This window comes from Acinetobacter colistiniresistens (genome assembly GCF_000413935.1).
Classification (GTDB): Bacteria; Pseudomonadota; Gammaproteobacteria; order Pseudomonadales; family Moraxellaceae; genus Acinetobacter; species Acinetobacter colistiniresistens.
This window is the reverse complement of the sequence record NZ_KE340378.1, coordinates 265,641-435,584: the sequence shown is the minus strand read 5'-3', so window position 1 is coordinate 435,584 and position 169,944 is coordinate 265,641. Positions and strand designations below refer to the sequence as shown.

Annotated in this window: 160 protein-coding genes, 4 tRNA genes, 1 rRNA gene, 5 pseudogenes and 1 other annotated feature (1 of these 171 cut by a window edge); of the genes and pseudogenes, 76 read left to right on the top strand and 94 right to left on the bottom strand. The window is 42.1% G+C overall.

Going from position 1 to position 169,944, the window contains the following annotated elements:
- Window positions 1-1,211 (bottom strand): 16S ribosomal RNA (locus F907_RS13295); the annotation flags it as partial.
- A 557-nt stretch (window positions 1,212-1,768) separates the two neighbouring features.
- On the opposite strand from F907_RS13295, the gene F907_RS13300 reads away from it, so the two are divergent.
- From F907_RS13300 to F907_RS13310, 3 genes are read left to right on the top strand one after another with little or no spacing between them, the layout of a single operon-like run.
- Entirely contained in the window at window positions 1,769-2,242 is a 474-nt protein-coding gene (locus F907_RS13300) for a regulatory sequestration protein YfiR (RefSeq protein WP_005238710.1), read from the top strand.
- 5 nt (window positions 2,243-2,247) lie between these two features.
- Window positions 2,248-3,471: a diguanylate cyclase DgcN/YfiN gene (locus F907_RS13305; RefSeq protein ID WP_005276269.1), complete on the top strand. Its 1,224-nt coding sequence runs from the start codon at window positions 2,248-2,250 to the stop codon at window positions 3,469-3,471.
- 8 nt (window positions 3,472-3,479) lie between these two features.
- Complete coding sequence (locus F907_RS13310) at window positions 3,480-3,959, top strand: outer membrane lipoprotein YfiB (protein WP_005276266.1); 480 nt, start codon at window positions 3,480-3,482, stop codon at window positions 3,957-3,959.
- A gap of 54 nt (window positions 3,960-4,013) precedes the next feature.
- Here F907_RS13310 and F907_RS13315 read toward each other — a convergent pair whose 3' ends face one another.
- On the bottom strand, window positions 4,014-5,024 hold the full coding sequence (locus F907_RS13315; protein WP_016651571.1) for a metallophosphoesterase: 1,011 nt from the start codon (window positions 5,022-5,024) through the stop codon (window positions 4,014-4,016).
- 168 nt (window positions 5,025-5,192) lie between these two features.
- On the opposite strand from F907_RS13315, the gene F907_RS13320 reads away from it, so the two are divergent.
- Complete coding sequence (locus F907_RS13320; RefSeq protein WP_373279048.1) at window positions 5,193-6,755, top strand: phospholipase D family protein; 1,563 nt, start codon at window positions 5,193-5,195, stop codon at window positions 6,753-6,755.
- Here the strand turns inward: F907_RS13320 and F907_RS13325 are convergent.
- Window positions 6,748-7,581, bottom strand: coding sequence for a lysophospholipid acyltransferase family protein (locus tag F907_RS13325; RefSeq protein WP_016651569.1), 834 nt, complete (start codon window positions 7,579-7,581; stop codon window positions 6,748-6,750). The two genes, F907_RS13320 and F907_RS13325, sit on opposite strands and share 8 nt — an antisense overlap.
- A gap of 190 nt (window positions 7,582-7,771) precedes the next feature.
- On the opposite strand from F907_RS13325, the gene F907_RS19015 reads away from it, so the two are divergent.
- The 6 genes from F907_RS19015 to F907_RS13350 all read left to right on the top strand — a co-directional run bounded on the left by F907_RS19015 (window position 7,772) and on the right by F907_RS13350 (window position 11,628).
- Complete coding sequence (locus F907_RS19015) at window positions 7,772-7,912, top strand: hypothetical protein (RefSeq protein ID WP_016651568.1); 141 nt, start codon at window positions 7,772-7,774, stop codon at window positions 7,910-7,912.
- Between the two features lie 74 nt (window positions 7,913-7,986).
- Window positions 7,987-9,330, top strand: coding sequence for a ribosome rescue GTPase HflX (gene hflX / locus F907_RS13330; protein ID WP_016651567.1), 1,344 nt, complete (start codon window positions 7,987-7,989; stop codon window positions 9,328-9,330).
- Window positions 9,331-9,369: 39 nt separating this feature from the next.
- Window positions 9,370-9,732: a hypothetical protein gene (locus F907_RS13335; RefSeq protein ID WP_016651566.1), complete on the top strand. Its 363-nt coding sequence runs from the start codon at window positions 9,370-9,372 to the stop codon at window positions 9,730-9,732.
- Between the two features lie 11 nt (window positions 9,733-9,743).
- Complete coding sequence (locus F907_RS13340) at window positions 9,744-10,412, top strand: LrgB family protein (protein WP_005276248.1); 669 nt, start codon at window positions 9,744-9,746, stop codon at window positions 10,410-10,412.
- A gap of 87 nt (window positions 10,413-10,499) precedes the next feature.
- Window positions 10,500-10,943: a DUF2147 domain-containing protein gene (locus F907_RS13345; protein WP_016651565.1), complete on the top strand. Its 444-nt coding sequence runs from the start codon at window positions 10,500-10,502 to the stop codon at window positions 10,941-10,943.
- A 235-nt stretch (window positions 10,944-11,178) separates the two neighbouring features.
- Complete coding sequence (locus tag F907_RS13350; protein WP_016651564.1) at window positions 11,179-11,628, top strand: DUF2147 domain-containing protein; 450 nt, start codon at window positions 11,179-11,181, stop codon at window positions 11,626-11,628.
- A gap of 71 nt (window positions 11,629-11,699) precedes the next feature.
- On the opposite strand, the gene F907_RS13355 is transcribed toward F907_RS13350, so the two are convergent.
- Window positions 11,700-13,883, bottom strand: a complete 2,184-nt coding sequence (locus F907_RS13355; protein WP_005276239.1) for a carboxy terminal-processing peptidase — start codon at window positions 13,881-13,883, stop codon at window positions 11,700-11,702.
- A 248-nt stretch (window positions 13,884-14,131) separates the two neighbouring features.
- Here F907_RS13355 and nagZ point away from each other — a divergent pair, with 248 nt between their 5' ends.
- Both nagZ and F907_RS13365 read left to right on the top strand, forming a co-directional pair.
- Window positions 14,132-15,154, top strand: coding sequence for a beta-N-acetylhexosaminidase (gene nagZ, locus F907_RS13360; RefSeq protein ID WP_016651563.1), 1,023 nt, complete (start codon window positions 14,132-14,134; stop codon window positions 15,152-15,154).
- A gap of 287 nt (window positions 15,155-15,441) precedes the next feature.
- The gene (locus F907_RS13365; RefSeq protein WP_016651562.1) at window positions 15,442-16,284 is read left to right on the top strand and encodes a class I SAM-dependent methyltransferase; all 843 of its coding nucleotides are present in this window, start codon (window positions 15,442-15,444) and stop codon (window positions 16,282-16,284) included.
- Between the two features lie 50 nt (window positions 16,285-16,334).
- Here F907_RS13365 and F907_RS13370 read toward each other — a convergent pair whose 3' ends face one another.
- Window positions 16,335-17,648 carry an alpha/beta fold hydrolase gene (locus F907_RS13370; protein ID WP_016651561.1) on the bottom strand — a complete coding sequence of 438 codons (1,314 nt, stop codon included), beginning with the start codon at window positions 17,646-17,648 and terminating at the stop codon, window positions 16,335-16,337.
- Window positions 17,649-18,002: 354 nt separating this feature from the next.
- On the opposite strand from F907_RS13370, the gene F907_RS13375 reads away from it, so the two are divergent.
- The 3 genes from F907_RS13375 to pta all read left to right on the top strand — a co-directional run bounded on the left by F907_RS13375 (window position 18,003) and on the right by pta (window position 22,895).
- Window positions 18,003-19,268 (top strand): glutamate-5-semialdehyde dehydrogenase, encoded by a 1,266-nt coding sequence (locus tag F907_RS13375; RefSeq protein ID WP_005276227.1) that lies wholly within the window; start codon window positions 18,003-18,005, stop codon window positions 19,266-19,268.
- Window positions 19,269-19,563: 295 nt separating this feature from the next.
- Window positions 19,564-20,739 (top strand): acetate/propionate family kinase, encoded by a 1,176-nt coding sequence (locus tag F907_RS13380; RefSeq protein WP_016651560.1) that lies wholly within the window; start codon window positions 19,564-19,566, stop codon window positions 20,737-20,739.
- A gap of 29 nt (window positions 20,740-20,768) precedes the next feature.
- Window positions 20,769-22,895 carry a phosphate acetyltransferase gene (pta, locus tag F907_RS13385; protein ID WP_016651559.1) on the top strand — a complete coding sequence of 709 codons (2,127 nt, stop codon included), beginning with the start codon at window positions 20,769-20,771 and terminating at the stop codon, window positions 22,893-22,895.
- A 57-nt stretch (window positions 22,896-22,952) separates the two neighbouring features.
- Here the strand turns inward: pta and F907_RS13390 are convergent, their stop codons facing one another.
- Together F907_RS13390 and F907_RS13395 are read right to left on the bottom strand one after the other, a co-directional pair.
- Complete coding sequence (locus F907_RS13390; RefSeq protein WP_016651558.1) at window positions 22,953-23,564, bottom strand: class I SAM-dependent methyltransferase; 612 nt, start codon at window positions 23,562-23,564, stop codon at window positions 22,953-22,955.
- Between the two features lie 48 nt (window positions 23,565-23,612).
- Window positions 23,613-24,527, bottom strand: coding sequence for a DMT family transporter (locus F907_RS13395; protein WP_016651557.1), 915 nt, complete (start codon window positions 24,525-24,527; stop codon window positions 23,613-23,615).
- A gap of 185 nt (window positions 24,528-24,712) precedes the next feature.
- Here F907_RS13395 and F907_RS13400 point away from each other — a divergent pair, with 185 nt between their 5' ends.
- The 3 genes from F907_RS13400 to F907_RS13410 all read left to right on the top strand — a co-directional run bounded on the left by F907_RS13400 (window position 24,713) and on the right by F907_RS13410 (window position 27,894).
- Window positions 24,713-25,573: a helix-turn-helix transcriptional regulator gene (locus F907_RS13400; RefSeq protein WP_016651556.1), complete on the top strand. Its 861-nt coding sequence runs from the start codon at window positions 24,713-24,715 to the stop codon at window positions 25,571-25,573.
- A gap of 148 nt (window positions 25,574-25,721) precedes the next feature.
- Window positions 25,722-27,248, top strand: coding sequence for a fumarate hydratase (locus F907_RS13405; RefSeq protein ID WP_005238666.1), 1,527 nt, complete (start codon window positions 25,722-25,724; stop codon window positions 27,246-27,248).
- A gap of 103 nt (window positions 27,249-27,351) precedes the next feature.
- Window positions 27,352-27,894, top strand: coding sequence for a DUF2059 domain-containing protein (locus tag F907_RS13410; RefSeq protein WP_005238664.1), 543 nt, complete (start codon window positions 27,352-27,354; stop codon window positions 27,892-27,894).
- Between the two features lie 22 nt (window positions 27,895-27,916).
- On the opposite strand, the gene F907_RS13415 is transcribed toward F907_RS13410, so the two are convergent.
- The 4 genes from F907_RS13415 to tig form a co-directional block, all read right to left on the bottom strand.
- Window positions 27,917-28,633, bottom strand: a complete 717-nt coding sequence (locus F907_RS13415) for a DUF2846 domain-containing protein (RefSeq protein ID WP_005276206.1) — start codon at window positions 28,631-28,633, stop codon at window positions 27,917-27,919.
- Window positions 28,634-28,786: 153 nt separating this feature from the next.
- Window positions 28,787-30,097 carry an ATP-dependent Clp protease ATP-binding subunit ClpX gene (gene clpX / locus F907_RS13420; protein WP_005276204.1) on the bottom strand — a complete coding sequence of 437 codons (1,311 nt, stop codon included), beginning with the start codon at window positions 30,095-30,097 and terminating at the stop codon, window positions 28,787-28,789.
- Between the two features lie 41 nt (window positions 30,098-30,138).
- On the bottom strand, window positions 30,139-30,744 hold the full coding sequence (gene clpP / locus F907_RS13425) for an ATP-dependent Clp endopeptidase proteolytic subunit ClpP (RefSeq protein ID WP_004877521.1): 606 nt from the start codon (window positions 30,742-30,744) through the stop codon (window positions 30,139-30,141).
- Between the two features lie 268 nt (window positions 30,745-31,012).
- Window positions 31,013-32,344 (bottom strand): trigger factor, encoded by a 1,332-nt coding sequence (tig, locus tag F907_RS13430; RefSeq protein ID WP_016651555.1) that lies wholly within the window; start codon window positions 32,342-32,344, stop codon window positions 31,013-31,015.
- Window positions 32,345-32,592: 248 nt separating this feature from the next.
- Here tig and F907_RS13435 point away from each other — a divergent pair, with 248 nt between their 5' ends.
- The 10 genes from F907_RS13435 to rdgB all read left to right on the top strand — a co-directional run bounded on the left by F907_RS13435 (window position 32,593) and on the right by rdgB (window position 44,892).
- Window positions 32,593-34,770: a TonB-dependent receptor domain-containing protein gene (locus F907_RS13435; RefSeq protein WP_016651554.1), complete on the top strand. Its 2,178-nt coding sequence runs from the start codon at window positions 32,593-32,595 to the stop codon at window positions 34,768-34,770.
- Between the two features lie 529 nt (window positions 34,771-35,299).
- Window positions 35,300-37,600 carry a TonB-dependent receptor gene (locus F907_RS13440; protein WP_016651553.1) on the top strand — a complete coding sequence of 767 codons (2,301 nt, stop codon included), beginning with the start codon at window positions 35,300-35,302 and terminating at the stop codon, window positions 37,598-37,600.
- 103 nt (window positions 37,601-37,703) lie between these two features.
- Window positions 37,704-38,387, top strand: coding sequence for a Fe2+-dependent dioxygenase (locus tag F907_RS13445; protein ID WP_016651552.1), 684 nt, complete (start codon window positions 37,704-37,706; stop codon window positions 38,385-38,387).
- Between the two features lie 462 nt (window positions 38,388-38,849).
- A complete protein-coding gene (leuA, locus tag F907_RS13450) occupies window positions 38,850-40,547 on the top strand; it encodes a 2-isopropylmalate synthase (RefSeq protein ID WP_005276191.1) in 1,698 nt (565 codons plus the stop codon).
- 126 nt (window positions 40,548-40,673) lie between these two features.
- On the top strand, window positions 40,674-41,834 hold the full coding sequence (gene metX, locus F907_RS13455; RefSeq protein WP_005276188.1) for a homoserine O-succinyltransferase MetX: 1,161 nt from the start codon (window positions 40,674-40,676) through the stop codon (window positions 41,832-41,834).
- On the top strand, window positions 41,834-42,427 hold the full coding sequence (metW, locus tag F907_RS13460) for a methionine biosynthesis protein MetW (RefSeq protein WP_016651551.1): 594 nt from the start codon (window positions 41,834-41,836) through the stop codon (window positions 42,425-42,427). Before metX ends, metW begins: the two co-directional genes overlap by 1 nt.
- A complete protein-coding gene (locus F907_RS13465; protein WP_005238646.1) occupies window positions 42,424-43,011 on the top strand; it encodes a tetratricopeptide repeat protein in 588 nt (195 codons plus the stop codon). Before metW ends, F907_RS13465 begins: the two co-directional genes overlap by 4 nt.
- 157 nt (window positions 43,012-43,168) lie before the next feature.
- Window positions 43,169-43,750 (top strand): class I SAM-dependent methyltransferase, encoded by a 582-nt coding sequence (locus tag F907_RS13470; protein ID WP_016651550.1) that lies wholly within the window; start codon window positions 43,169-43,171, stop codon window positions 43,748-43,750.
- A 1-nt stretch (window position 43,751) separates the two neighbouring features.
- The gene (locus F907_RS13475) at window positions 43,752-44,192 is read left to right on the top strand and encodes a hypothetical protein (protein WP_004757127.1); all 441 of its coding nucleotides are present in this window, start codon (window positions 43,752-43,754) and stop codon (window positions 44,190-44,192) included.
- Between the two features lie 76 nt (window positions 44,193-44,268).
- Entirely contained in the window at window positions 44,269-44,892 is a 624-nt protein-coding gene (gene rdgB, locus F907_RS13480) for an RdgB/HAM1 family non-canonical purine NTP pyrophosphatase (RefSeq protein WP_004757126.1), read from the top strand.
- A 17-nt stretch (window positions 44,893-44,909) separates the two neighbouring features.
- On the opposite strand, the gene F907_RS13485 is transcribed toward rdgB, so the two are convergent.
- Window positions 44,910-45,797, bottom strand: a complete 888-nt coding sequence (locus F907_RS13485; RefSeq protein WP_016651549.1) for an AEC family transporter — start codon at window positions 45,795-45,797, stop codon at window positions 44,910-44,912.
- Window positions 45,798-45,949: 152 nt separating this feature from the next.
- Here F907_RS13485 and tatA point away from each other — a divergent pair, with 152 nt between their 5' ends.
- The 4 genes from tatA (at window position 45,950) to F907_RS13505 (ending at window position 49,561) form a co-directional block, all read left to right on the top strand.
- Window positions 45,950-46,165 (top strand): Sec-independent protein translocase subunit TatA, encoded by a 216-nt coding sequence (gene tatA / locus F907_RS13490; protein WP_016651548.1) that lies wholly within the window; start codon window positions 45,950-45,952, stop codon window positions 46,163-46,165.
- A 12-nt stretch (window positions 46,166-46,177) separates the two neighbouring features.
- Entirely contained in the window at window positions 46,178-46,618 is a 441-nt protein-coding gene (tatB, locus tag F907_RS13495; protein ID WP_016651547.1) for a Sec-independent protein translocase protein TatB, read from the top strand.
- On the top strand, window positions 46,615-47,379 hold the full coding sequence (gene tatC, locus F907_RS13500) for a twin-arginine translocase subunit TatC (protein WP_004757118.1): 765 nt from the start codon (window positions 46,615-46,617) through the stop codon (window positions 47,377-47,379). The genes tatB and tatC overlap by 4 nt, the downstream gene beginning before the upstream one ends.
- A 181-nt stretch (window positions 47,380-47,560) precedes the next feature.
- A complete protein-coding gene (locus F907_RS13505; RefSeq protein WP_016651546.1) occupies window positions 47,561-49,561 on the top strand; it encodes a PhoX family protein in 2,001 nt (666 codons plus the stop codon).
- Between the two features lie 230 nt (window positions 49,562-49,791).
- Here the strand turns inward: F907_RS13505 and F907_RS13510 are convergent, their stop codons facing one another.
- The 4 genes from F907_RS13510 to F907_RS13525 form a co-directional block, all read right to left on the bottom strand.
- Window positions 49,792-50,442: a hypothetical protein gene (locus F907_RS13510; RefSeq protein WP_004757114.1), complete on the bottom strand. Its 651-nt coding sequence runs from the start codon at window positions 50,440-50,442 to the stop codon at window positions 49,792-49,794.
- A gap of 78 nt (window positions 50,443-50,520) precedes the next feature.
- Window positions 50,521-52,056 carry an alkaline phosphatase gene (locus tag F907_RS13515; RefSeq protein ID WP_016651545.1) on the bottom strand — a complete coding sequence of 512 codons (1,536 nt, stop codon included), beginning with the start codon at window positions 52,054-52,056 and terminating at the stop codon, window positions 50,521-50,523.
- A gap of 20 nt (window positions 52,057-52,076) precedes the next feature.
- Window positions 52,077-53,669, bottom strand: coding sequence for an alkaline phosphatase (locus F907_RS13520; RefSeq protein ID WP_005276167.1), 1,593 nt, complete (start codon window positions 53,667-53,669; stop codon window positions 52,077-52,079).
- Window positions 53,670-53,811: 142 nt separating this feature from the next.
- Window positions 53,812-54,594, bottom strand: a complete 783-nt coding sequence (locus F907_RS13525; RefSeq protein ID WP_005276165.1) for an NRDE family protein — start codon at window positions 54,592-54,594, stop codon at window positions 53,812-53,814.
- A 109-nt stretch (window positions 54,595-54,703) separates the two neighbouring features.
- Here F907_RS13525 and lgt point away from each other — a divergent pair, with 109 nt between their 5' ends.
- Together lgt and F907_RS13535 are read left to right on the top strand one after the other, a co-directional pair.
- Window positions 54,704-55,516, top strand: a complete 813-nt coding sequence (lgt, locus tag F907_RS13530) for a prolipoprotein diacylglyceryl transferase (protein ID WP_005276162.1) — start codon at window positions 54,704-54,706, stop codon at window positions 55,514-55,516.
- Between the two features lie 104 nt (window positions 55,517-55,620).
- Entirely contained in the window at window positions 55,621-55,995 is a 375-nt protein-coding gene (locus tag F907_RS13535) for a type ISP restriction/modification enzyme (RefSeq protein WP_016651544.1), read from the top strand.
- Here F907_RS13535 and wrbA read toward each other — a convergent pair.
- Window positions 55,992-56,591, bottom strand: coding sequence for an NAD(P)H:quinone oxidoreductase (gene wrbA, locus F907_RS13540; protein ID WP_005276158.1), 600 nt, complete (start codon window positions 56,589-56,591; stop codon window positions 55,992-55,994). The genes F907_RS13535 and wrbA overlap by 4 nt on opposite strands.
- 113 nt (window positions 56,592-56,704) lie before the next feature.
- On the opposite strand from wrbA, the gene F907_RS13545 reads away from it, so the two are divergent.
- Window positions 56,705-57,955 (top strand): YihY family inner membrane protein, encoded by a 1,251-nt coding sequence (locus F907_RS13545; protein ID WP_005276156.1) that lies wholly within the window; start codon window positions 56,705-56,707, stop codon window positions 57,953-57,955.
- 29 nt (window positions 57,956-57,984) lie between these two features.
- Here F907_RS13545 and F907_RS13550 read toward each other — a convergent pair whose 3' ends face one another.
- Complete coding sequence (locus F907_RS13550; protein WP_016651543.1) at window positions 57,985-58,890, bottom strand: DMT family transporter; 906 nt, start codon at window positions 58,888-58,890, stop codon at window positions 57,985-57,987.
- A gap of 107 nt (window positions 58,891-58,997) precedes the next feature.
- Between F907_RS13550 and F907_RS13555 the strand changes: the two genes are divergently transcribed.
- Window positions 58,998-59,798 carry an AraC family transcriptional regulator gene (locus tag F907_RS13555; protein WP_016651542.1) on the top strand — a complete coding sequence of 267 codons (801 nt, stop codon included), beginning with the start codon at window positions 58,998-59,000 and terminating at the stop codon, window positions 59,796-59,798.
- 107 nt (window positions 59,799-59,905) lie between these two features.
- On the opposite strand, the gene F907_RS13560 is transcribed toward F907_RS13555, so the two are convergent.
- Together F907_RS13560 and F907_RS13565 are read right to left on the bottom strand one after the other, a co-directional pair.
- Entirely contained in the window at window positions 59,906-60,547 is a 642-nt protein-coding gene (locus tag F907_RS13560) for a fumarylacetoacetate hydrolase family protein (protein WP_016651541.1), read from the bottom strand.
- Between the two features lie 33 nt (window positions 60,548-60,580).
- The gene (locus tag F907_RS13565) at window positions 60,581-61,078 is read right to left on the bottom strand and encodes a YcxB family protein (RefSeq protein ID WP_016651540.1); all 498 of its coding nucleotides are present in this window, start codon (window positions 61,076-61,078) and stop codon (window positions 60,581-60,583) included.
- A gap of 316 nt (window positions 61,079-61,394) precedes the next feature.
- Here F907_RS13565 and F907_RS13570 point away from each other — a divergent pair, with 316 nt between their 5' ends.
- Complete coding sequence (locus F907_RS13570; protein WP_016651539.1) at window positions 61,395-62,693, top strand: SRPBCC family protein; 1,299 nt, start codon at window positions 61,395-61,397, stop codon at window positions 62,691-62,693.
- A gap of 42 nt (window positions 62,694-62,735) precedes the next feature.
- Here the strand turns inward: F907_RS13570 and F907_RS13575 are convergent.
- Window positions 62,736-62,812: transfer RNA gene (locus F907_RS13575), tRNA-Arg, on the bottom strand.
- A 762-nt stretch (window positions 62,813-63,574) separates the two neighbouring features.
- Between F907_RS13575 and F907_RS19075 the strand changes: the two genes are divergently transcribed.
- Window positions 63,575-66,001: a beta strand repeat-containing protein gene (locus F907_RS19075; protein ID WP_016651538.1), complete on the top strand. Its 2,427-nt coding sequence runs from the start codon at window positions 63,575-63,577 to the stop codon at window positions 65,999-66,001.
- 120 nt (window positions 66,002-66,121) lie between these two features.
- On the opposite strand, the gene F907_RS13580 is transcribed toward F907_RS19075, so the two are convergent.
- From F907_RS13580 to F907_RS13590, 3 genes are all read right to left on the bottom strand, one after another.
- Window positions 66,122-66,198, bottom strand: a tRNA-Arg gene (locus F907_RS13580).
- A 47-nt stretch (window positions 66,199-66,245) separates the two neighbouring features.
- Window positions 66,246-66,322, bottom strand: a tRNA-Arg gene (locus F907_RS13585).
- Window positions 66,323-66,333: 11 nt separating this feature from the next.
- Window positions 66,334-66,423 (bottom strand) — tRNA-Ser (locus F907_RS13590).
- A gap of 260 nt (window positions 66,424-66,683) precedes the next feature.
- On the opposite strand from F907_RS13590, the gene rnr reads away from it, so the two are divergent.
- Complete coding sequence (gene rnr, locus F907_RS13595) at window positions 66,684-69,119, top strand: ribonuclease R (RefSeq protein WP_016651537.1); 2,436 nt, start codon at window positions 66,684-66,686, stop codon at window positions 69,117-69,119.
- Window positions 69,120-69,246: 127 nt separating this feature from the next.
- Here rnr and F907_RS19425 read toward each other — a convergent pair.
- Window positions 69,247-69,650: pseudogene (locus F907_RS19425) on the bottom strand (putative four-helix membrane protein).
- A gap of 315 nt (window positions 69,651-69,965) precedes the next feature.
- On the opposite strand from F907_RS19425, the gene F907_RS13600 reads away from it, so the two are divergent.
- Genes F907_RS13600 through F907_RS13610 form a run of 3 tightly spaced genes read left to right on the top strand, consistent with a single transcriptional unit; the run spans window position 69,966 to window position 72,713 of the window.
- Window positions 69,966-72,005 carry a M3 family metallopeptidase gene (locus F907_RS13600; protein ID WP_032861832.1) on the top strand — a complete coding sequence of 680 codons (2,040 nt, stop codon included), beginning with the start codon at window positions 69,966-69,968 and terminating at the stop codon, window positions 72,003-72,005.
- Between the two features lie 38 nt (window positions 72,006-72,043).
- On the top strand, window positions 72,044-72,250 hold the full coding sequence (locus tag F907_RS13605; protein WP_016651534.1) for a YheV family putative metal-binding protein: 207 nt from the start codon (window positions 72,044-72,046) through the stop codon (window positions 72,248-72,250).
- Window positions 72,251-72,260: 10 nt separating this feature from the next.
- Window positions 72,261-72,713: a hypothetical protein gene (locus F907_RS13610; protein ID WP_111804945.1), complete on the top strand. Its 453-nt coding sequence runs from the start codon at window positions 72,261-72,263 to the stop codon at window positions 72,711-72,713.
- Window positions 72,714-72,762: 49 nt separating this feature from the next.
- Here F907_RS13610 and F907_RS13615 read toward each other — a convergent pair whose 3' ends face one another.
- Complete coding sequence (locus tag F907_RS13615; protein WP_016651533.1) at window positions 72,763-73,677, bottom strand: DMT family transporter; 915 nt, start codon at window positions 73,675-73,677, stop codon at window positions 72,763-72,765.
- A gap of 119 nt (window positions 73,678-73,796) precedes the next feature.
- On the opposite strand from F907_RS13615, the gene F907_RS13620 reads away from it, so the two are divergent.
- Both F907_RS13620 and F907_RS13625 read left to right on the top strand, forming a co-directional pair.
- Entirely contained in the window at window positions 73,797-74,567 is a 771-nt protein-coding gene (locus F907_RS13620) for an AraC family transcriptional regulator (RefSeq protein WP_016651532.1), read from the top strand.
- Between the two features lie 90 nt (window positions 74,568-74,657).
- Entirely contained in the window at window positions 74,658-75,539 is an 882-nt protein-coding gene (locus tag F907_RS13625; protein ID WP_016651531.1) for a DMT family transporter, read from the top strand.
- Window positions 75,540-75,541: 2 nt separating this feature from the next.
- Here the strand turns inward: F907_RS13625 and F907_RS13630 are convergent, their stop codons facing one another.
- From F907_RS13630 to F907_RS13665, 8 genes are all read right to left on the bottom strand, one after another.
- Window positions 75,542-75,850 carry a hypothetical protein gene (locus F907_RS13630; RefSeq protein WP_016651530.1) on the bottom strand — a complete coding sequence of 103 codons (309 nt, stop codon included), beginning with the start codon at window positions 75,848-75,850 and terminating at the stop codon, window positions 75,542-75,544.
- Between the two features lie 64 nt (window positions 75,851-75,914).
- Complete coding sequence (locus F907_RS13635; RefSeq protein WP_016651529.1) at window positions 75,915-78,119, bottom strand: TRAP transporter large permease subunit; 2,205 nt, start codon at window positions 78,117-78,119, stop codon at window positions 75,915-75,917.
- Window positions 78,120-78,623: 504 nt separating this feature from the next.
- The gene (locus tag F907_RS13640; RefSeq protein ID WP_016651528.1) at window positions 78,624-80,834 is read right to left on the bottom strand and encodes a TRAP transporter large permease subunit; all 2,211 of its coding nucleotides are present in this window, start codon (window positions 80,832-80,834) and stop codon (window positions 78,624-78,626) included.
- Between the two features lie 145 nt (window positions 80,835-80,979).
- Entirely contained in the window at window positions 80,980-81,558 is a 579-nt protein-coding gene (gene rrtA, locus F907_RS13645) for a rhombosortase (RefSeq protein WP_016651527.1), read from the bottom strand.
- Between the two features lie 77 nt (window positions 81,559-81,635).
- A complete protein-coding gene (locus F907_RS13650; protein ID WP_016651526.1) occupies window positions 81,636-82,751 on the bottom strand; it encodes a hypothetical protein in 1,116 nt (371 codons plus the stop codon).
- Between the two features lie 359 nt (window positions 82,752-83,110).
- Complete coding sequence (locus F907_RS13655) at window positions 83,111-83,317, bottom strand: hypothetical protein (protein WP_005276100.1); 207 nt, start codon at window positions 83,315-83,317, stop codon at window positions 83,111-83,113.
- Window positions 83,318-83,524: 207 nt separating this feature from the next.
- Window positions 83,525-83,920: a hypothetical protein gene (locus F907_RS19180; protein ID WP_016651525.1), complete on the bottom strand. Its 396-nt coding sequence runs from the start codon at window positions 83,918-83,920 to the stop codon at window positions 83,525-83,527.
- Window positions 83,907-84,164 (bottom strand): FAD assembly factor SdhE, encoded by a 258-nt coding sequence (locus F907_RS13665; protein WP_005276096.1) that lies wholly within the window; start codon window positions 84,162-84,164, stop codon window positions 83,907-83,909. The genes F907_RS19180 and F907_RS13665 overlap by 14 nt, the downstream gene beginning before the upstream one ends.
- A gap of 187 nt (window positions 84,165-84,351) precedes the next feature.
- Between F907_RS13665 and F907_RS13670 the strand changes: the two genes are divergently transcribed.
- On the top strand, window positions 84,352-85,524 hold the full coding sequence (locus F907_RS13670; RefSeq protein ID WP_016651524.1) for an acyl-CoA dehydrogenase family protein: 1,173 nt from the start codon (window positions 84,352-84,354) through the stop codon (window positions 85,522-85,524).
- 59 nt (window positions 85,525-85,583) lie between these two features.
- Here the strand turns inward: F907_RS13670 and F907_RS13675 are convergent, their stop codons facing one another.
- From F907_RS13675 to F907_RS13825, 32 genes and pseudogenes are all read right to left on the bottom strand, one after another.
- Window positions 85,584-86,084 carry a DUF2059 domain-containing protein gene (locus F907_RS13675; protein ID WP_005276091.1) on the bottom strand — a complete coding sequence of 167 codons (501 nt, stop codon included), beginning with the start codon at window positions 86,082-86,084 and terminating at the stop codon, window positions 85,584-85,586.
- A gap of 127 nt (window positions 86,085-86,211) precedes the next feature.
- Window positions 86,212-87,702: a flavin-containing monooxygenase gene (locus F907_RS13680; protein ID WP_016651523.1), complete on the bottom strand. Its 1,491-nt coding sequence runs from the start codon at window positions 87,700-87,702 to the stop codon at window positions 86,212-86,214.
- A 464-nt stretch (window positions 87,703-88,166) separates the two neighbouring features.
- Entirely contained in the window at window positions 88,167-89,414 is a 1,248-nt protein-coding gene (locus F907_RS13685) for a tetratricopeptide repeat protein (protein WP_016651522.1), read from the bottom strand.
- Window positions 89,415-89,641: 227 nt separating this feature from the next.
- The gene (gene rplQ / locus F907_RS13690; protein ID WP_004641032.1) at window positions 89,642-90,007 is read right to left on the bottom strand and encodes a 50S ribosomal protein L17; all 366 of its coding nucleotides are present in this window, start codon (window positions 90,005-90,007) and stop codon (window positions 89,642-89,644) included.
- A gap of 18 nt (window positions 90,008-90,025) precedes the next feature.
- The gene (locus tag F907_RS13695; RefSeq protein ID WP_004657700.1) at window positions 90,026-91,033 is read right to left on the bottom strand and encodes a DNA-directed RNA polymerase subunit alpha; all 1,008 of its coding nucleotides are present in this window, start codon (window positions 91,031-91,033) and stop codon (window positions 90,026-90,028) included.
- 18 nt (window positions 91,034-91,051) lie between these two features.
- Window positions 91,052-91,678: a 30S ribosomal protein S4 gene (gene rpsD / locus F907_RS13700; RefSeq protein WP_004657698.1), complete on the bottom strand. Its 627-nt coding sequence runs from the start codon at window positions 91,676-91,678 to the stop codon at window positions 91,052-91,054.
- Between the two features lie 12 nt (window positions 91,679-91,690).
- Window positions 91,691-92,077: a 30S ribosomal protein S11 gene (gene rpsK, locus F907_RS13705; protein ID WP_004281491.1), complete on the bottom strand. Its 387-nt coding sequence runs from the start codon at window positions 92,075-92,077 to the stop codon at window positions 91,691-91,693.
- Between the two features lie 19 nt (window positions 92,078-92,096).
- On the bottom strand, window positions 92,097-92,453 hold the full coding sequence (rpsM, locus tag F907_RS13710; RefSeq protein ID WP_004657696.1) for a 30S ribosomal protein S13: 357 nt from the start codon (window positions 92,451-92,453) through the stop codon (window positions 92,097-92,099).
- 107 nt (window positions 92,454-92,560) lie between these two features.
- Window positions 92,561-92,677, bottom strand: a complete 117-nt coding sequence (rpmJ, locus tag F907_RS18350) for a 50S ribosomal protein L36 (RefSeq protein WP_000867907.1) — start codon at window positions 92,675-92,677, stop codon at window positions 92,561-92,563.
- A gap of 21 nt (window positions 92,678-92,698) precedes the next feature.
- Window positions 92,699-94,018: a preprotein translocase subunit SecY gene (gene secY, locus F907_RS13715; protein ID WP_171068368.1), complete on the bottom strand. Its 1,320-nt coding sequence runs from the start codon at window positions 94,016-94,018 to the stop codon at window positions 92,699-92,701.
- Between the two features lie 45 nt (window positions 94,019-94,063).
- The gene (rplO, locus tag F907_RS13720) at window positions 94,064-94,504 is read right to left on the bottom strand and encodes a 50S ribosomal protein L15 (RefSeq protein WP_004804120.1); all 441 of its coding nucleotides are present in this window, start codon (window positions 94,502-94,504) and stop codon (window positions 94,064-94,066) included.
- 3 nt (window positions 94,505-94,507) lie between these two features.
- Window positions 94,508-94,684 (bottom strand): 50S ribosomal protein L30, encoded by a 177-nt coding sequence (gene rpmD / locus F907_RS13725; protein ID WP_000849088.1) that lies wholly within the window; start codon window positions 94,682-94,684, stop codon window positions 94,508-94,510.
- 6 nt (window positions 94,685-94,690) lie between these two features.
- Window positions 94,691-95,188, bottom strand: coding sequence for a 30S ribosomal protein S5 (rpsE, locus tag F907_RS13730; protein ID WP_004657688.1), 498 nt, complete (start codon window positions 95,186-95,188; stop codon window positions 94,691-94,693).
- A gap of 2 nt (window positions 95,189-95,190) precedes the next feature.
- Window positions 95,191-95,541, bottom strand: a complete 351-nt coding sequence (gene rplR / locus F907_RS13735) for a 50S ribosomal protein L18 (RefSeq protein WP_004775881.1) — start codon at window positions 95,539-95,541, stop codon at window positions 95,191-95,193.
- A gap of 14 nt (window positions 95,542-95,555) precedes the next feature.
- On the bottom strand, window positions 95,556-96,089 hold the full coding sequence (gene rplF, locus F907_RS13740) for a 50S ribosomal protein L6 (protein ID WP_005238560.1): 534 nt from the start codon (window positions 96,087-96,089) through the stop codon (window positions 95,556-95,558).
- A 13-nt stretch (window positions 96,090-96,102) separates the two neighbouring features.
- A complete protein-coding gene (gene rpsH, locus F907_RS13745; RefSeq protein WP_004775883.1) occupies window positions 96,103-96,498 on the bottom strand; it encodes a 30S ribosomal protein S8 in 396 nt (131 codons plus the stop codon).
- Window positions 96,499-96,509: 11 nt separating this feature from the next.
- Window positions 96,510-96,815, bottom strand: coding sequence for a 30S ribosomal protein S14 (gene rpsN, locus F907_RS13750; protein WP_004641050.1), 306 nt, complete (start codon window positions 96,813-96,815; stop codon window positions 96,510-96,512).
- A 9-nt stretch (window positions 96,816-96,824) separates the two neighbouring features.
- Window positions 96,825-97,361: a 50S ribosomal protein L5 gene (rplE, locus tag F907_RS13755; RefSeq protein WP_004657683.1), complete on the bottom strand. Its 537-nt coding sequence runs from the start codon at window positions 97,359-97,361 to the stop codon at window positions 96,825-96,827.
- 15 nt (window positions 97,362-97,376) lie between these two features.
- The gene (gene rplX / locus F907_RS13760; protein WP_004641054.1) at window positions 97,377-97,694 is read right to left on the bottom strand and encodes a 50S ribosomal protein L24; all 318 of its coding nucleotides are present in this window, start codon (window positions 97,692-97,694) and stop codon (window positions 97,377-97,379) included.
- Between the two features lie 9 nt (window positions 97,695-97,703).
- The gene (rplN, locus tag F907_RS13765) at window positions 97,704-98,072 is read right to left on the bottom strand and encodes a 50S ribosomal protein L14 (protein WP_004657680.1); all 369 of its coding nucleotides are present in this window, start codon (window positions 98,070-98,072) and stop codon (window positions 97,704-97,706) included.
- 92 nt (window positions 98,073-98,164) lie between these two features.
- Entirely contained in the window at window positions 98,165-98,422 is a 258-nt protein-coding gene (gene rpsQ / locus F907_RS13770) for a 30S ribosomal protein S17 (RefSeq protein WP_004657679.1), read from the bottom strand.
- Window positions 98,419-98,616: a 50S ribosomal protein L29 gene (gene rpmC, locus F907_RS13775; protein ID WP_000849927.1), complete on the bottom strand. Its 198-nt coding sequence runs from the start codon at window positions 98,614-98,616 to the stop codon at window positions 98,419-98,421. Before rpmC ends, rpsQ begins: the two co-directional genes overlap by 4 nt.
- Complete coding sequence (gene rplP / locus F907_RS13780) at window positions 98,616-99,029, bottom strand: 50S ribosomal protein L16 (RefSeq protein WP_004657678.1); 414 nt, start codon at window positions 99,027-99,029, stop codon at window positions 98,616-98,618. The genes rpmC and rplP overlap by 1 nt, the downstream gene beginning before the upstream one ends.
- Window positions 98,969-99,785: pseudogene (rpsC, locus tag F907_RS13785) on the bottom strand (30S ribosomal protein S3). The gene rplP and the pseudogene rpsC overlap by 61 nt, the downstream one beginning before the upstream one ends.
- A 1-nt stretch (window position 99,786) precedes the next feature.
- Window positions 99,787-100,116, bottom strand: coding sequence for a 50S ribosomal protein L22 (gene rplV / locus F907_RS13790; protein ID WP_005238559.1), 330 nt, complete (start codon window positions 100,114-100,116; stop codon window positions 99,787-99,789).
- Window positions 100,117-100,127: 11 nt separating this feature from the next.
- Window positions 100,128-100,403: a 30S ribosomal protein S19 gene (rpsS, locus tag F907_RS13795; protein ID WP_004775885.1), complete on the bottom strand. Its 276-nt coding sequence runs from the start codon at window positions 100,401-100,403 to the stop codon at window positions 100,128-100,130.
- A 13-nt stretch (window positions 100,404-100,416) separates the two neighbouring features.
- Window positions 100,417-101,241, bottom strand: coding sequence for a 50S ribosomal protein L2 (gene rplB / locus F907_RS13800; RefSeq protein WP_004657675.1), 825 nt, complete (start codon window positions 101,239-101,241; stop codon window positions 100,417-100,419).
- Window positions 101,242-101,252: 11 nt separating this feature from the next.
- Window positions 101,253-101,573 carry a 50S ribosomal protein L23 gene (gene rplW, locus F907_RS13805; protein ID WP_004641070.1) on the bottom strand — a complete coding sequence of 107 codons (321 nt, stop codon included), beginning with the start codon at window positions 101,571-101,573 and terminating at the stop codon, window positions 101,253-101,255.
- A complete protein-coding gene (gene rplD / locus F907_RS13810; protein WP_004804113.1) occupies window positions 101,570-102,172 on the bottom strand; it encodes a 50S ribosomal protein L4 in 603 nt (200 codons plus the stop codon). The genes rplW and rplD overlap by 4 nt, the downstream gene beginning before the upstream one ends.
- Before the next feature lie 11 nt (window positions 102,173-102,183).
- Window positions 102,184-102,822, bottom strand: coding sequence for a 50S ribosomal protein L3 (gene rplC / locus F907_RS13815; protein WP_004657674.1), 639 nt, complete (start codon window positions 102,820-102,822; stop codon window positions 102,184-102,186).
- 58 nt (window positions 102,823-102,880) lie between these two features.
- Window positions 102,881-103,192: a 30S ribosomal protein S10 gene (rpsJ, locus tag F907_RS13820; protein WP_000070912.1), complete on the bottom strand. Its 312-nt coding sequence runs from the start codon at window positions 103,190-103,192 to the stop codon at window positions 102,881-102,883.
- Window positions 103,193-103,419: 227 nt separating this feature from the next.
- On the bottom strand, window positions 103,420-104,148 hold the full coding sequence (locus tag F907_RS13825) for a type 1 glutamine amidotransferase (RefSeq protein WP_016651520.1): 729 nt from the start codon (window positions 104,146-104,148) through the stop codon (window positions 103,420-103,422).
- 167 nt (window positions 104,149-104,315) lie between these two features.
- On the opposite strand from F907_RS13825, the gene F907_RS13830 reads away from it, so the two are divergent.
- The 8 genes and pseudogenes from F907_RS13830 to F907_RS0117865 all read left to right on the top strand — a co-directional run.
- Window positions 104,316-105,509, top strand: a complete 1,194-nt coding sequence (locus F907_RS13830) for a PLP-dependent transferase (RefSeq protein ID WP_016651519.1) — start codon at window positions 104,316-104,318, stop codon at window positions 105,507-105,509.
- A gap of 19 nt (window positions 105,510-105,528) precedes the next feature.
- On the top strand, window positions 105,529-107,076 hold the full coding sequence (locus tag F907_RS13835; RefSeq protein WP_016651518.1) for a helicase HerA-like domain-containing protein: 1,548 nt from the start codon (window positions 105,529-105,531) through the stop codon (window positions 107,074-107,076).
- 145 nt (window positions 107,077-107,221) lie between these two features.
- Window positions 107,222-108,433 (top strand): NO-inducible flavohemoprotein, encoded by a 1,212-nt coding sequence (gene hmpA, locus F907_RS13840; protein WP_016651517.1) that lies wholly within the window; start codon window positions 107,222-107,224, stop codon window positions 108,431-108,433.
- Between the two features lie 79 nt (window positions 108,434-108,512).
- Window positions 108,513-108,965, top strand: a complete 453-nt coding sequence (locus F907_RS13845; protein ID WP_016651516.1) for an RrF2 family transcriptional regulator — start codon at window positions 108,513-108,515, stop codon at window positions 108,963-108,965.
- Between the two features lie 84 nt (window positions 108,966-109,049).
- The gene (yihA, locus tag F907_RS13850) at window positions 109,050-109,826 is read left to right on the top strand and encodes a ribosome biogenesis GTP-binding protein YihA/YsxC (RefSeq protein ID WP_005276064.1); all 777 of its coding nucleotides are present in this window, start codon (window positions 109,050-109,052) and stop codon (window positions 109,824-109,826) included.
- A gap of 132 nt (window positions 109,827-109,958) precedes the next feature.
- Window positions 109,959-110,726 (top strand): annotated as a pseudogene (locus tag F907_RS13855) (metal-dependent hydrolase); the annotation flags it as partial.
- 19 nt (window positions 110,727-110,745) lie between these two features.
- Window positions 110,746-111,965 (top strand): IS3-like element ISAba19 family transposase gene (locus F907_RS13865; RefSeq protein ID WP_087486619.1). Its coding sequence is split into 2 segments (ribosomal slippage): window positions 110,746-111,022 and window positions 111,022-111,965, totalling 1,221 coding nucleotides; the frame shifts between segments, so codons are not numbered across the junction.
- Window positions 111,021-111,137: a sequence feature (AL1L pseudoknot), on the top strand. It overlaps the preceding gene by 117 nt.
- Window positions 111,966-112,005: 40 nt before the next feature.
- A pseudogene (locus tag F907_RS0117865) lies at window positions 112,006-112,215 on the top strand (metal-dependent hydrolase); the annotation flags it as partial.
- A gap of 55 nt (window positions 112,216-112,270) precedes the next feature.
- On the opposite strand, the gene F907_RS13870 reads toward F907_RS0117865, so the two are convergent.
- Window positions 112,271-113,512, bottom strand: coding sequence for a dicarboxylate/amino acid:cation symporter (locus tag F907_RS13870; protein ID WP_016651514.1), 1,242 nt, complete (start codon window positions 113,510-113,512; stop codon window positions 112,271-112,273).
- Window positions 113,513-113,642: 130 nt separating this feature from the next.
- Window positions 113,643-114,515 (bottom strand): acyl-CoA thioesterase, encoded by an 873-nt coding sequence (locus tag F907_RS13875; protein WP_005238548.1) that lies wholly within the window; start codon window positions 114,513-114,515, stop codon window positions 113,643-113,645.
- Between the two features lie 299 nt (window positions 114,516-114,814).
- Here F907_RS13875 and plsB point away from each other — a divergent pair, with 299 nt between their 5' ends.
- The gene (gene plsB / locus F907_RS13880; protein ID WP_016651513.1) at window positions 114,815-117,361 is read left to right on the top strand and encodes a glycerol-3-phosphate 1-O-acyltransferase PlsB; all 2,547 of its coding nucleotides are present in this window, start codon (window positions 114,815-114,817) and stop codon (window positions 117,359-117,361) included.
- Between the two features lie 40 nt (window positions 117,362-117,401).
- Here plsB and F907_RS13885 read toward each other — a convergent pair whose 3' ends face one another.
- Together F907_RS13885 and F907_RS13890 are read right to left on the bottom strand one after the other, a co-directional pair.
- Window positions 117,402-118,385 (bottom strand): putative solute-binding protein, encoded by a 984-nt coding sequence (locus F907_RS13885; protein ID WP_016651512.1) that lies wholly within the window; start codon window positions 118,383-118,385, stop codon window positions 117,402-117,404.
- A 125-nt stretch (window positions 118,386-118,510) separates the two neighbouring features.
- The gene (locus F907_RS13890) at window positions 118,511-119,329 is read right to left on the bottom strand and encodes an NAD-dependent epimerase/dehydratase family protein (RefSeq protein WP_016651511.1); all 819 of its coding nucleotides are present in this window, start codon (window positions 119,327-119,329) and stop codon (window positions 118,511-118,513) included.
- A gap of 18 nt (window positions 119,330-119,347) precedes the next feature.
- Here F907_RS13890 and recG point away from each other — a divergent pair, with 18 nt between their 5' ends.
- Window positions 119,348-121,393 carry an ATP-dependent DNA helicase RecG gene (gene recG / locus F907_RS13895; RefSeq protein ID WP_016651510.1) on the top strand — a complete coding sequence of 682 codons (2,046 nt, stop codon included), beginning with the start codon at window positions 119,348-119,350 and terminating at the stop codon, window positions 121,391-121,393.
- Window positions 121,386-122,069 (top strand): ComF family protein, encoded by a 684-nt coding sequence (locus F907_RS13900; protein ID WP_171068366.1) that lies wholly within the window; start codon window positions 121,386-121,388, stop codon window positions 122,067-122,069. Before recG ends, F907_RS13900 begins: the two co-directional genes overlap by 8 nt.
- Here the strand turns inward: F907_RS13900 and F907_RS13905 are convergent.
- Together F907_RS13905 and F907_RS13910 are read right to left on the bottom strand one after the other, a co-directional pair.
- Entirely contained in the window at window positions 122,014-122,418 is a 405-nt protein-coding gene (locus tag F907_RS13905; protein ID WP_016651508.1) for an NUDIX hydrolase, read from the bottom strand. The two genes, F907_RS13900 and F907_RS13905, sit on opposite strands and share 56 nt — an antisense overlap.
- A gap of 10 nt (window positions 122,419-122,428) precedes the next feature.
- Window positions 122,429-123,013 (bottom strand): LOG family protein, encoded by a 585-nt coding sequence (locus tag F907_RS13910; protein WP_005276047.1) that lies wholly within the window; start codon window positions 123,011-123,013, stop codon window positions 122,429-122,431.
- A gap of 167 nt (window positions 123,014-123,180) precedes the next feature.
- Between F907_RS13910 and F907_RS13915 the strand changes: the two genes are divergently transcribed.
- Entirely contained in the window at window positions 123,181-124,197 is a 1,017-nt protein-coding gene (locus F907_RS13915) for a CorA family divalent cation transporter (protein ID WP_005238533.1), read from the top strand.
- Between the two features lie 47 nt (window positions 124,198-124,244).
- On the opposite strand, the gene F907_RS13920 is transcribed toward F907_RS13915, so the two are convergent.
- The 8 genes from F907_RS13920 to dxs form a co-directional block, all read right to left on the bottom strand.
- A complete protein-coding gene (locus F907_RS13920; RefSeq protein WP_005238532.1) occupies window positions 124,245-124,532 on the bottom strand; it encodes an STAS domain-containing protein in 288 nt (95 codons plus the stop codon).
- Window positions 124,533-124,543: 11 nt separating this feature from the next.
- Entirely contained in the window at window positions 124,544-125,176 is a 633-nt protein-coding gene (locus F907_RS13925) for an MlaC/ttg2D family ABC transporter substrate-binding protein (protein WP_005276044.1), read from the bottom strand.
- Window positions 125,177-125,195: 19 nt separating this feature from the next.
- Window positions 125,196-125,873 (bottom strand): outer membrane lipid asymmetry maintenance protein MlaD, encoded by a 678-nt coding sequence (mlaD, locus tag F907_RS13930; protein WP_005276041.1) that lies wholly within the window; start codon window positions 125,871-125,873, stop codon window positions 125,196-125,198.
- On the bottom strand, window positions 125,873-126,652 hold the full coding sequence (gene mlaE, locus F907_RS13935) for a lipid asymmetry maintenance ABC transporter permease subunit MlaE (protein ID WP_005276038.1): 780 nt from the start codon (window positions 126,650-126,652) through the stop codon (window positions 125,873-125,875). The genes mlaD and mlaE overlap by 1 nt, the downstream gene beginning before the upstream one ends.
- Window positions 126,649-127,467, bottom strand: a complete 819-nt coding sequence (locus F907_RS13940) for an ABC transporter ATP-binding protein (protein WP_016651507.1) — start codon at window positions 127,465-127,467, stop codon at window positions 126,649-126,651. The genes mlaE and F907_RS13940 overlap by 4 nt, the downstream gene beginning before the upstream one ends.
- Window positions 127,468-127,885: 418 nt before the next feature.
- On the bottom strand, window positions 127,886-129,802 hold the full coding sequence (locus F907_RS13945) for a DEAD/DEAH box helicase (RefSeq protein WP_016651506.1): 1,917 nt from the start codon (window positions 129,800-129,802) through the stop codon (window positions 127,886-127,888).
- Window positions 129,803-130,391: 589 nt separating this feature from the next.
- Complete coding sequence (locus tag F907_RS13950) at window positions 130,392-131,222, bottom strand: inositol monophosphatase family protein (RefSeq protein WP_016651505.1); 831 nt, start codon at window positions 131,220-131,222, stop codon at window positions 130,392-130,394.
- A 133-nt stretch (window positions 131,223-131,355) separates the two neighbouring features.
- Entirely contained in the window at window positions 131,356-133,251 is a 1,896-nt protein-coding gene (gene dxs, locus F907_RS13955) for a 1-deoxy-D-xylulose-5-phosphate synthase (protein ID WP_016651504.1), read from the bottom strand.
- Between the two features lie 304 nt (window positions 133,252-133,555).
- On the opposite strand from dxs, the gene ribA reads away from it, so the two are divergent.
- The 3 genes from ribA to aroE all read left to right on the top strand — a co-directional run bounded on the left by ribA (window position 133,556) and on the right by aroE (window position 136,151).
- Window positions 133,556-134,158, top strand: a complete 603-nt coding sequence (ribA, locus tag F907_RS13960; RefSeq protein ID WP_005276022.1) for a GTP cyclohydrolase II — start codon at window positions 133,556-133,558, stop codon at window positions 134,156-134,158.
- 131 nt (window positions 134,159-134,289) lie between these two features.
- Window positions 134,290-135,234, top strand: coding sequence for an oxygen-dependent coproporphyrinogen oxidase (gene hemF, locus F907_RS13965; protein WP_016651503.1), 945 nt, complete (start codon window positions 134,290-134,292; stop codon window positions 135,232-135,234).
- A 128-nt stretch (window positions 135,235-135,362) separates the two neighbouring features.
- Window positions 135,363-136,151: a shikimate dehydrogenase gene (aroE, locus tag F907_RS13970; RefSeq protein ID WP_032861793.1), complete on the top strand. Its 789-nt coding sequence runs from the start codon at window positions 135,363-135,365 to the stop codon at window positions 136,149-136,151.
- A 62-nt stretch (window positions 136,152-136,213) separates the two neighbouring features.
- On the opposite strand, the gene F907_RS13975 is transcribed toward aroE, so the two are convergent.
- Window positions 136,214-138,520, bottom strand: coding sequence for a hypothetical protein (locus tag F907_RS13975; RefSeq protein WP_016651501.1), 2,307 nt, complete (start codon window positions 138,518-138,520; stop codon window positions 136,214-136,216).
- A 239-nt stretch (window positions 138,521-138,759) separates the two neighbouring features.
- On the opposite strand from F907_RS13975, the gene F907_RS13980 reads away from it, so the two are divergent.
- On the top strand, window positions 138,760-140,583 hold the full coding sequence (locus F907_RS13980) for an acyl-CoA dehydrogenase C-terminal domain-containing protein (protein WP_016651500.1): 1,824 nt from the start codon (window positions 138,760-138,762) through the stop codon (window positions 140,581-140,583).
- A 54-nt stretch (window positions 140,584-140,637) separates the two neighbouring features.
- Here the strand turns inward: F907_RS13980 and F907_RS13985 are convergent, their stop codons facing one another.
- Window positions 140,638-141,309 carry a hypothetical protein gene (locus F907_RS13985; RefSeq protein WP_016651499.1) on the bottom strand — a complete coding sequence of 224 codons (672 nt, stop codon included), beginning with the start codon at window positions 141,307-141,309 and terminating at the stop codon, window positions 140,638-140,640.
- Window positions 141,310-141,652: 343 nt separating this feature from the next.
- On the opposite strand from F907_RS13985, the gene F907_RS13990 reads away from it, so the two are divergent.
- Window positions 141,653-141,922 (top strand): PspC domain-containing protein, encoded by a 270-nt coding sequence (locus F907_RS13990; protein WP_005276002.1) that lies wholly within the window; start codon window positions 141,653-141,655, stop codon window positions 141,920-141,922.
- A gap of 72 nt (window positions 141,923-141,994) precedes the next feature.
- On the opposite strand, the gene F907_RS13995 is transcribed toward F907_RS13990, so the two are convergent.
- From F907_RS13995 to F907_RS14010, 4 genes are all read right to left on the bottom strand, one after another.
- A complete protein-coding gene (locus F907_RS13995; protein ID WP_016651498.1) occupies window positions 141,995-143,095 on the bottom strand; it encodes an HPP family protein in 1,101 nt (366 codons plus the stop codon).
- Between the two features lie 121 nt (window positions 143,096-143,216).
- Window positions 143,217-143,633: a lysozyme inhibitor LprI family protein gene (locus F907_RS14000; protein ID WP_016651497.1), complete on the bottom strand. Its 417-nt coding sequence runs from the start codon at window positions 143,631-143,633 to the stop codon at window positions 143,217-143,219.
- A gap of 130 nt (window positions 143,634-143,763) precedes the next feature.
- Complete coding sequence (locus tag F907_RS14005) at window positions 143,764-144,555, bottom strand: TIGR03915 family putative DNA repair protein (protein WP_005275993.1); 792 nt, start codon at window positions 144,553-144,555, stop codon at window positions 143,764-143,766.
- Window positions 144,556-144,557: 2 nt separating this feature from the next.
- The gene (locus tag F907_RS14010) at window positions 144,558-145,820 is read right to left on the bottom strand and encodes a putative DNA modification/repair radical SAM protein (RefSeq protein ID WP_016651496.1); all 1,263 of its coding nucleotides are present in this window, start codon (window positions 145,818-145,820) and stop codon (window positions 144,558-144,560) included.
- Window positions 145,821-146,011: 191 nt separating this feature from the next.
- On the opposite strand from F907_RS14010, the gene F907_RS14015 reads away from it, so the two are divergent.
- From F907_RS14015 to glyS, 3 genes are all read left to right on the top strand, one after another.
- Entirely contained in the window at window positions 146,012-146,422 is a 411-nt protein-coding gene (locus tag F907_RS14015) for a hypothetical protein (RefSeq protein ID WP_016651495.1), read from the top strand.
- A 113-nt stretch (window positions 146,423-146,535) separates the two neighbouring features.
- Window positions 146,536-147,525, top strand: a complete 990-nt coding sequence (gene glyQ, locus F907_RS14020; protein ID WP_004775941.1) for a glycine--tRNA ligase subunit alpha — start codon at window positions 146,536-146,538, stop codon at window positions 147,523-147,525.
- A complete protein-coding gene (gene glyS, locus F907_RS14025) occupies window positions 147,525-149,594 on the top strand; it encodes a glycine--tRNA ligase subunit beta (protein WP_016651494.1) in 2,070 nt (689 codons plus the stop codon). The genes glyQ and glyS overlap by 1 nt, the downstream gene beginning before the upstream one ends.
- Before the next feature lie 195 nt (window positions 149,595-149,789).
- Here glyS and F907_RS14030 read toward each other — a convergent pair whose 3' ends face one another.
- Window positions 149,790-152,546 carry an NB-ARC domain-containing protein gene (locus F907_RS14030; protein WP_016651493.1) on the bottom strand — a complete coding sequence of 919 codons (2,757 nt, stop codon included), beginning with the start codon at window positions 152,544-152,546 and terminating at the stop codon, window positions 149,790-149,792.
- A gap of 795 nt (window positions 152,547-153,341) precedes the next feature.
- On the opposite strand from F907_RS14030, the gene F907_RS14035 reads away from it, so the two are divergent.
- On the top strand, window positions 153,342-153,764 hold the full coding sequence (locus tag F907_RS14035) for a hypothetical protein (protein ID WP_016651492.1): 423 nt from the start codon (window positions 153,342-153,344) through the stop codon (window positions 153,762-153,764).
- Between the two features lie 222 nt (window positions 153,765-153,986).
- Window positions 153,987-154,397 carry a hypothetical protein gene (locus F907_RS14040; RefSeq protein ID WP_016651491.1) on the top strand — a complete coding sequence of 137 codons (411 nt, stop codon included), beginning with the start codon at window positions 153,987-153,989 and terminating at the stop codon, window positions 154,395-154,397.
- A gap of 88 nt (window positions 154,398-154,485) precedes the next feature.
- Here the strand turns inward: F907_RS14040 and F907_RS14045 are convergent, their stop codons facing one another.
- Both F907_RS14045 and F907_RS14050 read right to left on the bottom strand, forming a co-directional pair.
- Entirely contained in the window at window positions 154,486-155,841 is a 1,356-nt protein-coding gene (locus F907_RS14045) for a S8 family serine peptidase (RefSeq protein ID WP_016651490.1), read from the bottom strand.
- A 74-nt stretch (window positions 155,842-155,915) separates the two neighbouring features.
- Complete coding sequence (locus F907_RS14050; protein WP_016651489.1) at window positions 155,916-156,227, bottom strand: hypothetical protein; 312 nt, start codon at window positions 156,225-156,227, stop codon at window positions 155,916-155,918.
- Window positions 156,228-156,841: 614 nt separating this feature from the next.
- On the opposite strand from F907_RS14050, the gene F907_RS14055 reads away from it, so the two are divergent.
- Window positions 156,842-157,456 carry a hypothetical protein gene (locus F907_RS14055; protein ID WP_016651488.1) on the top strand — a complete coding sequence of 205 codons (615 nt, stop codon included), beginning with the start codon at window positions 156,842-156,844 and terminating at the stop codon, window positions 157,454-157,456.
- A 66-nt stretch (window positions 157,457-157,522) separates the two neighbouring features.
- On the opposite strand, the gene F907_RS14060 is transcribed toward F907_RS14055, so the two are convergent.
- Window positions 157,523-158,794 (bottom strand): hypothetical protein, encoded by a 1,272-nt coding sequence (locus F907_RS14060; RefSeq protein WP_016651487.1) that lies wholly within the window; start codon window positions 158,792-158,794, stop codon window positions 157,523-157,525.
- Window positions 158,795-158,915: 121 nt separating this feature from the next.
- Here F907_RS14060 and F907_RS14065 point away from each other — a divergent pair.
- Window positions 158,916-159,694: pseudogene (locus tag F907_RS14065) on the top strand (class I SAM-dependent methyltransferase).
- Between the two features lie 19 nt (window positions 159,695-159,713).
- Window positions 159,714-160,280 carry a hypothetical protein gene (locus F907_RS14070; protein ID WP_016651485.1) on the top strand — a complete coding sequence of 189 codons (567 nt, stop codon included), beginning with the start codon at window positions 159,714-159,716 and terminating at the stop codon, window positions 160,278-160,280.
- A gap of 39 nt (window positions 160,281-160,319) precedes the next feature.
- On the opposite strand, the gene F907_RS14075 is transcribed toward F907_RS14070, so the two are convergent.
- The gene (locus F907_RS14075; RefSeq protein WP_005238473.1) at window positions 160,320-160,883 is read right to left on the bottom strand and encodes a hypothetical protein; all 564 of its coding nucleotides are present in this window, start codon (window positions 160,881-160,883) and stop codon (window positions 160,320-160,322) included.
- A 169-nt stretch (window positions 160,884-161,052) separates the two neighbouring features.
- Here F907_RS14075 and F907_RS14080 point away from each other — a divergent pair, with 169 nt between their 5' ends.
- Window positions 161,053-161,673, top strand: coding sequence for a class I SAM-dependent methyltransferase (locus F907_RS14080; protein ID WP_016651484.1), 621 nt, complete (start codon window positions 161,053-161,055; stop codon window positions 161,671-161,673).
- Window positions 161,674-161,684: 11 nt separating this feature from the next.
- On the opposite strand, the gene F907_RS14085 is transcribed toward F907_RS14080, so the two are convergent.
- On the bottom strand, window positions 161,685-162,152 hold the full coding sequence (locus F907_RS14085) for a Holliday junction resolvase-like protein (protein ID WP_005275956.1): 468 nt from the start codon (window positions 162,150-162,152) through the stop codon (window positions 161,685-161,687).
- Window positions 162,153-162,282: 130 nt separating this feature from the next.
- Between F907_RS14085 and F907_RS14090 the strand changes: the two genes are divergently transcribed.
- The 4 genes from F907_RS14090 to yccS all read left to right on the top strand — a co-directional run bounded on the left by F907_RS14090 (window position 162,283) and on the right by yccS (window position 167,227).
- The gene (locus tag F907_RS14090) at window positions 162,283-162,927 is read left to right on the top strand and encodes a ParA family protein (RefSeq protein ID WP_004657565.1); all 645 of its coding nucleotides are present in this window, start codon (window positions 162,283-162,285) and stop codon (window positions 162,925-162,927) included.
- Between the two features lie 123 nt (window positions 162,928-163,050).
- Window positions 163,051-164,145, top strand: a complete 1,095-nt coding sequence (locus tag F907_RS14095; RefSeq protein WP_005275952.1) for an AI-2E family transporter — start codon at window positions 163,051-163,053, stop codon at window positions 164,143-164,145.
- Between the two features lie 108 nt (window positions 164,146-164,253).
- The gene (gene sodC, locus F907_RS14100) at window positions 164,254-164,835 is read left to right on the top strand and encodes a superoxide dismutase family protein (RefSeq protein WP_016651483.1); all 582 of its coding nucleotides are present in this window, start codon (window positions 164,254-164,256) and stop codon (window positions 164,833-164,835) included.
- A gap of 241 nt (window positions 164,836-165,076) precedes the next feature.
- Window positions 165,077-167,227 carry a YccS family putative transporter gene (gene yccS / locus F907_RS14105; protein WP_016651482.1) on the top strand — a complete coding sequence of 717 codons (2,151 nt, stop codon included), beginning with the start codon at window positions 165,077-165,079 and terminating at the stop codon, window positions 167,225-167,227.
- 20 nt (window positions 167,228-167,247) lie between these two features.
- On the opposite strand, the gene craA is transcribed toward yccS, so the two are convergent.
- The gene (gene craA / locus F907_RS14110) at window positions 167,248-168,483 is read right to left on the bottom strand and encodes a chloramphenicol efflux MFS transporter CraA (RefSeq protein ID WP_407636685.1); all 1,236 of its coding nucleotides are present in this window, start codon (window positions 168,481-168,483) and stop codon (window positions 167,248-167,250) included.
- 361 nt (window positions 168,484-168,844) lie between these two features.
- Window positions 168,845-169,216: a hypothetical protein gene (locus tag F907_RS14115; protein ID WP_016651480.1), complete on the bottom strand. Its 372-nt coding sequence runs from the start codon at window positions 169,214-169,216 to the stop codon at window positions 168,845-168,847.
- A 180-nt stretch (window positions 169,217-169,396) separates the two neighbouring features.
- Here F907_RS14115 and F907_RS14120 point away from each other — a divergent pair, with 180 nt between their 5' ends.
- A protein-coding gene (locus F907_RS14120) for a DUF4349 domain-containing protein (RefSeq protein WP_016651479.1) crosses the window boundary here: on the top strand, window positions 169,397-169,944 show its 5' portion. The gene runs 328 nt beyond the window's last position; the window shows 548 of its 876 coding nt (coding positions 1-548); it begins with the start codon at window positions 169,397-169,399; its stop codon lies beyond the right edge, outside the window.

Here is a 169,944-nt window from a genome sequence, read left to right as displayed (position 1 = left end):
CGTAAGGGCCATGATGACTTGACGTCGTCCCCGCCTTCCTCCAGTTTGTCACTGGCAGTATCCTTAAAGTTCCCGGCTTAACCCGCTGGCAAATAAGGAAAAGGGTTGCGCTCGTTGCGGGACTTAACCCAACATCTCACGACACGAGCTGACGACAGCCATGCAGCACCTGTATGTAAGTTCCCGAAGGCACCAATCCATCTCTGGAAAGTTCTTACTATGTCAAGACCAGGTAAGGTTCTTCGCGTTGCATCGAATTAAACCACATGCTCCACCGCTTGTGCGGGCCCCCGTCAATTCATTTGAGTTTTAGTCTTGCGACCGTACTCCCCAGGCGGTCTACTTATCGCGTTAGCTGCGCCACTAAAGCCTCAAAGGCCCCAACGGCTAGTAGACATCGTTTACGGCATGGACTACCAGGGTATCTAATCCTGTTTGCTCCCCATGCTTTCGTACCTCAGCGTCAGTATTAGGCCAGATGGCTGCCTTCGCCATCGGTATTCCTCCAGATCTCTACGCATTTCACCGCTACACCTGGAATTCTACCATCCTCTCCCATACTCTAGCTGACCAGTATCGAATGCAATTCCTAAGTTAAGCTCAGGGATTTCACATCCGACTTAATCAGCCGCCTACGCACGCTTTACGCCCAGTAAATCCGATTAACGCTCGCACCCTCTGTATTACCGCGGCTGCTGGCACAGAGTTAGCCGGTGCTTATTCTGCGAGTAACGTCCACTATCCTAGAGTATTAATCTAAGTAGCCTCCTCCTCGCTTAAAGTGCTTTACAACCATAAGGCCTTCTTCACACACGCGGCATGGCTGGATCAGGCTTCCGCCCATTGTCCAATATTCCCCACTGCTGCCTCCCGTAGGAGTCTGGGCCGTGTCTCAGTCCCAGTGTGGCGGATCATCCTCTCAGACCCGCTACAGATCGTCGCCTTGGTAGGCCTTTACCCCACCAACTAGCTAATCCGACTTAGGCTCATCATTTAGCGCAAGGTCCGAAGATCCCCTGCTTTCTCCCGTAGGACGTATGCGGTATTAGCATTCCTTTCGGAATGTTGTCCCCCACTAAATGGCAGATTCCTAAGCATTACTCACCCGTCCGCCGCTAGGTTAGGTAGCAAGCTACCCTTCCCCGCTCGACTTGCATGTGTTAAGCCTGCCGCCAGCGTTCAATCTGAGCCATGATCAAACTCTTCAGTTTAAAATCATTAGTAGCTTATGGCTACAAATCTTGGCTCATCAATTTTCTGACTAAAAATTCGCTCAAATAAACTTCGAGAAATTTCTACTCTTCAATCAATGAAATATTTTCGATTGATCAACTAGTAAAAATCCACACAAGTTGTTCTTCTATTCTCTTAATGATCTTCTCGATGATTCGTCATCATCAAGCTAGGTCGGCTATATTACTCTCAATTTCTTAAAAGTCAACAGGTAATTTAGATATTTATCAAACTTATCAATCAACCCAAGAATTCAACCACTTTAAGCCAAATCCTTGTTTCTCAACAAGTTTTTATCTGCATCACCGCCGATGGATGTGCATTCTACAGCATTCACAACCCAATACAACCCCCTTTCTTATCTTTTTTATTCGAGTGGGTATTTTTTGAACGTATCAGTTACTTTTAATGCTTTTTCTTTGTGTTCAAGAACTTTTTTTAAACAATTAAGTCCAGTAGAATATGTCTCTTGCTTCACATTTTTTGGCACTTTTGATTGAAAATACGGTTTGCTAGTAAAAAGGCTCGATATTTATTGCTTGCTGCATCCTTTGCTGCGAGCCCGCTTTGCTATGCCATCTCAACACATAATTTCTATGAGTTGGCTTTATCTATCTTAAGTTATAGCAAATGGTCCAATACCAATCGTCCAACAATTTGTGTGATTGACAATCAGGATGCTGCAAATCAGTTTCAATCCAATATCCGTCAGTTGGCTTATGAATATCAAGTACAAGCTGTTAGTGCGAAAGACTTTCCAAAAACGGAGTGTCATGTTGCCTATTTCACTACCACCTCTCCACAACAACAGCAAAATTTGATTCAGGCCTACCCTTCTCGATCATTGCTTTCTTTAAGTACCAATAATCCGGCGTGCGAAGTGGGGAGTATTTTCTGCTTATATAATAAGAAGACCTTTTCTACCTTTAAGGTGAATTTGGAGGCTTTAAGCTATTCCAAAGTGCATATCGATCCTCGTGTTTTACTTTTAGCAAAGAATGCGGGGTAAGCACTGTGATTCCGAACTTATACCAATCAACCTCCTTGCACGCTTTATTCCGTAAATCACAATTTGCAATCTTTGCAATTACCTTCGTGATCTGTTCTTTTACTTTCGCCACTATCTCCATGTTCACCATGGAAACTTATGCAAAGCAAAATTTACAGTTATTGAGCCAAACCGTTCTGGAACGTGTTCAGCCTGCTGTAGTGTTTAGGGATAAAGGTGCCATTGACCAAATTCTTGATGACTATACCAGTGAACATGCCATTCGCAGTATTCATGTCTATGATCCACAACAACAGTTGTTAGCTGAAAGTACCAAGAAAGTTGCTCATACCTCAGTCATGCAAGATTTAATGGATCGTTGGTTTCTTCATGATCCTGTTAAGCTCATGATTGTGCATCATAAGAAAAAAGTAGGCGAGTTGGTGCTGTATGGTAGTTCTGAAAATATTCTGCACTTTTTAAAGACCATTATTATCGGTCTCGCCATTTCAATGTTTTTCATTGTGATCGCCCTGCTTTGGTCTGTGAACATTACGTACCGCCAAATTATGCAAGCGATCAAACCATTAACGCATATTGCACAACTGGTCAGCGATCAAAAAGCTTATAATTTACGCTTCCCGAATAACCACATTCACGAATTCCAGAACTTAAATACGGTATTCAATGAACTGTTAGAAGAAATCCAGATCTGGCACACACATCTGCAAAAAGAAAATCGCCAACTCTCATTTCAGGCGCATCACGACCAACTCACCAGTTTGCCAAATCGCCATTATTTTTACCAAGAGCTATTTAATATCTTTGAAAACCCACAGTATCGTCATAACTCTGCTTTACTCTTTATCGACAATAACAAGTTTAAATTCATCAATGATGAGTTTGGACATTTAGCTGGAGATGCTGTTTTAAAGGAAATGGCAGCACGCTTAAGGCTTTCAGTCCGCCATGAAGATTTTATTGCTCGTTTAGGGGGTGATGAATTTGCCATCATCTTACATTCAATTCACCATACCGATCATTTAATAACAATTGCTGAAGGCGTTCTTGCAAGTTGTGGAGAGCCTTTAGAGTTTAATGGTCAAATGATTCATTTCAGTTTTAGCTTAGGGGTTGCTTTTTCTCAGTTTGCAGAGAATCCAGAAGATTTGATTATGCAGGCCGATCAAGCTATGTATAGAGCTAAAAATTTAAACCCACATTGGTTTCTTTATAAACCAGAAATTTAGGACATGTTATGCGCGCTCACACCATTAAAATTTCATTTATTGCGTTACTCTGCCTAACATTGGCTGGCTGCTTGAGTTTTGGTCCGTTAAAGTATCGTCAGGTCAAAATGCTCAAGAAAGAAGGCTTTGTTTTAACAGATGAGGGCTGGACCTTAGGTCTACCAGAACGTTTGCTGTTTGACTTTAATAAAGCAGAAATCAAGCCAGAACACCAAAAGGAAATAGTCCGTTTAGCAAACCAGCTAAACAAGTATGACTTACAAAAATTAAAAATTGTAGGCCATACCGATGATATCGGAAATCCTGAATATAACCAGAAACTCTCAGAAGAACGCGCTCAGAGTGTTTCAACAATCTTTGTAACACAAGGGTTCAAGCCAAATAACTTAACCGTAGTCGGTCGTGGTGCGAGTCAGCCTTTTGTACCAAATACCTCTGATGAAAATCGTGCCAGCAACCGTCGTGTGAATGTCATTATTATTCCTTAACAATTACTGCTCCAAAGCATAAAAAAGCCGACGCAATGCAGTCGGCTTTTTTATTTAAATCAGTTCAATAATATCAATCGTTGGTGGAACCCGAAACCGAAACGGCACACCAACCATTCCCGTGCCAACGGTCACAAAAACTTCTGCATGCTCATGTGTATAAAAACCCTTTTTATGACCCAAAATAGAGACACGTTTCATGATATAACTGGTAATCCATGGCAATTCGATTTGCCCCCCATGCGTATGACCAGATAACATGAGTGGTCGCGTTGGCAGCTCTGGAACCATATCTACAGTATCCGGATTGTGCGACAAAATCAGCCAAGGTTTATCTTGAGGTAAATCGGGCATAAAACGCATATTGGCCTTCCCTGCCCACAAATCTCCAATCCCGATCAGGCGAAACTCATCAAATTCGACAATCTTTCCTTCAATATCAATAACATTATTTAGTTCTAAAGCTTTTCTTAGTAAATCTTGAATAGGCGGACCCGGATATTGTTCATCGTGATTACCTGGGACTGAGTAGACGGGAGCCTGAATTTGCTTTAAAACTGCTAATTCCTGCACCAGCCGATTTTCAGGTTCATAAGTCCAATCTCCTGCGACTACGACCAAATCCGGTTGTGCTTGATTCAACTTCTTAACCATACTTTTCAGTTGACGTTCATGCCCAGAAAATAATCCGACATGCATATCGGCAACCAAAGCAACTTTGATTGGATGGCTAAACTCACGCTCTGAATTCAGTCGATATTGATGATGTTTTACATGAATTTGATGCGGCTCGATAAAACGCGCATAGATCAAGATACTGCTGAGTAAAAAGATGAATCCAGCCTGATGCAAGCTGTAATATTGAATCCATCCCGCATAAACACTAAAAAACCACAGTGGAATCAATAAATAAGACAGATAAAATGCCAATAAATGTATAAAAGCTTTAAATGGATGAATGGTTTCTGTTCGTGATTGATGTACCCAGGCCTGAATCAAAGCCCAAAGCGCCAGAACAGCGAAAATAAGATAAAAACCAAGAATAATAGTATCCGAATTCGACATTAAAGCCCTCATTAACTTCACTTTAGGACATCCATCTCATCTTATATTTATCTTTTTCGATGAAGTGGTATACTCAAGCCCAACTTTTAATCAGTGACGATTATGACGCAATTTTCTCATTTAAATAACAAACATACAAAGATAAGTACAAGTGCTTACAATAAAAGTATGATTGTGATTTATTGCTCAATTGCGCTGACCGTTACAGGTTGTAGCACCTTACCCAAGCATAAAATTGAACCGATCATTCAAACCTCTTCCCAGATTGATACCTCTCGGACGTCACTCGCACAGGTCATTCAGCCGTTACAAGAACAACATCCTGACCTAACAGGCTACCATGTTTTATATGAACCTCTGGAAGCCCTTTCAGCACGACTTCGCTTGATTGATAAGGCAGAAAAAACCCTTGATTTACAATATTATATTTGGGATAACGATAAAGTGGGTGCCTTGGCTTTACATGCCTTGATTCGTGCCGCAGATCGAGGCGTTCGGGTTCGCCTCTTGATTGATGATAATAATGCCAAACATACAGAAGGCATTTTTCTTGCACTGGCACAACATCCCAATATAGAAGTTAAGCTATTTAACCCCTATCGTTTTCGTAAATATCGTGCACTGGATATGGTACTGGACTTAAAACGTATCAATCGTCGCATGCATAATAAGAGTTTTATTGCTGATCATCAGGTTGCTTTGATCGGTGGCCGCAACATGACCAATCAATATTACAACGTCAGTGATAATTATCAATTTTCTGATGTGGATGTGATGTTGTTTGGTACAGCTGTAGAAGACATCTCCAAATCATTTGATGATTATTGGAATCATGAATATGCCTATGATGTTCGGGAAGTCGTCAAACAGAGTTCTCATCGTTTAAGCTATGACAGTCTTAAACAACAACTTGATGAACACTATAAACGCATTACGGTTCAAAACTATTTAGATTTAACCAGCCAGTCGGTCGCCATTAATGCCTTAATGAATCGTGATATTTCACTCGACTGGGTCAAAGCTGAAGTCGTCAAAGACTCCCCCGACAAAATTAAATCAAAAGCCAAAAAAGAAGAACATCTCAACTTTCAGTTGATCAATCATCTCGAACAGCCCGAAAAAAATATTGATTTAATTTCTGCCTATTTTGTTCCGGAAAAAAAAGGAGCCAAAATTTTAAGTGATTTGGCACAAGATGGAATTAAAGTCAGAATCCTGACAAATTCATTTAAAGCCAATGACGTTGCTGTAGTGCATGCTTTCTATGGTAAATATCGACAGGAATTACTTGAAAATGGTGTACAACTCTATGAGTTTTTGCCCGCGCTCGATAAAAGTGATTTAGACAAACACACCGAGGAGCTAGCCAAAAAAGCCAAGGTCAATATTAAAGGTTTAAGCCGTTCAAGTTTACATGCAAAATTAATGGCACTGGATGAAAAACAGGTGTTTATTGGCTCATTTAACTTTGATCCGCGCTCAGCCTACTTGAATACTGAAATTGGTGTATTACTGAATAGCCCCCCCTTGGCACAAGCAGTGCATGCCACCATGGATCAAAACCTGAAAACCTATGCTTATCGTTTAGTTTTGGATGCCAATAACAAAATCACTTGGCAGCGAGAAACACCACACGGCCCTCTGATTTATACCAAAGAACCGAAAATGAAATGGTGGCAAAGAGCAGGTATGAAAATGATTTCATGGCTGCCGATCGAAGGCTTTATGTAGTTTCCAAGGCTTCTTCTGGTAACACGGCAAGTACCTTTCTCTGCAAGCGCTCCAAACCCGCTCTCATTTGGCGATCTACTTCTTTGGTCAACGTTTCTACCGTATGACCTGCTACAGGAATCGCAGGTAAAGTGAGCAAATGGGCAGTGACTTTGGGCATTTCCAAAACACGCTGTACATGTTCTGCAAAACTCATTTCACCAATAAATGGCGCAACCAAATCCAGTTGCCCCTGTTGGTTCACATAGCAGATCACACAAATCTGCACCGGTCGTTGCGCTTCAATAGCAGCACCTAATAAACGTCCATGTACTTTTTTAACTTTACTGCCATCGGTCGTTGTGGCTTCAGGAAAAAACAGGACTGGAATATCTTGCTTTAAGAACTCAGCAATTTGTTCACGGATTCGAACCGAATCTCCAGAACCCCGCTTAATAAATAAAGTCCCGCCACCCTTTGCTAAATTACCAACGATCGGCCATTTTTCCACTTCGGCTTTGGCCAAGAAAAAGATACGTGCCCCAGAACCCAACACTGCAACATCCAGCCAAGAAACGTGATTACTGACCCATAGTGCCGGTTCACGCGGAATGGTACCGTGCACTTGTACTTCAATATTGAACACTTCACATAATCGACGGCAGAAATACTGTACATAACGGGTATTTACAGGATTATTCGGGTCTTTATATAAGCCATGTCGGTAAATAAGATAAAAACCCTCACCAATGGTTTCGAGACCTGCAGCTAATTTTTTACTGTACAAACTAAATTTCGAAAACAAACTTAAAGATGTGTGATTTACTGCTGTTGCTTGTTGAGTCATAAATTCTTAAAACCGTACGCCTAGATGCACGTGTGCATTGAATTAACCTTGTTATATCATGCCGATATTACCTTATAGAAGTTTCAGCCATAACAAAAAACGAATGTGAGCATAAATTTTTCCAATTTTAAAAGATTTATCAGATCAAATATTATAAATAAATCGAATTTACTGATCATAAGGTGATGTGATGAATCAGCAAAGTACAACATCAGAACCACAAACCACCATTCCTTATAGCTATGCTTTAAGAATGTTTCTGGGATGGTCAATTTTATACATGGGTACATTGGTTGGATTCATTGAGCTATTACGTCGTAATATCATATAAATCCACGAAGTCTTTGCCCTTTGCTTGAGGTTTATTCTAGAATAAGACTTTAAAAATAAGGATTTCAGAACAGCGTGGAAAATTTTGAGCAGCGTCAAAGTGGTGAACGAGCAATTTTAGTCAGTGTATCGGTTCACCTGCTCGATGATCTGGATGCTGAAGAGTTCCGATTGCTCGCTCAATCTGCTGGCGCTGAAATCCTTGAACATCTCATTGTGCAACGCAATAAGCCTGACCCGAAATTTTTTATTGGTTCTGGCAAAGTTGATGAAATTGCAGAATTAGTGAAAAGCCATGAGGCAGAGTTGGTAATTTTTGACCATTCACTCTCGCCTGCGCAAGAACGCAATTTGGAACGTATTCTTAAGTGCCGTGTGATTGACCGCACTGGTTTGATTCTTGATATTTTCGCCTTACGTGCACGTACCCATGAAGGTAAATTACAGGTAGAGCTGGCTCAGCTAAAACACCTCTCTACCCGTTTGATTCGTGGTTTTACAGGCAATTTAGAACAGCAAAAAGGCGGCATCGGTCTCCGTGGCCCGGGTGAGTCGCAACTGGAGACGGATCGACGCTTAATCCGTGTCCGTATTACCCAACTCAAAGATAAACTGACCAAAGTTCAGCAAACCCGCTTACAAGGTCGTGCCGCACGTCAAAAAGCCGCCATTCCAACTATCTCTTTAGTGGGTTATACCAATGCTGGAAAATCCACTCTGTTTAATATTCTCGCCAAAAGTGATGTCTACGCTGCGGATCAACTGTTTGCCACCCTTGACCCAACCTTACGTCGTTTAGACTGGGATGGTGTCGGTACGGTTGTATTGGCTGATACCGTTGGATTTGTCCGCAATTTACAACATGATCTGGTGGAATCTTTCAAAGCCACATTAGAAGAAACGCTAGAGGCAACACTGCTCTTACATGTGATTGATAGTAGCAGCCCGAATATGCCTGAACAAATCGAAGCCGTAGAATCAGTACTCAAGGAGATCGGTGCTGATGCGCCTGTTTTGCAGGTCTACAATAAAATTGACCTAAGTGGCGATGAAGCCAAAATCATTTATAAAGCGCCGGGTCTGCCTGATCGCGTCTATGTCTCAGCACATTCAGGGCAAGGACTTGAACAACTCAGCGAAGCAGTGCAACAATGCTTAATGGGGCAGCTACAACAATTTGATCTGGTACTCAAAGCGGCTTACGGTAAATTACGGACCCAACTCTACGGCTTGAATGTGATTCAATCTGAGCATTATGATGATCAAGGTGATCTACATTTATCTGTCTGTATCGCGCCACACAAATTGGAGCAACTCATTAAACAAGCACATTTACCATTAGACGAAATTCTTGGGAAAAAAGCTTCCCTATTCCAACGACCTTTGGAAGAATTTGAGATTGATCACCCAATACCTTAATTGTGGTCAGCCATCATCTGGATAGACAAGAGTAAAAAAATGAAAAATATAGACTGGACAGCTTGGTTTGGCACAATTCTCTTAATCATTGTCTATCGTGAAGGGGCTGTTGCGATCACAAAAGTTTTTGGTCACCCAGAACTGGGCAATCTGGTTGGTCTCATTAGTTTATTAATCACATTACTGATCTGGAGGCGGTTTAGAAAAATTTCCAATCGCCTGACAGACACCAATAATAAAATCCTGAAAGAAAGCGGCTTCGCCTTTTTGCCGATTTGTGCAGGCTCATTAATTATGCTGGTACATATGGGCAAAGAAATTCCTGCATTCTTATTTATCTTAACCTTTAGTACATTATTGCCATTATGGGTCTATGCCAAAATGGCGAAACGCTGGTTATAAGGAGCTGATCTATGTCAATGGTTATCTATGGCTTCATTATTACCCTCATTAGTTATCTGATTGCTAAACCACTGAATCAGAAATTTCCACAGATTCCGCTAATTGTGTTTGGCATGTTTATTGTCATCGCATTCTTAGCCATTTTTGGTATTCCATATCAACAGTATATGGATAATGTGAACAATGTTTTTAGTCACCTGCTTGGCTATGTCACGGTTGCTTTGGCCATTCCATTGGCTGCCATGCGTTATGACGATTTACCGCTCAAATCAATGATTGGTATCCTTGGTTTTGCCAGCATCAGTGCAGTTGCCTTACCAATGAGTTTAGCCTATTTGCTGCATATGTCTGAACCAACCATTATGGCTTTTGCCACCCGTGCCGTGACCACACCCATTGCATTGAACATCGCAACGCTCCTGCATGCTCCTTTAATGATGGTCACCCTGATTGTGATTCTATCGGGAGTGATTGGTGCTGCATTCTCGCCATGGATCTTAAAACATATTCATGATGAACGCGCTTCTGGTCTAGCCTTAGGTTTGGCTGCACATGCGATCGGTACGGCGCAAGCATGGCAACGTGGCCCGGTTACAGGACGTTATGCAGCCTTTGGCATGGCAGTAAATGGTGTATTTACAGCCATTTGGCTCCCTACATTCATTCTCTCTTTATCTTAAAATTTGCCACAAATATCACATAAAGATTGAACTAGTTGTCAGATATCCTCCATAATGTAAGCTTAAACGTTAAAAGGATTTTTAATGATGAGCAAACAATTATTAGGTGCGTTATTTTTATCTGCGGTGAGCAGTTTTACTTTTGCAGAGGATATTACGGGGCTCTGGCAAAGTATTGATGACAAAACGGGGGCGCCGAAGGCACTGGTTGAAATTCGCAAAGAAGCGAATGGCACCTATGCAGGCAAAGTAGTCAAAATTACGCCGCGTACAGGCTATACACCGAAAGAAACCTGTGTGGATTGTCCTGCACCTTATACCAATAAACCAATCATCGGTTTAGATGTGGTCACAGGCTTAAAATATAGCGAAGGCTTAAACTATACGGGTGGTCGTATTTTAGATCCAAATACAGGCAAAATTTATAGTATGAAAGCCAAACTTAGTGCCAATGGCAAACGCTTGCATTTGCGTGGCTATTTAGGCGTTTCTGCTTTAGGTCGTAATCAAATCTGGATTCGTGCCGAGTAAGTTGAATAAAATTTAGCGCTACGATACGCACATTGCACTGATCATACAGATTTCGGCGCTAGTCAAAAAAGCTTCTTCATCTTGCATTGCAATGAAGAAGCTTTTTTTATTTTCCGCTCAAAAAATTGATTGAAACATCAATGATGAATAATTTACAACTGTAAAATAATGATTGAATCTCCGATTAGAAATCAGAAATAATAAGGTACAACCATGGCAGCAAGGAGGCTTAAACATGAACTTGTCCCAAAAACTGATTTCTTTTTTCTTTCTATTGATCTTCAGTCATTTTGCTTTTGCCCAAGATATTGTCGGGATTTGGCAAAGTGTTGATGATGTGACAGGTGCCCCCAAAGGACAGGTTGAAATCGTAAAAGAAGCTGATGGTTCTTATACCGGTAAAATCATTAAAATTACCCCACGTACAGGTTATACACCCAAAGAATTTTGCACAGGTTGCCCCGCACCTTATACCAACAAACCAATTTTAGGCTTAAATGTCATCACTCAACTCAAGCATAAAAATGACCTGACCTATACCGGTGGAAAGATCCTTGATCCCAATGGAGCTCGTGTTTATAGCCTGACTGCCAAGTTGAGTTCTAATGGACAGCGTTTACATTTACGCGGTTATGTTGGTGTCTCTGTATTAGGACGAAGTCAAATCTGGATCCGAGTCAATTAAATTGCCGAGTCCAAGCCATAAAAAAGCCCTGTCAGATGCAGGGCTTTTTTATGGCTTGGACGTGATGAGTCTTAACGAGACTGCAACTTAGAATAATCTAAAAGGACGTTTGCAGCTTCAGTAATGAAGGTTTCTTCTTCCGGCAATGGTGGACGCAAGTGTGCTTTCATTTTGGCACGTGACTCAACCAAAGCATCAATAGAAGCTTGATAACTTTCCCAGTTTGCATAAGGTGCTAAACCTGTTGCGCTACGGCGCTGGTTTTCCGCATTCAAGGTTTGCTTTTCAAGATCAATTAACTCAGCACGACGCTGACCAATATCTAGAGATACCTTCTTTTGATCCGAAGTTTTCTTGGCAATTGCGGTTCGTGCTTCTAAATATTTAAACTGAGAATCTGCTGCAACACGTTGTTGAGAAGACTCTGTCAATTTAGCAATATAAGGTTGTACAGAGCCTTCGCGCTTAAAGGGTGCTGTTGGAATGGTATCCCACTTCAAGGCATTTTTCGCTTTACGCTCACCAAACTCCTCATTGTAAATATCCACCAATTTGATGTCTGGAATCACACCTTTGTTTTGTGTACTGCCGCCAGTAATACGATAAAACTTACGCTGTGTTAACGTCGCCTGACCATAAGCCAGTGAATCTAGCTGAACCTGTGCGGTGCCCTTACCTGTAGTGGTACTACCAATGATAATACCACGCTCATAATCCTGAATCGCGGCAGAGTAAATCTCACTTGCAGAAGCAGAAGCCAAGTTGACCAGTACCGCCATTGGGCCAGCATAAAGCTGTTCACCGCCATCGGTATCTTCAAAGACATTGACATTACCATTACCATCACGGATCTGCACCACAGGACCAGACTTGATCACCTGACCAAGCATACGTGCCACCTCTTCCAGTGAGCCACCTGGGTCATTACGCAAGTCGACCAAGATCCCTTCTACTTTTTGTGCTTTCAGCGACTCTAATGCTTTGGCTGTATCTTCCGATACAGAGCGATATTCGGTCCCAGCACGACGTGAACGATAGTCAAAATAGAAGGATGGAATTTCCAGTACACCAAACAGATGTTTTTTACCGTCACGGGTAATTTCAACGGTACGGGAACGAACACCAGCATCTTCTTCTTGGATAATGTCACGGGTTAAGGTCACATTACGTGCTTGGCTCATCGATGCACCAGCACCCAATAACCGTACCACAACTTTGGTACCCCGTTTACCTCGAATCAGTCCCACGATTTCCGAACTTGGCCAGCCAATCACATCAACCATTTTCTCGCCGTCTTGAGCCACCCCAATGATGCGATCACCTGATTTCACCTGCCCCGATTTACTTGCCGGGCCACCTTCAACAATAGTTTCAATCTTGGTGTAGTCTTCATTGCCACGTTCAGGACGAATCGACACCCCAATCCCTTCTAACTGCAAAGTCGTTTGACGGTTTAACTCCATCGCATCAATCGGCGGATAGTAATTACTGTGCGGATCGTAGGTGGCCAGCATGGCATTCAGCGTCTTTTCCAACACATCATCGCTTTTCACACGTCCAATACGTTCTAACTGACGGGTATAACGTTTCGTCAAAGTTTGAACTGGTGTTAAATCTTCGGGTCCAGTTAAATCCTGACCATTAGCAAGCGATGGATCTGCTTTTAACGCTTTTTGTTTCGCCTGCTCTTCTTCTTTGCTAATAGTTAAATTAATGAGCTGTGAAACCAGCATTTTTTGCCAATGCGCTTGTTGCTCAGCCGTAGTTTTGAAATATGCTGCCTTTTCACGATCCGTATCAAGATAGACATCTTTTTGATTGAGGTTTTGCGGCTTCTTCAATTCAGCCAACATAAACTCATAGAATTGTTTTAAACGATCACGGTATTGAGCATGGATCGCAAACGGTCCAGTCAAGTTACCCGCTTTTAAGGAGCTGCCAAACGTAGCACCATATTTCTTTTGATAGTCTTCCACTTCACCGCTTAAAAATAATGAATGATCTGGATCAAGACTATCCAGATACATATTCAAAATACGGTTTGAAGTCGTTGCATCCAGACGCATATTTAAATAATGCTGACGATCAACCAAGGTCGCTAACTGACGTGCAACCAAGGCCTGTTCCTGAGATGGCTTGATGACTGTTGAAACAACAGGTGTCTCAGTCGCTGCAAATGCCTCATTTATGGTATGAGAGAAAAATAAACCACCAGTCGCAATTGCAACTGCACACGCTATCATTTGAAGTTTCATAAAATTTTGGTACTTCCTTGGATATGGCAATTATTACATGCTGATCTGGTCAATATGAACACCTTTTATTCACTTCCATCACAACATGTAAAACTCATAAGTCATTATAAATAAATGACCAACAAGCACTTATCATCAATATCATCTAGTTTTATCATATTCTGTACTGACAAAATGTAGCAAATCATTGCACAATTTAGCTATCGTTTTTTTCATCATTTTTTTATCAAAATTCAAACGGAATCCTTATGATCGGCGCATTGATGCTGGATATTGCTGGCACAGAACTTACCCAAGAAGATATTGAACTCTTACAAGCTCCACAAGTCGGCGGCATGATTTTATTTGCACGAAATATTGAATCCCCTCAACAAGTTCGTGCCTTAACCGACCATATGCGCCAAATCCGTCCAGAGATTCTGATTGCGGTGGATCAGGAAGGTGGTCGCGTCCAACGCTTAAGACAAGGCTTTACCTTACTTCCAGCCATGGGTCGATTGGGTGAGCGCTACCTCAGCAATCCACAACAAGCACTTGAACTGGCTGAGCAATGCGGCTGGTTAATGGCAATCGAAGTTCTCGCAGTCGGTATTGATTTTAGCTTTGCCCCAGTTTTAGACCTGAATGATGTGAGTGATGTGATCGGTGATCGTGGTTTTGCCAAAAATATGCAAGACATCGTGCCACTGGCAGATGCCTTTATGCGTGGTATGAAAAAAGCAGGTATGGCAACGACAGGAAAACATTTCCCAGGACATGGTTCAGTCAAGGCTGACTCGCACGTTGCCGCTGCAATTGATAGCCGCTCGTACCAAGAAATCTACGACAAAGATATGCAAAGCTTTATCAAGCTGATGCCGCAACTGGATGCATTGATGCCTGCTCATGTGATCTATGACCAAGTTGATCCAAACCCAGCAGGCTTTTCACCGTTTTGGTTACAGGAAATCTTACGTCAACAGCTTAAATTTGACGGCGTATTATTCTCAGATGACTTGAGCATGCAGGCTGCCTGTGTCGCAGGTGGTGCAGATGCACGTATCCAAGCCGCTTTAAAAGCAGGCTGTGATATGGGGCTGGTCTGTAATGACCGTGCAGCTGCATGTACCGCCTTGGATGGCATCCAAACATTGGCGTTACCAAATCAACAACGCTTAGAACGTATGCGCGGTAAAATTCCAAATATCCAAGTCGGCACGACGTTGACTTTAGATGATGAAAACTGGCACAGCGTCAGAAAAGTCATTGAAGAGTTTAAGAATTCGTTCTAACTTTACTTAGAGTTTTTCATTGTTTTATTAACATAATGGAATCTTGCCGAGTGCTCATCTGATTAAAGAGTTTTGCCTTCGGCTCGACTTACTTTTCAGGGATGAAAAGTAAGCAAAAATCCTTTGTTAGGCTGAGGGTACATCCTTGTAAACCCAGCCCAACGGCGGCATCCATGCCGCCCCACGATAGTAAATAACAAACCTAAAATCGGATTTGGTGGAAAATCTCAGCTTAAAAAAGAGATTAATTTTATATATCTAAATTAGGAAAATAGAGTCTAGGACAGATGACACAACAACTTTCAAAACACCGCCACATTTCATTTACCGCACACTACACCGGCTATATCTGGTATCAAATGGGGATTTCACATCCAGCACTGGCAACAGCAAAAGGAAAAACTTTAGCGGCTCTCGTTCATCCAATTGAGAGCTGGGCAGAAAAATATGTCGGTGGCAGCATGCGCACTACACTGAAACAACGTCACAGCATGCTCGACAACCAGTTAAAAGCACTGATTGAGCAACATCCTGACCTGCAAGTGCTAGAAATTGCCTGTGGCTTATCCCCACGTGGCTGGTGGTTTAGACAACATTACCCAACGATCACTTACCGTGAACTGGATTTGCCTGACATGGCTGCCACCAAACAAGCGGCACTACAGCAAATTGAAAGCAATACTGATGCTGTACTGTCTATCGACTTATTTACCGATGCTTTTGCCTCTGCCTTTGAAGTATTTGATCCTCAACGGCCTTTGGTGATTATCAGCGAGGGACTGATCAATTACTTTGAAAAACCAATGTTACAGCAACTGATTCAAGCCATTGCCAATTACGGCCAAGGCTTTAAAACGCTGCATTATTTAACAGACATCTATCCAGAACCGACTCAAAACAAACTCGCCACCATTATCTGGAACAGTAGCCGTTTATTAAAATGGATGTCGCGCAGTGCGTTTAGCTTTCATTTTCAAACCCCTGCCGAGGTTGAACAGTTTTTTCATGAAGCTGGCTTTAATCACGTTGAGGTGTTACAACCCAAGCAATTTTTTCAACAAGTCACTTTAGAAAGTACGCAGCAACACTTAGGCGACCTAGTCTGGATGATTCAAGCCACCAATAAATAAGCGCACAAAAAAAGTGGCAAATTGCCACTTTTTTAATCTTGAAATACTCGTTATTCAGTTGGCTGTTGGCGTTGAATAAAACGAGTCAAACGCTCTGCGATATCAAAACTGCCGTGTTTAAATAAGATGCGCAGTCCTTGCTCAGTTGCATCAAAGATTAAACATTCAATTTTAAACTCACCCTCTTCATCAGCTAAATGTAAGGCTAAATCACGTGGATGTTGATTGATAAAATCAAGTTGCTCAATATTGTGAAGCTTTAAATACACGCCAAAGAAAGTGATATCAACGATCTGCACATCAGCTTCTGTCGTAAGATGGCGATGCGATAATTTGCTTTCAGGCTGTAAGACCGTAATACGCTCTTCACCACGACGTTCAATCTGCTGCATTTGTTCCCGTGTCATTGAGATAATGCCATCTAGATTGTCTATGGATTCACCTTTTAAAAAGGTGGTAAACAAATTCATGGTTTCTTTACGGCGCTGCAATTGTGGTACATGATCGGCATTGGCAATCAATGCAAACTGCATATCCTGACACTGCAATGCAAAATCTGCATTTTCATGCGGTAGAGTAAAACTGTCATACTGCCCTGCTGCCACCAAGGTTTTACATTGTGGTACAGGAACATCGCTTAAGCGCAACAAGCGATTGCAGTTGATTTCATAACGTTCGCGCTCAGTTGCACTAAACTCAGCCATCTGTTTAAAGAACAAACGCTTTGCTGTTGGCGACATTCTCGTTTTATCAAGTTTGGCGTGATTGACCAAATAAAGAATCACAGCCTGACCAAACTCTTCCATCCGGTCTTCACGCATTAAATGCAGCGATTCTTCGAGCAGCATCCGCCAGCTTTTACGGGTTTTCTGCATCACCCCCATCAAAACCATACGGTCAATCAACTCAGGGCGTTGGTCTGCAAAAGACGAAGCCACCACGGAACCCAATGACATGCCCATCATTGAAACTTTATCAATCCCAACAATATCCAGCCATTGACCCAACATTTTAGATAAATCTGGCAGTTCTAAAATACCTGCAGATTCACCCGTATCAACATTGCGAATTTGCTGATTCGCACCCATCGAAGGTAAATCAATTAAAATGACTGGCCCACTCTCGAAAAGTTGCTCAACACAATACTTATAAGAGTTAAAGTTTTGAAATGCGCCTCCGACAATTACAATCGGCGTGTTGTAGATCGTTTTCGGATCTGCAATTGCCATATATTCAATTTTCCAACCATCAATCCACGTGGTACGCGCTGGTTGTTTAAAACTGTTTTTATTGTAAATGTCGAAAAAACCAAAGCCTGTGTAGGTATGATTTATATCCGAGTCCATTTGGATAATGGAATTCATGCCCTTCCTCCATCCTTGTTTATTTTTGTGTTGCAAGCATCTCATTTTCAGCGACTTCTACTTGCAAGTTAACAAATTTATAAAATTTGTATTACATTTATCCTATACTTTTTCATTCTATACATATGCACGTTTTATACGCAATCATTTCCTTAACCACTTATCTTGTTTCGCTCCATAATCTTTTGCAAAATATGTAATCTCGACTTTAGATTCAATATCTTCATCGCACTAAAATAAAAAAAATTGTGCCAATTAACGCTTTATAATTTTTTGAATTGTCAGTTCAGCCTATTCATTGTTCAGCCGTTGACTGTTACTATCTTTATAAATACATGCAAATCTCAAACTGCTATGCAAGACTCTATTCAAAATTATATGCAACAGGTCGGTGCTCAAGCACGTCAAGCCTCTCGTATTTTAACGAGTGCATCGACACATTTGAAAAACCATGCCCTGTCTGCAATCTATACGGCTTTGGAAAATAATCAAGCCCAAATTTTAGCAGCCAATCAAATTGATATGGACAATGGTCGCCAACGCCAATTGGACAATGCTTTGCTCGATCGTTTAGAGCTTACTCCCGCACGTTTCAAAGGCATGTTACAAGGCTTAAAAGATGTGATTGCCTTGATTGATCCGATCGGAGAAATTACAGACCTCGCTTATCGTCCTTCAGGAATTCAGCTTGGAAAAATGCGTGTGCCTTTGGGTGTGATCGGCATGATTTATGAATCTAGACCGAATGTGACACTTGAAGCAGCTTCATTGGCGTTGAAATCTGGCAACGCGATTATTTTACGTGGTGGTTCAGAAGCACTAGAGTCGAATAAAGCAATTGCAACGGCGATTCAGCACGGTCTGCAAATTTCAGGTCTGCCTGAGCATGCGGTTCAAGTGATTGATACACCAGATCGTGCCGCAGTCGGTCATCTGATTACCATGACTGAATTCGTAGACGTGATTGTGCCACGTGGCGGTAAAAGCCTGATTGAGCGTATCAGCAATGAAGCACGTATTCCTGTGATTAAGCACTTAGACGGTAACTGCCATGTGTTCGTTGAAGCACAAGCAGACCTGCAAAAAGCCTTACCCATCGCACTCAATGCCAAAACGCATCGCTATGGCGTGTGTAATGCTATGGAGACCTTATTGGTCGATGAAGCGATTGCGGAAGAGTTCTTACCACGTATTGCTGAACTCTATGCAGAAAAACAAGTTGAGCTACGTGGCTGTGCGGAAACCCAACGTATTTTAGGCATCTCTGTAAAAACAGCGACAGAAGAAGATTGGTATACCGAATATCTCGGTCCAATTCTTGCAATCAAAGTAGTGACTGGGATGGATGAAGCAATTGAGCATATCAATAAGTATGGTTCACACCATACCGATGCGATTATTACTGAAAACTTTAGTCTAGCTCGTGAGTTCTTGGCACGTGTGGATTCAAGCTCAGTCATGATCAATGCCTCAACCCGCTTTGCGGATGGTTTTGAATATGGTTTAGGTGCTGAAATCGGGATTTCAACCGATAAAATCCATGCACGTGGTCCAGTCGGTCTAGAAGGCTTAACCTCACAAAAATGGATCGTTTTTGGTGATGGGCAAATCCGCCAATAACAAAATTGGGCATTTGCTCACAGAAAAACGAGAAAGACCATTTACTTGATCTTTCTCGTTTTTTTATATATTTGCATACAAAAATAATGATAAAACCAACAGATCAATCAAAAGAACAGATGATTTCCAAACTATACTGAATAGGTTGATTTATAGACGGGTTGTATAGGCTAAAGTCTATCTTCGCCAAGATGACATCCCATGTTAAAACATTGCGCTTGATCCCATTGCCTGATGCATTGCAGCAAGATCAAAGTGTTCATCATAAAATTTAAAATCTGTTAGGTGTTCAAACGTGGCTATATCGGTATTAGTAATTAACTGTGGTTCATCATCCATCAAATACGCGCTCATTTCGGAACGCCGTGAAGACCGTATTTATGGTTTAGCAGAAAATCTGGGCGCCGCAGATGCCCGTATTAAAGGGGTAACGATTGGTGGCGAACCACTGGAACTTTCAATTCCCTATGCAAATCATGCCAAAGCCCTTGAGACCTTATTGGCACGCTTAGCCAATTACAATCCACAAGCCATTGGTCACCGTGTGGTTCACGGCGGTGACATCACCAAAGCAGAACTCCTGACCCCCGAACTGGTTGAGCGTATTGAGGCCGCAACACCACTTGCGCCTTTGCATAACCCAGCCCATTTGATTGGGATTGAAGCCACCTTGCGCTTGTTCCCCCAGTTACCGCAAGTTGCCGTATTCGATACTGCGTTCCACCAAACCATGCCTGAACGTGCCTATCGTTATGCCCTGCCACAATACTTATATACCGATTATCAAGTACGTCGCTATGGTTTCCACGGTACCAGCCATGCTTATGTGACGGAACGTGCCAGTGAACTGGCCGGCCATAAGAACGAAGGCGGCTGGCTCAGTGCCCACTTGGGCAATGGCAGTTCAACGTGTGCTGTCTGGAATGGACACAGTGTCGATACCTCGATGGGGATGACTCCACTTGAAGGTGTGGTGATGGGCACGCGTAGTGGTGACGTCGATCCGAGTTTGCATTTATTCATTGCCAGCAATCTCGGTTGGGATATCCAGAAAATTGACAGCATGCTCAATAAAGAAAGTGGTTTACTGGGTTTGTCAGGTCTGTCCAATGATATGCGCACCTTGGTTGAAGCTTCTGGAAATGGTCATGAAGGTGCAACACTTGCCATTGAAGTATTCTGTTATCGCCTCGCCAAATCTTTATCGGCGATGAGTTGCGGCCTACCACGTCTGGATGGTTTAGTCTTTACAGGTGGTATTGGTGAAAACTCGGCTTATGTCCGTGAAAAGACTTTAGGCTATTTGACACATTTCGGTTTTCAATTTAGTAAAGAAAAAAATAATGCTTTGGCTCGCGGTAGTGAAGGCCGTATCGACGATGGTACAGGTCCACAAATCTGGGTGATTCCAACCGACGAAGAAGGTCGTATTGCCAAAGAAACCCGCCAAGTAATTGAAAAAATTGCTTAATCAACCGATTAGATATATTTAAGGTCATTATGAATACAATTTTACTCATCCCCACAGGTGAAGGCGTTGGTTTAACCTCAGCTTGTTTAGGTATGATCTACGCGCTGGATTGTAAAGGGATTAATGCGGGTTTCTTAAAACCATGTTCTCAGATTGCAGATACCAAAGTAGACCGCACCACCACACTGTATCGTCATTTATTTCAACATCCTTCTGTTGAACCGATCAGCTATGAACGACTCACACAACTGATTGCCTTAGGTGAAACCGATGAGTTGCTTGAAGAGGCCGTGGCCCTACATCGTCAAGTCGCTGCCGATCATGATGTCATTATCGTTGAAGGTCTGGTACCCAATGGGCAAGATCATTTTGTCAGTGAAATCAATGCCGCACTTGCACAAGCACTGGATGCTCAAGTGGTCTTGGTCAGCACTGCAGATTTAGCCGACCCACGTAAAACAGCAGAAAAAGTCGATGCACATTTACGTCAATTCGGCGGTGCCGCTTCAGCCCGCACCACAGGCGTCTTATTCATGCGGACCAAAGGTCTACCTGAGGGAACAGCTGAAATTCCAGTGACACTTGATCCAAGTCTACGTTTAGACCAGCATATTGAAACCTTTGCGCTAGAACTGCAACGCTATAACCGCTATATGGGAACCGATGAACTCCCAATTATCGGTCTGGTTCCATTTAGTAATATTCTGAGCGTGCCGCGTAGTCTGGACATTGCCCCGATCATCAATGGCACATGGTTACATCAAGGTGAAGCCAAACAACGTCGTATTTTGCACACCAGTTTGATTGCATCAAATATTGAATCCGAACTGCATAAATTTATTGCCGGCGAACTGATTATTAGTGCTTCACAAAGAACGGATGCGATTCTGGCAGCCAGTCTTGCCAGTAGCAATGGTACGCCATTGGCGGGTTTGGTTTTAACCGAGCAGACAGCACCCCCTGATAATGTACTGGAATTTTGCCAAAGTGCGATTAAGCAAGGTTTGCCGATCTTACATACTCCTTTCGACACGTTGGAAACCGCACAACTGTTACAGCGCTTTGGGAATGAAATTCCAATTGATGATACTGAGCGCGCTGAGCAAGTGACGCGTTTTGTTTCCAGCCATATTGACAATAACTGGCTTGATCAACATACCCAAAATAATCTACATCCACGTCTCTCGCCTTCAGCATTCCGCTATGAATTGGTACAAAAATCCATTTCAGCCAAGAAACGTATTGTCCTGCCTGAAGGGGATGAGCCACGCACGGTACAAGCGGCTGTGATTTGTCAAACTCGTGGCATTGCACAATGTATTTTATTGGCAAAACCGGAATCAGTCGCTGAGGTGGCAAAAGCACGGGGTATCCAGTTACCAGATGATTTACAGATCATTGATCCAGATACCATTCGTGATCAATATATCGAACCCATGGTCGAGTTACGTAAAGGTAAACTGGATGCACTACAAGCCAAAGCGCAGTTGCAAGATACCGTGGTGCTGGGCACCATGATGTTGGCTCTGGATCAGGTCGATGGTCTGGTTTCAGGTGCCATTCATACCACTGCCAATACCGTACGCCCTGCCTTTCAGTTAATTAAAACTGCACCGAATTACTCACTGGTGTCATCCATCTTCTTTATGCTACTGCCTGATGAAGTCTATGTTTATGGTGACTGTGCGATCAATCCTGATCCAAATGCTGAACAGCTTGCCGAGATTGCGATTCAGTCTGCGGATTCGGCTAGAGCCTTTGGTCTAGATCCGCGTATCGCCATGATCAGTTATTCAACTGGAACCTCAGGTGCTGGCGCCGATGTTGAGAAGGTTGCTGAAGCGACTAAAATTGCACAGCAACGCCGCCCTGATTTACTGATTGATGGCCCATTACAATACGATGCCGCTTCAGTTGAAAGTGTTGGTCGCCAAAAAGCCCCTGATTCTCAAGTGGCTGGGCGTGCCAATGTATTTATCTTCCCAGATTTAAATACAGGTAACACCACCTATAAAGCGGTGCAGCGTGCTGCCAATGTGGTCAGTGTCGGTCCTATGCTACAAGGTTTAAATAAACCGGTGAATGATTTGTCTCGCGGTGCTTTGGTCGATGATATTGTATTTACCATTGCCCTGACTGCGATTCAGGCACAATGATATTAAACCTGTGCTTTGATTAAAGTTAAAAAAGCCCTTTTCATTGAAAGGGCTTTTTTATTCGAGGTATTGAGCTAACCAGATGGTATGTCCTGTACATTCCATATCTTCAGCAATCATTTTAATTAACTTAAACCCATTGTCATGCAGCAAGGTTTGATATTCCCCCGCTGAGAGACTGGCATGGTATAGCGGCTCTCCACCGAGTTCGCCAATCGCCTCCCCCTGTGCAGGGCCACTGCTAAACATTAAAGCCGTACCTGATTGTGCATATTCAGCAAACCGCTTAAACATGTTGCGTTGATCGTCTTGGGTTAAGTGAAAGAAACTATCCCACGCAACAATGCCCTGAAATTTTTGTTCAGGAAGATACTCCCGAAAATCTTGCTGCAGCCAAACATGCTCTGGGAAAGACTGTCGTGCTGTTTCAATCATATGTTCGGAAGCATCTACACCTGTTACCTGATAGCCTTGCTCAATAAAATACGCAGCGATCGGCTGCGCTGAACCACAGCCCAAATCCAAAATATGCGCCGAGTTTGGTAGCAGGCTGAGAAATCGATCGAGCCAAACTTTCTCAGAAAGAACCTTTCCCCGTCGTTCGATCCATTCACGAGCATGCTTCTGATAGAGTTCAATAATATGCTGTGCTAGATATTCCTGTACCATTTGATTGCCTACTATGCGTCATTCATTTTAAAGCCATTGAACAAAATCTTAACAAGATTCTGGCTTACGAAGTGCTTGCGCCTTCTTGCCCTGCGGCCCTTTTACAAAGAAAATCGCATTACCGCATAAAATTAAAATGACTCCGATCACCGCATTCATTTGCCAGTGATAGCCTTCCCATACTGTTGAAATCACTAAGGCCACCAAAGGAAATAACAAGGTACTATAGGCCGCTTTGCCTGCACCAATCCGTCCGACCAAATAGAAATACGCAGTAAAACCAATCACAGAACCAAAAATAGCGAGATACAATAAAGCACTGATTGCACTGAATGGCATACTTGGGAAAAAGTTATCCTGTCTAAACCATGAAATCACAGCCATCAGTAATGAGCCATACAACATACCGTAAGCATTGGTGGTAAAAATATCCAACCCATGTTTTTGATGGCGGGTACTGATCATATTACCCAAAGAGAAACCATAAGTCCCTAGAATACACAGCCCGATACCGAGCAGAGTATGGCTATTTAAAGTCGTTCCCACCACATCATGCCAGAACAAGGCAATAATCCCGAGTACACCGAGTAAAGCAGCGGGATAAAAACGCGTCGACACCTGCTGGGCAAAGAATAATCTGGCATTGATGGTATTGAAAATCACCGCCATGGAGAAAATCACCGCTTCCAAACCACTGCTGATATATTGCACCGCATAATAAAAACAGACGAAGTTAAAGCCAAAAATACAGCAAGCCTGTAACATACAAAACAGATGATCTTTGCCTGTCAGTTTTTGTAACTTTCGACTCAATACAACAAAAGCAAACAACACTATGGCAGAAATAAAAAAGCGCCAAAACACCGCCACACTGGCCGAAATTCCACTTTGCTGTTGCAGGGTAATTGCAATCCATGTGGTTCCCCAGATCACCACAACCAAAGCATATAACAGCGCATTCATATTCTTAAAACCAAACTCAATCTCTATAGCGGCTATTTTGCGAGTTTGAGCACTCTCTCTGCTTGCATGATCTTGCGGTGATTGTCATCACCTTGCGTTTTTTAGATGAATTTGTTGAGCAGATGACAAAGCTGGCTGAAAGTTCTACACTAAACTGGAGAATATTCGGCATTGCATAATAGAAGATGAAATATCAGATTCTAGATCAATTACAGCAATATAAAGCACAATTGCTCGACTCGGTAGAACTGGGTTCGGGTATGCAGCTCGCCATGTGGCAAAATAACCAAGACCGTGTCAGCGTCTGTAGTAATCATCATACCTTGAGCATGTATATTCAAGGAGGCTATGAAAGCTACCAAAAGACGGCTCAAGGCTGGCACAATGGTGGCGGGCCAGATCGTATGTGCCTGATGCCACAAGACTTTGAGTCCACTTGGGACCTACGTGATCCACTGACCTTTGTGCATCTTTACTATACCGAACAGCACTTACAACGCGTCGCAGAACAAGTCTGGGATCGCGAGCCAAGCCAGATTATTTTAAATCCGCAGATTTTTGTGGCTGACCCGCAAATTTCCATGATCTATCGGCACTTCTTACTGAATGGTGCTTGGCAACATCGTGAAAATCATTTGCAGATGAGTACAGCGACCACGCTATTACTCAATCATCTGATCAAGAATTATAGTCATGCACAATGGCAAGCACCTGAGGTCAAAGGTGGACTGTCCCCATATATACTGAAACAGCTCTTGGAATGGATTGATCAACATCTCCATTTGAGTTTGACCTTGTCTGATCTGGCGCAACAAGCGCAACTCAGTGAATATCATTTTGCGCATATGTTTAAACAATCGATGCAGATGCCACCACACCAATACGTGATGCAACGCCGTCTTGAATGTGCTCATCAAGCACTTGAACTGAGTACAGCCAATTTGACTGAAATTGCCGTACAATTCGGCTTTAGCTCCAGCAGTCATTTCAGCAATCGCTTTAAGAAACAGTTTGGTTATAGCCCATCTCAACTGAGAAAAAACTAAAATCCAAAGCACATCTTTTGTTGATGTAATTTAGATCGAAGAATCACTTTAGACCTTTAGCCAAATCTAAGCTAAAACTCCCACATTCATTCCTTTTTGTCATATAATTTAGCCCGCCAGCTAATCGCCCGCTCAAGAGAAATTTGATATGACAACGATCATCAAACAAGATGACTTGATTACATCAATCAAGGATGCCCTGCAGTTTATTTCTTACTATCACCCACAAGACTTCATCCAAGCGATGAGCCGTGCCTATGATCGTGAAGAAAACAAAGCTGCAAAAGATGCTATTGCCCAAATCCTTATCAACTCACGTATGTGCGCTGAAGGTCACCGACCAATCTGTCAGGATACAGGGATCGTTAACGTTTTCCTTGAAGTCGGCTTAGATGTTAAATTTGATTTAAGCATGAGCTTGGATGATGCAGTCAACGAAGGTGTACGCCAAGGTTACCTAGAGAACTCAAACGTACTGCGTGCTTCTGTTTTAGCAGATCCAGCTTTTGGTCGTAAAAATACCAAAGACAATACGCCTGCCGTGATTCACTACAAACTCGTTCCTGGTAATAAAGTTGATATTACCGTTGCAGCGAAGGGTGGCGGTTCAGAGAATAAATCTAAACTTGCGATGCTCAATCCATCTGATTCAATCGTGGATTGGGTACTTAAAACTGTTCCAACTATGGGTGCAGGCTGGTGTCCACCGGGTATGCTCGGTATTGGTATCGGGGGTACCGCTGAAAAAGCCATGATGCTTGCAAAAGAAGCACTTATGGAAGAAATCAACATGGACGAATTACTTCGTCGTGGCCCACAAAGCAAAATGGAAGAACTCCGTATCGAGATCTTCGAGAAAGTGAATGCATTGGGTATTGGCGCACAAGGTCTGGGTGGTTTAACCACAGTCCTTGATATTAAAATCAAGGATTACCCATGCCACGCAGCAGGAAAACCAGTCGGTATGATTCCGAACTGTGCTGCGACTCGTCACGCACACTTCCAGTTAGACGGTTCAGGTGTTGCGCATATTCAAGCACCAAAACTTGAAGACTACCCTGCTGTGACTTGGGATTCTTCACAATCGAAGCGTGTCAACCTCGATACCATTACTCAAGAAGAAATGAATGCTTGGAAACCAGGCGATACCTTATTATTGAACGGTACCATTTATACAGGTCGTGATGCTGCGCATAAGCGTATGGTTGACATGTTAAACAATGGCGAAGAGCTTCCAGTCGACTTAAAAGGTAAATTTATTTACTACGTGGGCCCAGTTGATCCTGTGGGTGATGAAGTCGTTGGTCCTGCTGGCCCAACCACTGCAACCCGTATGGATAAGTTCACTCGCCAAGTGTTAGAAGCAACAGGCTTGTTCGGTATGATTGGTAAAGCGGATCGTGGTCCTGCGGCAATTGAAGCGATCAAAGACAATCAGGCAACTTACTTGATGGCTGTTGGTGGTGCTGCTTACCTCGTGTCCAAAGCAGTTCGTGAGGCGGAAGTCGTGGCCTTTGCTGATTTAGGTATGGAAGCCATCTACAAATTCGTGGTTGAAGATATGCCTGTTTCTGTTGCGGTGGATGTGAATGGTACTTCAATCCATGCCACTGCACCAAAAATCTGGCAAGCCAAGATTGGCAAGATTCCAGTGGTCGATGCTGCTGCGTCATAATATTCATACAATTCAAATAGCCGAATCATCGTATTCGGCTATTTTTTTGCCTAAAGCTTCTGCTAGATTATAAAAAAGATGAGAAGAATAAGGCGATATAGAGATGAATAAATCGATGTTCAGCTTAGTGATTGGACTTTGCCTTCTCGCAGGCATACAAAATACATTTGCATCCCCCGCTCAAAGCAAATCAGTCAAAGAACTGGTTCAACTCAGTGACCTTGAACATGTGCTAAATACGTCACTTGATGAAATGCAACCAACGCTTGACCTTGAAGCTGAAACTATTTTATTGCGGGTATTGGGAAAAGAAAAACTCACCACAACTCAAGAGCATCTCGCGGTTTTAGAACTGAGCCAACTTCTCAAAGAGACCAGTTCCAAAGTATTTGCTCGTCCGGAAACCCTACAGGCAATTGAGAAAATTTATGCCGATGCCTTGAGCGAAGAAGAAGTACAGGCGTATTTAAAGTTTTTAAAAACACCCGAAGGCCAATCGATCAATCAAAAAACGTTGCTGATTAGCACCAATATTTTTCAATATATGAGCAACATCAGTCAAAAAACCTTAAGCGATCCAGAGCAAAGCTCACAATTGAAAGCGCAGTTCCTCACCATCCTTCAACCCTTAATTCAAGCGGAATAAACTGCTCTTTTCTTGATGGTGATTACCAAGTCAAAGGATTCCAAAGTTTAAACGGTTTCACCAAATGTACTTCTGATTTCTCATCATATCTGGCTGGCTTTAATTCTTGTGGTTTAGAACGTACCTTACCTGAAGCATCTTGTGCCACGAAATTATAGCTCGATGATTTTAAACGAGTAAACGCGATCTCCTGATGTGCCACTTTTTCAGGTGTAATCATAAAAGGACCTGTGTGTTCACTGCGTGAAATCTTATTTTCTTCATCATATTTAATGAAATAGGTTTGTGCAGCATCCACAGTAAAGTCTAAATATTTTGGCTTTTGAAAATGCAGTCCCACCAGTGGACGACTCACACTCAGACGATAGGTGCCCGCAGGAAGTTCCAGCCAATAATAGTGATTATGTAACAGGCTTGGAATACGATGACCATTAATAAATAAATTGGCTGCTGCAATTTCCTGACGATTCCAACGGGTATCGGGACGATACAGATAAACGATCGCAGCTTGTTCATTTTGTGGTTTGATTGGTGCGTAATATTGGCCTAATTTCTGATTGACCCAACCACCGACGCTGAAACCACCGACATGATATTGATCCAATAAACCTGGTTCTTTTGCTGTATCAACAGATGGTAGTGTTGCTGTCAGTGCGGTTGGTTTTTCTTCAACTGTCTTATGACTTTGACAGCCAGCCAACACCCCTGCACAACATAATGACAATATTAAATAACGCATGACATCCCTCAAGGCGTTTTCTTGGATTTATTTTTAACTGCGCAAAACTATGCGGATTTTTTCAATTTTTTAAGATTAACACCTCAACGCCTAATTGCAAATAAAAAAAGCATGAAAAGCCAAGCCTTTCATGCTTTTTTAGATGAATGAGAATTAAGCCGATTTAGAATCAACCACCTTCAAATCCTTCTTTTCAATCAGTTCTGGCGTACCAACCTGTGGTAAACGCTCTGCTTTAAATGTTGGTTTCGCTGTACCATTAATCACAGCTTCATCCACAATCACGGTTCCAACATCGGTACGACTTGGTAAGTCATACATGGTTTCCAGTAATACATTTTCCAGAATTGAACGTAAACCACGTGCCCCTGTATTACGGTCAAGCGCTTTTTTCGCCACTGCACGTAACGCAGACTCATCAAAGACCAGATCTACATTTTCCATGGTAAACAGATATTGATACTGGCGTGTTAATGCATTTTTAGGTTCTGTCAGAATCTGCATCAAGGCTTCTTCATCCAGCTCTTCTAATGTCGCAATCACAGGCAAACGACCAATAAATTCTGGAATCAAACCAAATTTAACCAAGTCTGTTGCTTCTACCTGACGGAACAATTCAGAGACTTTTTTACTGTCATCTTTATTCTTCACATCTGCGGTAAAACCAATCCCACCTTTCTCTTGACGCTGTTGGACAATTTTTTCCAGACCAGAGAACGCACCACCACAAATGAACAGGATATTGGCTGTATCGATTTGGATGAATTCTTGCTGTGGGTGCTTACGACCACCTTGTGGTGGAATAGACGCAACCGTACCTTCAATCATTTTCAATAATGCTTGTTGTACGCCTTCGCCTGACACATCACGGGTAATCGATGGATTTTCAGATTTACGGGTAATCTTATCAATCTCATCAATGTAGATAATGCCTTTTTGTGCTTTCTCTACATCGTAATCCGCTTTTTGCAATAACTTTTGCACGATGTTTTCAACATCTTCACCGACATAACCTGCTTCGGTTAAAGTGGTGGCATCTGCCATCGCAAATGGAACATCGAGCAAACGAGCCAGTGTTTGCGCCAATAATGTTTTACCTGAACCTGTAGGTCCAATCAGCAAAATATTACTTTTTGCAATTTCAATCTCTTGATGCCCATGAGTCGACTGACCCACTTTCAAACGTTTATAGTGGTTATATACTGCAACCGATAAGGTTTTCTTCGCAACATCTTGCCCAATCACATATTGGTCTAAGGCAGCACGTATTTCATGTGGTTTCGGCAAGGCTTTGGTTGCCCAATCGCCAGCTTCAACTTGTTGACTGGTTTGAACCAAGTCCAAGCAGACATCTACACACTCATTACAAATATATGCGTCCTCACCTGCAATCAGCTTTCCAACTTCAGATTGCGTTTTACCACAAAATGAACAATGTTTTTGTCCTTGAGGATGTTCGGACATATTTACTCCACAACTTAAATCTTAAACTTAGGCCCTAAAAATTACGGACGTTTGCTTAGTACCTGGTCAACTAAACCATATTCTTTGGCTGCTTGTGCAGTCATGAAATTGTCACGATCTGTGTCACGCGCAACCGTTTCATAATCTTGGCCACTGTGTTCAGCCATCAAACGATTTAAACGCTCTTTGATAAACAGAATTTCACGTGCGTGAATCTCAATATCAGATGCCTGACCACGGAAACCACCTAATGGTTGGTGAATCATGACACGTGCATTTTCTAGGCAGTAACGTTTGCCTTTTGCGCCTGCATTCAATAAGAATGCACCCATTGATGCTGCCTGTCCCATGCAATAAGTTACAACATCAGGTTTGATAAACTGCATGGTGTCATAAATCGCCATACCTGCAGTCACAGAACCACCTGGTGAATTAATATAGAGATGGATATCTTTTTCTGGATTTTCTGCTTCTAAGAATAACATCTGCGCAACGATTAAGTTCGCCATGTTATCTTCAACTTCACCCGTTAGAAAAATAACACGCTCACGTAATAGACGTGAATAAATATCAAATGAACGCTCACCACGAGATGATTGTTCAACGACAACAGGAACTAAAGCATTTTCAATTGTTGGAACATACATACGTTTACTTATTCCTAAATTATTGTGACTCGATCTATGCCAACAATATGAGGGATAATCAATGAAATTGCAAAAGGTTCAATCTGAAATATTCGATTATTTAGACTAAAATCTGGCAATTTCGAATTAAATTAACACTTTCATAACAGAGGGTTTGAAGACCTGACATGAATGCTTTTGCATCTCACAAAAGATATGAAGGCACGCGCTCTTCTTCTAAAGAAAAAGGCGCATTAAGCGCCTTTTTCTTTAATCAACTTTTAAAAGCTTAGCCACGACGAGCTTGTTGCTCTTTTAATAAGTCTTCATAGCTGATCGCAACATCTTTTACTTTAGCTGCAGCTAAGATGTGATCAACCACTTGGTCTTCTAACACAACTGCTTCGATTTGAGCACGTTGTTGTTTGTCATTTTTGAAGTATTCAACAACTTCTGTTGGGTCTTCATAAGAAGAAGCCATGTCATCGATGTAAGCATCAACACGTGCTTGGTCAACTTCAAGTTTAGCGTCAGCCAATACTTTGCTGACCAACACACCAAGCTTAACTGATTTTTCAGCTTGTTCTTTGAACAACTCATCTGGAAGCATGCTGCTGTCAAATGCGCCTGCACCTTGAGCACCAAACTGTTGAGTGAACTGCTGGATCATTTGCTGACGTTGACGGTCAACTTCTTGAGCAACCATTGAAGCTGGAACTTCAATTTCGTTTGCAGCAACAAGCGCATCAAATGCAGCTTGTTTAACTTGGTTACGAAGACCGTTGCGAACTTCACGTTCCATATTCTTACGAACATCAGCTTTTAACTTGTCTACGCCTTCTTCTTCAGTCAAACCAAAGATTTTTAAGAATTCAGCATCAATCTCAGGAAGTTTTGCTTTTTCAACTTGCTTCACAGTGATTTTGAATTGAGCCGCTTTACCCGCCAAGTTTTCAGCTTGGTAATCTTCAGGGAAAGTTACATCAATCACTTTCTCTTCGCCAGCTTTCATACCAACGATACCGTCTTCAAAACCTGGGATCATACGACCTGAACCAAGTACCAATTTAAAGTCTTCAGCAGCGCCGCCTTCAAACTTCTCACCATCAACAGTACCTTCGAAGTCGAAAGTTACTTGCATGTCTTTCTTCGCCATACCTTTGGTTACAGCCCAAGTTTGACGTTGTTTTTGCAAGTTTTCGATCATCACATCAACGTCTTTGTCGTTGATTTCTGATGATTTACGTTCAACTTCTAGATCAGCAAAAGCTTTCACTTCTACTTCTGGATAAACTTCAACAGTCGCTTCAAAAACTAAAGCATCATCTTTGTTTTCAACTTTCTCAATGTTCGGCATACCGACCGCATTGATTTTTTCTTGTTGAATTGCTTCAAATACAGTATCACGAATGATGTCATTCACAACTTCTTGATAAATGCTCGCACCATATTCACGGCGAACAACATTCAAAGGCACTTTACCTGGACGGAAGCCGTTGATCTTCACAGTTTTGGCAGTGCGTTGTAAGCGAGCTTCAAACTGCTCGTTAACACGGCTCGTCGGTACAGAAACATTTAAACGACGGGCAACGCCCGAAACCGCTTCAGTCGTTACTTGCATGGCTTCCTCGATATTAGTTAGTAATAACAATTTTTAAAGTGCCACATTATATGACAACTTTCTGGATATACAAAATCGGATGCTAAAAAAGCACATATATTTCTCATTTTATCGAAAACCATAGTTTTCTTAAAACAATCTTAAAACAAATGTTATCTTTTGTTGTTAATGATAAGTATTATCACTATACTTTGCGCTGTTTTTGAGCATTTGTTTCTTTTTTCTCGTCCAGCTTTGGAACTCTAGTTATGAGTAAATTTAATTTGCACCCCCTTTCATTCGCATTACTTGGGGCAATGACCACATCAGCTTTTGCAGATACAACGATAGCACCTGAAAATACCAATACACACCAGCTTGCAACCATTGTGGTATCAGCCGCTGGATTTGAACAAGATATTAAAAATGCGCCTGCTTCGATTAGTGTGGTGACGAAAGAAGATATTGAAAAGAAAAATGCAACTAGCATTGCCGATCTACTTGTAGATGTTCCGGGTATTGATATCCGTGATGGTATTGGAAAAACATCTGGTTTAAATATTAAAATGCGTGGCTTAGGCAGTGAATACAGCCTGATTCTGATTGATGGCCGTCGCCAAACCACCTCTTCAGATGTCACCCCAAATGGTTTTGGTGAGTCTGCAAATGGTTTCTTACCTCCACTCGCGTCTATCGAAAGAATTGAAGTCATTCGTGGACCAATGGCAACACGCTATGGTTCAGAAGCTATGGGCGGTGTAATTAACATTATTACCAAGAAAATTAGCAACGAATGGAATGGTAATGTCACCGTCAGTGGCAATGTCATGGAACATGGTGGCGAAGCCGATTCATGGAAAACCAGCGTCGTGGTCAATGGCCCGATTATTCAAGATAAACTAGGTGTACAACTTCGTGGTTCTTACTTAGATCGTCAAAAATCTGAACGAATTCCTGGTACTTCTGGTCGTGACCCACGCCCAAGCGAAGCTGATATCTACGATGTAGGTGGCAAACTATCCTTTAAATTAAATGAGCAAAATAATTTTTGGGTTGATGGTTTTCACTCAAGCCAAACCTATAAAAATGACGATAACCGCCTAGGAACACTTGATACGCCTGCACGTGCTAATGGCTATAAAGATGAATTAGAGTTTAAACGCGATCAAATCTCCGTCGGTCATAACGGTGATTATAGCTTTGGTCAATGGAACTCTTATATCAGTCAAACTAAAACTGAGACTGTTGGGCGTACCATCCCGCGCAATACATTTCCGGGTAATGCTTCAGCTGGTCAGGATCGTACTTTAAAAAATACTGATTTCGTTGCCGATTCACATGTGGTGATGCCGATTGCGGATCATAAATTAACGGTTGGCGCTGAATATAAAGAAGCCAAAATTGCAGATGATATTGCAGGCATTGGCGCGACATTCAAAAAAGACTCGTTCTCTATCTATGCAGAAGATGAATGGCGCATCCTCGACAACCTCGGCTTTACCCTTGGTGGCCGTTATGAAGACCATTCTGGATTTGGTGGTCAATTTAGCCCACGTGCATACTTAGTCTGGAATGCAACTGACGATCTTACGTTGAAAGGTGGGGTGAGCACAGGTTATAAAGCCCCTTCTGCAAAAGACCTCCACAAAGGCATTGTTAGTATTAGTGGACAAGGCACCACCTTTAATGTTGGTTCGCCAAACCTAAAACCTGAAGAGTCAACCAACTATGAACTTGGCTTCAACTATAACAATGGCAATCTCGATCTGAGTACGACCACATTTTTTACCAAAATTAAAAATCGAATTACTGAGGGTTCAGCATTACAGAACTGTTTCTCCGCAACTAATCCTAACCAGCCAGGTTGTGTGAGTTATGGTTCACATATCACTCAGAATGCTTTTTCACAGAAAATCAATGCAGATGAGGCTGAAACCAAAGGCGTTGAACTTAGCTTAAACTATAGCATTATTCCTGAATGGGATATCAAAGCTGCATATACCTATATGGAAACCGAAATTACCAAAGGTAAAAATAAGGGTTCATATCTAAGTAATGTCCCTAAAAATGCCTTTAATATGACCTCAACTTGGCATATTAACGACGCATTTGATCTATGGTTACAACATGAGTATAAATCTGAGCGTAAACGCTATGACATCGTACAAACTACAGGTGATGATGCTCTGATTTACAATGCAACCAACAACAAGTTAAAGGGTTATAACTTATTCAACCTAGGTGCAAGCTATAGTGTGAATGATCAACTGCGCTTCAATGGTGCAGTGAATAACCTGCTTGACAAAGATTTCACTAGCAATGGTTCATATACTGATTCAAATGGAAATCCTGCCTCTTATTATGACTATATGGTAATTGGCTCAGGGATGTCAGGCACCTACCTTGCAGGTCGTAACTTCTGGCTATCTGTCTCTTATGATTTCTAAGTCATAAGCAAGCAGCAATAAAAAACCTGCACTCGCAGGTTTTTTATTGCTCTTTTATTCGTACTGGTTGCTAAACACTTCATCTCATAAACAACAAGTTTCTGTCTTGACAATCTAAAAGCATCAAGAAAAAAAGCATTATCTCCATTCATAACCGAACAACCAGAATGTCAGTTATCACCAGTAAAGAACTAAAGTCTTTAGGTAACATTGATCTATATTAAAGATAAAATACTGATATTCAAAACTTCATCGTTTTAATTTATAAAATTATCAATTAAGCTTCATTTAAATGAATAGTAGCATCCCATCCAAATTAAAAATCAAAAGTAAAGATACAATCGTTTTATTAGATTAATTAAAAAAATCAACAAATTAATAACAATATTAAACAGTAAAGATCAAAAAATTATTAAAGTTTCCATTGTAATAATTAGAAACAATTGGAAAAACCAATCCAAAACAAATGAATATAAAAATAAGAATGATTATTCTTTGCATAAATTTTTACACTGTTTAGGCGTGCCAAATGTCTTTTATTAAATCACGGAAGAAGCTCGTTTCTTCTGCAATTGCATCTTCACTTTCTGTGATTGCAGTACCTGCTATTGCACAAGACCAAGCTATGCAACTCCCAACAATTCATGCTCAAGCTGAACAAGAACAAAGTCTCAAAGTAGATAAATCTGCAAACAGCAAATTTGTTGCCCCGCTTTTGGATACACCAAAATCGGTTTCAGTGATTTCAAAACAATTGATTGAAGACACGCAAGTTACGACCTTAAGTGATGCTTTACGTACCATTCCTGGCATTACCCTAGGTGCGGGTGAAGGTGGTAACCCAAATGGTGACCGTCCATTCATTCGCGGTTATAACTCTGAAAGTTCAATGTATGTCGATGGCATTCGTAGCTCAACCTCTCAAAATCGCGAAATGTTTGCAATTGAACAAGTAGAGGTAACTAAAGGTTCAGCATCTGCTTTAGGTGGTGCGGGTACTTCTGGCGGTAGCATCAACATGATTTCTAAAGTCGCTAAAAAAGGCGATGCTTTAGAAGGCTCTATTTCTGGTGGTACAGACAATTATGCTCGTATTACTTTAGATGGAAACAAAGATTTCGGTAATGGTGTTGCGGCTCGTGTTGTTGTAATGGGTCACCAAAATGAAAAAGCGGGACAACATGATGGTGCTGAATATAAACGTGCAGGTATTGCCCCTAGTATTAGCTTCGGTTTAGATTCTGCCACTCGTGGGACCTTGAGTTACTACTATTTAAAAACAAATGATGAACCAGATTCTGGTGTTCCATATCAATATGATACGACTAAGAAAACAACTGCGGGGAAACCTGTAGATGTTAAACAAGGTATCTATTATGGTTGGAAAGATCGCGATTTTCAAAAACAAGAAAATCAGATTGGCACCATCAAGTTAGAACATGATTTAACCGAAAACTTAACGCTGAGCAATACAGCAGTCTATAGCAAATCTAAAAACGATTATTTATGGACTCAACCAGATGATACACAAGGCAATATTGTAAATGGTCAAGTGTGGCGTCGAGTTAATACTAATTTAACCAATACAGATACCTTTACAGATCAGCTTGCATTAACTGGTAAATTTAATACGGGCTCACTTAAGCACAGCTTTAATACGGGCGCTGAATATTCTAAGCAAGATTCTGATCGTGGAACGAATATTGTAACTGATCCAAATACTGCAAAAATCGGTGGTAGTGGTGCAAACAATGCTTGTTCATTAGCAAATTCAAATGGCTGGTGTACAAGCCTAAACAATCCTAATTCGGGTGATGCATGGTTAGGAAATATCAAAGCAAATCCGAATGTCACCAATATTACTTCAAAAACTCAATCAGTTTATGTCCTGGATAACATCACCATCACCCCACAATGGTTACTTGATCTGGGGGTTCGTTGGGACAAATTTGAAACTGATATGAAATACAATCAAGATTCGGGTTCAGGTGCGACACTTATCAAAGCTGGAACAAAATATAGTTCAAGCAATGATTTCTTCAACTATCAAGCTGGCCTTACTTTCAAACCAGCTGAAAACGGCGCGATTTATATCAGCTATGCAACTTCTGCCAACCCTGTAGGTGTGGATGCTGGTGATGGTTCAGAGGGTATTAGCGTTCCAGGCCGAAGCACAACAGATGAACAATCTCGTGCAATCAACAACCTGAAACCTGAAGAAGTTAAAACATACGAAATTGGCACTAAATGGGATGTATTAAATAATAAATTAAATTTAACCGCTGCTATTTTCCGTACTGAAAAAGAAAATACACGTGCTTTGGATACTGATGGTTTCACAAGAAACATTGGTGAAACACGCGTAGATGGTATTGAGCTTGGTGCGAATGGTAATCTCACAGATAAATGGGCAGTATCAGCAGGTTATACTTATTTAGACAGTGAAATCGTAGATGCTGGCTTTGTTAACAAAGGAACTGCAACAGCACCAAATTATCAACCAAGCCCAACCAATGGCAACCGAGTTCAAAACGTTGCGAAAAACTCAGCGACCCTTTGGACAACCTATAAAGTCTTGCCACAGCTTACTTTAGGCGCTGGTGCAGTGGCTATGGATAGAGTCTATGGTGATGCAGCGAATACCAAATGGGTTCCAGGCTATGTTCGCTACGATGCAATGGCTCGTTATAATGTAGATAAAAATGTTGACTTACAGTTAAACATTAACAATTTATCAGATAAACGCTACTTCACTAAAGCCTATGCAGCGCATTATGCGACTGAAGCAGAAGGCCGCAGCGCAGTATTGTCTGTAAACTTTAAATACTAATTCCCTTAATAAAAGCCATGATTTAATTATGGCTTTTATTGCAAAAATAGCCTCATAATGAGGCTATTTTTTATCAGTCATTATTTCCCACAAGGTATTTACTGTGATCCATCATATTCCCAATGTATTAAGCAAAGAACAAGTTCAGTACTTTCGCGAAGAAATGGATAAAATCGAATGGGCCAATGGCAAAGTTACCGCAGGCACCCTCTCTGCCACAGTAAAAAATAATCAGCAACTGCCTGAAGATCATCCTTTAACCCACCATCTAAGTAATATTATTTTAGAAGAATTGGGGAAACACCCTCTCTTCCTTTCAGCAGCCCTGCCACTGGATATTATCCCTCCTCTTTTCAATCGTTATGAAAATCAGGAATCTTTTGGTTTCCATGTCGATAATTCAATCCGTCGCATTCGTGGCACTAAAGAGCGTTTACGTACAGATCTCTCCTGCACTCTATTTTTATCTGAACCGAATGAGTATGAAGGGGGTGAGTTAGTCATTGAAGATACTTATGGCTACCATGAAGCCAAATTACCTGCGGGTGATATGGTACTTTATCCGTCATCAAGTCTGCATGAAGTCACTGCGATTCGTAGCGGATGTCGAACTGCGTCCTTCTTTTGGGTGCAAAGTATGGTGCGTGATGACGCTGATCGGAATATGCTGTTTACCTTAGATCAAACGATTCAAAATCTGCGTATGCAACTCGGTGACACTCATGCCGAAGTCATTAAACTCACCAATCTTTATCATAATCTCATGCGTAAATGGGCTGAGTTATAATTTAACTGTTCTCGTCACATTTAGAGCCAATCCTTACGTTATTTTCCAATATTAATAAAATTAACGAAAAATATTTCCCTTGTTCCGCAGAATAGTGCAAAAAACAGGGAAATATTTTCCATTCATTCAAATTAAAATATTTTACAGCCCTTTGCAGTCGTCTGTATTTTCACCTAAACTGAGTCCAGTTAGATGATTAAGATAACTGCAAAATTAAATGACAAATATGAATGATGGTAGATGATGAAAACAAATTGCGGCTTTACCCACCCGTCTCATACAACACATCTCGCTGCTCTTCTCCTGATGCTGCGCCTCGCGCGCATATAATTTTTTGCCTCTACTTTTAGGCACCCAATCTTCACCTTCTCTTTAAATTATTTCTTTTAGACACCATATATATCTGTAGCATGTTGCCTTAAATTTGAATCAGCAACCATGGCTACGACAAGGAGTTCTCTCATGATGTTGGCTGACCCAAGCAAAAAATACCGCCGTATGTACCAGCGCGTGGACTTACCCGATCGCCAGTGGCCGAATAATGAAATCAATCAAGCACCGATCTGGATGAGTACCGACCTTCGTGATGGTAACCAAGCGATTTTTGAACCGATGAATATGGATCAAAAATTAAAAATGTTCCACATGTTGGTTAAAATCGGCTTTAAACATATTGAAATTGGCTTCCCTTCTGCCTCGCAAATCGACTTTGATTTTACCCGTAAGTTGATTGAAGAAGATTTGATCCCTAAAGATGTTTACATCGAGGTTTTGGTTCAAGCACGTGATCACTTGATCGAACGTACTTTTGAAGCCTTAGTCGGTGCAGAACGTGCCATTGTGCATATCTACAACTCAAACTCGCCTACTTTCCGTAAGAAAGTCTTGAATGTCGATGCCAATGGCTCAAAACAACTTGCGATTAATGCCGCAACAAAAGTCAAAGAATATGCAGCACAATACCCGGCAACCGACTGGATTTTCCAGTACAGCCCAGAATGTTTCTCTGCAACTGAATTAGAGGTTGCCAAAGAGGTCTGCGATGCTGTCACGGAAATCTGGGAAGCGTCACCGACCAATAAAGTCATCTTGAACTTGCCTGCAACAGTCGAAGTGTCTACACCAAATGTCTATGCCGATCAAATCGAATGGATGCACCGTAACTTGGCGCGTCGTGATGGCGTGATTATCTCAGTTCACTGTCACAATGACCGTGGCTGTGGTATCGCAGCCTCTGAATTGGCGATCATGGCGGGTGCTGACCGTGTTGAAGGTTGTGTGTTTGGGAATGGTGAGCGTACAGGTAATGTCGACGTTGCTGCAATTGCCTTGAATATGTATACCCAAGGTGTTGCACCAAACTTAGACTTCTCAAATATCAACGAAGTGATTGCCACCGTCGAAGAATGTACAGGTTTACCAGTACATCCTCGTCATCCATATGCAGGTGACTTGGTCTTTACTGCATTCTCTGGTTCGCACCAAGATGCAATTAAAAAAGGCTTTGAATTCCAGAAAAACGAAGAGATCTGGGATATGCCCTACTTGCCAATCGATCCGAAAGACTTGGGTCGTGACTATGATGCGGTAATCCGTGTCAATAGCCAGTCAGGCAAAGGCGGTATCGCTTACTTATTGGAATCGAACTACAACGTTGCCTTGCCACGCCGTGTCCAAATCGAATTCAGTCAGATCGTACAACAACATACTGATGAAAACGGGACTGAAATCAGTGCACATGAAATCTGGTCATTATTTGAAAAGACTTATGTGGATGTGAAAAACAGTCATTATCACACCAAACATTATCAATTGTCGGATATTAATGGTACACAAATCATTGAATTAGACGTTGAAATCGACGGCGAAATTCAACGTCTCCGTGGTGAAGGTAATGGCCCAATTTCCGCTATGCTCAATGCCTTGCAGTTACCAATTGATGTGGTGAACTATGAAGAGCGCAGCATCAGTTCAGGTGCCAATGCCAAAGCCCTTGCCTTAATTGAGCTTCAAGTCAAAGGCACAGGTAAGAGCGCATTCGGTGCCGGTGTGCATGACAACATCGTGACGTCATCAATCGAGGCCATTATTGCCTGTACCAACCGTTTGATTGAACAAGGCGTATTAACCACAGATCAAGTGGTTGCTGCCGCGGTTTAGATCAGTGAAATATCACATAATCGTCAGTAAAGCTGAGTTGTAATATCAGAAAAAATGACTTTGGAAAGGATACCTGAATTGGTATCCTTTTATTATTAATGATTTATTATAGGGCGAATCATTCCAGTGTCTTTTCCATCGGATTCAGTGGGTTTAGTCACACCACAAAAGTTTCAGTTTGAACAACCTTTAGAACTTGAATGTGGCCGAGTATTGCCGCGTTTCGATTTAATGGTTGAAACCTATGGAACACTCAATGCAGATCAATCCAATGCCATTCTGATTTGCCATGCATTGTCAGGACATCATCATGCGGCAGGCTACCATCATGATGATGACAAAAAAGCAGGCTGGTGGGACAGTTGTATTGGACCAGGAAAAGCGATTGATACCAATCACTTCTTTGTCGTTTCCTTAAATAATATCGGGGGTTGCAGCGGTTCAACGGGACCAACCTCACCGAATCCTGAAAATGAAAACCGTCCTTATGGCCCAGACTTTCCACTGGTCACAGTTCGCGACTGGGTCAAAACCCAAGCCATGCTGTCAGATCGTTTAGGCGTTAAAGTTTGGTATTCAGTGATTGGCGGCTCTTTGGGCGGTATGCAGGCACTACAATGGTCACTGGATTATCCAGACCGCTTAAAAAAATGTGCCATTATCGCCAGTGCACCAAAGCTTTCCGCACAAAATATTGCCTTCAACGAAGTTGCGCGCCAATCAATTCTTTCTGATCCTGATTTTCATCATGGTCGTTATCTGGAAAATGATAGTTATCCAAAACGCGGTTTGATCTTGGCACGGATGGTCGGCCATATCACCTACTTGTCTGAAGAAGCCATGAAACAGAAATTTGGTCGCGATTTAAAATCGGGCAAATTTATGTATGGTTTTGATGTCGAATTCCAAGTGGAAAGTTATTTACGTTACCAAGGTGAACAATTTAGTCGCAATTTCGATGCAAATACTTACTTGATTATGACCAAGGCCTTGGATTATTTTGACCCTTCACGTGAATATGAACATTCTTTAACGAAAGCCATGAGTCAACCGAAGTGCCAATTTTTAGTGATTTCATTTACCACAGACTGGCGTTTTAGTCCGAGTCGCTCACAGGAACTGGTGGATGCTTTGATTGATAATCATAAGCCTGTCAGCTACTTAGATATTGATGCTGAACAAGGCCATGACTCTTTCCTCTTCCCTATTCCACTCTATGTGAAAACCCTACGCGCATTTTTAGGTGGAGAACAACAGTTGCAATCGACATCGCAGGAGCAGCACTAATGCGTATAGATCAACGACTCGCTGAAAAATGGATCAACCCGAACTCTAGCGTGTTAGACTTAGGCTGTGGTGATGGTGAATTGCTGGCTCATATGAGCAAACAGCACAATATTCGTGCCTATGGGCTAGAAATTGATCAAGAAAAGATTGCAATTGCCATCAGTCGGGGGTTAAATATTATCCAACAGGACTTAAACCTCGGTTTAAGCCGTTTTGCCGACCAGTCTTTTGACTCTGTGGTTATGGCACAAGCTTTGCAAGCTGTAGATGCACCCGATGTATTACTTCGTGATATGGTGCGTGTCGGCAAACAGGCCATTATTACTTTTCCAAACTTTGCGCATTGGAAGACACGTTCTTTTCTTGCCTTGAAAGGGAAAATGCCTGTTTCGGAAGCTTTACCGTATATGTGGTATAACACCCCGAATATTCATTTATGTACTTTCCGTGACTTTGAAGCCTTATGTGCCGAGAATCGGATTAAAATTATTAATCGACTTGCCGTTAATGGTGACCAACAAGGTAGTATGCTCAGTAAGCATATGCCGAACCTATTTGGTGAAGTCGCAATTTATCGAGTGAGCGCTCTATGAAAAAGACATTAATCAGCACATTTTTATTTGGTCTGATCAGTATACAAGCGCACGCTGACTATGTTGCTCAACCACAATCTGTGGCAACACAGGCAGCGCGATACTCAGTCATGAGTATCGGTGAATTACAAAGCGCAGCAAGATCTGGTCAAGCTGGGGCACAGTTTTATTTAGCAACCCGTTACCAATTTGGTAAAGACGTTGCTAAAGATGAGAAACAAGCATTCTCTTTATTCAAGGCAGCAGCAGATCAAGGCTTATCTGCAGCGCAGTTGAATGTCGGTCGTATGTATGCCGATGGTATTGGTACCAAAAAAGACGAAGCTTTAGCGCGTAAATATTTCGAGAAAGCAGCAAGCAACGGCGATAACCGTGCCAGCTTCAATCTTGCAATGATGGAAGAGCAAAAGAAAAATTTTGTTGGTGCTTATCAATGGTATGAATTATCTACCCGTGATGGCATGCTGGATACTAAAGTCATCAGCCTATCTGAAGGGAAGAAAACCGCGTTGGCTGCTAACTTGACTCAAGATCAGATTCGTACTGCACGTGACCGTGCTGATAAATGGATTCAAGCGCAATAATCTTGCTTAGATCTATTGAGTAATATAAAAAACCGACTTGTAAGAGTCGGTTTTTTATTGGTTTTATTCCAAATTGATTTAAATGTAGTTCAATTTCTACTTTTACAAAAAGATCTTAAGCTGCTATTTATCTTAAATTGTTCATTTTTTAGTACTCATGTCTCAGATATTTGCGGAACTCACCCAAGATCAATCACATCGTCCGATCTTGGAATATGCACTCCAGTATATTGATGTGACCCTCCCTCGTGTTGCCATTGATTGTGGATGTGGCGCAGGCAATGAAGCAGCCTTCTTACTCAAACATGACTATCGGGTTTATGCCTTTGATCCCTCTGAAGCAGCACAACGGGCATGTCAGTATCGATTTAAAAATCATCCTAAATTCTTTTTCTCAAATCATGTTTTTGAGAATTATCCGTTTCCATCAGCCAGTATTATCATTGCCCTATTCAGTCTGTTCTTTTGCGCCCCTAGCCAAATTGATCATGTACTCGCAAAGATGAAACATGCCTTGCCGCAAGGCGGGATTTTATTAATACAACTTTTAGGTCAAAATGATGCTTGGTTATTACAACAGCCTCAGACCATGCAAGGATTTAATCGCCAGCAAATTAAACAACTGTTCATTGAAGATTATGAAATTTTATTGAATCAAGAAACCAGAACAGAACATCCAAATGCTCACGGAAAAATTAAATTCTGGAATTTCCACACACTGATTTTGAAAAAACTTTAGCATGAAATTTTCTTTTACCGTTACACCCTATTCAGATGGAATTTATGCTGGTCTTAACATGCAGATCATTCCCTATGATTTGCAACAAAATCCAAATTGTGATCATTCAATTGTCATTGATGAAATCGCATTTTCTTTAGTAGAGCACTTATTTTTAAGGGATAAAAAGCCTTGGTCACACTGGGGAAATACATATCTTGATGCAGGAGAAATAGCGCAAGTTATTGCAAAACTTGATACATATAAAGTTTACTTAGAAGCTAAAAAATATTTACGCTATAACGATAATGTTCGTCTTTTATTTAAACAAGAAACAAAATTTTTTAAGAAAAAATATCCAAAATATAAAGTGGAAGTGATCAAAATGATGGATGATCTTATACGTTTCTTAAGCAAACTATTAGAACAAGATGTTGATGGACTTACTATTATCGGTGTTTAATCATAAAGATATACAACCGACTTAGACCACCAAATCGAGTACAATTCATCTGATTTAAAATATTGAGATTTTCAGCATGTCTACCCAAGCATGGCTCAACCAAGGCAGCCTTGTCCTTGCAAGCAATAACAAAGGTAAAGTTGTTGAATTTGAACATCTGTTTCAACAACTGAATCTTCCTGTCGAGATTATTCCGCAAGGCAAACTCGATATTGAAGATGCGATTGAAGATGGTCTTAGCTTTGTTGAAAATGCCATTATCAAAGCACGTCATGCATCTAAACTTTCAGGTAAACCTGCACTGGCAGATGATTCTGGACTATGTGTCCCGATCTTAGGTGGTGCACCTGGGATTTACTCAGCACGTTATGCAGGCGAACATGGCAATGATGCTGCCAATAACCAAAAACTGTTGGCTGATCTTGCACCTTTGCGTAAAGAAGGCGAAACCATTGAAGGCATGTTTGTTTGTGTCTTGGCATTGGTCACCCATGCAGAAGATCCACTCCCACAAATTTTCCAAGGCATTTGGAAAGGTGAGATTTTAGCCGCCGCACGTGGTGAAAACGGTTTTGGTTATGATCCTTTATTTTGGCTACCAGAACTCAATGTTTCGAGTGCTGAACTCAGCAAAGCTGAGAAAAATAAGATCAGCCATCGCGGTCAAGCGATGCAGCTGTTTAAAGCCAGTTTGGTTTAAAACCCTAAAGTGCTCTCCTATATGAGGGCACTTTTTATATGCAGCAATAAACTATAAATCACTATCACCATACAACTCACAATGGTTCCTGCAGCAATATAACGGGCTGAAATGCCTGTACCTTGGTAATGCGTTTCCAAAGCAACAATATTAGCGGCAGGCGGCAGACAAAATAAAAAGAACAGCACAGGTATCAAGAATTTAATCTGTGGAATCTCAATGCAATAATAAGTCACGCTACAAATGACCAGACCACACAATAATTTCAGCATCAGTGTGCGCGTACTTAGCCATAAGTCAGCCCGATGCACCCGTGTATATCTGAGCCACATCCCTAAAATACACATCCCTGCAAAACTCATCCCAAATTTGGCAACATCATACAGCCCTTCTACAACAAGATTCCCCTGTAAACGCTGAATACCACATAGCCATAAAATCAATGCTGCAAACAAGGCCAAGACTGGCGGTGATTGTAAAACTTTCTGGAAAATCACTGAGGCGTTTGATGATTCTTTTGAAACTGCAGTCACCGCCCAAATATTGCCAAATAAAGATCCGCCAATATACAGTGCAATCATCGCTGCACTGACTTGCTCTCCAAATAAGGCTATGGCGAATGGAAAACCAAGCCAACCAATATTGCTATAACTAAAACAAAGTGCCTGCAAACGGTCTTTAGAGAAATAGGCAAATAAGTAAAACAGCAAGATCGATGAAATGAAACTAAATAGAATAAGTGCAAAGCTACCTGCCTGATAGAACACCATATTGTAAATAATCACTACAGGAATAAATAACCGCGCCAATAAAGCAGATAAGATCTTTTTGGTCTGTTCTGAGACTTTGAATTGAGCGATCAAAAGCCCGAAAACAAAGGCGCCTATTGGGAGGATAAAGGTCATGTCAATCTAGTTTTTATCACTTATTTATACGCTGCTTATGCTAGCACTATTTGCAGGAAAACAGCTGCTTTGTCTTAAAACTGCAATATAAGTGTCACATATTTGTCATGGCCAACTGTTGAGATATAGCAAAGTTTTATAGGAATAGAAGAATGGCTGGCTTATCAATTTGGCATGTACTAATTTTTGCATTTGTCGTGATTTTACTTTTCGGCACATCTAAGCTTAAAAACTTAGGTAAAGATGTCGGTGGTGCAGTAAAAGACTTCAAAAAATCAATGAAAGAAGAAGAAACAGCTGCTCCTTTAAATGAACCTCGCACCATTGATGCTCAAGTTAAAAATACTGAAAACTCAGTAAAAGGCTAAGCGAGCACGACTATGCTGAATTTGGGAATGACCGAGATCTTTTGCTTTGCAGTGATTGCATTGCTGGTGCTTGGCCCGGATAAATTACCAGAAGCTGCCCGGTTCGTAGCGAAATGGTATGGAAAAATTAAAAAATTTATCAACAACATTCAGAACGAAATTGACCGTGAACTCCGCCTTTCTGAGTTCCGTGAAGAAATGCAAAAAGAAATTGATAAAATTACTGAGCTCGAACGCAGGATGCAACAACAACTCGATGCGCTTAAAGGCACACAAACACCGTCAGAGACAGAAGTTGCAGAAACCAAGACTCAGTCACCCGTGATTTATAGCCATTGTTCAGAGCAACGTATTGTCCCTTTCAGTATTGCCTATCAAAAGCATTTACCTCATCACCTTGAGTCGCCCTTATCGGCACCAAAGTTTGATACAGAATTAAAGATTGCCGTATGAGCCAATTACCATCAACCTCAGCCAGTACTGAAGAATCCCTGCAACAAATGCCGGTGATGCAGCATTTAATTGTGCTGCGACAATATCTGTTTAAGATTGTTGGGGTGACGATTCTTCTTTTCTTCTGCTTATTGCCATTTAGAAATACCACTTATCAATGGCTCTCTGAACCGTTAAGACAGCAGTTACCCGCAACATCAACCATGATTGCAACCGATGTTACTGCAACATTTATGGCGCCCTTTAAGCTTAATTTATTTGTTGCCTTTATGCTGGCGATGCCCTACATCATTTATCAGATCTGGTCATTTATCAGACCTGCACTGTATGAAAAGGAACGCCATCTGGCCATTCCCCTGCTGTTAGGTAGTATCGTGCTGTTTTATCTGGGTGTGGCATTTGCTTATTTTATTACGCTGCCTGCAATTCTGCATTTCTTTATTAGTGTCTCCCCTGAAACTGTTGCACCAATGACCGACATCAATAGTTATTTAAGCTTCTGCTTAAAGCTGTTTTTAGTCTTTGGTTTCACCTTTGAAATCCCGATTATTACCCTCGTCCTGATTTTAATTGGTGTGGTGAGTACCCAGAGTCTGGTGGAAAAACGCCGCTTCATTATTGTGGGCTGTTTCTTTGTGGCCATGTTTGTCACACCACCCGACGCCTTGTCCATGATTATGCTGGCAGTACCCATGTGGATGCTGTTTGAACTTGGTTTACTGTTCGGAAAAATACTGGAAAAAAGAAAAGTAGCCGACTAAAACAGCCTAAAACTCCCTGAAAAACTTCAGGGAGTTTTTTTTATTTTAATTTCATATTTTTTAGTCGCTTATAAAAAATAAATTGTCTTAAAACTGCATTAAAACTGTCAAAAAAATGTCATCTCTGCTTCATAGAATCTATCAGGATTTATTTGCCCTATATTAAAGAAATGGATTTACTATGACAGCCAATACCCATCAGCCAAGTCGTCGTGATATTTTAAAATGGTTCGCAGGCGTTCCATTTTTACCCCTCGGAGCAATGAGTACCGCCGCCGTTTTAACAGGCTGTAATGATGATAATAATGACTCTGCTATCACCCCTACACCTCCTGCTGCCAAATTTAAAAATGCAACATTTACCCCCATGGCAGCTCCGAATCTAAGCAACCCTGCTGCAATGGCAACCACCACCGTTGCCTCAACGCTCAGTATCAATTGGGATGATGGTTCAAAAACCGATTACACCCTTGCTTATAAGCCTTTCTTCACCACAGGTGACATGGTAACTGATGGCAAAGGCGGCAAAATCCTTGCCGGAGGTTATGTTGATATCAATAACCAACCGATTATCGATAAATCAAAAGCAGGGCAAGAACGCCAATTCTTTTCAGATTGTCCAGATGGAAGCTCGTTGATTAGCTTTAAACAAGCGACAGGTAAAGATTTTACCGATGCAGATAAAAAAGCCTTAGGTGTTGCAGGAAATCCTGTTTTCCATGTAGTGCAATTTGAATATACCACTCGTGATCAAAGCCTAAGCTCTATGTATGGTCTTTTACCTTCACCAATCGCCATTTTAACTCTGGATCAAGACCCTAAAACAGGTCATTTATCTTTAGTGAAATATCACAATGTGGATACCTCCAAGGTCAATGGCTTATGGATTACCTGTGGTGCCAGCTTATCGCCATGGGGAACACATCTTTCGAGTGAAGAATACGAGCCTGATGCAAATAACGTTGCAGGAAGCTATCTACCTGTATTCAGTAAAAACCTATTTGGCGACAGCAATAAAGGCAATCCTTACCACTACGGTCATTTACCAGAAGTGACGGTTAATACCGATGGTACGGGTTCAATTAAAAAACATTACTGTTTAGGTCGTATTTCACATGAGCTAGTACAAGTCATGCCAGATAACCGCACGGCATTAATGGGTGATGATGCAACCAATGGCGGCTTGTTTATGTTCGTTGCAGATAAAGAAAAAGATTTATCTGCAGGCACACTCTATGTTGCTAAATGGAAGCAAACATCTGGCGTCGGCCCAGGTGCGGGTGATATCAGCTGGATCAATCTTGGTCATGCAACAAGCGATGAAGTAAAAGGCTGGGCTGATCAATATAAAATTTCTGATCTTATGGATGTCAAAACTGCTGATCCTAAAGATGCAAGCTATACCAAGATTCGCTTCAGTGGCAAAGATAACTGGGTGAAATTAGTTGCAGGTAAAGAGCGTGAGGCTGCATTCCTTGAAACCCATCGCTATGCAGCTTTGGTCGGTGCAAGTATGGGATTCACCAAAATGGAAGGTACAACGGTCAACATTAAGGATAAAATTGCTTATTCTGCAATGTCTTATGTTCAGTCTTCTATGATTGACAAAACCACTGATATCCAAGTACAAGGCCCGAAAGCAGGTGCCGTGTATGCTCACACCTTAAAAGGTAGCCAAGTTGATCAAAAAAACCAGTTGATTAATAGTGAATGGGTATCGATACACATGGAAGCTCCTGCGGCTTTGGTTGGTGAAGACCTTGCCACTGCTGATGCCCTAGGTAACCTTGCCAATGCAGATAAAATTGCCAACCCAGATAACATCAAGTTCTCTGAAAATTTACGTACCCTCTTCATTGGTGAAGATAGTGGTATGCACATCAATAACTTCTTATGGGCTTATAATGTCGATACCAAACAATTAAGCCGTATCTTATCCACGCCTGCTGGTGCTGAATCAACAGGTCTACATGCTGTAGATGCGGTGAATGGTTGGACTTATATCATGAGTAACTTCCAGCACCCGGGTGACTGGGAATCTCCATTACACGATAAAGTAAAAACGACGCTTGATCCTTTAGTCCGTGCAAACTACAAAGACCGTTTTGCTGCTGCGGTGGGTTATATTACTGCAGATCCAATTGCACCTTCAGTAGAAAAGAAAGCTGCAACAACAAAATAAGCAAGCATTGAAAATACAAAAGCCGACATCATGTCGGCTTTTGTATGTCTGGATCAATTCATCATGATCCGTTCGAACGCAAATAAGAAATATCGCAATGTTCGACTGATTATATTGGCGTGATCTGGCTAATTTATATTTATTACTTGGCTAAATCTATTTTGATGAGTCTTATTATGATAAAGCCCCTTTAAGAAGGGGCTAAATCCAAGCATGCAATTTTAGTTCAGTTAATCCCCAAAATCGGAATAGTCCTTCGTTGTAAACTTACTATATGTTTTCCAAGGTTCGGCAATATTCACCTGTTGAATATTGGCTTTTAGGATGTCGTAACGCAAACCATCCAGACTACGAACTTCAACACGTTTGGCAATGTTATTGCGGTTATCCCACTCAATACTCATTTTATTTTTCTTATTCTGAGTCTCATACCATGTAGTGTTTGCATCCTTTTTCTTCACTGTCATTGCTTTTAGACTTTTAGGGTCGATTAATGAATAAACGCATGACCAGCAATTACTTAAGCCTAACATATCAACATCGGCATCCTGTAAATGCACAACTGTTTTATCTTCCATCAACACTAAATTGAGTTTTGGCTGTTTTTTATGATCAATAAAATAATGCTGCGCTGCTTCAGCCAAATCTAAATGTTTATGGCCACCTTTCTCCTGACCATGTTGATGATGTTTAGGTAATACACGCTCAATCCAGATATTCTGTGTATTACGATACATACGCTCCTGAAACACACTGGTACGTGTCACGCCATCATTCCCAATGGTTTGAGTCTCACGCATAATACTGGCGCTCAATAAGGGAGCAGCATGTAAAGAAGTCATCCCCAAACAGAGTAAGACTGAACTAATCACAAGGCGCATGTTATTTCCTACATAAAAAAACCTCAGTCATAGTGACTGAGGTTTCTTGCAATATGATGAAAAACTTCAATAAAAGGTTTATTTAAAGCCAAATGCTTCTTTTAATTTGCTAAACACCCATGCATTTTCTCTCGTCCCTTTAAAGACTTGTGAACCTGCGCCTTCAGCAAACAATAAGACATCTCCACCACCATGTGTTTCAGAGCCAGGACTACCAAGTTTTACCCCAACCTCTTGTAAATAATCATCGGCTGCTGCCTCATTGTCAGTAATATCGATGCGTGACGTTGGACGTGGCCCACCACCATTACCAAACACTAAAGTGGTTGAGGTCTTGCCTTTCGCATCAAAGTTAGGGGCATGTTTCTTGCCATCCTCTAATACACGGGTACGCGTATCTGATGCTTTCGCCTCTTGATAACTATAGCTTAAGCCTAAGATACCTGGATTCGTCGCCGTGGTTTTGCCAGTACGTGCAGTATAACCATTAAATGTCATGGTATGGTCATGGTCAGCCGTGACGACGATTAAAGTATTTTTTAACTCAGGATCAGTTTTCTTGATTTTATCCAGTGCGGTCTTAATCGCATTATCAAAGGCAATGGTATCTTGTAAAGCACGTTTAGCATTGGTTTGATGTAAAGCGTGGTCAATACGTCCGCCTTCAACCATCAAGAAGAAGCCTTTACCTGCAGTATCTTGTGCCTGTAATAAATCAATCGATTTTGCGGTCATTTCAGCCAAACTTGGTTGATTCGGTGCCGTTCTAGGACGATCCAAGTCATATTCCAGATGAGAGGTTGCCGAATAAAGACCGATATATTTTTTATTCAGTGGTGCAGCATCCATTTCTGCTTTTGTCGCACCGACGGTATAATTCTTCGCTTTTAGCTCATCCAGCAAATTACGTCCATCAATACGTCCCCGTTTATTGTCAGTCGCATTATATGGAGTGAAGTGGTTACGACCACCCCCCATGAGCACATCCACACCATCGAGCAGTTTAGGGTTATAACCTGCACCACCAGGAATCACTTGACGCGCAATCTCATATTGCGCATTACGATTACACACATGAGCAAAAGTTGCAGCTGGGGTTGCGTGGGTTAATTCTGTCGTGGTAATCGCCCCTACCTTTTTACCATTGGCTTTGGCCAATTCAAGAATCGTCTCGGCAGGACTGCCTGCTGCTACACTCGAGCCAGGCGTTGGGCAGTTATTCACAGCATTCGACACTTTCGTTCCATCGGGTGCCGTACCTGAGCTTGGCTCAACAGCAACAGTTCCCGGTGTCATGCCAATCACTTCATTACGGGTTTTTTTCCCTGTCATATAGGCTGCCATTGACGGCGCACTATCGGTGGTTTGACCATCTTCTGAATAAGTCTTGATACGTACGGTACGGCGCAAGGTGTCCATGGTTAATTTGCCAGATTCACCATAGCCATAAATACGGCTTGCCGTGACCGTAGTTGGCCCCATACCATCACCTAAAAAGAAAATGATATTTTTAGCTTCACCCGCCGCCTGTACACCTGTACTTGCAGCCAAGAGTGCAACAGTTAAAGCAGATGCTTTCATACCCAACTGACCTAATTTAAATTGTTTTAACATCATCATTCTCCAGTCTGTTGTTATTTATCTAGGCCAATGGCTTTGCGAACTAAATTAAATACTTCGATATTTTCTAGACTGCCGTGGAAGTTGTCTGACCCCACACCAATCGCGCCAAGGAACACATCAGTACCGCCATGCGTTTCACTATCAGCGAAACCAGTCTGCACCACTGCTTCTTGCTGGAAATCATCTGAAGCTGTACCCGTACACCAACCATCTTTATCAATATCCGTCCCACGGCTATCGGTATATTTACCTGCTGGGCCTGCTGCTGGATTACAACTATCGTTATCAGCTAAAACACCACGCGCTTCAATACGGTCATTATCTAAACGTTTTTTACCTGTACCAAAGCCAATGATCGGATATGGATTGCCGTTGACATCGGTTGAGAATCCCGCTTTGTTATAGTTCTTCACTAGGCCCAAGACACTGGTCTCAGCACCTTTTACATATTTACCTGTACGTTTCGCATAACCATTCAAGACCATGGTATGGTCATGGTCAGCAGTCACCACGATCAAGGTATTTTTGAGCTCTGGATCAGTCAGTTTAATTTTATCAATCGCTGCCTTAATCGCATTGTCAAAAGCAACCGTATCCTGCAACGCACGTTTTGCATTGGTGTCATGCAAGGCATGGTCAATACGGCCACCCTCGACCATCAAGAAGAAACTTTTGTTTTTTGCCTGTAGGACATCAATCGCTTTGGTGGTCATATCCGCTAAGCTAGGTTCATCAATCTTCTTATTGGTACGATCCAAGTCATAATTCATATGGCTGGCATTAAAGAGACCCAATAATTTTTTAGTTTTGCTTGGATCAATTTTTGCAAGGTCAGTACCACTTGAAACAAAGTTATAACCTTGATCTTGCATTTCTTTTACTAGGTCTCGGCCGTCAGCACGTTTACCACCTGCAACAGTCGTCGGTTTAAACTGACGTAAACCACCACCTAACACTACATCTACGCCATCTTTAAGCTTGCTGTTATAAGCGCCCCATCCTGTCCCTTTACCTGCAGGAACAAGCTGTGCCGCAATATCATTCTCTGCATCACGATGGCAAACATGGGCATAGGTTGTGGCTGGCGTTGCATGGGTAATACGCGTGGTAGTTACTACCCCTGTGCCCATCCCCTGAGCTTTGGCAAGTTCAAGTAAAGTTTCAACAGGTTTTTTGCCTTTATTCTCGCTAACATCATCACAGGTACTGGTTCCATCTGCTTTTGGTGCAGATGCAATCGTTCCTGATTGCATGGAAATGACTTCATTTTTCATTTTCACGCCAGTCATATAAGCCGCCATAGACGGCGCGCTATCGGTCACCTGACCATCTTCCGAAAAAGTGCGTACAAAAGCAGTTTCTGGCAGTGTATCAATGGTCAGATCACCATCTTCCCCAACAGAATAAATTCGTGATGCCGTTAAAGTGGTAATCCCCATACCATCACCCAAAAAGAAAATCACATTTTTAGCTTTTGGTGTTGTAGGTACTTCCGTTTTGTCGTTTTTATCACTGTCGTTACACGCAGTCATGCCAGCTGACAGAACTGCCATTAAACTGACCGCCAAGAGCTTTTTGGAAAAGCTCATCTTTGATAAGAACATAAAATATCCCCAGATCTATTTGTTTGGACGTAACTCGATTGGCTACACCTTAACAATGCTGGGTGACCCTTTTATGTCACCTTGATGACAGTATTATTTCATCTTGTTGTTTTATATTGAAATTATGTTATAACATATCATTTTAAGGCGCTAATTTTAACTGAAGATCAACAATTGCACCTCGTGACGGCCCTTGCTGAGATTTTTCCAGCCAATGCCACTGTGTCGGGCTAAGTCTTAAAAAATTTGAACAGCGCGTTCCATACACTGGACTCTGAATAAAAGTAGAGGACAATAATTCTTCCATTTCTGTATTGATTCCCGTATCGGGTAACAAATCTGGAATCACCTTTCGTTCATCCTCCAAAATATCCCAAGCGGCGGCATCGATTGCGGATTCAGTCATTTGTGTTTGCTGCAACATCGGTAAAAATTCTTGGGTAAAACGCTGACGCAAATGTCGGGTTTTCTCCCAATCTTCAGACATGAGGCCATTGGATACCACATACACGCCATTGGCGAGTACTTGCGGCGCTTCACCACGGTTACTCATATATACCGCTTGTGTTCGATCACCCACGAACAAGTTAAAGCCCGCATAGTCCTGCTGCTGTTGCTCCAGCTGCTGGGCAAACCGAATCGGCGCCAAGTCACTTTCTAAAAAGGCTTGAATCAAATACCCGCGAGAAGTGGCATAGGCTTTCTGCTCCTGACCATTGCGAAAATTGGTCACAATCGCCCAGCGACCAGAGGCCGTGACCCCCATCCAAGTCCCCCCTGATTGCAAATCCTGTCCTGCGACAATGCTGCTATTTTCCCATGCATGCAAGGCAGAACTTGGTCGATGGTAAAACTCATCACGATTTGAAATTAAACATAGAGGCATCTCATCCAGCACCTGCCATGCAAAAGCGACAATACACATAAATCCTTTTCCCCCGCCTTTTGGAACCTTGATCTTTCACATTGAATGTACAACATTTTTCAGATCATTCCGCTACAATCTGCTCAAAATATAAAATTGAGGAGCAGCGATGCTGACCTATCCAAATATTGATCCAGTTGCACTGAGCTTAGGACCAGTCAAAGTGCACTGGTACGGACTCATGTATCTGTTGGCTTTTCTCTGTGCATGGGGCTTAGCATCGTATCGCGCTAAACAACGTGATGGCTGGACAGCCGACATGGTGTCAGACCTAGTCTTCTACGGCGCATTGGGCGTTGTGCTTGGCGGGCGTGTTGGTTATGTGTTGTTCTACGAATTTGGTAAATTCTTAGAAAATCCACTGTGGTTATTCCAAGTCTGGACTGGTGGTATGAGCTTCCACGGCGGCTTCCTCGGTGTCATGATTGCGATGTTATTTTGGTGTAAAAAATACCAAAAAACCTGGTTCCAAACCTTGGACTTTATCGCACCCTGTGTACCAACAGGCTTGATGTTTGGGCGCTTTGGTAACTTTATTGGGGGAGAACTGTATGGTCGCCCAGTACAAGATCCAAGCTATCCATTCGGAATGATTTTCCCAACAGATCCACTCGGTTTGGTACGCCATCCTTCACAAATCTATCAAGCTCTCTGTGAAGGCTTGATTCTATTTATCGTACTGTGGTGGTTCAGTTCTAAGCCTCGCCCACGGATGGCCGTTTCAGCCTTATTCCTCGTCGGTTACGGGATCGCACGCTTCTTTATGGAATTCTTCCGCGAACCTGATGCAGACCAAGGCTATATCTTATTTGGCTGGATGACCAAAGGTCAGATTCTCAGTTTCCCAATGATTATTATTGGTCTGTGGATGATCTGGTACGCTTACCGTAAAAATATCTATGACTGGCAGTTAAAGAAATAATAAAAGGGGAGCAAGAGCTCCCTTTTTTATTGTGACAATCGGCAAATTTATAAAGTTCCAAGAAAAAGCGTATATTGATTTTGTCTATATCTGGATCAGCATCCATGTTTGAGAATAATCAAAGACAATCTTACTTTAAAAGTTCTGAACTCATTCTCTCTCTTGCACCGTTAACGCTGAATCCGGACATCATCCTTACCCTAGAAAAAAGTCTCGGGCTGGTTTTTATCCATGAAGAAGCATCACCACAGGTTTGTTTCGCCAACCAAAACACTGAATTACAAGATGCGTATAAACAGGTATTTAGCGCAGTTGATCTCGTAGATTATGTCTATGCAATCTTAAACTCGGAAAAGCAACGTACAGAGGAAATACAGCTGTTGAATCCTACTTTAGCTCCAATTCCCTATCCAACTGATCATCTGCTGTTCTGGAAACTGGTCACCATCGGTCAACGATACCGACTTTCGCAGCATTAAAACTTTCCAGCCAACGCTTGCACGACATCACCTAACCGCTTGCCTTGTGCTTCACACAAGATCTTCTCATCTTGACTCAAACTTTGGTCATGACGCGGCCCACTGACATGACTGGCCCCATACGGTGTACCACCTGTTTTGGTATTCGACAAGGCAGGTATTGAGTTTGGTAAGCCCATGATCATCATGCCATGATGGAACAAGGGAGGTAACATACTGAGTAACGTACTTTCCTGACCACCGTGCATTGAGCCTGATGAAGTAAACACACAAGCAGGTTTGTTATGCAAAGCACCGTTCAGCCATAAGCTGGTGGTTTGATCCCAAAAATACTTCATCTCACTGGCCATATTGCCAAATCGTGTTGGAGAACCCAAGGCCAAGCCTGAACAATGACTAAGATCTTCTAAAGTGCAATAAATATCGCCATCGGCTGGAATACTCGCTGCAGCCTCAGTGACTATGGTGGCCAAATTCGGCACAGTTCGGATGCGTGCAGTCACACCTGCCGCTTCAATTCCATCGGCAATCAGATGCGCCATTTGCTTGGTTGCACCATATTTACTGTAATAAAGAACAAGAACGTAAGGTTGCATCACTTTCAAGAATTTTGTTAAAAAGGACACTATACGACATTTTTTACTTTTTGAGCTGTAGTAAATCCTGTGATGACACGGGATTTTTATTAAAAATAACTAGGATAGAACCCATGACCCTAAATCGTTATCTAAAAAAACTGCCTTTTTTAGAAAAAACATGGTTTCAATTTATTGTATTTGTGTTACGCCGTTTTGAGGCAGATCGCTGCCGTGAACAAGCGGGAGGATTGACCTATACCACTTTGTTTGCCGTGGTGCCGATGCTGACCGTTTTTTTAGTGATTATCTCCTCGATTAGAGCTTTAGAGCCTGCCAGACAACAATTGCAACAACTGATTTATAGTAATTTCTTACCCAAAAGTACCATCGCTTTTGATAAGGCTTTAAATGCTTTTACTGAAAAATCCAGTAACCTGACCATTATTGGTGTGCTGTTTCTGTTTATCACCACAGTATTGATGCTCACCTCAATTGAAAATGTATTTAACCGAATTTGGCGAGTCAAAGAAACCCGAACCGGTCTGGTCGGTTTTATGCGCTATTGGACGATTATTTCATTAGGCCCCATTGTTTTAGGCAGTGCCTTTGTACTGTCCTCCACGGTCGCCTCGATCAATGTACTGAGTAATAACTTTGCAGGTTATCAACTGGATGGCTCTTTTATTCTATGGCTGATCTCATTTTTATTGACCATTGTCGGTTTCTTTATTTTATATTGGACCATACCGAATCGGATTGTCCCCGTCCTTTCAGCCCTGATTGCTGCCTGTTTTAGTGCCACCATTTTTGAAGTGCTGAAACGTTTTTTTGGTTGGGTGATGAGCAATTTTACCAGCTACGAAATCGTCTATGGTGCCTTTGCCGCAGTGCCTATTTTCCTGCTGTGGATTTACTTATCTTGGAACATTATCTTATTGGGTGTCGAAATCAGTTATGCCCTGACCGCTTTTCATTCGGGTAAAGAACAAAAACGCCATCCTATTTTAATGCTGCTGGATATTCTGGAATTGTTTTATAAGAAACAACAAATCGGAAAAAGTGTCAGTGAAAAAGAGCTTTTAGGGATCATTGGTCGTGGCGAGTTAGGCCGCTTGCCTTCATATATCTTACAGCTTGAAGCCCAAAATTTAATTATGCGAACAGACAAAGACGAGTATGTCTTGGTTCGCAATCTGGCTCAGGTAGATTTTTGGAGTTTTTTCACCGCCCTGCCTTATCCGTTGCCATTACGTCATGATGTCGAACATATCCATCAAGATGATGAATGGATGGAACGAATCGGCCCATCTCTGATTGAAAGCAATGATTATTTAGCAGCAAAACTTTCCATTCCGCTCTCTACGATCTTTGAACAGAAGTAAGCAAAAAAGACCTCTTTTGAGGTCTTTTTTTATTTCTTTAACCAACCTTGTAAACTCACCACCACAATACCAACCAAGACCAGAGCCGAGCCAATGATAAAATTCAGCTCAATTTTTTCACCCAATAACCAAACACCGAAAGCCATCCCAAACAGTGGTGTGAGGAAGGAAAAGACGCCCAACCGTGATGCCAAGTAATTTCGTAATAACCAGAACCACGCCAAAAAACTGGCAAAAGAAACCACCAAGGTATGGAAAGCTAAACTGCCCATCATCAAAGGGCTAAAGTGAATCGTGGCTTGGCCGAGAAAAAGAGCCGCTCCAAATAACAATACAAAACTACCCGCCAATTGATAAAACAGCGTTTGTGTCACTGCCGCTTGTGCCAGTGAAGATAACCGTACCGTAATGGTGGTCGCCGCCCAAGCAATCCCTCCAGCCAAAGCCAGCAAGTCCCCCCACAACATCTGTTGATCCGCAATCGATGCGCCTGGATTTGCACGTAAAAAAGTCACGACAATCCCTAAAAATGCAATCCCGATACCGGTCCATTGCAACAGACTGAGACGCTCCGAAGGAAGCTTCCAATGTAATCCCAAGGCCACAAAAATCGGGGCGGTATACAGCAGCACCACGGCATGTGAAGCCGAAGTCAGTTGTAAGGCCTGTGCCAATAAAAAGAATTCCAAAGAAAATAGCAAGGCAACCAGGGCACCCGCTTTTAAATTCTGGCGATTGAAGAGTTGACTGCTTTTATTCAAATACAACAGTGGCAATAACAACAGTGCAGCCAGCCCTGAACGCAACGCAATTTGCATTAAGGGGGAAATGTCAGGTGCTGCCATTTTTAAAATGACCTGTTGCAGCCCCCAAATCATACACAGTACGATCATCAGACCTGATGCAGTTGCATCTAATGCTTTACGCTCATCCATTTCGCGTTCCTGATTTTATCGCTTGAGCATCAATATAAGGCTGTCGTATTTTCATGATATAGTGAAAATACGACAACAGATGCGTGTTTTCAGGCAATTCTCATGTTATGAAAAAATCAGCTCACAGGATTCAAGATTTTCAGGCCATTCCAACCTACAATGATATTCCCGCCCCATTATGGCTACAAATCCGTAATGCACCTGCGGAGACTTTTTATCCCCAACATGCCCATGCTTGGGGTGAATTTATCTATGCCTTCGACGGCGTTTTAGAAGTCAATATTGAGCAAATTCATTATTTAACCCCACCGCCGTATGGGATCTGGTTGCCACCGCATTTACAACATAGTGGTATCAATCGCAATGACGTCACCCATTGCACCTTATACGTACATGAGTCGCTGTGCCAAAACATGCCGCAACAGGCAGGTATCTTATTGTCTGCACCGTTAGTATCTTCGCTGCTCGAACATATTCGTCAGCATCACTTTGCTGAACATGATCCAGAATATTTACGCTTGCTGCACGTTTTACTTGATTCACTGACTCATGCAGAGTTGGTCGGCAGTTATTTACCCACCACCGAGCATCCTGCACTGGCGAAAATATTGACGCATTTACATGAATTTCCTGCGGATAACAGCACACTGGAACAGCTTGCACAGATGATCAATATGACCGAACGCACCCTTGCCCGTTACAGTCAAAAAGAATTGGGGATGTCTCTGCACGAATGGCGACAGCGCCTAAAAGTCATGAAAGCAATGTCGATGTTAAATCAAGGCAAGACCATTGAAAGCATTGCACTAGATTTAGGCTATGCCAGTTCATCGGCTTTTATTTATATGTTTAAACGCTGGATGCATTTCACCCCAGACCAATTTCGTAAGCTGTATCAAGGCAGTTAATTTTGCTATTCATGCCTTAACCAATATCTGATTCAGTGAAAAAATCATGCTTTTAGATATAAAAAATGGCGCTGCTCTTCAGAACAGCACCCTCCTTTTATTTCAACTTAGGCTTTGACAAAGGTATCCCAGTCATATTCGCCTGACTGGGTAATCAATTTCATGGTCAATTGATCATTAGCACGTAGCGCCCCAACACCAGCTGGTGTACCCGTCATAATCACATCGCCTGCTTCCAGACTAAAAGATTGATTAATTTCAACCAATAAAGTGCCGATATCGAAGATCATATCTTTGGTAAAGCCGTGCTGACGGTCAACCCCATTGATGTTCAGAATCAACTCTAACTCTTGCAGGTCGCCAATCTCATCCGCTTCAATCCAGTCAGCCAAAATACAGGCCCCATCAAAGGCTTTGGCACGTTCCCACGGCTCACCCTTGGATTTTAAATCGCCCTGTAAATCACGCAGGGTCAAATCCAGACCCAAAGTCACTGCACCAATCGCTTCTAGGGCTTTGACTGGATCGGTTTCCTGTGATAATGGATGGGCAATTTGCAAACAAATTTCGCATTCATAATGACACTCGCCCAAAGCCTGATTCCAGCTGACACCTTGAGCTAAAGAACCGATACTGCTTGGCGGCTTGATAAATAACAACGCACGGTCGGGAATGGCGTTGCCCAATTCCTTGGCATGTTCCGCATAATTTCGACCAACACACACAATTTTTGAAGGACGTGTACTCATGAAAACTCCTTGTTCTTTCAACCGTCGATAAATTTACTTCTTAAAACTATTTTCAAACTTTGTTTGATCTGCTGTATTACTAAACGCACGTTTAGGAACGATCACCACGGTATGACTTTTCAGCTCCAGCATGTAAGTCAACTTGCCAATCGCAAATGACTGGACTTCTGTATATTGTGCACTTTGTTTTTTACCTGCGGCATACAGTTCAAAATGATCTTGATAAAGGTCAATCCCCTGCTCGCTTTTACCAAATTGGTAGCGTACAAATTGGCGCTTAAACAGCATCGGTAATAACCAGTAGCGCATGACTGCTTGCATAATCAGGAAAAAAGCACCCAGTGCAACGTAATAGCGCCCAACACCAGAAAAACCTAAATAGATTCCCCACAAAATTATCGCAATACTGATCACGGGGGTTAAAAAACGGCTAAAGGTTTTTTTGCCAAAAGTAACCAAAGCAAAACCATCTTGTGATTCTTCTAAATTCAAATAATAGCGTACCGATACACTTGGACGTTGTTCAGACATTTTTGATTTCTAACATTTGAAAAAAAACTGACCTATTAGAACATAAATGATTTAATGGGAAATCACATTTATTGCGATTTAATACAAAATTTAAATGTGATGTTTTCTATGTTCTGGGATTAAAGCATTGCATTATCTGTGGCTTACCTCACCGTATACACTCGCTGCATATGACTAAAGACATCCACCTAAGCGAGCTTTACACAACACGCCTATTTTTTATACACAGAAAATTTTATTAATAAGCAGTATTGATGGCTCTCGTAAGCACATCAAGTCATTGGATGAAATCACGGATAAAAATCAAAGGAATGTGATGGCGTATTTGAATCGTCTAATCTTGCCCTGCCTGTTATTGGGGCTCACACAAAGCTGTTTTGCACAAATCTTGCCTTGGACAGACAATATTCCGAGTGCCCTACAACCATTTCAAAACAATCCACAACTGTTGGCCAGTTATACCCAAAACAATATTTTTATGTATGGTCATCCTGCGACCAAAACAGCCGTGCCCACATTAAAAAGTAATCCTCAACCCAATGTCAGTTTTAACTCAGCCGCAATCATTGTCCCCGTTAATGCCCAACAAGTGGCCAAAACACTAACCGATTTCAGCCACTATGTCGGATTATTCCCAACTCTCAAATCGGCGAAGACATTAGAACAGTCTGGTAATATTGTTCAAATGAAATATCGAGTCTCGATTCCGACCCCAATTCCTGTACTCAATTTTAATGAAGACGTCACATTACAACATCAGATTAAGTCGAATAGTATTGCCAGCTTGGTGATTGATGCACCGATTCCCTATGGCGTCGGTAAATTTGAATGGTTTGCGCTAGACGAGAACCGTACCTTAGTTACCTTGACCCAATGGGGCGATTTGAATCAACCCAAGGGATTTATTTTTAAGAAAATTCTGAATGCCATTCCTGAAGTGAAACTCGGGATTCCGAGTAGCAGTAATGCTTTTATTTTAGAGTCGTTAAGAAGCCGTTTTATTCAGTCCAACGTTACACCACTGGATGCAGGACAAATTCCAACTCCGCAACTGAATGCAGCACAACTCAGTAAAATTACCCAACTGATTCAAGCAGCTCAACAACCCGTAAGTATTCTACACGCCCCCACCAGTGTGCTCTATACGCACGGGCGAGAGTCCATGCGCTTTACCACCACCTATCAATTTTATCAGCAACCTGTTCAATCCCTACAAAAATGGCTGAGCCCATCGGCATATCAGGAACTATTTCCTCGGCAGATTAAAAAGGTCACTGCCACGCCTATTCAAAATCAAGGACAAGATGCCAATATTCAGGTCAATGTGGGACTTGGTGTCATCAATATTCCCTTTGCATTTCGATTGCGCTTTAACTATCCACAGACAATTGAGAATAATTTTTATGCCAATGGTGGAGATCTTCGTTTTGTTAAGGGGCAAATGCAGTTGCATGCCTTCAATCAAGGGACATTATTGAAAATGACCAGTGCGATGAAAATTGATGAAAAAGCGCCATTCTTGTTAAGAGCCATGCGCAGCTTGCCTTATCATGATGTACTTCCTGCTGTCGGTGGCAATGCGGTATTTGTACAAAAAATCAAAGCAAAAACATAAGACGTAAAAAAACCGCATTTAAGCGGTTTTCTTTGTTCAAATTGGTGCGCTCAGAGAGATTCGAACTCCCGACCCCTTAGTTCGTAGCCAAGTGCTCTATCCAGCTGAGCTATGAGCGCATATTTGATGGAGCGCATTATACGTAATTTTCACTAAATGATAAGCTTTTTTTCACAAACTTGTAATCAACTGGCTACAGATTCAACACTTTTACATCATTTGCGTGAAATAGACTCAAAATTTATCGGCAAATCGCCGTTCTTGAACAAATTAAGCGCCTGCTATTCTAGCCACCGTCGCGGCTGATCCAATGATTTATCTGGATCGACATCATTTAATCGCCAACCGTCAAATGTCATCTAGAACAGATGCATGATTCGTTAGTTTATTTAAAGAACAGCCCAAAATCTCACCCTTGCTACAACTTTTAATTGATTATTATCTGAAAAAAAATGATAGCTAAAAATCTAAACCACTGATATTTATTGGTTAAGCAAACATCGTATGGATTGGAAATATTTTTTTGCAAACGAATAACAAATTTTAAAAATTTCTTTTTGATTCATCCACAATAATTCCAATTTCAGCATTCGATCATATTTTAATTCACTGAAAAAACAGACTTAATTGTCTGGAACCGTCACACTCCCCGCATTGTAAATAAAATACAGATGCAAATTAAAGCCAAAAACCATCCTTTAAAAAACATTAAAATTCAATATCTTAAATCAATAATTAACAATCAAAATCTCAATAGTTACAGATTGACAAAATAATGATCACATATAACACTAAATGCGATTAATGTGACTTTAATCACAAAAAAACCATAGCAAATAATTACTCCAAAACAACACTACTTTAAAAATATAGGTATCGTTATGCTTTTCAAAAGTCTTTTATCACCGATTAAAAGTATTACTTCGAGTTTAGTTGATAGTAATAGCTCAACATCACATGTTGGTAGTTCAATTCTTGCTCCTCTTTCCTTATCTACAATTACAAATCTAGTTTCACCCAGCACTGTAACGAATACAGTAAGCAGTATTACAAATAGCGTTGCGACTAACCCAGTGAGTACAATCACAGGGATTCTTGGCGGTGTAACGGGCAGTAGCAGCCCTCTTTCAACAGTGACAAACCTTGTTGGCAGCCTTACTGGCAGTGCCAATGGTGCTCCACTTGATGCTGTAACCCATATCATTGGAGGCGTTACAGGTGGTGCAAATGGTGGCCCTCTCGGTACGGTCACGGGTATTATTGGTGGTATCACTGGCGGCGCAGATGGCGGGCCTCTCGGTGCAGTGACAGGGATTCTTGGCGGTATTACAGGGGGCGCAAATGGTGGTGCCCTTGGCACAGTGACAGGAATCATTGGCGGTATCACGGGTGGCGATTTAGCCCATAATCCCGTAACAGGCGTCATTCAAAGTGGAATTGGTGTTCTTCAAGGGCTCGAAAGCTTAAAAACCGATATTATAAATACAGGAATTAACACGGTAGCGGGCACCATTATTAGTGCGGTTCATCAGTCAGAACACCCTATTGGAGATCTCGCACATCTTGGCACCCTTACCTTTGATACCTCACGTGATACCGTAAACGGCACATTAGAAGCAGTGTCTCATCTGGCAGGTGCCGATGTCGGTGGTGCAGTTGGCTCACTCACAGGTGTGGTCGGTACACTGGTAAATAATGGTTCCACTGCCGCAAATACAATACAACACATCGTTGGCGATATCACCAACATTGGAAATACAGGTCCACTCGGTACAATTACTGGAATTATTGGTGGCATCACAGGCGGTATTGGTGGCGGCGGTACAGGTGGGCCTTTAGGGGTAATCACAAACATCATTGGTGGAATTACAGGGGGTGACCTTAGCCATAACCCTGTTACTGGTGCAATCCAAACAGGTATTGACGTGCTTCAAGGTGTTGAAAGCCTCAAAACCGACATTATCAATACTGGAATTAATACGGTAGATGGCGTACTGAGTGGTGTGCTTCCTGGTGTTCATCCAATCACGGATCTGACTCATCTTGGTACCCTCGCCTTTGATACCTCTCGTGATACTGTAAACGGTACATTAGAAGCAGTGTCTCATCTGGCAGGTGCCGATGTCGGTGGTGCCGTTGGCTCACTCACGGGTGTGGTCGGCACACTGATTCATAACGGCTCTACCGCTTCTGGTCTGGTTCAACATGCTGTAGGTGATCTCACCAATGTTGGTGGTCTCATCGGGGGCATCGGTGGTGGTACTGGTGGTCCACTGGGTTCGATTGGCGATATTATTGGTGGCATCACAGGCGGTATTGGTGGCGGTACAAGTGGGCCTTTAGGGGTAATTACAAACATCATTGGTGGAATTACAGGTGGCGACCTTAGCCATAACCCTGTTACTGGTGCAATCCAAACAGGCATTGACGTGCTTCAAGGTGTTGAAAGCCTCAAAACCGACATTATCAATACTGGGATTAACACAGTAGGCGGCGTACTGAGTGGTGTGCTTCCTGGTGTTCATCCAATCACGGATCTGACTCATCTTGGTACCCTTACTTTTGAAACCTCTCGTGATACCGTAAACGGTACATTAGAAGCAGTGTCTCATCTGGCAGGTGCCGATGTCGGTGGTGCCGTTGGCTCACTCACGGGTGTGGTCGGCACACTGATTCATAACGGCTCTACCGCTTCTGGTCTAGTTCAGCATGCTGTGGGTGATCTCACCAATGTTGGTGACCTCATCGGTGGAATTACAGATGGTATCGGTGGCGGCACAGGTGGTCCACTGGGTTCGATTGGCGATATTATCGGTGGCATTACGGGTGGCATCGGTGGTGGTACAGGCGGTCCACTAGGTTCGATTGGCGATATTATCGGCGGTATCACTGGTGGTATTACTGGTGGAGGTAACAACCCTCTTGGCTCACTTACCGATATTCTTGGTACGATTAGCCACGGTGTGAATAGCGCAGACGTGATTTCAGGTATTGCCCAACCTATTCAAACGGTCATTAGTAATGGCAATATCGCTATTGATGCGCTTCAGAGTCATGTAAGTAACTTATTCAGCGATGGATCACTAGATAGTCTCAATAATCTGATCAACATTAGTGTTGGACATGGCGATTACAATGCACATGGAAGCATAGATGGAATTTTAGATGCGTTGACAGGAACAGTGGCTTCAAGCATCGCTGTTGGCGAACCACATCCAAATGGCGGCTCTTTAACCGACCTTGTGTCACTTCAATCACCATTAAATTCACTTACAGATCATCTGTTAAGTTCAGTGAATCACTTCTAAATCAATTCATAAAAAAAGCCGCTATCATCAGCGGCTTTTTTTATTTATACGGTTATTCAAATTCGGTTCACAAAAATCAGGCACAAAAAAACCGCAATTAAGCGGTTTCTTCTATTAAGTTGGTGCGCTCAGAGAGATTCGAACTCCCGACCCCTTAGTTCGTAGCCAAGTGCTCTATCCAGCTGAGCTATGAGCGCATTACTTATGTTGCCAATTCAGGCATGTGTTACTTTAAATCTTTACTTGGTGCGCTCAGAGAGATTCGAACTCCCGACCCCTTAGTTCGTAGCCAAGTGCTCTATCCAGCTGAGCTATGAGCGCTTTAAGTAAAGTGGCGGTGAGAGAGGGATTCGAACCCTCGATACAGTTACCCGTATGCATCCTTAGCAGGGATGTGGTTTCAGCCACTCACCCATCTCACCGTAACACGAGCGCAATAATACAAACTAAAACCACATTACACAAGGGATGTTCCTGTTTTTTTCTTCTTTTTCAGTTCAATCAAATACTTTTTAATCAATTTCCGCATTTTTTCAGCATTTTTTAGCGCTGTGCTTGTTAATATAGGCTTATCTCCTTTATTTGGATCGGGACAATAAACAGAATCTTGCAATCTTTGACGTGCAGTTAGAGTTTAAATGACTTATGCTAAACCGATCTGCCAGATGTGAAATGAAACGATATGACTAAAAATTGGGCCGATCCCGAAGCAAAAGCAGAAGCGCAACGTTACGATAATCCTATTCCTAGCCGAACTCTTATTTTAACTACATTAGAACAATTAAAAACTGCACAGTCTCACGCTGAGCTTGTTGACCACTTTAATATCCCCGATCAAAAAAGTATTGATGCCTTGAATCATCGCTTAAGTGCCATGGTTCGCGACGGACAATTGATGAAGGATGGATTTAAATACCAGCCTGCAACCGATTTACCGAGCCATGAAGCAACGGTCTATATTAATAGTAAAGGTCTAGGTACGGCCAATATCTCAGGTCAGGATGATATCTTGTTACCTGAACGTGAATTACGTCTAGTGTTTAACGGCGATCGCGTTAAAGTCCGTCAGACCTCGGTTGACCGTAAAGGTAAAGCTTGGGGCTTTATTACCGAAGTGGTACAACGTCGCGTCAAACAAATTATTGGTAAAGTGTCTGAGCATGAAGGTGAATACTTCATTCAACCAAGTAATCCAAATCAGCATCAACCGATTACCCTCGAAAAAGAGTTGATTCAACACGCCAATGCCAAAGTGGGCGATATGCTGCGTGTCGCAATTGACGATTACCCGACCCGCGAAGAGCTGGCGACAGGTCACATCGTTCAATCGATGGCAGACAAAGCCGATACCGAGATTATTATTCCGCAAACCATTCTAGAATTTGGTTTACCTTATGAATTCCCGGAAGCGGTAATTAAACAAGCCGAAAGTTTTAAAGAACCGTCTGAACAGGATCGTAAAGGTCGTGTTGATTTACGTGATCTACCACTGGTCACCATTGATGGTGAAGATGCACGTGACTTTGACGATGCTGTCTTTGCAGAAAAACGTGCAGGTGGCGGTTATCGTGTCGTGGTTGCCATTGCAGACGTGAGCCATTATGTCCGTTTAGACTCACCTTTAAATGATGAGGCAGAAGAACGTGGTACATCGGTTTATTTCCCACATTTCGTGCTGCCGATGCTGCCAGAAGCATTATCCAATGGCCTCTGTTCTTTAAATCCGCATGTTGACCGTTTATGTATGGTCTGCGATTTAAAACTGTCTCGTGCAGGTAAAGTCACAGGTTATGAGTTCTACCCTGCCGTTATGCATTCAAAGGCACGTTTAACTTATACCCAAGTGGGACAATATTTTGAAGGGGCAACAGATGCGATCCCTGAAGATAAGACCATTCATAAATCACTGAATACCTTATTCCAGCTCTATCAAACATTAAAAGAGTTACGGGCCAAACGTCATGCAATGGAATTTGAAACCATTGAAACCTACATGACCTTTGATGAGTTGGGCGGGATTAAAGAAATCTTGCCACGTACCCGTAATGATGCGCATAAACTGATTGAAGAATGCATGTTGTTGGCCAATGTTGCCGCAGCTGAATACTCGTTAGAACATGATATTCCAATGTTGTATCGTGTGCATGAAGCACCAGAGTTTTCACGTATCCAAAAAGTGCGCGATTTTGTCAAACTACTTGGTTTGCCATTCCCAGAACAACCCACTCAGGCCGATTATCAGGCGGTGATTGAAGCCACCAAAGATCGTTTAGATGCACCAAGTATCCATGCGGTGCTGTTACGTTCAATGATGCAAGCCTATTATGGCGCGAACAATGCAGGACATTATGGTCTTGCTTATGAAGCTTATACTCATTTCACTTCACCAATTCGTCGCTACCCCGATTTATTGTTACACCGTGCCATTAAAGCCTATCTCGACAAGAAAGTTTATCCATTGTCTGGTGCAGCTTTAGATGATGCAGGCGAACATTTCTCTCAAACTGAACGTCGTGCCGACGAAGCTTCACGCAGCGTGACCACTTGGTTAAAGTGCCATTATATGCAACAGCATTTAGGCGATGAGTTTGTTGGTATCATTAGTGCCGTCACAGAGTTTGGTCTATTCGTGACCCTCAAAGACCTGTACGTGGATGGTATGATTCATGTCAGCCAGCTCGGTGAGGATTTCTTCCTGTACGATCAGGCCAGCCAAAGCTTGATTGGTCAGAATCGTGGACAGTCATTTAGCCTCGGTGATGAACTGAAAATTCAAGTCGCGGGTGTAAATCTGGAAGAACGTAAAATTGACTTCCAACTGGTCCAACAGCTGACACATTTGGGGCGTGTAATTCGTCAGAAAGCACCACGTACTGCGAATCCGTCTAGCTCGAAGCGTGCTTCAACAACTGAAGAAGTATTTGGCAAACCGCCATCGACAACCTCTAAAGTGAGTGAAGATGGTGAGAAGCCTGTACGCAAGAAAAAGGATAAGAACAAACCAAGTTCTTATAGCAAAAAGCCAGCTAAAAAAGCGTCTGCTAAACCAGAAACGAAAGAAAAGGCCAAAAAGAAAGTGAAAAAGAAAAAGTCGAACGCGAAAGCAAAGGCTGAGTAATTTTTACAAATTAAGAGAGCTTCGGCTCTCTTTCTTTATTAGAATTTTCAAAAACTTAACCTCTATTTTTTAAATTGAGCTATGTCAAGAAAAATCATTGAACTCAGTTTGGTTCAAATAAGATCAATCAAGTTCTATCTAAAAAAACAAGTACTCCCCAAAAGCCCAATAAAACAAGATACCAAATCTGCGATACCAATTCTTTTCCACCGAAACTACTCAGTATTTCAAAAGTGAGTCCCGATGCAAACAATGCTAACAGCCCAAACACTGTCAGCATTATTGCCCAAACCATATAAACGTTGTGGTTCTTCACTATTTTTCTTACGTTTAATCCAGCTTAGGAATAATTTATAGTAAACATATAATGCCCCAGTGCCACATACGAGAAAGAACAGCGTCGAGGCTGAACCATTGGCAGATGGACTTCCTGTTCCTCTAGAGCCAATATATCGCATTATTTACTGTAGCCCCAACTTGAACAGATACAGACAAAAATAAAACAAGGGCACTAATCTTTTTTAGCATAATGATTACGGTTTAACTGATCTAGACTCGAATTGTTCTACAGAAATTCATTGGTTAAATTGTTCTTTGGTATAAGTTTATCACGAAATGATTTTTCATTAAAATTGCCATTCTGAAGATGAGCTGTCTCTACTCATCACCATAACTCATAAATATCCCCATCAACGATTGACAGCCATGATTTAAAATACATATACATGTTTATGAATAGAGGAAATTAATCTAAATATGAGAGATGAAGCATAGTCACACTTGATTTCTCCCCTCTGAAGCCCTACATCTATAACTATGTTTAAAGATGAATATGGCAAAAATACAATGACACTCCAACAAGCGACGCTTCCCGTTCCTCAATTTGATCAAATTCAACTTGCCGATTTAAAACAACAGATTGAACAGACCATTCAAAACGGTCAAAACTTCTTAAACCAACTCAATGAAGTTCCGCAAAGCCCTGAAGCCCAATTGGCAACCTTGGCAGAAGTCGATCAACTTGAAAATAACATGAGTGAATCGTGGGGCATTTTGTCGCATCTGAATGCAGTCATGAACAATGCTGAAACCCGTGAAGTGTATCAAGCGCTGTTACCAAGTTTAAGTGAGTATTATACGCAGCTTGGACAACATACGGCGTTATATCAAACCTATCAACAGATTCACGACAGTACAGTCTTACAAACGCTGAGCGAAGCACAGCAAAGTGCGATCAAACTCACGTTACGTGACTTTAAACTGTCAGGTGTTGCACTCGAAGGCGAAGCCAAAAAGCGTTACGCTGAAATCTCGGCTCGTTTATCCCAGCTGTCTTCAGACTTTTCCAATCATGTTCTCGATGCAACCCAAGCCTACTTCAAGCCATTAACCGAAGCACAACTCAAAGGTCTACCGCAAAGCAGTGTTGAATTGTTAAAACAATACGGACAACAACGTGAGCTTGAACAAGCCGTTGCCACACTCGACTTCCCTGCTTATTTTGCAATTATGACCTATGCGGATGATCGTGAATTAAGAGAAGAGCTGTATAAGGTCTATGTTACCCGTGCCTCAGAACAATCTGACAAGACTGAATTTGATAATACCCCTGCGATGGAAGAAATCCTGAGCTTACGCCAAGAAATGGCGCAACTGCTTGGTTTCAACAACTTCGCTGAATATTCCCTTGCCAGTAAAATGGCACCTGATGTTGAAACGGTGAATCAATTCTTGGTTGATTTGGCAGAACATGCGCGTACACCTGCACTCGCTGAAATTGCAGAACTGAAAGCGATTGCACAACAAGATGGTATTGCAGACTTAAAACCGTGGGATGCAACCTACTATTCTGAGAAGTTGAAACAACAACAGTTCAATCTTTCACAAGAAGCGCTTAAACCCTATTTCCCTGCACCAAAAGTGATACAAGGTTTATTCCAGATCGTACAACGCCTTTACGGAATCCAGATCGTTGAACGCCAAGCCCCTGTCTGGCAAGATGATGTCCGTTATTTCGAAATTGAAGATCAAGGCCAAGTGGTCGGCGGTTTCTACTTTGACTTATATGCCCGTAACGGCAAACGTGGTGGTGCATGGATGAGCGGTTTCCGTTCTCGTGTACAAACGGTCAATGGTCTACAAAAACCAATTTGTTATATGTTGTGTAACTTTACCCCACCAATTGGCGATCAACCTGCGCTCCTCACCCACGATGAAGTGATTACCTTATTTCATGAGTTTGGTCATGGCCTACATCACATGCTAACTGAAGTAGATAATATCTCGGTTGCAGGTACTCATGGCGTGGCGTGGGATGCAGTGGAATTACCAAGCCAGTTTATGGAATTCTGGGCATGGGACAATGAAAGTTTAGATGTACTTAGCGAACACACTGAAACCAAACAAACCTTACCGCAAGAATTGCTATCTGCCTTACTCAATGCACGTTTCTTCCAGTCTGGCATGCAAACCTTGCGTCAGATTGAATTTGCATTGTTTGATCTCAGCATTCACCGCCAAGCACCAGCCTTAAACAGTCAGCAAATCCAAGCGACATTGGACGATATCCGCGATCAATTTGCTGTGGTTCCTGCGGTAGCTTATAACCGCTTCCAGCACAGCTTTAGTCATATTTTTGCAGGCGGTTATGCGGCAGGTTATTACTCTTATAAATGGGCAGAAGTTTTAGCCAGTGATGCCTTCGATCGTTTCGAAAGCGAAGGTATTTTTAATACCGAGACTGGAAAAGAGTTTAGAAAGTTTATTCTAGCAGTTGGCGGAAAAGATACAGCACTTGATGCGTTTCGCAATTTCCGAAAAAGAGAACCGAAAATAGATGCATTATTACGCCATCAAGGTTGGACGAACACCGATAAAACCGCTTAAACTACGTCATTATTGTTCACAGGGTGTAATTAACTGACATGAAAAGACAGTTCATCGCGGGCGCAAAATGCCCAAAATGTGGAGCCTTAGATCGTGTGGTTAAGATCATCACTGTGGATGACGAGTGGATTGAATGTATCGAATGTGCTTATAGCGAAAAGCGCCCGACCCACGTGGAACAGGCGCAACCCCCTGAGCCAGATGAAATTGGGGTGATACAATTCAAACCTCGTCATTTTGACTAGAAGGTTTAAAGTGATGTCCGCATACCAAACAGAAAATTCCAAATTATTATGGATAATAATTGGTGGAATGAGTGTTGTTGTGGTGCTGTTCCTTGCTGTCCAATGGTTTTTAGCTCAAAAAGATCAGCAAGCTGCAACCTCTGCACCTGCTCAGCCTGTTGCAGAAAAAACTGTTGCCCCAGCGCAACCAGAAGCTGCTACGTCTGATGAGGTGAGCACCGCGACAAGTGATGTTGCTGCTCCAATCCAATTGGTTGAAGAATCGATTGTGAAAGAGCCATTGCCTGCAAATGATAGTCTGGCAAAAGAAGAAATTGCCAAACTGGATGATATTCATCAACAATTGCAAGACCAGCAGCATGAATTAAAGCAACAACATAACGATGTTGACACTCTGCTGAAATTGAAAGAAGATCAAATCAAGCTGCTAGAAGCCCAAATTGCGGCACAAAGTAAGTCTTGATAAATAAAAGCATTAACAGAAGTTAATGCTTTTTTTATTCTCATCCCCTTCAATCTAAAATTTGCTTGGCAGCTTGTTTAAACTGAATTGGCTTTTGAATCGTCTGTGCAATTAGAATGCCTAGCAAAGTTAAACCACCACCGATGTAGTGGAACATCTGTAAATGCTCACCCAGCAAGGCCACCGCAATCAACGCAGTAAATAAAGGCAATAGATTCATAAAAATACTGTTCCGATTCGGCCCTAAATGTCTCACCCCTTCTATCCATAAATAAGACAACAGCACGGAGGAAAAAATACTGGCATAGACAATTAAGGGAATAGTCTGTTGGTTCAATTGCATCTGCGAAGCAGGCAAAAAGATAAAGAAAGGCAATACATAGACAATCGCAAAACTGGATTGCACAAAATTCGATTGCCATGCAGGAATTGGCATTTTCCAACGCTTCAATAACACCCCATATAAGGCATAACCTGCCGCAGCAATCAGCATCAAGCCATCACCCAAATGTACCCCTTGCTTCCAGATATCTGTAATTGAACCATGACTTAACAAATACAAGATGCCATAGAAAGATAAGGCACCGCCAAACAACATGCCGTAACTCAGCCGATCTTTCAGCATCACGCTACTTAAAATCATGGTCAGCAAAGGAATCAATGCCGTCACAATCGCCATATTGGTGGCCGTTGTGGTCGATGCCGCCTGATAAGACAAGAACTGGAATAGAGACACGGACAGAAAGCCACCTAATGCCAATTGCTTCCAGTACTGCTGAATGGTTTTTCGATTTCTCCAGACCGGAATCAGCACAAAGGTACTCATGACAGTAAGCGCCAACACCAGACGATAAAATGTAATCGCCACAGGAGAAATGGCATGACTGGCCATTTTCGACACCACCACATTGCCCGCCCAAAACAAAATGGCCAATAAGGGATAAAAATACGCTTTCTGAAACATGATCTAGACACCTATACATTGCAGTACCAATCATGCTAAAAAATAATCAATGCACTGTTTCTCGATAACAAGACGACTACTATCGAAAAACAGACAATCTATTCAGGATATCTTTCAAGATGGGAAAAAATTTTCAACATGGCTTCTTGGACTATCCCGTTTATGCTTTTTCGGAAAACTATCCGCATGGGCATATTGAGGATTGGCATAGTCATGACCGAATTCAATTGATTCATACTCTTTCTGGCGTGATACGGGTGCAAACGCATGAAGGCATTTGGATTACCCCACCTGGACGCGGTGTCTGGATTCCAGCGCATAAACCACATGCCCTGCTCAGTAGTGGTGATGTCAAAGCCCGAGGGATTTTTATAGAAACCTCAGCACAGAGTTCAGAATGCCGTGTGGTTGCCATTCCTGCTTTACTACGAGAGCTAATGAGTAGCGCAATGCAGATCAAAACAGCCATCCAGCCGAATAGTCGTGATGAAAGACTGCTGCAACTCATTCTGGATGAAGTGCGCTTATTACCTGCTTTGGCTTTTAACTTACCCGACCCTCAAAGCCCTAAGCTGCTGCAACTGTGCCAAAGGATTAAAAACAATTTGGCCTTAGACTGGGGGCTCGAAGAGACGGCACAGCAACTGCATATCAGTAGCAAAACACTGGCACGACATTTCCAAAAAGAAACTGGACTGCATTTCTCTCACTGGGTACGTCAAGCCAAACTGATGCAAGCCATGATTGATTTAGCCCTGAATAAACCCGTTTTAAATGTTGCCTTGGACTTGGGCTATGACAGTCCGAGTGCCTTTAGTGCCATGTTTAAGCGTGAAACCAGCATGACACCGAGTGATTATCTTAAAAAATTCTCTGACACATTGAGTTAAGTGTCCTGAGCATAGATTGGTGAAGAATCTCATTCCTTTCATCCTTACAGGAGCATAAAATAAGCGCAATCTTCCAATACCCGAATCGCTATGGATGCTCAACACACCAATCGCAACCTGATGATGGCGATTGGTTGCCTTACCATTTCTGCGCTGCTTTTCTCTGTGATGGGCATTTGTATTCGTTATGCTTCACATAGCGTCGATAACTACACCATTGTATTTTTCCGCAATGTGGTTGGGTTGATCCTGTTTTTGCCTTTTATCTTTAAACAAGGAACCAGTTTTGTAAAAACAGAAAAACTGTGGATGCATACTTGGCGCAGTATTGTCGGATTGGCGGCCATGTACGGCTTTTTCTATGCCATTGCCCATTTAAAACTTTCCAATGCCATGGTGTTTACCTACTCATCTCCGATTTTTATTCCGCTGATTGCCTGGCTATTTCTCAAAGAAAAAGTCACCACGGCAATGTTGCTCGCCGCAGTACTCGGCTTTATCGGGGTGTTCTGTGTCGCCAAGCCTGATCAAGGCTTATTCAACTGGATTTCTGTTGTCGGGATCAGCTCCAGCCTGTTGGCCTCGATGGCCTTTGTCACAGTACGTGCCCTGACTCAAACCGAACCGCCTGAACGTATTGTGTTTTATTTCTGCTTGATTGGTTCTTTATTGTCTGTCATTCCGATGTTTTGGGTATGGCGCCCTTATCATTTACAAGAATTATTGTTTTTGATTGGTGCAGGTGTACTAGCCAATGTCAGCCAGATATTTATGTCACATGCCTATCGCCTTGCCCCTGCTGGGCAGATTGCACCCGTCAACTATATTGCAATTATCTTTGCAGGACTTTGGGGCTTTTTACTGTGGAATGAAGTGCCTGATTTATATAGCGTGATTGGTTTTGGCATTATTCTCTCAGCGATTTTGTTATGTAGCCCTTTAATACAAAGGTCAAAAAAGTCAGTATTGTAAGTTCATGACTTTGGATCAGGGTGTAAATCCAGTACATAGTGACCTAGAATTTCCCGTTTCGGCTTATCAACAACGACCACAAGATACGTGTTATTTAGAGGTACTGGAATATTGAGATGCTGGAATTGTCCATCTTGAGTTTCATAAATATTTTTCACATACCATTCCCAAGCCGTACAGGAATGGTACCGTTGTTCAATCACAGCATCAGCATAGCCCCATAAATCTACAATTTCCTCGGCACTCTCCGTAACATCTAACATGGGAGGGAAAAAGGTTGCCTGATATTCTTCTTGGCTCAATGCTTTCATAGATTAACCTATTCAATAAAATAACAATAAAAAAGCACCCGAAGGTGCTTTTTAGTTTCAACGCTTAATGTTTATACCAACCAAACATCTGGAAGATATACGGCGCATACGTCACCAATACCAGCGATGAGAACAAGACGATAATCGGCAATAACCAACGCTCATAACGGAAGTAGAAACTGGTGTATTTTTCTTTTGCCTCCCGATCGGCAGCCGAGACCTCTTCATCCCCGACGGAAAGTCGCGTCAGCAAGTGGTTCAAGGCAACAGGCGGTGTTACATAACCAAATTCGAATGCCACCAATACGATCATCCAGAAGTGGATCGGATGGATGCCATTTTCGTAGGCCACTGGCGCAACCGTCGCAGCAACCAGAATCACCGCACCAAATGGATCGGTGGTCATCCCAATAATCGCAAGTAACAACGCAATGAAGGCAAGTGAAATATAGATATTGCCCAAGTGTGTCGGTAATAACTCAACCACTTCTGCACGTTCGATTAAACCACCCACGCTCGCAGACAAAGCCATCAACAAGATTAATGCGCCGATATGCCCCACTGTTTCTGAAGTTGCAAAACGTAATGCACCACCGAAACCAAAGCTCTTGCTACCATGTGGATCATGGCTCTTCAAGAACTCGGATTTTTTCTCATGTTCACGCACCAATGCTTCATGCTTAGGGTCAACCACAGGTGCTGACACGACTTTTGATGCGAATAGCTTGTCAAACAAGATCATTGCAATTAACACCAACGGTAAAATCATTGGTGCGGTAAATTCATTGATTGAAGTATCTAAAGCCAGCTTGTAGAACATCACTACTGCAAAACCAATGATCACATAAGGAATCACGGGTACGCAGGCACGCAACATGCCAGGAACCGCAATTTTAGGTGAGTTCACACGGAATTTTTCTTCAGCAAGAATCAAAGAAACTCCGAGGAAGATGAATGCTGTTAACCAGAAGACATAGATACCATGGTCAAATAATTCAGTCGATGTCACATGACGGCTATCCAGCATTGAAATCAGGATGACCAATAAGCATGGACGAATCACCACACCCAAAGAGCCTGACATCGCTGAGACCGCTAAGGCATATTGACGGCGTGCACCCGAGTTCCACACTTCTTTATAAATAATCGCACCCGCTGCGATAACGAAAATCCCTGAAGCGCCTGTATAGGCCGTAGGAATCGCGGCTGCAATCAAGATCAACCAAGTTAAGGTTTCTGGGGCCAAGTTCCAAGGACGCAAGATATTTAAGAATAAATCCATGACACGGGTTTGGGTCAGCAACATACCTGCCCAGATGAACAATGCCAGATTTAAGAAAATACCCGAGAACTCAACCAAAATACCCAAGTAAATCCCTTGCCCCATTGGATAATCCATGAAGAAGGTAAATACGATCCCTGTCACCAGAGACATGAAGGCATACAGCGGAACACTCAACACTGCCAAGCCAAAGTTACCTTTAGGCTGTGCTGTTTTGGGAATAAAAATGAACTGGAAAATACTGATGATCGTAAGAGATACAAATAAGGCGATCCACAACCAGTACAATACTGTCGTTTTGCCTGCAACCTCTACACCAGAGTTTAATACAGAATGATATTGGCTCAATACGGAATAACTGAGCAATGCATTACCCGCAACCATCAACGCAGAATAAACACGGAAGTCAATCTTGGTTTTAGGTGCACGTAAACTGATATGGTGATAACGTAAAGATGCTGTAATTGAAGCAAACAACACCATAATCAATAAAATAACCGTTTGATTTTCAGTACCGTATTTAAAGATACCGAAGAAAGTCGTTTCTACCTTACGATAAGTACGAATACTTGGATGCTGTTCCAAGTGCTTCATCGCTTTATCATAGAACTGATATTTTTCTTCACATTGTTGTTGTGCCGCCAACAAAGATGCACGAACGTCAGATTCAGAGGCAGCACCAAACATACTGGCGAACTCATCAGCAGCATTGGCTTTCATCTGCGCTTGAACTTGTGCATCAATGTTTGGATGTCGATCACAAGATGGTTTTTCAGGTTCCGCACGTAAAAACGAATATTGCATCCCTGTTGTTTGATCACCGTAAAGACGCTCCCCCATACGAAGCATCTGACCGTGAATCATTTCGCCTGTACCAATAAGCAAAGTCATTAGCAACAAAGCAAGAATAATGAAGGTTGATATCCAATCATTCCAGATAGTGCCTAACCGGGCTAATCCAGACTTATTCTCTTGATCATTTTGCATGTCTATTCCAATTTATTGTTATCAACATCCATCCGAAGATGTTGAATCATGCGCTGTCCATGGTTGATAGATAAATGCATTTACCCATCGAATCACCAATCCTTTTTAAACCGCTTAAATTTGCAGCAAACTTCTAGAAAAAAGAATGACTGCAATCACTTTTTTATTGGTTGTTTTTATCAATTTATATGTACTCTCTCGATTACCCTCGCATTTCATCCTTATTTGATTACAAATTTAACAACCTAAATAAACTTTTACCGTTCCCTCCACGATCAGAGAATTCAACTCTAAAGCAAGCTATTCCATCTTTTCAGTCTATTTATAACATAACTATATCGATCTCAAAATGTCATTTTAATCACATAATAATTGTCACAAATCTCAATCCAGCTCTAGTTATTCTCTTGTTCTGGGTTGATCCGCCATGCTGATCAACAAATCGCGTTTTCTTGAACACAAACAAGCGCCCGAAGGCACTTGTTTGATTTTTAAATACCAAAACTAGCTATACCAGCCAAACAGGTTAAAACTATAAGGCAGATAAGCAATCATCAAAATCGCAGGAACCATTACCAGTAAGGGGAGAATCCAGCGCTCATAACGATAGAAAAAAGGCTGATCTCGCACTTCAGCATCTGCTTCCGCCACTTCCGCATCACCAATTGACTGCCGTGCCAGCAAATGATTCAGTGCAACTGGCGGTGTCACATATCCCAGTTCAAAGCCAATCAAGGCAATCATCCAGAAATGTACGGGATCAATTCCATACTGATAAGCCACGGGTGCAACTGTCGCCGTGATTAAAATCACCGCACCGAAAGGGTCCATAATCATACCGACAAAAATCATCAGCAGCACAATCAGGGTAATCACCAGATAGGTACTGTTAATATTTTGCGGGAAAGTTTCCATGATATGAATCTGTTCAAGGAACCCGCCGACACTGACTGAAAGCGCCATTAAGATCACCAAAGCCCCAATATGCCCAACTGTCTCGCTGGTTGCTGCATGTAATGCTTTGCCGAAAGAAACACGGCGCACAGGATTACGCGGATCATCTTCGGGATTGATCGGTGCAGCAGGCTGAGAACCATCCGCAGGAATGGTGTAACTATTCAGCGTACTGTCCCAATGCCCAACAGCTGCTAAAGGTGCAGGCTCTTTACGTAATTTATCAAATAACACCATCAGCAATAAAATCACAGGCATCATTACTGGTGCGGTAAATTCATTTAGATCTGTGGCTAATGCATGTTTATAGAACAACCAGATCAGAATAAAAATCACGATATAAGGCGATACAGGTACAAATGCACGCAATGATTTCGGCAAGGCTACTTTAAAGGGTGCAATTCTAAATTTCTGCTCGGCAAAGAGTAGCGCAATGACCAAGAATAAGGTTGAAGTTAACAGGAAGGTATACATGCCATATTGATACAGCAGGTCCGTGGTCACTTCCTTATTTAAGGAAGCTACCACCACAATCAATAAACATGGTCGAAGTACGACCCCCAATGAACCTGAAAGTGCAGTAGCCGCCAAAGCAAATTGACGGCGCCCGCCCGCATTCCAGACTTCTTTATAAATAATTGCACCTGCTGCAATGACGAAAATACCGGAAGCACCAGTGTAAGCAGTCGGCAAAGCCGCAGCAATTAAGATCAACCAGGTTAAGGTTTCGGGAGCGAGATTCCAGGGACGCAAGATATTGAGAAACAAGTCGACAATCCTCGTCTGTTTCAATAGCATCCCCGCCCAGATAAACAAGGCCAGATTCAGGAAAATACTCGAGAACTCGACCAACTGGCCCAGATAGATCCCTTGCCCCATGGGATAGGCCATAAAGAAAGTAAAAGCGCCCCCTGTAATAATCGCCATATAGGCATAGAGAGGTACACTGAGAAAGGCCAAACCAATACTCCCTCCCGCTCGTGTTGGCGTTGGTGATTTAATTAACTGATACAGGCTAATCAGCGTCAGTACTGCAAACAAAATCATCCACAACCAGTATATCAGTGTCATTTCTGAGCTAATTGGCACACCAGCATTCATGACTGATCGATATTGGCTAATGACAGATGAAGTCAATAATCCATTGCCGATCAACATGGCAATACTATAAATGCGGAAATCAATTTTCGTCGCTGGGCTACGTAAGCCAATATGATGCGTCTTTAAAGTGGCACTGATTGCAGCGAACACCACCATAATCACCAAGAATAAAGCACGATTCTCTGTCCCGAATTTGAAGATACCAAAGAAACTCGTTTCAATCTGACGATAAGTTCGTACACTTGGATGAGCTTCAATATATGTGATTGCTTTATCATAAAACTGGTATTTTTCTTCGCACTGTTGTTTTGCTGCTAGGAGAGAAGCACGGACATCGGCCTTCGATGCGGCGCCAAACATACTGGCAAATTCATCCGCGGCATTGATCCGCATTTGCTCTTGAACTTGCGCCTCAATATTCGGGTGGCGATCACAGGTGGGCTTTTCGGGTTCCGCACGAAGGAATGAATACTGCATTCCAATTGCAGGGTCGCCATACAGACGCTCCCCCATCCGTAATAACTGGCCATGGATCATTTCTCCAGTACCAATAATCAAAGTCATAAGCAGTAAAAAAAGGATAACAAAAGTTGATATCCACTCGGTCCAAATATAACTTAATAGACCTAACCCAGATTTTTTCTGTTCATCATGTTGCATATCTATTCCAGTTTCTTGTAATCAACATCCCTCCGAAGATGCTGAATCTTCAATGTACATGGCCGATAGAGAATAGATTTATCCTCTTTATAACCAATCCCTCTACGTACCCACTGAAATATTATTAAGTCTATTTATCAGATGATCATGACATTCTAATTTTTATATTTTTTATCAATAAATAACTCACACCGCAGAGCAGACCGCCAATGGCGCCGATCAAATGTGCTTCGGTCAACACAGGACTCCCTATCAACTGCGCTGTACCTGTTTGTCCAAAGGTATTTTCCCAAATCAGTTTGGCAGCAATCAATGCCAGTACCAAGATTGCAAATTTCCTTTCATTCTTATATTGCAAATACACCACACCGACTGCGGTATAGAGACCATGCAAGACACCAGAAAGTCCTGCATAAGCATCAACATAAGGTAAATAAAAATAAAAAATCAGACTAATGAATGGGGGCAGAATCAACAGCAATGCACCCAAATGCCAATTGCGTACATGCGGAAAAATAAATGGCAAGCAAGCGAAGGCCATCATATTGAGTAGAAAATGAATCCAACCGACATGCACCCAGTGCGCGGTCCAGATGCGCCAGAATTCGGTGAGTAAAATGGGTCGCCAATAAATGAAATGATCAGCAAACACTTGCAGACAAGCCGATATGGAAATACATATCGCGATCAAAATGATTTTCCTTATCCATATTTGATCTTTCATTTATCGCTCACCTCTTGAAAAAAACAGACCTTTTATAAGTTTAGATGCTTCCCTTATAAAAGGTCGTTTAATTCAGGTTACTCAGCTGGTGTTTCTTGTGCTGGTGCAGCTTGATCTGGTGCAGGAGCGGCTTGATCTGGTGCAGGTGCCCCTTCACCCCCATCAAACAGCGAGTCTAATTCTGCCGAACTTTCTTGTTTATCATCCCAGAATGTGGTTAAACCTTCATCGCCTGCTCTGACACCGGTATGCTCAGTCCAGTAGCGATCTGCAATACCACGCACCATTAAACCCGCCATTCTATCAATCAAACGAAACTGTGGATTCGCAGGCTTATCATCTCCAGTCGCTGCAGCATAAGAACGGAATGCATCACGTAATTTAGCATCATCACCACTGGCTTGCGCAGCAACCGCATAGAGTGCATGGGCTAAACGAACGCCCTTCTTCTCACCAATGGCCATAGACTGCTTCATGGTGGCATAGGGTTCAGGCTTACCATCACCCGCTCCTGGCAATAAAGTCCAGATCACGGCACGGGTCGCCATTGGTGCGCCCCAAAATTTTTCATTGTCCAAGCAGGCCATACCGCGTTCAACAATCCCGGCAATATCCTTTGGCACGTTGACTGCACCACCTGAATTAATATCATTGGTCATGGCTTGTAGACCACTCACCATCCCAAGTAAATAAACGGTCTGATCGAGATCATTCCGCATGGTTGGGCATGAATCACCTAGTTTATATTTATATTTAGTTTCCCAACGGTGAGCAAATAACTGATAGCCTGCATATTGACGTTCCGCCGCAATCGCAGCCCAACGTTTTTGCTCAATACGCGCATCTTGTGCCTCAGAAACCTGACCTGCTTTGGATGCACGTAAATAGCGTAACTCTGCTTCCAAGGCCTGATTTTCAGCACAAACGCCAGCTGCGGTATAAAGTAAAACGGCCATACGGGTCGGATCAGCGCCCATATCTTTGGTCGACATCACCGCTGGCGTTAGGGCATTACCTGAATTACACACCATTTCAGCATCATCCATTGCCAAAATCGGTGGAACAATATGTTTTTCACCAAAACCAAGTGCCACATTAGCACCTGTTTTAATCACATATGAACATCCTGACAGCATTGATGTTGCCAAAACAGCAACCGCCACACCTTGTCCAATTTTATGGAGTTTAGACATACTTCCTGTCCCTCTAATAATTTGTTTTTTCCTTTTAGCTGTACATTATCAGATGCAAAACTTGAATTAAAGAGTAATTGCTCTAATTTTAACTTGGACATTTTGACACAATTCACAGACGAAAGAATTGACAATTGAGCACATCAACAGAAATTTCAGGCAAAAAAAAGTAGCATTGCGACGGTTCAGCACATGCTACTTATTAACTGGTAAAATCGTGAAACTCTTTATATTTTAGTTTTGTTGAAAATAATCCTTGAGTAATGTTCCAGCTCTTCCTACTACGATCGCCATAACGATTGCAATTACTAGAAACATCCACATTGAAATCTCCATAGAGACCTCCTACACTTGTGTATCTATTTTTGATAGATACTAGATTGGCGTTCATCATCGATATTCACGGGAGAGTGATATATTGACGACACTTTCAATCTCTTTCTCTTGATCACTGCAATTTGTGGTTGACGTGATTCAAGATATTCCCTGAGTAAAGTTCCTGCTCTTCCTACTACAATCGCAAAAATGATTGCGATCACCAGAAACGACCATGTTGGAATTTCCATTTAGAACCTCCACCACCCTTTACGTTGGTGTTTGTACTTTAACGAAAATAAATCAGACTTGATCGCCAGATTGTCTGACAATCATGACTTTCACGATTTTTTAGAGTATTTAATCTAACAATTTAAAAAAAATAGCGATGAAAATAAGATAAGTTTATGAAATTTATATTATTATATATTTTTTACAGTTGTATAATTGTCTAACAATTAGCTGAGTTTTGCGCGTATTTTTAACTTTTTCCATTGCGAATGTGACAATTGATCCCACCAGACGATGCAAGTTTTATGCTTTTCATGAGAAAAATACACGGCAATATAGAGTTGGTGATCCAATATTTTGACGATCTGCCTACGCTGAATTTTTAATGCAGGATCAGAAAATTCGAATGAACAGTGCTGATGATCTAAGTATTCAAAGCGTCGGATCTGAGGCTGCCTCAAGAAAAAGAACCACGAGATCGTCATTCCCACAAGACTAAGTAGCCACCATCCAAGGGTGACTAAAGCATAAAGTAAACTCAGGAGGAAGATAAACAGCAAGAGTTGCAACACAAACGCAAACCTGCTGTATTGCAACTCAAAAACATGCTTAGCCGTGTACATAATGTTTGAGTTTGAGAATAAAGTCTTTTAATTCTGCACGAGGCGGTTCCCCAACCTCCATAAACCAGTCCAATAAATCGGGGTCTTCTTGATCGACAAGCTCGGCAAATAAGGCTTTTTCTGCCGCATCGGCAGTCAAATAGTAGTTTTTAACATAGGGATCAAAATACACGTCAATTTCTTTTAAACCACGACGTGCACGATACACGACCTTACGCTGTTCCAGTGTCATTTCATCAGACATGATGGGCTCCGCAATGCAACAATTTTCCCATAGTGTACCTGATCTCCCCGATGAAGTTCTTAGAGATTTTTCTCAAGTGACCAAATACATCAATCAAATTGAGCATTGATCACATTGTTCACTATTTTCGATTTCTTGTATGGTGAGCAAGAAGATTTAAATCCAACACACTAGGGAAAAATAACAAATGCAATCAGGTGCTATTCGTCCAGTTCCAAACATGCTCCCACGCAAACTGTTTACTTCAGATCACGAAGCCTTCCGCGAAACCGTGCGCAAATTCTATGAAAAAGAAGTGGTTCCCAATATTGAAAAATATGAGAAGCAACAACATGTGGATCGTGACTTATGGAATAAGGCAGGTGAACTTGGCTTGCTCTGTACGACCATGCCAGAGCAATACGGGGGTTCAGGAGTCGATCGCCTTTACAGCATGATTCTCATTGAAGAACAAGCCTATGCCATGGATTCAAGCACAGGTTTCTCTTTGCATTCAGACATTGTCGCCAACTATATCAACAACTTTGGTAATGAAGTACAGAAACAACACTGGTTACCGAAGATGGCCACAGGTGAAGCGGTCACCGCCATTGCCATGACTGAGCCAGGAACAGGTTCAGATCTTCAGGCCGTGCGGACGACTGCAGTACTTGATGGTGACGAATACGTCATCAATGGTTCAAAGATCTTTATTACCAATGGTTATCTCTGCGATATGGCGATTGTGGTCTGTAAGACTGGCAACAATGAAAAAGGTTCAGCCAATTTATCATTACTTATTGTGGAAGCAGATCGTGCAGGCTTTAGCAAAGGTAAGCCTTTGAATAAAATCGGCATGAAAGGTCAAGATACCTGTGAATTGTTCTTTGACAATGTCCGTGTCCCGAAAGAAAACCTACTGGGTATGGAAGGTATGGGCTTCATCATGCTGATGAAAGAATTGGCTTGGGAGCGTATGTTAGTGGCGATTATCTGCCAAGCAGGGGCAGAAGCTGCCTTTGCCCATACGGTACAATACACCAAAGACCGTAAAGCCTTCGGCAAAGCGATTAGTACCTTCCAAAATACTCGCTTTAAACTGGCAGAATTACGTACTGAAATTGATTTCTGTCGAACCTATCTGGATCGATGTATGGAACTCCAACTCGAAGAAAGCTTGGGGGTTGATGCCGCAGCCGCTGCCAAATACAAGATTTCAGATATGTTCTCAAAAGTCGTGGATGATTGCTTACAACTACATGGCGGCTATGGTTATATGCTGGAATATCCAATTGCCCGTGCTTACATCGACAACCGTGCCAATCGTATCTATGCAGGTACCAATGAAATCATGAAAGAACTAATTTCACGTACGCTCTAATCAATCGATCCAACTGGATACAAAGTGGGATCATGCCGAATACATGATCCCATTTTTATTTATTTGTTAGCAGCCTTTTCAGTGGCTTGTGCTGACTGTGGATTCATACGTGCCGAGAGCTGTTTAATGGAAGGATTATCCATATATTGCTGCATGGTGGTATTTAATGCGGTACGGGCATTCTGAGTGGTGAAATGTGCAACTTCAGCACCGACATCACTGGCTTTTTTTGCCCAAGCCTTGCCTTCAGCAGACTGATAGAAATTCAAAGCCGCCTGTAATTCCTTTTCACTAAAGCTCTCGACATAACGCTGTACAATAAATTGCTTACGCTGTTCACTATTCAGGTTCTTGCTTAAATCCGTATAAAAGCTTTCAGGTAGATCTTTGGGCAACCGCATACGAATTTGCTCGACAATCATTTTATCGGTATTTTGCAAACCCTGCTCTGTCCCATCTACTGACACCAACTTTTGTGCAGTAACTTGTTTTTGTTTTAGATCATCTGCAAAGGCAAATGTACTGAGTAATAATGTCCCCAAGATGAAGATTTGCTTCATTGAATTGTCCCTAATCTAAATGTTCTAATCTGCTCAATATACGCGATATTGCTTAGATTTAAAGCCTCATTGCAAATAAAAAAACCCTATGCAAGCGCACAGGGTTTTTATGAACGAAATAAATGAGTTATGACACTAACTTTGGTTTACGCTCCACTTGCTCACCACGTTTATGGAAGTGTAAGACTTCGTCATTGAATGATGCATCTTTCAATTCTTTACGGTCGGCAAGATAGTTATTGGTAATTTTCCACGGTGCTTTTTTACCTTGCTTCGGCATCACATTGGCCGCACGTGCAATATAACCCGAAGACATTTTGCCCATAATGGTATCGTGTTCACGTAATGCTGGATCGGCGTGTGCAATCACTTCGTCATAGCCATTTTTATCCATGTGATTGAGTAAGCGACAGATATAATCCGCTGCAATATCAACTTTCAATGTCCAAGAGGCATTGATATAGCCAATGATCATCGCCATGTTTGGTACATCGCTGACCATCACACCTTGATAGAGCATATGCTGAGAAGTATCCATTGGCTTACCATCAATCGTGCCTTTCACCCCACCCAAGATCTGGATTTCCAAACCTGTTGCAGAAATCACAATATCGGCTTCAAGGTGTTTTCCTGATTTCAATTGAATGCCGTTGGCAGTGAACTTTTCAATTTGATCTGTTTCAACACTGGCATGGCCTTCACGCAATGCTTTGAATAAATCGCCATCTGGCACGACACACAAACGTTGATCCCACGGGTTATAGCTTGGGGTAAAGTGTTTCATATCCACTTTACCTTTCAACTGCAACTCAATACCTTTCAACAATAAGCGACGTACTGTTTTTGGATATTTCTGTGCCAAGGCATAAATACCACGTTGCATGCCGATATTACGTGCACGGGTAAATTTATAAGCGGTTTCTTCAGACATAAATTTACGGGTTTTTTCATAAATAAAGTCAATTGAAGGAATCGTAGCAATATACGAAGGCGAACGCTGTAACATGGTGACATGTCCTGCCCCGCCTTTCACCATTGAAGGAACAAGGGTAATTGCAGTAGCACCACTACCAATGATCACCACTTTCTTACCTGTGTAATCTAGGTTTTCAGGCCAGTGTTGCGGGTGAATCAATTGACCTTTGAAATCTTCTTGTTTCGGGAATTTCGGCGCATAGCCCTGATCATAGTTATAATAACCGGTACAGCCCATCACAAAATTTGCTGACCAGGTTTGCTTTTTCTTATTGCTGTCTTCGATTTCAACTGACCATTTTTTCTTGCTTGAATCGTAGTTTGCAGACAATACACGATGACCAAAGTGAATTTTCTCTTTTAACTGATTTTCACTGATCACATCACTTAAATAGCCCTTGATTTCAGCACCACTGGCCAAGACTTTGTCTTTTGCCCATGGTTTAAAATTAAAACCAAAGGTTGACATATCCGAGTCAGAGCGAATCCCAGGGTAACGGAATAAATCCCAAGTTCCACCAAAGCTATCACGACGTTCTAAGATTTCGAATTTACGTTGTGGGCAGTTCTTAGACAGATGTACAGCTAACCCAATCCCAGAGATACCTGCACCAATAATTAATACATCAACTTGCTTTTCCATTTTTTTTATACCCTGTATAAACCATGACTTTATTAAAGCACAAATTTGACAATACGCAATGTCAAGTTTGGTCATTCATCGGTTTTTTCATATCACTTCGGGACATTTTTAAGAAATTGATGGGCAAAAAATCCTGAGATTTCTGCTTGGATTTCGTTCAGTAAGATGATTTGCTTTCGTAGAAGAATAAAATTTCCTATACTCCCAGAATGCCTAGAGAAATATTTTTCTCAAAAAGTCGGAAGGAAAATAGATTCTAAAAAATCAACATAAAATGAGAAAGTTTTGTAAAAGCCGTTGGAGTACACCACTCCTTAAAACGGCCGAAGATAAAAACATCTATGAAAAGGAAAACTATAATAATTTTATGCAGGCATATTGGGGAGTTATAATATTAGTATCTGTTTCATTCAAATATACTCATATGCTAATTTAAGATACGAAACGGCTTGCGTTCTACCACATTACACCAAACCTTTTTCATTCATCTTTTCTAAATTATTTTGTGCATCAGTATTTCCTTGGACTGCAGCCTTGTTAAACCACTCAAATGCTTTTTCAAAATTTTGTACTACACCATAGCCGTTTTCATATAATACTCCCAGATTATATTGTGCCCCAGCATCGCCTTGAACCGCGGCCTTGCTAAACCATTCAAGCGCTTTTTCATAACTTTGAGCTACCCCAAGTCCCTGATAATACATTGAACCGAAGTTATTTTGCGCATCTTTACTTCCTTTATTTGCTGCTTTTTCAAAGCACTCAAATGCTTTCGTATTATTCTGGGCTACACCTTGACCAACAACATACATCACTCCAAGGTTATTTTGTGCCCCAATATCGCCTTGAATCGCTGCCTTAGTAAACCATTCAAACGCTTTCTCATAATTTTGTACAACACCAATGCTATTGTAATACATTGATCCAAGGTTATATTGTGCTTCTCGATATCCTTGAGCAGCGGCTTTGCTATACCATTTAAATGCTTTGGCATAATTTTGTGCTATACCTTGACCATGCTGATACATCACTCCAAGGTTATTTTGAGCACCTGCATTACCTTGTGTAGCTAATTTAGTATATATATCGAATGCTTTTTCATAATTTTGTACTGCACCGGTACTATTTTGATACATCGTTCCAAGATTCTTTTCTGCATCCTTACATCCTAAAGCAGCCGCTTTACTATAGTATTCCAATGCTTTGTCAATATTTTGAGCTACACCTTGACCATGGTGATACATCCACCCAAGGTTATTTTGAGCACTTGCATTACCTTGTGTAGCTAATTTACTATATATATCGAATGCTTTTTCGTAATCTTTTATGACGCCTTGACCACGCTGATACATCACGCCAAGGTTAAATTGTGCATCCGAATTATCTTGAGCCGCAGCTTTGTTATACCATTTCAATGCTTCTTCATAATCTTGCACAACACCTTCACCATGCTGATATAAAGTACCAAGATTAAATTGTGCATTTACACATTCCTGAGCAGCAGCTTTCTTAAACCATGCTAGTGCTTTTTCATAATCTTGTACTACACCCTCACCATGCAAATATAAAACACCAAGGTCATTTTGTGCATCCACATTTCCTTGATCAGCCAATCTCAGCGTATATTTGAATCTAAGATATTCTGCAAAAGTTGGTGTAATAAAAAACAATATATAAATAGTTATACGAAATAGTCGATCTTTAATATTCATATTTTTAATCTACAAAATCATTAATTTAATTTATTTCTAATAAAATTAAAATAAATTTATCTAATTTAAGCTTATTAAAATACTACCTATTTCTAGTTTATTTTTAATAAAGATTATTATTTAAACAAAAAAATTAAGAGTCAAAATTATTTTAAAAAAGCAATAAAAAAGGCCGGTTATTACACCGGCCTTTTTTGGAACAACTGACTGTTCTACACGTAGAAGTATTATTTTACTTCACGGTCAACGAGTTCAACGTAAGCCATCGGTGCAGCATCACCTGCACGGAAGCCCGCTTTAAGAACACGAAGATAACCGCCGTTACGTTCTTTGTAACGAGGGCCAAGAACGGTAAATAATTTACCAACAGTTGCTGCAGAACGAGTACGAGCAAACGCTAAACGACGGTTTGCTACTGTATCGTTTTTAGCTAAAGTGATTAAAGGCTCAGCAACGCGGCGAAGTTCTTTCGCTTTAGGTAAAGTTGTTTTAATTAACTCGTGCTCTACTAAAGCATTTGTTAAATTTTGGAACAACGCCTTACGATGGCTGCTTGTACGGCCTAATTTCACACCACTATTACGATGACGCATGGTGATAGTCCTACTTAATTAACGGCTACGATAGGCAAAACGGTCATCCATACGGAGACTAGCTGGTGGCCAGTTCTCTAAACGCATGCCGAGTTGTAAACCTTTCGATGCCAAAACATCTTTGATCTCTGTTAACGATTTTTTACCTAAGTTAGGAGTTTTTAACAACTCAACTTCGGTACGTTGAACAAGATCACCAATGTAGTAAATATTTTCTGCCTTCAAACAGTTAGCAGAACGAACAGTAAGCTCGAGATCATCTACTGGACGAAGCAAGATCGGGTCAACTTCTTCGCGAGGTTCTTGAGCAACAGGCGTTTGATCTTTCTGAAGATCAACAAAAATTGCAATTTGTTGTTGCAAGATTGTTGCCGCTTTGCGGATTGCTTCTTCTGGATCAACAGTTCCGTTAGTCTCAAGATCGATCACTAACTTATCAAGATCGGTACGTTGTTCAACACGAGCATTTTCTACTGTGTATGAAACACGCTTGATTGGGCTATAAGAAGCATCTAACTGTAAACGACCTACTGGACGTGTTTCGCCTTCAGGGAAACGTGAGTCAGATGTTTCATAACCACGACCTTGAGCAACTTTCAGGCGCATTTTCAATGAACCTGTAGAACTCAAAGTACCGATTAAATGATCAGGGTTAACCACTTCAACATTATGAGGTAAACGAAGGTCAGCTGCAGTTACGTCACCCGCCCCTTGTTTCTCTAATGTCAAATATGCTTCATTTTGATCGAACAGCTTAATAGACAATCCTTTTAGGTTCAGCAAGAGCTCGACGATGTCCTGCTGCAAGCCTTCTAAAGTACTGTACTCGTGCTCGACACCTTCTATTTCTACTTCAACCACAGCAGCGCCAGGTAAAGAAGACAATAGAATGCGACGTAAAGCATTACCTAGAGTATGACCAAAGCCACGCTCTAAAGGTTCCAGAATCACTTTTGCCGAGGTCCCGCTTACCGCTTCGACCTTGATCGCTTGCGGAGTTAGAAACTCGTTTGCAGTACGCGTCATTTATTGCTACCTCAAGGATTATTTAGAATACAATTCTACAATCAAGCTTTCGTTGATTTCAGCAGGTAAATCAGAACGATCTGGCGCAGCTTTAAACGTACCTTCTAACTTAGAATGGTCAATTTCCATCCAAGCAGGGATACCACGTTGAGCAGCTAATTCAATTGCGTTTTTAATACGTAATTGTTGTTTAGCGCCTTCGTGTACTGCAATTACATCACCAGCTTTAACTTGGATAGATGCAATGTTAACACGACGACCGTTCAAAGTGATGCTACGGTGAGATACTAACTGACGAGCTTCTGCACGTGTAGAACCAAAACCCATGCGATAAACAACGTTATCAAGACGGCTTTCAAGCAATTTCAACAAGTTTTCACCTGTTGCGCCTTTCACACGAGCAGCTTCTTTGTAGTAGTTACTAAATTGACGCTCTAACACACCGTACATACGACGTACTTTTTGTTTTTCACGTAATTGTAGTGAGTACTCTGATTGTTTGCTACCACGAGCTCCGCCGTGTTGGCCAGGAGCTTTAGCATGTTTTTTAGTCTTAACGTCAAACGGTTTAACGCCAGATTTTAATTGCAGGTCTGTCCCTTCGCGGCGAGAGAGTTTGCATTTTGGACCAATATAACGAGCCATGAATGTTTCTCCTTACACGCGACGTTTTTTAGGTGGACGGCAACCGTTGTGCGGAATTGGAGTCACATCGGTAATGCTGTTAATTTTATAACCCACTGCACCTAATGCACGAACCGCAGATTCACGACCAGGACCAGGACCTTTTACAAGGACGTCCAAGTTTTTCAAACCGTAATCTAAAGCAGCTTTACCAGCAACTTCAGCAGCTACCTGAGCAGCAAACGGTGTTGATTTACGTGATCCACGGAAGCCTTGTCCACCTGAGGTAGCCCAAGCCAATGCATTACCTTGACGATCGGTAATCGTAACAATGGTGTTATTAAAAGAAGCGTGAATGTGTGCGACACCTTCAGAGACGGTACGAGTGACCTTCTTGCGTGCGCGAGTATCTTTAGCCATCTTTTAGCTTCCAGAAATCTTATTTCTTAATCGGTTTGCGCGGACCTTTACGGGTACGTGCGTTAGTTTTGGTGCGTTGTCCACGGACAGGCAAGCTGCGACGATGACGAAGACCGCGGTAGCAGCCTAAATCCATTAAACGTTTAATGTTCATGGAAATTTCGCGACGTAAATCACCTTCGGTCGGAACCTTAGCAACTTCTGCACGAATCGCATCAAGCTGAGCATCATCTAATTCACGGATCTTTGTAGTTTCAGTGATACCTACAGCAGCCAAGATGTTCTTAGCAGTGTGGCGACCTACACCAAAAATATACGTGAGAGAGATAACAGCATGCTTGTTATCCGGAATGTTTACACCGGCAATACGAGCCATTCAATTTTCTCCAAAAAGGCAGTCAAGATAATCAACCGCCCCACAAAAATCTTGAGGGGCGGATAATAACCTAATTAGCCTACTGAAATCAACAGGTCTTAATTAAATTAACCTTGACGCTGCTTATGACGAGGTTCTGCGCTACAAATTACGCGAATAACCCCATTACGACGGATAACTTTACAGCTACCACAAATTTTCTTTACAGAAGCTTGTACTTTCATGATGAAACCTTCTAAGTGCGCTTATCCCTTAGGATGAGCAGTCGTTTTTCTCATTAACGTTTGATTATCATATTGATGCGAAGTAAGGTGCGCTTGGAGTTGCGCCATAAAGTCCATTACTACTACCACTACAATCAGTAACGATGTCCCACCCAAATGGAATGGAATACCGAACGAGCTTTGTAGCACCATAGGCATTAAACACACTACGGTAATGTAGATTGCACCAATGAAGGTCAAACGGTTAAGAATATGATCTAAATAACGAGCCGTTTGCTCACCTGGACGGATACCAGGCACATATGCCCCGCTACGCTTTAAATTCTCTGACACTTCTTTAGGGCTAAATACTAGCGCCGTATAGAAATAACAGAAGAAGATAATTAACGCGCCAAAGAGCATCAGATACAACGGCTGTCCAGGCGATAACACCAATGCCAGATCTTGTAGGCTACGCTTCACAATCCCTGCATTTGGATCAGCACTTCCCAACCACTGTCCCAAGCTCGCTGGAAATAATAACAATGAGCTTGCAAAAATTGCTGGAATCACACCTGCCATGTTAATTTTTAACGGCAAATGTGTTTGCTGTGCAGTAAATACACGACGACCTTGCTGTTTTTGTGCATAGTTCACTGGAATACGACGTTGTGCTTTTTCAATAAACACGATCGCAGCTAAAACGGCTAATGAGAGTAAGCCGAATACCGCTAATCCAATTAAACTACCCTGACCATTCTGTACAGACGTAAACGACTGAATCACAAGATTTGGCAAACCTGCCACGATCCCTGCGAAAATGATCATCGAGATACCATTACCAACACCACGTTCGGTAATTTGCTCGCCCAACCACATCAAGAACATTGTTCCTGCAACTAACGATGTTACTGCTGGAACATAGAATGCCAAGCCTGAGGTTAAGGTAATACCTTGACTGATCAAGCCAGCACACATCCCTACACCTTGCACTAGGGCAAGAAATAAGGTGCCATAACGTGTGTATTGATTGATTTTACGTTTGCCTTGCTCGCCTTCTTTTTTCAAAGCTTCCAGCGAAGGAACCACCGTAGACATTAACTGCACGATAATCGATGCAGAAATGTATGGCATGATCCCTAACGCTAGAATCGACATGCGTTCTAATGCACCGCCAGAGAACATATTAAATAAACCTAAGAAGGTACCTTCATTAGCTTTAAAGAAATGTGCTAGCGCTACATTATCAATCCCCGGCAACGGAATATGCGCTCCTAGTCGAAAGACCAACAACGCGCCAATCAAGAACATTAATCGACGAATAATTTCACGGTATTTCACATGAAACGGTTGGCCTTTCATCATGTTGACATGACCTGAAGAACTAGGAGTCATAGACACTCGAGATTACTCCTCGACTTTACCGCCAGCAGCTTCAACAGCAGCTTTAGCGCCTTTAGTCAACACAACACCTTTAACAGTGAATGCGCGAGTGATTTCACCAGAAAGAACGATGCGAGCACGAATTTGGTCACGACGAACAACATTCGCAGCTTTTAAAGTTTCAAGGCTAACAACATCACCTTCAACTTTATTCAGCTCAGACAAACGTACTTCAGCAGTTTTCAAAGCGATTTGGCTAGTGAAGCCGAATTTTGGTAAACGACGATATAACGCTGTTTGACCGCCTTCAAAGCCTGGACGAGTACCACCACTTTTACGTGAGTTTTGACCTTTGACACCACGGCCACCAGTCTTACCAACGCCAGAACCGATACCACGGCCTAGACGACGGTTATCACGCTTAGCACCTTCTGCAGGTGCAAGTTCATTTAAACGCAGAGTCATGGCTTATTCCTCTACACTAACCATATAGTAAACTTTGTTGATCATACCACGGTTAGAAGGCGTATCTTGCACTTCTACAGTATGACCAATACGACGCAGACCTAAACCTTGAAGGCAAAGTTTATGATTTTTTAAACGATGCGAAGAAGATTTAGTCTGGGTAACTTTAATCGTTTTCATGATTGATTACCCTTGAATTTGTTCTACTGAAAGACCACGTTTCGCAGCGACTTTCTCAGGAGAAGTCATATCACGCAAACCTTTGAAAGTTGCGTTTACTACGTTAGCAGCATTTGTAGAACCATAACATTTAGCAAGTACGTTATGTACACCTGCAGCTTCAAGAACAGCACGCATAGCGCCACCAGCAATTACGCCAGTACCTTCTGAAGCAGGTTGCATGTATACACGGCTTGCGCCATGACGAGCATTCACAGGGTGTTGTAAAGTCGTACCCGCGAGGTCTACAGTAATCATGTTACGACGAGCAGCTTCAAGTGCTTTAGAAATAGCAGCTGGAACTTCACGTGCTTTACCACGACCAAAACCTACACGACCATTACCATCGCCCACAACAGTTAATGCTGTGAAAGAGAAGATACGACCACCTTTAACAACCTTGGCTACACGATCAACGGCAACCAGCTTTTCAACGAGACCTTCGTTTTGTTCAACTTTCGCCATGATTAGAACTCCAAACCGCCTTCACGAGCAGCATCAGCCAAGGCTTTGATACGACCATGATATTTAAAACCAGAACGGTCAAATGCAACTTTGGTAACACCAGCTGCTTTAGCACGTTCTGCGATCAAAGCACCAACTTTCGTAGCTGCATCTACATTACCTGTAGTACCGCTACGCAAAGATGCATCTAAAGTTGAAGCTTGCGCTAAAACTTTTCCACCATCTGCTGAAATAACTTGCGCATAGATGTGACGCGGCGTGCGGTTTACACACAAACGAGTCGCACCCAATGCACGAATGTGCAAGCGTGTGCTTTTCGCACGACGCAAACGGGTTTGTTTCTTTTCGTTCATAAGAACCTCGCGCCTTATTTCTTCTTAGCTTCTTTACGAAGAATAACTTCATCCGAATAACGAACACCTTTACCTTTATATGGTTCAGGAGCACGATATGCACGGATTTCCGCTGCCACTTGACCTAACATCTGCTTGTTTGCTGATTTCAAAATGATTTCAGTAGCAGTTGGAGTTTCCGCTGTTACCCCTTCAGGTAAAGCGTAGTCAATCGGGTGTGAGTAACCAAGGTTAAGGTTTACAACAGTACCTTTAACCGCAGCTTTATAACCAACACCAACAAGCTGTAACTTACGTTCGAAGCCTTCGCTAACACCTTTTACAAGGTTGTTCAATACAGCGCGAGCAGTACCAGCTTGCATCCAAGCGTCTTTCGACTCTTTAGCCGGAGCAAGTTGAAGTTTACCTTCTTCCTGTTTTAGCTCGACCAGCGCATGCAGGTTGAAAGACAATGTACCTTTGCTGCCTTTCACTTCGACCTGCCGGCCGTTCTGAGTAACTGTTACACCATTAGGTACAGTTACTGGGGCTTTAGCCACACGAGACATGAGGAATCACCTATTAAGAAACAAAAGCAATAACTTCACCACCGATGCCCGCAGCACGTGCAGCGCGATCAGTCATGATGCCTTTGCTTGTAGAAACAATTGCAATACCTAAACCTTGCTTAACGCTAGGAATTTTATCTTTACCGCGGTATTGGCGAAGACCTGGACGGCTTACGCGCTTAACGGTTTCGATAACTGGTTTGCCTTCGAAATATTTTAAAGTAATTGTCAGCGTAGCTTTTGTCTCTTCTTGAGCAACTGCTACATCTGAAATATAACCTTCTTGTTGAAGTACGTTTGCAATTGCAACTTTCAACTTAGAAGAAGGCATAGAAACAGTTTGTTTCTTTGCCATTTGTGCGTTACGAACACGTGTTAGCATGTCGGCAACGGTATCTTGCATACTCATTTAGTCGCTCCTTACCAGCTTGCCTTAACAACGCCTGGTACATCACCCTGCATTACTGTGTCACGTAATTTGTTACGGCTTAAACCGAACTTACGGAAGTAACCATGAGGACGACCAGTTAAACCACAACGGTTACGAAGACGTACTGGAGATGCGTTACGCGGCAATGCCTGTAACTTTAATGTCGCTTCGAAACGTTCTTCGTCACTTGCATTTACATTTGCAATCGTTGCTTTTAATTCAGCACGTTTTGCAGCGTATTTAGCAACTGTCTTTTCGCGTTTCAATTCGCGATTAATCATACCTTTCTTAGCCATATCGACCTCTTATTTGAACGGGAAGCCGAATGCACGCATAAGCGCACGGCCTTCGTCATCGCTACGAGCAGTGGTCGTAATAGTGATATCTAAACCACGGATACGATCAATTTTGTCAAAATCGATTTCAGGGAAAACGATTTGCTCTTTTAAACCCATAGAGTAGTTACCACGACCATCAAATGATTTCGCAGAGAAACCACGGAAGTCACGGATACGAGGGATTGCGATCGAGATCAAACGATCCAAGAATTCGTACATTTGGTCGCCGCGTAAAGTAACTTTACAACCGATCGGCCAACCGTCACGGATTTTGAAACCAGCGATTGATTTACGCGCAAGCGTCACAACTGGTTTTTGACCAGCAATGAGTTGCATATCAGCAACAGCGCCATCTAATAATTTCTTATCAGTTGCAGCTGCGCCTACACCCATGTTAAGGGTGATTTTCGTGATGCGAGGAATATCCATCACGTTCTTAACGCTAAGTTCTTCTTGTAACTTCGCTTTAAGTTCGTCGTTGTAACGTGCTTTAAGTCTGGCCATTGCCTTTTCAACCTATTACTTCGCTACCGCCACTGATTCACCATTTGATTTATAAACACGAGTTTTCGCGCCATCAATCACTTGGTAACCAATACGGTCAGCCTTTTGGGTTGTAGCATTAAAAATTGCCACGTTTGAAATATGAAGCGTAGCCTCTTGAGTAACGATGCCGCCTTCAGCGCCAGTTACACGGTTTGGCTTTTGATGCTTCTTCACTAAGTTAAGACCTTCGACCTTAACTCGATCTTCAGAAACAGACAAAACAACACCTTGTTTGCCTTTTTCTTTACCTGCGATCACAATTACTTGATCGCCTTTTTTAATCTTAGCCATGATTGCCTCTTATAGAACTTCAGGAGCCAATGAAATGATTTTCATGAACTGTTCAGTACGAAGTTCACGAGTCACTGGTCCGAAGATACGAGTAGCAATCGGAGCTTTGTTGTTGTTCAAAATAACAGCTGCGTTATCGTCGAAACGAATAACTGAACCGTCTGGACGACGGATGCCGAATTTTGTACGAACAACTACAGCATTCATCACGTCACCTTTTTTAACACGTGCGCGTGGGATTGCTTCTTTTACAGTAACTTTAATAATATCGCCAACTGAAGCATAACGACGGTGTGAACCACCAAGTACTTTAATACATTGTACGCGGCGTGCACCACTGTTGTCTGCTACGTCGAGCATACTTTCGGTTTGAATCATTGCCCTACTCCAAAACCGAGCATCACCGGTCGCAATTTCGAAAGGCTCAAAGAGTACTCGAAATTGTCCGATGATGCAACAAGAACGTCTAATTACTCAGCAGCAGCTTCAACTACTTCCACTAAAGTCCAAGCTTTAGTTTTAGAAATTGGGCGGCTTTCTTTGATGGTTACCAAGTCGCCTAATTTAGCAACATTGTTCTCATCATGAGCGTGTAATTTAGTTGAACGGCGGATTGATTTGCCATACAACGGGTGTTGAACGCGGCGTTCAATAAGCACAACAATAGACTTGTCCATTTTGTCGCTTACGACTTTGCCGGTTAACGTGCGGACTGTTTTTTCACTCATTGTCCGTTCCCCTGTTTTTCGGTAAGGAGTGTCTTGATACGAGCAATTGTCTTACGAGCAATTTGCACTTCATGCGATTTGCCTAGTTGACCAGTTGCTTTCGCCATACGAAGACGGAATTGGTTAAGCTGTTGCTCATCAAGCAAAGCTTTCAACTCTTCTACCGACTTTTCACGTAGATCTTTAGTTTTCATTACATCACCGTCCGAGTCACGATAGTGGTTTTAAACGGGAGTTTAGCAGCAGCTAAAGCAAAAGCTTCACGCGCTAACTCATCGCTAACACCTTCAATTTCGTACAGGATCTTACCTGGCTGGATCTGACAAACCCAGTATTCCACGCTACCCTTACCTTTACCCATACGAACTTCTAATGGTTTTTCGGTAATTGGTTTGTCTGGGAATACGCGGATGAAGATTTTACCACCACGTTTGATACGACGGCTAATGGTACGACGTGCAGCTTCAATCTGACGCGCAGTCATACGACCACGTTCAGTTGCTTTAATTGCAATCGAACCAAATGATACTGTACTACCACGATGCGCTAGACCAGTGTTACGGCCTTTGTGCACTTTACGGAATTTGGTACGTTTAGGTTGCAACATGGATTATTCTCCCTTGTCAGCAGCACGGTCACCGCGACGACCACGACGCTCTTGACCTTCACCACGACCACGACCGCGTTTAGCTGGACGCTCTTCAGCAGGAGCAGGGTTCATGACTTGTTTCATGCCACCTAAGATCTCGCCACGGAAAATCCAAACTTTAACACCGATCGTACCGTATGTTGTTTCTGCACGCATAGTAGCATAGTCGATGTCAGCACGAAGTGTATGCAAAGGTACACGACCTTCACGATACCACTCAGTACGAGCAATCTCTGCACCACCTAAACGGCCAGAAACTTCAACTTTGATACCTTTAGCGCCAGCACGCATCGTGTTTTGAACCGCACGCTTCATAGCACGACGGAACATAACACGCTTTTCTAATTGAGAAGCAATCGCTTCAGCAACTAAACGTGCGTCCAAGTCAGGACGATCAATTTCATTGATGCTAACTTGAGCTGGAACACCCATAATGTTGGTGAGTTCGCGCTGTAATTTCTCAATATCTTCGCCTTTTTTACCGATAACGATACCAGGACGAGCAGTGCTAATTGTTACTTTAGCAGCGCCAGTAGGACGTTCGATAAGAATGTTGCTGATCATCGCGTTTTTAAGTTTTTTGATTAAAAACTCACGAACTTGAAGATCTTTAAGCAAGTATTCAGCGTATTGCTTCGGATTCGCATACCAGTTAGCGTTATGGCGTTTCACAACACCTAGGCGGATACCGATTGGATGAACCTTCTGACCCATATCAAACCCCTACCTTAACGGTGATGTGACAAGTACGCTTAGTAATACGATCTGCACGGCCTTTAGCGCGTGGCATGATACGTTTAAGGCTCATGCCTTCATCAACGTAAATCGTACTTACTTTAAGGTCATCAACATCTAAGCTGTTGTTGTGTTCAGCATTCGCGATTGCAGATTCAAGTGCTTTTTTAACGAGCACAGCTGCTTTCTTGTTGCTGAAGTTTAAAATGTCTAGCGCTCGCGCAACCGACTTACCACGGATCAAATCAGCAACTAAACGTGCTTTTTGTGCCGAGATAGCGGCACCGCGTAATTTAGCAGTAACTTCCATCATAGCACCTATTAACGTTTAGACTTCTTATCAACACCGTGACCACGATAGGTACGAGTTGGCGCGAATTCACCCAATTTATGACCAACCATGTGTTCAGTAACAATTACTGGAACGTGGTTACGGCCATTGTGAACAGAAATTGTTAAACCAACAAAGTCTGGAAGGATCATTGAACGACGTGACCAAGTTTTGATCGGCTTACGGTTGTTAGCAGCTACAGCAGCTTCAACCTTAGCGAACAAATGCGCGTCGACGAATGGACCTTTTTTTAATGAACGAGGCATTATTCAGATTCCCTTACTTGACGCGACGGTCGCGAATAATCATCTTAGTCGTACGCTTATTGGTACGTGTCTTGTACCCTTTAGCTTTTTGACCCCATGGGCTTACAGGTTGAATACCTTTGCTACGCCCTTCACCACCACCATGCGGGTGATCTACTGGGTTCATCGCCATACCACGAACGGTAGGACGAACACCACGCCAGCGCGCAGCACCAGCTTTACCCAATGAACGAAGGTTGCTTTCTTGGTTAGAAACTTCACCAATAACAGCACGACATTCAACATGGACTTTACGCATTTCACCAGAACGTAAACGAACGATAGCGTAAGAACCATCACGACCCAACAACTGAACTGAAGTACCAGCAGAACGTGCTAATTGAGCACCTTTACCGATTTTAAGTTCAAGGTTATGAAGGGTAGAACCGATTGGCATGTTGCGAAGTGGCAAGCAGTTACCTGGACGAATTGGAGCATCGTTACCAGATTGAACTTTATCACCAGCACGTAAGCCTTTAGGTGCAATGATGTAACGACGTTCACCGTCAGCATATTTCAATAAAGCAATATGAGCTGTACGGTTAGGATCGTATTCGATGCGCTCTACAGTCGCTGGAATACCATCTTTGTTACGTTTAAAGTCAACAATACGGTAGTTTTGCTTATGACCACCACCCACGTGACGTGTAGTGATGTGACCATTGTTATTACGACCACCAGTACGTTTTTTAGCTTCTACCAACGGTGCATAAGGCGCGCCTTTGTGAAGATGGTCATGAACCACTTTCTCTACAAAGCGACGTCCTGGAGACGTTGGCTTACATTTTTGAATTGGCATAATTCTCGTCCTTATTCCGCTGCGTTTTCAGCGGTATCGCCCAAGTCAGCCATTTCTACATCTTGGCCAGCTTTCAGGGTGACGTATGCTTTTTTCACATCAGAACGACGTCCTAATGTTTTACCAAAGCGTTTTGTTTTACCTTTAGTGATCGTTGTATTGATTTTTACAACTTCAACACCGAAGAGTTGCTCAACTGCTTTTTTGATTTCAAGTTTGTTTGCATTTAATGCAACTTTGAACACTTGAACACCAGCAGTATCACCTAAAACTTGTGCTTTTTCTGAGAATACTGGTCCTAATAGGACTTGATAGATACGTTCGTTGTTCATCCGAGTTCTACCTCAATTTTCTTAGCAGCAGCTACAGACATTACAACTTTATCAAATGCGATCAAGCTAACAGGATCAATAGCAGTAGCATCAACCACATCAACGTGTGGAAGGTTGCGAGCTGCGAGATACAAGTTCTCATCTACAGCATCTGTAATGATCAATGCGCGAGTTGCATTCAAGTCTGTAAGTTTTGCAAGCAAGTCTTTAGTTTTTGGAGCTGCAACAGCAAACTCTTCAACTAATACAAGACGATCTTGGCGAACAAGTTCAGCTAAGATACATTGCATTGCACCGCGATACATCTTACGGTTTACTTTTTGAGACCAATCTTGTGGGCGAGCAGCAAAAGTTTTACCACCACCTACCCAGATTGGGCTACGAATAGAACCCGCACGAGCGCGACCAGTACCTTTTTGACGGAATGGCTTTTTACCACCGCCAGAAACATCTGCACGTGATTTGTGAGCACGAGTACCTTGACGACCACCAGCTAAGTAAGCTGTAACAACTTGGTGTACAAGAGCTTCGTTAAATTCACGTCCGAAAGCAACTTCAGACAATTCAACAGCAGAGCCGGAAACAGTTTTTAAATTCACAGTATTTCCCCTCAGGCCTTGATGGTAGGACGTACGATAACGTCACCGCCAGTTGAACCAGGAATAGCACCCTTAACAACTAAAACAGAACGTTCAGCGTCAATAGATACGATTTCAAGACCTTGAACTGTTACGCGTTCGTCACCTAAGTGACCAGCCATTTTCTTGCCTTTGAACACGCGACCAGGTGTCTGGTTTTGACCTGTAGAACCTAATACACGGTGAGATACAGAGTTACCATGAGTAGCATCTTGCGTACGGAAATTCCAACGCTTAACACCACCTTGGAAACCTTTACCTTTTGATTGACCAGTTACGTCAACAATTTGACCAACTGTGAACAAATCAACACCGATAGAAGCACCCACTTCACGGCCTTCAAGCTCAGCTTCAGTAACACGGAACTCTTTAACTAAACGACCAGCAGCAACACCCGCTTTCGCGAAGTGACCTTTCTGAGCGTTAGTTACGCGCGATTCGCGACGTTCACCAGTAGTTACTTGAATTGCTTGATAACCATCAGTTTCAAGTGTTTTGATTTGCGTAATGCGGTTTGGATCGACTTCGATAACTGTAACAGGTACAGATACACCAGCATCTGTAAAGACGCGAGTCATACCACATTTGCGACCGACTAAACCAATAGCCATGTGCATAAACCTCTAATAAAGCGGCCTAATTAACTTAAAAGTTAATCAACCGAAAGCCTTAACCCAAAGCGATCTGAACATCTACACCAGCAGCAAGATCTAACTTCATCAATGCATCAACAGTTTTATCTGTTGGTTGAACGATGTCGATCAAACGTTTATAAGTGCGGATTTCATACTGGTCACGAGCGTCTTTGTTGACGTGTGGTGAAGTAAGAACGTTGAAGCGTTCGATGCGAGTAGGCATCGGGATTGGACCACACACTTGTGCGCCAGTACGCTTAGCGGTTTCTACGATCTCTTGAGCAGATTGATCAATCAGACGATGATCAAAAGACTTCAAACGGATACGAATTCTCTGGTTAGACATACCAGTAAACTCCAAGCCAAATATATAAAGAATCACCCATGACGCACCTCACCTTTTTGGTAAGTGTCAAGGGCAGTGAAAATCACTATGGTCGTGATCGATGCCACGACTGTAATGCGTTGACTACTTTCTTCGTAGTGAACGCCCTCCATTTGAGGGTCGCCCATTATAACGATTGTTTAAGTCTTATGCAATTCCTCTTTTCATTTTTTAAGCATTTTCTCCATTCAAGCACTCACGACATAATCAATTGCCTGATTCAACAAACGATTGCCTTGCTCAAATTTATTTTTCAAAGTTCTTTTTAATTCAGACATTGGCTGTACATATGCACCATTAAAAACAGCCATCTCCTCTTCATTTTCAATTAACAATGCCAATGCATGAGGCGTCATTTCCGGATGAAATTGAAATCCCAATACATTCCGTCCAATTTGATACATTTGATTGCGACATACTTTATTCTCTGCCAGACGAATCCCACCTTTCGGGATTTCAAAGGTCTCACTATGCCATTGTAAAATATTCAACCGCTCCGGAATCTGAAAATAGTCGTCTGGCACATGCGAAGCACGCCCAACATCCATCCAGCCTAATTCCTGATGTGGATTACGGCCCACTGCCGCCCCCAAAGCATTGGCAATCAACTGCCCACCCAGGCATAGACCAATCGCAGGTTTTCCTGCTGCCAAATATCGGCGCAACCATCTCTTTTCCAGTCTCAACCAAGGATAATTTACCTCATCATTCACACTCATGGTTCCCCCCATAATAATCAGTAGATCAACCTCATCTACACGCGGCAGGGCTTCCAGCTCCAGTGGCAGATCAACGGGTAAGGCAAAAAATTCGGTTGCGGTAATTTTTGCTTGATGTGCTTTCAAATAGTCATAACAACTGCCAAAACCTTCGCCAGCAATGTGCTGAAAATAATGTACTCTTAAATGCGACTTCATGCGCTAAAACCTATTATCGTTAGAATGATGATTAGTCTTAGCAAAAATAAAGCCAGTTTTTAACGATTGCTTTAATCTGTAACGATTCAGCACAAAAGCAGCAAAGTACTAGTCGCCTGTCCGATTTTCTCTTAACCTAATTCATTATCTTGATTTGATTCTGCCCTATGACAACACACAATAAATCACAAACCCAGTTGATTCATGCACCTAGACAAGCCCCTCAATACATTGAAACCATTCAACCTCCCCTATTTCGTGCATCGACGATTATTTTTAAAAGCACAGCGCACCTTTTTGATCGTCATTGGACTGATGCTTATGACTATAGTTACGGCACCCATGGCACACCAACCACCTTTACTTTAGGAGACAATATTGCCCAAATTGAAGGCGGTCGCTATTGCCTGCTTGCACCGAGTGGTTTATCCGCGATTAATCTCGTGAATAGTGCACTTTTAACTTCGGGTGATGAGGTTTGGGTGGCAGACAATATCTATGGCCCTAATCTGGAACATTTAAACAACTTGCAAGACCGTTATGGCATCACGGTTAAAATATACAACCCTGTTGACGCTGACAGCTTTCAACCGACCGAAAAAGCCAAACTGATCTGGCTCGAAGCAGCAGGATCGGTCACACTCGAATTTCCCGATTTAAAAAACTTGGTCAAAAAAGCCCAACAAGCCAAGGTGCTCACCGCACTGGACAATACCTGGGGCGCTGGACTGGCATTTAATGCCTTTGATTTTTCAGATGAGCATCTATCCGTAGACATCACCGTGCATGCATTGACCAAATACCCAAGTGGCGGGGGGGATATCCTGATGGGCTCAGTCGTGACCCGTGACCAAGCACTACATCACAAACTGTTTCGCATGCATGCGATTCAAGGCATTGCAATTTCAGGGGATGATGCTGCACAGATTCAGCGCAGTCTGGCACATATGTCTTTACGTTATGAGCAACAAGCTCAGAATGCGCAGATCCTGCTTGATTGGCTCAAGCAACAACCTCAGTTCAGTCAGGTTTTACATCCGAGTTCACCAGATGCAGCAGGTCATTCATTCTGGAGCGAGATTTGTACTACAGGCAAAAGTGCAGGTTTGGTCAGTGTCATTTTCAAAGCTGAATATGATCTTGCTGCAATTCGAAAATTCTGTGACAACTTAAGACTATTTAAACTTGGGTTTAGTTGGGGCGGCCCTGTTAGTCTAGTCATGCTGTATGACCTCAAACAGATACGCACATTAGAGAATACACATTTACAACAAGGTTTATTGGTTCGCTTCTGTATAGGACTAGAACATCCAGAAGATTTAATTCAAGATATCCAAAACGCACTAAAACAGCTCGAATGAAATTAGAAACAGGTGAAGAATGAGTACACCAATCGTTATTGCTAAAAAAACCACAGATACGACACAAGATATTGTTTTGCATTCTAAATTTGCAAACCGACACGGCCTGATTGCGGGTGCCACAGGAACAGGTAAAACCGTCACACTCAAAGTCATGGCCGAAAGTTTTTCTCGTCTCGGTGTCCCTGTTTTTCTTGCTGACGCCAAAGGCGATGTATCTAGTCTTGCCAAAGCAGGCAGCAGTAATCCCAAGTTTGATGAGCGCTTAAAAAGCCTGCAGATAGAATCCATTCCTTTTGCCGCTGCGCCTGTCATTTTTTGGGATTTATTTGGTCAGCAAGGTCATCCGATTCGCACCACCATTTCAGAAATCGGCCCTCTCCTTTTGGCACAAATGCTGAATCTGAATGACACCCAAGAAGGTGTGCTTTCAGCTGTATTTCGAATTGCCGATGATCAAGGTCTACTGCTGATTGACTTCAAAGACCTTAAATCCATGCTGAGTTACGTCAGTGAAAACGCCTCTGAGCTTAAAGCAGAATATGGCAACCTCTCTCCTGCCAGTTTGGGTGCAATCCAACGTAATTTACTGGCTTTAGGCGATCAAGGTGGTGAACAGTTCTTTGGCGAGCCAAGCCTGAATATCCTCGATTTCATTCAAACCGATACCAATGGTCATGGCTATATCAACATTCTCGCTGCTGATAAGTTGATGAATACCCCTAAGCTGTATGCCACGTTCCTATTGTGGATGATGTCGGAACTGTTTGAGCAACTCCCTGAAGTCGGCGATATGGACAAACCGAAGTTAGTGTTCTTCTTTGATGAAGCCCATTTATTGTTTGATAATGCCAGCCCAGCCTTACAGCAAAAGATTGAACAAGTGGTCCGCCTGATCCGTTCTAAAGGTGTAGGGATTTATTTTATCACCCAGAATCCGCTGGATTTGCCAGAAAGCGTTTTAGGACAATTGGGGAATCGCGTACAACATGCCTTACGCGCCTTCACCCCAAAAGATCAAAAAGCAGTCAAAACTGCAGCGGATACTTTCCGCGCCAATCCAGAGTTTAAAGTTGATCAAGCGATTACCGAACTCGCAGTCGGTGAAGCCTTGATTAGCTGCCTCGATGAACAAGGAACACCACAAATCGTGGAACGCGGCTGGGTCATGCCCCCTTACTCTTCATTTACGCCAATTACTCCAGAAGAACGCCAAGTGATTATTGGGCAAAGTATTGTCGCAGGGGTCTATGATCAAGCAGTAGATCGAGACAGTGCCTATGAAATGCTGCAAAAGAAAGTACTGCAACAGTCTCAACAACAAGAGGCCGACGCATTAGCCAAACAGCAAAGTAAAGAACAGGATGCTTTGGCCAAGCAACAAGCCAAAGAACAAGAACGTTTTGCGCGCGAGCAACAAAAAGCTGCTGAAAAATCCCAACGTGATCGTGAAAAGCTCACTCAAGATATCGTCGGAACTTTCGCCAAAAGCGCTGCACGCAGCCTAGGTGGCACTACAGGACAAAAAATTGTCCGTGGCTTACTCGGCTCTTTATTTGGCAAATAAAAAACCTTATATCTGATTAAAAATTAAGGGATAATTTATTATCCCTTAATTTTTTTATGGCTTTTGTTTAAATATGCATTGCAAATACATCTTATAAGATGTATTTTAAATACATCTTATAAACAATCGCCAAGAGAGATCACCCATGACTCCACAGCAAATTGACCTTGTAAAAGCCACTGTTCCTGTTCTACGTGAAAATGGTGTTGCGCTGACTGGATACTTTTATAACCGTATGTTAGGCAATCATCCCGAATTAAAAGAAACCTTTAATATGGGTCATCAGCGTAGCGGTGCTCAAGCACAGGCATTGGCTGGCGCAGTGTTGGCTTATGCTGAAAATATCGAAGACCCTTCGGTACTATTGCCTGTGGTTGAAATGATTGCACATAAACATGTGAGCTTGAATATTCAAGCTCCCGATTACAGCATTGTCGGTGAAAACCTGCTGCATTCAATCAGTGAAGTACTGAGCATCTCGATGGAAGATCCATTGATCGCAGCTTGGGCTGCTGCCTACGGCCAATTGGCAGATTTATTTATCAGCACTGAAAAAGCGATTTATGATCAACACCAACAAGCGAAAGGCAGTTGGTTAGGCTGGCGTAATTTCAAGATTGCCAAAAAAGTCATAGAAAGCGATGAAATCACCTCTTTCTATTTAGCACCTGTCGATGGCGGCGCATTACCGCACTACGAAGCAGGCCAATATATTTCAGTTCGCGTGTTTGTCCCTGAATTAAACTTAAGACAACCGCGTCAGTACACGCTATCAACCAGCCCACAAGCGGATTATTTACGTATCTCGGTGAAACGTGAAGATGAAAAAGGTGAGCTTGCAGGGGGCTGGGTATCCAGCACTTTACACAGTTTAGCTGAAGGTTCAGAGATTGAAGTGTCTGCACCCACAGGTAACTTCTATCTGATTGACAGTACTAAACGCAATGTCTTTATCAGTGGCGGTGTGGGCCTTACCCCAATGATTGCCATGCTGAATCAGTTGGTGACTCTGGATCTACCACAACCCGTTAACTTCATTCACGCCTGTCGTAGCAGCCAAGTGCATGCGATGAAGAAACACATTGAAGAGGTTAAAACCAAATACCCTCGTTTAAGTACCTTCACGGCCTATGAATTCCCACATGCAGAAGATGTACTGGGGCAAGATTATGATGCTGCTGGCCGGCTTGATTTAAGCACGATAGATGCAGCCTTATTACCAAGCAATGCCGACTATTATTTATGTGGCCCAATGCCATTTATGGCAGCACAACATCAGGCACTGGTTGCACGAGGTATTCCTGCTGCCAATATTCACAGTGAAGCCTTTGGCACCGGTGGTGTGAAGCTCAGCTAATTCACGCGACGTTTTGCAGAGGGCTCGTCTATGTTAGACTGGCCCTTTCTATTTTTAGCAATCAATTGAGTGAAATCCCATGCAACTCAATAAATTTACTGATTATGCTCTCAGGATTCTGATGTATGTCGCTCGCCCAAGTGATGTACCGTACACGATTGCAGATATCGCTGAAGATTTGCATGTGTCGCAAAATCACTTGGTGAAAGTGGTGCACTTCATGGGGAAACAACACTGGATTGTCACCATTCGTGGTAAAGGCGGTGGTTTACGGTTAAACCCTGAAGCCAAGAGCTTGAAGCTCGGTGAAATTGTTCGAACCCTACAAGGTAACCATCACATCGTTGAGTGCAATACCCCTCCCTGTGTCCTTCGTGCCAACTGCGGGCTGAAAGGTATTTTAGATCAGGCACTTGAATGTTTTTATCAAAGTCTTGATCAATATACGCTCGGCGAAGTGGTACAACACGGTATTCTACCCTCTTCAACCCGCTCAAATATCGACTTTTTAGAACTGATTCAAAAAGCTTAAACCGTCTATGCAGATGAGGATTCGCACGAATGCCTCACATCCTTTATAATGGTCGTTGCTATTTCTATTCAAAAGTAAGCTTCTATGCGTCGCAGTGAAAAATCGAAAGACACCAAAGCCAAACTCGCACCTAAACAAAAAATCAGTTATGAAAAAAAGGCTGATCCTGCGTTAACTGAATATGCAGTTCAGTCTTTAACGTGGTTACGCCAAGCTGAATTTTTGATGAGTGCGCCGAAACTGGCTTTGTGCGTAGAAGATACGGGTTATGAAATCGCCTTCGCTGGTCGTTCCAATGCAGGTAAATCAAGTGCGATCAATACTTTAACCAATCAAAAGCAATTGGCACGCGCCTCTAAAAAACCTGGTCGTACCCAAATGATCAACTTTTTTAGTTTAGGCAATCCTGATCAGCGCTTGGTCGACTTACCAGGTTATGGCTATGCCGCAGTTCCTGAGGCCATGAAAATTGTTTGGCAGAAAGAACTTGAAAATTATTTAATTCATCGTAAGAGCTTACAAGGCTTGGTGCTGTTAATGGATATCCGTCATCCATTACAACACTTTGACTTGATGATGCTGGAATGGGCACATTCACGTCATTTATTTGTGCATATCCTGCTCACCAAAGCGGATAAGCTGAACCGTGGCCCAGCCAATAAAGTCTTGCTCGAAGTGAAACAACAATTGAAAAAGATGAAACTGGATTTCTCCATTCAACTATTCTCTTCGCTCAATCGTATCGGCTTAGAAGAGCTGGCAAGTGTGATGGCAGGTCGCTTGAATTTCACCCTTGATCAACCAGCTGAATTTAACCTTGATCAGATCCCAGAAGCTTCAGAAACTGATCTAGAAGAGTAAAAAATGCATTTCATGCAACTTGATGCATAAAATAATTTTTAATTGTCCCGAATTGCTAAACACAAACACTAGGTAGTTTTCATATACTGCTTAGTGTTGGTTCATTGCACTATCGATTAGGACTAAACAACAATGAAATTACTATCATTTGTGAAGAACAAAGTTCTTGGTTCTTCGATTGACTATAAAATCCTCCCACGCAAAGTAAAATTTGACTGGGAAAATACACCAGTGGATTGGATTCCTAACCAGCCTTTTGCCAGCTATTTTATTAATGAAATTAACAATATCTTACCTGCCGGTGAATTTTGGTTTTGTCGTTTATATAACAAAGTCCTCCCTGAAATTACTGATGAAAAATTAAAGCAAGATGTCCAAGCCTTTATTCGTCAGGAAGCAATGCATGCGGTTGCGCATACTTCAGCCAATAAAGAATATCTCAGTAAACGTAATATCGATATTCAGCGTAATCTCGACATCATGGACTTTCTGTTTACCAAAGTATTAGCTGACAAGCCCTTTGATAAAGAGATTCCAAAAGCTTTAGAGCATCAATGGGATTTATTCCGCCTAGGTGTGATTGCAACTGTTGAGCATATGACTTGTGTATTAGGCAAATATGCGTTGTATAACAAACGCTGGCAAGAACTTGGCGCAGATCCTGAAATGATCGATCTGATTAAATGGCATGGCTCTGAAGAAATTGAACACCGTACCGTTGCATTTGACCTCTATCGTCATTTGGGTGGTGGTTATATCGCACGTTACTACATGAGTGTTGCGGTCATTATTGGTGTACTTGGCCTCTGGGTCGATGGTGCAGCACATATCATGAGCCAAGATCCGCGCTTTGCAGCGAAAAAGCCAAGTGAACCGTACCGGGTTTGTCGGAGAGTCAATATTCTGAGAGACTATCCCGATGACAAAACCAAACTATACCCCCGAAATTAGAGAAAGAGCGGTTCAATTACTAATTGAATCTGAAAAAGATTATCCTTCTACTTGGGCAGCAATCACAGCTATTGCTCCTAAAATCGGTTGTACTCCTGAAACATTGCGTGTTTGGTATTTAAAGCATCTGGATCAACTAAATCCTGCCAAAGTACAACAGATATCTGACCAAGAAAAAATGAAGCAAATGGAACGTGAAATTAAAGAATTAAAACGTGCCAATGAAATTCTACGTAAAGCAGCCGCTTTTTTCGCCCAGGCGGAGCTCGACCGCCCACACAAATAATGGTGGATTTTATCCATAACAATAAAGATCGATATGGTGTTGAAGCGATTTGTAGAATTTTACCGATTGCACCTTCAACCTATTACCGAACTTTAGATCTCACTGACAATCCAGAACATCGAGCGAAACGAGATCTACATGATGAGTATCATGCTGAACAAATTAAACGAATTTGGAAAGAAAGTTCAGGTCGATATGGTGTACGTAAAGTTTGGCAAAAATTGAAACGTGAGGGTTATGTTATTGCACGTTGTACAGTTGCTCGATTGATGCAAAAGCTAGGTATACAAGGTGTTTGGCGTGGTAAGAATAAACAAACCACCCGTAACCGAGATGACCAAAAACGGGCAGATGATTTAGTGAAACGTAATTTTAATGCTGATCATCCAAACCAACTATGGGTGGGTGACTTTACGTATATTCAAACTCATTCAGGCTGGGTATATACCGCATTTGTTATTGATGTGTTCTCACGAGCAATTGTTGGATGGAAAGTATCTACACGGATGAATACAGATATGGTGCTTGATGCATTAGAGCAAGCATTGCATGATCGAGGCATGCCAAAGAATGTGATTCATCATTCCGACAGAGGTGTGCAATATCTTTCCATTCGCTATACCAATCGTTTAGAAGCAGCAAATTTACGAGCATCAGTCGGTACAACGGGTGATTCATACGATAATGCTCTGGCTGAAACGGTGAATGGCTTATACAAAACAGAGGTGATTGAATATTTAAAAGCAGATTGGCAAGGTTTAGCAGATGTACAACTTGCGACACTAAACTGGGTAGATTGGTTCAATAAAAAGCGTGTACACAGTGCACTGGGTTATGTATCGCCTTTTGAGTTTGAAGCAATGTACTATGATAAGATTAACCCGTTAGGTCAGGTGGCTTAACTTAAATAAAAAAGTCTCCGACAAACCCGGTACGGTTCAAAGTGTGTTTAAACCTTGGATCTGGATTGAGTGGTCAAAGATCGCGTTGCAAGACGCTAAGATCTTACCCGGCCCAGCATGGTTGGTGGCACAACAGTTAGACTACCTGATGCCATGGTATGACCCTGTCAAAGAAGGCAATACGCAGGATGCCGTGAATTATCTCAATAATTCACCTGCTGCAAAACGCGCTTTACAGCAAGCCGCTTAAATCTTAAATATAAAAAAAGCAGGAATGATTTCCTGCTTTTTTTTATTTCATCCAATCAACTGGACTCTGCTTCAGCTTTCTTGGCATAACGATCAACCACAACACTAATCATCATATCGCCTTGTACATTGACCACGGTGCGTACCGTATCGAGCACACGATCAATCGGCAGTAAAATTGCAATCGCTTCCGCAGGTAGACCCACCGACTGTAGCACCATGATCATGGTGACCATCCCCGCACTTGGAATCCCCGGTGCGCCTAAGGATGCAATCATGGCGGTTAAACAGACAATCAGTTGTTGGGTCAGGCTTAAGTCCAAACCCATTAAATTGGCAATAAATAACGCTGCTGCTGCCTCATACAATGCTGTTCCATCCATATTTAGCTGCGTGCCTAAGGGAATGACAAAGCCCGCAGTTTGTGGACGCACGCCCAAATTTTCCTGCGCGTACTTCATACTCAGCGGCATGGTGGCAGAACTGGAACTGGTGGCAAAGGCAGTCACCAAGGCGGCTCTCGCCCCTCTAAAAAAAGTAAGGGGATTCATGCGCCCAAAAATCCACAACAAGACTGGCAACACCACAACGCCATGAAAAATGGTTGTGCCTGTCACCACCGCGGCAAACTCAACCAAGCGACTCAACACCGACAAATCTTCAGTGGCAATCAACTTTGCCAGTAAAGCAAAAATACCAATCGGCGCAAGTTTCATCACCCAGCCCACCAGCATCATCATGATGTCAAAAAATTGTTGGCTGATATTACGCACCAGAACAAAACGCTCACCGCCTTTGACCAAAGCCACACCCACAAATAAGGCAAATACCACCACTGCCAGCACATTGCCATCACTAAAGGCTTTAAACGGATTAATTAAGGTATTCTGAATAAACGTGGTGAAGAAACTCGACGGTGTTAGCGTATCAGGGGTTTGATGACTATCCATCGCGGCTTGGAATAATTGAATATCCACACCCTTGCCCACCTCAAATAGATGCGCACAGCTGATCCCTAGAATCAAAGCCAAGGTCGTGGTGGTAAAACAACTTAATGCGGTAATCTTCCAGACTCGGCCGAATTGCCCACCGGCTTGCAAGTTGGAAACGCCAACCACAATCGAGCTAAAAATCAGGGGAACCAGCAACATTTTCAACAAGCCAATGAAAATGCTACTTAAAATACCCAAGCCATAGAGACTGTGATCAACAAATGTCGTCTGGGGATAGGCCAACAATAGAAAACCAAAGGCCACGCCAAGTATAGCTGCAATTAAAATTTGCGTATTTAAATTCATTTTATGCGATAAAGCGTTGTAACTTAGCCGTACTATGGCATGCCCATGTTGAAGAATCGAGCAATTTTTTGTCACATCCTTATGATAAAAAAAGCCATCAGAATGATGGCTTTAGTGTTGATTCATTTTTTCACTGGGTTTCAATTTCTCTGAGCCGAATCAAACCTTCTTGTACGGTACTACACACCAACTGCCCGTTTTGCCACATCCGCCCAAAGTTCAAGCCACGGGAACTGGCACTGATGGTTGCTTCCATATCGTAAAGCATCCATTCATCGGCACGTAGCGGACGATGGAAGTAAATCGTGTGATCAATGCTGGCACATTGTAAATTCGGTGAAATCCAAGACAATCCATGTGGACGCAATGCCGTGGTCATCAAGGTAAAATCCGAGTAGAAAGCAACAATGGCTTGATGCAAAGAGATCTCATCCAGATCCTGCGGAATCGCATCATGGGTCCGAATGTAATGCGCATAAAACGGCGCTTCAGGCTGTGGCTGAAACGGATTAATCAATTGCGTCGGCCTAATTTCTACATGACGTTCACGCATAAAACTGGCACGTACATTTTCAGGCACAAAATTGATCAGACTTTCTTTCAGCTCTTTTTCAGACTTCAATGCTTCAGGTGCAGGATATTCCGGCTCTTTATGCTGATAGTTCAGCCCTTCTTCCTGATTGGCAAAAGATACCATTGCAGAAAAAATGGTTCGGCCATGTTGAATCGCACGAACTTGTCGACTGGCAAAACTCTTTCCATCACGAAGTGGATCAACTTCATAAATAATCGGTGCATTGACATCGCCGCCATACAGAAAATAGGCATGTAAAGAGTGTGCAGGACGATCTGTAGTATATGACGCTGCTCTCAAGGCCTGTCCAAGCACCTGTCCACCGAATACTCGCTTGCCTACCAAATTGCGGCTATTGCCTCGAAAAATATGCTCTTCCAGCTTTTCCAGAGTCAACAGTTCTACCAATTCTTGAGTTAACGCATTCATGTAATAGTCTTCCAACATCAATGAGGAGAGATCAACCAATTCCTTTCAGGGTTGATAATTTTGATTGTGCCACAAATTCAAAGCACAATGATCAGGATAAAATGATTCATGCGTCACGTTAATGATGCATTCACAATCCCAATCTTTATTTATAACCGCTAAAAATACGATTTTTAACGATAAAATCTACCAAATACGCTATATTTTGTCAGAAAATAACATACCGTTTCATGTAAGAATATCGCAGAATGTCGTGTTCATCATGACTTGCTGTCAGGATTATTATTTAGGAGTTTGTAATGTCCAAGACTGGATTTGGTCAAATGTATCGCCAACTTTCGAGTAAGTTACTTGACCTTGTGGTAACCCCACATGTTCTTGGTGAAGTTCCTACAGAATCCACCTCAACAGAGCAAAACACAACCGATTCAAATAAACTAGTTTGCTATGTTTTACAAAATTATTCACGCAGTAATGCCTTGGTGGTCGATGGTGAAACCCGTCGGCTGCATTTAAAACCTGCGCTAGACCCCTTAAGTTTTGGCAGCTATCAGGAAAAAAACTCAGTTCTTTTTTTACATCATAACGAAAATAATTTTTTTAATACCCAAACCTTTCCTCCCCGTTTATTGCAGCTTGTTGAAGCACTTGAGCAAAACCCTGAGATTGATATTGAACTGGTTCCCGTCACCGTACTGTGGGGACGCTCTCCAGATAAAGAAGATTCTTGGTTCAAATTACTTTTCTCTGATACCTGGGCAACACCGGGCACAGTAAAACAACTCATGAACATCGGCCTGCATGGTCGCCAGTCTTATTTAGAGTTTCATGAAGCACAATCTTTACGTGAGTTGGTAGATTATGCCAAGACCAACCATCCAAATGTTTCACCAGCAACCTACATTGCAAGCTCTTTAGACACCTATTTAGATCAACAACGTGAAGTCGTGCTTGGTCCTGACTTGTCAGACCGCCGTAACGTAATGCAATCGGTAGTGAAGTCACCCGAAGTACAAGATGCCATTCGCCGTGAAAGCATTCAGCATAAAATTAGCATGCTTGAAGCTGAACGCCGTGCCATTGGCTATGTCAATGAAATTGTATCGGACTACTCTGCGTCCGCTGTCCGTTTTGCCGATATGGCCTTAACCCGTTTATGGACGCAACTCTATGACGGCGTTGAAGTACATAACTTCAGTACCATTCGTGAATTAGCCAAAGACTACGAAATTGTCTACACCCCTTGCCATCGTAGCCATATCGACTATTTATTATTGTCCTATGTTATTTATAAACGCGGTTTGATGATTCCATACATTGCTGCGGGTGATAACCTGAATCTACCATTTGTAGGTCAGTTATTGCGTGGCGGCGGCGCCTTCTTTATTCGCCGTTCTTTCCGTGGCAATGCACTTTATACTTCTGTATTCAAAGAATATTTATACAGCATTTTATCTCGCAACACCCCTATTGAGTACTTCATTGAAGGAGGGCGTTCGCGTACAGGTCGCTTATTGCCGCCAAAAACAGGCATGTTGGCCATGACCATCCAAGGTCATTTACGTGGCCCAGCAAAACCAATTGTATTTGTCCCAACTTACATTGGTTACGAGCGTCTTATGGAAGGGTCGACTTATGTCGGTGAAATGCAAGGTAAACCGAAAGAAGCAGAATCGATTTTTGGTATCGTGAAAACCTTACGTAAAATTGAGCGTATCTTTGGTAAAGTCCATGTCAACTTTGGTGAGCCCGTCTTCCTGAATGACATTTTAAAGCAGAATAATGCTGAACATCTTGTCAATGAGACACCAAGCACAACAGAAATTTCGAATGTTGTGGCAAATTCAGCCAACCTGATTTTAGAAAATATTAACCGCGCTGTGGTGATCAATCCTGTTTCGTTGTTGTCTCTCATTTTATTGGCGACCCCAAAACACACCCTTGATGAAGAGATTTGCGCCAAGCAACTGGATATCTATCGCGATTTAGCCACTCAACAACCCTACGATGAACGGACTCAAGTCACTTCATTATCGGGCAAAGAAATCGTGGCCTATGGTCTGAAACTCAAGCTGATTAAACGTGTTCAACATGTGCTCGGCGATATTATTGCGATTGAAGATAATCAGGCAGTTCTGCTCACCTATTTCCGTAATAATATTTTACATGCCTTTGTATTGCCGTCATTGGTGGCTTCTCTGGTTGAACATAACGGTAAAATCCACAAGAACGATTTGAGTAACGTGATTCGTACCTTATATCCGTTCTTAAAAGCCGAATTGTTCATGAAATGGCAAGCGAGCGACTTACAGCAGCAAATTGATAGCTATATCGATGCGTTAGTTAAAATCGGTCTGATTTTCCAAGATCATGAAGACAATTTATTTAGCCCAACGCCAAATAGTGAAGAACATCAAAAACTCGTGACCTTGGCGATGCCAGTAAAGCAGAGTTTAGAGCGTTACTACATGACTTTGGCACTGATCACGCAACGTGGTTCAGGCAATATTTCCACTAAGCAAGTGGAAGAGCTGAGTCATTTATTGGGTCAACGTCTATCTGTACTGTATGAGTTCAACTCACCTGAGTTCTTCGATAAAGCCTTATTCCAAAGCTTTATGAAAGTCCTCACACAACAAAATTATATTCGTAACAATGAAAAAGGCTTTATTGAGTACGAGGATAATTTCAGTGAGATGGCGGCTGGTGCTCAACTGGTGTTGGATGAAACCACCTTACAAATGTTGCAGCACATCACCACCTTCAGCGATGAAGAGCTGGCAGAAGCCTTAGAAGCCATGGCGTCACAACAAGCCAAACGTCGTTTAAAACGCAAAAAATCTTAAGCATAAAAAAGGCAACTTCGGTTGCCTTTTTCTTTAATGCCTATTTATTACGGCATTCCAGATATTTGGGATCATCCAAACAACGCAATCGTCTAATCAGCTCGACAAAATAGGCATCGTAATAGCCCGAATCGACATACCGCTTGCTAATCTTTAGCACCATGGCATCATAGCCCTGCTTTTCATAGCTTGAAATATCAGCCCAATAATAAGCAGGTAAATGATTTTCCCACTGAATGGCTTGCGCAGTCAGCACATTGCTATTACGTACAAACCAAGACCGTATCAGTCGACCAAAATCCACTGGATAGGCTTGTGGCCGAATCACGATATTCATCGCAAAATAAGCCATAGGAAAGTTCACCACTTGGGTTGATTCACCAAATTCTTTTTTCAAGTTATACGGCAATATCCCATAGGCAGGTGCAGCCAAAATATCAATCTTTTTCTGCTTAAACGCATCCACTGCATTAGAAAAATCAACATAGACGGGTTTGGCTCCAACACTCTGTACCAGTGCCTGCTGTGGTGGATTATTCTCCAAAATCCCAATGGTTTTATTCTTTAACTGAGACACTTTATTAATCTGTTGCGTATTCATAATCATATAGGCGGTACCAATCGGGATCATGCCAAGCACTTCATAGTTCGTGCCCACCATACGCTTTTCAACATTTTTATTATTTAATAATTGCAGGAATACACGAGCAACACGATTATTTGGAATCAATCCAATACCACCCGTTGTGCCCATAAAATGATTATAGCGATAGGTATTAAAGTTCGACGCGACCAGACCTGAACATTTACCTTGATCAAACGCCTGTATCGCCTCTCTCTCATCCTTAAAGGTTTGAAATTTCAGCTGAACTTGATTTTGTAGTGCATACAGACGAATATCTTGTAAGCGACGACTAATATCACCCTGTGTATTTAAAGGATCAAAGACACACCATGACTGCTCTATCGCCCAACTACTGCTTGTGATCAATCCAAATAGGATCATGCAAATTATTTTTCTCATGTATTACCTCTACGCCTCGCCGCAAACCATGTGCTCAATACAGGCGGTTCCTTTACGGAATGTGTTAGTATTTAATATTCAAAATACATACCAACTCTTTAAATGTTCTTTACAGTCTAATCTAATTATTCTTCATTACTATGTGCCAATAACGCCGCTGCATAGTCATTAAAGCAAATCAAATGGTCAAATCGGAATCCTGTTTTACTTAATCGGGTCGCATAAATCCGCTTGCCTGTAGGCTGTTGTGACAAGAGTTTTAAAGCAGGTAAATTTAACTGTTGCTGAAACCATAACAGAATTTCATGCATGGCTAATGGCTGATTGTTACTGACAATATAGCTCTTTTCAACTTTAGATAAGTTAATCAATAAAGCTAAAAACTTGGCCAAATCATCAATATGAATCCGATTACTAAAATGCACAGCTGGGTAGGTCTGGCTCTGTTCAGCCAATTTTTTTAATCGGACAGTTGAACTGCCATAAATTCCAGTGGGGCGAACAATAATACTTTGCTCAGGATAATGCGCTTGCCACAATAACTCCATCTTACGAAGCACATGTCCTTGTGCATCCGCAGGTCGAATCTCGGATTCATCGTCTATCCGCTCCCCCGCATTTTCACCATAGACCCGAGTTGAGGATAAAATCACAATACGCTGTACAGGATGGGTTTTGAGCGCTTCAACCATCGGCACGATAGTCTCAACATAAGTCTGCTGATAAGCCTCTATCCCACTTTGTGCAGGCGCAAGCAGTACATACACCATATCAATAGGCGGTAGCCCAGTTAAATCAAGTTGGTGAATATCCTGAAGATAATGCGTCGCGTAACAATCTGTTTTTTCACTGCTACTAATTGTGCTAATGTGGTGACCTTGCTCAAATAAGTGTTTAGCAACACGCTGAGATGTTTTACCATAACCAATAAATAAAATATGCATACACACCTTTGAGCAGAGATGACATCAGTTCAGCAATTACAAGGCGTTGGTGCTGCCGCAGCGACCCTCTTAGAAAAGCTTCATATTTTTAGCACGGATGATTTATTGTTTCATCTGCCCCGTGACTATGAAGATCGTAGCACTATTATTCCAATGAATCAGCTGGTCGTTGGGCGTAGTTATTTGCTTGAGGGCGAAGTCCGCTCAGTCGATTTCCCGCCTGGGAAAAAGAAATCCCTCGCAGCATTGCTGCAAGATGATTTTGGCAAGGTAACCTTACGCTTTTATCATATTTATAAAGGTCTCACTGATCGCATCCAAATGGGACAACGGTTACGGATTTTTGGTGAAGTCCGTGTTGGTGCACGGGGGTTAGAGTTATATCATCCTGAAATTCAGGTGATCCAGCAGCATAGCGCTTTACCGAAAACCCAACTAACCGCAATTTATCCCAGTACTGAAGGGCTGACACAGCCCAAACTGCGTGAATATGTGCGCCAAGCGCTCAAACATCATAGTGATGACCTGCCCGAATTATTGCCAAGTCAATACAGCAATGGCTATGAACTGAAACAGGCTCTACACTATATTCATGAGCCACCGATTGATGCCAATATGCTGCAACTCAATCAGGGTTCACATCCGGCACAGCAGCGTCTGATTTTTGAAGAACTGGTTGCCCATCAAATCAGCCTGCTGACACGACGTGCCTATATCCGTCAGATCGCAGCACCACGCTTTAGTAGTAGCAAAATACTCGCAAAGAAGTTATTGGAAGCACTCCCCTTTCAAATGACCAATGCACAAAAACGAGTATCTAAGGAAATCTTGCAAGACCTAAAACAGGATCAGCCAATGCTACGCTTGGTGCAGGGTGATGTCGGTGCAGGTAAAACCCTTGTTGCAGCTGTTGCAGCCTGCCATGCACTCGAAGCAGACTGGCAAGTGGCGTTAATGGCACCCACCGAAATTTTAGCTGAACAACATTATTTAAACTTCAAGCGCTGGTTTGAACCTTTAGGTATTCAGGTCGCATGGCTGTCTGGTAAACAAAAAGGCAAAGCCCGAACGCTCGCCGAACAACAAATTAAAGAAGGTCACGCCCAACTGATTGTCGGAACCCATGCCTTGTTCCAAGACACGGTTGGATTCTCCAAACTTGGCTTGGTAATCATTGATGAACAACATCGTTTTGGTGTTGACCAACGGCTTGCCTTACGCAATAAAGGCGCTGACCAGTTTACGCCACATCAACTGGTGATGACCGCAACCCCAATTCCTCGGACACTGGCCATGAGTGCCTATGGTGACCTCGACACCTCTATTATTGACGAACTGCCACCCGGCCGTACCCCTATTCAAACCGTGACCATTCCGCTAGATCGGCGTGAACAGGTATTACAACGCATCGCCACAAATTGTCGTGAAGGTAAGCAGGCCTATTGGGTCTGTACCTTGGTCGAACAGTCTGAAACTTTGGATGCACAAGCCGCAGAAGCCACCTATCAGGAAATTAAAGAACGCTTTCCAGACATCAACATCGGGCTGGTCCACGGCAAAATGAAAGCGGATGAAAAGCAAGCTGTGATGCAGGCTTTTAAAAATAATGAATCACAACTGTTAATCGCCACCACAGTGATTGAAGTCGGGGTCGATGTGCCCAATGCATCGATTATGATCATTGAAAATGCCGAGCGTTTAGGCCTTTCGCAACTGCATCAATTGCGAGGTCGAGTGGGGCGTGGTGCAACTGCTAGCTTCTGCGCCCTGCTCTATAAGACGCCTTTATCTCAAAATGGTCAGGAACGGCTTTCAATATTACGTGAAAGTAATGATGGCTTTGTGATTGCAGAAAAAGATCTGGAGATTCGAGGTCCGGGGGAATTACTCGGCACCAAACAAACCGGAGATATGGGTTTTCGGGTCGCTCGCTTAGAACGGGATGACCACTTACTCACGCAAGCACATTATGTGGCTGAACAGATCCTGAAAGACTATCCGCAACATGCCGATGGCCTACTCAAACGCTGGCTACCTGAAGCCCCAAGATATGCTTATGTTTAAACGCCTCAAGACATCAGCCCAACAGTTGTTTGATTATTTCACCCCATGCAGTCTGTGTGATATTGGGATAAAACGGCACTTTGGAGTTTGTCAAAGCTGTTGGCAACAACTACCGTGGTTAAAACAATCGATTGAGCGTCATCAACAACAGATCTTCGTCGCCTGCCATTATGACTATCCGATTGACCGGATGATTCAACAATTCAAATACGAGCAGAAACTACAGCATCAACGCTTATTGAGCGGGTTATTGCTGCAACTGCAACTGCCCAAAATTCATGCCATTGTGCCGATGCCCATTTCAACTGATCGCTTAGCAGAACGCGGCTTTAATCAAGCCCTTTTGCTGGCCCAAGCCATAAGCAAGCACTTGAATGTGCCAATCTGGCAACCTGTACAACGCTTGGCCCAGCACTCACAAAAAGGCTTGTCACGATTAGAGCGACTAGAAAATATCGAACAGCAATTTATTGCAGCAGCACCGAATCAGATTCGTTATCGTCGCGTCCTGATTGTCGATGACGTCGTCACGACAGGCAGTTCAATCAGTGCTTTATCTGAGGTTTTAAAACAGCTCGGCTGCCAACACATTTACAGTGCCTGTGTAGCAGCCGCCCAAATTAAACACACACGTTCATTCGGTGCCGCAGACACCATGGAATCACAACTTCTTTAGTTAAAGGCGCCAATATGGTGGTTTGATCATCCAAGTCAATCCATTTCATTTCTGCAATTTCTGCAGCAATTTGGGGTGCCTGTTTTAATTCAACTGCATATACATAACTCACCAAGATATGCCCAGGTTCATTGGCCGCAGCGGTTTCAAATTGCCCAATAAATTGCTGAATCTCAGATTCACAGCCAATTTCCTCCAAAATCTCACGTTGCATCGTGATCTCGGGGGCTTCATCAGCTTCAAGCTTCCCGCCCACCTGCATAAAAGCGTGAGTATGCTGCTTCCGAACTAACAACAATTGATTTTGTTCATTCAAAATGACAGCTGCTGCCACAGTTATGGTTTTCACAAATTGCTCCTCAGGCCTGAATTTCAGTCGTTGACATCCATTTTGGTGTCACAGGCTGGTAAGTCGAGAATGCAGCAAGAATCACTTCAATCTGTTCTGCCACAATCAAGGTATCCACAAAACGGGCCTGACTAAAACCACGATCTACAGAGCCTTGGATCATTTTAATCAAGTCGTCGTAAAAACCATCAACATTTAAAAATGCACAAGGTTTTTGATGAATCCCCAACTGACTCCACGTCCATTGTTCAAAAATTTCTTCCAAGGTTCCTGCACCTCCAGGCAATGCCACAAAAGCATCCGATAATTCAGCCATTTTGGTTTTACGCTCATGCATATTATTGACAATATGCAACTCGGTTAAGCCTTGGTGTGCCAGCTCACGATCAACCAGTGCATTTGGAATCACACCAATGACGCGACCACCAGCCTGCAACGCACTATCAGCCACCACACCCATCAAGCCCGAACGACCACCGCCGTAAACCAAGGTTTTTCCTTGTGCTGCAATGGCCTGACCCGTTGCTTGTGCCATGTGTTGATAAATTGGATCATTACCAAGAGAAGAACCACAGAAAATACAGATTGAATTCATATCATTAAAACCGTTTTATATAACTGTCATGCTGATAAAGTAGGCTATGTAACAAAATTTTTGTGAAAATAACGTTTAGGCAAGTGTTTTTCATCTCATCCTTGTCTAAAATACATGCTTTCGGTAACAGACTGAAACTTTACCTGGACTGCGCAAGGAAAAAAGACATGCTTGAAGCCTTTTATGCCACAGAGCGCGGTAGTCTTGAAGACGCAACCATCAACGGAAGTTTCGACCTCCATCCTGATTTGGTTTGGATCGATCTTATTGCTCCATCACAAGAAGAACAACAATGGATCTTTGATGCTTATGAGCGAAACCTACCCACATTAAAGTCACTAGAAGACATCTCCTCATCTGCACGATTTTACCGCGATGATGATGGAATTCTACATATCAGCACATATTTTTTAACAAAGAATAAAAATTTACAGTCTGACCGTGAACAGGATGATCTCGAGAATACACTCGCAGCAACCGTGCATACCGTCGCCTTTTTGCTCGATAAAAAACAACTCATCACCTTGCGTGGTGAAAAGCTTGTCGCCTTTCGCGCCTTCCGGGCTAGAGCAAGGCGTAATGACTACAGTATCGATTACAAAGAACCGGTCTGGATTTTATTGGGCCTACTTGAGTCCAAACTCGATGAGCTTTCAGACATTCTGGAAGATACGCATAAATATCTAGAAGAATATTCTGCCGAGGTTCTAAACGATCATCATCGTGAACAAATTCTAGATCTAGACGATATGATTACACGACTGGCACATCAAGAAGATATGTTAGGAAAAGCACAGCTCTGTCTTACTGACCTTCGCCGTGTCTTATCTTTCTTATCCCGGCCACGTGCTTTAGGCAGTCATATTTACGATGCTGATATTCGGGAAATGAGTGAGGATGTTCGCTCCCTGCTAGAGCACAACACCTTCTTATTTCAAAAACTCAAATTCTTACTGGATATTACCACTGGTTTTGCCAATACCGAGATGAATGAAACTTTTAAACGTTTCTCTATTTTACCCAGCATGCTTGCACCTCCCATGCTGATCGCCAGTATCTATGGTATGAACACTGAAGTTTTGCCTTTTGCACATGGAGCCACCAGTTTTGGAATTGTCATTACTTTAGTACTGACCTTCTTAATTGGGCCAACCATTTATTTCCGTTGGAAAAAGTGGATTTAATAAAAAAAGCACCTAATGGTGCTTTTTTTAGGTCTACAAGATTGTGATTAAATGAGCTTCAAATCATCTTGTAAATGGCAAGCCTGAATAATATTCAGCATTTTCTCAGACACATTTTTAAAATGCAGCCCTTTATTGTCTGGTGTTTGACGCAACCATTGCACCAATACCGCCAAAGATAAAGTATTACCTTGTTCTAACTGAGACAAATCAACCACTAAAGGAAAATTCTTATGTTGTTGAATATGCTTTAAGCCAGCCTGATAAATCTGTTCTGCATTGGCAAAATTAATCGTTTTCGAAACGATAAGTTGCTGATCAATATACTGAATCACCCGTCACCTACTTACTTTTTGCTAACAGCAGCATCTGCATCTGGTTTAAATGTTGCAATCGCTTTATTGATATCACCGCCACTACGTTGCACTGTTGCAGCAAACTGATTGCGGAATTGCAAACCTAAATCAATACCAGACACATTGATATTACGTACTTTCCACTGACTACCGTTGTCGGTTAACTGGAACGATACAGGAATTTTCTCGCCATTATGCAAGAAGTCCAAAGTCACCACAGGATTCTTACTGTTGGTCGATTTAAACGGACGCATGGTGTAGCTTTCATTGGTATATTTCGCAAAAGCACCGCCATAGTTCTCAATAATCACTGCACGGAAGTTCTGCTCAAACTGAGCACGCTGTGCGGCAGTGGTATATTGGTTATTCGCGTATGTCCCTAATACGATACGTGTAAACGCTTGTGAGTCTACATACGGATCAAGATTTTGGCGAATAATCGTTCTCACCAACGCTGGGTTGTTCTGTAATTTGGCATTATCTGCCTTTAAACGTGTAATTAAACCATCCGCCACACGCTTCACAAAATCAGGTGGTGTTTCAGTTGGTGCTGCAAATGCTGCACTTGCAAGCATTGTTGATAATACGCTTGCTGTTAGCGTTTGTTTCAATAATGTATTCACTTCAATCTCCTAATCTGAATTACTCAACAAATGAAGGTTCCGCATTCGCAGTAGCTGAATGCGAGCTTGAGCCTTCGGTCGTTGTTGAGCTAGATGTAGCTTTAGCAGCACCACCAGTAATAAATTTGCTGATTAAATCTTCTAAATCCATTGTACCCTGAGTATTTGAAACCATTTCACCACGCTTCAGGTAATTGATCCCGCCGCCTGGCACAACTTTCAAATATTTCTCACCTAACAGGCCATTGGTTGCAACCATGATATAAGCATCATCATCCAGAGTTGTAATGGAGGTCATGTTAGCAATAAGTTGCTGTTCCATTTCTTTTTGTTTCGCAGCATCAGCTTGTTGATAATCAGAGCTGTAATGCAATTCTTCAAGTGCATTCTTCTGAACTTCTTTAAGCTGTTCTGGATTAAAGCTGGTCAACTTACCATCCAAATCAAATTTCACTGTTGCTAAACGTGTCACAGGATCCAATGTAATCGATTCAACGCGACCAATGGTCACACCACTCATCGTCACTTTTGCACGTGGTTTTAAACCATTTACGTTATCAAACTGCGCTGTCATGCTATAGCTATCACGTAAATTAGTACCCACTAAGCCACTGACTTTCATCGCAAGAAAAAATAGAGCGATACCGAAGATAATGACAAAAATACCTACGGCCAGCTCACTAGTACGTGATTTCATTAAATCCCTCCGAACATGACCGCAGTCAACACGAAATCAAAACCTAATACACAAAGAGAGGAATATACGACTGTTCTGGTCATCGCAGTTGCAATCCCTTCTGGTGTTGGGTCACAAGCATAACCTTGATAAACCGCTACCCATGTACAAATTAAAGCAAAGACAATACTTTTGATGATGGTGCCATTGAAGATGTCATGCCAGAATTGCACACTGTTTTGCATTCCACTCCAAAACGAACCTTCATCGGCACCTAAAAAATCAACACCCACCAGCTTGCCACCAACAATACCAATAGTTGCAAAAATCACGGTGAGCATCGGCAAACTGACGATCCCCGCCCATAACCGTGGTGACACGATTTGTCGAAGTGGATCAACCCCAATCATTTCCATACTGGCAAGTTGTTCACTCTGTTTCATGGAACCAATTTCAGCCGTTAAAGCTGAACCTGCCCGCCCCGCAAATAATAACGCGGCAACAACTGAAGCCAATTCACGCAGGAGTGTTAATGAAATTGCCGTACCGAGCATTGCCTCGCTACCAAATGTCACAAGAATGCTATACATCTGTAAGCCAAGAACAGCGCCGATAAATAAACCTGAAACTGCAATAATCAGCAGGGACATGACCCCTACACGATACATCTGATAAATAAAGCGCTGAAAACCACCTTTCGATGGCATAGAAAATAAAACTTGCAGGAGCATCAATGCCGCAGCACCAATCCCCTTTATCCGCTCAATAACGAGTCTACCTAACCAGGCAATCGCATTCATGGACGAACCTCGTTATCTAAATATGCTTGGTGAGTAAATTGATATTCAACAGGGCCCTCAGCCGAACCTGTCAAAAACTGCCGAACAAAAGGAGAAGCATGATTTTTTAATTGTTCAGGTGAACCTTCGCCCTGAATTTTTCCTTCTGCAACCACATAAATATAATCGGCAATTGAAAGCGTCTCTGCAACATCATGTGAAACAATAATGGTCGTCAAATCCAGAGCTTCGCGTAAAGAACGAATTAAACGCGTTAAGACCCCCATTACAATCGGGTCTTGGCCCGCAAAAGGCTCATCATACATAATCAATTCAGGATCAAGTGCAATCGCACGTGCCAATGCTACACGACGGTTCATACCGCCTGATAGCTCCGATGGCATCAATTTCTCAGCCCCTCGCAAACCAACTGATTCCAGTTTTAAGGCAACCAGTTCTGCAATCAGGTGCTCAGGCAATTGGGTATGTGCGCGAATCGGAAAGGCAACATTTTCATAGGCAGACATATCGGTAAATAATGCCCCACTCTGAAATAGCATGCCCATACGTGCACGCGCAGCGAACAACTCATGACGAGACATGGCCGCAATATTTTTACCGTCAAGCAGGACTTCACCTTGGTCAGGACTGAGTTGTCCACCAATCAAACGCAATAAAGTTGTCTTACCCGTACCCGACGGTCCCATAATGGCAGTAATTTGACCACGTCGAATTTTAAGACTGATATCGTCATAAATGACGCGTTCTCCTCGATTAAAGCTCAAGTTTTTAACTTCAATTAAGGCTTCGCTATCGAGAGGAGATTTGTTATTCATAATGGCATTCATTCCTGCACTTTTTATGCACGCATACTATACACTGAAACATTAAACGCTTGTTTTTATTTTGATAAACGATGTATCAAGATTATTTAATTTATGTAGTTATTCTTTGAAACGGTTTGGTTTATTGTATGTTGTGAACTCACCTTATACGTGTCTGAATGATTGGTATCAAAAAGCGCATAAGCAAAAAATAAGCCATTACAGAGCATCAAAATGACAAATAGACACGGCAATCCTTCACTACACATGAAAGACCACGTTTGACTCAAAAGACTGTTATTTTGCTCAATCTTATTCATTTCTTATATAAAGTTTGAATTAGTACACATTTTTTAGATTTTACATGACTGAGACAAAATAAAAAAGCCAGTTTTTCAACTGGCTTCTTGTTTTTATCGGTTTTTAACGATTAAAAATCGTTTTTGCGACGACGGTCGCCACCGAAAGTTTCTTCACGTGAACTACGCGCTGGACGGTCATCGCTACCAAACTTACGTTTTGGACGATCATCACCACCGAAGCTGCGTTTTGGACGGTCATCACCGAAGCTACGCTTTGGACGGTCGCCGAAGCCACCTTCACGTTGTGGACGATCACCAAAATCACGTTTTGGACGGTCACCGAAGCTACCTTCACGACGTGGTTTGTAGTCTACACGGTTGCCACGGTTGTCATCATTCGAATCAAAACGTGGTTTATCATTGAAGCCACCTTCACGACGTGGACGGTCAGAGTTGAACTCGCGACGTGGACGGTCTTCACCACCGAAGCTACGCTTTGGACGATCATCAAAACCACCTTCACGACGTGGGCGATCTGAATTGAACTCGCGGCGCGGACGGTCTTCAAAACCACCTTCACGGCGTGGACGATCAGAGTTGAACTCGCGACGTGGACGGTCTTCGAAACCACCTTCACGGCGTGGACGATCTGAATTAAATTCGCGACGTGGACGGTCTTCACCACCAAATGATGGACGTTCGCCACGAGGTTTGTCATCGAAGCTACGACGTGGACGATCATCACCGCCTTCACGACGTTTGAAGTTACCTTCACCTTCAAAACGACGACCACCGCCGAAACCACCACGACCACGACCGCCGCCATCACGACCACCGCGACCACGACCACCACCATCACGACCTGAACGTGCAGGAGGTGGAGATGGCTCTAAACCTTCGATTTCAGATACATTTAAACGTGCATCTAAGTAATCTTCTAAAGCACGGATTTTACCACGCTCACGATAGGTTGCTAAAGTCACAGCTTGACCTGTACGACCCGCACGACCTGTACGACCAATACGGTGTACATAGTCTTCGTTTTTCATCGGTAAACCGAAGTTAATTACGTGTGAAATTGTTGGTACGTCTAAACCACGTGCTGCTACGTCAGTTGCAACCAAGATTTTTGCACGACCTTCACGGATGCTGCGTAAACGACGGTTACGCACTGTTTGTGGCATCGCACCATGCAACGCAACAACAGAGTGACCTGCTTCAGCCAACTCTTCAGCCAGCATATCAGTATCTTCTTGGGTGCTTGCAAACACAACAGCTTGGTCTACTGACTCATCAGACAACCAATGTGTTAATAATTTTTTCTTGTGTTCAAAACCATCAGTCCAATGTAATGTTTGCGTTACATCAGTGTTGGTGCTGTGACCCGTTTCAATCGCAATACGTTGTGGATCATTCATCATGCGTTCAGCAAGACGGATAATACGATCTGCAAAAGTTGCAGAGAACATCAACGTTTGGTTACGGTTAGCAGCTAATTCACCAATCGCTTCTAAATCTTCAGCAAAGCCAAGATCAAGCATACGGTCAGCTTCGTCAACGATTAAAGATTCAACTTTATCAAGCTTTAATTGACGACGGTTTACAAGATCAAGTAAACGACCTGGAGTCGCAACAACTACTTGCGCACCTTTAAGCTGTTGGATTTGTTTACCAAAAGGCATACCACCCATAATTGCAGCAATACGAACACCTTTCATGTGACGTACAAATGCAATCGCGTCTTGGCTAACTTGTTGAGCCAATTCACGTGTAGGAGAGATAACTAAAATTGTCGGCTGGGTTACAGCTTTCATGCGCTCTTTAAATGGCACGAAAGTTTCCTGACCCGCTAACGCGTTTAATGTAGGAAGTAAGAATGCTGCTGTTTTACCAGAACCAGTCTGGCTTGAAACCAATAAATCTTTTCCTTCTAACGCAGCTGGAATCGCTTGTTCTTGCACAGGAGTTGGCGTAGTAAAACCCAAACCTTCTAGGGCTTGTTGTAAAGTTTCGTGCAAAGAAAATTCGGCAAAAGTTTTGCTCATAGAGAGTTTCACCCTAAAGGGTGCTCCATTTTAATAAATACAAAAAATAGACATCGGCAACAAGCGGCAAAGCGACTCAAGCTGAAAATAGATGAAATTCAGCGGCGATCCGAATAACGACGATGTGGACTAAACGCACGCTTGATTACTGCCTCAACCTGAAGAATCGCTAAGCGATTTGGGCGCAAGATGTGGTCCTCTCTATGGACAGCGTGCGCTAATATGAATAGAACTGAATGTTCAGGTAATGAACTGGAATTTAAGTGCGTTGGCGGATTATAGCAGAATAATTTTAAAAGTCACGTTTTTTAGTTGGTTTTTCTATTGGGATAGATTTTTATTTGCCTTTCAACTTTAATCACACCAATAAATGTACACCTATTATTCAACAGGTTTTTAACTGTTTAATTCAAAATATCAGCAAGTTAAAACTCAAAGACCAACCCATCGGATCTTATTATTGCTCTAAAATAATTTTCAGAACTTTAATCACCATTCATATCAAAAAAAGTTCACGCTGGATCTGTAAAAATTTCTCCAAAAACAAAAAAGCCCTCAAATTTTGAGGGCTTTTTTAGAAATCTACAAATTATTTTGCAGCATCACCCCAAGCTGGGACAACGGCTTGCATTAATGGTTTTAACATTTTAAGCGAGCATGCAAGCACTTGACCATTGTCAAATGATTCACTACCACCACGCGCATCAACCACAACACCGCCTGCTTCTTTTACAATTAACTCACCCGCAGCGATATCCCACGGTTTTAAGCCTAATTCAAAGAAACCATCAAAACGACCTGCAGCCACATAAGCCAAATCAAGTGCAGCCGAACCGCCACGACGGATTTGCGCACCCGCTTTAGTCACAGCCAATAATGAAGCGAAATGCTGTTCTGCATAAGAAACGACTTCACCATTGCGCTTTGCACGATACGGATGACCGACAGCAAGGAAAGTATTTTCCAAGTTTTCTTTTACATTGACACGAATACGGCGTTGATTCATGACTGCACCGCGACCGCGGCTTGCAGAGAATAATTCATCACGAACTGGATCATAGATCACACCGTGTTGAGTCACACCTTTATGTTGTACAGCAATCGAAATACAGAAATGCGGAAAGCCGTTGATAAAGTTTTGCGTACCATCTAAAGGATCAATCACCCAGCACCAATCTGCATCGTGACCTTTACCTTCTTGCATACCAAACTCTTCACCAAGGAAGCTGTGGTTTTTATAACTTTTACGAAGCGTTTCAATTGTCAATTCTTCCAAGTAACGATCAACACGTGTTACTGGACCATCAATGCCTTTTTCTTCAACTTGTAAATCGAGTTTATGACGATTCTGATGTGCCTTTAAAAGCTCTTGACCAACTGTTTGAGCCGCACGCGCAGCCATAACCACCATAGGTTCCATTGAACACCCACTACAAATTTGAAGATTTTGACAAAGAATAATGCATAAAAGCGCGTATATTCTAGCAAATATAAGCGCTTTTAGGGGAAAAATGTTGCGAAAAATTATTTTCGCTTTTACATGAACTTATAAATTAAAACCAAGCGTGTTCAATTGAAGCCAAAATTCCTTGTCCATCTAAGCCACAATCATGCAACATTTGTTGATGCGTCGCTTGATGTAAGAAGCTATCTGGTAAACCCAGGTTCAAAATCGGCTTAAGAATACGTGCTTGTGCCAGAAATTCATTCACCGCACTGCCCGCACCTGCCATCACCGCATGCTCTTCAACCGTCACAAACAATTGGGTACTTTCAGCAAGATCACGAATAATTTGCTCGTCTAGTGGTTTCACAAAACGCATATTTACCACACGCACACCAATCGCATGCTTATGAGCAAACTGTTCAGCAGCATCAATAGACGCTGCAACACGGCTACCAAAGGCAAGGACACTAATCTGTTGTTCAGCATCTGGATTGAATTCAGCCACGATTTCAGCTTTACCAATGTCTAAAGCAGTCATCTGCTGTTGAATTTCAACACCCGTACCTGCACCACGCGGATAACGTACCGCAGTTGGACCTTTATACAGATACGCGGTATGCAGCATTTGACGACATTCATTTTCGTCTTTAGGCGCCATAATAACCATGTTTGGCACGGTTCTCATGTAGGCATAGTCATACGCACCCGCATGAGTTGGGCCATCTTCACCCACCAAACCTGCACGATCAATACCAAAAGTAACATCTAGATTCTGCAAGGCAACATCATGGATTAATTGATCATAACCACGCTGCAAGAAGGTCGAATAAATCGCAACCACAGGTTTTAGACCTTCACAAGCCATACCTGCTGCCAAAGTCACCGCATGTTGCTCGGCAATGGCCACATCAAAGAAACGCTCAGGGTATTGCTGTGCAAATTTAACCATGCCCGAACCTTCGCACATCGCAGGCGTAATTGCGAGTAAGCGTTCATCTTGCGCTGCTTCATCGCATAGCCATTGTCCGAATACATCTGAATATTTAGGCGGCGATTTTTTTACTGGCGCAGCAGCTGTCGGCGCAATTTTAGTAATCGCATGATAGGTAATCGGATCTGCTTCCGCAGGCGCAAAACCTTTGCCTTTTTTTGTATAAATATGGACTAAGCGAGGGCCTTTACGTTTTTTGAGTGCATGAAAGACTTGTGCAAGCTGTTCTACATCATGCCCGTCAAATGGACCAAAATAATCAAAACCAATTGCTTTAAATAAATTATCAGCGGCATCGGTCGCAGATTGATGTAAGCGCGAATTATAGGTCCACTTTGGATGTGGCTGAACATAGGCTTCACCCTGTTCATTCACATTGACCAATTGACCTGTTTCCCAAATCGCCGCCAAATGCTTGGCAAAACCACCGGTACTACAAGAAATGGACATATCATTGTCATTTAAAACTACGATTAAGTCAGCATCATGTGCAACCGCATCATTCATGGCTTCAAAGGCCATCCCCGCAGTCATTGCACCATCACCTACAATCGCCACCACATCACATGGATCTTTTTGATAACGACGCGCCAATGCCATGCCGAGACCGGCTGAGATGGCTGTCGATGAGTGACCGACACCAAAAGTATCAAATTCAGATTCATCACGCGCAGGGAATGCGGCTAAGCCATCCTTGCTGCGAATGGTGGTAATACGTTCACGGCGACCTGTCAGCACTTTATGCGGGTAAGCTTGATGGCCTACATCCCACACCAAACGATCATCAGGCGTGTTAAAACAATAATGCAAGGCAACCGTCAGTTCGATTACCCCTAAATTTGCACCAAAGTGTCCACCGCTTTGTCCTGCTGCATACAAAATATATTGACGTAACTCATCCGCCACCTGTTCAAGTTGGCTTTGTTCGAGCTGACGTAATTGTTGTGGATGGTCAATTCCATCTAACAATGGCGTAACAGGACGTTGAGTTGGAATTTCGGTATACAACATAATGTGGCAAAGCCTTTTTAAGCCTGGCAAATCCGAAGCTGGGTTAAATGGGGGCAATCATACAATTAAATATGATCTACCTTCAATCAGCCACATGTGCAAATGACGCAGTGCTGAACATTTGCATGTCAATCTTAATGACTGGCTCGCAGATTATCCTGAATTATGTCACTGTTTATCAACCATTATTGTGTGCTTTATATGAAAAAGAAAAACTTATGTGAAAAATCAGAAATTCCAATTCACGCAATCTTCACACATTAAGCTATACTCAGACTGTTTTTATTATCATAGTGAGTTCTCTGTGCCGATTGAATTTATTGCAACATCAAAGCTACCAACCGCTTTTGGTGACTTCAATATTTCCGTGTTTCAAGACCCTGAAACGGGTGAAGAACATGTGGCGCTTTCTAAAGGTTTAGAAACTGCTCCAGATAAGCCCGTACTGGTGCGTATCCACTCCGAATGTTTGACGGGTGATGCTTTTGCTTCGCTTAAATGCGATTGCGGACCACAATTACAGGCGACTCAACGTTTGATTAATGACGCAGGTCAAGGCGTGATTTTATATTTACGTCAGGAAGGTCGTGGCATTGGCTTAACCAATAAAATCCGTGCCTATGCCTTGCAAGATCAAGGTCACGATACCGTTGATGCGAACTTGTTATTGAATCTACCTGCTGATGCGCGTCGCTATGATATGTGCAGTATTATGCTCGATCATCTTCAAGTGAAAGAAGTGAAACTGGTCACCAATAATCCGCTCAAACTGAAGGCGTTGACCGATCTCGGCATTAATGTGGTTGAACGGGTACCGCTGACTGTGGGTCGGAATCCGTTCAATGAACAATATTTAAAAACTAAACGCGAGCGCATGGATCATCTCTATAAAAAAGATGACTTCTGATTCACTTTACAAAACGTTTAAAAATAAGTCGGTTAAGGGATTTTTATTGTAGAAAACAAAAATCCCTTACTTTTTTTATGGATTTTATGTTTTGATATCAATAATTCCTAGATCACTTTAAAAGGATCATCATGCAGCATCCAACTTCAGCTGATATTCAACGTGTTCGTGAGTTTTTACTCGATCTACAGGCACGGATTTGTGCAGGACTAGAGCAACAGGAACGTGCAGGTGGTGGCACCGCTGAGTTTATCATTGATGATTGGCAACGAACCGAAGGTGGCGGTGGCCGCTCTCGTGTTTTGCAAAATGGTGAAGTGATTGAAAAAGGTGGGGTGATGTTTTCCCACATCAACATCAGTAAACTGCCCGCTTCTGCAACAGAACGTCATCCACAAATCGCAGGTGCGAAAGCACAAGCCTTAGGTGTATCGTTAGTCATTCACCCGAAAAATCCAAATATCCCAACTTCTCATGCCAATGTTCGCTTATTTATCGCCGAACCTGAAGGTCAGGATCCTGTGTGGTGGTTTGGTGGTGGTTTTGATTTAACCCCTTTCTATCCCGATGAACAAGACGTTCTCAACTGGCATCAAACCGCATATGACTTATGTCAGCCCTTTGGTGACACGGTTTATGCGGAACATAAGCAATGGTGTGATGACTATTTCTATCTAAAGCATCGTGATGAACAGCGTGGCGTGGGTGGTCTATTCTTTGATGATTTAAATCAATGGGATTTCGAAACCTGCTTTAAATACATTCAAGCCGTGGGTAATGGTTATTTAGCAGCGATCTTGCCAATTTTTGAAAAGCACCGTGAGCAGCCGTATACCGAAGCACAACGTGAGTTCCAACTGTATCGTCGTGGTCGTTATGTCGAATATAACTTGGTTTATGACCGCGGTACTTTGTTTGGCTTACAAACAGGCGGCCGTATTGAATCGATCTTGGTCAGCTTACCTAATCTTGCAGGTTGGTCGTATCGCCCGGAATGGGATGCTGACTCAGCAGAAAAGCGTCTCACCGATTATTATTTAAAGCCACAAGACTGGTTGGGTTTGAAAAGCCAATAAAGTTCAAAATTCTAAAGCACCTGTATCAGGTGCTTTTTTTATCCTTAGAGATTGTCGTATATTTAGCGACACTTAAACGTCCCGATGTTTATGAACAATCAGATCATTTAAAAGTCTTGAGTAAAACTATGACCAAACAATTTGCTGTAATTGGAAATCCGATTGAACAATCCCGCTCACCTGAACTCCATCATGCATTCGCAGCAAAAACTGGGGTCGATCTTCACTATACAAAAATTCTTGCACCCTTAGATGATTTTGAAAATGCTGCCAAAGATTTCTTTGCCCAGAATGGCGTCGGCATGAATGTCACTGTACCGTTTAAAGAACAAGCCTTTGCGCTCTGCGATCAGCTGACCGAACGCGCCAAGATTGCCAAAGCAGTCAATACCTTATGGATGCAAGATGGCAAACTATACGGCGATAATACCGATGGTCAGGGGCTGGTTGCTGCAATTCAGGCTTTAAGTTGGGAACTTAAAGCGAGTCGTATTTTAATTTTAGGTGCAGGTGGTGCGACCCGTGGCGTTATCTACCCTTTGGTGCAGGCAGGTGCAAAACAGATTGTGATTGCCAACCGTACCCTCGCCCGCGCTGAACAACTCGTTAAAGATTTGAAAGATGCTGTCCCACAAACTCAGCTTAAAGCGATTGGCTTAGATCAGTTAACTGGCGAGTTTGATTTTGTCATTAATGCAACCTCTGCCAGCCTAACTGGTGATCCGCTTCAGCTCCCTGAAAATTTAGTATTTCATCATGCTTATGAAATGGCCTATGGCAAACCCTCAAGCTTTCTAGATCAGGCCAAACAACGTCAAGTTCCCTCTACTGATGGTTTTGGGATGCTGGTCGGTCAAGCAATTGAAGCATTTTCGATCTGGAATGGGGTAAAACCAGAGCTAAAAGACTTTTTATAATCATCAAAACACAAAATAAAAAAAACCTGCACTTTGCAGGTTTTTTATAGAAGATAAGGAAATTATTTAACGGTCAGCATCTTCTGATACACCTCTTTAAAAATCTCATAATCAATAAATTCGTTATGTTCGATTTTTAAAGACTGAATTGATTTTTCAGACAGTTTATTCTTACGTGCATCCACATACACTTGCCCTAAGATATTTGCCGTTTGTCCAAGCAAGACTTTTTCCTCACTTGAAGCGCCATTCTCTTGTTCAAACTGGATTTGATATTGCTTAGCAAATAACTGTTGTGGCTGTTTATATTGCGACTGAAGTTTTTTCCACGCCTGACGGTCCTTATCGCCACGCATCGCATCCAGTACAATACGATTCACCGCTTGACCTAATTTGTCATCGAACTGGTCTTCATTTTCAAGATGATGCTTCTTCTGTAAAGCCTCTATATTTTGCAGGGCCTTACCTTCTGGATTATAAACCTCATCATTGGCATACCAATACGCGTATACGCTGGCAATTTCTTGCAGCTCTTGGCTTGAATAACGCTGTACAAGTTGTGGTGTGCTTTCTGTTAATTTCGCAATGAATACAGCTTTATAGGTTGGTTCATAGGCATGCGTTGCATCATAACGTTGCTCAGCAATCACTTTGAGCTGATCATCTAAAGACAAGGTATAGGGTTCTGCTGAACGCTCTTGAACACCCGTCTGACCTAATTTCTCAGAGAAGCTGTTCACTGCTTGTTCCAGCATTGATCCCTTGCTTGTTTCTGCCCAAGTCTTGGCACGTTTCAATTGCGCCTGATCAATTGGTGTCGCTTTGCCATAATTTGAAATCAACATATCGGCTTTGACACTAAAACGTGACTTCAACTCAGATAAGCCATAGTTTAAATCATAGTCTAATTTAACCGCACGACCTTGAGCATCCAGACCGACATCCATGATAAATGGATTACGCTGCTCAACAGGTGGTAAAGCTTTGGCGATATCCGCCTGATGTTTGATCCAAAGTGCTTTAAATGCCTGATCATCAATAAATTGATTTTGATCATATGCAGCAAACTGTTTTTCTACCGTTTGTAGTTTGGCAATATAGTTCAAGAAACCTGATTCTGCTTTCTGCTCACCAAAGACATCAATGTCATACACACTTTGGCAATACTGTGCATCGCCATAGGTCGCTTTTGTTACGCTTTGCAAGGCTGTACATTGCTCTTTGCTTAAACCCACTTCCTCATCATCCGCCATTGCAACTGAAGCCTCAGCATCAGTCACCTGCGCTGCTTGTGTTGCATCTTCCGCCGCATCTGTACTCCCATCAACCGTATCCTCTTCGGTATCCTCAACACCAAAATGCTGATTCACCAGACGATAGAGTTCCTGACTCACGACACTGGCATCATTAGCTGAGTCTTTCTTATCCAATAATGAAGCTGTTTTTGCTGATTTAGACGGGCTCGCAGCATCCACCTCACTGGTAATTAACTTTTCCAGGTTCTCTTCTTTGATATTGAGAACACTTTGCATAAAGTATTTTTCATTGACTTTACTATACAAGTTCGCTTGTAAAATCAGTTCTTCAATCGAACTTTTTAAGCGGATTTTCTCTACGACTCCTGCAGCCTGATCAGCAGAAGAGACCGATAAAGCCTGAATATTATGTGGATCTGCAAGGCGATAATACACGGCACTGGAAGCTTTCACGTATTCAGCAAATTTTTTGTAATCCACTTGCTTGAACAAATGCTGGTATTTAGAAAAATCCAAATAGGCAAGATTATTTTGATTTTCTTTATTGACCAAATATGGCATCAAAGCAAAGTAGTTGATGTAAAACTTATAATTGTTCAAATCAAGCACCATCGGTACTTTCGCCTGAACTAACAAGGTCGGCTTTTCATAACGTGCGGTTAAATTAAAGGATCCAACTTTCTGACGATAATGGACTGAACCATCATATTCAAACTGCATATCATTCAGCACATTGGCCATGATTTCGGTAAATTTATCAGCTTTAGATCGGCCATAACCTTTTTGCTCTTGTGCCAACGCCAGATACAACGCCTGTTTCTGCTGATTGTTTAAATTGACCTTCTGATCCCGTAAATATTGATCTATTTTTTGCTTCACTGCTGCATCTAAAGCTGCATTGTCTCCTTTTGCCTTACTTTTAGTCTGATCAGGCTCTACCTGGATTTTAAATTTTCCACGATAATCATAACTTGGATATTCATACATCGCATTGATGCTATTGATGGCCTTTTGTTCCAGACCTGCCGAAGCTGTATTGGTTTTAATGACATGCTGAGAACATGCTGAGAGACTCAGCCCCATTAAACATAAAGTTAAATATTTTAGACGCATAGCTTTACCAAACACCTTTATATCATTATATTTTCAATTCTAAAATTGAGTAATTTTCACATTTCATTTCAGTTTTAACACCAACAGAAATGTGGTTTTTCTAAGAACTTATCTTCAAGGAAATTCGCTTTTCTGACATTCTTTTCCCTAGTGATTATCAATGTATTTTTATCGCCATTGTGAATAATCAAAGTATCGAAACAGATAATCCAAAATGATTCAAATACAGGATTAAGATTATGCCAGCTTATAAAGCCCCGCTCCGTGATATTCGTTTCTTAATGAACGAAATGTTAGATTATCCAGCACATTATCAAACTTTGACAAGTGGTCAAAATGCGGATGCTGAAACAGTTGATATGATTCTTGAAGGTGCAGCAGATTATTGCGAAAACGTACTTTCACCACTGAATCAATCAGGCGACGAAGAAGGCTGTACCTTTAACAATGGCGAAGTGACCACACCAAAAGGCTTTAAAGAAGCGTATGACCAATTCGTCATGGGTGGTTGGCAAGGTCTTTCTTATCCAGAAGAATTTGGCGGCCAAGGCTTACCAATGTCTTTAAACCTGATCAAATCTGAAATGATGGGAACGGCGAACTGGTCATTCACCATGTACCCGGGTTTGAGCACAGGCTGTATGAACACCATCATGCAGTTCGGTACAGACGAGCAAAAAAATACCTATATGCCTAAACTGGTTGAAGGGACTTGGTCAGGCACAATGTGCTTAACTGAACCGCAATGTGGTACAGACTTAGGCCAAGTTAAAACCAAAGCAGAACCAGAGGCTGATGGTACTTATAAAATCTCAGGAACGAAAATCTTCATCTCTGCAGGTGAGCATGATTTAACTGAGAACATCATCCACATCGTATTGGCTCGTCTTCCAGATGCGCCTGCTGGTACACGTGGTATTTCTTTATTCATCGTACCTAAATTCATCCCGACTGCGGATGGCGGCATCGGTGAACGCAATACCGTTTCTTGTGGTTCAATCGAGCACAAGATGGGGATCAAGGCATCTGCAACTGCCGTGTTGAACTTTGACAATGCCACAGGTTACCTGATCGGTGAAATCAACAAAGGTTTACACGCGATGTTTACCTTTATGAACACTGCACGCATCGGTACCGCAGTTCAAGGTATTGCACACGCTGAACTTTCGTTCCAAGGTGCTCTACCATATGCAAAAGACCGTATGTCTATGCGTGCCCTTTCTGGCAAGAAAGAACCTGAGCGTGTCGGTGATGCAATCATTCACCATGCTGACGTTCGTCGTATGTTATTGACGCAAAAAGCAATTGCTGAAGGTGGCCGTTCAATGATCTATCATGCTGCAAAACTTGCAGACAAAATGACAGATGCATTGGTCAATGGCGATCAAGCAGCGTATGAAGCTTATGATGACAAACTCGGTTTCTACACCCCAATCTTAAAAGGCTTCTTGACTGAGCTTGGCTTAGAAGCAGCCAACCACGGTATGCAAGTATACGGTGGGCATGGCTATATCCGTGAATGGGGTATGGAACAAATTGCACGTGATGCACGTATCTCTACTTTGTATGAAGGCACGACGGGGATTCAGGCACTCGACTTAATTGGCCGTAAAGTTCTACTCAGTTCAAAAGGTAAAGTGGTTCGTGACTACACTGCTGAAATCTTGAAGTTCTGTGCAACGCACGCACGTAACAAGTATCTCCGCCGTTTTGCTTGGGACTTAACCAAGCTTTGCGCACAATGGAATACTTTAACCGTTCGTATCATGCTTGCTGCACGTAAAGACCGTGACATCGTTTCTTCAGCTTCGGTTGATTTCTTGATGTTCTCTGGCTATGTGATGATGGCTTACTTCTGGGCACAACAAGCAGTGGTGGCTTCTGAGAAATTAGAAGCGGGTAACGGTAGCGAAACCCCTGAATTCTATAAAGCAAAAATCAAAGTTGCCGATTTCTACTTCGACCGTTTATTGCCACGTGCACAAGGTCATGCAGAATCTATGGTATCAACCTCTCGTACTTTGACATCACTTGCACCTGAACACTTCAGCTTCGATTACTAATTGCAGCTGCAATAAAAAAGAGCGCTTAATGCGCTCTTTTTTATTAGGAAAATATTATTCCGCTTTCTTAAAAACATAAGCCTGTTTGGGAAATGGGTAGTCTTTAAAGAACTGTCGGTTACGCCCATTATCGCCATTCCAGATTTTATCCAGATCTAAAACCAGATCCTGATTCGGATTAATCTGATAATACAAATTGACGTCCGCAGCATCACAACGAATCATAATTTCATTCAATTCTTTATGCACATGCCACTGCACCTGTTTACAGGTCTGCTCGATTTTGGCAATACTTCGTGATGGGTCTGATCCCAAACGACTGAAACTGGTATTGGTCCAATAAACCGAACCATCCACCATTAAATTCAGAATGTATTCCGCTTCTTTTTCATTATTGACGCAACCTGCAAATGGATCGCTACATGGAATACGCGCATGATAACGCCCCGCATACATGAGGTCTACTTCAGAAGGTTTACTCAAGTTATGTTTACGATCGGCAGAATACGGTAATGTCGCTTGCCCTGCCACTTGAGTGAGTGACACGCCCTGCGCATCAGATTCACTTTGTTCCTGTTCATCTGCAAGCACTTCACTTGCATTACGACTCGGTTGCGTCTGGGCTTGTTGCTTTACTGGGTCTGGATGACGACTATCACACGCAATCAAGCCAAAACTCAATAGAACTCCTACACTAACAAGCTGTAAGAATAACCTGAACTGCATATCCTAAATCTCTAACATCAACATCATGATCGCGTACTTTTCACAAACATCTTCCAAACTCCGGAAAATATAAGGATCATTCAAATATTCGTCTATTCCCCAAAAGGGTAATAACAAATACGATAAGACTGAAATAGCAAATTGAAAAAGCAGTATGCTTTAATTCGGTGCATTTTAGGCGATACTGTTGGTTTTTCCATCACAGATTTACACAACTTAACCAATCTCCCATCTGTTTAAACTTTAAAAAAAACTGTTCGCCCCTATCTCTTAATTAACAGCAACTCATATTGAAACAATTTATTTTTTGCTGCTGTTTCATCAATTTAAGGAGAAAAACTCGATGGCCAATTCTGGTTTATATCGCTCAAACCAACAAAGCATGATCGCTGGTGTAATGGGCGGTATTGCGGAACGATTTGGTTGGAACGCAAATTTATTACGCCTGATCTTTGTTGTGATCTCACTCATGAGCGCAGCTTTCCCAGGTATTTTAGTCTATTTGATTTTATGGTTGGTGATTCCAAAACAGCAGCAAGCGCGTGTTGATCATGTACAAGGTTATAACCAGCCAGTAAAAACCATTTATGAAGACCAAAGCATAAAACGTTAATTTTCTGTTACCTTTTTGGTCGCTACGGTTGAAATTACCCCTAATCCAGCCGTAGCTTTTTTTATCTAAAATTCAGGCTTGACGACTAAGCTGCTGTTGTAAGGCCGCAATCATATCTGCTCGACTCACTATTCCAATCAAGCGTTGTTCGTCTACGACAGGAATGTAGTTAAACGACTTTTCTACAAAGTAAGGGACTAGATCCTGAATCGGCTGCATAGGGCTTACCGTCACGACTTTATGGCTCATGATTTGTCGAACGTAATGCTGCCATGAATTTCGTGGATCTGTTGCACCTTTAAACCATTCCACCACTTCGTATAAAGCCAAAGTTCCAACCAAGTGATCTTCGGCATTGACCACAGGCAAACTCATTAAATTCACTGCCTTAAACTTGTCTAGCGCCTGATAAATATCATCCTGTTCATGCAGTTTAATTACATCACGACTCATAATGTCCTGACAGACAAATGAGTTCACCAGACGTTCATTGGCATGCGTCTGTGCTTCCAGAATAATTTTTTCCAAGTCGTACTGACTAATATCCAACAGTTCTGTGTGACGCTCTAAGGCGTATTCAATATCTTTGGGTTGAATCGAAACTTTCTGGGTCGGTGTTGGATCTTTAGAACGTTCATTCACATGCGCTGTCATTGGATAATGACGCCCGATCAAACGATTAAAAAACACCGCAAACAGTAATAATAAAATTGAGTTCAGCAATACGGGGTACAAGATGAAGTGAAAACCCAATCGATGGACAGCTTCTCCGCCAAGCACTGCGGTGATCGCCACAGCCCCACTCGGTGGATGCAGAGAATCAGTTGTCATCATCACAAAAATCGCCAAGCCCACAGCCACACTAAAGGCACTGGTGAGATCGGGTAAATATTGCGTACACGCGACCCCAATAAACCCAGCCAACGTATTCCCCACAATGACATTCCAAGGCTGCGCCAAAGGACTGTTGGGTAATGCGAATAGCAACACAGAAGAAGCGCCCATCGGCGCGATATACCATGCATTCATACCGCCCAAGACATACCAACTAATCAACGATGAAATCGCCAATCCACACAAAGCCCCGACACCTGAGAGCATCCTCTCTTTTAAAGGCAGGACCTTATAATTTGGTTTGAGAAAATTTAGCCAGTCTGATTGGGTCAAGCTCACAATGCACCTTGCTGGAATCGTGTTGTTTTATTCGATGCAGCAGTATACGCCTACTCAAGCTTAAGGTGTATTTAAATTACAGTTTTAAGTCATGACTAAAACGATTAAATAAGAAAGCTGATCAATTTAAATATTCTTTTAGCTGTTCCAATCGCTCAGCATATTTTTGCATCGGACAAAATTCATACATCGGCGAACCGATATAAGCACCCGCATTACGGCATTCCTGATCCACAAAATTTTTCCAAAGTTGCTGCGATTTCATAATGTCGTTATAACGTTCAGGCTGCTTGTATTCCTGACTCTGTTTCTTAATTTGATCCAATAACTGTACGATCTGTTTGGTATATAAGGTTTTAGTTCTGGTACTACAGATTTCCACCACTGCATTGTTGATGTTACCCAACTTTAATTCTTGAATGGTGTCATCAACACATTGGCTATAGGGATCTGTCACTTTATCCTGCGCTTTGGCCAGTACATTACCACTCAAACAGGTCATTATCAGTAATGCGACTTTAAACATTAATTTTGTCATTGATTGGCTCTTTTGTTTTTTGTCATCTTTTCAAATCATAATCAAAAATTATGCAGATGCTGATTTTTATTCTTCCACATACGGCTGGTCATGGTTGTGAGGCAACCTATTTTGCAAGGATCCAACTAGGCTAAACATATTTTTCATTCAGATAACGCCAATAACGTTTCGGCAGATATTGCACATGCAATTTGATATTTTGCCGTTCTTTAATATTGATACTCTGAAAATAATCCTTCCAAAGCTGATCATATAAGATCTCTTGTTCATCCAACTCTAACTGAAAACTTTGGCTACCGCCTTTTTGCAGATTGCGATCAATCTTATCAGCATCCATAAAGACCTCATGAATCTGCTTGAGGTCGTAATAAAGACCATAGTTACGCTGCTCATCATAAATCAGCCAACGCTGATCCTGATATCGACGTTTAAAATGTGGCTGAATCAAAGGCAACACATTAAAATCGGGACGGACTAAACTCAAAAATAACCCATCTGTGCTTTTCTTAAAACGCACAAAAGCCTCCATCCGATGCTTTTCGCGCCCAACTTTTTTGGTCCATTGCGAAATCGCCAACACACTTGGATGTAAATAGTCTTTTTCAACCGAATAGGACTGCTGAAATACATAGATGCAATAATTAAAAAGATGCTGATAAGCCTCCAGTGACTCAGACAATGAGGCAAAATAAATCTGCTTTAGCGCAGCTGGGGAAAGCTTTTGCTGTAAGGCAGACCACACCCGTTGGGCATGTTGCTCATGATTGGACACATCAATAACCTCGGAAAATAAACCATGTTGTGTCTCACCCAATAAACAAAGTTGCACCTCAAACTCTTTGAACTGAAAAGCGCGAAATACACAACTCAACAACCCCAGCATTGAGCCATCAAAACAATAATTGAGTTTCTGATTCAACATCACTAAAACCCCAAACTCAACTGCGGAGAAAGTGGTTTGATATATTTAGATGAACCTTGGGTTAAAATTTGCTGACGAATAAAACCAGAAGAAAGTTCCTTCTGGAAACGTGGACTGTCTTCACAACGAATAAAATATTGTGCACGTGAATAGGCCACACCCAATTGCTTTAATAGGTCGATGTGGATTTTGCCAAAACGACGTGCCTGTACAATTTTCTTAGCTGATTTCACCCCGATACCCGGCACGCGTAAAATCATAAGGTAATCAGCTCGATTTAAATCCACAGGAAACTGTTCAGGATGCCGCAATGCCCAACTGAGTTTTGGGTCAACGTCCAAATCCAAATGTGGGAATCGTTCATTCACGATTTCATTGACCTGAAAACCATAAAAACGCATCAACCAATCACTCTGATACAGTCGATTTTCTCGTAACAAAGGCGGTGCAGAGCCAACCGCAGGTAGATAATTATTCTCGGTATTAATCGGGATATAGCCTGAGAAATAAACCCGTTTTAATTTAAATTCTTTATAGTGCCGATCTGCCATAAACAGCACATCTTGATCGGTTTCCTGATGTGCACCCACCACCATTTGTGTGGTCTGCCCTGCTGGGACATATTTTGGCACATGCTTGATAATCTGGCGTTCATCTTTGAGTTGAATCAAGCGATCCCGAACCAGCCCCAAATCTTTTTGTACTTCTTGATGTGATTTTTCAGGTGCAAAGGTTTTAAGACCAACTTCTGTGGGCATTTCTAAATTAATACTCATCCGATCGGCATACAGACCTGCTTCATGAATCAATTCAGGGGAGGCACCCGGAATGGTTTTAAGATGAATATAGCCATTAAAGTTTTCTTCTAGGCGTAGTTTTTTCACCACTTGAAGCATGCGCTCCATGGTGTAGTCTGCGGATTTAAAAATACCTGAACTGAGAAACAGCCCTTCGATATAGTTACGTCGATAGAAATTAATGGTCAGGTCAACCACTTCCTGTACCGTAAATGCCGCCCGTTTGACATCATTGGAACGGCGTGACACACAATAGGCGCAGTCAAAAATACAGACATTACTGAACAGGATTTTCAGCAGAGAAACACAGCGTCCATCTTCGGTATAGCTATGGCAAATCCCTGCCCGACTTGCGTCGCCTAGACCTTTGTCTTTATTTTTACGGTCACTGCCACTGGAAGAACAGGACACATCATATTTGGCAGCGTCCGCTAAAATTTGCAGCTTTTCACGAATGCGATCAGACATTTCAAACGACCTGAAGAAAACAGAGAATATCGTTTTAAAATTAGCATTTCAAAGTTGTGAAATTAAGAGCATGTGAGATGCAATACGTCATGGGGTGACGTGAGGATTTTCCTCTTCAGTACAGATTGTTGATTTCAAGGGAATATAATCTATCTATAATAAAATGAAGAAAACTTTATCTCTTCCATCTCATGTACAATTTTTTATCTTTATTGCCGAGCTTATTTTTAACCTTCCTACTAGCCGCCTGTAACTCTAAAAATGAGCCCGAATTCATCGAAGTAAAGACTTTTCAATCCACTCAAAGCCCATATTTTATAAAAGCATTTACTTTAATTAAATATGACAGAACATGTTTTTTACAGACATCAGCAATTCTTGAAGATGGAAATGAAATCAATAAAAACTGGGGGTTCATGGAGGGTAAGGCATTTTTAGTCGATGATAATACACCGAGAAATCCATCCATAACCCCCTCTCAAAGTTCAACTGCCGATCAACAGATAGAAGAATACATTCAACAAATGAAAATTAACCAAGAAATTACCTATATGAAAGGTTTGCTCTCTGCCAAAAGTAGAAATGAATGCGGAATAAAATAACTTTTTTTTATTTCTGATCAGAACTTGTGAGTGAAGCGCTCGAAGCCTTTGCCACCCACCACCAAAATCCTTATACTTAAGCACAATTTTTGTTTGATTCCAGTGGATGCACCATGAGTCGTGCTATATCGCATATTGATACCTTTCAGGGCTTGATTCTTGCCCTACAAAACTATTGGGCGGAGCAAGGCTGCGTCGTATTACAACCATATGATATGGAAATGGGCGCAGGTACTTTTCACACTGCGACCTTCTTACGTGCATTGGGGCCAGAAACTTGGAACGCGGCTTATGTTCAACCATCACGTCGTCCGAAAGACGGTCGTTATGGCGAGAACCCGAACCGTTTACAACACTACTATCAGTTCCAAGTGGTACTTAAGCCAAACCCAGACAATATCCAACAGCTTTATCTCGATTCATTAAAAGCAATCGGGATTGATACCCTCACTCACGACATTCGTTTCGTAGAAGACAACTGGGAATCTCCAACACTTGGCGCATGGGGCTTAGGTTGGGAAGTTTGGTTAAATGGTATGGAGGTGACTCAGTTCACTTACTTCCAGCAAGTGGGTGGTATTGAATGTTACCCAGTCACAGGTGAGATCACTTACGGCTTAGAACGTCTGGCAATGTACCTTCAAGGGGTAGACTCAGTTTACGATCTGGTTTGGACCAAAGGTCAATTCGGTACCGTAACCTATGGTGATGTATTCCATCAAAACGAAGTTGAGCAATCAACCTATAACTTCGAATACGCACCAGTCGATAAAATGTTTGAATTGTTCGACTTCTACGAAGCTGAAGCCTCTCGTTTAATCGAAGCTGAACTACCACTTCCTGCATACGAGCAAGTGATCAAAGCATCACATTGCTTTAACTTGCTGGATGCACGTGGTGCGATTTCGGTAACTGAACGTCAACGTTATATTTTACGTGTGCGTACTTTGGCGCGTTCAATTGCACAAAGTTATGTGGCTGCACGCGCGAAACTCGGTTTCCCAATGGCAGAACCACATTTACGTGATGAAGTATTGGCTCAACTTAAAGCACAAGTTGAAGCAGAAGCAGCCCAAGCTGAAAAAGCGAAGGAGAATAAATAATGACTCAACATACAGTTTTATTCGAACTTGGCTGTGAAGAACTTCCACCAAAAAGCTTAAAGACTTTGCGTGACGCACTCAAAGCAGAAACTGAAAAAGGCTTAAAAGAGGCAGGCTTAAACTTCGCTTCTATCGAAGCCTATGCTGCGCCACGTCGTTTAGCATTGAAAATTGTTGATATCGATGCGGCTCAAGCAGACACACAAAAACGTTTTGATGGTCCAGCTGTACAAGCGGCTTATGATGCTGAAGGCAAACCGACCAAAGCACTTGAAGGCTTTATGCGTGGTCAAGGCATTACCGTTGACCAGCTTTCGACGTTCCAAGCTGGTAAAGTTGAAAAAGTATGCTTCCTAAAAGATGTCAAAGGTCAAAGCCTTGATGTTTTATTGCCACAAATTTTACAGACTGCATTGGATAACTTACCTATCGCAAAACGTATGCGTTCAGCGGCAAGCCGTACTGAATTCGTACGTCCAGTAAAATGGGTGGTATTGCTGAAAGATGATCAAGTGGTTGAAGCAACCATTCAAGATCACAAAGCAGGTAATGTGACTTATGGTCATCGTTTCCATGCACCTGAAGCCGTGACTTTGGCGCATGCAAATGACTATTTAGCAACTTTAGAACAAGCCTATGTGGTTGCGAACTTCGAAAAGCGTCAAGCAACGATTCAAGCACAAGTCAAAACTTTGACAGATGAAGTCAATGCGACTGCCATTGTGCCAGCAGACTTGCTTGATGAAGTCACCAGTCTGGTTGAATGGCCTGTTGCTCTACGTGCAACTTTCGAAGAGCGTTATTTAGCCGTTCCTCAAGAAGCCTTGATTACCACCATGCAGGATAACCAAAAGTATTTCTGCTTAATCAATGCCGAAGGTAAATTACAGCCTTACTTCATTACCATTTCAAATATTGAGTCTAAAGATCCGATTCAAATTATTGAAGGGAATGAGAAAGTTGTACGTCCTCGTTTGTCTGATGCTGAATTCTTCTTCTTGCAAGACCAAAAGCAACCGCTTGCGTCTCGTAAAGAAAAATTAGCCAACATGGTGTTCCAAGCTCAATTAGGTACGCTATGGGATAAATCAGAACGTATTGCGAAACTGGCTGTGGCATTATCTCCAATTACGGGTGCAAATGTTGCTGATGCTGAGAAAGCAGCATTACTTGCTAAATGTGACTTAACCTCTGAACTTGTGGGTGAATTCCCAGAACTTCAAGGGATTGCAGGCACGTACTATGCACGCCTTGAAGGTGAAAACGCTGAGGTTGCCGAAGCTTTAGGTGAGCAGTATTTACCGAAATTTGCTGGTGATGTATTGCCGCAAACCAAGACAGGTACCACCATTGCCCTTGCAGATCGTTTAGATACATTGGTCGGTATTTTCGGTATTGGCCAAGCGCCAACAGGTTCAAAAGATCCATTTGCATTACGTCGTTCTGCAATCGGTATCTTGCGTTTAATCATCGAAAATGAACTCGATGTGACGATTGAAGAATTGGTGAACTTTGCCTTACAAGGTTATGGCGATGTGGTTAAAGATCATGACAAGACACGTGCGGATGCAGTGGCTTTCCTTGAAGGTCGTTACCGTGCCAAATATGAAGACCAAGGCGTTGCGGTTGATGTAATTCAAGCGGTTCAAGCGCTTGCACCAAAATCTCCACTTGATTTTGACAAGCGTGTCACTGCGGTCAACCATTTCCGTACTTTGCCAGAAGCGGCTGCATTGGCTGCGGCAAATAAACGTGTTGCCAATATTCTTGCCAAAGAAGCGACACCAGAAGGTGCTGTGGTTGAAGCCAATCTGGTTGAAGCTGCTGAAAAAGCACTTTATGCAGAGTTGTCTACGCTCACGCCTGTGGTTCAGCCTTTACTTGCTGCACGTAACTACACCGAAGCATTGTCTAAGCTTGCTGCGCTTCGTGCACCGATTGATGCCTTCTTTGAAGGCGTGATGGTGATGGCAGATGATGCAGAATTAAAAGCCAATCGTTTACGTTTACTCGCTCAATTACGTGATTTATTCACTGCGATTGCGGATGTAAGTGTATTGCAGGGTTAAAGCTAAACATTTGAAGAATGGAATAGACCCTGCTATAAAATAGTGGGGTTTATTTTCGGCTATTTAGTTGACGGCTTTTCTAAACGTGGCGGACACAGCAGATTTTGGTTCATTATTCATCTAATCTCTCCTGAGGATTCTAACGCTCACATCATAGCTGCAGTCATATGCATGTGCTTACGTTTACTAGACAATTCAAGGAAGCTTATCAATTAGCATTCCCTTATATTTATCATCATCACAAACCGCAATTGCCTCTTTCAGTATTTCGACATAGTTTTCATCACCACGTCCTTTTAGAATATCGCTCTGGAGTTCTAAAAATGATGATTTATATTGAACATTATCAGTCTTTAAGTAATTAATAGCCGCCTCTATATTTAACAAAGAATCAGGAAACTTATCTAAGTTAAACTGGGCTTTTGAGAGCCAATAAAGAACAAATGGATCTTCATTATTCTCCTCAAATAGAGCCAAACTATTTTTTTCCGATGTTTCATGCTCACAAGCTCTACAATAAATTTCTGCAATACGTCGCTTATCAAACGCATTTTTATTTCCAATATGATCGTAATATTCCAGTGCCAAGAAGAACATTGGTTTAGCTTTTTCCATACATTGCGACTCATACACTTTCCCTGCTTGCAGATATAAATTCGCAATAGATCTTTTCGCATAATCATCCTTCATACCTCTAGCATTGGGTAGTGATAAGGATCCAAATAGATCTAAAAATTCCTCTGGCTTTTGGAAAGACCAGTTCTGTGAAAACACTGAAAACGCTCTATAAGCTTGGTCATATCCATATGACATAGATTCCTTTATTAACTCAGAAACAGTTCTTGAAAATCTGTTATTAAACTCTGATCTAAAAGTAGATAACTGCTTACGAGAAAGAAGCTCAAAAGTAGCCAAATACACAGATATAGAAGCTTTATTATCCTGAGAATTAGGTGAATCTAGAATCGACTCGATTAAATCTTTTGCCCCATCTGAGTCATTTTCTTTTATAAGTATTCTCGCGAGTTGAAGTTGCGCTTCTCGAAGATGGGTTTCTTGACTGCTCAGCTCTGAAAAAATAATTTTAGCCTGACATTTACTTTCTTCATCATTTATCCAGAGCAAGGCTTTTGCTTTATGGTGTTTAATAATTGCCTTTAGGCTTGCATCAACAAATTCCAAGCTAACTAGCTCATCATAAATTGAAAGGCTCGTTTTAAGAAAGGCTTGAGCTTTCTCCCAAGAGTTTTCTCCTTCTCCATCTCTCGTCACCCTATATAACACTTCGATAGTTTCAAGAATTAGTGAAGCCTTAATGCTCACACTTTGATTGTTACAAGCACCACGAATAGAGTCTAGCTGTTCATCCAAATTTTGCAGACAGGTGATTTCTACATCTGCGGGATTTCTTGAAATAATATGAGAATATTGAAGAATCTCAGTTTTATTTTCTTTTAGTAAATAGCTAATTAGCTCTTCATGTCTACATGAGACCTTAAGAAAACTCGACCAATCTTTTTCTCTTTTGTCTGTCAAATAATCTGACATCTCATTCGAAATATCAAAGTCATCCAGATTTATATGACCTAAAATCTCATAAACAATATCGTGTATCTTCAGCAGGTCACGAGATGCTTGGGTTAATACTGCTGACCTTTTTAACTTTGATATTCCGATTGGTCTAATCGCTGACTTTGCAAAAGATGAATCAATTTGCTTCCCTCGACAGCTCCGAATGAAGCTAAGTTCATTTTTATAAGCCTCACCAAGGTGCCCAAGAAGACGTTCCGCTAATAGCTTATTTTTATCATCTGAATATTGATGAATAGAATCACAATCTAGCCGTATATCTTCCCATTCATATTCGCCACTTATTAAGTTTGCGTTCATAAGGGAATATACAAGCGGGTAGCCGCCTATTAATTCGTAAAGCAATGCGAAAATCTCATCTGGACACGCAGTGCCAATATTGTTCTCAAGTATTTGTCTTGCAGAATTTTCGTCCAACAATGGAAGATTATAATCAGATGAAAAATGAACTTCTCTTCTTGTAGCTATAATTACAGAATTGTTACTACATATCCCTTCCAGTTCTTCAGTTGAAGAATTTATTGATAGATTGTCCAATATCAACAAACATCTACGACTCTTAATTATTCCAAGCAAATTTAAAATATGACTATTGCGGTATAGATCCCAAGCGCCTAAGTCTTCTAATCGCTCAACGCTTGATGCATCCAACCAAATTACAATTTCAAAATCATCCTTTATCTTATGAGCTATGGAGTTTGCCAAACTAGACTTTCCGCTTCCACCTAGGCCGGAAATTACTATAGATTCTCCACTTTGTAGTCGTTCAACTAATGGATCTTCAATTTCTTCTCTGGATACATACTTATCAAACTTTTGCGGTAAAGAAAGGTTTAGTATCGACTCATTACGAATTTGCCTTAGATATGGCAAATAGTAACTAAGGCGCCCAATGTCCGATTCATCGAATAGCATTTCATCAATTATGTACTCTGAGATCATTCTGGAATCCCAAACTATAATTTCAAAATTTAAGTGCTTCTTAATGCGGGCTGCTCTCTTATTCAAAAGAGTCTGCATTTTGGGTCTACAACTACTGCTTCCAAGCAAGAGTAATTTAGTTAAAGAACCTTTGTAATGATTGAATGAGTGTTTTATGTCTTTCTTTATCTTTTTTAAGTTACTGAAATAGTCTTTCTCGGAACTGTATTCTGTTACCACAGACGCATCTGTGGATACACTGTCTACAATATGCCCTACTGGTGCACCGTCAACATTAGTGCCTTTATTTATCATTTCATAGTCTGAAAAGTAATGATCCGAAATGATATAGCCAAAACGTTCAAAGTTATTCCCTGCAAGAGAACCAGAAATTTCTTCACTTAACCTAGCAATATAAGAGTTTCGTACTTCTTGTTTCATTTTACTTCCATTCTCAGAAGGAACTACCTACAGCACATAACGCCGCATTCAGCGGCTTGTCCGCTGCAATACCTTGTCAGGCCAAGCCCTTTCCTCTCCACAATTGCTGATCTACAAACAAGTATCGCATGCTCGAATCAATGAGATAGCGCATTTCTCGTTTCGCGGGATTTATCGCTCCTTCTCTGAGCATCATCAAGATCATAATCGCTGACATGAAATAATCATCAATATGACTAAGCGAAAGAGAGTTATCTCGGAAATCAATGCCTCGGCTGCAATACATTAAACATGACTTAATATCTTTTATGAAGTCGAAAGTAACCACTTCTAGAACTCTGATACTCATCGGATTCGAGATGTTTCTTATGCTCAATGATTTTAGCCTCACGCTCAGATTGGATCTTGGAGAGCATGTCTGTATATCATCCATACTTGATCCTTAAGTAGGCCTAACTACTTTTATGCGGCAGAAGTGACACATAAGATTCCAAATCCTGCCTCATAAGATACCTATTCTGATTTAAAATAAAATGTGAAGATATTGATTTGTATTGAATTAAAACTAGCATGAGGAAAACAAGGCGTCAACGATCATAAAATGTCAGATTAGCAACCCAATCTTCTTGATTTGATCAGGGGGCGAATATGCTACAAACATATGAGCTATCAAACTGGGGATAGGCAGAATATTTACGCACTGTATCAATTTCATATCACCCCCACTCTTTTCTTCTACCAAACGATAAGATATAAAATCTCGATTGCGGCACTATCGCGGAAAGGACAGATAAGATGATGAATAAAGTACAACTATTATGTTTAACCACTGCACTGGCGGCATCGTCTTCTCTCTGGGCAGCAGAGACAACCAGCACAACAGCGAATGCACCCAATGCTGTGCCTGAAAAAGCCATGCCCTATGGCGATAACCCAAGTCTAGGTCGTATCCTGCTCTATAAAACAGGTAAAGGTATGCAGAATTTAGGTGATTCAATCCAAGGCGCATCGGATAACACCTCGCAAAAGATGAGTGAAAAATGGAAAAGCACCAAAGAATACTCAGCTGAACAAGCTGAAATCGTGCAAGAGCAAACCGAAAAAGCCAAGCAATACACGGCTAAGAAATGGCAAGACACCAAAGATGCTGTCGTAGGGACCAATGAGGGTAATGTCCCGATTGAACGTGCTGAACTCAGTCAGTCCTCAAAAAACTAAATACCAAGGCCTCGATAACGTAGAGGCTTTTTTATTTCTTCAAATTTAATCCAACATCAACGAACTTGAGCCCTGTCCAATACCACTACATAAAAACGGCACAATATGGATTTGAAAAAATAAGCCTTAAATTTACAGTGCTTACTCAAAACATTCATTGAATTTCACGGACTTTGCCGACACACTCAAACGCATAAATTCATAGGATCGGAATTTTTGCATATGACCCAACACCCTCTCAAAACCAGTCTACTTTGCTGCGTCAGTGCAATCAGTTTTACTGCTTGTTCGACACTTTCTACCCAGAGCAACATCACCCAGCCCTTACAACAAGTGAAAAATATTGGTGCGACACCCTCAACGCAAGGTAATATTGCAAAATTAATCAAACATGATCATCACTGTCTGATCGAATTTACCGGCTATTTCGAGGGGGGTCAGGCAGTTGAACATTGGGTCTTTAATCAACATGGGTTAATTTCAGCAAACTCTACAACGCAATACTATAAAGATAAAATGCTTGGCCAACCGGCAATCGCAACCGCCTTTGATGTACAAGATGCGACTGCTCAAGCCAATTTTCAAAAACTACAAAGTAATTTTAGCACCAGTAACCTAGCACAGTGCCATTAACTAAAAAAACGCGTTGCATCTATCTCTAGCTGCAACGCGTTATGGCTTTTAAACTATTTTAGATCAATCTTTTAACTACACAATCACCTTAATTTGAACTAAGCCCACTGGTTGCAGCAAGTAAGTCAATACGTGGGAACACTAAACCCGTGCGCGTATCGGTAATTGGTTTACCCGTCACTCTTAAGCGATTCACCGTTTGATCAATGCTTTCGGATGGCGTCACACCGTTGGCACGTAATAAGGCAATTGCGCCAGCCACATGCGGTGCAGCTTGTGAAGTACCACCTTGAGTTTCACCGCCTGCGGTAATCATCGCGCCTGGCGCCAATAAAGTCACCAACGAGCCACCATTACTAAAGCAGGTAATTTTATCGGCTGCTGTGGTTGGATCAGAACACTTCAACGGATTGCCCCACGATACGCCGCCAATATTGCTATCATAGACTGCACCGACGCGAACCGCACCTGCCACACACGCAGGAGAAGAAATCCCATCAGCAAAGGCGTCATTACCCGAAGCCACTACAGGCACGACACCTGCTGCTCGTGCATTGGCAAATGCAGTGCCATAACTACTGTTACTGCATTCAGAGGTATATTTCACCCCAGGCGTCCCCAAACTTAAATTAATCGCTTTAATATTATAAGTTTGTGCATTATTCACAGCCCAATTGATACCCGCCAGAATATCGCTATCATAAGCCGTACTCACTAATTGTCCCTGTGATCTCACCTTTCTAAAAGCATCAATTCCAATAATTTTGGTTTTACTTGCAACTTTGGCAACAATGGCTGAAACGTTACTACCATGTCCATCATCATCTAAGCTGTTATCGTCAGGTGCGCTATCAAAAGCATAGACCACGCGACAGCTTGAAGCTGGGGTATTGACTGCGGTACAGCCAAAGTCAGCATGTTTATAATTTACCCCTGTATCAATGACCACCACACTGCTGCCTTCTCCAGTAAAGCCATTACTCACCGCTTGTGGCTGATTGATTAAGGGCAAACTTTGCATGGTCGTTGGCACATTTTTACGATTTGGATAAACACCTTTGACATTCGGATCATTTAAAACCTGTGCCAGCGTTTCCCGATTCTGAATACGATATAAGCCCAAAGGTAAGCCATTAAACTCTCTTAAGGTTTGAAAGCCAGCTGCTTTGCCAAATTTATTTTTAAACTGGTTTTTACCCTCTGCAATCAGGCTACGTTTTTCTCGCCCCAAAGCAGTGCGCGTTGCACTGCTCTCATATTCAATCAATAAATCATTTGAATCATTATCGAGCAAGGCAGCAAGATTAATTTTACCTTTCTCGACCTTGTTTAATGCTGCTGAGCTAAGACTTTGTTTGAGTTGCACCGCATTCAGTGTCGCGGCTGAGGTGGTCGTGGTGATAAGAGTACATAAGCTTAAAAGTAATAAAGTTTTATTGTTCACTATTCATCTCCGTCGTTCTTGGATAAAGAACTGTTTTATTGCCTGTTTTTCTTGGGTAAAGAAATTCAGATCATTTAAAGTGTTTTAATTTCGTTTGCTGGATCAGTTTCAGGATCAATCGGTTGTATCGAAGGATCGCTTTTGGTGTCATAAAATTGGTCAGCTTTTTGAGTTTTATCCAATTTATTCAACATGGTTGAGGTGGTATGTTCTGTGGCTTTCTTCTCCTGTGGATGTAAAACGGTTGCACTTACCCCTGATTGTTCAGGGTGAATTTGATAAATCGCAGTATCAGCTGCTGAACTGTTCGATTCTGCTGGTTCAAAATAAAAAACCACCACACCGAGCCCGATTAATACAAGTAGGAAGGCTGCAATCTGTTTCATTTATATTCTCCAGCGCTCTTTATTGGCCATGACTTGGTTTTCAGTTCTTTTTCTATGCATAATGCGAATAAATTTTAATATTCACTTTATATTTCACTTATATATTTAAATAAAATACGATTTAAATCGTCGTGTTATCTAAAAATACAGCAAGCTTCTGGTTTAGTTTTATACTTTTAAAAGTACAATTAATACCCTAAAGATCTATCATATGACAAAAATCATTGCCTAAAAAAGCAAAACAATGCTGTCACATCAATATACCAAGCAATAAAAATGCCATTTTTTTGATCAGTTTTAAATAAGTTTAAATTAATTTAGATATTCTTAATTTTCATATTTAATTAACTAAAATATCAGATAAAAAACTGCTTTCTCAGGCTTTATATTTTTCTAAAATTTATTTTTTACAGCAACTTATATTTATTAAAAAACATTACTTTTCACGTGCTTAACACAAAAACATATCTCCACAATTTCTCGCCAGATTGTTTTCAAGCTGTAATCTGGTTGTAACGTTTGATGAAAATCACACATTTCTATTTTTTTGCTCGCTATGATGCAATTGCGTTGATGAAGTACCCCTATACGGTACATCGCTTAAGGAAATCGCAATGAAAAAAATGATCAAAACAGCTATCGTCACAACCAGTATCCTTGCCTCTGTTTCCGTTTTTGCACAGAATGTTGATACAAATGCCAGTGGCTCAGCTCAAGTCAATGTACAATCAGGTGGCTTGCTTAAAGGCGTCACAGGTGCAGTCAAAGGTACAGCACAAGGTGTAGGTCAAGTCGCTCAAGGCGTTGGTCACACTGCTCATAATGTAGGACATGCTGCGGTAAATACAGGTGTTACAGCCACACAAAAAACCGTGAGTGCAGCAAGCAATGTAGGCTCAACAGTGGCGAATAAAACGGGTGAGGCAGTCAAAACCAGCACAAACTATGCAGTAGACAAAACTGTAGCTGGCAAAGAATTGGCCGTTGATACCACAGCAAACGTAAAACAACGTATTGCAGATAAGAAAAATGCAACTCAATCTAAATCTTTAAATCTTGGCGCTCAAACCAATGCGCAAGCACAAGTGAATGGTAAAACTTCATCTGTAAATGCCCAAACAGGCCTGAATGCAGATAAGAAGAACCTACAAACTGGTGCGAACGTCGGGGTGAAAGTGTTAGGCGTGAATGCGAACGTCAATACCAACGCTAAAATTGGTGCCAACTAATTTAAATCCGATCTAAAAAAAGCCCTTTGAATATTCAAAGGGCTTTTTTTATGAGCATAACCTCTCTCAGCAAAGTTGCAGTTTGGTCTGTTCATCCGCATTATTTTCAATGAAATGAGTCAAACCGTGTACATCACAACATAGACTCAGCTGTTTATAGCTCAAGCTATAAAAATCGGCATAATGTTTAAACACCAACGGCGATTGATCCAGTGCAAAGGGTTCACCCTCTTTCACCAATTTATGAATCCCACGATCATTCATCGTGAGGAAATAGTATTCATCATTCAATCTCAGCTTGACCAAGCTATTGGCTGTCAGGTTTAAAGGCAAGAGATAGGCTGGGTTGGCTGCAATGATCTCAGCGCTATAACTTTCTAATTTCAAGCTTGCCAGATTAAACACCAAAAACTGATTCTGCACATTGACTACATTGGCGGCTAAGGTCTCGGTATGTTGCACAAAATTCAGATGTACACCTAGCTTCTGTAAATTCTGTTCAGTGCCCTGTTTCAAATTAAACAGTTGCTGTACCAGTTTTTGTTTAAGTACCGCATCAAAATAACGCTCATCTAAAGCGATTTCATTCTGCTCTAGAATTTTTAATAACGCATGATGATGTCGAGGCAATAAGGCATCCAATACATGGCGATAATAGAACTTGCTTTGCTTCTTCACTTCCCGAACGCGCTGATAGAAATACGTGATTTCAAATGGTTTAACCACAAAATCATTCAACAGTTGAGAACTTGCCAGCACCGAAAGGGCTTCATGACCTGTAAAGGGTAAATGAATCACATGCATTTTAGGCAATAAAGGCTGGATCTTTAAGAAATGCTCTTTATCTTCTGCGTAGTATGGATCATAGACGATGATGTATTCACGCGATGAATCAACTTCATCTGCCTGAATTTGCATATCTTGATGGATAGAAGCATCAAAAAATTCGGCATAACGTCGATCTTGAACCACATCAGGATCAATCGAAAATTGTGGTACAAAAGCCACAATCTTTTGCATATTCAATAAATTTGAATACTTGATTGCAGCATAGCCACCCATTGAGCCGCCATAGCCGACAATACCCTTAAATTGCTGCAAAATCGGTTGAATCTGCTGCTGCATCTGCAACATGCTACTTTTCGGAAACCATGATTTCTGCTTCGGCATAATGCCGATCACATTGTATTGATATTTGATTAAGGATTTTTCAGCATTAATAGACATGCCTTTCGCGCGACTAATCAAATCGCCAAACGAAATCACTAAAGTGTCACTTGAACCTTTTAAAAAAATAACGCGAATATGCTCATCTTCAAATATTATTTGCTTATCCATGCTCACACTGAAAAATTGATCCTAGGCTTGTAGCAAAAAGTCATCAAATGATGGCTTTGCCAAACCATGATTGCGGAGTATCTTATTTTATAGAGTTAAGACAGATTAAAAAGCGCAAAAAATGACACAATCCTTACATCCTGCTGCTGAAAAAGGCTTTAGTTTAGGGGCTGAACTATACCAACAGGTACGCCCTAGTTACCCGCAAGAAATAGCGGTTTGGCTGCAAGATCGGCTCCAAGTAGGTGAAAGTTCCACTGTTGTTGACCTCGGTGCTGGGACTGGCAAATTCTTACCCTACCTGATGCAGACACAAGCCAAAGTGATTGCTGTCGAGCCTGTCACGGAAATGTTACAGCAGCTTCAACAAACCTATCCGACTGTCGAGTGCCTGCAAGCATTCAGTAACGAACTACCATTCGCCAATGCGTCAATTGATGCCATTCTCTGTGCTCAATCGTTCCACTGGTTCGCCAATCTTGAAACCTTAACCGAAATCCATCGGGTCCTCACCGCATCTGGACACTTGGGGCTGATCTGGAATCAGCGTGATAGCCGTGTCGATTGGGTCAAAGCCTTGGCCGATGCAATTGCCCCTTTAGAAGGTGATACCCCTCGTTATCATAGTGAATTATGGAAACAGGTCTTTGAGAATCAAACGCTATTTAAATTAGATGGATTACAGACCTTCCAACAAGCACATCAGGGTACGGTCGAACAGGTGGTGAGTAAGCGCTTGCTGTCCACCAGTTTTATCGCAGCAATGCCGACCGTTGAACAGCAACAACTCAAAGCAAAGTTTGAACAAATTGTATTTGATTTTACAGGTTTAACTGCGCAAGATCAGATTAGTTTCCCTATACGACCTTTGCCTACCATTTCCGGAAAATATCAAATTAATTATTGAACGAGTTGAACTATGTCTAAGCTTAAAACCACCTTTGCCATCACCTGCCTACTCAGTTCAGTGCTGCTGCTCAGCGCTTGTAATAAGGACAAAGAGCCAGCGGCCAATAAAGAGCAGCAAAGTAGCTCGGCCAATGATGCGATTGGTCAACTCAATCAAACCCCGATTAAACATTTCCCTGCCACAGCAGATGATGGGCATGATATTGCCATCTTGGATGACTATGACCGTCGCTTTACCGATATGAGTGATAGCATGGAAATGGAATTGGCCAAGATGAAAGAGGCCAATAGCTTAACCCCAGAATTCGAGCAGCAACGCCAAAAAGATAATGTGAACTCCGCGTTGAAAATGCTCAAAGAACTGGAACTCAAAACTGAGCAAGGACGTTATATTCAAGGTTTACTCTATGATTATTGGGATCACCAAGCCAAGACTCTAGAACAGGCAAATCGTAGCGCTAACCAGACCAATGCCAGTCAACAGGTCAATCACCTCAATGAATATCTACATGCCCAAAGCCAGTTACATCATTGGAGAAATGCGCAACCAGCTGAAACCAAAATGCAAGCTGAGTAACTGAATAAATAAAAAGGGGCTGATGCCCCTTTTTCATTGTTAAATATTCTGTTTCTCAATCCAGTGAATCGAACTCACACGGAAGAGTTCACAGGCACCATCACCCACCCCACCTGGGGTCAAAGAGGATTTCCACACCAGATCCTTGTCACGAATCTCGACCAGTTCACCCTTTAACTGCACCAAGTCACCGCGTTTCACTTGTTTGATTTGCTTCGCAATCTCTGGATTGGCCGGGATAATATGCATATTGGACACCATTTTGATCGCTTGATCTGGTGGTACGGGTAATTTTGTCATTTTCCAGTTCAGATAACGGTCATACTGACGCACATCGATGGTTCGTGCAATTGCTGGATCAGCAAAAAGCCCCAGACTCACCGCATAGTCAATCGGAGAAAATTTGGCTTGCTCGTCATCCTGATAGACTTTTGAGCCGAGAATACGGAAATTTCCATCAAAAGGTTTGAGAACTGAAATCGATTGATAGGCCACCGTAGGCGCTAAGCCATTGGCAATATTATATTCTGCCTGACCCGTTGATGCATGTGTCTGCCCAATTGCAGCAACCATGCATAAACTCATCCATAGACGTTTTTTCATGGCTCAATCATCCTCAAACTATAACCAAAAACTTAGAAAATCATTTCTCTTCATAGTATGCTTAGATGGTGAAAAAAAGTGCTTTTTTTGGTAACAATCAAACCCACTTTGGTCATGTTTTTGTGGTGTAAATTTTGTATTGCTCATTTGAATCAACACATGGATCACTATGATTTACCAATTTTATCAACGTCGCGTATTTCCGCATTTACTTAACCAAGTCATGCAAACTGCCAGTTTGATGGATCGACGGCGCGAACTCCTCCTGCCGATTGAAGGCGAAGTACTCGAGATCGGCTTTGGGACAGGTCTGAATATTGCTTTTTATGGTAATGTTGATACGCTTTATGCTGTGGAACCTAATCCTGATATTTATCATCTGGCACTTGAACGGGTTCAACATGCCCCATTCTTCGTAAAGCATGTACAAGCCAGTGCTGAGAAGCTTCCCTTCGCCGATGCCTCACTCGATCATGTCGTTTCAACATGGACACTGTGTAGTATTGAACAACTGGATCAAGCTTTGGCTGAAATCTATCGGGTATTAAAGCCGACCGGCAGTTTTCATTTGGTTGAGCATGTCAAACATCCAAACTCAGCGAAAATACAATCTTTACAAACGCTACTGACACCAATTCAAAAACGTATTGCGGACGGCTGCCACCTGAATCGGGATATGGAGCGCCATCTCCTACAGGCCAAATTTAAATTTATCGAAAAAGAATATTTTAATGCCGCAGGAATTCCAGTGCTGGCCCAAAAAATGTTACTGGCCCGAGTGCAAAAATGAGAGTCTGTAGCTTAATCTTCAAAATCAATTCGAAGCGTTTCAAACCGAATACGTCCTTCATTGACGGCTTGGGCAATAGCCTGCTGCCCTTTGCTTAAACGTGCACCACCACTTTTAATATCCAGTAAAATCACTTCAATGTCTTCTGCGGTACCATCGCCATCGCGGAAGTCGGTATAGCCATCAAAAACAACATAGTCGACAGGATCGCCCAAGAATTTGGCATCACTGGGTAAATACTGAAATTCAGGCAGGATCGGTGCAAACTGCTCCGCCATTTTGCCTTTTAATACTGCGCGACTGGTATTGACGCTGCGCTTCTGGGCATCAAGCAAGGCTTGTTTATGCTCGAGTTCAAGTTCGGCAATATATTTTTCATATTCAGCCTGAATCCGTCCATTACGGGTGCTCGATAAAATAATCGTGGTGATCACAACACCTATACAGCCGCCAATCAGCATCGCCAACCAAACCGACATCTCTACCTTCCTGTTCTTCCTTGCTGCTATTTAACTGCAACATTAAACTTTTGTCATGTGTAACACACTTGCCCTAAAAAGATGCTAAGGTATAGATGAATACGAGAGCCTGCTAAATAAATCTAAGTACATGAAGACAATCTTAATCGCAAATCAAAAAGGTGGCTGTGGCAAGACCATGACTGCTATTACACTCGCTGCCGCATTATCCCAAAAAGGATATAAAGTTGCGCTGGCAGATGCTGACAACCAAAAATCATCTTTGCAATGGTTAAAGCAACGTCCTGAAACGGTCACCGGCATTCAGAGTCTTGATTGGCGACATGAAAAATCCATTGGCGAAGCACCAAAGAATTTAGATTATTTAATTATCGATGCACCAGGTGCACTCTCAGGTGAACATGCCGAGCAACTGGTCAGCGAAGCACACGCCATTGTGACCCCCCTACAACCTTCATTTTTCGATATCGACAGTACTCGCCGCTTCTTAAAGCATTTACAAGACATCAAGCGTATTCGTAAAGGCAAAGTACAAATTCTGTTGATTGCCAATCGGGTCAAACCGAATAGTGCCAGCTCCAAAGACATTCAAGACTTCTTTAGCAAAATTGAGCAAGATCCTGTGGCATGGATTTCCGAGCGCAGTGCTTATGGCACTTTAGCCATGCAAGGTCTCAGCGTATTTGATAAAACCCAGAAAAACTTTGTCAGCATCCAGAGTCAATGGCAGCCCGTTTTAAACCAGTTGGTTGATGATCCAAGCGAGTGGTTCTGAGCTTTGCAAAGAAACGTAATCTTTTGATAACAAATCTTAAAATCGGGAAATGAAAATTTCCCTCAACTGCTTTTTCAGTTAAGATGGTTTCATTCAATTTCCAGCACTAGAGAACATACGATCGTGCAACAATACGCTCCCATATTACAACGCGTTTTGCTGTTTGGACTATTCTTTGTCCTGCTCTTTTTGGGATTTAGTATTCTCAAATATTTTATTGTTCCCGTCCTTTGGGCTGCGATTATTGCCTATATGACTTGGCCTGCTTATTTATGGGTACAACGCCGTTTTTTTGGGGAAAACCGTCCAACACTGAATGCCACCATCATGATCAGTCTGGTTATTTTAGTGATTGGAATTCCTTTTGTTTGTGCCATTTTCATGCTGCAACTAGAAGGTCGTAACTTATACCTGAATTTACAAAGACAATTATTTTCAGGGCACATTCAAGTACCTGAATTTATCAAAAACCTGCCGATTATTGGTCAAGACATTAGCCGCACAGTCAATGAACTGAGTAATGATCCTAATAGTATTACTAAAAATATCGGTGAATGGATACAAAGCCATTTGAGTTATGGCCGTTTTGTACTGAGTGAAATTAGCCGTAACTTGGTCAAACTCACTTTTGCCATCATGACACTGTTCTTTTTTTATCGTGATGGGCAAATGATTTTATCGCAGGTCAGTCGAGCGATGGAAATGGTGATTGGCCCACGTGTACATCATTATCTAGATACCATTTCTGAAACAACCCGTGCTGTCGTTTATGGTGTTGGCTTAACTGCAGTTGCCCAAGCAATTTTGGCGGGCCTCAGCTACTTTGTCGCGGGTGTTCCGAATCCGATGCTCTTAACCATCGTGACCTTTATTTTAGCCCTAATCCCATTTGGAACCCCGGTTTCCTATTTAGGAGTGGGCTTATGGCTATTTGCCCAAGGCCAAACAGTAGAAGCAATTGGTGTCATTGTATGGGGCATCTGTATTGTCAGTACCTCGGATAATGTGATTCGCCCATTGGTAATTTCTGGTGCAACGCAAATCCCGTTCCTGCTGATTATGTTTGGTGTACTGGGTGGGATTGCCAGCTTTGGCTTGGTCGGTTTATTCGTAGGCCCTGTCATTTTAGCCATTTTATTGGCCATCTGGCGTGAATGGCTGCATGAAAATGTCGAGGAACCTGTTGCCGTCTTGGAAGCCCCACCAGACAGCAAGTAGGTTTATTTTGTTTAATCTTTTGTCATCAATTGATTAATCTGGCTTGCGGGATATCCTAGACTTTGTTTGAATCATCAAATAAAGATAATTTATAAGGATATCTTCGCAATGACGTCAATGCTTCAAAAAATTTCTCTACTGGGCTGTCTAAGTTTGAGTATCACAGCCTGCTCTTCGGTTTCTCTAGATAATAATGCAGCTAAGATTCAGACCAAAGCCAGTAACAGCGATCAAAAACAGTTAATCCAAGTCTATCAAGTTGATGCCAATGGTGTAGGTGCTTCAATTGGAACGGTTGCATTTCAACAAACGCCGAAAGGTTTATTGATCACCCCTGCACTTTGGAAACTTTCACCAGGCGAACACGGTTTCCACATCCATGAAAATCCATCCTGTGAAGCTGCGTTAAAAGATGGAAAAATGGGAGCTGCCTTGGCAGCAGGCAGTCACTTAAATCCTGAAAAAGTGGCGCATCATGGTACACCTGCAAATGGGCACTTAGGCGATTTACCTGTATTGGTCGTGAATGAAAAAGGCTTTGCAACCACGCCTGTAATTGCACCCCGTTTAAAACTAGCCGATATTCAGAACCGTGCCATTATGATCCATGTCGGTGGGGACAATTATTCGGATACGCCCAAACCTTTAGGCGGTGGTGGTGACCGTATTGCCTGCGGCGTGATTAAGTAATTTCAATACTGTGGGTATCTTCCGAGTTATCCACAGTTGCTCTACTTTTAGCCATTTTTATTTCTTTTCTAATCTCATAATAACAAAATACAACTGAGCATGAATTTTGCATCTTATCTCTTATGTGCAAGATCATCCCCATATTGATGCTAAAAAATAGTGCCTGTTGCGGGGGAACAACGCTTTCCTTTGGGAAATTTATTCGTATGATGAAACCAGAACATTTCAAAGAATAACAATCGTGAAAAATTTTTCTGCCCTCTTCAATCGCTTTCGCTCCAATTCGATTCTGCTTTATTGCGTACAGATTTTTATAGTACTGTGTGGCACAACACTCGGTTTACATCATTTCGGATTTGGGTCGTTAATTGTCCCTGTGACCTTAGGTGCAATTGCGACCGCACTGACCGATTTTGATGATCGTCTCAGCATTCGTTTACGTAATCTGATCTATGTCTGCGTGCTGTTTTTTAGCGTCAGCACCATTTTAGAGTTTCTCGCCCCGTATAAATTCTGGTTTATTATCTATCTCAGCCTCTCTAGTGCAGCGTTGGTCATGATGGGTGCGCTTGGGCAACGCTATGCCACCATTTCCTTTGGCACAATTCTATTGTCGATCTATACCATGTTCGGTCTAGGTGAATATCCACATTGGTACCAGCAACCGAGTTATTTTGTCTTAGGTGCCTTGTGGTATGGGCTAACTTCAATCTTATTTTTTGTGATTCGCCCAACCTTGCCCCTGCAAGAAAAGATCTCAACGATTTTTCAGGAGCTTGCTGAATTACTACAAGCCAAAGCACGTTTATTCGACCCAGATAATCTTGATAATGTCGAAACGTTGCTGTTCGAGCTTTCGCAGAAAAATAGCCAAGTGGTCAGCAGCCTGAATCAAGCCAAAACCTCCTTGCTGACCCGTTTAAAAGCCTCTCGGGTTAATAGCACCAGCATTTATTGGCTGAATTTATATTATTTTGCTCAAGACATGCATGAACAGGTCACCTCCAGCTATCTGCATTATGAAAAAATTCACCAGAACTTTAGCCGCAGTGATCTGATTTTTCGCATTCAAAAAAATATGCAGCTGCAAGCCTTGGCCTGCCACGATTTAAGCCAAGCAATTTTACAGCATCAGAGCTATCAGCCGCGTGAGTCTGCCAGTAAAGCTTTAGGCAATTTAGAATTGTCGATGCGTGACTGGGTACAACAACATCCCAATAATCTCGAAGTTAAAAATCTGGAACTGATCTTCAACAATTTAAAAAGTGTGCATGAGCAGTTTGCCCAGCTACAACTTAATCAAAATATGGAACAACGCTCTCCACAGCAACATCATGACCATCTCAATTTACTTGATGATGATATTCAGGGTGCGCAGGATCTGCTTTTAAAAATCAAACAGCAACTCAGTCCGCAATCTGCCCTGTTCCGTCATGCAGTTCGTTTAGCTGTGATCTTTGCCGTAGGCTATGCCATTTCCTTATTGCCTTTTGCACAAAATGGCTACTGGATTTTGCTCACCAGTTTATTTGTCTGCCAGATTACCTACTTTGCCACCAAGAGTAGACTCAAACTGAGAACCATCGGCACGCTACTCGGGGTGTTATTGGGGATTCCTATTCTTTATTTTGTACCGAGTATTGAAGGTCAATTAGTCCTGACCGTCCTGTGTGGGGTCTCATTTTTCTATTTAAGACAGAAGAAATATGCACTCGCCACCGTCATGGCCACCTTGATGGTGTTACTGATTTTTAATTTAAAAGGGGCGGGTTTTAGTATTATCCTGCCACGTATTATCGATACCTTGATTGGCTGCGCCATTGCATGGCTCGCCGTTAATTTTATTTGGCCAGACTGGAATTTTCGCAATATCTCCAGCAACATCAAGAAAAATAATCAAACAACACTCGATTATCTGCATGTGGTAGTACAACAATATCACCAAGGACGCCAACTCGATCTGGAATACCGAAGCACGCGGCGTGCCGCACATAATGCGCAAATCGAACTCTCCAATATGATCTCCAGTCTAAGTACCGAACCTCAGCCCAATCAAGAACTCATTCAACATGCGTTTCGCTATTTGGTCTATAGCCATAGCCAACTCAGCTATGTTTCTGCCTTGGGACATCAACGTGAAAAAATCGAAGATCATAAACTGCTCCAACTGTTGGATAAAATTGAGGAGCTACTCAAGCAAAGCTTGATCGAACAAGCGCCCGTTCCACAACATCAGGTGGAACACTTGCTTAAAGAAATTGAAGTATTGAATCTGCAAGAGCAGATCTCTGAACAGCACCCCTTGTTGTTAAAACAAATGAGCCTTTTACTCGAAACTTTGCCTGAATTCGTGCTATTAAAAAATAAACTGCTCAGCTTAGAAATTAAGTGAGCAGTCAATGGAAACCAAAATTAATTCAGCCCGTCTTGCTGACGCGCCAGCATATGCTGTTTCAAAGCATGGCGTGGAGAGCTAAACCAGAATACGATCAGAACCAGACTGGCTAAAGCAAACGCCCAGATATGGAAATGGGTATACAGCACCCGAACCAATTCAATCACGACAAAATAACTGACCATCATCAACATCGAGACTGCCGCTGCGACTGTTCCTTTGGACACTTCAGATGACATCAAGGCAAAGCGGTACATCACCGAGAAACTAATCCCCTCGCCCAAGCTTACTATAGTCATGCCAATCAACAGACAAGGCACCAGATAAGCCTGCCAGATCACGCCCAACAGCAAGAAGACCGTACCCAAAAACATAATCGGCAAACCAAACAGAATGGTTTTACCAAGAGGGAAACGATCAATGATCTTGATCAGGATGATATTGCCTGCAATCAAGCCAAAGAACACAGGGAACTGCGCCAAGCCATATTGCACACTGCTCAATTTCAGCTCATCGACCAAAATAATCGGTGATAAGGCAATCCATAACATCAATGGCATCCCCACCAACGGTAAAGCAATACTTAAACCCAAGAAACGGCTATTGCTAAATACCTTTTTAAAGTCATCAAAAATATGACTAAAAGGCTGTTTGGGTTGCTTTCGGCTTTCCTGCATTGATGGCATAAATTTCTTTAAACCAAACCAACTGATAAAGGATACGACAGCAATGGCAACAAAGCCCCAATGCCATGACACATAATCAATCAGAAATGCACCCAGTACAGGGCCAAGTAAAGGTGCCAACAAGGAAATATTTGCCATCAGTGCCATGACCTTAATGGCATCACGTTCTTCAAAGCTTTCTTGAATTGCGGCATAACCCACCGCAGAAATGACGCTCAACCCCATCCCTTGTAAGAAACGCAGTGTCAGGAACTGTTCAATATTATGGGTCAGTAAAATCAGTAGGCAGCAAAGGGTAAAAAATGCCACACCAACCAATAATACTTTTTTACGCCCAAGACGATCTGAAAGCGGTCCAAGTAGCCATGCCACACTGGCACCACCTAATAAATAAAATGACATTGACGAGGGTGCCCACGTTGCACTCACAGAAAATTGTTCTGTAATCGACAACATCGCAGGCTGAATCAAGTCATTACCGATATAGACTGAAAATTCGAATAGCACCAAAGCTAAAGGAAACATGAGCGTTATACGGTTTAACGTCATGTTCTGATTATTCGTCATCATGTTTTATTCACAAAAATAACCAACTCAGGTTCGTCCCATGTTTCAACAAGAAAAATAGGCCCATCACCACAAGATGTTATGGTTTAGATTTAAATTAAATTTTGATTCCATGCTGTGAGCCAGCATGTGATAAATGTGAAAACACCGTATTCACTGGGTGTATATAAGGAAAAACAATTTATTTACGTGAGATTGGTAAATATTTTACCGTTTGGCTAAATTGCCACGCGCAACTGTAGCACTTTTTCAAAATGACCGCAATTTAAACAACCCATCACGCCAATTCAGCATTGTGTATAACCGAAAAGTTATCCACAATTTTGCTGATCTTTTATCCATTGTTTAATAATGCACAAAATTATGGACATAACTCAAATTGGAAAGTTTGAGTATTCTGCCCTCTGGCACATTGATAACTCTGCTTCTTATTCACCACTTTCCAGCTATCTTGATCGCGTTTTAGCTGATATTCAGTCCGTATTGCCCTAACAGAATCGTCGAGCTGTGTTTGCTCAACCATAATCTGTGCATCGGTTGGATTTTCTGCACGATTAAACTGTTGATCAATTTTTAAATTGCTGTCTTGATGAAACAGATTGGGCTGATCCAACAACACGGCATGCATGGCTGTACTTTTTTGCAGCTCCGCTTGCTGCTGGGACTGCACCGTAGGTTGATTACATGCAGCCAAAAATAAGCTGCAACCTAAAACCATGCAAACTTTATACATTTTGTACCCATCCAATCCATTTAGCTCATTTATGCTACTATGCAAAACAGACTTGCCACGCAACAAAATGTATATGGCGTGCATTAAATTTGTTGTCATCATCAAAGATAATGATCATAACAAATGATTAGAAAAACACAGTTTATAACATCAAAATCACCTTAGTTTGGACATGCCGATATGTCAGATTTAGCAAAGAAATTAACGATTATTTTAATCCTCGGAAGCACCGCCTTAGGTTGCTCGAAAAAAGAGGAAGGCCCTGCCAGTGAAGCCGCGATGGCAACTGAAACTGCCGCGGCAGACAGTCAAGCCGTTCACGACAATGCGGTTCAAAATCCAGAGCAACTGGCCAGTAACCAACAAAGTGCTTTGGAACAGAATCGTCAATTGGTCAAAAGCGCACAATTGCAATTTGAAGTGAAGGATGTGTTAAAAACCACATCAGCACTGGAACAGCAGTTATTGCAATACAATGGTTACATCGAAGAGAAGCAGATTAATTATCAAGTCAGTGACCGATCTGAACGTGATCGTATTGATGGCAGTGTCGATATCTATGAAAAGATCACCCCCACCGTACAACTCACGGTTCGTATTCCCAATGCAGAAGTAACAGCATTCTTAAATAATTTATTGCCACTCATGCTGAACTTTAATACCCAAAGCTATGAAGCCAAGCGTTATGAATTAAAATTGCTTGAAGAAAAACTCAATACCGCCAATCA

Excerpts from the sequence above, each read along its gene's own strand:
- F907_RS13675 (WP_005276091.1), bottom strand. The coding sequence starts at position 86,084 with ATGAAGCAAATCTTCATCTTGGGGACATTATTACTCAGTACATTTGCC.
- F907_RS13370 (WP_016651561.1), bottom strand. The coding sequence starts at position 17,648 with ATGAATTCCATTATCCAAATGGACTCGGATATAAATCATACCTACACA.
- F907_RS14115 (WP_016651480.1), bottom strand. The coding sequence starts at position 169,216 with ATGTATAAAGTTTGCATGGTTTTAGGTTGCAGCTTATTTTTGGCTGCA.
- F907_RS14000 (WP_016651497.1), bottom strand. The coding sequence starts at position 143,633 with ATGACAAAATTAATGTTTAAAGTCGCATTACTGATAATGACCTGTTTG.
- rplO (WP_004804120.1), bottom strand. The coding sequence starts at position 94,504 with ATGACTCTGCGTTTAAATGAACTTGCACCTGCAGAAGGTGCTAAGCGT.
- hmpA (WP_016651517.1), top strand. The coding sequence starts at position 107,222 with ATGACTCCACAGCAAATTGACCTTGTAAAAGCCACTGTTCCTGTTCTA.
- tatB (WP_016651547.1), top strand. The coding sequence starts at position 46,178 with ATGCTGAATTTGGGAATGACCGAGATCTTTTGCTTTGCAGTGATTGCA.
- rplF (WP_005238560.1), bottom strand. The coding sequence starts at position 96,089 with ATGTCTCGTGTGGCTAAAGCCCCAGTAACTGTACCTAATGGTGTAACA.
- F907_RS13475 (WP_004757127.1), top strand. The coding sequence starts at position 43,752 with ATGAAATTTTCTTTTACCGTTACACCCTATTCAGATGGAATTTATGCT.
- F907_RS13465 (WP_005238646.1), top strand. The coding sequence starts at position 42,424 with ATGAAAAAGACATTAATCAGCACATTTTTATTTGGTCTGATCAGTATA.
- F907_RS13440 (WP_016651553.1), top strand. The coding sequence starts at position 35,300 with ATGTCTTTTATTAAATCACGGAAGAAGCTCGTTTCTTCTGCAATTGCA.
- rplX (WP_004641054.1), bottom strand. The coding sequence starts at position 97,694 with ATGGCTAAGATTAAAAAAGGCGATCAAGTAATTGTGATCGCAGGTAAA.
- F907_RS13375 (WP_005276227.1), top strand. The coding sequence starts at position 18,003 with ATGCAAGACTCTATTCAAAATTATATGCAACAGGTCGGTGCTCAAGCA.
- F907_RS13525 (WP_005276165.1), bottom strand. The coding sequence starts at position 54,594 with ATGTGTATTGTCGCTTTTGCATGGCAGGTGCTGGATGAGATGCCTCTA.
- sodC (WP_016651483.1), top strand. The coding sequence starts at position 164,254 with ATGACGTCAATGCTTCAAAAAATTTCTCTACTGGGCTGTCTAAGTTTG.
- F907_RS13345 (WP_016651565.1), top strand. The coding sequence starts at position 10,500 with ATGAGCAAACAATTATTAGGTGCGTTATTTTTATCTGCGGTGAGCAGT.
- rplQ (WP_004641032.1), bottom strand. The coding sequence starts at position 90,007 with ATGCGTCATCGTAATAGTGGTGTGAAATTAGGCCGTACAAGCAGCCAT.
- F907_RS13335 (WP_016651566.1), top strand. The coding sequence starts at position 9,370 with ATGAAAAATATAGACTGGACAGCTTGGTTTGGCACAATTCTCTTAATC.
- rplB (WP_004657675.1), bottom strand. The coding sequence starts at position 101,241 with ATGCCAATTCAAAAATGTAAGCCAACGTCTCCAGGACGTCGCTTTGTA.
- F907_RS13655 (WP_005276100.1), bottom strand. The coding sequence starts at position 83,317 with ATGGAAATTCCAACATGGTCGTTTCTGGTGATCGCAATCATTTTTGCG.
- F907_RS14085 (WP_005275956.1), bottom strand. The coding sequence starts at position 162,152 with ATGTCGGTTTGGTTGGCGATGCTGATTGGCGGCTGTATAGGTGTTGTG.
- F907_RS13515 (WP_016651545.1), bottom strand. The coding sequence starts at position 52,056 with ATGTTAAAACAATTTAAATTAGGTCAGTTGGGTATGAAAGCATCTGCT.
- F907_RS13560 (WP_016651541.1), bottom strand. The coding sequence starts at position 60,547 with ATGAGTACACGTCCTTCAAAAATTGTGTGTGTTGGTCGAAATTATGCG.
- F907_RS13310 (WP_005276266.1), top strand. The coding sequence starts at position 3,480 with ATGCGCGCTCACACCATTAAAATTTCATTTATTGCGTTACTCTGCCTA.
- F907_RS13325 (WP_016651569.1), bottom strand. The coding sequence starts at position 7,581 with ATGACTCAACAAGCAACAGCAGTAAATCACACATCTTTAAGTTTGTTT.
- leuA (WP_005276191.1), top strand. The coding sequence starts at position 38,850 with ATGATGTTGGCTGACCCAAGCAAAAAATACCGCCGTATGTACCAGCGC.
- F907_RS13565 (WP_016651540.1), bottom strand. The coding sequence starts at position 61,078 with ATGTCTGAACAACGTCCAAGTGTATCGGTACGCTATTATTTGAATTTA.
- rplN (WP_004657680.1), bottom strand. The coding sequence starts at position 98,072 with ATGATTCAAACCGAAAGTATGCTCGACGTAGCAGACAACAGTGGTGCA.
- F907_RS14035 (WP_016651492.1), top strand. The coding sequence starts at position 153,342 with ATGATGAATAAAGTACAACTATTATGTTTAACCACTGCACTGGCGGCA.
- rpmD (WP_000849088.1), bottom strand. The coding sequence starts at position 94,684 with ATGAAAACGATTAAAGTTACCCAGACTAAATCTTCTTCGCATCGTTTA.
- F907_RS13950 (WP_016651505.1), bottom strand. The coding sequence starts at position 131,222 with ATGGAACCTATGGTGGTTATGGCTGCGCGTGCGGCTCAAACAGTTGGT.
- F907_RS13870 (WP_016651514.1), bottom strand. The coding sequence starts at position 113,512 with ATGAATTTAAATACGCAAATTTTAATTGCAGCTATACTTGGCGTGGCC.
- F907_RS13550 (WP_016651543.1), bottom strand. The coding sequence starts at position 58,890 with ATGGATGAGCGTAAAGCATTAGATGCAACTGCATCAGGTCTGATGATC.
- F907_RS13315 (WP_016651571.1), bottom strand. The coding sequence starts at position 5,024 with ATGTCGAATTCGGATACTATTATTCTTGGTTTTTATCTTATTTTCGCT.
- F907_RS13900 (WP_171068366.1), top strand. The coding sequence starts at position 121,386 with ATGTTTAAACGCCTCAAGACATCAGCCCAACAGTTGTTTGATTATTTC.
- F907_RS14030 (WP_016651493.1), bottom strand. The coding sequence starts at position 152,546 with ATGAAACAAGAAGTACGAAACTCTTATATTGCTAGGTTAAGTGAAGAA.
- F907_RS13365 (WP_016651562.1), top strand. The coding sequence starts at position 15,442 with ATGACACAACAACTTTCAAAACACCGCCACATTTCATTTACCGCACAC.
- rpmJ (WP_000867907.1), bottom strand. The coding sequence starts at position 92,677 with ATGAAAGTACAAGCTTCTGTAAAGAAAATTTGTGGTAGCTGTAAAGTT.
- F907_RS14090 (WP_004657565.1), top strand. The coding sequence starts at position 162,283 with ATGAAGACAATCTTAATCGCAAATCAAAAAGGTGGCTGTGGCAAGACC.
- rplV (WP_005238559.1), bottom strand. The coding sequence starts at position 100,116 with ATGGAAGTTACTGCTAAATTACGCGGTGCCGCTATCTCGGCACAAAAA.
- F907_RS13670 (WP_016651524.1), top strand. The coding sequence starts at position 84,352 with ATGCAATCAGGTGCTATTCGTCCAGTTCCAAACATGCTCCCACGCAAA.
- metW (WP_016651551.1), top strand. The coding sequence starts at position 41,834 with ATGCGTATAGATCAACGACTCGCTGAAAAATGGATCAACCCGAACTCT.
- F907_RS13630 (WP_016651530.1), bottom strand. The coding sequence starts at position 75,850 with ATGAAAGCATTGAGCCAAGAAGAATATCAGGCAACCTTTTTCCCTCCC.
- tig (WP_016651555.1), bottom strand. The coding sequence starts at position 32,344 with ATGCAAGTAACGACTGAAGCGGTTTCGGGCGTTGCCCGTCGTTTAAAT.
- F907_RS13665 (WP_005276096.1), bottom strand. The coding sequence starts at position 84,164 with ATGTCTGATGAAATGACACTGGAACAGCGTAAGGTCGTGTATCGTGCA.
- F907_RS14080 (WP_016651484.1), top strand. The coding sequence starts at position 161,053 with ATGATTTACCAATTTTATCAACGTCGCGTATTTCCGCATTTACTTAAC.
- F907_RS13940 (WP_016651507.1), bottom strand. The coding sequence starts at position 127,467 with ATGAATAACAAATCTCCTCTCGATAGCGAAGCCTTAATTGAAGTTAAA.
- F907_RS14005 (WP_005275993.1), bottom strand. The coding sequence starts at position 144,555 with ATGTTGAATCAGAAACTCAATTATTGTTTTGATGGCTCAATGCTGGGG.
- recG (WP_016651510.1), top strand. The coding sequence starts at position 119,348 with ATGACATCAGTTCAGCAATTACAAGGCGTTGGTGCTGCCGCAGCGACC.
- F907_RS13405 (WP_005238666.1), top strand. The coding sequence starts at position 25,722 with ATGACAACGATCATCAAACAAGATGACTTGATTACATCAATCAAGGAT.
- nagZ (WP_016651563.1), top strand. The coding sequence starts at position 14,132 with ATGATCGGCGCATTGATGCTGGATATTGCTGGCACAGAACTTACCCAA.
- F907_RS13640 (WP_016651528.1), bottom strand. The coding sequence starts at position 80,834 with ATGCAACATGATGAACAGAAAAAATCTGGGTTAGGTCTATTAAGTTAT.
- F907_RS13600 (WP_032861832.1), top strand. The coding sequence starts at position 69,966 with ATGACACTCCAACAAGCGACGCTTCCCGTTCCTCAATTTGATCAAATT.
- rpsN (WP_004641050.1), bottom strand. The coding sequence starts at position 96,815 with ATGGCTAAGAAAGGTATGATTAATCGCGAATTGAAACGCGAAAAGACA.
- pta (WP_016651559.1), top strand. The coding sequence starts at position 20,769 with ATGAATACAATTTTACTCATCCCCACAGGTGAAGGCGTTGGTTTAACC.
- rpsJ (WP_000070912.1), bottom strand. The coding sequence starts at position 103,192 with ATGTCTAACCAGAGAATTCGTATCCGTTTGAAGTCTTTTGATCATCGT.
- F907_RS13615 (WP_016651533.1), bottom strand. The coding sequence starts at position 73,677 with ATGTTTCAGAAAGCGTATTTTTATCCCTTATTGGCCATTTTGTTTTGG.
- F907_RS13910 (WP_005276047.1), bottom strand. The coding sequence starts at position 123,013 with ATGAATTCAATCTGTATTTTCTGTGGTTCTTCTCTTGGTAATGATCCA.
- F907_RS13570 (WP_016651539.1), top strand. The coding sequence starts at position 61,395 with ATGGCGTATTTGAATCGTCTAATCTTGCCCTGCCTGTTATTGGGGCTC.
- F907_RS13395 (WP_016651557.1), bottom strand. The coding sequence starts at position 24,527 with ATGAATGCGCTGTTATATGCTTTGGTTGTGGTGATCTGGGGAACCACA.
- rpsS (WP_004775885.1), bottom strand. The coding sequence starts at position 100,403 with ATGCCTCGTTCATTAAAAAAAGGTCCATTCGTCGACGCGCATTTGTTC.
- aroE (WP_032861793.1), top strand. The coding sequence starts at position 135,363 with ATGACCAAACAATTTGCTGTAATTGGAAATCCGATTGAACAATCCCGC.
- F907_RS13890 (WP_016651511.1), bottom strand. The coding sequence starts at position 119,329 with ATGCATATTTTATTTATTGGTTATGGTAAAACATCTCAGCGTGTTGCT.
- F907_RS13545 (WP_005276156.1), top strand. The coding sequence starts at position 56,705 with ATGACCCTAAATCGTTATCTAAAAAAACTGCCTTTTTTAGAAAAAACA.
- rrtA (WP_016651527.1), bottom strand. The coding sequence starts at position 81,558 with ATGAAAGATCAAATATGGATAAGGAAAATCATTTTGATCGCGATATGT.
- rpsH (WP_004775883.1), bottom strand. The coding sequence starts at position 96,498 with ATGAGTATGCAAGATACCGTTGCCGACATGCTAACACGTGTTCGTAAC.
- rpsK (WP_004281491.1), bottom strand. The coding sequence starts at position 92,077 with ATGGCTAAAGATACTCGCGCACGCAAGAAGGTCACTCGTACCGTCTCT.
- F907_RS14015 (WP_016651495.1), top strand. The coding sequence starts at position 146,012 with ATGTACAATTTTTTATCTTTATTGCCGAGCTTATTTTTAACCTTCCTA.
- mlaD (WP_005276041.1), bottom strand. The coding sequence starts at position 125,873 with ATGAAATCACGTACTAGTGAGCTGGCCGTAGGTATTTTTGTCATTATC.
- F907_RS13355 (WP_005276239.1), bottom strand. The coding sequence starts at position 13,883 with ATGAAACTTCAAATGATAGCGTGTGCAGTTGCAATTGCGACTGGTGGT.
- F907_RS13885 (WP_016651512.1), bottom strand. The coding sequence starts at position 118,385 with ATGAGAAAAATAATTTGCATGATCCTATTTGGATTGATCACAAGCAGT.
- F907_RS13845 (WP_016651516.1), top strand. The coding sequence starts at position 108,513 with ATGCAACTCAATAAATTTACTGATTATGCTCTCAGGATTCTGATGTAT.
- rpsQ (WP_004657679.1), bottom strand. The coding sequence starts at position 98,422 with ATGAGTGAAAAAACAGTCCGCACGTTAACCGGCAAAGTCGTAAGCGAC.
- yihA (WP_005276064.1), top strand. The coding sequence starts at position 109,050 with ATGCGTCGCAGTGAAAAATCGAAAGACACCAAAGCCAAACTCGCACCT.
- F907_RS13990 (WP_005276002.1), top strand. The coding sequence starts at position 141,653 with ATGGCCAATTCTGGTTTATATCGCTCAAACCAACAAAGCATGATCGCT.
- F907_RS13390 (WP_016651558.1), bottom strand. The coding sequence starts at position 23,564 with ATGGTACAGGAATATCTAGCACAGCATATTATTGAACTCTATCAGAAG.
- rpsM (WP_004657696.1), bottom strand. The coding sequence starts at position 92,453 with ATGGCTCGTATTGCCGGTGTAAACATTCCGGATAACAAGCATGCTGTT.
- lgt (WP_005276162.1), top strand. The coding sequence starts at position 54,704 with ATGCTGACCTATCCAAATATTGATCCAGTTGCACTGAGCTTAGGACCA.
- F907_RS13830 (WP_016651519.1), top strand. The coding sequence starts at position 104,316 with ATGACAACACACAATAAATCACAAACCCAGTTGATTCATGCACCTAGA.
- F907_RS13470 (WP_016651550.1), top strand. The coding sequence starts at position 43,169 with ATGTCTCAGATATTTGCGGAACTCACCCAAGATCAATCACATCGTCCG.
- F907_RS13350 (WP_016651564.1), top strand. The coding sequence starts at position 11,179 with ATGAACTTGTCCCAAAAACTGATTTCTTTTTTCTTTCTATTGATCTTC.
- mlaE (WP_005276038.1), bottom strand. The coding sequence starts at position 126,652 with ATGAATGCGATTGCCTGGTTAGGTAGACTCGTTATTGAGCGGATAAAG.
- F907_RS13945 (WP_016651506.1), bottom strand. The coding sequence starts at position 129,802 with ATGAGCAAAACTTTTGCCGAATTTTCTTTGCACGAAACTTTACAACAA.
- clpP (WP_004877521.1), bottom strand. The coding sequence starts at position 30,744 with ATGTATGTTCCAACAATTGAAAATGCTTTAGTTCCTGTTGTCGTTGAA.
- rpmC (WP_000849927.1), bottom strand. The coding sequence starts at position 98,616 with ATGAAAACTAAAGATCTACGTGAAAAGTCGGTAGAAGAGTTGAAAGCT.
- F907_RS13625 (WP_016651531.1), top strand. The coding sequence starts at position 74,658 with ATGGATGCTCAACACACCAATCGCAACCTGATGATGGCGATTGGTTGC.
- F907_RS13535 (WP_016651544.1), top strand. The coding sequence starts at position 55,621 with ATGTTTGAGAATAATCAAAGACAATCTTACTTTAAAAGTTCTGAACTC.
- F907_RS13980 (WP_016651500.1), top strand. The coding sequence starts at position 138,760 with ATGCCAGCTTATAAAGCCCCGCTCCGTGATATTCGTTTCTTAATGAAC.
- F907_RS13835 (WP_016651518.1), top strand. The coding sequence starts at position 105,529 with ATGAGTACACCAATCGTTATTGCTAAAAAAACCACAGATACGACACAA.
- F907_RS19015 (WP_016651568.1), top strand. The coding sequence starts at position 7,772 with ATGAATCAGCAAAGTACAACATCAGAACCACAAACCACCATTCCTTAT.
- rpsD (WP_004657698.1), bottom strand. The coding sequence starts at position 91,678 with ATGGCTCGTTATATTGGTCCAAAATGCAAACTCTCTCGCCGCGAAGGG.
- F907_RS14070 (WP_016651485.1), top strand. The coding sequence starts at position 159,714 with ATGTCTAAGCTTAAAACCACCTTTGCCATCACCTGCCTACTCAGTTCA.
- F907_RS13485 (WP_016651549.1), bottom strand. The coding sequence starts at position 45,797 with ATGACCTTTATCCTCCCAATAGGCGCCTTTGTTTTCGGGCTTTTGATC.
- glyQ (WP_004775941.1), top strand. The coding sequence starts at position 146,536 with ATGAGTCGTGCTATATCGCATATTGATACCTTTCAGGGCTTGATTCTT.
- F907_RS14060 (WP_016651487.1), bottom strand. The coding sequence starts at position 158,794 with ATGGATAAGCAAATAATATTTGAAGATGAGCATATTCGCGTTATTTTT.
- F907_RS13555 (WP_016651542.1), top strand. The coding sequence starts at position 58,998 with ATGAAAAAATCAGCTCACAGGATTCAAGATTTTCAGGCCATTCCAACC.
- tatC (WP_004757118.1), top strand. The coding sequence starts at position 46,615 with ATGAGCCAATTACCATCAACCTCAGCCAGTACTGAAGAATCCCTGCAA.
- rplP (WP_004657678.1), bottom strand. The coding sequence starts at position 99,029 with ATGTTGCAACCTAAACGTACCAAATTCCGTAAAGTGCACAAAGGCCGT.
- F907_RS19075 (WP_016651538.1), top strand. The coding sequence starts at position 63,575 with ATGCTTTTCAAAAGTCTTTTATCACCGATTAAAAGTATTACTTCGAGT.
- clpX (WP_005276204.1), bottom strand. The coding sequence starts at position 30,097 with ATGTCCGAACATCCTCAAGGACAAAAACATTGTTCATTTTGTGGTAAA.
- F907_RS13695 (WP_004657700.1), bottom strand. The coding sequence starts at position 91,033 with ATGACGCGTACTGCAAACGAGTTTCTAACTCCGCAAGCGATCAAGGTC.
- rplE (WP_004657683.1), bottom strand. The coding sequence starts at position 97,361 with ATGGCCAGACTTAAAGCACGTTACAACGACGAACTTAAAGCGAAGTTA.
- secY (WP_171068368.1), bottom strand. The coding sequence starts at position 94,018 with ATGAAAGGCCAACCGTTTCATGTGAAATACCGTGAAATTATTCGTCGA.
- F907_RS13680 (WP_016651523.1), bottom strand. The coding sequence starts at position 87,702 with ATGGAAAAGCAAGTTGATGTATTAATTATTGGTGCAGGTATCTCTGGG.
- F907_RS13410 (WP_005238664.1), top strand. The coding sequence starts at position 27,352 with ATGAATAAATCGATGTTCAGCTTAGTGATTGGACTTTGCCTTCTCGCA.
- dxs (WP_016651504.1), bottom strand. The coding sequence starts at position 133,251 with ATGTTGTATACCGAAATTCCAACTCAACGTCCTGTTACGCCATTGTTA.
- rplC (WP_004657674.1), bottom strand. The coding sequence starts at position 102,822 with ATGGCTATTGGTTTAGTCGGTCGCAAATGTGGTATGACTCGCGTCTTT.
- F907_RS13825 (WP_016651520.1), bottom strand. The coding sequence starts at position 104,148 with ATGAAGTCGCATTTAAGAGTACATTATTTTCAGCACATTGCTGGCGAA.
- F907_RS13340 (WP_005276248.1), top strand. The coding sequence starts at position 9,744 with ATGTCAATGGTTATCTATGGCTTCATTATTACCCTCATTAGTTATCTG.
- rplR (WP_004775881.1), bottom strand. The coding sequence starts at position 95,541 with ATGAACGAAAAGAAACAAACCCGTTTGCGTCGTGCGAAAAGCACACGC.
- F907_RS13510 (WP_004757114.1), bottom strand. The coding sequence starts at position 50,442 with ATGCGCCTTGTGATTAGTTCAGTCTTACTCTGTTTGGGGATGACTTCT.
- F907_RS13915 (WP_005238533.1), top strand. The coding sequence starts at position 123,181 with ATGCTTGAAGCCTTTTATGCCACAGAGCGCGGTAGTCTTGAAGACGCA.
- F907_RS13520 (WP_005276167.1), bottom strand. The coding sequence starts at position 53,669 with ATGTTCTTATCAAAGATGAGCTTTTCCAAAAAGCTCTTGGCGGTCAGT.
- F907_RS13400 (WP_016651556.1), top strand. The coding sequence starts at position 24,713 with ATGAAATATCAGATTCTAGATCAATTACAGCAATATAAAGCACAATTG.
- F907_RS13635 (WP_016651529.1), bottom strand. The coding sequence starts at position 78,119 with ATGCAAAATGATCAAGAGAATAAGTCTGGATTAGCCCGGTTAGGCACT.
- F907_RS13875 (WP_005238548.1), bottom strand. The coding sequence starts at position 114,515 with ATGAATGCGTTAACTCAAGAATTGGTAGAACTGTTGACTCTGGAAAAG.
- rplW (WP_004641070.1), bottom strand. The coding sequence starts at position 101,573 with ATGAACAACGAACGTATCTATCAAGTCCTATTAGGACCAGTATTCTCA.
- rnr (WP_016651537.1), top strand. The coding sequence starts at position 66,684 with ATGACTAAAAATTGGGCCGATCCCGAAGCAAAAGCAGAAGCGCAACGT.
- tatA (WP_016651548.1), top strand. The coding sequence starts at position 45,950 with ATGGCTGGCTTATCAATTTGGCATGTACTAATTTTTGCATTTGTCGTG.
- glyS (WP_016651494.1), top strand. The coding sequence starts at position 147,525 with ATGACTCAACATACAGTTTTATTCGAACTTGGCTGTGAAGAACTTCCA.
- rdgB (WP_004757126.1), top strand. The coding sequence starts at position 44,269 with ATGTCTACCCAAGCATGGCTCAACCAAGGCAGCCTTGTCCTTGCAAGC.
- F907_RS14075 (WP_005238473.1), bottom strand. The coding sequence starts at position 160,883 with ATGAAAAAACGTCTATGGATGAGTTTATGCATGGTTGCTGCAATTGGG.
- plsB (WP_016651513.1), top strand. The coding sequence starts at position 114,815 with ATGTCCAAGACTGGATTTGGTCAAATGTATCGCCAACTTTCGAGTAAG.
- F907_RS13650 (WP_016651526.1), bottom strand. The coding sequence starts at position 82,751 with ATGTCTAAACTCCATAAAATTGGACAAGGTGTGGCGGTTGCTGTTTTG.
- F907_RS13975 (WP_016651501.1), bottom strand. The coding sequence starts at position 138,520 with ATGCGTCTAAAATATTTAACTTTATGTTTAATGGGGCTGAGTCTCTCA.
- F907_RS14050 (WP_016651489.1), bottom strand. The coding sequence starts at position 156,227 with ATGAAACAGATTGCAGCCTTCCTACTTGTATTAATCGGGCTCGGTGTG.
- F907_RS13415 (WP_005276206.1), bottom strand. The coding sequence starts at position 28,633 with ATGCGTTATTTAATATTGTCATTATGTTGTGCAGGGGTGTTGGCTGGC.
- F907_RS13505 (WP_016651546.1), top strand. The coding sequence starts at position 47,561 with ATGACAGCCAATACCCATCAGCCAAGTCGTCGTGATATTTTAAAATGG.
- F907_RS14010 (WP_016651496.1), bottom strand. The coding sequence starts at position 145,820 with ATGTCTGATCGCATTCGTGAAAAGCTGCAAATTTTAGCGGACGCTGCC.
- F907_RS14040 (WP_016651491.1), top strand. The coding sequence starts at position 153,987 with ATGACCCAACACCCTCTCAAAACCAGTCTACTTTGCTGCGTCAGTGCA.
- F907_RS13685 (WP_016651522.1), bottom strand. The coding sequence starts at position 89,414 with ATGAATATTAAAGATCGACTATTTCGTATAACTATTTATATATTGTTT.
- F907_RS13620 (WP_016651532.1), top strand. The coding sequence starts at position 73,797 with ATGGGAAAAAATTTTCAACATGGCTTCTTGGACTATCCCGTTTATGCT.
- F907_RS14055 (WP_016651488.1), top strand. The coding sequence starts at position 156,842 with ATGAAAAAAATGATCAAAACAGCTATCGTCACAACCAGTATCCTTGCC.
- F907_RS13605 (WP_016651534.1), top strand. The coding sequence starts at position 72,044 with ATGAAAAGACAGTTCATCGCGGGCGCAAAATGCCCAAAATGTGGAGCC.
- F907_RS13435 (WP_016651554.1), top strand. The coding sequence starts at position 32,593 with ATGAGTAAATTTAATTTGCACCCCCTTTCATTCGCATTACTTGGGGCA.
- F907_RS19180 (WP_016651525.1), bottom strand. The coding sequence starts at position 83,920 with ATGTACACGGCTAAGCATGTTTTTGAGTTGCAATACAGCAGGTTTGCG.
- craA (WP_407636685.1), bottom strand. The coding sequence starts at position 168,483 with ATGACGAATAATCAGAACATGACGTTAAACCGTATAACGCTCATGTTT.
- F907_RS13320 (WP_373279048.1), top strand. The coding sequence starts at position 5,193 with ATGATTGTGATTTATTGCTCAATTGCGCTGACCGTTACAGGTTGTAGC.
- hemF (WP_016651503.1), top strand. The coding sequence starts at position 134,290 with ATGCAGCATCCAACTTCAGCTGATATTCAACGTGTTCGTGAGTTTTTA.
- wrbA (WP_005276158.1), bottom strand. The coding sequence starts at position 56,591 with ATGCAACCTTACGTTCTTGTTCTTTATTACAGTAAATATGGTGCAACC.
- F907_RS13985 (WP_016651499.1), bottom strand. The coding sequence starts at position 141,309 with ATGCAGTTCAGGTTATTCTTACAGCTTGTTAGTGTAGGAGTTCTATTG.
- rpsE (WP_004657688.1), bottom strand. The coding sequence starts at position 95,188 with ATGGCGAAAGTTGAACAAAACGAAGGTCTCGTTGAAAAGCTGGTTGCC.